Origin of the sequence: Kribbella sp. NPDC056861, assembly GCF_040687575.1 — a bacterium.
GTDB lineage: Bacteria > Actinomycetota > Actinomycetes > Propionibacteriales > Kribbellaceae > Kribbella.
The window spans coordinates 391394-616024 of the sequence record NZ_JBFBNQ010000003.1; the positions used below are offsets into that span (position 1 = coordinate 391394).

General features: G+C 68.6%; 223 protein-coding genes, 1 tRNA gene and 1 pseudogene (2 of these 225 only partly in view). 124 read left to right on the forward strand and 101 right to left on the reverse strand.

Going from position 1 to position 224631, the window contains the following annotated elements; all coding sequences use genetic code 11:
* On the reverse strand, positions 1–442 hold the beginning of the coding sequence (locus AB0P21_RS15620) for a beta-ketoacyl-ACP synthase III (RefSeq protein ID WP_363697144.1). Its footprint begins 497 nt before the window's first position; 442 of the gene's 939 nt are visible here — the first part of the coding sequence; the start codon lies at positions 440–442; its stop codon lies off the left edge, out of view.
* A gap of 196 nt (positions 443–638) precedes the next feature.
* On the opposite strand from AB0P21_RS15620, the gene AB0P21_RS15625 reads away from it, so the two are divergent.
* Positions 639–1193 carry a dihydrofolate reductase family protein gene (locus AB0P21_RS15625; RefSeq protein WP_363697146.1) on the forward strand — a complete coding sequence of 185 codons (555 nt, stop codon included), beginning with the start codon at positions 639–641 and terminating at the stop codon, positions 1191–1193.
* A 4-nt stretch (positions 1194–1197) separates the two neighbouring features.
* Here the strand turns inward: AB0P21_RS15625 and radA are convergent, their stop codons facing one another.
* The 6 genes from radA to AB0P21_RS15655 form a co-directional block, all read right to left on the reverse strand.
* Positions 1198–2607 (reverse strand): DNA repair protein RadA, encoded by a 1410-nt coding sequence (radA, locus tag AB0P21_RS15630; RefSeq protein ID WP_363697147.1) that lies wholly within the window; start codon positions 2605–2607, stop codon positions 1198–1200.
* Between the two features lie 57 nt (positions 2608–2664).
* Entirely contained in the window at positions 2665–3957 is a 1293-nt protein-coding gene (locus tag AB0P21_RS15635) for a hypothetical protein (RefSeq protein ID WP_363697149.1), read from the reverse strand.
* Positions 3954–5729, reverse strand: coding sequence for an ABC transporter permease subunit (locus tag AB0P21_RS15640; protein ID WP_363697151.1), 1776 nt, complete (start codon positions 5727–5729; stop codon positions 3954–3956). Before AB0P21_RS15640 ends, AB0P21_RS15635 begins: the two co-directional genes overlap by 4 nt.
* A complete protein-coding gene (locus tag AB0P21_RS15645; protein WP_363697152.1) occupies positions 5729–6982 on the reverse strand; it encodes an ABC transporter substrate-binding protein in 1254 nt (417 codons plus the stop codon). The genes AB0P21_RS15640 and AB0P21_RS15645 overlap by 1 nt, the downstream gene beginning before the upstream one ends.
* A complete protein-coding gene (locus AB0P21_RS15650; RefSeq protein WP_363697153.1) occupies positions 6972–7520 on the reverse strand; it encodes a hypothetical protein in 549 nt (182 codons plus the stop codon). The genes AB0P21_RS15645 and AB0P21_RS15650 overlap by 11 nt, the downstream gene beginning before the upstream one ends.
* Positions 7521–7603: 83 nt before the next feature.
* The gene (locus AB0P21_RS15655) at positions 7604–8302 is read right to left on the reverse strand and encodes a methyltransferase domain-containing protein (protein WP_363697155.1); all 699 of its coding nucleotides are present in this window, start codon (positions 8300–8302) and stop codon (positions 7604–7606) included.
* A gap of 26 nt (positions 8303–8328) precedes the next feature.
* Between AB0P21_RS15655 and AB0P21_RS15660 the strand changes: the two genes are divergently transcribed.
* Both AB0P21_RS15660 and AB0P21_RS15665 read left to right on the forward strand, forming a co-directional pair.
* Entirely contained in the window at positions 8329–9204 is an 876-nt protein-coding gene (locus AB0P21_RS15660) for a GNAT family N-acetyltransferase (RefSeq protein WP_363697157.1), read from the forward strand.
* Between the two features lie 60 nt (positions 9205–9264).
* On the forward strand, positions 9265–10062 hold the full coding sequence (locus tag AB0P21_RS15665; RefSeq protein WP_363697158.1) for an SDR family NAD(P)-dependent oxidoreductase: 798 nt from the start codon (positions 9265–9267) through the stop codon (positions 10060–10062).
* On the opposite strand, the gene AB0P21_RS15670 is transcribed toward AB0P21_RS15665, so the two are convergent.
* Genes AB0P21_RS15670 through AB0P21_RS15680 form a run of 3 tightly spaced genes read right to left on the reverse strand, consistent with a single transcriptional unit; the run spans position 10059 to position 12413 of the window.
* On the reverse strand, positions 10059–10661 hold the full coding sequence (locus AB0P21_RS15670) for a TetR/AcrR family transcriptional regulator (RefSeq protein ID WP_363697160.1): 603 nt from the start codon (positions 10659–10661) through the stop codon (positions 10059–10061). The two genes, AB0P21_RS15665 and AB0P21_RS15670, sit on opposite strands and share 4 nt — an antisense overlap.
* Entirely contained in the window at positions 10661–11119 is a 459-nt protein-coding gene (locus tag AB0P21_RS15675; protein ID WP_363697162.1) for a GNAT family N-acetyltransferase, read from the reverse strand. Before AB0P21_RS15675 ends, AB0P21_RS15670 begins: the two co-directional genes overlap by 1 nt.
* Before the next feature lie 10 nt (positions 11120–11129).
* The gene (locus AB0P21_RS15680) at positions 11130–12413 is read right to left on the reverse strand and encodes an MFS transporter (protein WP_363697163.1); all 1284 of its coding nucleotides are present in this window, start codon (positions 12411–12413) and stop codon (positions 11130–11132) included.
* A 124-nt stretch (positions 12414–12537) separates the two neighbouring features.
* Here AB0P21_RS15680 and AB0P21_RS15685 point away from each other — a divergent pair, with 124 nt between their 5' ends.
* Positions 12538–13962 carry a beta-N-acetylhexosaminidase gene (locus AB0P21_RS15685; protein WP_363697164.1) on the forward strand — a complete coding sequence of 475 codons (1425 nt, stop codon included), beginning with the start codon at positions 12538–12540 and terminating at the stop codon, positions 13960–13962.
* Between the two features lie 103 nt (positions 13963–14065).
* Positions 14066–15463, forward strand: coding sequence for a wax ester/triacylglycerol synthase family O-acyltransferase (locus AB0P21_RS15690; RefSeq protein ID WP_363697166.1), 1398 nt, complete (start codon positions 14066–14068; stop codon positions 15461–15463).
* Here the strand turns inward: AB0P21_RS15690 and AB0P21_RS15695 are convergent.
* The 3 genes from AB0P21_RS15695 to AB0P21_RS15705 form a co-directional block, all read right to left on the reverse strand.
* Positions 15449–16162, reverse strand: a complete 714-nt coding sequence (locus AB0P21_RS15695; RefSeq protein WP_363697167.1) for a peptidase E — start codon at positions 16160–16162, stop codon at positions 15449–15451. The genes AB0P21_RS15690 and AB0P21_RS15695 overlap by 15 nt on opposite strands.
* Positions 16159–16791 carry a VOC family protein gene (locus tag AB0P21_RS15700; protein WP_363697168.1) on the reverse strand — a complete coding sequence of 211 codons (633 nt, stop codon included), beginning with the start codon at positions 16789–16791 and terminating at the stop codon, positions 16159–16161. The genes AB0P21_RS15695 and AB0P21_RS15700 overlap by 4 nt, the downstream gene beginning before the upstream one ends.
* A gap of 87 nt (positions 16792–16878) precedes the next feature.
* Positions 16879–17631, reverse strand: coding sequence for a hypothetical protein (locus AB0P21_RS15705; RefSeq protein ID WP_363697170.1), 753 nt, complete (start codon positions 17629–17631; stop codon positions 16879–16881).
* Positions 17632–17766: 135 nt separating this feature from the next.
* On the opposite strand from AB0P21_RS15705, the gene AB0P21_RS15710 reads away from it, so the two are divergent.
* The 6 genes from AB0P21_RS15710 to AB0P21_RS15735 are packed head-to-tail and all read left to right on the forward strand — an operon-like array spanning position 17767 to position 22214.
* Positions 17767–18699, forward strand: coding sequence for a Ppx/GppA phosphatase family protein (locus AB0P21_RS15710; RefSeq protein ID WP_363697172.1), 933 nt, complete (start codon positions 17767–17769; stop codon positions 18697–18699).
* 22 nt (positions 18700–18721) lie between these two features.
* Positions 18722–19585, forward strand: a complete 864-nt coding sequence (locus tag AB0P21_RS15715; RefSeq protein WP_363697173.1) for a sugar phosphate isomerase/epimerase — start codon at positions 18722–18724, stop codon at positions 19583–19585.
* The gene (locus AB0P21_RS15720; RefSeq protein WP_363697174.1) at positions 19582–20166 is read left to right on the forward strand and encodes a TetR family transcriptional regulator; all 585 of its coding nucleotides are present in this window, start codon (positions 19582–19584) and stop codon (positions 20164–20166) included. Before AB0P21_RS15715 ends, AB0P21_RS15720 begins: the two co-directional genes overlap by 4 nt.
* The gene (locus AB0P21_RS15725) at positions 20163–20708 is read left to right on the forward strand and encodes an HDIG domain-containing metalloprotein (RefSeq protein ID WP_363697175.1); all 546 of its coding nucleotides are present in this window, start codon (positions 20163–20165) and stop codon (positions 20706–20708) included. Before AB0P21_RS15720 ends, AB0P21_RS15725 begins: the two co-directional genes overlap by 4 nt.
* A 49-nt stretch (positions 20709–20757) precedes the next feature.
* Positions 20758–21480: an ABC transporter ATP-binding protein gene (locus tag AB0P21_RS15730; protein WP_363697176.1), complete on the forward strand. Its 723-nt coding sequence runs from the start codon at positions 20758–20760 to the stop codon at positions 21478–21480.
* Positions 21477–22214, forward strand: a complete 738-nt coding sequence (locus AB0P21_RS15735; protein WP_363697177.1) for an ABC transporter permease — start codon at positions 21477–21479, stop codon at positions 22212–22214. The genes AB0P21_RS15730 and AB0P21_RS15735 overlap by 4 nt, the downstream gene beginning before the upstream one ends.
* A 32-nt stretch (positions 22215–22246) precedes the next feature.
* On the opposite strand, the gene AB0P21_RS15740 is transcribed toward AB0P21_RS15735, so the two are convergent.
* On the reverse strand, positions 22247–23281 hold the full coding sequence (locus AB0P21_RS15740; protein ID WP_363697178.1) for a DUF695 domain-containing protein: 1035 nt from the start codon (positions 23279–23281) through the stop codon (positions 22247–22249).
* Positions 23282–23532: 251 nt separating this feature from the next.
* On the opposite strand from AB0P21_RS15740, the gene AB0P21_RS15745 reads away from it, so the two are divergent.
* Positions 23533–24462: a proline dehydrogenase family protein gene (locus tag AB0P21_RS15745; RefSeq protein ID WP_363697180.1), complete on the forward strand. Its 930-nt coding sequence runs from the start codon at positions 23533–23535 to the stop codon at positions 24460–24462.
* A 561-nt stretch (positions 24463–25023) separates the two neighbouring features.
* The gene (locus AB0P21_RS15750) at positions 25024–25983 is read left to right on the forward strand and encodes a hypothetical protein (RefSeq protein WP_363697181.1); all 960 of its coding nucleotides are present in this window, start codon (positions 25024–25026) and stop codon (positions 25981–25983) included.
* A gap of 76 nt (positions 25984–26059) precedes the next feature.
* On the opposite strand, the gene AB0P21_RS15755 is transcribed toward AB0P21_RS15750, so the two are convergent.
* From AB0P21_RS15755 to AB0P21_RS15765, 3 genes are all read right to left on the reverse strand, one after another.
* Entirely contained in the window at positions 26060–28138 is a 2079-nt protein-coding gene (locus tag AB0P21_RS15755; RefSeq protein WP_363697183.1) for a Xaa-Pro dipeptidyl-peptidase, read from the reverse strand.
* Positions 28139–28288: 150 nt separating this feature from the next.
* Positions 28289–28693 (reverse strand): hypothetical protein, encoded by a 405-nt coding sequence (locus AB0P21_RS15760; RefSeq protein ID WP_363697185.1) that lies wholly within the window; start codon positions 28691–28693, stop codon positions 28289–28291.
* Between the two features lie 20 nt (positions 28694–28713).
* Positions 28714–29481, reverse strand: coding sequence for an alpha/beta hydrolase (locus AB0P21_RS15765; RefSeq protein WP_363697187.1), 768 nt, complete (start codon positions 29479–29481; stop codon positions 28714–28716).
* Positions 29482–29719: 238 nt separating this feature from the next.
* On the opposite strand from AB0P21_RS15765, the gene AB0P21_RS15770 reads away from it, so the two are divergent.
* On the forward strand, positions 29720–30439 hold the full coding sequence (locus AB0P21_RS15770) for a helix-turn-helix domain-containing protein (protein WP_363697189.1): 720 nt from the start codon (positions 29720–29722) through the stop codon (positions 30437–30439).
* 18 nt (positions 30440–30457) lie between these two features.
* Here the strand turns inward: AB0P21_RS15770 and AB0P21_RS15775 are convergent, their stop codons facing one another.
* Positions 30458–31387: a phosphotransferase gene (locus tag AB0P21_RS15775; RefSeq protein WP_363697190.1), complete on the reverse strand. Its 930-nt coding sequence runs from the start codon at positions 31385–31387 to the stop codon at positions 30458–30460.
* 36 nt (positions 31388–31423) lie between these two features.
* On the opposite strand from AB0P21_RS15775, the gene AB0P21_RS15780 reads away from it, so the two are divergent.
* From AB0P21_RS15780 to AB0P21_RS15800, 5 genes are all read left to right on the forward strand, one after another.
* Positions 31424–31888, forward strand: coding sequence for a hypothetical protein (locus AB0P21_RS15780; protein ID WP_363697192.1), 465 nt, complete (start codon positions 31424–31426; stop codon positions 31886–31888).
* Positions 31889–31910: 22 nt separating this feature from the next.
* A complete protein-coding gene (locus tag AB0P21_RS15785; RefSeq protein ID WP_363697193.1) occupies positions 31911–33185 on the forward strand; it encodes a tetratricopeptide repeat protein in 1275 nt (424 codons plus the stop codon).
* 4 nt (positions 33186–33189) lie between these two features.
* Complete coding sequence (gene proC / locus AB0P21_RS15790) at positions 33190–33999, forward strand: pyrroline-5-carboxylate reductase (RefSeq protein ID WP_363697195.1); 810 nt, start codon at positions 33190–33192, stop codon at positions 33997–33999.
* Positions 34000–34096: 97 nt separating this feature from the next.
* Positions 34097–34579 (forward strand): hypothetical protein, encoded by a 483-nt coding sequence (locus AB0P21_RS15795; protein ID WP_363697197.1) that lies wholly within the window; start codon positions 34097–34099, stop codon positions 34577–34579.
* A 49-nt stretch (positions 34580–34628) separates the two neighbouring features.
* A complete protein-coding gene (locus AB0P21_RS15800; protein WP_363697199.1) occupies positions 34629–35219 on the forward strand; it encodes a hypothetical protein in 591 nt (196 codons plus the stop codon).
* Here the strand turns inward: AB0P21_RS15800 and AB0P21_RS15805 are convergent.
* Positions 35216–35650, reverse strand: a complete 435-nt coding sequence (locus AB0P21_RS15805; RefSeq protein WP_363697200.1) for a TIGR03618 family F420-dependent PPOX class oxidoreductase — start codon at positions 35648–35650, stop codon at positions 35216–35218. The two genes, AB0P21_RS15800 and AB0P21_RS15805, sit on opposite strands and share 4 nt — an antisense overlap.
* Positions 35651–35700: 50 nt before the next feature.
* Between AB0P21_RS15805 and AB0P21_RS15810 the strand changes: the two genes are divergently transcribed.
* Positions 35701–36051 (forward strand): helix-turn-helix domain-containing protein, encoded by a 351-nt coding sequence (locus AB0P21_RS15810; RefSeq protein ID WP_363697202.1) that lies wholly within the window; start codon positions 35701–35703, stop codon positions 36049–36051.
* A 10-nt stretch (positions 36052–36061) separates the two neighbouring features.
* Positions 36062–36964 (forward strand): TIGR03560 family F420-dependent LLM class oxidoreductase, encoded by a 903-nt coding sequence (locus AB0P21_RS15815; RefSeq protein WP_363697204.1) that lies wholly within the window; start codon positions 36062–36064, stop codon positions 36962–36964.
* Here the strand turns inward: AB0P21_RS15815 and AB0P21_RS15820 are convergent.
* Together AB0P21_RS15820 and trpS are read right to left on the reverse strand one after the other, a co-directional pair.
* Positions 36961–37710 carry an endonuclease/exonuclease/phosphatase family protein gene (locus AB0P21_RS15820; RefSeq protein ID WP_363697206.1) on the reverse strand — a complete coding sequence of 250 codons (750 nt, stop codon included), beginning with the start codon at positions 37708–37710 and terminating at the stop codon, positions 36961–36963. The two genes, AB0P21_RS15815 and AB0P21_RS15820, sit on opposite strands and share 4 nt — an antisense overlap.
* Complete coding sequence (gene trpS, locus AB0P21_RS15825) at positions 37707–38675, reverse strand: tryptophan--tRNA ligase (RefSeq protein ID WP_363697208.1); 969 nt, start codon at positions 38673–38675, stop codon at positions 37707–37709. Before trpS ends, AB0P21_RS15820 begins: the two co-directional genes overlap by 4 nt.
* A gap of 239 nt (positions 38676–38914) precedes the next feature.
* On the opposite strand from trpS, the gene AB0P21_RS15830 reads away from it, so the two are divergent.
* From AB0P21_RS15830 to AB0P21_RS15845, 4 genes are all read left to right on the forward strand, one after another.
* Complete coding sequence (locus tag AB0P21_RS15830; RefSeq protein ID WP_363697209.1) at positions 38915–40090, forward strand: acetoin utilization protein AcuC; 1176 nt, start codon at positions 38915–38917, stop codon at positions 40088–40090.
* Between the two features lie 158 nt (positions 40091–40248).
* Positions 40249–40464, forward strand: a complete 216-nt coding sequence (locus AB0P21_RS15835) for a helix-turn-helix domain-containing protein (RefSeq protein WP_020388010.1) — start codon at positions 40249–40251, stop codon at positions 40462–40464.
* Positions 40465–40605: 141 nt separating this feature from the next.
* The gene (gene dnaN, locus AB0P21_RS15840) at positions 40606–41757 is read left to right on the forward strand and encodes a DNA polymerase III subunit beta (RefSeq protein ID WP_363697210.1); all 1152 of its coding nucleotides are present in this window, start codon (positions 40606–40608) and stop codon (positions 41755–41757) included.
* Between the two features lie 76 nt (positions 41758–41833).
* The gene (locus AB0P21_RS15845; RefSeq protein WP_363697212.1) at positions 41834–42985 is read left to right on the forward strand and encodes a DUF6042 family protein; all 1152 of its coding nucleotides are present in this window, start codon (positions 41834–41836) and stop codon (positions 42983–42985) included.
* Positions 42986–42998: 13 nt separating this feature from the next.
* Here AB0P21_RS15845 and crcB (AB0P21_RS15850) read toward each other — a convergent pair whose 3' ends face one another.
* Together crcB (AB0P21_RS15850) and crcB (AB0P21_RS15855) are read right to left on the reverse strand one after the other, a co-directional pair.
* Entirely contained in the window at positions 42999–43373 is a 375-nt protein-coding gene (gene crcB / locus AB0P21_RS15850) for a fluoride efflux transporter CrcB (protein WP_363697214.1), read from the reverse strand.
* Positions 43370–43789, reverse strand: a complete 420-nt coding sequence (gene crcB, locus AB0P21_RS15855) for a fluoride efflux transporter CrcB (protein ID WP_363697215.1) — start codon at positions 43787–43789, stop codon at positions 43370–43372. The genes crcB (AB0P21_RS15850) and crcB (AB0P21_RS15855) overlap by 4 nt, the downstream gene beginning before the upstream one ends.
* Positions 43790–44175: 386 nt before the next feature.
* On the opposite strand from crcB (AB0P21_RS15855), the gene AB0P21_RS15860 reads away from it, so the two are divergent.
* The 3 genes from AB0P21_RS15860 (at position 44176) to AB0P21_RS15870 (ending at position 46612) form a co-directional block, all read left to right on the forward strand.
* Complete coding sequence (locus tag AB0P21_RS15860) at positions 44176–44277, forward strand: AURKAIP1/COX24 domain-containing protein (protein ID WP_008356322.1); 102 nt, start codon at positions 44176–44178, stop codon at positions 44275–44277.
* Positions 44278–44340: 63 nt separating this feature from the next.
* Entirely contained in the window at positions 44341–45348 is a 1008-nt protein-coding gene (locus AB0P21_RS15865; RefSeq protein WP_363697217.1) for an NAD-dependent epimerase/dehydratase family protein, read from the forward strand.
* Positions 45341–46612: a lysophospholipid acyltransferase family protein gene (locus tag AB0P21_RS15870; protein ID WP_363697219.1), complete on the forward strand. Its 1272-nt coding sequence runs from the start codon at positions 45341–45343 to the stop codon at positions 46610–46612. Before AB0P21_RS15865 ends, AB0P21_RS15870 begins: the two co-directional genes overlap by 8 nt.
* 101 nt (positions 46613–46713) lie before the next feature.
* Here AB0P21_RS15870 and AB0P21_RS15875 read toward each other — a convergent pair whose 3' ends face one another.
* From AB0P21_RS15875 to AB0P21_RS15885, 3 genes are all read right to left on the reverse strand, one after another.
* Positions 46714–47820, reverse strand: a complete 1107-nt coding sequence (locus AB0P21_RS15875) for a DUF5667 domain-containing protein (RefSeq protein WP_363697221.1) — start codon at positions 47818–47820, stop codon at positions 46714–46716.
* A 209-nt stretch (positions 47821–48029) separates the two neighbouring features.
* Complete coding sequence (locus AB0P21_RS15880) at positions 48030–48572, reverse strand: sigma-70 family RNA polymerase sigma factor (protein WP_020388025.1); 543 nt, start codon at positions 48570–48572, stop codon at positions 48030–48032.
* A 43-nt stretch (positions 48573–48615) separates the two neighbouring features.
* On the reverse strand, positions 48616–49530 hold the full coding sequence (locus AB0P21_RS15885; protein WP_363697223.1) for an HAD-IB family hydrolase: 915 nt from the start codon (positions 49528–49530) through the stop codon (positions 48616–48618).
* 36 nt (positions 49531–49566) lie between these two features.
* Here AB0P21_RS15885 and AB0P21_RS15890 point away from each other — a divergent pair, with 36 nt between their 5' ends.
* From AB0P21_RS15890 to AB0P21_RS15930, 9 genes are all read left to right on the forward strand, one after another.
* Entirely contained in the window at positions 49567–51015 is a 1449-nt protein-coding gene (locus AB0P21_RS15890) for an AMP-binding protein (protein ID WP_363697224.1), read from the forward strand.
* Positions 51012–51251, forward strand: coding sequence for a glutaredoxin family protein (locus tag AB0P21_RS15895; RefSeq protein WP_363697225.1), 240 nt, complete (start codon positions 51012–51014; stop codon positions 51249–51251). The genes AB0P21_RS15890 and AB0P21_RS15895 overlap by 4 nt, the downstream gene beginning before the upstream one ends.
* Before the next feature lie 116 nt (positions 51252–51367).
* The gene (locus AB0P21_RS15900; protein WP_363697227.1) at positions 51368–52126 is read left to right on the forward strand and encodes a redox-sensing transcriptional repressor Rex; all 759 of its coding nucleotides are present in this window, start codon (positions 51368–51370) and stop codon (positions 52124–52126) included.
* The gene (locus tag AB0P21_RS15905; RefSeq protein ID WP_363697229.1) at positions 52123–53445 is read left to right on the forward strand and encodes a glutamyl-tRNA reductase; all 1323 of its coding nucleotides are present in this window, start codon (positions 52123–52125) and stop codon (positions 53443–53445) included. Before AB0P21_RS15900 ends, AB0P21_RS15905 begins: the two co-directional genes overlap by 4 nt.
* Entirely contained in the window at positions 53442–54323 is an 882-nt protein-coding gene (hemC, locus tag AB0P21_RS15910; RefSeq protein ID WP_363697230.1) for a hydroxymethylbilane synthase, read from the forward strand. The genes AB0P21_RS15905 and hemC overlap by 4 nt, the downstream gene beginning before the upstream one ends.
* Positions 54324–54409: 86 nt before the next feature.
* The gene (locus AB0P21_RS15915; protein WP_363697231.1) at positions 54410–56074 is read left to right on the forward strand and encodes a uroporphyrinogen-III synthase; all 1665 of its coding nucleotides are present in this window, start codon (positions 54410–54412) and stop codon (positions 56072–56074) included.
* A gap of 4 nt (positions 56075–56078) precedes the next feature.
* A complete protein-coding gene (gene hemB / locus AB0P21_RS15920) occupies positions 56079–57056 on the forward strand; it encodes a porphobilinogen synthase (RefSeq protein WP_363697233.1) in 978 nt (325 codons plus the stop codon).
* 101 nt (positions 57057–57157) lie between these two features.
* Positions 57158–58717, forward strand: a complete 1560-nt coding sequence (locus AB0P21_RS15925) for a DUF222 domain-containing protein (RefSeq protein WP_363697234.1) — start codon at positions 57158–57160, stop codon at positions 58715–58717.
* Positions 58718–60547: 1830 nt separating this feature from the next.
* Complete coding sequence (locus tag AB0P21_RS15930) at positions 60548–62752, forward strand: M4 family metallopeptidase (protein ID WP_363697236.1); 2205 nt, start codon at positions 60548–60550, stop codon at positions 62750–62752.
* Between the two features lie 153 nt (positions 62753–62905).
* On the opposite strand, the gene AB0P21_RS15935 is transcribed toward AB0P21_RS15930, so the two are convergent.
* Positions 62906–63889, reverse strand: coding sequence for a helix-turn-helix transcriptional regulator (locus AB0P21_RS15935; protein WP_363697238.1), 984 nt, complete (start codon positions 63887–63889; stop codon positions 62906–62908).
* A 96-nt stretch (positions 63890–63985) separates the two neighbouring features.
* The gene (locus tag AB0P21_RS15940; protein WP_363697240.1) at positions 63986–65008 is read right to left on the reverse strand and encodes a CPBP family intramembrane glutamic endopeptidase; all 1023 of its coding nucleotides are present in this window, start codon (positions 65006–65008) and stop codon (positions 63986–63988) included.
* 93 nt (positions 65009–65101) lie between these two features.
* Here AB0P21_RS15940 and AB0P21_RS15945 point away from each other — a divergent pair, with 93 nt between their 5' ends.
* Together AB0P21_RS15945 and AB0P21_RS15950 are read left to right on the forward strand one after the other, a co-directional pair.
* Complete coding sequence (locus AB0P21_RS15945; protein ID WP_363697242.1) at positions 65102–67078, forward strand: histidine kinase; 1977 nt, start codon at positions 65102–65104, stop codon at positions 67076–67078.
* Positions 67078–67734: a response regulator transcription factor gene (locus AB0P21_RS15950; RefSeq protein ID WP_363697244.1), complete on the forward strand. Its 657-nt coding sequence runs from the start codon at positions 67078–67080 to the stop codon at positions 67732–67734. Before AB0P21_RS15945 ends, AB0P21_RS15950 begins: the two co-directional genes overlap by 1 nt.
* On the opposite strand, the gene AB0P21_RS15955 is transcribed toward AB0P21_RS15950, so the two are convergent.
* The gene (locus tag AB0P21_RS15955; protein WP_363697246.1) at positions 67731–68960 is read right to left on the reverse strand and encodes an MFS transporter; all 1230 of its coding nucleotides are present in this window, start codon (positions 68958–68960) and stop codon (positions 67731–67733) included. The two genes, AB0P21_RS15950 and AB0P21_RS15955, sit on opposite strands and share 4 nt — an antisense overlap.
* Before the next feature lie 193 nt (positions 68961–69153).
* On the opposite strand from AB0P21_RS15955, the gene AB0P21_RS15960 reads away from it, so the two are divergent.
* From AB0P21_RS15960 to lepB, 4 genes are all read left to right on the forward strand, one after another.
* A complete protein-coding gene (locus AB0P21_RS15960; protein ID WP_363697248.1) occupies positions 69154–69351 on the forward strand; it encodes a hypothetical protein in 198 nt (65 codons plus the stop codon).
* Positions 69352–69432: 81 nt separating this feature from the next.
* The gene (locus tag AB0P21_RS15965; protein ID WP_363697249.1) at positions 69433–70002 is read left to right on the forward strand and encodes a hypothetical protein; all 570 of its coding nucleotides are present in this window, start codon (positions 69433–69435) and stop codon (positions 70000–70002) included.
* The gene (locus AB0P21_RS15970) at positions 69999–71873 is read left to right on the forward strand and encodes an ABC transporter ATP-binding protein (RefSeq protein ID WP_363697250.1); all 1875 of its coding nucleotides are present in this window, start codon (positions 69999–70001) and stop codon (positions 71871–71873) included. Before AB0P21_RS15965 ends, AB0P21_RS15970 begins: the two co-directional genes overlap by 4 nt.
* 32 nt (positions 71874–71905) lie before the next feature.
* The gene (gene lepB / locus AB0P21_RS15975) at positions 71906–72313 is read left to right on the forward strand and encodes a signal peptidase I (protein WP_363697251.1); all 408 of its coding nucleotides are present in this window, start codon (positions 71906–71908) and stop codon (positions 72311–72313) included.
* On the opposite strand, the gene AB0P21_RS15980 is transcribed toward lepB, so the two are convergent.
* Genes AB0P21_RS15980 through AB0P21_RS16005 form a run of 6 tightly spaced genes read right to left on the reverse strand, consistent with a single transcriptional unit; the run spans position 72295 to position 78478 of the window.
* Entirely contained in the window at positions 72295–72819 is a 525-nt protein-coding gene (locus AB0P21_RS15980; protein WP_363697252.1) for a dihydrofolate reductase family protein, read from the reverse strand. The genes lepB and AB0P21_RS15980 overlap by 19 nt on opposite strands.
* A gap of 24 nt (positions 72820–72843) precedes the next feature.
* Positions 72844–73674, reverse strand: a complete 831-nt coding sequence (locus AB0P21_RS15985) for a carbohydrate ABC transporter permease (protein ID WP_363697254.1) — start codon at positions 73672–73674, stop codon at positions 72844–72846.
* Positions 73664–74605: a sugar ABC transporter permease gene (locus AB0P21_RS15990; RefSeq protein WP_363697256.1), complete on the reverse strand. Its 942-nt coding sequence runs from the start codon at positions 74603–74605 to the stop codon at positions 73664–73666. Before AB0P21_RS15990 ends, AB0P21_RS15985 begins: the two co-directional genes overlap by 11 nt.
* Positions 74602–75858, reverse strand: a complete 1257-nt coding sequence (locus tag AB0P21_RS15995; protein ID WP_363697257.1) for a sugar ABC transporter substrate-binding protein — start codon at positions 75856–75858, stop codon at positions 74602–74604. Before AB0P21_RS15995 ends, AB0P21_RS15990 begins: the two co-directional genes overlap by 4 nt.
* Before the next feature lie 16 nt (positions 75859–75874).
* Entirely contained in the window at positions 75875–77470 is a 1596-nt protein-coding gene (locus tag AB0P21_RS16000; protein ID WP_363697259.1) for an FAD-dependent oxidoreductase, read from the reverse strand.
* The gene (locus tag AB0P21_RS16005; protein WP_363697260.1) at positions 77471–78478 is read right to left on the reverse strand and encodes a LacI family DNA-binding transcriptional regulator; all 1008 of its coding nucleotides are present in this window, start codon (positions 78476–78478) and stop codon (positions 77471–77473) included.
* 272 nt (positions 78479–78750) lie between these two features.
* Here AB0P21_RS16005 and AB0P21_RS16010 point away from each other — a divergent pair, with 272 nt between their 5' ends.
* From AB0P21_RS16010 to AB0P21_RS16030, 5 genes are read left to right on the forward strand one after another with little or no spacing between them, the layout of a single operon-like run.
* A complete protein-coding gene (locus tag AB0P21_RS16010; protein ID WP_363697262.1) occupies positions 78751–79623 on the forward strand; it encodes a sugar ABC transporter permease in 873 nt (290 codons plus the stop codon).
* Positions 79613–80449, forward strand: a complete 837-nt coding sequence (locus AB0P21_RS16015; protein ID WP_363697263.1) for a carbohydrate ABC transporter permease — start codon at positions 79613–79615, stop codon at positions 80447–80449. Before AB0P21_RS16010 ends, AB0P21_RS16015 begins: the two co-directional genes overlap by 11 nt.
* Positions 80450–80470: 21 nt before the next feature.
* Positions 80471–81784, forward strand: a complete 1314-nt coding sequence (locus tag AB0P21_RS16020) for an extracellular solute-binding protein (RefSeq protein ID WP_363697265.1) — start codon at positions 80471–80473, stop codon at positions 81782–81784.
* Positions 81785–81809: 25 nt separating this feature from the next.
* Positions 81810–82952 (forward strand): Gfo/Idh/MocA family oxidoreductase, encoded by a 1143-nt coding sequence (locus AB0P21_RS16025; protein WP_363697267.1) that lies wholly within the window; start codon positions 81810–81812, stop codon positions 82950–82952.
* Positions 82949–83860, forward strand: coding sequence for a PmoA family protein (locus AB0P21_RS16030; RefSeq protein ID WP_363697269.1), 912 nt, complete (start codon positions 82949–82951; stop codon positions 83858–83860). The genes AB0P21_RS16025 and AB0P21_RS16030 overlap by 4 nt, the downstream gene beginning before the upstream one ends.
* Positions 83861–83864: 4 nt before the next feature.
* Here the strand turns inward: AB0P21_RS16030 and AB0P21_RS16035 are convergent, their stop codons facing one another.
* Entirely contained in the window at positions 83865–84764 is a 900-nt protein-coding gene (locus tag AB0P21_RS16035; protein WP_363697271.1) for a phosphotransferase, read from the reverse strand.
* A 229-nt stretch (positions 84765–84993) separates the two neighbouring features.
* On the opposite strand from AB0P21_RS16035, the gene AB0P21_RS16040 reads away from it, so the two are divergent.
* Positions 84994–86640 (forward strand): hypothetical protein, encoded by a 1647-nt coding sequence (locus tag AB0P21_RS16040; protein WP_363697273.1) that lies wholly within the window; start codon positions 84994–84996, stop codon positions 86638–86640.
* A gap of 64 nt (positions 86641–86704) precedes the next feature.
* Here the strand turns inward: AB0P21_RS16040 and AB0P21_RS16045 are convergent, their stop codons facing one another.
* Positions 86705–87916: an aldose epimerase family protein gene (locus tag AB0P21_RS16045; protein ID WP_363697275.1), complete on the reverse strand. Its 1212-nt coding sequence runs from the start codon at positions 87914–87916 to the stop codon at positions 86705–86707.
* 228 nt (positions 87917–88144) lie between these two features.
* Between AB0P21_RS16045 and AB0P21_RS16050 the strand changes: the two genes are divergently transcribed.
* The 3 genes from AB0P21_RS16050 to AB0P21_RS16060 all read left to right on the forward strand — a co-directional run bounded on the left by AB0P21_RS16050 (position 88145) and on the right by AB0P21_RS16060 (position 91926).
* Positions 88145–88744, forward strand: a complete 600-nt coding sequence (locus AB0P21_RS16050; RefSeq protein ID WP_363697277.1) for a cysteine hydrolase family protein — start codon at positions 88145–88147, stop codon at positions 88742–88744.
* A 7-nt stretch (positions 88745–88751) separates the two neighbouring features.
* Positions 88752–89699: a DJ-1/PfpI family protein gene (locus AB0P21_RS16055; RefSeq protein ID WP_363697279.1), complete on the forward strand. Its 948-nt coding sequence runs from the start codon at positions 88752–88754 to the stop codon at positions 89697–89699.
* 85 nt (positions 89700–89784) lie between these two features.
* On the forward strand, positions 89785–91926 hold the full coding sequence (locus tag AB0P21_RS16060) for an MMPL family transporter (protein WP_363697281.1): 2142 nt from the start codon (positions 89785–89787) through the stop codon (positions 91924–91926).
* Between the two features lie 53 nt (positions 91927–91979).
* On the opposite strand, the gene AB0P21_RS16065 is transcribed toward AB0P21_RS16060, so the two are convergent.
* Both AB0P21_RS16065 and AB0P21_RS16070 read right to left on the reverse strand, forming a co-directional pair.
* Entirely contained in the window at positions 91980–95177 is a 3198-nt protein-coding gene (locus AB0P21_RS16065; RefSeq protein ID WP_363697283.1) for a glycoside hydrolase family 3 N-terminal domain-containing protein, read from the reverse strand.
* Between the two features lie 133 nt (positions 95178–95310).
* Complete coding sequence (locus tag AB0P21_RS16070; protein WP_363697285.1) at positions 95311–96117, reverse strand: hypothetical protein; 807 nt, start codon at positions 96115–96117, stop codon at positions 95311–95313.
* On the opposite strand from AB0P21_RS16070, the gene AB0P21_RS16075 reads away from it, so the two are divergent.
* Positions 96108–97070: an LLM class F420-dependent oxidoreductase gene (locus tag AB0P21_RS16075; RefSeq protein ID WP_363697287.1), complete on the forward strand. Its 963-nt coding sequence runs from the start codon at positions 96108–96110 to the stop codon at positions 97068–97070. The genes AB0P21_RS16070 and AB0P21_RS16075 overlap by 10 nt on opposite strands.
* A 150-nt stretch (positions 97071–97220) precedes the next feature.
* Here AB0P21_RS16075 and AB0P21_RS16080 read toward each other — a convergent pair whose 3' ends face one another.
* On the reverse strand, positions 97221–98603 hold the full coding sequence (locus tag AB0P21_RS16080; protein ID WP_363697289.1) for a lytic murein transglycosylase: 1383 nt from the start codon (positions 98601–98603) through the stop codon (positions 97221–97223).
* 271 nt (positions 98604–98874) lie between these two features.
* On the opposite strand from AB0P21_RS16080, the gene hemL reads away from it, so the two are divergent.
* Genes hemL through AB0P21_RS16115 form a run of 7 tightly spaced genes read left to right on the forward strand, consistent with a single transcriptional unit; the run spans position 98875 to position 104978 of the window.
* Positions 98875–100197 carry a glutamate-1-semialdehyde 2,1-aminomutase gene (gene hemL, locus AB0P21_RS16085; RefSeq protein WP_363698429.1) on the forward strand — a complete coding sequence of 441 codons (1323 nt, stop codon included), beginning with the start codon at positions 98875–98877 and terminating at the stop codon, positions 100195–100197.
* A gap of 38 nt (positions 100198–100235) precedes the next feature.
* A complete protein-coding gene (locus AB0P21_RS16090) occupies positions 100236–100859 on the forward strand; it encodes a histidine phosphatase family protein (RefSeq protein ID WP_363698430.1) in 624 nt (207 codons plus the stop codon).
* Positions 100859–101431 (forward strand): TlpA disulfide reductase family protein, encoded by a 573-nt coding sequence (locus AB0P21_RS16095; protein ID WP_363698432.1) that lies wholly within the window; start codon positions 100859–100861, stop codon positions 101429–101431. The genes AB0P21_RS16090 and AB0P21_RS16095 overlap by 1 nt, the downstream gene beginning before the upstream one ends.
* Before the next feature lie 27 nt (positions 101432–101458).
* Entirely contained in the window at positions 101459–102178 is a 720-nt protein-coding gene (locus AB0P21_RS16100; protein WP_363697291.1) for a cytochrome c biogenesis protein CcdA, read from the forward strand.
* A gap of 1 nt (position 102179) precedes the next feature.
* Positions 102180–103748, forward strand: coding sequence for a cytochrome c biogenesis protein ResB (locus AB0P21_RS16105; protein ID WP_363697293.1), 1569 nt, complete (start codon positions 102180–102182; stop codon positions 103746–103748).
* The gene (gene ccsB, locus AB0P21_RS16110) at positions 103745–104725 is read left to right on the forward strand and encodes a c-type cytochrome biogenesis protein CcsB (protein WP_363697295.1); all 981 of its coding nucleotides are present in this window, start codon (positions 103745–103747) and stop codon (positions 104723–104725) included. Before AB0P21_RS16105 ends, ccsB begins: the two co-directional genes overlap by 4 nt.
* A 1-nt stretch (position 104726) precedes the next feature.
* Positions 104727–104978, forward strand: a complete 252-nt coding sequence (locus AB0P21_RS16115; RefSeq protein ID WP_363697297.1) for a DUF4229 domain-containing protein — start codon at positions 104727–104729, stop codon at positions 104976–104978.
* A gap of 11 nt (positions 104979–104989) precedes the next feature.
* Here AB0P21_RS16115 and AB0P21_RS16120 read toward each other — a convergent pair whose 3' ends face one another.
* Positions 104990–105967, reverse strand: a complete 978-nt coding sequence (locus AB0P21_RS16120) for a winged helix-turn-helix domain-containing protein (RefSeq protein ID WP_363697298.1) — start codon at positions 105965–105967, stop codon at positions 104990–104992.
* Between the two features lie 57 nt (positions 105968–106024).
* Between AB0P21_RS16120 and AB0P21_RS16125 the strand changes: the two genes are divergently transcribed.
* The 3 genes from AB0P21_RS16125 (at position 106025) to AB0P21_RS16135 (ending at position 109589) form a co-directional block, all read left to right on the forward strand.
* Positions 106025–107233, forward strand: a complete 1209-nt coding sequence (locus AB0P21_RS16125) for an MFS transporter (protein ID WP_363697300.1) — start codon at positions 106025–106027, stop codon at positions 107231–107233.
* 125 nt (positions 107234–107358) lie between these two features.
* The gene (locus tag AB0P21_RS16130) at positions 107359–107970 is read left to right on the forward strand and encodes a TetR/AcrR family transcriptional regulator C-terminal ligand-binding domain-containing protein (protein WP_363697302.1); all 612 of its coding nucleotides are present in this window, start codon (positions 107359–107361) and stop codon (positions 107968–107970) included.
* Between the two features lie 62 nt (positions 107971–108032).
* A complete protein-coding gene (locus tag AB0P21_RS16135) occupies positions 108033–109589 on the forward strand; it encodes an MFS transporter (RefSeq protein WP_363697303.1) in 1557 nt (518 codons plus the stop codon).
* Between the two features lie 58 nt (positions 109590–109647).
* Here the strand turns inward: AB0P21_RS16135 and AB0P21_RS16140 are convergent, their stop codons facing one another.
* Both AB0P21_RS16140 and AB0P21_RS16145 read right to left on the reverse strand, forming a co-directional pair.
* Positions 109648–110130 (reverse strand): GNAT family N-acetyltransferase, encoded by a 483-nt coding sequence (locus AB0P21_RS16140; RefSeq protein WP_363697305.1) that lies wholly within the window; start codon positions 110128–110130, stop codon positions 109648–109650.
* 53 nt (positions 110131–110183) lie between these two features.
* Entirely contained in the window at positions 110184–111200 is a 1017-nt protein-coding gene (locus tag AB0P21_RS16145) for a M48 family metallopeptidase (RefSeq protein ID WP_363697307.1), read from the reverse strand.
* A 105-nt stretch (positions 111201–111305) separates the two neighbouring features.
* On the opposite strand from AB0P21_RS16145, the gene AB0P21_RS16150 reads away from it, so the two are divergent.
* Positions 111306–112427, forward strand: a complete 1122-nt coding sequence (locus AB0P21_RS16150; RefSeq protein ID WP_363697309.1) for a PLP-dependent cysteine synthase family protein — start codon at positions 111306–111308, stop codon at positions 112425–112427.
* A gap of 4 nt (positions 112428–112431) precedes the next feature.
* On the opposite strand, the gene AB0P21_RS16155 is transcribed toward AB0P21_RS16150, so the two are convergent.
* Positions 112432–113304 (reverse strand): 1,4-dihydroxy-2-naphthoate polyprenyltransferase, encoded by an 873-nt coding sequence (locus AB0P21_RS16155; protein WP_363697311.1) that lies wholly within the window; start codon positions 113302–113304, stop codon positions 112432–112434.
* A gap of 89 nt (positions 113305–113393) precedes the next feature.
* Here AB0P21_RS16155 and menE point away from each other — a divergent pair, with 89 nt between their 5' ends.
* Genes menE through menD form a run of 3 tightly spaced genes read left to right on the forward strand, consistent with a single transcriptional unit; the run spans position 113394 to position 117054 of the window.
* Positions 113394–114494, forward strand: coding sequence for an o-succinylbenzoate--CoA ligase (gene menE, locus AB0P21_RS16160; protein ID WP_363697313.1), 1101 nt, complete (start codon positions 113394–113396; stop codon positions 114492–114494).
* Positions 114491–115417 (forward strand): o-succinylbenzoate synthase, encoded by a 927-nt coding sequence (locus tag AB0P21_RS16165; protein WP_363697314.1) that lies wholly within the window; start codon positions 114491–114493, stop codon positions 115415–115417. Before menE ends, AB0P21_RS16165 begins: the two co-directional genes overlap by 4 nt.
* Entirely contained in the window at positions 115414–117054 is a 1641-nt protein-coding gene (gene menD / locus AB0P21_RS16170; protein WP_363697316.1) for a 2-succinyl-5-enolpyruvyl-6-hydroxy-3-cyclohexene-1-carboxylic-acid synthase, read from the forward strand. The genes AB0P21_RS16165 and menD overlap by 4 nt, the downstream gene beginning before the upstream one ends.
* Here the strand turns inward: menD and mptB are convergent.
* From mptB to AB0P21_RS16190, 4 genes are read right to left on the reverse strand one after another with little or no spacing between them, the layout of a single operon-like run.
* On the reverse strand, positions 117041–118471 hold the full coding sequence (mptB, locus tag AB0P21_RS16175) for a polyprenol phosphomannose-dependent alpha 1,6 mannosyltransferase MptB (RefSeq protein WP_363697318.1): 1431 nt from the start codon (positions 118469–118471) through the stop codon (positions 117041–117043). The two genes, menD and mptB, sit on opposite strands and share 14 nt — an antisense overlap.
* A gap of 41 nt (positions 118472–118512) precedes the next feature.
* The gene (locus AB0P21_RS16180) at positions 118513–119277 is read right to left on the reverse strand and encodes an ABC transporter permease (RefSeq protein WP_363697320.1); all 765 of its coding nucleotides are present in this window, start codon (positions 119275–119277) and stop codon (positions 118513–118515) included.
* On the reverse strand, positions 119274–120257 hold the full coding sequence (locus tag AB0P21_RS16185; RefSeq protein ID WP_363697322.1) for an ATP-binding cassette domain-containing protein: 984 nt from the start codon (positions 120255–120257) through the stop codon (positions 119274–119276). Before AB0P21_RS16185 ends, AB0P21_RS16180 begins: the two co-directional genes overlap by 4 nt.
* 42 nt (positions 120258–120299) lie before the next feature.
* Entirely contained in the window at positions 120300–120926 is a 627-nt protein-coding gene (locus AB0P21_RS16190) for a PadR family transcriptional regulator (protein ID WP_363697324.1), read from the reverse strand.
* Between the two features lie 57 nt (positions 120927–120983).
* On the opposite strand from AB0P21_RS16190, the gene AB0P21_RS16195 reads away from it, so the two are divergent.
* From AB0P21_RS16195 to AB0P21_RS16205, 3 genes are read left to right on the forward strand one after another with little or no spacing between them, the layout of a single operon-like run.
* A complete protein-coding gene (locus tag AB0P21_RS16195) occupies positions 120984–121805 on the forward strand; it encodes a GNAT family N-acetyltransferase (protein ID WP_363697326.1) in 822 nt (273 codons plus the stop codon).
* Positions 121802–122632: a GNAT family N-acetyltransferase gene (locus AB0P21_RS16200; RefSeq protein WP_363697328.1), complete on the forward strand. Its 831-nt coding sequence runs from the start codon at positions 121802–121804 to the stop codon at positions 122630–122632. Before AB0P21_RS16195 ends, AB0P21_RS16200 begins: the two co-directional genes overlap by 4 nt.
* The gene (locus tag AB0P21_RS16205) at positions 122629–123489 is read left to right on the forward strand and encodes a GNAT family N-acetyltransferase (protein ID WP_363697330.1); all 861 of its coding nucleotides are present in this window, start codon (positions 122629–122631) and stop codon (positions 123487–123489) included. Before AB0P21_RS16200 ends, AB0P21_RS16205 begins: the two co-directional genes overlap by 4 nt.
* On the opposite strand, the gene AB0P21_RS16210 is transcribed toward AB0P21_RS16205, so the two are convergent.
* From AB0P21_RS16210 to AB0P21_RS16235, 6 genes are all read right to left on the reverse strand, one after another.
* A complete protein-coding gene (locus tag AB0P21_RS16210) occupies positions 123454–124077 on the reverse strand; it encodes a response regulator transcription factor (protein WP_363697332.1) in 624 nt (207 codons plus the stop codon). The two genes, AB0P21_RS16205 and AB0P21_RS16210, sit on opposite strands and share 36 nt — an antisense overlap.
* Positions 124074–125261, reverse strand: a complete 1188-nt coding sequence (locus AB0P21_RS16215; RefSeq protein WP_363697334.1) for a histidine kinase — start codon at positions 125259–125261, stop codon at positions 124074–124076. Before AB0P21_RS16215 ends, AB0P21_RS16210 begins: the two co-directional genes overlap by 4 nt.
* Before the next feature lie 22 nt (positions 125262–125283).
* Positions 125284–126051, reverse strand: coding sequence for an ABC transporter permease (locus tag AB0P21_RS16220; protein WP_363697336.1), 768 nt, complete (start codon positions 126049–126051; stop codon positions 125284–125286).
* Positions 126048–126989 carry an ABC transporter ATP-binding protein gene (locus AB0P21_RS16225; RefSeq protein WP_363697338.1) on the reverse strand — a complete coding sequence of 314 codons (942 nt, stop codon included), beginning with the start codon at positions 126987–126989 and terminating at the stop codon, positions 126048–126050. The genes AB0P21_RS16220 and AB0P21_RS16225 overlap by 4 nt, the downstream gene beginning before the upstream one ends.
* 67 nt (positions 126990–127056) lie before the next feature.
* Positions 127057–127677: an MBL fold metallo-hydrolase gene (locus AB0P21_RS16230; protein WP_363697340.1), complete on the reverse strand. Its 621-nt coding sequence runs from the start codon at positions 127675–127677 to the stop codon at positions 127057–127059.
* A gap of 2 nt (positions 127678–127679) precedes the next feature.
* Positions 127680–128942: an isochorismate synthase gene (locus tag AB0P21_RS16235; protein WP_363697342.1), complete on the reverse strand. Its 1263-nt coding sequence runs from the start codon at positions 128940–128942 to the stop codon at positions 127680–127682.
* Between the two features lie 142 nt (positions 128943–129084).
* Here AB0P21_RS16235 and AB0P21_RS16240 point away from each other — a divergent pair, with 142 nt between their 5' ends.
* The 17 genes from AB0P21_RS16240 (at position 129085) to AB0P21_RS16320 (ending at position 147935) form a co-directional block, all read left to right on the forward strand.
* Positions 129085–129783 carry a demethylmenaquinone methyltransferase gene (locus AB0P21_RS16240; protein WP_363697344.1) on the forward strand — a complete coding sequence of 233 codons (699 nt, stop codon included), beginning with the start codon at positions 129085–129087 and terminating at the stop codon, positions 129781–129783.
* 201 nt (positions 129784–129984) lie between these two features.
* Positions 129985–131298 carry a geranylgeranyl reductase family protein gene (locus tag AB0P21_RS16245; protein ID WP_363697346.1) on the forward strand — a complete coding sequence of 438 codons (1314 nt, stop codon included), beginning with the start codon at positions 129985–129987 and terminating at the stop codon, positions 131296–131298.
* A 99-nt stretch (positions 131299–131397) separates the two neighbouring features.
* Complete coding sequence (locus AB0P21_RS16250; protein WP_363697348.1) at positions 131398–131757, forward strand: NADH-quinone oxidoreductase subunit A; 360 nt, start codon at positions 131398–131400, stop codon at positions 131755–131757.
* A 3-nt stretch (positions 131758–131760) separates the two neighbouring features.
* Entirely contained in the window at positions 131761–132315 is a 555-nt protein-coding gene (locus AB0P21_RS16255; protein WP_164601694.1) for an NADH-quinone oxidoreductase subunit B, read from the forward strand.
* A complete protein-coding gene (locus tag AB0P21_RS16260; protein ID WP_363697351.1) occupies positions 132312–133022 on the forward strand; it encodes an NADH-quinone oxidoreductase subunit C in 711 nt (236 codons plus the stop codon). The genes AB0P21_RS16255 and AB0P21_RS16260 overlap by 4 nt, the downstream gene beginning before the upstream one ends.
* Positions 133022–134359: an NADH-quinone oxidoreductase subunit D gene (locus AB0P21_RS16265; protein ID WP_363697353.1), complete on the forward strand. Its 1338-nt coding sequence runs from the start codon at positions 133022–133024 to the stop codon at positions 134357–134359. The genes AB0P21_RS16260 and AB0P21_RS16265 overlap by 1 nt, the downstream gene beginning before the upstream one ends.
* Positions 134360–135169 (forward strand): NADH-quinone oxidoreductase subunit NuoE, encoded by an 810-nt coding sequence (nuoE, locus tag AB0P21_RS16270; RefSeq protein WP_363697355.1) that lies wholly within the window; start codon positions 134360–134362, stop codon positions 135167–135169.
* Positions 135166–136473, forward strand: a complete 1308-nt coding sequence (gene nuoF, locus AB0P21_RS16275; protein WP_363698434.1) for an NADH-quinone oxidoreductase subunit NuoF — start codon at positions 135166–135168, stop codon at positions 136471–136473. The genes nuoE and nuoF overlap by 4 nt, the downstream gene beginning before the upstream one ends.
* Positions 136470–138896: an NADH-quinone oxidoreductase subunit G gene (locus tag AB0P21_RS16280; RefSeq protein WP_363697357.1), complete on the forward strand. Its 2427-nt coding sequence runs from the start codon at positions 136470–136472 to the stop codon at positions 138894–138896. Before nuoF ends, AB0P21_RS16280 begins: the two co-directional genes overlap by 4 nt.
* Positions 138893–140227 (forward strand): NADH-quinone oxidoreductase subunit NuoH, encoded by a 1335-nt coding sequence (nuoH, locus tag AB0P21_RS16285; protein WP_363697359.1) that lies wholly within the window; start codon positions 138893–138895, stop codon positions 140225–140227. The genes AB0P21_RS16280 and nuoH overlap by 4 nt, the downstream gene beginning before the upstream one ends.
* Complete coding sequence (nuoI, locus tag AB0P21_RS16290; RefSeq protein WP_363697360.1) at positions 140220–140768, forward strand: NADH-quinone oxidoreductase subunit NuoI; 549 nt, start codon at positions 140220–140222, stop codon at positions 140766–140768. Before nuoH ends, nuoI begins: the two co-directional genes overlap by 8 nt.
* On the forward strand, positions 140765–141613 hold the full coding sequence (locus AB0P21_RS16295) for an NADH-quinone oxidoreductase subunit J (RefSeq protein WP_363697361.1): 849 nt from the start codon (positions 140765–140767) through the stop codon (positions 141611–141613). The genes nuoI and AB0P21_RS16295 overlap by 4 nt, the downstream gene beginning before the upstream one ends.
* Complete coding sequence (gene nuoK, locus AB0P21_RS16300) at positions 141610–141909, forward strand: NADH-quinone oxidoreductase subunit NuoK (RefSeq protein ID WP_020391937.1); 300 nt, start codon at positions 141610–141612, stop codon at positions 141907–141909. The genes AB0P21_RS16295 and nuoK (AB0P21_RS16300) overlap by 4 nt, the downstream gene beginning before the upstream one ends.
* Before the next feature lie 11 nt (positions 141910–141920).
* Positions 141921–143792 (forward strand): NADH-quinone oxidoreductase subunit L, encoded by a 1872-nt coding sequence (nuoL, locus tag AB0P21_RS16305; RefSeq protein WP_363697362.1) that lies wholly within the window; start codon positions 141921–141923, stop codon positions 143790–143792.
* Complete coding sequence (locus AB0P21_RS16310) at positions 143789–145312, forward strand: NADH-quinone oxidoreductase subunit M (RefSeq protein ID WP_363697363.1); 1524 nt, start codon at positions 143789–143791, stop codon at positions 145310–145312. Before nuoL ends, AB0P21_RS16310 begins: the two co-directional genes overlap by 4 nt.
* A gap of 26 nt (positions 145313–145338) precedes the next feature.
* Positions 145339–146922: an NADH-quinone oxidoreductase subunit NuoN gene (gene nuoN, locus AB0P21_RS16315; RefSeq protein WP_363698435.1), complete on the forward strand. Its 1584-nt coding sequence runs from the start codon at positions 145339–145341 to the stop codon at positions 146920–146922.
* Positions 146919–147935 (forward strand): polyprenyl synthetase family protein, encoded by a 1017-nt coding sequence (locus AB0P21_RS16320; protein WP_363697364.1) that lies wholly within the window; start codon positions 146919–146921, stop codon positions 147933–147935. The genes nuoN and AB0P21_RS16320 overlap by 4 nt, the downstream gene beginning before the upstream one ends.
* A 54-nt stretch (positions 147936–147989) precedes the next feature.
* On the opposite strand, the gene AB0P21_RS16325 is transcribed toward AB0P21_RS16320, so the two are convergent.
* The 3 genes from AB0P21_RS16325 to AB0P21_RS16335 all read right to left on the reverse strand — a co-directional run bounded on the left by AB0P21_RS16325 (position 147990) and on the right by AB0P21_RS16335 (position 150774).
* Entirely contained in the window at positions 147990–148577 is a 588-nt protein-coding gene (locus AB0P21_RS16325) for an AAA family ATPase (RefSeq protein WP_363697366.1), read from the reverse strand.
* Between the two features lie 72 nt (positions 148578–148649).
* Positions 148650–149126 carry an Rrf2 family transcriptional regulator gene (locus tag AB0P21_RS16330; RefSeq protein ID WP_363697368.1) on the reverse strand — a complete coding sequence of 159 codons (477 nt, stop codon included), beginning with the start codon at positions 149124–149126 and terminating at the stop codon, positions 148650–148652.
* Between the two features lie 217 nt (positions 149127–149343).
* Positions 149344–150774: a hypothetical protein gene (locus AB0P21_RS16335; protein ID WP_363697370.1), complete on the reverse strand. Its 1431-nt coding sequence runs from the start codon at positions 150772–150774 to the stop codon at positions 149344–149346.
* 141 nt (positions 150775–150915) lie between these two features.
* Between AB0P21_RS16335 and AB0P21_RS16340 the strand changes: the two genes are divergently transcribed.
* Complete coding sequence (locus AB0P21_RS16340) at positions 150916–151215, forward strand: hypothetical protein (RefSeq protein WP_363697372.1); 300 nt, start codon at positions 150916–150918, stop codon at positions 151213–151215.
* 608 nt (positions 151216–151823) lie between these two features.
* On the opposite strand, the gene rarD is transcribed toward AB0P21_RS16340, so the two are convergent.
* Positions 151824–152732, reverse strand: a complete 909-nt coding sequence (gene rarD, locus AB0P21_RS16345; RefSeq protein WP_363697374.1) for an EamA family transporter RarD — start codon at positions 152730–152732, stop codon at positions 151824–151826.
* Positions 152733–152839: 107 nt separating this feature from the next.
* Between rarD and AB0P21_RS16350 the strand changes: the two genes are divergently transcribed.
* The gene (locus AB0P21_RS16350) at positions 152840–153592 is read left to right on the forward strand and encodes a TIM barrel protein (RefSeq protein ID WP_363697376.1); all 753 of its coding nucleotides are present in this window, start codon (positions 152840–152842) and stop codon (positions 153590–153592) included.
* Between the two features lies 1 nt (position 153593).
* On the opposite strand, the gene AB0P21_RS16355 is transcribed toward AB0P21_RS16350, so the two are convergent.
* The 4 genes from AB0P21_RS16355 to AB0P21_RS16370 all read right to left on the reverse strand — a co-directional run bounded on the left by AB0P21_RS16355 (position 153594) and on the right by AB0P21_RS16370 (position 157524).
* The gene (locus tag AB0P21_RS16355) at positions 153594–155048 is read right to left on the reverse strand and encodes a hypothetical protein (protein WP_363697378.1); all 1455 of its coding nucleotides are present in this window, start codon (positions 155046–155048) and stop codon (positions 153594–153596) included.
* The gene (locus tag AB0P21_RS16360; RefSeq protein WP_363697380.1) at positions 155045–155554 is read right to left on the reverse strand and encodes a SigE family RNA polymerase sigma factor; all 510 of its coding nucleotides are present in this window, start codon (positions 155552–155554) and stop codon (positions 155045–155047) included. The genes AB0P21_RS16355 and AB0P21_RS16360 overlap by 4 nt, the downstream gene beginning before the upstream one ends.
* 66 nt (positions 155555–155620) lie before the next feature.
* The gene (locus tag AB0P21_RS16365) at positions 155621–157021 is read right to left on the reverse strand and encodes a hypothetical protein (RefSeq protein ID WP_363697381.1); all 1401 of its coding nucleotides are present in this window, start codon (positions 157019–157021) and stop codon (positions 155621–155623) included.
* Positions 157018–157524 carry a SigE family RNA polymerase sigma factor gene (locus AB0P21_RS16370; RefSeq protein ID WP_363697382.1) on the reverse strand — a complete coding sequence of 169 codons (507 nt, stop codon included), beginning with the start codon at positions 157522–157524 and terminating at the stop codon, positions 157018–157020. Before AB0P21_RS16370 ends, AB0P21_RS16365 begins: the two co-directional genes overlap by 4 nt.
* A gap of 232 nt (positions 157525–157756) precedes the next feature.
* On the opposite strand from AB0P21_RS16370, the gene AB0P21_RS16375 reads away from it, so the two are divergent.
* Entirely contained in the window at positions 157757–158494 is a 738-nt protein-coding gene (locus tag AB0P21_RS16375) for a D-Ala-D-Ala carboxypeptidase family metallohydrolase (RefSeq protein ID WP_363697384.1), read from the forward strand.
* Here the strand turns inward: AB0P21_RS16375 and AB0P21_RS16380 are convergent.
* Together AB0P21_RS16380 and AB0P21_RS16385 are read right to left on the reverse strand one after the other, a co-directional pair.
* Positions 158491–159147: an HAD family hydrolase gene (locus tag AB0P21_RS16380; RefSeq protein ID WP_363697386.1), complete on the reverse strand. Its 657-nt coding sequence runs from the start codon at positions 159145–159147 to the stop codon at positions 158491–158493. The genes AB0P21_RS16375 and AB0P21_RS16380 overlap by 4 nt on opposite strands.
* Positions 159144–160295, reverse strand: coding sequence for an alpha-hydroxy-acid oxidizing protein (locus AB0P21_RS16385; RefSeq protein ID WP_363697387.1), 1152 nt, complete (start codon positions 160293–160295; stop codon positions 159144–159146). The genes AB0P21_RS16380 and AB0P21_RS16385 overlap by 4 nt, the downstream gene beginning before the upstream one ends.
* An 88-nt stretch (positions 160296–160383) precedes the next feature.
* Between AB0P21_RS16385 and AB0P21_RS16390 the strand changes: the two genes are divergently transcribed.
* Entirely contained in the window at positions 160384–161565 is a 1182-nt protein-coding gene (locus AB0P21_RS16390; RefSeq protein ID WP_363697388.1) for an MFS transporter, read from the forward strand.
* Here AB0P21_RS16390 and AB0P21_RS16395 read toward each other — a convergent pair.
* On the reverse strand, positions 161562–162164 hold the full coding sequence (locus tag AB0P21_RS16395; RefSeq protein WP_363697389.1) for a dihydrofolate reductase family protein: 603 nt from the start codon (positions 162162–162164) through the stop codon (positions 161562–161564). The genes AB0P21_RS16390 and AB0P21_RS16395 overlap by 4 nt on opposite strands.
* 169 nt (positions 162165–162333) lie before the next feature.
* On the opposite strand from AB0P21_RS16395, the gene AB0P21_RS16400 reads away from it, so the two are divergent.
* Positions 162334–163581: a DUF445 domain-containing protein gene (locus tag AB0P21_RS16400; RefSeq protein WP_363697391.1), complete on the forward strand. Its 1248-nt coding sequence runs from the start codon at positions 162334–162336 to the stop codon at positions 163579–163581.
* Here AB0P21_RS16400 and AB0P21_RS16405 read toward each other — a convergent pair.
* Positions 163565–167212 (reverse strand): amino acid adenylation domain-containing protein, encoded by a 3648-nt coding sequence (locus AB0P21_RS16405; protein ID WP_363697392.1) that lies wholly within the window; start codon positions 167210–167212, stop codon positions 163565–163567. The two genes, AB0P21_RS16400 and AB0P21_RS16405, sit on opposite strands and share 17 nt — an antisense overlap.
* A 206-nt stretch (positions 167213–167418) precedes the next feature.
* Here AB0P21_RS16405 and AB0P21_RS16410 point away from each other — a divergent pair, with 206 nt between their 5' ends.
* The gene (locus tag AB0P21_RS16410; protein ID WP_363697393.1) at positions 167419–168714 is read left to right on the forward strand and encodes a hypothetical protein; all 1296 of its coding nucleotides are present in this window, start codon (positions 167419–167421) and stop codon (positions 168712–168714) included.
* Here AB0P21_RS16410 and AB0P21_RS16415 read toward each other — a convergent pair.
* Together AB0P21_RS16415 and AB0P21_RS16420 are read right to left on the reverse strand one after the other, a co-directional pair.
* Entirely contained in the window at positions 168711–169760 is a 1050-nt protein-coding gene (locus AB0P21_RS16415) for a 2-oxoacid:ferredoxin oxidoreductase subunit beta (RefSeq protein WP_363698437.1), read from the reverse strand. The genes AB0P21_RS16410 and AB0P21_RS16415 overlap by 4 nt on opposite strands.
* Before the next feature lie 23 nt (positions 169761–169783).
* Positions 169784–171751 (reverse strand): 2-oxoacid:acceptor oxidoreductase subunit alpha, encoded by a 1968-nt coding sequence (locus AB0P21_RS16420; protein WP_363697395.1) that lies wholly within the window; start codon positions 171749–171751, stop codon positions 169784–169786.
* A 278-nt stretch (positions 171752–172029) separates the two neighbouring features.
* Between AB0P21_RS16420 and AB0P21_RS16425 the strand changes: the two genes are divergently transcribed.
* Together AB0P21_RS16425 and AB0P21_RS16430 are read left to right on the forward strand one after the other, a co-directional pair.
* Complete coding sequence (locus tag AB0P21_RS16425; protein ID WP_363697396.1) at positions 172030–172845, forward strand: hypothetical protein; 816 nt, start codon at positions 172030–172032, stop codon at positions 172843–172845.
* 10 nt (positions 172846–172855) lie between these two features.
* Positions 172856–173209 carry an NADH-quinone oxidoreductase subunit A gene (locus AB0P21_RS16430; RefSeq protein WP_363697397.1) on the forward strand — a complete coding sequence of 118 codons (354 nt, stop codon included), beginning with the start codon at positions 172856–172858 and terminating at the stop codon, positions 173207–173209.
* Here AB0P21_RS16430 and AB0P21_RS16435 read toward each other — a convergent pair whose 3' ends face one another.
* Positions 173210–174109 (reverse strand): ornithine cyclodeaminase family protein, encoded by a 900-nt coding sequence (locus AB0P21_RS16435; protein ID WP_363697399.1) that lies wholly within the window; start codon positions 174107–174109, stop codon positions 173210–173212.
* Between the two features lie 51 nt (positions 174110–174160).
* Here AB0P21_RS16435 and AB0P21_RS16440 point away from each other — a divergent pair, with 51 nt between their 5' ends.
* Positions 174161–175177, forward strand: a complete 1017-nt coding sequence (locus tag AB0P21_RS16440; protein ID WP_363697401.1) for a dipeptidase — start codon at positions 174161–174163, stop codon at positions 175175–175177.
* Positions 175178–175370: 193 nt separating this feature from the next.
* Entirely contained in the window at positions 175371–175607 is a 237-nt protein-coding gene (locus AB0P21_RS16445) for a hypothetical protein (RefSeq protein WP_363697403.1), read from the forward strand.
* 116 nt (positions 175608–175723) lie between these two features.
* On the opposite strand, the gene AB0P21_RS16450 is transcribed toward AB0P21_RS16445, so the two are convergent.
* From AB0P21_RS16450 to AB0P21_RS16495, 10 genes are all read right to left on the reverse strand, one after another.
* Positions 175724–176530: an NPP1 family protein gene (locus tag AB0P21_RS16450; protein ID WP_363697404.1), complete on the reverse strand. Its 807-nt coding sequence runs from the start codon at positions 176528–176530 to the stop codon at positions 175724–175726.
* Between the two features lie 117 nt (positions 176531–176647).
* Positions 176648–179569 carry an AAA family ATPase gene (locus AB0P21_RS16455; RefSeq protein ID WP_363697406.1) on the reverse strand — a complete coding sequence of 974 codons (2922 nt, stop codon included), beginning with the start codon at positions 179567–179569 and terminating at the stop codon, positions 176648–176650.
* A 134-nt stretch (positions 179570–179703) separates the two neighbouring features.
* A complete protein-coding gene (locus tag AB0P21_RS16460) occupies positions 179704–179862 on the reverse strand; it encodes a hypothetical protein (RefSeq protein ID WP_363697408.1) in 159 nt (52 codons plus the stop codon).
* A 13-nt stretch (positions 179863–179875) separates the two neighbouring features.
* Positions 179876–180004 carry a hypothetical protein gene (locus tag AB0P21_RS16465; protein WP_363697410.1) on the reverse strand — a complete coding sequence of 43 codons (129 nt, stop codon included), beginning with the start codon at positions 180002–180004 and terminating at the stop codon, positions 179876–179878.
* 221 nt (positions 180005–180225) lie between these two features.
* Entirely contained in the window at positions 180226–180387 is a 162-nt protein-coding gene (locus AB0P21_RS16470; RefSeq protein ID WP_363697411.1) for a hypothetical protein, read from the reverse strand.
* Between the two features lie 85 nt (positions 180388–180472).
* Entirely contained in the window at positions 180473–181384 is a 912-nt protein-coding gene (locus tag AB0P21_RS16475) for a PfkB family carbohydrate kinase (protein ID WP_363697412.1), read from the reverse strand.
* Positions 181381–182574, reverse strand: coding sequence for an ADP-ribosylglycohydrolase family protein (locus AB0P21_RS16480; RefSeq protein WP_363697414.1), 1194 nt, complete (start codon positions 182572–182574; stop codon positions 181381–181383). The genes AB0P21_RS16475 and AB0P21_RS16480 overlap by 4 nt, the downstream gene beginning before the upstream one ends.
* Complete coding sequence (locus AB0P21_RS16485) at positions 182571–183278, reverse strand: GntR family transcriptional regulator (protein ID WP_363697416.1); 708 nt, start codon at positions 183276–183278, stop codon at positions 182571–182573. Before AB0P21_RS16485 ends, AB0P21_RS16480 begins: the two co-directional genes overlap by 4 nt.
* An 8-nt stretch (positions 183279–183286) precedes the next feature.
* On the reverse strand, positions 183287–183835 hold the full coding sequence (locus AB0P21_RS16490) for a cysteine hydrolase (protein WP_363697418.1): 549 nt from the start codon (positions 183833–183835) through the stop codon (positions 183287–183289).
* On the reverse strand, positions 183835–185304 hold the full coding sequence (locus AB0P21_RS16495) for a cytosine permease (protein WP_363697420.1): 1470 nt from the start codon (positions 185302–185304) through the stop codon (positions 183835–183837). Before AB0P21_RS16495 ends, AB0P21_RS16490 begins: the two co-directional genes overlap by 1 nt.
* A gap of 138 nt (positions 185305–185442) precedes the next feature.
* Here AB0P21_RS16495 and AB0P21_RS16500 point away from each other — a divergent pair, with 138 nt between their 5' ends.
* From AB0P21_RS16500 to AB0P21_RS16520, 5 genes are read left to right on the forward strand one after another with little or no spacing between them, the layout of a single operon-like run.
* On the forward strand, positions 185443–186186 hold the full coding sequence (locus tag AB0P21_RS16500; RefSeq protein WP_363697421.1) for an SDR family oxidoreductase: 744 nt from the start codon (positions 185443–185445) through the stop codon (positions 186184–186186).
* Between the two features lie 7 nt (positions 186187–186193).
* A complete protein-coding gene (locus tag AB0P21_RS16505) occupies positions 186194–187045 on the forward strand; it encodes an alpha/beta hydrolase (RefSeq protein WP_363697423.1) in 852 nt (283 codons plus the stop codon).
* Between the two features lie 5 nt (positions 187046–187050).
* Positions 187051–187635, forward strand: a complete 585-nt coding sequence (locus tag AB0P21_RS16510; RefSeq protein WP_363697425.1) for an NADH-quinone oxidoreductase subunit B family protein — start codon at positions 187051–187053, stop codon at positions 187633–187635.
* Positions 187632–188315, forward strand: coding sequence for an NADH-quinone oxidoreductase subunit C (locus AB0P21_RS16515; protein WP_363697427.1), 684 nt, complete (start codon positions 187632–187634; stop codon positions 188313–188315). The genes AB0P21_RS16510 and AB0P21_RS16515 overlap by 4 nt, the downstream gene beginning before the upstream one ends.
* Positions 188312–189241, forward strand: coding sequence for a GNAT family N-acetyltransferase (locus tag AB0P21_RS16520; protein ID WP_363697429.1), 930 nt, complete (start codon positions 188312–188314; stop codon positions 189239–189241). The genes AB0P21_RS16515 and AB0P21_RS16520 overlap by 4 nt, the downstream gene beginning before the upstream one ends.
* A gap of 2 nt (positions 189242–189243) precedes the next feature.
* Here AB0P21_RS16520 and AB0P21_RS16525 read toward each other — a convergent pair whose 3' ends face one another.
* The 3 genes from AB0P21_RS16525 to AB0P21_RS16535 are packed head-to-tail and all read right to left on the reverse strand — an operon-like array spanning position 189244 to position 190759.
* Positions 189244–189669 carry a PIN domain nuclease gene (locus AB0P21_RS16525; protein WP_363697431.1) on the reverse strand — a complete coding sequence of 142 codons (426 nt, stop codon included), beginning with the start codon at positions 189667–189669 and terminating at the stop codon, positions 189244–189246.
* A complete protein-coding gene (locus AB0P21_RS16530; protein ID WP_363697433.1) occupies positions 189666–189887 on the reverse strand; it encodes an antitoxin in 222 nt (73 codons plus the stop codon). The genes AB0P21_RS16525 and AB0P21_RS16530 overlap by 4 nt, the downstream gene beginning before the upstream one ends.
* A gap of 32 nt (positions 189888–189919) precedes the next feature.
* Positions 189920–190759 carry an NAD(P)H-binding protein gene (locus tag AB0P21_RS16535; protein WP_363697435.1) on the reverse strand — a complete coding sequence of 280 codons (840 nt, stop codon included), beginning with the start codon at positions 190757–190759 and terminating at the stop codon, positions 189920–189922.
* 87 nt (positions 190760–190846) lie between these two features.
* Here AB0P21_RS16535 and AB0P21_RS16540 point away from each other — a divergent pair, with 87 nt between their 5' ends.
* From AB0P21_RS16540 to AB0P21_RS16590, 11 genes and pseudogenes are all read left to right on the forward strand, one after another.
* Positions 190847–191797, forward strand: a complete 951-nt coding sequence (locus AB0P21_RS16540; RefSeq protein WP_363697436.1) for a complex I subunit 1 family protein — start codon at positions 190847–190849, stop codon at positions 191795–191797.
* 52 nt (positions 191798–191849) lie between these two features.
* Entirely contained in the window at positions 191850–192194 is a 345-nt protein-coding gene (locus tag AB0P21_RS16545; protein ID WP_363697437.1) for a YciI family protein, read from the forward strand.
* Positions 192191–193453, forward strand: a complete 1263-nt coding sequence (locus AB0P21_RS16550) for an RNA polymerase sigma factor (RefSeq protein WP_363697439.1) — start codon at positions 192191–192193, stop codon at positions 193451–193453. Before AB0P21_RS16545 ends, AB0P21_RS16550 begins: the two co-directional genes overlap by 4 nt.
* Before the next feature lie 92 nt (positions 193454–193545).
* The gene (locus tag AB0P21_RS16555; RefSeq protein WP_363697441.1) at positions 193546–195057 is read left to right on the forward strand and encodes an alkaline phosphatase family protein; all 1512 of its coding nucleotides are present in this window, start codon (positions 193546–193548) and stop codon (positions 195055–195057) included.
* Between the two features lie 227 nt (positions 195058–195284).
* Positions 195285–195506: pseudogene (locus AB0P21_RS16560) on the forward strand (4Fe-4S binding protein); the annotation flags it as partial.
* A 140-nt stretch (positions 195507–195646) separates the two neighbouring features.
* A complete protein-coding gene (locus AB0P21_RS16565; RefSeq protein WP_363697443.1) occupies positions 195647–196147 on the forward strand; it encodes an NADH-quinone oxidoreductase subunit J in 501 nt (166 codons plus the stop codon).
* 1 nt (position 196148) lies between these two features.
* Entirely contained in the window at positions 196149–196472 is a 324-nt protein-coding gene (gene nuoK, locus AB0P21_RS16570) for an NADH-quinone oxidoreductase subunit NuoK (protein WP_363697445.1), read from the forward strand.
* Positions 196469–198235, forward strand: a complete 1767-nt coding sequence (locus AB0P21_RS16575; RefSeq protein WP_363697447.1) for a proton-conducting transporter membrane subunit — start codon at positions 196469–196471, stop codon at positions 198233–198235. The genes nuoK (AB0P21_RS16570) and AB0P21_RS16575 overlap by 4 nt, the downstream gene beginning before the upstream one ends.
* Positions 198232–199782 (forward strand): NADH-quinone oxidoreductase subunit M, encoded by a 1551-nt coding sequence (locus AB0P21_RS16580; RefSeq protein ID WP_363697449.1) that lies wholly within the window; start codon positions 198232–198234, stop codon positions 199780–199782. Before AB0P21_RS16575 ends, AB0P21_RS16580 begins: the two co-directional genes overlap by 4 nt.
* Positions 199779–201233 carry an NADH-quinone oxidoreductase subunit N gene (locus AB0P21_RS16585; protein ID WP_363697451.1) on the forward strand — a complete coding sequence of 485 codons (1455 nt, stop codon included), beginning with the start codon at positions 199779–199781 and terminating at the stop codon, positions 201231–201233. Before AB0P21_RS16580 ends, AB0P21_RS16585 begins: the two co-directional genes overlap by 4 nt.
* A 57-nt stretch (positions 201234–201290) precedes the next feature.
* Complete coding sequence (locus AB0P21_RS16590; RefSeq protein WP_363697453.1) at positions 201291–202196, forward strand: hypothetical protein; 906 nt, start codon at positions 201291–201293, stop codon at positions 202194–202196.
* Here AB0P21_RS16590 and AB0P21_RS16595 read toward each other — a convergent pair whose 3' ends face one another.
* On the reverse strand, positions 202197–203309 hold the full coding sequence (locus AB0P21_RS16595) for a hypothetical protein (protein ID WP_363697456.1): 1113 nt from the start codon (positions 203307–203309) through the stop codon (positions 202197–202199).
* A gap of 135 nt (positions 203310–203444) precedes the next feature.
* Positions 203445–203527 (reverse strand) — tRNA-Tyr (locus AB0P21_RS16600).
* A 100-nt stretch (positions 203528–203627) separates the two neighbouring features.
* On the opposite strand from AB0P21_RS16600, the gene AB0P21_RS16605 reads away from it, so the two are divergent.
* The 3 genes from AB0P21_RS16605 to AB0P21_RS16615 are packed head-to-tail and all read left to right on the forward strand — an operon-like array spanning position 203628 to position 205980.
* Positions 203628–204119: a YajQ family cyclic di-GMP-binding protein gene (locus tag AB0P21_RS16605; RefSeq protein ID WP_363697457.1), complete on the forward strand. Its 492-nt coding sequence runs from the start codon at positions 203628–203630 to the stop codon at positions 204117–204119.
* A gap of 10 nt (positions 204120–204129) precedes the next feature.
* Positions 204130–205050, forward strand: a complete 921-nt coding sequence (locus AB0P21_RS16610) for an aminoglycoside phosphotransferase family protein (RefSeq protein WP_363697458.1) — start codon at positions 204130–204132, stop codon at positions 205048–205050.
* Positions 205051–205098: 48 nt separating this feature from the next.
* Positions 205099–205980 carry a YDG/SRA domain-containing protein gene (locus AB0P21_RS16615; protein WP_363697459.1) on the forward strand — a complete coding sequence of 294 codons (882 nt, stop codon included), beginning with the start codon at positions 205099–205101 and terminating at the stop codon, positions 205978–205980.
* A 6-nt stretch (positions 205981–205986) separates the two neighbouring features.
* Here AB0P21_RS16615 and AB0P21_RS16620 read toward each other — a convergent pair whose 3' ends face one another.
* Positions 205987–206775 carry an AraC family transcriptional regulator gene (locus AB0P21_RS16620; protein ID WP_363697461.1) on the reverse strand — a complete coding sequence of 263 codons (789 nt, stop codon included), beginning with the start codon at positions 206773–206775 and terminating at the stop codon, positions 205987–205989.
* A 104-nt stretch (positions 206776–206879) separates the two neighbouring features.
* Between AB0P21_RS16620 and AB0P21_RS16625 the strand changes: the two genes are divergently transcribed.
* A complete protein-coding gene (locus AB0P21_RS16625) occupies positions 206880–207743 on the forward strand; it encodes a phytanoyl-CoA dioxygenase family protein (RefSeq protein WP_363697462.1) in 864 nt (287 codons plus the stop codon).
* Positions 207740–208057, forward strand: coding sequence for a hypothetical protein (locus AB0P21_RS16630; RefSeq protein WP_363697464.1), 318 nt, complete (start codon positions 207740–207742; stop codon positions 208055–208057). Before AB0P21_RS16625 ends, AB0P21_RS16630 begins: the two co-directional genes overlap by 4 nt.
* On the opposite strand, the gene AB0P21_RS16635 is transcribed toward AB0P21_RS16630, so the two are convergent.
* Complete coding sequence (locus tag AB0P21_RS16635; protein ID WP_363697466.1) at positions 208051–209070, reverse strand: lactonase family protein; 1020 nt, start codon at positions 209068–209070, stop codon at positions 208051–208053. The genes AB0P21_RS16630 and AB0P21_RS16635 overlap by 7 nt on opposite strands.
* Positions 209071–209129: 59 nt before the next feature.
* On the opposite strand from AB0P21_RS16635, the gene AB0P21_RS16640 reads away from it, so the two are divergent.
* Positions 209130–209960 (forward strand): arylamine N-acetyltransferase, encoded by an 831-nt coding sequence (locus AB0P21_RS16640; RefSeq protein ID WP_363697467.1) that lies wholly within the window; start codon positions 209130–209132, stop codon positions 209958–209960.
* On the opposite strand, the gene AB0P21_RS16645 is transcribed toward AB0P21_RS16640, so the two are convergent.
* Together AB0P21_RS16645 and AB0P21_RS16650 are read right to left on the reverse strand one after the other, a co-directional pair.
* Positions 209954–210469 (reverse strand): RICIN domain-containing protein, encoded by a 516-nt coding sequence (locus tag AB0P21_RS16645; protein ID WP_363697468.1) that lies wholly within the window; start codon positions 210467–210469, stop codon positions 209954–209956. The genes AB0P21_RS16640 and AB0P21_RS16645 overlap by 7 nt on opposite strands.
* Before the next feature lie 109 nt (positions 210470–210578).
* Positions 210579–210998, reverse strand: coding sequence for a MarR family transcriptional regulator (locus AB0P21_RS16650; protein ID WP_363697470.1), 420 nt, complete (start codon positions 210996–210998; stop codon positions 210579–210581).
* Between the two features lie 82 nt (positions 210999–211080).
* On the opposite strand from AB0P21_RS16650, the gene AB0P21_RS16655 reads away from it, so the two are divergent.
* Positions 211081–211965, forward strand: a complete 885-nt coding sequence (locus AB0P21_RS16655; RefSeq protein ID WP_363697472.1) for an LLM class flavin-dependent oxidoreductase — start codon at positions 211081–211083, stop codon at positions 211963–211965.
* On the opposite strand, the gene AB0P21_RS16660 is transcribed toward AB0P21_RS16655, so the two are convergent.
* From AB0P21_RS16660 to AB0P21_RS16670, 3 genes are read right to left on the reverse strand one after another with little or no spacing between them, the layout of a single operon-like run.
* On the reverse strand, positions 211958–212785 hold the full coding sequence (locus AB0P21_RS16660) for an aldo/keto reductase (protein WP_363697473.1): 828 nt from the start codon (positions 212783–212785) through the stop codon (positions 211958–211960). The genes AB0P21_RS16655 and AB0P21_RS16660 overlap by 8 nt on opposite strands.
* Positions 212786–212794: 9 nt before the next feature.
* Positions 212795–213487 (reverse strand): RraA family protein, encoded by a 693-nt coding sequence (locus AB0P21_RS16665; protein ID WP_363697474.1) that lies wholly within the window; start codon positions 213485–213487, stop codon positions 212795–212797.
* A 9-nt stretch (positions 213488–213496) separates the two neighbouring features.
* Positions 213497–214039 (reverse strand): AAA family ATPase, encoded by a 543-nt coding sequence (locus tag AB0P21_RS16670; RefSeq protein ID WP_363697476.1) that lies wholly within the window; start codon positions 214037–214039, stop codon positions 213497–213499.
* 83 nt (positions 214040–214122) lie between these two features.
* On the opposite strand from AB0P21_RS16670, the gene AB0P21_RS16675 reads away from it, so the two are divergent.
* Positions 214123–215406: an AlkA N-terminal domain-containing protein gene (locus AB0P21_RS16675; protein WP_363697477.1), complete on the forward strand. Its 1284-nt coding sequence runs from the start codon at positions 214123–214125 to the stop codon at positions 215404–215406.
* Here the strand turns inward: AB0P21_RS16675 and AB0P21_RS16680 are convergent.
* Together AB0P21_RS16680 and AB0P21_RS16685 are read right to left on the reverse strand one after the other, a co-directional pair.
* On the reverse strand, positions 215395–216201 hold the full coding sequence (locus AB0P21_RS16680; RefSeq protein WP_363697479.1) for an isocitrate lyase/phosphoenolpyruvate mutase family protein: 807 nt from the start codon (positions 216199–216201) through the stop codon (positions 215395–215397). The genes AB0P21_RS16675 and AB0P21_RS16680 overlap by 12 nt on opposite strands.
* Positions 216198–216494, reverse strand: a complete 297-nt coding sequence (locus tag AB0P21_RS16685) for an antibiotic biosynthesis monooxygenase (RefSeq protein WP_363697481.1) — start codon at positions 216492–216494, stop codon at positions 216198–216200. The genes AB0P21_RS16680 and AB0P21_RS16685 overlap by 4 nt, the downstream gene beginning before the upstream one ends.
* A gap of 141 nt (positions 216495–216635) precedes the next feature.
* On the opposite strand from AB0P21_RS16685, the gene AB0P21_RS16690 reads away from it, so the two are divergent.
* Positions 216636–217430: a methyltransferase domain-containing protein gene (locus AB0P21_RS16690; RefSeq protein ID WP_363697482.1), complete on the forward strand. Its 795-nt coding sequence runs from the start codon at positions 216636–216638 to the stop codon at positions 217428–217430.
* A gap of 1 nt (position 217431) precedes the next feature.
* Here AB0P21_RS16690 and AB0P21_RS16695 read toward each other — a convergent pair whose 3' ends face one another.
* The 5 genes from AB0P21_RS16695 to AB0P21_RS16715 form a co-directional block, all read right to left on the reverse strand.
* The gene (locus tag AB0P21_RS16695; protein WP_363697484.1) at positions 217432–217812 is read right to left on the reverse strand and encodes a VOC family protein; all 381 of its coding nucleotides are present in this window, start codon (positions 217810–217812) and stop codon (positions 217432–217434) included.
* Positions 217813–217822: 10 nt separating this feature from the next.
* The gene (locus tag AB0P21_RS16700; protein WP_363697485.1) at positions 217823–218674 is read right to left on the reverse strand and encodes a TrmH family RNA methyltransferase; all 852 of its coding nucleotides are present in this window, start codon (positions 218672–218674) and stop codon (positions 217823–217825) included.
* A complete protein-coding gene (locus AB0P21_RS16705) occupies positions 218649–219851 on the reverse strand; it encodes a hypothetical protein (RefSeq protein ID WP_363697487.1) in 1203 nt (400 codons plus the stop codon). The genes AB0P21_RS16700 and AB0P21_RS16705 overlap by 26 nt, the downstream gene beginning before the upstream one ends.
* Positions 219852–219900: 49 nt before the next feature.
* Positions 219901–220248, reverse strand: a complete 348-nt coding sequence (locus tag AB0P21_RS16710) for a VOC family protein (RefSeq protein WP_363697488.1) — start codon at positions 220246–220248, stop codon at positions 219901–219903.
* A 97-nt stretch (positions 220249–220345) separates the two neighbouring features.
* The gene (locus AB0P21_RS16715) at positions 220346–221209 is read right to left on the reverse strand and encodes an alpha/beta hydrolase (RefSeq protein WP_363697490.1); all 864 of its coding nucleotides are present in this window, start codon (positions 221207–221209) and stop codon (positions 220346–220348) included.
* Between the two features lie 72 nt (positions 221210–221281).
* On the opposite strand from AB0P21_RS16715, the gene AB0P21_RS16720 reads away from it, so the two are divergent.
* Positions 221282–221770 (forward strand): CGNR zinc finger domain-containing protein, encoded by a 489-nt coding sequence (locus AB0P21_RS16720; protein WP_363697492.1) that lies wholly within the window; start codon positions 221282–221284, stop codon positions 221768–221770.
* A 48-nt stretch (positions 221771–221818) separates the two neighbouring features.
* Here the strand turns inward: AB0P21_RS16720 and AB0P21_RS16725 are convergent, their stop codons facing one another.
* A complete protein-coding gene (locus AB0P21_RS16725; RefSeq protein ID WP_363697493.1) occupies positions 221819–223006 on the reverse strand; it encodes a TerC family protein in 1188 nt (395 codons plus the stop codon).
* Positions 223007–223058: 52 nt separating this feature from the next.
* Entirely contained in the window at positions 223059–223622 is a 564-nt protein-coding gene (locus AB0P21_RS16730) for a helix-turn-helix domain-containing protein (protein ID WP_363697495.1), read from the reverse strand.
* Positions 223623–223661: 39 nt separating this feature from the next.
* Here AB0P21_RS16730 and AB0P21_RS16735 point away from each other — a divergent pair, with 39 nt between their 5' ends.
* Positions 223662–224186 carry an N-acetyltransferase family protein gene (locus AB0P21_RS16735; protein ID WP_363697497.1) on the forward strand — a complete coding sequence of 175 codons (525 nt, stop codon included), beginning with the start codon at positions 223662–223664 and terminating at the stop codon, positions 224184–224186.
* Between the two features lie 53 nt (positions 224187–224239).
* Here the strand turns inward: AB0P21_RS16735 and AB0P21_RS16740 are convergent, their stop codons facing one another.
* A protein-coding gene (locus tag AB0P21_RS16740; protein ID WP_363697498.1) for an EF-hand domain-containing protein crosses the window boundary here: on the reverse strand, positions 224240–224631 show its 3' portion. The gene runs 142 nt beyond the window's last position; 392 of the gene's 534 nt are visible here — the last part of the coding sequence; its start codon lies off the right edge, out of view; its stop codon occupies positions 224240–224242.

A 224631-nucleotide genomic window follows, 5' to 3' on the forward strand; every position in this document is an offset into this window, starting at 1 on the left:
CGGTGAAGTCGCTGAGCTTCTCGACCCCGATCACCAGCGCCTTGGAGGCGGCGCCGGCGCGGATCGCGTGGTCGGCGGTCGCGAGCGCGTGGCTGAAGCCGGAGCAGGCGGTGTTCACGTCGAGCGCGGCCGGGCTGCCCAGGCCGAGCCGGGCGGCGACCCGGGCGGCGATGTTCGGCGACCGGTCCAGCGCCGTACAGGTGGCGACGACGACCATGTCGATCTCGGCAATGTCGAGGCCGGAGTTCGCGATCGCCTTCTCGGCGGCCCGCCAGGCCATCTCGTCGACCTGCTCGTCCGGCGCCGCGATCCGGCGCTCCTTGATCCCGACCCGGCTCTGGATCCACTCGTCGTTGGTCTCGACCATGGTGGACAGCTCGGCGTTGGTGAGCACCCGCTCGGGCTGGTAGTGCCCGAGGGCGACAACTTTGGAACCGGTCATCTTCAGGTGCTCCTGCGGTCGGGGGTGCGACCTGGGTCGGGAGGTCGCGCTTCGGGGGCGGATCAAGAGTACGTTCCGGCGTACCGGTCAGTAGACCCCCGTCTCATCCCGTGTCCCGGAGCCGATGTCAAAGCGCCGATGGCGGCTCCGACCAGGGGGTGACAGTCAGCCGGAACGCAGCCACCCAGGAGCTCTCATGCGCAAGATCGTGCACTACGTCCACATCTCGATCGACGGCTTCGTCGAGGGCCCGAACGGCGAGTTCGACTGGCCGGTGATGAGCACCGAACTGTCCGACTTCAGCCTCGCGCTGACCGAGCGGGCCGACACCTTCCTCTACGGCCGGGTGGTCTGGGAGATGATGTCGAGCTACTGGCCGCAGGCGGAGTCGCACTCGGACCACCCCCACGACCTGGCCTTCGCGCCGGTCTGGCGGGAGACCGCGAAGGTCGTCGTCTCGTCCACCTTGGAGGCGGCCGACTGGAACACCACGGTCCTCAACTCGGCCGAGTCCCTGGCCGCCCTCAAGCAGCAAGACGGCGGCGACATTCTGCTGACCGGTGGCGCCGGCTTAGCCGCGTCCCTGGAGGACCTCGGCCTCCTGGACGAATGGCACATCGTCGTCCACCCGCTCACCCTCGGCGGCGGCAAACGCCTCTTCACCGAAGGCACCCCACGCCGAACCGCCACCCTGCTCGAGTCCCGCTCCCTCGACAACCGAGTAGCCCACCTCCACCACAGCCTGCTTTAAAGAATCAGGCGAGGCCGGCGGCGCTGAGGGCGGCTCGGATGTCGCCTGCTGCGAACGTCCGCAGACCGTACTTCGCTTGCATGTCCATCGGCTTGGAGTCCTTCGACCGGTTCGGCACGTCCGCGGGAATGATCGCCTTGGTGAACCCCAGCCGGGCCGCCTCGGCCAGCCGCTTCTCCAGGCCACCGACCCGGCGCACCTCACCCGCCAGGCCGACCTCGCCGATCGCGATCAGGCCGGGGTGGATCGGCTTGTCCATCACCGAGGAGGCGACCGAGATGGCGACCGCGAGGTCAGCCACCGGCTCGGTGATCTTCACGCCGCCCACGGTCGCGACGTACACCTCCTGGTCGGTCAGCTTCAGCCCGGCGCGGTTGCCCAGCACGGCGAGCACCATCGCGACCCGTTGCGACTCCAGTCCCGACGTCGTACGCCGTGGCTGTGGTGCCGCCGACGGCCCGACCAACGCCTGTACTTCGGCCAGCAGCGGCCGGCGTCCCTCCATCATCACCGTCACGCAGGTGCCCGCGACCGGCTCGGAGTGCTCGGAGACGAACAGCCCGCTCGGGTCGCTCACCTCGACGATCCCGGTGTCGACCATGTCGAAGCAGCCGACCTCGTCGGACGGACCGAACCGGTTCTTCGTCGCGCGCACCATCCGGAAGCCGGAGTGCCGGTCACCGTCGAAGGCGAGCACCACGTCGACCAGGTGCTCGAGCATCCGCGGACCGGCGATCGCGCCGTCCTTGGTGACGTGGCCGACCAGCACGACCGCGATGTTGCGCTCCTTGGCCAGCCGGACCAGGGCGCCGGTCACCTCGCGAACCTGGGTCACACCACCGGGAGCGCCGTCCACCTCGGGATGCGCCATCGTCTGCACCGAGTCGATCACCAGGAACGCCGGATCGACCGCGTCCACCTGACCGACGACCGCACCGAGATCCGTCTCCGCGGCCAGATAGAGCTCATCGACCAACGCATCAGTCCGTCCCGCACGCAGCCGGACCTGAGCCGCGGACTCCTCGCCGGAGACATAGAGCGTCCGATGCCCGCGTCGCGCCGATTGAGCGGCGACCTCGAGCAGCAACGTCGACTTACCAACGCCAGGCTCACCCGCCAGCAGGATCACCGCACCCGGTACGACGCCGCCACCCAGCACCCGATCGAGCTCGCCGATTCCGGTCGGCCGCGACTCCGCCTCGACCGCGGACACCTTGGCGATCGGCATCGCCGGCGACGAGACGGCACCGGCCGTGATCCGGGCAGCCTTCGGCGAACCGACCTCAGCGACCGTGCCCCACGCCTGGCACTCCCCGCAGCGCCCGATCCAGCGCGGCGTCGTCCAGCCGCACTCGCTGCACGCGAACGGCGACTTGCCCGTTTTAGCCCTGGTCGACCCCGTTGCCTTCACCATGCCGCCAACCTAATTCACCCCACCGACAATCCCGAGTCGCCCGTCCACAGGCACTGTTCAGGCCAGCCAGCGGGAGAGTTTGCGGCGCAGCCAATGGGTGGCGCTCCGGTGCGGCGCTTCGTCGGCGACCGCGGGTGGTTCGCCGGATTCGCGGGCCGCTTTCAGATAGCGGGTGAGAATCGGATGAGCGGCGGTGTCGCCGCGCAGTTCCGCGCTTTGTTCGAGGTAGGCACGGGCATTGTCGAGGCGTTTGGCAACCACTTCGGCGGAGCCGAGGTGCTGAAGGCAACGGGCCCGGCCTTCGGGTTCGTCCACCTCGGCATAAAGATGTTCGGCTTGTTGCCACCAGCGTTTGGCTTCTTGAGGACTTCGCTGCATCCAGGCAGCGACGCCGGTCAACTCCAAAGCATGCGCGTGCGCACTGGTGTCACCGGCAACCGATGCCCGGGCCGCGGCCGGCCGGAGCTGGTCCAGGGCACTCTCGGGATCCTGCTGGTAGAGGTGCACGATCGCCAGGTTGATCTGGATCGCCACCTCGCCCGCCAGATCAGGCCCCGGCCGGTTGAGCCGTGCCTCGTCCAGCCGCTCCCGCGCGCTCTGCACGACCTCGTTCCGATCACCACCGGCAGGCATCTGCTCCGCCCGCGCGAGATGCAGCAGCGCTCGCTCCACCTGCCGCCGAGTCGTCAGTGCCGCCGCAGTGCGCCCGTGGGTCGCCACATTGTTCGAATAGCCCAGCCGAGTGCTCGCCGTCTCCAGGTCACCCATCAACCTGTACGCCGTAGCCGCCCGCGCCGCAGCAAGCTCTGCCAGCTCGCGCCGCCCGCATGCCTCGGCAACAGCCGCCAGTACCTCGCTGAGCTTCAGCAGCGCCGCCGCGTCCTGCCGCTGCAGGTACCAAGCCTCCAGTGCATCGCAGATCCGGGCGATGTCGTCAGCGTTCTCGTCCCGAGCCTTCTCCGCGCCAAGCAACTCCCGCAGCCGTGGCTCGTTCTGCTGGAACCACTCCACCGCCGCGAGCCCACCCGCGTCCGACCCCAGCGACACCAGCCACTGCTCGGCCTCCTCTGCGGCGCCGTGCAGCGGGTCGAGCTCCCGGGCCGTCCCGGCCGCCCGCCACTGCCTATACCGGCGCAGCCCAACAGGCGCGTTGTAGATCGCCCAGATCGCGAGCAAGATGATCGTGAGGCTGATCCCCGCCGCCTTGATCCAGCCCGTGCTGTCGATGCTCTGCGACAACTTCTCGCCCGCCAGCCCCGACAGCAGTGCCGCCGCAAGCGCGCTGATCCCCAGCAGGTCCTTGCGCCTGCGCGCCGGCTTACCGGGCTTCTCCGGCTCCTCGGACGTCACGGCTTGCTCCCCACGGTCAGCCCACGCACCACAGTCGGCCAGAACGACACCAGCAACACCGCCGGAACCACAGACGCCACGACAGCCGCAGCAGCCACCGTCCCACTGGCTGCCGAGAACTGCCGAGCCTCACCCCACAACACCAGCGACAGCGGCGTAGTGCCGGGTCCGCTGATCAGGAAGCCGACGATGAAGTCGTTCCACACCAGCGAAAACTCCAACACAGCAACGGCAACCAGCGCAGGCCGATAAGCCCGTTGCACAGTAGCCAGTACTGCGCTCTGCCGCGCCGGCCCCTGCAACGCCTCTGCCACCAACACAGGTGGCGCCGAAGCAAACGCCGACCGCAGCAGCAGTACTGCGAACGGCAACCCCGCAGCCGCGTGCACCAACGCCAACGCCACTCGTGACCCCGCCAACCCAGCCGTGCCGATCGCATCCCGCAGCGGCGCGGCGTACATCTGCACAGGCGTCACCGCGAGCACCACGAACGACGAAGTCACCACACGCCCCAGCCACTGCGGCAACCCACCCCAAGCCACCAGGTAGGCAGTAGGCACAGCAATCACCAGCAGTACTGCGGTAGCGATCGTGGAGATCAGCACAGTCGACAGCAACGCCCGCAACAACCCCGCATTGGCAGCAGCCGCAAACGACTCGAACCCAAGCCCCTCGACCGACCACCACCCACGAAGCCCGGCCTCCCGCGGCGAGTGCAGCGCAGTAGCCACCAGTACGACGGCCGGCAAGATCCAGAACAAGCCCACTGCGAACCCCACCGTCCACCCGATCCGCCGCACTCGCCGCGACGGCCGTGAGCGACCCACGGACGGATCAGCACGGACCACGCGAACAGGCATCGCCCACCGGCGTCGCCGCAACCCGCGGACGCCGATCACCGCGACAGCCGCCACGATGGCGAACAGCACCACCCCGAGCGCCGCAGTACGACCGGCCGGTTCGCCGGTGCCAGTGGCTCGCCACCAGTTGAGGCCGAGGACGTCTGCATCGCCCTGCATCGGTCCCGGCACGACGATGAGCACCAGGTCGAACACCCGCACCGCAGCGATCACCAGGGTCAGGGTCACCACGCCAGTGATCGGTCGGAGCAACGGCAGTTCCAGTGCACGCAGCCGCCGCCACCCAGTCACGCCTTCGGCAGCCACCGTCCGGCTCACGTCATCAGGGATGGCATCCAGGCCGGCCCGGAACAGCGATACGACGTACCCGAGCCAGGTCCAACCGAAGGCGGACACCAACACCAACCAGAACAACCCAGGTCCGAGCCAGACCGGGCTGGAGCCGAACAGCTCGGTCCAGACCGCCGTCACCGTGCCGCGCTCAGGGGTCGCGTCGAAGATCAGCCGGAACGTCACTCCCGACACCAGCACCGAGACCGCGAACGGAATCACCAACGCTGGTTGGAGAAACGTCGACAAGCCTGGCAGCCGGTAGCTGACCAGTGCCAGCAGGAAGCCGACCACGACCAGCGCGAGCGCCACCGCGATCCAGGCCAGACTGTTGGTGACGGCATGCAAGGCAGCCGGGTCGCCCATCACCGCGAAGTTGCCGAGCCCGAAGGATCCGTCCGGCCGCCTGAACGCCGCCACCACGGTCACACCGATCGGGACGAGCAGGAGACAGCTCAGCAGTAGCGCCGGAAGCCCAAGCAGATAAGGGCCTAGCGGTCGCCGAGGCTTGCCGGGCACCGGGCGGCCGCTGATCTCTCGCCCGACGATCTCGAGCGACAGGCCGTTGCTCTGCAGCCCCATCAGCCCTCCACCTTCTTCAGCTGGGCCAGTGCCGCCTCGACGGCCTCCGGTACGACGTCGCTACCGCGCCCGCCGATCCGGACCAGGAAGTCGGTCAGGACTCGCCACAGCCCGTTGATGTCGCCCAGCCGCCCGAGCCGGTCGGACAGGTCGAACTGCAGCGATGCCGTGGGTGCCACCAGTTGCTTAGCCAGCCGGGTCAGCTCGGGGGAGTAGCCGGTAGTGCGCCCGTCGGCCAGGAAGCCACCTGCTGTGATCCACGGGTCGACAGCGGCGGGCGCGGCCAACCGGCGTACGAGGTCGCGGGCGTCGTCGCTGGTCGGCTTGGGCAGCACCATGACGTCGCCACCGACCACTACCGGCGCCGGGCCACCGGGCGACATCGGCGGGAAGGTGAACATGCCGATGTCATCCGGGTCCGTGGCGAAGGAGCGCACCACCGGCTCGGCGAAGTCGGACGCGACGACCATGGCGGCCCGGTGATGCCCGAAGACCTCCACGATCGCGTCGGGGAACTGCTGCACGAGTGAGCGCTCCACACCACCTGCCAGCACTCCAGGTGCCGACCACATGGTCCCCAGGAGCCGCAGAGCCGCAGCAAAGGCAGGCTGCTCGGATGGCCGAGGGTGAGCCGCAGTGGCGAGTGCCTGGTACGCCGACGGCGAGGAGCCCAGCAGCACGTTCTCCAGGAAGTCGGTCAGCACCCAGCCGTCGCCGGCCGCCAGTGCCAGCGGACGGATGCCTGATTCCGACAGTGCACGGTTCACGGCCAGCCACTCACTCCACTGCGTGGGCGGTTGCAGCCCGGCCTTCGCCAGCACCGACGGCCGATACCAGACGGCTGACTTGTTCGCCGTCTTGAACGGCAGCCCGTACGTCGTACCGTCGGCGACCAGCAGTTCGTGCCAGAGCCGGGCCCGGCTGCGATCGGCCAGGTCTTCCGGCATCGATTCCAGATCCTCCCGGTGCTGGGCGACCAGCCCAGGCTGGGGGAGCATCACCAGGTCCGGCCGGCGCGCGGAACGAGGTCCGAAGGCAGTCGAGATGTCATCGCCGAGCGGTACCACCTCCACCGGGTAGTCCAGCCGGCCGAGGTTGTCGAGCACCGAGTGGAAGGCGCGTAGCTCCTGGCCGCTCCAGCTCACGGCGATCCGGACGCTGCGACGGAGGCCGAGGACGTCCGGAGTACTGGAGCAGCCTGCGGCCAGGAGAGCTGCAGAGGCTCCGAGGAAGGCTCGGCGGCTAGTCGGCATGCTGGAATCCCGTAGTACGCGCTGGGTCGGTAGTGATCAGTAGTAGAGCCGGGAACCACAGCTCTGGATTGTCGAAGCGCAGTAGCGATCCCCATGTGGGCAGGCCTGCCGCGTCCTCCAGGACGATCGCAGCAGGGTGGGCACGGAGAGCGCGGGCTACCCCGGCCAGGCGGCGACGGCCGGGTGTGACCTCATAGGGGTAGCGGTCCAGAACGTCTTCCAGGCCGCAGCGGGTCGCAGTAACGCGGCTCTCGTCCTCGGCTGCCCGCCGGGTGACGCGGTGAGTGACCGTGTGGCCGTGGACGACGTTGCCGAGCACCGTGAGATGCGGGAGCAGTCCGCCTTCGGCAGGGACCAGCCGGACCTCGCCACTGCGCTCGACGATCGCGTCGGGCGGCGGCTCCTCGAGCCCACTGATCAGATCGGCCAGCAGGCGAGCGGTAGTTGCATCCTGGACCACCAGCGCTCGTTGCTCGCCACGGAGGAGCCGGAGCCGCCGGGGAATCCCGGGCAGCCCTTCGAGCAGCAGTCCGTCCATCCCGGCCTGGCGCCTCCCACGTAGCTACGAATGCTCACCTTAGAGTCACCAGAGGGTCTCCGCAGCCCCGCGCGTGCCGCGGTTCAGTACGTCTTGCTCCACAGGTTGATCGCGTAGTCGACCTCGACGCCGGTGTGCGCGGCGATGAAGCGCTCGGCGTCGGCCGGCTTGAACTCGATCCGGACCACCGCCTCCAGATCCTCGCGGCGCTCGAACCGCCAGCCCATCTCGAGCGGCGTGCGCTGCCAGCCGCGCGAGATCCAGAACTTCTCCACCTCGTCGGCCTTGATCTTCGGGTAGCCCTCGCGGAACCAGCGCCCGAACGTCGACCGCGAACCGTCGTTGTCGATCACGAACGCGGTCCCGCCCCGGCGCATCACCCGGTCCAGCTCGGCCAGTCCCGGCTCGCAGCCCGGCCCGAAGAAGTACGCCCAGCGTGCGTGCATCACGTCGATGGTCGAGTCGGCGACCGGTACCCGCTGCGCCGTGCCCTTGCGGACCTCGACGTTGCGGAGTTTCTTCGTCCGCAGGTGGGCTGCCTTGGCCAGATCCCCGTGCGGCTCGACCCCGATCACCCGGCCGGCCGTGGTCGCGAACCTCGGCAGGTGGAAGCCGGTCCCGCAGCCCAGATCGAGCACCGTCGCCCCGGCCCAGTCACGGATCGCCCGCATCGCCGGCTCGATCACGCCGTTCGGATCGACGGCCCGGTTCTCCACCTCGTAGACCTCGGGGTGGTGCCAGATGTTGGGACTGGGAATGCCGCCTTCGGCTATGTTCGCCACTCCGTAACCCTAACTGGGAGGCTCTTGTGCCGCGCCGCGACTTCTCCGGACCGGATGACCTGCGAGCGATGCAGGAGCTGGTCCAGCGGATCTATCAGGTGGGGGCACGCTTTCACCTCGGCGACCTCGGCTGGGAGTACAACTCGGTCGCGCCCGAGCGTCAGGCCGGCTGGCGGATCGCGCTGTGGCGGGACGGCGACGAGGTGGTCGGCTGGGGCTGGGTGGAAGGCCAAGATCTGTTGCTGGTCGTCGATCCGGCTCGTCCGGAGGTGGCGGGCGAAGTACTGGATTGGTTCCGCGAGTCGACCTCAGGTGACTCGCTCGGCTGCAGCGTGCTGGAGAGCGAGACACACCTGATCGCCGCGCTGGCCAAGGCCGGTTTCCAGGTCCACGAAGGCGGCCACTTCTACACCCACCACACGATCGCTCTAGCCGACCTCGGTACGCCGGTCGTCCCGGCGGGCTTCACCTTGCGGCACACACGCCCTGACGAGGTGGAGAAGCGAGCCGCAGTGCACCGCGCAGCCTGGTCGGACCTGCGGCCGTCCAAGATGACGGCCGAGGTGATGGGCGCGGTGATGAACACCTGGCCGTACCGGTCCGAGCTCGACTGGGTGGTCGAGGCGCCGAACGGCGAGTTCGCCGCGAGCGCGCTGATCTGGCTGGACGAGAAGAACCGGGTGGGGCTGGTCGAGCCGGTCGGCTGCGCGACGGAGTACCGGCGGCGGGGGTTGGGGCAGGCGGTCAACCTCGGGGCGCTGCATGCGCTGCGGGAGCTGGGCGCGGTCGAGGCGAGGGTGTGTCCGCGTGGCGATGACGAGTACCCGCAGGCGCGCAAGCTCTACCAGAGCATCGGCTTCCGGCCGGGGCTGCGGACGGTCAACTACAGATTGGACTTGTGAGTCCATTTTTGGCTTTCCACACTGAAGCAGCAAGCACTTCGGACGTGGAGGGAACTGATCATGGATCTGCAGTTGGCCGGGAAGAAGGCGCTCGTCACCGGGTCGAGCGCCGGGCTCGGCGCATCGATCGCCCGGCTGCTCGCGGCAGAGGGTGCGAGTGTCGTCGTGCACGGGCGCGACGCGGGCAAGGCCGAGCAGGTGGTGAAGGCGATCGAGGCGGCCGGCGGCCAGGCGACATTCGTACTGGGTGATCTCGGCACCGACGAGGGCGCCGCGCAGGTCGCCGCCGGCGCGGGTGCCGTCGACATCCTCGTCAACAACGCCGGGTACTTCGAACACTCGCGCCGCTGGGACGACCTGGAGGCCGCGGACTGGGCCGCCATCTACAACGTGAACGTGCTGTCCAGCGTCAGGCTGATCAAGCAACTGGTGCCCGGAATGCGCGAGCGGGGTTGGGGCCGGGTGATCCAGATCGGCAGTGTCACCGGCAACCTGCCGCAGGTGACGCAGCCGCACTACGCCGCCAGCAACGCCGCCCGGCACACCCTCGCGGTGGCACTCGCCCGTGAGCTGCGGGAGACCGGCGTGACCTCGAACGCGGTCGCGCCCGGCGGCATCCTGACCGGCACCGCCAAGGAGAACCTGACCGCCCTCGGTCAGGCACAGGGCTGGGGAACGACCTGGGACGAGATCGAGCCGAACCTGGTCCGCGCCCTCGGCCCGAACGACGTCGGCCGGATCGGACGCCCGCACGAGATCGCGGGATCAGTCCTCTACCTGGCCAGCCCGCTGGCCGACTACATCACCGGCAGCATCCTGAAGATCGACGGCGGCTGGTACGACGCTGCCGCCGCCTAAGCGGCCAGCCGGGACAGCTGCAGTTGCCCGATCGCCTGGTCGATGGCCGCCTCCAGATGACGGGTCTGACCGGTCGACAACATGATCGTCACCCCGCCCTGGATGCCGGCCAGCAACGCGGCCGCGGCTTGGTCGACATCGACCGGGCCGAGGTGGCCGTTGGCTTGCAGCGCCTCGATTCCCTCGGCGAGGTGCCGCTGCCAGTCGGCCAGGAGCTGCCGCACGATGGCCTGCGCGCCGGGTGTCTTCCGCCCGACGTGGAAGAACAGTGAGCCCAGCGGGCAGTCGTCGCCGAGTGATCGGTAGCGCTCGATGACGACGTCCCGCCACTCCTGCCAGGCTTCCCAGCTGTCCAGGTTGCTCAGCTGCGGCTGCTGGTCGCTGAGCACCTGATCGGCCTCGTACTGCGCTACTGCCAGCAGCAGTTGGTCCTTGCCGTCAGGGAAGTAGTGGAAGAGCTGACTCTTGCTGGTGTGCGTGTGGGCGCAGATGTCGTCCAGCGTGGTCTCGGGGATGGACCGGACGCGCAGCAGCTCCGCAGTACCGGCCACGATGCGCTGTCTGGTCGCGGCGCCCTTGGGAGTCAGCGCCTTGACCATCAGGCGTCCAGGCGGAAGTAGTGCGACTCCGGCTCGGCATCGGCAGGCCGCTCGTCCGGGCCGAGCAGGCGGAAGCCGTTCTTCTCCAGCACGCGCCGGGAGCCGACGTTGGTCTGCAGCAGGTCCGCCTGGATCGGGCGGTCGGTGATCTCGGTGAGCATCAGCCGCAGCGCGGCCGTGGCGATACCGCGGCCCCAGAACCTTTGGGCGATCCGGTAGCCGATGTGGCGCCCGCTGTCGTCGGTCCAGCTGACCACGTCGCCGGCCATCTCGCCGTCGACCATGATCGCCCGGGTGTCGTTCGCCGGGTTCGCCTCGACCTTGGTCCGGCGGTCGTAGAAGTCCGCTTCCTCCCGGCTGGGCGTTCCGGCCATCGCCGCGCTGGCCGGGTCGTACTGGTTCTCGAACAACGTCGGCAGGTCGTCCGGTGTGATCGCCCGCAGGCTCACCTCGCTCATGAGGCTCACGTTAGCTCGCGGTACCGACACTCTCGCCAGTCGTTTTCCTGGTCGCGACGGTCAGCAGAGCGACCGGGACGAGCAGCAACCCGCACAGTACTGCGAGCCAATGGAAACCCAGCGCGGCTAGAATCGGGCCGGCGCCGGTACCGGCGATCGAGGCGAAGATCCCCATCGTCAGGTCCGAGAGGCCCTGGGCGGACGTACGGATGTCGGTGGGGACAGAGCTGGACAGTAGAGCCGATCCCGCGACCAGGCAGGCCGACCAGCCGAGGCCGAGCAGGACCAGGGCGACGCCGGTCAGCACGTGCGCCTCGCTGGGGGCTAGCGCCGCCACTGCCATCGCGGCAGCCAGTACGGCGATGCCGATGGCAATGGTCGGGATCCGGCCGAGACGGTCGGCGAGGAAGCCCATCACGGGGGAGAGGGCGTACATCCCGGCGACGTGAGCGCTGATCACGAACCCGACGATGGTCAGCGAGGCGCCGTGGTGCCGCAGATGGAGCGAGGTCATCGACATCAAGCCGACCATCACCGCGTGCGCCGACGCGATCGCGAGCAGGCCGAGACGGGCGTGCGGGATGGCGATCAGCGTCTTGAAGGTGACGGCCAGCGGCTGGCGGGCGAGCGTGGTCGGCCGGACGGTGACCTGCTGGAGGCGGCGCAGACCGAACCAGACGGTCGCCAGCGCGAGACTGAAGGCGACGACGGAGAAGACGTAGGGACCGGCGAGCGAGTACACGCCGAGCGACGTACCGACTGAGCCGCCGACGCCGGTCAGGTTAGGGCCGACGATGACGCCGATGGTGGTCGCCCAGACGACCATCGAGAGGGTGCCGGCCACTCGCTTGGGGTCGGCGGCGTCAGTGGCGGCGTACCGGGACTGCAGGTTGGCCGCCGAGCCGCTGCCGAACAGGCAGCCCGCGAAGAGCAGTAGTGCGAGTGAATCGATCTGCGCGGCGACGATGCTGAGCAGCGCGCCGGCCACGGCGATCAGATAGCCGGCAGTGAGCGACGTACGCCGCCCTTGCGCCCGCGCCAGCCGAGCCAGCGGTACTGCGAGAATCGCCGCGCCCAGCGTCGTGGAGGTCGCCACCAGCCCCGACATCGCCGTCGATCCGGAGATGCTCTCGGCCAGCAACCCGGCCACCGCGAACCCGCTGGCCACCGCCACCCCGCCGAGCACATTGCTCACCACGAGCACCCACAGCGTCCCCCGCTGCAACGAAGCGGCAGTAGCCGGTATGACGTCCTGCGGGCCGGTGGATTCGAGTGGAGCGGGGTCGGCGGGCACCTGCCCACCCTCTCACCCGGAAGGTGCTGCGAGCCCGGCCGGCGACGCAGGTAGGGTCGCGGTGAGCGGCTTTATGCTGCCACCCTTCTTTTCTCACTCCCGTTTGCCCTCACCTGGAGTCCGGATGTCCGAACAGATCGCGATCGTCCCCGCCCCCCGAGAGCTCGTCACCGGTGACGGCCACTGGGTCAGCGCCGACCCGGCCGTCGACGCGGTCCGTACCGTCGTGGAGAACCTCGGCGAGACGGAGTACCGGATCGACGTGACCACCGACGGGGCCCGGCTGTCGGCCGGCTCCGAGGAGTCGCTGCGCTATGCCGAGACGACCTACCGGCAGCTGCTCGACGCGGCGGCCGAGGTCGACGGCGGGCTCGCCGTACCGGTGGTGCGGATCGCCGACGCGCCCCGGTTCGGCTGGCGCGGGATGATGCTGGACGTCGCCCGGCACTTCATGCCGAAGGAGTTCGTGCTGCGGGTGATCGACACCATCGCCCTGCACCGGATGAACGTGCTGCACCTGCACCTGACCGACGACCAGGGCTGGCGGGTCCAGATCGACGCCTTCCCCAAGCTGACCGAGATCGGCGGCTGGCGGCCCGAGACCATGGTCGGCAAGATGGAGCACGGCCAGACCGAGTTCAGCTACGACGGCACCCGGCACGGTGGCTTCTACACGAAGGACGATCTGCGCGAGATCGTCGCCTACGCGGCCGAGCGTGGCATCACCGTCGTACCGGAGATCGATCTGCCCGGTCACATGCAGGCGGCCATCGCGGCGTACCCGGAGCTGGGCAACAACCCGGACACGCAGCTCGGCATCCGGCAGGTCTGGGGCATCAGCGACGACGTGCTCAACGTCAACGACACCACCGTCGACTTCGTCCGCACCGTACTGCGTGAGGTGCTCGAACTCTTCCCGGGTCCGTACATCCACCTCGGTGGCGACGAGTGCCCGGACGTCCAGTGGCGTACTTCGGAGGCGGCGCAGGCGCGGCAGGCCGAGCTGGGGCTCACCGACGCCGGGCAGCTGCAGGGCTGGTTCACCGAGCAGGTCTCGGCGGTGCTCACCGAGGACAACCGGCGGCTGGTCGGCTGGGACGAGATGGTCGAGACGGACTGCCCGAAGAGCGCCGTGATCATGGCCTGGCGCGGCCCGGACCGCGGCGAGGTGGCGGCGAAGGCCGGCCACGACGTGGTGATGGCGCCGAACCAGACGGTGTACTTCGACTACTACCAGGGCGACCCGGCGACCGAGCCGCTCGCGATCGGCCACTTCACCCCGCTGGAGAAGGTCTACGACTTCGAGGTGATCCCGCCCGGCCTGACCGCCGAGGAGGAGGCCCGCATCGTCGGCACCCAGTGCCAGGTGTGGACGGAGTACATGGAGGGCCCGGAGCAGGTCGGCTACATGCTGCTGCCCCGGCTGTCCGCCTTCGCCGAGCGGGCCTGGGGCTCCCCGAAGGTCTCCTACGACGAGTTCCTCGGCCGCCTGCGCCCGCACCTGACCCGGATCGAGGCCCTCGGCCTGAACTACCGCCCGCTCGACTAAAGCGGTCCCTGACCTTGCAGATACTGCGGGGATAACTAAAGTCGCCTCAGGCTGTTAGGACGGATAACAGCCTGAGGCGATCTCGTTCGGGGGCGGAGGACAGATGACCGCGGTGGGTCCGCTGGATGCGATGTTCCTGCTCGGCGAGACGCGCGAGCAGGCGATGCACGTCGGCGGCCTGATGCTCTTCGAGCTCCCCGAAGGCGCCCGCGACCAGGTCTTCCCCGACGGCACCCGGGACTACGTCTCGCGGCTGTACGAGGACATCACCCAGAATCAAACGGTCAATCCACTCTTCACCCGCCGGGTCCGCAACCGCGCGCTGGACCTCGGCTACTGGTCCTGGGACCAGGACCGCGACATCGACCTCGAGTACCACGTACGCCTCTCCGGCCTGGCCCGCCCCGGCCGCTTCCGGGAACTCTTCGAGCTCACCAGCCGCCTTCACGGCACCCTGCTCGACCGCCATCGCCCGCTCTGGGAGATGCACCTGATCGAAGGCGTCCAGGGCCGCCGCTTCGCCGTCTACTCCAAGATCCACCACTCCCTGATCGACGGCGTCACCGCGCTCCAGTGGATGCAGAACACCCTCACCGCGGATCCGTTGCAGGACGGCATGCCTGCCACCTACTCACTCCAAGGCATGAATGGGAGTAATCGGACGGAGGTGGAGTCGGCTCCGCGGGGGTTGGTGGGTGGAGTCGGTCGAGCGCTGGCAGATCTGGCCGGCCTTTCGCCGGTCGGACTGAAGAGCGCCCTCCGAGTACTCCGGAACGAACACTCCTCGGTCGCCTTCCAAGCACCACAGACCATCTTCAACCAGCCGATCAGCGCCGCCAGGAGATTCGCCGCGCAGTCCTGGCCGATGGAGCGTCTCGAAAAAGTCCGCGCACTGACCGGCGCGACTCTCAACGACGTCATGCTCGCCATGTGTTCAGGTGCCCTGCGCAACTATCTGCAAGACCTCAACGCCCTTCCCGACAAGGGATTGACGGCGATGGTCCCCGTCTCACTCAGAGCAGCGGACGGCTCCGGCCGAGGCGGCGGCAACTCCCTCGCCACCCTGATCGCCGACCTGGCCACCGACGAGCGCGACCCAGCGATCCGCATCAGCCGGATCATGGCCTCCACCACCTATGGCAAGAGCGTGCTCTCCCAGCTCAGCCCACTCCAGAACCTCATGATCGGTGCCCTGGGTCTCGGCTCGGCCGGCCCCGCCGCCGTCATTCCAGGTCTGGCCGGCCGCACCCCACCGCCGTACAACCTGGTCATCTCCAACATCCCCGGCCCGAGCACCAGCCCCCTGTACTGGAACCGCTCCAGACTCCTCGGCATGTATCCGGCCTCGATCGTCCTCAACGGCCAGGCGCTCAACATCAGCGTCACCAGCTACGACCACCAGCTCCATTTCGGCCTGATCGGCTGCCGTCGCACCGTCCCGCACCTGCAACGCCTCCTCGTCCACCTGGAGACGTCCCTCACCGAACTAGAGCTGCTCTAAGTACCGAGGCTCAATAGCCGTCTCACGATCACCCTCGACATACCAAGCCCGGGCCCCACGCACCACCGACACGGCCTCCCGCAACACCCCGTCGACATAGTGCAGCCCGACGCCGTCCTCGGTCGCGTACCCCGCCGGCAAGACGCCCGAGGCAACCATCTCCCGGTACGCCGTACGCCGCGGCTGGTCCCCGAGATCGTCGTGCACCCCGTTGCTCCACGGCAACCACCCAAGCCCGTTGCTGAAGGCATCCAATTGCCCGCTGAACGAATCAGTCGGCCCGCCGACATGCCAGCACAGACTCCCGGCACTCTGCCCAGCCATCACCACCCCGGCCTGCCAGGCTTCGTGCAGAATCTCCGGCAACCCGTGCGCCCGCCACACCGCCAGCAGGTTCACCACACTGCCGCCACCGACCCACACGACGTCCTGGGCCAGCAGATGCGCGCGCACATCCGGAACGTTCGGCGACGTGAACAACGTCAGCACACTCGCCTCGACCGACGGATCGTTGCCGAAAGCATCCTCGAACCACTGCACCGCCAACGGGTGATCCCCCTCGGCGGTCGGCAGGAAGCAGAACCGAGCCGGCCTGCCGGTCACGCCCGCCAGCGCGACGGCGTACGAGATCAGGTCCCGGGTACGCGATCGATCGCCCTCCAGGATCCCGGAGACGGCGAAGACCTGCGTCGGGCTCACAGCCGGACGATGCCCTCCGCGGTCTGGAAGACAGCGGCGTTCAGGCCGGGCTGACCGTTCGGACCGACCCAGGCGACATCGAGGTCGTCGAGCAGGTGGTCGGCCGGGTGGCCGATCCAGTCGGTCACCCGGGTCGGGTCACCGGCGATCTCCAGCCCGGTCAGCTTGACGCCCTTGCCGCCGACCGACGGGTGCTGGCTCAGGTCGTCCCAGTGGATGAAGAACGGCAGCTGCGGGTCCGCGATCAGACCCTTGACGCCGATCTGCCGCCAGGTCAGGTTGACCCCGTCGGGCCGGTGCCGGTTGCCCGGTACGGCGTCGCGGCCGAGGCGCTGCTCCATCCGCGGCATGTCGCGGACAGCGACCACCCAGCCGAGCCAGCCGCCGCCCAGCTCCTTGCGGGCCCGCACCGCCTGACCGAACGGCGCCTTGTCCGACGACGGGTGGTCGAGCACGTCGACGACCTCGATGAAGCGGTCGTTCTCCAGCGGCAGGATGTGGTTCACCGTGCCGAAGCGCGGGTGCACCCCGCCGTCGACGAACTCCGCGCCGAGCACGGCGGACAGCCGCTCGACCGTTGCCTTGTACCCATCGGGGCCGGCCGCGTAAGACAGATGATCCAGGCGCATGCCGACATTCTGTCCGTCAATCCCTGACGCCGCAGATCCGGGGTGTCGAAGGAAGGTAACCCTAACTACAAAAAGGGAGGGGAGGAGTCAGGAGATCAACGGCAGCGAAGCAGGGTGCGGAAGCAACGGCTTGGCCGCCGCGAGGTGCTGCCGGCAGTACTCCGCGAGCACGTCGTACGCCTTCGGCCCCATCAGCGTCTGCAGCTCGACCTTGCTCGACTCGAAGACCGCCTCGACCGCGATGTGCGCCTCGGTGTTGCCGGTGCAGTACCAGTCCAGGTCGTGCCCGCCCGGCCCCCACCCGCGCCGGTCGTACTCGCCGATCCCGACCTCCGTGTACGACGTCCCGTCCGGCCGCTCGACCTCGCGGAAGGTGCGCCGGATCGGCAGCTGCCAGCAGACGTCGGGCTTCGTCTCGACGAAGTGCACGTCCTTCTGCAGCGCGAGTCCGTGCAGCGCGCAACCGCCGCCGGCCGGGAAGTCGGTCCGGTTCAGGAAGATGCAGGCACCCTCCCAGACCCGGGTCTTGCGATCGCCCTCGTCGTCGGTCTCGACCCAGCCGTTCTTCTTGCCCTCCTTGCGGAACTGCCACTGCTCGTTGGTCAGTTGCTTGACGTAGCCCTTCACCCGGGACTCGTCGTCCTCGTCGGAGAAGTGCGCGCCGAGCGTGCAGCAGCCGTCGTTCGGGCGGCCCTTGTAGATGCCCTGACAACCACCGCCGAAGATGCAGGACCAGTTGGAGGTCAGCCAGGTCAGGTCGCACCGGAACACCTGGGCGGCGTCCTCGGGGTCGACGAACTCGACGTAGGCACGGGCGAAGTCAGGAGATACCTCAGGCACCCCGAAAGCGTACGTCGTCGGGCGCGATACTCGGTCATCGCAACCAGTACTGCTCCGGTGGCGGTGGAATCAAATCTGCGGGAAGACGCTCACGGCCGAATCGGATGAACTCCAGGAGTCCAGTAGCGTGAGGGTATGCGGCTCGGCGTACTAGACGTGGGATCCAACACCGTCCACCTGCTCGTGGTGGACGCACATCGTGGTGCGGCGCCGCTGCCGGCGTACTCGCACAAGACCGAGCTGAAGCTCGCCGAGCACCTGGAGAAGGACGGCCGGATCGCCCAGTCCGGGGCCGACGAGCTGGTCTCGTTCATCTCCGAGGCGGCCGAGCTGGCCGAGGACAAGGGCTGCGAGTCGGTGCTCGCGTTCGCCACCTCGGCGTTGCGGGAGGCCCCGAACGGCGAGAAGGTGCTGGACCGGGTCCGGGCGCAGACCAACGTCGACCTGCAGGTGCTGACCGGTGAGGACGAGGCGCGGCTGACGTTCCTCGCCGTCCGCCGGTGGTTCGGCTGGTCGTCGGGTCGCCTGGCGGTCTTCGACATCGGCGGTGGGTCGCTGGAGATCGCGGCCGGTTCCGACGAGGAGCCGACCGTCGCCGTGTCCGTGCCGCTGGGCGCCGGCCGGCTGACCCGCGAATCGCTGACCCAGGACCCGCCGGACAAGGACGAGGTCAAGGCGCTGCGCAAGCGGATCCGGGTCGAGATGGCAGCGGTCGCGGGCGACGTACTGCGGGCCGGCAAGCCGCAGCGCGCGGTGGCGACCAGCAAGACCTTCCGCTCGCTGGCCCGGATCACCGGCGCGGCTCCGTCCGACGACGGCCCGTACGTACCGCGTTCGCTCAGCCGCGACGGCCTGTCCGAGTGGCTGCCCAAGCTGATCGCGATGACGGCCGCCGAGCGCGCCGAGCTGCCGGCCGTCTCGGCGAGCCGCTCCTCCCAGCTGGTCGCCGGCGCGCTGGTCGCCGACGCGGTGATGGACCTGTTCGACCTGACCTCGCTCGAGGTCTGTCCGTGGGCTCTGCGCGAAGGCGTGATTCTGTCCCGTCTGGACCAGCTGCAGCCCCGATGAACTACCACGAAGGCAAGTCACAATGACCAGCACGACCGCGAAGATCGGCCTGTCCAACGCTTCGGTGTACCCGGAGTCGACCGCCAGCTGTTTCGAACTGGCGGCCCGGCTCGGGTACGACGGCGTCGAGGTGATGGTCGGGATCGACCCGCTGAGCACCCAGATCGACGCGGTCAAGCGGCTGGTCGACTACCACCAGCTGCCGGTGCTGGCGATCCACGCGCCCTGCCTGCTGATCACCCAGCGGGTCTGGGGCACCGAGCCGTGGGGCAAGCTCGAGCGCAGCGCCGAAGCGGCCACCGAGCTGGGTGCCGACGTGGTCGTCGTCCACCCGCCCTTTCGCTGGCAGCGGGACTACGCGCGTGGCTTCGTCGAGGGCATCGCGCGGCTGGAAGCGGAGACCGGCATCATCTTCGCGGTCGAGAACATGTACCCCTGGCGCGCGCCCGGCAAGGGCCTGCAAGCGTACGCGCCGAGCTGGGACCCGACCGAGCAGACCTACGCCCACACCACGCTCGACCTGTCGCACTCCTCGACCGCCGAGCAGGACTGCGTGGAGCTCGCCGCGACGATGGGCAGCACGCTCAAGCACGTTCACCTGACCGACGGCACCGGCTCCGCGAAGGACGAGCACCTGGTCCCCGGCCGCGGCACCCAACGCGCCGCCGATCTCCTGCAGACGCTGGCGAACCAGGACTTCACCGGCCACATCGTGATCGAGATCAACACCCGCCGCTCGACCAGCCGCTCCGAACGCGAGGTCGACCTGATCGAGTCCCTCGACTTCACCCGCAAACACTTCACCCGCACCGCCGACGCTGTCACGTCCCGCCGCTCCGCCTTCGCCGTGACCAGCGACGGCGAGGTGTCGGAGCTCGACCAGTGACAGCCCGTACTCCGGGACGCCGGCCCGGCGGCCCGGACACTCGCGGCGAAATCCTGAAAGCAGCCCGGGAATCCTTTGCCAGCAAGGGTTTTGCGACCACCTCCCTGCGAGCGGTGGCCCGTGAAGCCGGCGTTGATGCCGCTCTCGTGCACCACTACTTCGCCAGCAAGGACGAACTCTTCATCGAGTCGATGGCGCTGCCGATCGACCCACGACAGGTAGCCGCCCGCATCCTGGACGGCCCGACCGACCAACTCGGCCGGCGCGTCATCACCGTCTTCCTGGCCGTCTGGGAATCACCCGACGGCCAGCAACGCATGAAGGCCCTCCTCCGCAGCGTGGTCAGCAGCGACGACGTCGCCCGCACCATGCGCGAAGGGATCGCCCGCCTCATCCTCCAGCCGGTCGGCCAGGCGCTCGGCGTACCGGATGCCGAACTCCGCGTCGCGCTCGTCGCCTCCCAGCTGATGGGCCTGGCCATGATCCGCTACATCGTCGAACTGGAGCCGATCGCCGCCACCGACGTCGCCGACCTGATCGACCGGATGGCGCCGGCGATCCAGCACTACCTCACCGCGTGAACATCCCCACCGACCGCGAGATCCGCGCCCTGCACGCGCAGTACGCGCCGACGAAGGAAGCCTTCGAGGTGGTGTACGAGCACTGCCGGATCGTCTGCGGCCTGGCCGAGCAGGTGATCAAGACCAACAACCTGACGGTGGACGTCGACCTGGTCCGAGCCGGCTGCCTGCTGCACGACCTCGGCGTGCATCGCCTCGACGGTACGGCGTACATCCGCCACGGCATCCTCGGCCACGACCTGCTGCGCGAACTCGGCTTCCCCGAGACGATCGCGCGCTTCTGCTCCCACCACACCGGCGTCGGCCTGACCCGCGAGGACATCGCGTTGCAGGGCCTCCCGATCCCGCCCGGCGACTATCTCGCCGAAACGGTCGAGGAAGAACTGGTGATGTACGCCGACAAGTTCCACAGCAAGAGCAATCCACCCAGGTTCGTCACGGCCGCCGCCTACCAGGCCGCCGTACTGCGTTTCGGCGCCGGCAAGGCAGCGCGCTTCGCCGAGCTCGTCGCCCGCTACGGCGAACCCGACCTGCCTGCCTGACCTCCCTCGATCTGTTGCCAGCAGACTTTCTCCGCGCTAAATTCATCATATGATGAAAAACGCGGTGACTTGCCGGGAGGTCGTGGTGGTGCGCGGGGACCGCGAGGTCCTGCACGGGGTCGGCTTCGACCTCGAGGCCGGTTCGGTGACCGGGCTGCTCGGTCCGTCCGGCTGTGGCAAGACGACTCTGATCCGCTCGATCGCGGGTCTGCAGGCCAAGGTGACCGGCACGGTCGACGTACTCGGCCTGCCCGCCGGCTCGCCCAAGTTGCGCGGCCGGATCGGCTACGTGACCCAGGAGCCCAGCGTGTACGGCGATCTGACCGTCACGGAGAACCTGCGCTTCTTCGCCGCAGTACTGGGTGTCGCCGCCGCCGACGTCGATCGGGTCATCGACGCCGTCGACCTGCGCAGCCACGCCGATGCCCGCGTCGACCGTCTCTCCGGCGGCCAGCGATCGCGCGCCTCACTCGCCGCCGCCCTGCTCGGCAATCCCGAGTTGCTGGTCCTCGACGAGCCCACTGTCGGCCTCGATCCCGTACTGCGCCGCGACCTGTGGGAGCTCTTCCATCGCCTCGCGGCCGACGGCGCGACGCTGCTGGTCTCCAGCCACGTGATGGACGAGGCGATCCGCTGCGACCGGCTGCTGCTGATGCGCGACGGCGACCTGCTCGCCGACGAAACCCCGCAAGCCTTGCTCGAATCGGTCGGCACGGAGGACATCGAGCAGGCGTTCCTCACCTTGATCGACCAGAAGGCAAGTGCCCGATGACCCCGCGCGTGACGTTGGCCGTAGCGGCTCGCGTCGTGGCCCAGTTGCGCCGCGACCACCGCACGGTGGCGATGCTGATCGTGCTGCCGGCGCTGCTGGTCAGCCTGATGTGGTGGATGTTCCACGACTCGCCGAACACCTTCGACCGGATCGGCGGGCCGCTGCTCGCGGTCTTCCCGGCGATCATCATGTTCATCGTGACCTCGGTCGCGACGCTGCGCGAACGCAGTACGGGCACGTTGGCGCGGTTGTTCACGATGCCGATGGGCAAGCTCGACTTCCTGCTCGGCTATGCGCTCGCGTTCGCGCTGATCGCCGTCGTGCAGGCCGCCGTGGTGGTCTCGATCTCCTTGTATGCCTTGGATCTCGACATCCGTGGCGCGGCCTGGCAGCTCGGGGTGGTCGCGGTGCTGGACGGCGTGCTCGGTACTGCGCTCGGTTTGTTCGCGAGTGCTTTCGCGGCGACCGAGTTCCAGGCGGTGCAGATGATGCCGGCGGTGATGATTCCGCAGATTCTGCTGTGTGGACTCTTCGTACCGCGGGAGCAGTTGCCTGAGGTGTTGCATGCCGTCAGCAACGTACTGCCGTTGTCGTACGCCGTGGACGCGGTATCTGGTGTTGCTGGAGGCAACGGATTTGGTGATGGTGCCGGGGTGGATGCGTTGATCGTGGTCGCGTTCATCCTGGCCGCACTCGGGCTGGGCGCGGCGACGCTCAAACGGCGTACGGCCTGACGCAGGCGCCGCGCGGCGGCGTACCGCGTGAGTCAGCTGAGGTGGCGGACGCCTTCCCAGCCGGCGTCGGGGGAGACATCGATCGCGACCCGGCCGTCGGGCCAGCCGATCACCGCGGCCTCGACCTGAGCGGCGGCCGGCGTCGTACCGTCGACGTAGTAGTGCAGGATCCGGTGACCGGCTGCCGTCTCGTGGGCGAGCAGCCGCCCCGAGTCGCCGAGCCGGTCGCTGAGATGGTCCTCGAAGTCGCGCAGGTGACTGAGCGTCTCGTCCAGCGGCAACCCGTCCTCACGAGCAGCCTTGTACGGCACCGAGACAGCAACATGCGTGTCCAGATGCGGCAACTGGACCGATCGCAACGGCACCATCGCCGTCGCCACCAACCGGTGCCCGGCAGCCGTCGTACCCTCCATCAATCGCCAGCTCGGCCCGCCGTCCTCGGCGACATGATCAGCCGCGAAGGCAGCAACAGCCGGCAACAGCTCAGCAATCGGTACTGCGTCCGACGGCCGCTCGACCTGGGTGTCGATCGCGCCGACCCACGTCTCGACCAGCTCCTCACCCAGCACCAGGTCGAGCAGCAGGAACGTGACCCGCTTCTGCAGGTGCTCGGGCAGCTCGCTGAACGTCGGGTGATGCACCCCGACGTGCAGCGCGGCCTCGCGGGTGTCCGCCTCGATCGTGACCAGCGCCGCGTCGATCTGCACCGGCGGCATCCCCTCGAACCGGATGGTGACGTCCGGGGCCGGGCGACGCATGTCGGCGTACTCCCAGGTCTCGTCCGAGGCCGGTGCCGCACGCAGCCAGCGGCGGGCGATCGCTCGGGTGCTGGGATCGCCGGCAGCGGTCACCACCAGGACGTGGGAGGAGTGCAGGCCGGGGCCGAGCTCCCAGTCGAGGCTGCCGTGGATCCGCGCGATGTAGCCCGCCAGTACCTCGGCGGTCGCGTTCGGATCCTGCTTCGCGATCGCGGTCGCCACCGACTCGGCGCCGGTCGCGGTCCACCAGGCCCAGAACTCGCCGATCGGATCACCGCTCGCGACCTTGCGGCGCTTGAACAAAGGCATGCCCGCATCTTCCCCCGGAGCCAGGCCAAGCGGAACGCGACGCCCTCCCCGGGTGAGTTGCGGCCGTCTCGGCGACCGGGGCTTTACGCTGCGTAGATCAGGACCACTCGCCGTACTGGTGTGGTCCTGGCCACACTCCCGGCGAAGATTAGGGAGCGCCAGGTTCAGGCGCGTAGCCTGCTGACACCCCTGAATCTTCGCGCGGCACACCATGGGGCCGGGTGGGACGGGACAACGAGGAGGAACGCAAAGTGCTTCGCCGAGTTCTGCTGGGCGTGTCCCGCAGCCCCCAGATCAAGAAGGCCGTCTCGGCGATGCCGGTGTCCAGCGGCATCGTGGCCCGGTTCGTCGCCGGCGAGACCGCTCCGGAGGCCGTGCTGGCCACCGAGAAGCTGGTCAGCAACGGCCTCAACGTCACCCTCGACCACCTCGGCGAGGACGTCACCGACGTCGCCGCCGCGACCGCCACCGCCGACGCGTACCTCGAGCTGCTCAAGAAGCTCTCCGCGGCCGGCCTGACCGCCAACGCGGAGGTCTCGGTCAAGCTGTCCGCCGTCGGCCAGGCGCTGCCCGGCGACGGCGAGAAGATCGCGCTGGAGAACGCCCGTTCGATCTGCCACGCGGCCCGCAACGCCGGCACCACGGTCACCCTCGACATGGAGGACCACACCACCACCGACTCCACCCTCGGCATCCTGCGCGAACTGCGCCAGGACTTCCCCGAGACCGGCGCCGTCCTGCAGGCCTACCTGCGCCGCACCGAGTCCGACTGCGTCGACCTGGCCCACGCCGGCTCCCGCGTCCGCCTCTGCAAGGGCGCCTACAAGGAGCCTGAGTCGGTCGCCTTCCAGGACAAGCGCGCCGTCGACAAGGCCTACGTCCGCGCCATGAAGGTCCTGATGAACGGCGCCGGCTACCCGATGATCGCCTCCCACGACCCGCGGCTCATCGCCATCGCCGGCTCCCTGGCCGACCGCGCCGGCCGCGAGCGCGGCTCGTACGAGTACCAGATGCTCTTCGGCATCCGCCCCGAGGAGCAGCTCCGTCTCGCCCGCGACGGGCAGACGGTCCGCGTCTACATCCCGTACGGCGAAGACTGGTACGGGTACCTGGTACGCCGGCTCGCCGAGCGACCTGCCAACCTGCAGTTCTTCGCGCGCTCGCTGATCAGCAAGAAGTAATCCCCCGCGCGCCCGCCGCCGGTCGCTCCTCCGTCGCTCCCCGCTCTGGGCGCTCCCACCCACCCGTGGGGGCGCTCCTGCGTCGCGCGGTTCGACCACGGCGGTGGCGCGCCGGGTCAGGTGTTCTACAGGTGGTTGGTTTTCCCCGCGCGGCCTCCGACGCCCGCTCCTTCGTCGCGTGCTCGTTCAGCCGCTCCCGCCCACCCTTGGTAAGCGCTCCTGCGTCGCGCGGTTCGACCACGCTGGTGGTGCGCTGGCCAGGCCACTGCAGGTGTTGCGGCGCACCTCGCACACCCGCACCTCGCACACCCGCGCCTCGCGCGTCCGCGCCTCGCGCGTCCGCGCCTCGCACACCGGGCACCCGCATCGCGACGCTCCCCGTCAGACCGGCAGGAGCAAGCGCCCACTGCGCGATCTTGCCTGCTAGGAAACCCACCTGCCGGTTGCAGCTTGTTGCAACCACTTTCCGGTTCAGACCCCTGAATCGGTCGGTAGGGTGACTCGACATTTGTTGGTGCAATGCCCTCGGGGGGCATCGGGTACTGAGGGAGAAACGTGCAGATGAGAGTTCGTCGTTTTGCGTTGGCAGTGGCTGGGCTGAGCCTGGTCACGGGGGTTTTGGCGGCCAACCAGGCCACCGCGGAAGTGCAGGGCAAGCCCCAGCCGAGCCGTCAGGCGCTGGGGGAGAAGCTAGGGCAGGCGCAGGCACTGGCGGCCGGTGCCTGCTCGGTCGCTGTTGGTGCCGTGACCGCCGCCGGTCAGAACGGTGGCTACCGGATCACCGCGACCAAGCCGGTGACCGCGTCGCCGTACGACCCGTACAAGCTGTTCGGCGTCCGCGCCAGTACGACCTGGTCGGCCTGGCAGGGGGCGGGCACCACCAAGTACTACTCGGGCTTCCTCCTGGTGGGCGGCAGCCTGTACACCGCCGTCGAGTTGTACAAGACCCCGGACGCAGTTCCGGTGGTCAGCTCGAAGCGGCTCGGTACCGGCTGGAGCAGCTTCACTTCCGTGGCGAGCTCGCGCTACCTCAATCCGCAGAACTATGCCGAAGGCATGTTCCTCTACGGCCTGAACACCAACGGCACGCTCTACCGGTACAGCATCAACGGCACGACCGGTCCGGTCTCGGCCGCCGGCAGCGCGCCCGGCTACAAGTCGTTCAAGTTGATCACCATGATCGCGGAGACCCCGACCTACGACACGCTGCTGGGGGTCACCAAGACCGGCGGGATCTACACCATCCACCTGCCCAAGACGGCGCAGCTGAAGGGCACCCTCAAGCTGGTCCGCACCACCGGCTTCGGGTCTTACCACCAGCTGGTCGCCGAGCGCTGCGGCAACAACGGCGGCACGCTGCTCACCGGCTTCAACAACACGGCCAAGACGGCCACCGTGTACGCCGTCAGCAAGGCGAAGGGCACGCAGACCGTCGTCAACACCGTTGGCAGCGTCGCTCTGACGCAGAACGGCACGGTCCACATGCGGTACATCAGCAACACCAACCTCATCGGCGAGTGACGTTGCCCTGAGCACCTGAACTCGTAGTACAGAGCAGAAGCCCAGGTCACCCGACCTGGGCTTCTGCTCTGCGCGGCTAAGAAGCCGTAACAGCAAATGCACCCCGGCCGCCGACCACCGGCAGGTTGAACGAGCTGCCGTGCAGGTTGAGCGTCAGCTTCGTGCCCGCCGCCGGGCGGACGGTGAAGTCACGATCGCTGGAGAGCACCATCAGGCCGAGCCGGTTGCCGGCCGGTACGACGACGTCCTTCGGCTGCAGGTCGAAGTCGACCCGGTCGGTCGCGCCGATGCGGATCGGGGACTCGGTCCAGTCCGAGTCGGCGTTGGCGGGATCGGCCCAGCCTCGGGTCAGGATCGTGGCCGCGCCGTTGGGGGCATAGCTGACCAGCGCCACGGACAGGTTCGCCCGGGCCGTGCTGAAGGCGACCTTGAGTGAGACCGTCGGGGTTCCGCTGATCCGGACCGGCTTGGTCAGCGGCTCGGTCTGGTAGATCAGCCGCTCGGGCGACGCGGCGGCATTGGCCGAGGTCAGCGGAGCGATCGCGGCGTTGTCGACGAGCGTCTCGCGGATGCTGCCGTCCTTGCCGGTGGTGAGACCGCCGCGGGTGTTGCCGCCTGGGGTGAAGCGGAGGTTGACGTCGGAGGTGCCGGGATCGGGCCATTCGGCGTACGGCGTCGGGTTGGCGGTGCCGCAGACCAGGTTCACAACGGTGCCGTTAGCAACCTTCTGGCCGTTGCCGGTCGCAACGGCTGTGGACAGCACCAGGTGGGTGGCGTCGGGGATGTTGGAGATCAGCCGGGTGGTGCTGGTGATCGTCCCGTTGGCGTTGGTCTGCGGGACGGTCAGCGTGAAGCCGATCCGGAACGCGCTGGTGTCCGCGACCGTCAAGGTGGTGGTGTTCGCCTGGTCACCGGTCACCACGCTCTGCCGCGCCGGGCAGGCGGCCGGTTCGCGGACCACCCAGGACCGGGGGAGTTGCTCGACACCGTTCTGTACGCCGTACAGGTAGCGGGTGAACCAATAGTTGATCAGCACGTCCGGCGGCGCGCCGCCGTGGCCGCCCTGGTGGAAGTAGAACATGTGCGGCACGCCCTGCTGCTTGAGCGCTTCGTAGAACTGGACCGCGTTCTTGGTCATCACGTTGAAGTCGTTGTTGCCATGCGCAACCAGTGAGGCGGCGTGCACGTTGCGCACGTCCTTCAGGTAGTTGCGTTCCTGCCAGAAGTCGCTGCGATCGCCGGTGGCCCGGTCCTGGTTCGCCTTCAGCTCGTCCAGGATCGGCTGGCAGATCGTCCGGGTCGTCGTCTCGTCCAGCCGCGAGTACACCGCGTCGGCCAGGACGTCGAGGTCCTCGCCCTGGAATCCACCCGGCGCGCGGACCATGCCGTTGGCGCGGTAGTAGTCGTACCAGTCCGAGATCGCCGAGATCGGGACGATCGCCTCCAGGCCCTCCACACCGGTGGTCGCGACCGCTTCGGGGATCGTGCCGTTGTACGACGTACCCATCATCCCGACCTTGCCGGTCGTCCAGGTCGCGACCGCGGGGGTGTTGCCGTCCCTGGTCGTGTACGCCGGTGCGCGGCCGTTGAGCCAGTCGATCACGGCCTTGCCGGCCAGCGTCTCGTTGCTGCCACCCGAGGTCGGGCAGCCGTCGGAGTGACCGGTACCAGGCGACTCCGCGTGGACCACGGCGAATCCGCGGGGCACCCAACGGGACTCGTAGACGGTGCTGATCACCGGGCTGGTGTTGGATCCGGCCTGGAACGGGGTCGCGACCCGGTCGGCCGGCGGCTGGCCGAGCGGGTGGTCGACCTCCCAGTTCGCCGCGTCGTTGAGGCCGGCGTAGTACGGGCTGTCCTCGAAGATGACCGGCACCTGCAGTCCGTCGGTCAGCACCTCGCCGGGAGCAGTGAAGTCGGCGTGGATCCGATCGGGCTTCCCGTCCCGGTCCGAGTCGAACGGCGCCTGCACCCAGACCTCGCCGCTGTACCAGTCGGCCGGTTTGGTCGAGAAGACATCCTGGGCCAGGCCGTTCACGAACGTCGGTCTCACACCCTGGGCCTGAGCAGTCACCGGTGGCGCGGCAAGCAGTGCCCCGGCCACCAGAGTGGCCGCCGCCGCGGCGCCGGTCACCCCACGAACACGTCGTCTCATTCGATCCACCTCACGCGTAGTCGTCGCCCCCGACCTGTGCTGCATCATCCGGTGGTGGCTCCGGCCGCGGCAATTAATTAACGGCCGCAAGCCGAGCACAAGGGAATTCCTTCGAGCCGGATGATGCAGCGCCCGTCGAGCCGACCCACGTCACGCCGCGTCGAGCGCCTCGGTGATCTTCCGGGTCATCTCCGTCATCGTCGGGCTGGGCGAGCTCTGGTGGGTCTGGGCGGCCTCGAGAGCGAGCCGGACCGTACTGCGGAAGTTCTCCGCCTCCGTCGGCGCCTCCTTCTCCAGCAGGCCTACCGCCTCGGTGAGAGCAGGCAGGACCTGGTCGGCCATCTCGGCGACGGTCTTGCCCGTCAGCTTGATCGCGCCGGACTTCTCCGACAGCACGTGCCCGACCAGACCGGTCGCGGACGACAGCGCGATGCTGCCGTGGGTGGCGATCTTGTGCGGCTTGCCCGCTCCGCCGGCGGCGGCGAGCAGCGAGACAGCGCCGTACGCGGCGGTCCGGATGGTGGCCTTGTCCTGGGTGGTGAGGGTGATGGTCATGCGTTTTCTCCTTGGGGATTTCAGTTGGATGCTGCGACGGTTTCGCGGACTGCCTCGGCGACTGCCCGGAAGTCCTTGCGGAGGATGTGCGAGTGGTTGCTCGGTACCTTGGCGGCGACCTTGAGGTGCGGGTTGCGGGACAGCACCGGGTCGAGTGAGGCGCGGGCCGCCTCCATCTCCTCCTCGCCGCCGCCGAGGTTCTTGCCGGTGGCAAGCACGTAGCGCAGTGGGCGGGTGACCCGGTCGAGGACCGGCTCCATCGCGGCGCCGATCGCGTTGACCTCGATGTTCGCCTCGGCGTGCTGGGCCGCGCTCATCCGGGCCGCCATCCCGAACGGCCGGGCCAGCGGGAGGATGAACCGCATCTTGTGGAAGAGCTTGCGGATCCGCTCCGCGCCTTCCTCGCCGGTGAGCCCGTACGGCATCCCGCCGTCGACACACACCACGCCCAGCGTGCGCTCCGGGTTCTGCTCGGCCCAGTGCGCGGCGAGCGTCGCGCCGTACGACCAGCCGACCAGCAGCGGCCGCTCGACGCCGGTCGCCTCGAGGACCGCGTCGATGTCCCGCAGGCCCGCCTCGAAGCTGTAGTCGGCCGACTGCTTCGACTTGCCACGGGCCCGTGCGTCGAAGGTGATGTGCCGGTACTCCGCACCGAGCGCGGCGATCACCGGCCGCCAGGGGCGCTGGTCGGCGTACGCGCCGTTGAGATAGACGACGGCCTGTCCGGTGCCGCCGGTGTCGGTCACTGCCAGTTCGGTGTCGTCCGTCGGCACCATCGTCTGTGTCATCGCAGTCTCCTAGGTCCTGTTGTTCAGGAATCTCTGAACAACAAGAACGCTACATTGCGTTCAGAGATCACGCAACATAGAAATCCGGAGCTTTCGCCTTGTTTTACGTCTGATCTGGCAATCCATTGCAATGATTATGGAGGTAAATGCAAAGGCGAAGGAAGCGATGCTTTGCAATGGCCTGAGAGTGAATGCATACTGGGCGCCGGACAGGCGACAGATGGGAGAACCGGTACCGATGCCCGGAGGCAGACTCACCACGCAGGACCGTCAGCAGATCGCTGCCGGGCTGGCCGAGGGACTCGGCTACGCGGAGATCGGCCGCCGGCTGGACCGGCCGGCCTCGACCATCATGCGAGAGGTCACCCGTAACGGCGGCCCCGACGACTACGTCGCCGACCAGGCAGACCAGGCCACTCGTACCCGCGCACGCCGCCCCAACCAGGTGCAACCCACGGCGCCGCCGATCCCCGACGACGCCTACGGACGCGACGCTCACGCAGTACAGGACTTCACGGACTCGTTCACCGATCTCCTGGTGCAGCAAGGCCTGCCGCGGATGGAGGCCCGGGTGCTGTCCTGCCTGCACCTCACCGACTCCGGCGCCCTCAGCGCCGCCGACCTGGTCCAACGCCTCCGCGTCAGCCCAGCCTCCGTCTCACACGCCGTCGCCTTCCTCGAACAACAAGGAATGCTGGTCCGCGAACGCCTGCCCGGAGAACGCCGCGAGCGCTACCTCATCGACGACGAGATCTGGCTCCGCAACCTGCTCGCCTCGGTCCAGATGAACAACGCCCTGATGGCAGCCTCCCGCCGCGCCGTCGACATCCTCGGCCCCGACACTCCCGCCGGCGCCCGGTTCGAGTCCTCCGCCCAACTGCTGCACTTCGTCAGCGAGGGCCTCAACCAAGCGATGGAGAACTGGCGAGCGCACCTAGCTGCCCGCGAATCAAACTGACTGGCTTCCCGCGCGGAGTCAGGCGCCTGCTCGGTGGAGGCGGTCTTCGGCTTGGTCGAGTACTTCGGTGAGGGCGACTGGCGGGCTGTCCCAGAGGAACTCGCCGCGGGCGTTGTGGAGGGCGGGCCAGAGGCTGGCGGCCCAGGCGAGTTCTGTTTCCTCGGGGGTGAAGGTGCGGGCGCGTGCATCTTGGTACGCCGCGAGGAAGGTCTCGGAGCTCTGGATCGGTGCCAGGGTTGGGGTTTCGGCGCTGGCGAACGCGCCGCTGGCGGCGCCGACCAGTGCGGCTTCGGGGAGCCAGGCGATGCTGTCCCAGTCGTGTACCGCGCGCGGGCCGGCGGTGGTCCAGCGGAGGTTCTGGGTTTCCCAGTCCGCGTGGCCGAGGACGCGTGGGAGGTGGCTCGGCTTGGTGAGCCGGGTGCGGGTGCGGCTCGCGATTTCCACCAGCAGAGGCGGGAGGTGGGTTGCGCGGGGGCGGTTGTCGTGGCGGGGGTTGGGTGGCCAGCTGCCGGGGCCGGTGTGGTCCCAGTTGACCCATTCGGGGTTCGGGAGCGGTGGCTTGAGCGGTAGGGCTTCGATGATCGTGCCGAGTTGCGCGTAGAGCCTGGCGAACTGCTCGGCGATCGCGGGGGTGTCTCCGCGCAGCACGTTGCCGTCCGGGCGCCATTGCTCGGCGTGTACTGCGAGGTCGTCGAGGTAGGTCACGTTGGTCAGAGGCCGGGCGCAGGGGAAGCCGGCGTCGGCCGCGTGCCGCTGTACTGCGACGCAGGTCTGCGCCCGACGGGTCGGGTCGGCTCTCGATTTGATCACCACGTGCCGCCCGTCATCCAGGCGGATGCCCAGTACTTCGGACATCTGCGAGGTGGCCATCAGGCGCTCGATCGGTGTGGCGCCAAGCTCCTGCTGACACCAGAGGACCAGCCAGCGCTCGAACTCGGAAGCCACCACGCTGCGACCATAGCTGAGCCATTTAAAGTAGCCCAGGTGGAAAGCACAGCACCATCGCCTGGTGGGGTGCGGACAACCGCCGAACTAGGCGCCCGCCTGCGTGCACTCCAGGTCTGGTCGGGCCTCTCCTACCGAGAGATCCACCGCCGCGTACTCCGGTCGAGACAAGAGCGTGGCATCGCCGAGCTTCCCGCGTTCAACACCACCTACCGGTGTCTCTCGCCGGGCAGGACGAGACTCGACGTGGAGTTGGTCGTCGACATCGCGAGAGCGGTGCTCGGGAGTGAGTCGCGGGCAGCGGAGTGGCGGCAGGCGCATCAGGTGGTGTCGGGGCTGGCGGCTGACGCGTCGGTGGTGCATGTCGGGGATCGGGTGGAGTCGGAGGGGGACTCGTTCGTCGGGCGGGCTTCGGCGGTGACGGCCGCGACGGCCGCGTTGCCGCGATTTCGACGCGTACGCCGGTGCCGCGCTGGCCGGCTCGCCGGTCGAGCAGGCGCGTGACCAATTGGCCCAGCTCGTGCAGATGAACCTCCTCGAGGAGCACGGGACGGGGCGGTTCGAGCTGCACGACCTGATCCGCCTGCTGGCCTCCGACCAGGCACGAGACGAAGACCCCGCCTCAGTACGCCGTACTGCGCTCGACGGCCTCTTCGACTTCTACCGCGCAACCGCCGCGACCGCCGCAACGGCGTACGCGCCGCATGACCAGGAGCGGATCGAGCTGACCCAGCAAGCCGGACTGTCGGAACTGCGGTTCGCCGACCGCGACGAAGGGCGCGCCTGGCTCGACCGGGAACGACCCAACCTGCTCGCCACCGCGCTCCATGCGGCCGATCACGGGCGGCCGGAGTACGCGATCGCGTTGTCGGCGGTGCTGATGTACTACCTCGGTACGGCGAGCCTGTTCGCCGGCGCGGAGGTGTTGCACCAGACCGCGATCCGGTGCGCGCGCTCCGATCACGAACGTGGTCGCTCGTACAACAACCTGGGCGGGCTGTACTGGCGACTCGGCCAGTACGCCGACGGGCGCGCGGCGTACCAGCAGGCGTTGAGGTTCGCCCGGCTGGCGGGCAACCGGGTCGGCGAGGCGAGCGGTCTGTCGAATGTTGCTCTGGGCCACTATCGACTGGGTGACTACGAAGCTGCGGTTGTCTGTCAGCGCGAGGCTTGCGGCCTGTTCGAGGCCGAGGGCAACCTCAGTGGGATGACCACGGCGCTGGCCGGGCAGGGCTGGGCGGAGTTGCGGCTCAACCGGCCCGATGCGGCGCTGGTGTTGTTCGAGCAGGGTCTGGCGATCAGCCGGAAGTTGGGCGTCGACACCTTCGAGGAGGCGTTCGCGCTCAACAACCTGGCGGTCGCGCACGAGGTGCTCGGCCGCGCGGACGAGGCGTGGCGCGAGTACGAGCAAGCGCTGGAGCTGTCGCGCCGGCTCTCCTGGGTCAACGGCGAGAGCGACAACCTGAACGGGCTCGGCCGGATGCATCTCGCGGCCGGCCAGGTCGACGAGGCGCTCACGCATCACCTGCAGGCGCTCGACCTGGCCGTCCGGCTCGGCAGCAAACCGTTCACCATCGAGGTCCGCAACGACTACGCCCACGCCCTCCAGGCAGCGGGCCGAACCACCGAAGCGGTGGAGCAGCACCGCACCGCCCTGGAGGACGCGGAACGCATCGAAGACCGCTACGAACAAGCCCGCGCGTCAGCCGGCCTGACCAGGATCGGGGTCGGCAACCCACTGGTCGTCCGTGCCCGGGTCCCGGAACTCGAACGAACTCGAACTGCTCCCCGGCTAACCTGAGCGCATGAGTAGCAACGGGCAGGTGGCCATTCTCGGCGCCGGTGTGATGGGTGAGACGTTGTTGTCCGGGCTGTTGCGAGCCGGCCGGCGACCGGACGAGCTGCTGATCACCGAGCGGCGCGAGGAGCGCGCGACCGAGCTGCGCGAGCGGTACGGCGTGGATGTGGTGACGAACGTGGAGGCGGCCGCCAAGGCGGACACGCTGGTGCTGGTGGTCAAGCCGCAGGACATGCCCGAGCTGCTGGCCGAGATCGCGCCGGAGGTCCGCGCGTCCCAGACGATCGTCTCGCTGGCGGCCGGCATCACCACCAGCTTCGTCGAGTCGCGGCTGCCCGACGGCGTCGCGGTGGTCCGGGTGATGCCGAACACGCCGGCTCTGGTGGACGAGGGGATGGCGGCGATCTCCCGCGGCGCGCACTGCGACGAGAGCCACCTGGTGCTGGCCGAAGGGCTGCTGTCCGCGACCGGCAAGGTGATCCGGGTCCCGGAGAAGCAGCAGGACGCGGTGACCGCGATCTCCGGCTCGGGTCCGGCGTACATTTTCTTCGTGGTCGAGTCGATGATCGAGGCGGGCGTGCACATGGGGCTGCCTCGCTCGACGGCCACCGACCTGGTCGTCCAGACCGTGGTCGGGTCGGCCAAGCTGCTGCGCGAGACCGGCGAGCACCCGACCGTACTGCGGGAGCGCGTCACCTCCCCGGGCGGTACGACGGCCGCCGCGGTCCGCGAGCTCGAGGACCACAAGGTCCGGGCCGCTTTCCTGTCGGCCATCGAGGCCGCCCGCAACAGGTCCCGGGCCCTTGCCGCCGAGTAAGCCGGGCGAGCAGGTTCCGCAGACGCCCGCCCGCGTCCCCCCGGTACCGATCGAAGCTGTTCCACCCCTGCCCTGGTCACCAAAACTGGCCTACGACGTGTCCCGTGAACCGTTCTGGGTCGTCTTCGCGTTGCTCGTCGTCCTCAAAGTGGTCGATCTGCTCGAGGGCGACGACGGCGGCTGGCTGCACTGGGTCGACGGCCCGGTCGCTGTCGCTCTGCTCTGGTACGAGCTGGGCCGGGCGATCGAGCGGTTGACGATCCACGACGACGAGTTGGTGCTCAGAGGAACGCTGCTGCGCCGCCGCTACAGCTGGAAGGCGGTCGACGGCGTCGAGCGGCACGGCCGGAAGAAGGTGACCGTCGACCTCGGTCACCGCGGCAAGCGGACCTTCAAGTACGACGGCGAGAACGGCCGCCCGCCGGCCGATCAGGTGGCCGGCGTGATCGAACGCAAGCGCGGTTACAACACCTCGGCGTTGACCAGTTACCGGGTGTCGTTATCCTGGGGCGCCGCGGTCTTCCTGCCCGCGGTTGCGGCGGTCGTCGCCGCGACCGCCTGGGCTTGGATCAAGGGGTAAGTCGATGTCGGGTCAGCTACTTGACGCTGAGGGGTCTAGGGTCCCGCCCATGGAAAATCGTTCGAGCGGCACCGATGACGCTGCCGCGCGCCCCGGTACCGACTCCGCGAGCCCTCGGTCGGCCGGTCCGGAAGCACTGCCCTGGCGGGTCCCGCTGGACCCCGCGCCCTGGTGGGCCTGGCTCCTGTTCGTGCTCCCGTTCGTCGCCGTACCGGCGCTGAACTCCTGGCTCTGGATGGGCGCCCGCGACTTCCTCGCGGTCGGCCTGTTCACCGCCATCGGCGCCTCGGTGGTCCGGATCGCCGGCGGCGTCGTGCTGTACCGGGTCGAGGTCACCGCGACCGCGCTGAAGGCCCGCACCAGCATGCTGGTCCGCAGCCTCGCCTGGCAGGACGTCGACGACATCGAGATCGTCGACGGCTCGATCGTCCTGGCCAGCGGCAAGGACGAGAACGAGATCAACGGCATCGCCGCCGGCCGGACCGAGCATGCCGCCGCCGTCATCCAGGCGGCCCGCGACGCCGCCAGCGACAAGCCGGTACGCCGTACCCGCCCGCGCCCCGGCATCGGCGCCATCTTCGTCCTCGCGTACCTCGTTCTGGCGGTCGGAGCCTTCCTGCTCCGCTGGCACCTCGTCTAACCCCGAGCAGCCCAAGGCCCTTCGCCAGTGAGCTTCTCAGGCGTCACCCGCGCGATCACCGCGGTCTCGGAGTACCGGTTCTCGAACGGGTAGTCCTTGCCGAGATACCGCTGCGCCTGCAGGTCCATCAGCTCGGTCCACTCGGCGCCGATCCCCGGACCGGTCAGCTCCGCGCGCCCACGGATCACCAGGTACTGCGTCAGCCCGCGCGCGCTCGGCTGGTCGTCCTCGATCACCAGCGTCACCCGCGGATCGCGGCGCAGGTTGCCCGCCTTGCGCTGGTAGCCCTCCATCCCGATCAGCACCTGGTCGCCGTCGCGCTGCGCCCAGACCAGTGACGCCTGCGGCGAGCCGTCCGCGTCGACGGTGACGAGCACGATGTGGTTACCGGTCTCGAAGAGCCGGTGAGTGCTTTGCGGTAAGGAGATCATGCTGCTGACGGTAAACAGCGCAACGGGAACCCCTGAGTACCCTTGGATCCGTGGATGGAATCGGTGACGTCTTCCTCGCGGACTGTCCGGCCCGGCTGGCGGTCGAGGTGATCGCCGACAAGTGGGCAGTGGTGGTGATCTACGGCCTCAGCGAAGGACCGCGGCGGCACGGCGAGCTGGTGACGCTGATCGGCGGGATCTCGAAGAAGGTTCTCACCCAGACCCTGCGCCGGCTGCAGGCCAACGGGCTGGTGACCAGGCAGGACTACGGCGGCGTACCGCCCCGGGTCGACTACGACCTGACCGAGCTCGGCCGCACGCTGATGGAGCCGATCCGGATGCTGACCACCTGGGCCGCCGTCAACGGGGACGCCGTGCTCGCCGCGCAGGAGAGTGCATAAAGTCAGGTCCATGGACATCTCTCTGTGGCCGAGTGCCGCGCGGACCTGGCAGGAAGTGCTCGACGGCGCGGAGTACGCCGAGCGAACGGGCTGGCACGGCGTCTGGGTGGCCGACCACTTCATGGTGAACGGCGACGACCTGTCGCTGCCGATGAACGAGTGTCTCGCGCTGCTCGCCGGACTGGCGGTCAAGACCGAGCGGGTGCGGCTCGGCTCGATGGTGCTCGGCAACACCTACCGGCATCCGGCCGTGGTCGCCAACCAGGCGGCGACGATCGACCAGCTGAGCGGCGGCCGGTTCGTGCTCGGGATCGGCGCGGGCTGGCAGCGCAACGAGCACGAGGCCTACGGGATCGACCTGCCGCCGGTGAAGGAGCTGCTGGCCCGCTTCGAGGAGGCCTGCCAGGTCTTCACCGGGCTGCTCACCCAGGACCGGACCGACTTCGACGGCAAGTACTATCAGCTCACCGACGCCCCGCTGGAGCCGAAACCGGCCAAGCTGCCGATCCTGATCGGCGCCGCCGGCGAGAAGGTTGCCCTGGGCATCGTTGCGCAGTACGCGGACGAGTGGAACCACTGGGGCCTGCCGGAACTCGCGCAGCACAAGGGCGAGGTGTTCCGCGCGCACTGCGAGAAGATCGGCCGCGACCCGTCGACGGTCCGGCGCTCGACCCAGGCGATGATCGAGGTGATCGTGCCGGGCGACACCGAGGCCGAGGCGCGGCGCGATCGCCTGACCGCGGCCGGCCGCCCGACGATCATGGGCTCGGCGGAGTACGTGCTCGATGTGGTCGCGCGCTATCCCGATGCCGGGATCGACGAGTTCCTGGTCAACGACGGCCAGCTGGGCACGGGCTCGCGCCGCTTCGACGCGCTGGAGCGACTGCGGGAAGAGGTCTTCAACAAGCTCTAGAGCTCGAGGGTCGCCACTACCGGCCAGTGATCGCTGGGCAGCCGGCCGTCCGGCCGGTAGTGCGAAACTTCAGCGTCGACGACCCGCCAGCTCTTGCCGATCAGGATGTGGTCGATGCGCTCGTGATCCGTCGCGCCACCGAAATCGTGGAACGTCCCACCAGCCGACGCCGGTACTGCGTCCAGCCAGCCCGCGTCGAGCAGCACCTGCAGCGGCGCCGACCCCGGCTCGACATTCAGGTCGCCGACCAGCACCCAGTGCCGATCGGGCTCAGCCGCCGTCCACCGGTCGAGCAGCTTGGACGACTCGACCCGCGCGACCTCGCCCATGTGGTCGTAATGAGTGTTCGCGATCCCGGCCAGCGTCCCATCGGCGTGCTTCAGCCGGGCCAACGTGGCGATCCGGGTCAGGTCGGCATCCCAGCCGACCGACCCCGGAACCGTCGGCTCGGCGGACAACCAACGGGTCTCCGCGGACTCCACCTGCCAGTCGCCTGGCCGGACCATCACCACCGAATGCTCGCCCGCGTGAGCGCCGTCGTCCCGCCCGGCCCCGACGATCTCGTACTCCGCGAACCTCTCGCGCAGATACTCGAGCTGGTCGGGCAGCACCTCCTGCAACCCGACCACATCGGCCGCCAGCGCCTCGATCGCAGCCGCGGCCGCCTCGCGACGCAGTACCCAGGAGTTGTTGCCGTCGGCCGCGGAGGAGTTGCGGATGTTGAACGTCGCCACTCGAAGCTTCACGCCATCGATCCTGCCAAACCCATCGCGACGGTGGCGGCCCGGAGTCGCGGGGCGCTCGCCTCGATCGCCCGGTCCCGGCCCTTCGCCAGCATCTGATCGAGCGCGGCCGGGTCGGTCACCAGCCGCGCGTACTCCTTCTGCAACGGTTCGATGATCGCCAGGACGGCATCGGCGACATCGGTCTTCAACGCGCCGTACGTAGAGTAGCCGGTCGCCAGCTCCACCGGATCGCCGTCGGTGCAGGCGGCCAGGATCTCCAACAGGTTGGTGATTCCGGGCTTGCCCGCCTCGTCGTGACGCACCTCGCCGTCGGAGTCCGTGACCGCCCGCATCACCTGCCGCCGGATCACGTCCGGCGGGTCGAGCAGCCGGATCGTGCCGACCGCGTTGTCCTCGTCGGACTTGCTCATCTTGGCGGTCGGGTTCTGCAGGTCCTTGATCCGCATCGCCAGCGCGGCCTTCTGCAGTTGCGGTACGACGAACGTCTCGCCGTACTCCCGGTTGAACCGGATCGCGATGTCCCTGGCCAGCTCGACGTGCTGGTCCTGGTCGCCGCCGACCGGGACGCGATCCGTGCCGTAGAGCAGGATGTCGGCGGCCATCAGACAGGGGTAGGTGAACAGCGAGGCGCGGGTCATCGGTTTGCCGCGGCCCTTCTCCTTGTACTGGATCATCCGGGACAGCTCCCCGACGTACGAGGTGCACTCGAGCAGGTACGCGAGCTGGGTGTGCGCCGGGACGTCGGACTGCACGAACACCGTCCCCGGTGGCAGGCCGGCGGCGAGCATCAGCGTCGCCATCTCGCGGGTCAGCGCGAGCAGCCGGCGGGGATCGTGCCTGGTCGTCATCGCGTGCTGGTTCGCGACGAAGTAGAAGCCGTCGGGATCGGTGAACCGCCGCAGCGCGCCGAGGTGGTTGCCGAGGGTGAGCCGGCCGGACGGGGTGATACCGGAGAGCGAGGTCATGTCAGGTCCTTCGTCGATCGGGCCTCACCGGTCGACGGGCAAACAAAAAGGCCGCCTCGGTGAGACGGCCTGTTGGCAGCGTGTGAACGCTGGGGGTCCGCCTAGGCGGCCCACCAGTCCTGCAAAGTCAACTGACGCGCGGTGTTCACGGAATCAGAATAACCGCATCCTGGTCACTGAGCGCAAGCCCGCCGATCGAACGCAGGCCCGTACCGCGGCTGCGGGCTAAGGTCGGGGGCATGAGCGGTGAGGCGATGCTGGTCTTCGACGAGGGTCTGACGGCGTACGACTTCGGCCACGGGCACCCGATGAGTCCGATCCGGGTGGATCTGACCATCCGGCTGGCGCGTGCCCTCGGCGTACTGGATCAGCTGAAGGTGGTCCCGGCGCCGGTGGCCGACGATGCGCTGCTGCGGACCGTGCACAGCGCGGAGTACATCGCGGCGGTGAAACGGGCCGGGCTGAATCCCGACGAGCCGGATCCGGACCACGGTCTGGGCACCGACGACACGTACTGCTTCCCGCGGATGCACGAGGCGTCGGCGCACGTGGTCGGCGCTTCCGTCGAGGCGGCCCGGGCGGTCTGGGAGGGCGACGTGCTGCACGCCGCCAACATCTCCGGCGGACTGCACCACGCGATGCCCTCGACCGCTAGTGGCTTCTGCGTCTACAACGACCCGGCCGTCGCGATCCAGTGGCTGCTCGACCACGGCGCCGAGCGAGTCGCGTACGTCGATGTCGACGTGCATCACGGCGACGGTGTGCAGACGGTGTTCTACAACGACCCGCGAGTGCTGACCGTGAGCCTGCACGAGTCGCCGACCACGCTGTTCCCGGGCACCGGTTCGGCGGGGGAGACCGGTGGGCCGGATGCGCTGGGCTCCGCGGTGAACATCCCGCTGCCGCCCGGCACCGGGGACGCGGGCTGGCTGCGGGCGTTCCACGCGATCGTGCCGGACGTGCTGAAGGCGTTCCGCCCGTCGGTGCTCGTCACCCAGCACGGATGCGACTCCCACGTGGAGGACCCGCTGGCGCACCTGACCAAGACGATCGACGGCCAGCGAGCGGCGTACCTGGCCCTGCACGACCTGGCCCACGAGATCTGCGGCGGCAAGTGGGTCGCGACCGGTGGCGGCGGCTACGCGATCATCGACGTCGTTCCGCGCGCCTGGACGCATCTGCTGGCGATCGTGGCCGGTCAGCCGATCGATCCGGCGACCGCGGTACCGGAGTCGTGGCGTGAGGACGTGAACCGGCTCTATGGGCGGATCGCGCCGTCGCGGATGACGGACGGCCGGACCCCGGAGTACGTCGACTGGTCGACCGGCTACAACCCCGACACCTGGCTGGACCGGTCGATCAAGGCGACCCGGGACGTCAGTTTCCCGCTGCTGGGACTGGATCCGACGTACTGAATGTCAGTCGTTTGAAACTAATTCGAGACTGAACCATCCAGTCACACCAGACACCCCCTTTCCCATTCGCACCAACAGCCACTACGCTCGGTTCATGCACGGGCGGAGGTGCCGGAGGGGAAGCCGGCGCACGACCCGTGCTGGAAGTGCGGTGCGTTATGGCATCAAAGAAGTCCGGTGGTGAGTCGCCGCTCGCCGAGGTGAAGTTTCTGACCGTGGCAGAGGTTGCCACGGCCATGCGCGTGTCCAAGATGACGGTGTACCGCCTGGTGCACTCCGGCGAGCTGCCCGCGGTGCGGGTGGGTCGGTCGTTCCGGGTGTCTGAGGATGCCGTGCACGACTACCTCAAGGGCGCGTTCTACCAAGCCGGGTAACCACGAGAAGCGAAAGCGGCCGGACCTCCCTCACGGGAACCGGCCGCTTCGCCTTGCCTGCTGTCACATTCCAGCCCTCCCGAAACTGTCGGTGGCCGGTGCTTGAGTAGAGCCCAGTGAGGAAGCTGGGAGGCGGTTGGCATGAAGGTACGGGTGGAGCGGGACCTGCTGGTGGAGTCGGTGGCGTGGGTGGGGCGGAGTCTGCCCAGCCGGCCCAGTGTGCCGATTCTGGCGGGGTTGCTGATGGAGGCGTCCGAGGGGGAGCTGACGCTGTCGGGGTTCGACTACGAGACCTCGCACCGGGTCACGTTGCCGGCCCAGGTGGCCGATCCCGGGCGATGCCTGGTCTCGGGGCGGCTGGTGGCAGACATCGTCAAGAGCCTGCCGCACCAGGCGATCGACTTCAGCGTCGACGGCGCCAAGGCCGTGCTGGTGTGCGGGACGTCGCGCTTCGTCCTGCAGACGCTGCCGGTGGGTGAGTACCCGGCGCTGCCGGAGCAACCGCCGAGCAGTGGGGCGATCCGCAGCGACGTGTTCGCGCGAGCGGTCGCGCAGGTCGCGGGATCGGCCAGTCGTGACGACACGATGCCGGTCTTCACCGGCGTGCGGATGGAGATCGAGGGGCCGACCATCACGCTGCTCGCCACCGACCGGTACCGGCTGGCCGTGCGCGAGCTGGAGTGGGAGCCCGACGAGCCGGAGGCGTCGGCCACGACGCTGATCCCGGCTCGCGTCCTCTCCGAGACCGCCAGGGCGATGACGGGGTCGACCCTCACCCTGTCCCTCGATCGGGACGCGGCGGGCGGAGACGGGCTGGCCGGCTTCGCCGGGGAGGTGTCCGGGGGCTCTCGGTGGACGACGACCAGGCTGCTGGACGGCAGCTTCCCGAAGGTGCGCAACCTGATGCCGGCCGAGGACGCGATCGAGACCCGGGTCCGGATCGGTACGGCGACGCTGGTCGAGGCGGTCAAACGCGTTGCCCTGGTGGCGGAGCGCAATGCGCCGGTGCGGATCACCTTCACCGCGGAGGGCGCCACCCTCGACGCGGGCAACGGCGACGAAGCCCAAGCCTCCGAGACGATCGAGACCCAGCTGACCGGCGAACCGGTCACGGTCGGCTTCAACCCGACGTACCTGCTGGACGGCCTGCACGCGATCGGTACGCCGGTGGCGCATCTCGCCTTCACCCAACCGACCAAGCCGGCCGAGCTGACCGGCGCCACCGACCTGGAGGAAGCGCCGTTGACCAACTTCCGCTACATCCTGATGCCGGTCCGGCTGCACAACAGCTGAGCCGCTGCTGACGAGCGGTCCAGGTTGCTGGAACTGACACCTGTGGACAGTCCGAGGCGCTGGCTAGGGTTGATGGATGACGCTGTTGGCGGAGTACGAGGACGACGGCTACCTGCCGGAGTTCGGCACGCTGACGGTGCGCGATGTCCACGGCCACTTCGTCGATGCCGGGCTCCTGGAGGAGCACGGCACGGATGCACAGCCTTGCGGGACCGTCGCCCGGACCGGCAGCGGTTGGCTCCAAGCAGCCTCTGGTGATCTGCCGTGCCTGGTGGGGTTGCGAGCCTATGACGGACCGCCGGTCGCGGACGGAGCACTGGACCAGGACGGAGTACCGCAGTGGGCCGACCTGGTCGAGCTGCCGTACCGCAGCGACAGTGGCTCGATCTCATTGACCACGGTGACGGGCTTTGCGGTCGAGGAACACGTTCACCTGGGCGAGCCAGGGCTGTATCGGGTCCGTGTCACGCATCGGGAACTGAGGCAATCCGGTGCCGGGACGGAACTGGAGGCCGAGGAGGCAGCGGCCGCGCGGCTGTCGAGCCTTTGGCAGTTGGACTTCTGGCCGGTCGGTGAACTGGAGCCACCGCGCTGGTTCCGCCGGCATCAGCCGGCGGTGCCTACCGGGGATCCGGGCTGGGGCTACCTGCTCGGGTACGCGACAGCCGGGATCGTGGTCGACCTCGGGTACGTCGGGCAAGGCGACGAAGGCACGTCGCTCGAGGAGCTGAGCCGGTGGGCAACAGAGCACTCCTGGGGCGAGAACTGGCTGGATCAGCCGCTGACCGCGGACGACCATGGGTTCGCGCTGATGACCGTCGCCGAGGCCGCCGAGCAACTCGGCCGGCCGGAGCCGACCACCCGGCGGATGCTCCCGCCGTTGTTCACGGCGCTCGGCTGTCTGACCTTCGACGGCAACCGCTACCGCCAGGCGCCTGCTCCGCCGTTGCCCCAGCAGGTCTTGCAGCTTTCCGCCGAAGTACTGGCCAAGCTCGAGGTGTACCAGAGCATGAGCAAGTACACCTCGTTCACGTCCGACCTGATGACGCTGGCCTTGTGGGGCGGCGCGAAGCAGACCACGATCGCGACGCTGGCGGAGCGCACCCTCGCCGAGGAGGACGACGTCCGCGGGGCGCTGGGCGACGGAGTACTGCGTGAGCTTTTGCGGATCACCGGCGACTTGGCGGGGGAGTTCACCGTGACCGTGCTCCCGGCCAGATCCTATTGACTGCTGCTCGGCGTCAGGCCCAGATGGCGTGGCTGACCGCGATGCCGAGGTAGGCGGCTCCCAAGCCCGCCAGGACGCTGGCCGTCACGTTGGCGAGGGCAGCGAGCTTCGCGTTCTTCTCGTACAGACGCAGCGTCTCGTAGGAGAAAGTGGAATAGGTAGTGAGGGCGCCGCAGAAGCCGGTACCGACCAGAAGCTGCACCCACTGCGGCGCATTGCCCGCGATGGTGGCACCGGTGACGAACCCCAGAATCACCGATCCGACGACGTTGACGGTGAACGTGCCCCACGGAAAACCACTGTCGTGGCGGGCTTGCACAGCTCGGTCGATCAAGTAGCGCAGCGGAGCCCCGACCACAGCGCCCGCGATCACCAGCAGCAGCCTCATCGCCGGGTCCTCCTGACCGCCGCGCGCGTCACCGCGGTGCCGGTCCAAACCGCGACCATCGCGCCGACGACGGTTGCCAGCAGATAGCTCAGTGCCGTGACCGGATGACCATTCGCGATGAGCTGCTGGATGTCGACGGCGTACGTCGAGAAGGTGGTGAACCCACCCAGAATCCCGGTCCCCACGAACGGCCGCAGCAGCCGCTGCCCACTCCACACCTCAGCGACCAGCACCATCAGCACGCCGATCGTCGCGCAGCCGAGCACGTTGATCGACATAGTGGCCCAGGGCAACGATCCGGATGGTGTCGGCCAGGCGAGCCCGAACAGGTAGCGTGCGCCGGCGCCGATCGCTCCACCCAGAGCGATGACCCCGAGGACGGCCGCGTCGCCACGCCCCAGCAGCTTGCTTCGCACTCCAGCACGGTAATCGACCGGGGAGCTGACCAGCGCCCTGACCCGGCCGACCGCGCAACGGAGTACTCGGCATCCAGCTCGCGATCACCACGGACGGTGAGCGGCCTGCCGTGAAACTGATCACGGCCTACGCGCACGAGGTCGCCGAGATGCCGCAGGTGCTGCTCGAGATCGAAGCTGGGTCACCGAGAAGGGTCGCGAGCTCGCCCTCTACACCTGGGAACACCTCGGCTGAGCGCTAAGGTGGAGCTTCCCAGTCGGCGAAACCCACCCTCACGACGGGCGCCGGCGGACCACAGGGCACACTCAGCACGCCTCACTTAGGTCTACAAGGTGACCTGCAGGTAGGCTTTGCTGACGCTCTCTTTAAGTTTGGATGGTCCACTGTGGGTTCCGTTATCAAGAAGCGCCGTAAGCGTATGGCGAAGAAGAAGCACCGCAAGCTGCTGAAGAAGACGCGGGTGCAGCGCCGCAAGCTCGGCAAGTAGCAGTTCCCGCCGCCCTGTTCTCAGGGTGGCGTCGATGGAGTTGCTGTCTGGCTGGGGGTACTCGTGGCACAGGTAGTAATGGTTACCGGCGTCTCCCGGGACGCCGGTGCTCGTTGTGCCCGCCGCCTGGCAGCTGATCCCGGTATCGACACCGTGATCGGCATCGATGTCGTCCCACCACGGGCCGAACTCGGTCGGGTCCGGTTCGTCCGGGCAGACATCCGCAACCCCGTCATCGCGAAGGTCATCGCCGGTGAGGACGTCGACACGGTCGTCCACACGGGCGTCGTGGCGACCCCTGGCAGCGCCGGGGGACGGTCGTCGATGAAGGAAATCAACGTCATCGGCACCATGCAACTGCTCGCCGCGTGTCAGAAGGCGCCCGGTGTGCGCAAGCTCGTGGTCAAGTCGTCGACCACGGTGTACGGCGCCGGTCCCCGCGACCCCGCGATGTTCACCGAGGAGATGGCCCCCCGGGCGATCCACCAGACCGGGTTGAGCAAGGACGCGGTCGAGGTCGAGGGGTACGTGCGCGGCTTCGCCCGGCGCCGCCCCGACGTCTGCGTCAGCACCCTGCGGATGGCCAACTGGATCGGCCCGCAGACCGACTCCCCGATCACCCGGTACTTCGCGATGCCGGTGGTGCCGACCGTTTTCGGCTTCGACGCCCGGCTGCAGTTCCTGCACGAGGACGACGGCGTCGAGGCGATCCACCACGCGACGGTCAACGACCTGCCCGGCACCTTCAACCTGGCCGGCGACGGAGTGCTCTCACTGTCCCAGGCGATCCGCCGGCTCGGCCGGCCCGCTTTCCGGCTGCCGTCGTTCACAGCAGCCAGTACTGCGGCCGTCGTGCGCCGCGCGCGACTGGCTGACTTCTCGCCGGACCAGATCACCTTCCTGACCTACGGGCGCGCGGTGGACACCACCCGGATGCGCAGCGAGTTCGCCTTCGAACCGGAGTACACGACGGCCGGCGCCTTCGACGACTTCCGCGCCCACCTGGGCGCCGGGGCGGTCACTCAAGCCTCGCGCCTGCTGACCGCCGGACTGGGGGCACTGCGTGGCTGACGCCGACGTCATCCCGATCGGATCGGGAGGCCGCCCGGGCCGTGGCAGCGGACGCCGTACCACTCCGTCCTCGGCCGCGCGCGCACTCGCGGGGCCCGATGCGGCCAAGAACAGAGCCGAACGGACCGAGCGAGCCCGGGCCGCGCAGGCCCGCGCGGCTGCCAAGCCTGCCGCAGCCGAAGCCGGTCCGGAGAAGGCAAAAAGCAAGAGCCGAATCGGTAAGAGCAAAACAAGCAAGGCAGGGCTGCCCGCTGACAGTGCGCCTTCGGTCGAGTCGTTGCCGCTGGACACCTCGGACCTCGACGGACCAACGATTGTTCCCGACCTCGAGCCCAGCGATTCCAGTGAACCCAGTGGCGTCGAGGTCGGGGAGAGCTCGGCGCTGCGCGACTTCGCGGCGTTCGAGAAGATGGTGCGGGAGACGCTCGGGGTCGACGGGGAGCGGAAGGTCGCCGAGTTCCTGGCGTTCCTGCGCCGGCGGCTGACCGGGGACTACGAGGTCGACGAGTTCGGCTACGACTCCGACCTGACCGACCAGGTGCTGCTGAGCAGCCTGCGGCCGCTCGCGGAGAAGTGGTTCCGGGTCGAGGTGCGCGGGATCGAGAACATCCCCGACACCGGCAGCGCGCTGATCGTCGCGAACCACTCCGGCACGATGCCGATCGACGGCCTGATCACCCAGCTGATCGTCGCCGACCACACCAACCGGCCGCTGCGCACGCTCGCGGCCGACCTGGTCTTCAAGACCCCGTTCGTCGGCGAACTGGCCCGCAAGGGCGGCGCGACGATGGCGAGCAACGACGATGCCGAGCGGCTGCTGCGCCAGGGCAACCTGGTCGGCGTCTGGCCGGAGGGCTTCAAGGGTCTCGGCAAACCGTTCAGCGAGCGCTACAAACTCCAGCGCTTCGGCCGCGGCGGCTTCGTCAGCGCGGCCATGCGGACCGGCGTACCGATCATCCCGTGCTCGATCGTCGGCGCCGAGGAGATCTACCCCCTGGTCGGCAACATGGCGTCGCTGGCCCGGCTGGTCGGCGTCCCGTACATCCCGGTCACCCCGTTCTTCCCGCTGCTCGGGCCGCTCGGCATGATCCCGCTGCCGTCGAAGTGGCTGATCGAGTTCGGCGAGCCGATCCGTACCGACGAGTTCGCCGACGGCGCCGCCGACGACCCGATGCTGGTCTTCAACGTCACCGACCAGGTCCGCGAAACCATCCAGCAGACCCTCTACACCCTCCTGATGCAACGCCGCAGCGTCTTCTTCTGACCACTTTGTAGTACAGCCCTCGGTCAGCCGGGTGTCCTACGGCAGACGAAGAGCCCGGCTCCTCCTCAGGAAACCGGGCTCTTCGGTAGTACGCGGAAGGGTTACTTCCAGGGTGGCAACAGAGTCTGGAGCACGCCCGGCAGGTTGATCGTCGGGAGTGGCAGGCTCAGGGTCGGGAAGGGCCAGGGCCAGCTGGGCGTGCCGGGGGTCGGCAGCGTGGGGACGGTCGGTCCCGACGGTGTCGTGCTCGGCTTGCTCGACGGGCGGGGCGGCGTCTTCAGGTCGGTGGGGACGGTGGTCGGCTGCTCGACGATGGTGGTGTCCACCGTCTCGCTCGGCGGGGCCACGCTGGCCGTGCTGCTCGGCTTGGCCGACGGGGCGACCGCCGACGGCTTGCGGGTCGGCGTGGTGTTGCCCTTGATCGGCGTACTCGGCTCGGTGCCGGGGTTGACCGCCGGCGGCGGACCCGCGTTCCTGGCCGGTTTGGGCTTCTCGCACTTCGGGCAGGCCGCAGCGCTCTGCTGGGCCAGGTCCTCGATCGTCGCCAACGCCTCGACGGCCGGCTTGAGCGACTCCGGGGGCAGCTTGGGCGCTAGCTCACCGATGGCCTGGCGGGCGCTGGTGATGAACGCGGTGACTGCCGTGATGGAGGCCGGATCGCCGTCCTGCACGTACGACGCGATCAGCCGGGTGATGCCCTTGCGGGACTGGGCGGCGAACTCGGCGAGCGTGCTGTTGATGGTGGCCACGTCGCCACCGTTGTTCACCAGCGCCCTGATCTCGGACAACCGGGTCTCGGCGTGGTCGAGCTCGCGCCGGCCCCGGGAACCGTCCCCGACGCTGACGTTGGTCGAGACGTTCTCGATCCCACGCTTCATCCCGTAGAGCGCGTCGCCTGGCATCGCCTGCTGAGCGGCGGCGGCAGAACCGATGCCACCTCCGAGCAGAACCAGTGCGGCGGTACTGGCCAGCAGCCGGATACGCCGGCCTTGACGATGGCGGATATCTGTCACGGACGCGTCGTCGTCCTCGCGCGGAGGCGGTTCGTCCGAGCTGTCCGGGACGCTGGGTACCACGGTCGGAGTCGTTGTCGCGGCTCGCGCCGCGGCCTGCTCGAGGAGGCGGTGCCTCAGCTCGGCAGCGAACTCCGGTCGCGGTGTCACTGCGCCGGCGGTCCTCAGCCGTCCGACCAGCTCCACAGCTTCCATCAGCTCAGGGTCATCGCTCAGTCGCGAAGAGTGACGGGGCCCGTGATCGACGGCGTGCGCGAAGGTCTCCGCGCGCGCTCGAGCCCTGTGTAGGTCACTCATGAGTTCTCGTTCTCCTCAATGGCCGATCGGGGTCACCGAAAGGTCCTCACACAGGCAAACGAGGAAACTCCCTGACGGGTTACGAAAGACATTCGTTGTCATCCTCCTCACCTCAAGTCCTTGGGGATAACCTTCGCCAAGTGCCGGACGGCCCTCAGTTGCAGTTGCTTGACGGCGCCCTCGGATTTCTCCAGCGCCTTGGCCGTCTCCGCGATCGACAGACCGGCGAAGAATCGCATCGTCAGGCAGTCGCGCTGCTCCTCGGGCAGCGCGGCGACGGCGTCCCGCAGTACCTCGGCGGTGGCCGCGGCCAGCACGTCCACCTCCGGGCCCTCGGTCTGCCGGTCGTGCGTCTCGATCTCGTCGGTGACCACCTCGAGCCGGACCCGTCCCGACTTGTAGTGGTCGGTGATCAGGTTCCGGGCGATCGTCACCAGCCAGGCACCGAAGTCCCGGCCCTGCCAGCGGAACGAGTCCAGCGCGCGCAGCGCCCGGACGAACGTCTCACTGGTCAGGTCCTCCGCGAGTGCCGATGACGACACCCGGGCGTAGATGTAGCGATACACGGTCAGCGAGTACTCGTCGTACAGCTCGCCGAACGCACCGACGTCCCCTGCCTGGGCGCGATCGACGAGCTCTGCGCGTCTCATCCCGTCCGGGCTTGGCTCCGGCGTCGTCAAGTTCTCTCCCCGTTCAACTGACACGTCTGCGTCTGACACGCCCACGAATGACACGTTCTTGCAAGACACTGCCGCGGATGGCCACAGCGGCTGAGACAGCACCGAGCGTTACGCCTAGAGCACCCGCTGTCAACAGCACGCGGCGTGCCGCCTTCTGTCCGGACCGGTAATCGCGGACCCGCCAGCCGGCCACCGCGGCGTGCCGGCGGAGCCTGGAATCGGGGTTGACCGCGCAGGGGTGGCCCACCAACTCGAGCATCGGCAGATCGTTGACCGAATCCGAGTAGGCCGCACAATCGGCCAGGTGAAGCCCCTCGTGCGCCGCCAGCGCGCGGACCGCCTCCGCCTTCGCCGGACCGTGCAGGATATCGCCGACCAGACGGCCTGTATAGACCCCGTCCCGCGCTTCTGCAATCGTTCCCAGTGCACCGGTCAGACCGAGCCGGCGGGCCAGCAGGCGGGCCACCTCGACCGGCGCCGCGGTCACCAGCCAGACCCGCTCGCCGGCGTCCAGGTGCTGCTGGGCCAGGGCTTTGGTGCCCGGCCAGATCTTGTCCGCCATCAGCTCGTCGAAGATCTCCTCGACCAGGATCTGTACTTCGGACACCCGGTGGCCGGCGATGAAGTCCAGCGCCGACGAGCGCGCCTCGGCGACCGACTCGGGCGTCTCGCCCTGCAGCCGGAAGCGCAGCTGGGCGACCGCCTTGGCGGCGATCTCCCGGCCGGTGAAGAACCTGCGCCGGTACAGACCCCGGGCCAGGTGGAACACCGAGGCGCCCTGCAGCATCGTGTTGTCCACGTCGAAGAACGCGGCGGCATGAGTCACCGGCGGTGTCCGCAGCGCCGCCTCGAGCTCGGCGGCGGCCGCACTGGCCTCACCGGCCAGCACCGACCGGGCGCGCAGATCACGCGTCGTTGGTCGAGTCACAGACAGACCCTAGCGGTCTCGTGACAGACTCGCCTGGTGAACTTCAACTTCGCGGATGTTCTTCGTGACACAGCGCAACGTCACGGCGAACGTCCGGCGCTGGTCGACGGGGACCGGCGGCTGACCTGGAGCCAGCTCGACGCGGCCGTGGACGCGGCTGCCCGGGGCTACTCGGCGGCGGGTCTGGTGCCGGGGTACCGGGTGGTGCTCGTGCTGGCCAACAGCATCGAGTTCGTCACCTCCTACCTGGGATGTCTTCGCGCCGGGCTGGTCGCCGTACCGCTCAACACCGGCCTGACCAAGGGCGAGATCGGGAACGTGATCGCGCACTCCGGCGCCCGGCTCGCGGTCGTCGACGGCGACCTCGCGGACAAGGTCGACGGGGTCCGGGTGGTCCGGGCCGGCGAGCTCGGCGGTGACGCTCCGCTTACGCCGCAGACCGACCCGGAGGCCCTCGCGGTCCTGCTCTACACGTCCGGGACCAGCGGGGATCCGCGGGCAGCGATGCTGACCCACCGCGCGCTCGGCGCCAATGTGCGCAATCTCGCCGACCTCGGCGAGGACCGGATGGGGCCCGAGGACGTGGTGCTCGGCGTCCTGCCGATGTTCCACGCGTTCGGCCTCAACGCGGTGCTCGGCTGGGCCGTCGCGACCGGGGCGCAGCTGGTCATCGAGGCGCGGTTCGACTCCACCGCCACCATCGACCTGATCCGCCGGTACGCCGTGACGCGGTTGCCGCTCGCGCCGCCGGCCCTGAACGCGTTCATCGCCCGGCCCGACCTGCGGGAGGCGCTGGCCACCGTCAAGGTGGTGCTGACCGGCGCCTCGACCCTGGATCGCGGGCTCGCGGACCGGTTCGAGCAGGCCAGCGGGTTGTTCGTGCACCAGGGCTACGGGCTGACCGAGGCCTCGCCCGGTGTCACCACCACGCTCGGCGAGCACGACCCGAAGCCTGGCTCCGTCGGCCGGCCGCTGCCGCACGTGGACCTGCGGATCGCCGACGAGCAGGGGGAGGACGTCGAGGGCGACGACCCGGGCGAGATCCTGATCCGCGGCAAGAACCTGTTCTCCGGCTACTGGCCGGACGGTGTCGACGGCCCGGACGACGAGGGCTGGTACCGCACCGGCGACGTCGGTTTCCTGGATGCCGACGGCGACCTGTTCCTGGTCGACCGGCTCCGTGAGCTGATCATCGTGTCCGGCTTCAACGTGTTCCCGAGCGAGGTCGAGGAGGTTCTCGTCCAGGCTCCCGGGGTCCGCGAGGCGGCCGTCATCGGTGTGCCGTCCGACGACACCGGCGAGGCGGTCAAGGCGTTCGTCGTACCGAAGACCGGCGCCGCCGTGGATCCGGCCGAGGTGCTCGAGTACGCCGCCACCCGGCTGGCCCGGTTCAAGTGCCCGGTCGAGCTCGACGTGGTGGACAACCTGCCGCACTCGGTCACCGGCAAGGTGGCGAAGGGCCGGCTGCGCGAGGCGGACCGGTGAGCGATCGGGTCACCCTCTACGGCAAGCCCGGTTGTCACCTGTGTGACGACGCCCGGGTGATCGTCAGCCAGGTCTGCGCCGAGCTCGGCGTCACCTGGAGCGAGATCGACATCACTCAGGACAGCCAACTGCTCGCGGAGTACGGCGAACAGATCCCGGTCACCTTCGTCGACGGCGCCCAGCACGACTTCTGGCGAGTGGACCCGGTCAGGCTGAAGAGGGCCTTGACAAGTTAGTGGTCTTGGCCACGTGCCACGTTCTCGATTTTGTTCTCACGTTCACAAGCTCCTAGAGTGGGGTAGTCGCCAGCCGTGAGGCGGTGACTCGCGAACCACCTTTTTCCAGGAGAATTGTGACGCCTGCCCGCAGCCGTCGCCCCGGCGCGCCGACGAGAACCGAACGCGGCATTCCCGAGGCCACTGTCGCGCGCTTGCCGGTGTACCTGCGGGCCCTGACCGCCTTGTCGGACAGTGGCATCGCCACCGCGTCGAGCGAGGATCTCGCGACCGCCGCCGGCGTCAACTCGGCGAAGCTCCGCAAGGACCTGTCGTACCTCGGCTCCTACGGCACCCGCGGCGTCGGCTACGACGTCGAGTACCTGCGCTACCAGATCGCCCGCGAGATCGGCGTCACCCAGGACTGGGCGGTCGTCATCGTCGGGATCGGAAACCTGGGCCACGCGCTGGCCAACTACTCCGGCTTCGGCACCCGCGGCTTCCGGATCGTCGCGCTGCTGGACGCCGACGAGAACCTGGTCGGCGAGCGGATCGGCGACATGATCGTGCGCGACTTCGCCGAGCTGGAGGAGATCGTCGCCTCCGACCGGGTCTCGATCGGCGTCATCACCACCCCGGCCGGCCCGGCCCAGGAGGTCTGCGACCGGCTGGTCGCCGCGGGCGTGACGAGCATCCTGAACTTCGCGCCGGTGGTGCTGTCCGTGCCCGCCGGCGTCGACATCCGCAAGGTGGACCTCTCGATCGAGTTGCAGATCCTGGCGTACCACGAACAACGAAAGTCCGGAGAGGCGGCGCTCCCCGAGGTGCCCGAACTGCCAGCGATGAACGGTGTCGTCACAGACCTGCCCAGCGTGGGTGGAGGTGTCGGCCTGTGAGTTACCTCGTGGTCGGTATCTCGCACCGCTCGGCCGACATCTCCGTGCTGGAGCGGGTCGCGCTCGACCAGGACGCGGCCACCAAGCTGGCGCTCGCGGTGCAGCACACTCCCGCGGTCTCCGAGTCGGCCGTGCTGGCCACCTGCAACCGCACCGAGGTCTACGCCAACGTCGACCGCTTCCACGCCGGGATGGACGAGGTCACCTCGATCCTGTCCGAGATCACCGGCGTCCCGCTGCTGGACCTGGCCGAGCACCTCTACGTGCATTTCGAGGAAGGCGCCGTCGCGCACCTGTTCCAGGTGTCGGTCGGGCTCGACTCGATGATCGTCGGCGAGAGCCAGATCCTCGGTCAGGTGAAGGAGTCGCTGCGCGTCGGCCAGGACCTGGAGACGATCGGCACCGGCCTGAACGCCCTGTACCAGCACGCGTTGCGGGTCGGTAAGCGCGCTCGCGCCGAGACCGGGATCGACTCGGCCGGCCGCTCGGTGGTCTCCGCCGGACTCGACGCGGTGGGCGGCTACGAAGGCCGCCGCGCGCTCGTCGTCGGCGCCGGCTCGATGGCCTCGCTGGCCGCGCAGACTTTGCTCGCCGGTGGCGCCGCGAGCGTCACCATCGCGAACCGCAACTACGACCGTGCGGTCGCCCTGGCCGACCGGATCGGCGGTACTGCGATCCGCCTGGCCGAGGTGCCGGCCGCGCTGGCCGAGGCAGACCTGGTCGTCTCGTGCACCGGCGCGCGCGGCGTAGTACTGACTGAAGACATGATCCGGAACGCGACCGACGGGCGACCGTTCGGCGTACTGGATGTCGCGCTGCCCAGGGACGTCGCTCCCGCCGCCGCCCGGATCCCGGGCGTGACGCTGGTGACGCTGGCCGACCTCGCCGGTACCGCGGGTGGCACCGAGCACGACATCGACGAAGTACGGCGGATCGTCGGCGAGGAGACGGGTGCCTTCGAGGCCACCCGTCGCGCCGCCTCCGTGACGCCGACCGTGGTCGCGCTGCGGGCGATGGCCAGCGAGATGGTCGACGCCGAGCTGGCCCGGCTGGACCGCCGGCTGCCCGGGCTCGACGACGTGCAGCGCGGCGAGGTGGCCCGGACCATCCGCCGGGTGGTCGACAAGGTGCTGCACACCCCGACTGTGCGAGTGAAGGAACTGGCCGCCGATCCCGGCGGCCCGACGTACGCCGATGCGCTGCGCGAGCTGTTCGCGCTCGACCCGGCCACCGTCGACGCGGTCACCGCCCCCACGGCGAAGACCTCCCACGAGACCACCGCCATCGCGGCGCAGACCACTGGAGGTGACCCCGCGTGATCCGGCTCGGTACCCGCAGGTCAGCGCTCGCAACGGCCCAGGCGAACCATGTCGCCGACCGGCTGCGCGCCCAAGGACACGAGGTCGAACTCGTCCTCATCACCACGACGGGCGACGTGAACCGCGCGCCGCTCGAGCAGATCGGCGGCACCGGCGTCTTCGTCAGCGCGCTGCGGGACGCGCTGCTCACGAACGAGATCGACATCGCGGTGCACTCGCTCAAGGACCTGCCGACCGCGCCGCAGCCGGGGCTGACCCTCGGCGCGATCCCGCAGCGCGAGGATCCCCGCGACGTACTGGTCGCCCGTGACGGGCTGAGCCTCGGCGAGCTGCAGACCGGCGCGCTGGTCGGCACCGGGTCGCCGCGCCGGGTGGCGCAGCTCGAGGCACTCGGACTGGGCCTGGAGCTGACCGGGATCCGCGGCAACGTGGACACCCGGATCGCGATGGTCACCGAGGGCAAATTGGACGCGGTGGTGCTCGCAAGGGCAGGGTTGGCCAGGTTGGGCCGGCTGTCGGAGGTGACCGAGACGCTGGATCCGATCCAGATCCTGCCGGCACCGGGACAAGGTGCTCTGGGCATCGAATGCCGCGACGACGACGACGCGGTACTCAAGGCCCTAGCCCCGCTGGACGATTCCGCGGTGCGGGTGGCGGTGACGGCCGAACGGCAGATGCTGGCCACGCTCGAGGCAGGGTGCACGGCTCCGGTCGGCGCGCTCGCCGAGGTGGTCGAAGGTGAGGACGGGCCGGAGCTGTGGCTCCGGGGAGCGCTGGGCCAGGAGGGCGGCGTACGGCGGCTGTCGGCGAACGGGCCGGTGGACGACCCACACGCTCTGGGTAGCGCACTCGCGAACGAGTTGCTGGAGCAGACATGACACCGGCACGGGGCACGACGCAGGCGAGCACGAGCACTGGTACGAGCACGAAGACGAGCAGCACAAGGGCAAAGGCGACAGCAGACGTGAGCAGCGCGAAGACAGCGGCCACCCCGGCACCCCAGAAGGTGCCGGCCAAGATCGCCGCCAGCACCACGACCGCCAAGCAGACCAGGCCACTGGGCCACGTCACGTTCGTCGGTGTCGGCCCTGGTGACCCGTCACTGCTGACCCTGGCCGGCCGGGACGTGTTGGCGACCGCCGACGCCGTTGTGGTCGAGGGTCCGCAGCACGACGCGTTCCTGGCCTACTGCCCCGAGGGTGTCGAGATCATCGACGGCTCCGGGGCCGAGGGCAGCCGGGCGCTCCGGGTGGCCGCGCGCGCCCGCCTGGTGGTCAAGACCGCCAAGGCCTCGGCGAACGTGGTCCGCCTGCTCTCCGGCGACCCGTTCACCTTCTCCAGTGGCGCCGAGGAGGCTGCCGCCTGCCGCAAGGCCGGGATCAGCTTCAACGTGGTGCCGGGGGTCAGCGAGGTCAGCGCCGTACCGGCGTACGCGGGGATCCCGCTGACGATGAAGAGCGACCGGGAGGTCACGGTCCTCGACCTGGCCGAGTCCAAGCTCGACTTCGGCAAGCTGCACCCGAAGCAGACGCTGGTACTGCTGAACGCCACCGAGGTGCTCAAGGAGACAGTCGCCGCGCTGACCGACGCCGGCTTCGACGCCGGTACGCCGGTCGCCGCGACCATCGGCGGTACGACGACCGCGCAGGCCAGCGTGGTCGGCACCCTCGGCACCATCGTGGCCGACCTGCGGGCCGCCAAGCTGGTCGGCGAGGCCGTGATCGTGGTCGGCTCCGTGGTCGAGCAGCGCGAGTCGCTGTCCTGGTTCGAGACCAAGCCGCTGTTCGGCTGGCGGATCCTGGTGCCGCGCACCAAGGACCAGGCCGGCCCGCTGATGGACCGGCTGCGCCGCTACGGCGCGATGCCGGAAGAGGTGCCGACCATCTCGGTCGAGCCGCCGCGCAACCCGCAGCAGATGGACAAGGCCATCCGTGGCCTGGTCGAGGGCCGCTACGAGTGGGTCGCCTTCACTTCGGTGAACGCGGTCAAGGCGGTCCGGGAGAAGTTCGACGAGTACGGCCTGGACGCGCGGGCGTTCTCCGGCCTGAAGATCGCCGCCGTCGGCGAGAAGACCGCCGAGTCGATCGCCGCCTGGGGCATCCGCCCGGACCTGCTGCCCTCGGGTGAGCAGTCCGCCGCCGGCCTGGTCGAGGACTGGCCGCCGTTCGACGAGGTGCTCGACCCGATCAACCGGGTCTTCCTGCCGCGCGCCGACATCGCCACCGAGACGCTGGTCGCCGGTCTGACGGATCTCGGCTGGGAGGTCGACGACGTCACGGCGTACCGGACCGTCCGGGCCGCCCCGCCGCCCGCGCCGACCCGCGAGGCGATCAAGTCGGGCAAGTTCGACGCGGTCGTCTTCACCTCGTCCTCGACCGTGCGCAACCTGGTCGGCATCGCCGGCAAGCCGCACGCGTCGACGGTGATCGCGGTGATCGGCCCGGCCACCCTGAAGACGGCCGAGGAGCACGGTCTGCGGGTGGACGCGATGGCCGAGGCCCCCTCGGCCGAGGAGCTCGCGGACGCGCTGGCCCGGTTCGGCGCGGACCGTCGTGACACCATGGTCGAGGCGGGGGAGCCCGTCACCCGTCCGTCCGAGCGGCGCTCGGGATCGCGTAGGAAGAGCTAGCACCGTGTCTGATTTCCCGGGTGTGAGGCCGCGGCGGCTCCGGTCGTCCGCGGCGATGCGTCGACTGGTCGCCGAGACGACCATCGAGCCACGGCAGCTGATCCTGCCGATGTTCATCCGGGAAGGCGCCCACGAACCGATCGCGATCGGCTCGATGCCAGGCGTCTACCAGCACACCCGCGACACAGCTCGCAAGGCCGTGGCCGAGGCTGCTCAGCTGGGTCTCGGCGGCGTGATGCTCTTCGGGGTGCCTACCTCGAAGGATGCTGTGGGCTCGGGTGCGCTCGATCCCGACGGCATTCTGAACGTGGCGATCCGGGACGCGGTGTCCGAGGCCGGCGACGAACTGCTGGTGATGTCTGATCTGTGCCTGGACGAGTTCACGGATCACGGGCATTGCGGCGTACTGGATGGTGCCGGCCGGGTCGACAACGACGCGACGCTGGCTGTTTATGCGGAGATGGGCGTCGCGCAGGCTTCGGCCGGCGCGCATGTCGTCGGACCGTCCGGGATGATGGACGGCCAGGTCGGCGCTGTGCGTACCGCGCTGGACGGGGCCGGCTTCCAGGAGACGGTCATCATGGCGTACTCCGCGAAGTACGCGTCGGCGTTCTTCGGTCCTTTCCGCGAGGCTGTCGACTCGTCGCTGCAGGGTGATCGGAAGACCTACCAGCAGGACCCGTCGAATGCGCGGGAGGCGATCCGCGAGGTCGACCTCGATCTCGCTGAGGGCGCCGACATGGTGATGGTGAAGCCGGCGCTTGCCTACCTCGACATCATCCGCCAGGTCCGCGACCACGTGAACGTGCCGGTTGCGGCGTACAACGTGTCGGGTGAATACGCGATGGTCGAGGCCGCGGCCGCGAACGGGTGGATCGACCGTGAGCGGGCGATCCTGGAAACGCTGACGGCGATCCGTCGGGCCGGTGCGGACACGATCCTGACCTACTGGGCAGCCGAAGCGGTCCATCTGCTCAGGTAGCGCATACCCGTTTTTCTGGGTTGTCGGATGTGACGTTTCCTCTTGTGGATAAGGGAAAACTCGGCCGGTTGCTGTCGGTGCGATCGTCTAGCCTTTGAGGTATGGACGACCGTGCGGCGGTGTTGATGAGCGGCAGCGAACTGCTGTCCGCCTACGACGCCCTGCACGAAGAACTCGAAGAACTCAAGGCCCGCCAGGCCCATATCCTCAACCGGCTCGACCAGATCGGGTATGCCGCCGAGGTCGGCGCCCACGACACCGCCCGGCTGTTGACCCACCGATACCGTCTCGATCCCACCGAGGCCCACCGCCGCGTCCACTTCGCCACCCGCCTCCATAAGCACCCTTTGGTTGCCGCCGCCCTCGCCACCGGTGACAGCGACGATGTGGTGCTGCACATGGGCCAGGCCGAAGCAATCGTCTCCGCCCTCGACAAAATCCCCGCCCGAGCCAACGTCGCCATCGAAGACCTCGCCGAAGCCGAACTCCGCATGGTCGAAGCCAGCGAACACCTGTCACCGTCCGGGCTGCGCACACTCGGCGTCCAGGTCCGCAACCTCCTCGACACCGACGGCCCAGAACCCCGCGAAGACGCCGCCCGGCGCCGCGAAGAACTCTGGACCAAGAAAACCGACGACGGCGGCATCCGCTTCGGCGGCTTCTACGCCGCCGAGAACGCCGAAGCCCTGGAAACAGTCCTCCAGACCGGCGCGAAACCCCACAACACCGACGACGGAGACCCAGACCCGAGGTCCCGCGGGAAACGCCAGGCCGACGCGTTGATGGACGTCCTGTCCATCGCCCTCAACACCGGCGACCTCCCAGCCCGCGGCAGCATCAAACCCCACATCACCGTCACGATCGACCTCAACGACCTCCTCGAGGCCGGCAAACACGCCACCGGCGACCTCGCCTTCGGCGACGGCCTCTCCGCCGCCGCAGTCCGCCGCCTCGCCTGCGACGCCGGCATCATCCCCATCGTCCTCGGCTCAACCGGCCAGCCCCTCGACGTCGGCCGCGAACACCGCCTCGTCACCCCCGCCATCCGCAACGCACTCAACGTCCGCGACCGAGGCTGCGTCGTCTGCCACGCCCCACCCATCTACTGCGACGCCCACCACATCACCAGCTGGGCCGAAGGCGGCGACACCAGCCTCACCAACATGGTCCTGCTCTGCCGCGTCGACCACACCTCCCTGCACCAGGGCCACTGGACGGTCGCGATCGAGGACGATCAGGTGAAGGTCACCCCGCCTGCCTGGGCGAACCGTCCTTCTGGCAGGCATCGAAAACCAGCTACGTCCAGCCCTGCTGCCCCCGCACTCTTCGCGGCGACAGACGCTGACACCTGTCCACCACCCGCAAAGCCGACCGCCACTGCAACCGCCCGCCACTTATCTGCGGATGCGGCGACCAATGCCACCGGTGCTTCACCCACCTCAACCAGCACCGACCCAGCCCCACCCACCACCGCCACCGCCGGTACCGACCCAACTCCATCGGCCACCGCCGGGCGACGGCGAGCTCAAGGAGGGCTCGGAGATCCCGGTTTTGACCCAGCACCACCCACACCCACCCGCCACTGGCCGCACACCAACGACGTCACCTGGATCACCCCCGAAGAAGCCGCCACCTACGACCCCTGGCCCGACACCGCCTGACCTACCCGGCAGTGCGCCTCACCGATGCCAATTAGGCGAGGTCGGGGACAACCACTGCCTGTTGTCCCGCACGGCCATCTGTCGGCGGTTCGCCCCCGGCAGGTCCCGGACAGCCGCTGCCTGTTGTCTGCTGCTTCGCTCGCTGCACGACGCTTCCCGCGCACGGCCACCTGTCGGCGGTCGTCCCTGGGCAGGTCTCGGACAACCATCGCCTGTCGTCGCACACGGCCACCTGTCGGCGGTTCGCCCCCTGCAACTCCCGGACAGCCGCTGCCTGTTGTCTGCTGCTTCGCTCGCTGCACGACGCTTCCCGCGCACGGCCACCTGTCGGCGGTCGCCCCTGGGCAGGTCTCGGACAACCACTGCCTGTCGTCGCACATGGCCACCGCCAGCGGTCACCCCTGGGCAGGACCCAGACGGCCGCTGCCTGTCGCCGCGAACGGCCGGGCTTTGGCGGTCGTCCCCGGGCAGGTCCCGGACGTCTGGATACCGGAAACGGCTTGCTCGGAACCCGCAGCGCTGCGTGAACGACCGAGGGGCGGGCCGGCTAAGGGACGGCGGGCCGGGACTACGACTTGGGGACGGCGGGCCGGGACTGCGACCGGGCAGCCTGGAGTTCCACTGGCTGGCGGCTGGCGGCTGGCGGCTGGCGGTTGGCGGCTGCGGCTGGCGGCTGGTGGAGATCGGAGGGTGGAGATCGGCGATCGGAGGGCGGCGTACCGGCTGCTTTGGTGATCGGGTTGAAAGGTCGAATAGCGGGTTCAGGGGCCGTCGATCGCCGGGTGCTGGCGGCCGGCGTACCCGGGCTTGCAGTTGGCACCGGCCATCGGGCTGGCCCGGCAGGGGTGCGAGTGCGGGCCTGCCGCAGTACGTGGGTGCGGAGCGCGGCCGGACCGGTCGACCGGTTGCCGCCAGTCCGGCGCTGCGTCGGGATGGACGGCTTCAACCGGGTACGGCGGTGCTGGCCTGGCCTGGCGTGGAGGGGAGCCCCGGGGCGCTAGGCAGGCTGTGCGACTCCGGCCGAGGTGCGCGTGCATCTGATGGTTGCTGCTAGCAACTTTCTGTCGCGTGATGCTCGTCAGCCCCAGCCCCAGCCCCAGCCCCAGCCCCAGCCCCAGCCCCAGCCCCAGCCCCAGCCCCAGCCCCAGCCCCAGCCCCAGCCCCAGCCCCAGCCCAAGCCCAAGCCCCAGCCCAAGCCCCAGCCCCGAGCCTCAGCCCCCAGCCCCAGCCCCAGCCTCAGCCCCCAGCCCCAGCCCCCAGCCCCAGCCCCGGCCTCAGCCCCCAGCCCCAGCCCCGGCCCCGGCCCCGGCCTCGAGCCTCAGCCCCCAGCCCCAGCCCCGCCCCGGCCCGGCCCTCAGCCCCGCCCCGGTGCCGCCGCGCCGCGCACCAACAATCCGCTGGAGTGCTCGCCCAGCGACAGTTGCCGAGGCGCGGCGAGTGTGGTGACTCGCCCAAGCCGTCGGCCGTTCCTGAGATGCCCCGCGGATGCCGAGCGCTGAAGCTTGCAGAGCACCAGCCCAGCCAACCACCCATCGACGCGGGAGCGGGAAGAAGTGGGACCACCCGGAGGGCAGCGGCGGAGGAGCTGACCCGCTGGGCGCGCGGCGGGAGTAGCTCGCCCGGCGACCGCCGACTTGGTGCTTTCGGCAACGGTTCGCGACGGTGTCGTAAATCGGCGGTGCCGATCTCCGCCAGTGGGAACGCCTTCCGCTGGGGGATGGGTTTGATCAAACTCGGACCACCCGAACGCCGCTGCGGCCGAGCTCATCCGGACGCGGCCGGCGCACCGCAGGTCGGCCGATCGTCGACCCCGCCCCCCAAGGAGCAGTTGTGAATCGAAGCAAAACCAGGTTGGCCGCCACCGGCGGTCTCCTTGCTGCTGGGCTGGTGATGACGCCTGTCTTCGCCGCCAACGCGGATCAGACTCCTCTTGGCGTCGCCCCCGAGTCGAGTTCCTTGGCTGCCGACGAGCAGGCGGATGCCTCGAAGAGTGCCTCCGCGCTGGGGCTGGCCGCGGGTGAGAAGTTGACCGTGAAGTCGGTCATCGAGGATGCGGATGGCAGCACGCACGTGCGGTACCAGCGCACGCTCGACGGGCTGCGCGTGATCGGTGGTGACCTGGTCGCTCACAAGGACACGAAGGGTGCGGTCACCGAGGTCACCTACAACCTCGGCCGCAAGGGCATCGCCCCGGCATCGCGGACTCCGAAGGTCACCAAGGCCGCGGCGCAGGCCAAGGGGCTCGCTACGGCACAGGCGACCAAGGACGAGAAGTCTGCCGGGAGCGAGTTGGTTGTGCTCGTCACCGACCAGGGTCCCAAGCTCGCGTACGACGTACTGACCACCGGTATTCGGGCCAACCAGGTTCCGACCCGGCTGCACACGTTCGTCGACGCCGGCACGGGTGCCGTGCTGCTGACCGATGACGAGATCAAGACCGGTACCGGCAACGGCATCTTCGTCGGCAACGTCAACATCGAGACCAGCGCCAAGGCGGGCGGCGGTTTCGAGATGAAGGATGCGCTGGGCAACACCGCCACCGACGTGCACAACCAGGGCGACCCGAACACGGGTGAGGGCCCGGTCGGCGACCTCTTCACCGACGCCGACGACAAGTGGGGCACCGGGGCACAGTCCGACCGTGCGTCCGCTGCCGTCGATGCGCTCTACGGTGCGCAGAAGACGTTCGAGTACTACAAGACGCAACTCGGCCGCAACGGCATCTGGAACGACGGCCGCGGCGCCCGCTCGCGGGTCCACTTCGCCAACGCGATGGTGAACGCGTTCTGGGACGGCACGCAGATGTCGTACGGCGACGGCGCGAACAACGCCGCTCCGCTCACCGAGATCGACGTCGCCGCGCACGAGATGAGCCACGGCGTCACCGAGAACACCGCGGGACTCGTCTACAGCGGTGAAGCCGGCGGTCTCAACGAGGCGAACTCCGACATCTTCGGTACCGCGGTTGAGTTCTACGTGAACAACCCCAACGACGTGCCGGACTACTTCATCGGCGAAGAGATCAACATCAACGGCAACGGCTCGCCACTGCGGTACATGGACAAGCCGAGCAAGGACGGCGCCTCGAAGGACTGCTGGTCCTCGACGCTCGGTTCCCTCGACCCGCACTACTCCTCGGGTCCGCTCAACCACTGGTACTTCATGCTCTCCGAGGGCTCGGGCGCCCGGACGGTCAACGGGGTCAGCTACAACTCGCCGACCTGCTCCGGCGCCGCGGCGGTGACCGGCATCGGTCACGCGAAGGCCGAGAAGATCTGGTACCGCACGCTGGCGACTTACCTCACTTCGTCGAGCAAGTACTCCAACGCCCGGACCGGCGCGATCAAGTCCGCCAAGGACCTGTACGGCCAGGGCTCGGCCGAGTGCCTCGCGGTCGAGAAGGCGTTCACGGCCATCGCGGTCGCGGCGACGACCGAAACCTGTGGCACGGTCAACCCGGAGCCCGGCACCCCGACGGTCACCAACCCCGGCGCCCAGACGAGCACGGTCGGTACCGCTGACACGCTGCAACTCGCTGCGAGCGGCGGCACCACGCCGTACTCGTGGACGGTGACGGGTCTCCCGGCCGGCCTCACGGTCAACGCCTCCACGGGTCTGATCTCCGGTACTCCGACCGCCGCGGCGACCTCCAACGTGACGGCGAAGGTCACTGACTCCGCGGGCAAGACGGCCAGCGTCTCGTTCTCGTGGGTCGTCTCCACCGGCGGCGGTGGCGGGACGTGCACCGGCGCGCTCAGCTACACCGGCAGCCTCAGCGCGGGCGGCAGCAAGACGTTCCCTGCCTTCAGCGACTCCGACGCGGGTCAGCTCAAGGTCTGCCTCGACGGGCCGACCGGCAGCGACTTCGACGTCTACCTGCAGAAGCTGTCCGGCTTCACCTGGGTGACGGTTGCCCAAGGCATCACCCCGAACCCGGACGAGTCGTTCACCTACAACAACACGGCGGGCAACTACCGCCTGGTGGTGAAGGCCGACTCCGGATCGGGCGCGTTCAAGGCGTCCGTGGCGGAGTGATCGCAGGATCGGCAGAACCGGTTCGGGCGCGACGCGTCTGAGCTGACAGCACCTCCTCGAGCCCGAAGCGCTCGAGGAGGTGCTGCCGTACCCGAGCCAGCTCCAGCGCCTGCGCAGTGTCAAAGGCGGCGCGGTGCCAGAGCCCGCGCAGCGTCAGATCCAGCCTCGACGGCTTGCCTGGATAGCCAGCTGGAATCGGCTGTGAGCGCCGAGCACCTCTTCGAGCCGGGCGATCCGCCGGCCGACCGTGCGAGCGCTCACCCCCAGGTCGCGGGCGATCGCCTCATCGGTGAGACCGGCTGCCAGATACGACAGCAACTGCTGCTCACCCGAGCCCGGACCATCCAACGCGTCCACCACCTGGGACTCCGCCGACAGCGGCACACCCATCTGCCAGAAGACGTCGAAGAGGCCGACCAAGGAGTCGAGCAGGCCGGACTGGTGGACGATGATGAGCGACCGCCGAGTGCCTTGCTGGCCCGGAACCGACAACAGCGCACGCTTGTCGTCGAACAGCATCAGGTTGAGCGGCACCTGGGCGAAGACACGCGCCTGCTCACCGACCGCGATGCACTGGTGAACCGCGGCGAGTCCTTTGAAGTCCTCGAGCACCGATACGCCGTACAGGGCACGGGCTCGTACGCCGCGTTCCATCGCCGCGAAGAATCCGACCGCCACGCCCGGCCGCGGGATCTCCATCCCGGTCTGGGCCTTCCGCGGCGAGACGGGGCCGATGCACAGACCGTCGACGGTCGAGGTGGTGTCGTCCATCAGCTTGGCCTCGGCCACCGCGCACCGCGCCTCGTCGGTGATCACCTCCACGAAGCTCGAACGGTCGCCGGCTTCGCTCCAGATGTCAGCGAAGACCGAGGCGATCTGGCGAGTGGCGTCAGCGGCCCTCGCATGCTCAGCCGCCACCTGCTCCAACGGAAGCCGCGGCGCAACTGCCTCGATCCCTGCGTCGGTCACTTCGAGCAGCCCGATGGCCGCCAGCGCCTTGACCTCCTCCGCGGCGACGGCTTGATCGACGCCAGCACGCTCGGCCAGGACCTCCAGGCTCGTCCTTCCGCCCACGACCGCGGCCCGGTAGAGCGGCTCCGCGACAGCTGAGAGGAAAGGTGCTGAAGGCAATTCCATCTTGCCGTCTTACCACTTCCTCAGCCGTCGACGCGAGCATGAGAACCCTTAACCTGCCAAGGGATCGCCTCGCTGTCACCAGGCCCGCACTTGCCGTCACCGCAGGATCGTCAGGTGTGTGGTCAGGTTGCGGCGGGTGGCCAGGTGGAGGATGGCGACGGTGGTCAGCACCGTCAGGGTGGCGTCGGTGAGCGCGACGCCCCACGGGAGATCAGCGGCTGTTTCGTCGGAGGAGAGGCCGCCGGTGTAGGCGGCTGAGGCGGCGAAGGCGATGACGTTGTTCATGATGTGGAGCGCGAGGGCCGCTTCGATGCCGCCGGTGCGGATGGTCAGCCAGCCGGCGGAGAGGCCGAAGACGGTGAGGGTGGCGAAACCGTACGGCGTACCCCAGCCGTGGGCTGCTGCGAAGAGGAGCGCCTGCGGGATGACCACCAGGACTGGCGAGCGGAGGAAGCTGCCGGTTGCCTGGAGCAACCAGCCGCGGAAGACGTACTCCTCGGCGGCGGCCTGGAAGGGGACCAGGCAGATGACCATCGCGACGCCGGCGAGGAAGGTGCCCCAGCCGACCCAGGGGGTGTTCTCCGGGTCGATGATGAAGGAGGCGGCGAGGAGCAGAGTCGTCGGTACTGCGGCGATGGCGAGGCAGGTGCGCAGCCAGGGGAGGCGGAGGTGGCCGACTACCGAGGAGAGCGAGCCCCGGCGGCGCTTCTGGATCCAGCGGGCGGCCAGGGCGGTGGCGGGCAGCGCTGCGGCGGTGACGATGAGGAGCAGTGCGGTGTCGGGGATCTCGCCGAACTGCGGCCAGCCGTCGGCGTCGAGCGGTACGTCGAGGAGGGCTGCGACGGCTGATGCGGCACCGATGATCAGCAGGCCGCCGATCAGAGCCAGGCCGAGCAAGACGAAGGTGCCGACGATCGGACGCCACCAGTTGTGCCGGCCGATGACGCGCGCGAGGCGGTGGTAGGGGATGGGCTCGGCAGGTGGCCGGTCCGCAGACCCGGCGGGCTGCGCGGCCGGCCAGCCGGAGGACGCGGTTGGCGCCGGGATCGGGCGGTCCGGGGAGGCGACGGTGTCCGCGGTCGGCTGGTGCGGGGGCTGTGTCGTCTGCTCGATTGTCATGTCTCAAGCTTGTCGACGACCGGCCGCCAGGGCGTCAGCCTGGAGCACGACAGGTCCCTCTATCGCTGGGTAGAGACCCTATGCTCGGCACCAATGGAACACGTCCGGAACTGGCTGCTGCCCACCCTCCTCGGTGTCGGCTGGGTGGCATTGACCCCGAGTATGGCGGGCTGGGTCGGTGCCCCGGCAACGAGAGAAGAGCTCGTGGTCGGTGGTGTCGCGTCGGCGGTGGCCGCGATCGCATTGGGATTCCGCCGCCGTACGCCGCTCGCGACGCTCACCGTGGTGACGATCGTGACCGTACTCGGTCTGTTCGCCACCTCGCGGGACGGGCTCGGCGTGCTGCCCGCCGAGGCCATTGCCCTGTACTCCGTCGCGGTGCGCTGCCGGCCGTCGATCGCCTGGCGGGCGGCCGCCGCGCTGGTCGCCGTGAAGTCGCTGGCCTCCCTGGTTGCCTTCGGCCCCGGCTCGGACTTCACGTTGGATGCTGTTGGCAACTTTGTCCTGTACGTCCTGATCTTCGCCGGTGGGCTGAATCGCCAACGCAGGAAGGCCGCTCGGGCGCAAGCGGTGCACGAACTACGCGAGGCCGAGGAGCGTCGCCGGAACGCGGCGACAGTCGAGCGTGGAAGGCTCGCACGCGAGCTGCACGATGTCAGCGCTCACCACCTCACCTCGATCGTCGTCAGTGCGGGGGCTGCGGAACGGCTGGTCGACAGCCGGCCCGAGCTTGCCGAAGAAGCGCTCGCGTACGCCGCTCGCACGGGCCGGGAGACGCTGGTGTCCTTGCGTCGGCTGGTGGCGATGCTCGGCACAGGTGAGCGCGATGAAGACGAGCCGCTGGGGGCGCGGATCGCGGAGCTAGCCGAGGCCTTCACCCGGTTGGGCCAGCAGGTCCTGGTTGAGGTCGCTCCGGACCTGTCGGGGCCGGTGGCTGAGGCGGTGTTCGGCATCGTGCGGGAGTCGCTCACCAACACGCTGCGGCACGCGCCGGGTGCCGCAGTACGGGTGCTTGTCTCGCGGGAAGGCGACAGCGTTCGTCTGCTGGTGGAGAACGGCGAGGCCACGGCGGCGCCGTCGGCTGGTCAGGGGAGTGGGCGAGGGATCGCCGGCATGAGGGAGCGCGCTGAGGCTGTCGGTGGATCCCTGACCGCGGGGCCCGGGCCGGACAGCACCTGGCAGGTCCACGCGACCTTCGGAGGACAGGATGCCCCCGGAACGCCGACGACCCGGCAGGTGGTCGAGAGGTGGCGGGATCGGTGGTTGTCCGATGTCGGCGTAATGCTGGCTGTCACGGTGCTGGCGGTCGGTGGAACTGCCGCGCTGCTTTCCGACGAGCTGCCGACGGGCGAACCCGCGGCCGGGTACCTTGCGCTGCTGCTGGCGTTGATTCCTGGGCTGATCTTGCTCGGGCGGCGGGAGCGGCCGTGGACGGTGCTGATCGGTGTCGCGGCCGCGGGATTTCTCTGGCCGGTCGCGGTTGGCCTCGGCTGGCTGCCGGATGCGATCGCGCCGGCGTTGGTGATGTGTGTCGGAGCGCCGTTGGCTGCGGTTTACGCCGTTGCGGCGTACGCGGAGGACGCCGGCCAGACTTTGGCCGCAGTACCGGTGGCAGCGGGTGGATATGGCGCAGCGGCGGCTGTTCTGATGGTCGTCACCGCCGCGGAGGGCGAGGACTCCGGCGCGGCATTCGCCGGATTCACGACGGGGATGATTGCCGTCCTGCTGGCGATTCCGATGGTGGGTTGCTGGGCGGCCGCAGGGTTCGCCCGGCGGCGGAGGAGCCGGCAACTCGATCACAAGGGCCGGGCGCTGGCCGAACTGGTGCGCGCCAACGAGATCGAGGTGCACGCCGAGCGGCAACGCATCGCGACCGGATTGCACAGCAGCGTTCTGACCCGGACGGGCCAGCTGATCGCCCTCGCGGAGGCAGGCGATCTCGAGGGCGTCACCACCGAGGCGAGATCGGCCTTGACCGCCATGCGCGAACTGCTCGAAACCCTGGACGAACCCGGTACGCCGGCCCCTCGTACTCCGCAACTTACCGTTACTGACAAGGGAAAACTCTGATGGCCGTGCGGGTGCTGGTAGTCGACGACCAGGCGGTGGTGCGGGCCGGGTTCGCCGCTATCGTCGACGCCGAAAACGATCTGAGCGTCGTCGGGCAGGCGGGCGACGGGGCCGAGGCGGTTGAGTTGGCCGCCGAACTGGACCCCGACGTGGTGCTGATGGACATCCGGATGCCTGGTCTGGACGGGCTTTCGGCGACGCGGCTGCTCACCGGGCTGGGGGAGCGGCCGCGGGTTCTGGTGCTTACCACCTTCGACCTTGATGAGTACGTGTACGAGGCGCTGAGGTCGGGTGCCTCCGGCTTCCTGCTCAAGGACGCGAGGGCGGACGATCTGCTGACTGCGATCCGGGTGATCGCGGCGGGTGAGGGGATGCTGGCGCCGGCGGTGACCGGGCGGTTGATCCAGGCGTTCGCCAAGGGAGCGCCGGCGGTCGGGACGAGCGCAGTACTGGACAAGCTGACGCCGCGCGAGTTGGAGGTGCTGACGTTGATCGCCGCTGGGCTGAGCAACGCGGAGATCGGCGAGAAGCTCGGCGTTGCGGTCGGCACGGTGAAGACGCATGTCAACGCGTTGCTGGCCAAAATCGGCGCACGGGACCGGGTACAGGCGACGATCATGGCGTACGACCTCGGTCTGGTGCGGCCGCGAGGTTAGGACTTGGCGTTGTAACTGCGGAAGGGCTTGTTGGTCGCCAGCAGCAGGATGCCCAGCACGCACGCGGCACCACCCGAGATGATGCCGACGACCGGCCCGAAGACGCCTGCGACCGCGCCGGCCCTGGCATTGCCGAGGTTAGGGCCGCCCAGCCCGATGATGAAGTCGAGCGAGTTGAGGCGGCCGCGGAGCTCGTCCGGGGTTTTGGTCTGCAGGATCGTGGCGCGGAAGACGGTGGTGACGATGTCGGCGGCTCCGGCGATGGCCAGGAACGCGACGGCCAGCCAGAGCGAGTGGGTGAGGCCGACAGCGCCGATGCCCGCGCCCCAGATCGCCACCGAGATGAGCATCGCGCGGCCCTGATGGCGGAGCCGGGCGAGCGGGCCGGAGAGGATCGCGGCGATCAGGCCGCCGACGCCGATCGCGGCGAACAGGTAGCCGACCGTTCGCGGGCCGCCGCCGAAGTGGGTGTCGGCGAGGGCGGGGAAGAGCGCGGCCGGCATCGCCAGCACGGTGGCGTTGAGGTCGATCAGGAAGATCATCCCGATCAGCTTGTGGTTGGCGGCGTACTTCAGGCCTTCGATCACCGACCGCAGCCCGATGGTCGAGCCGCCACCCTCGGGCGGCATCGGCGGCAGTCGCCGAACGCTCACCAGAACTGCCAGAAAAGTCAACGCATCCAGCCCGTACGCCGCTTCGAGGCCGGCCGTCGCGATCAGTACTCCGGCCAGCACCGGCGCGGCGATGATCGCGACCTGGAACGACAACTGCGACAACGCGGCCGCCGCCGGGAGGCGTTCGAGCGGCAGCACCCGGGGGATGAACGTACGGCGTGCCGGGGTGTCCACCGCGGACAAGGCGGCAGCTGTTGCCGTGAGCAAGTACAAGAGCCAGAGCTGCCGCCAGTCGAGCAGCGCCTGCAGCGCGAAGACCAGCGAGACGATCATCAGCCCGCTGCCGGTCAGCAGCACCAGACGACGGCGATCCACGGCATCGGCGATCGAGCCGCCGAACAGCCCTAAAACAAGCGTTGGGAGCAACGAAGCCAGGCTGATCGCGCCGACGGCCACCGAGGAACCGGTCAGGTCGTAGGTCTGGATCGCGACCGCGACCATCGTCATGAAGCTCCCGATCGACGACAGCGACTGCCCGCCCCACAACCACCGGAACGCCACCGACTCCCGCAACGGCGTCACATCGGCGAACAATCCCCGCGGCACAGGCACAAGAGCTGATTCTCGCCCCGCCGCTCGCGTCGGGCAAACGGATATCACTACCACCGGCTGACCGGATTGGGCAGCCGCTGGCAGGAAAATGTCAATCGGAGCAGTGTGGGAACACGATCTGGCGAGCGCCGAATCCCTGTGAGACTCTCGCCGGGACCCCGCCAGATCGGCGGGTTCAGGGAGGAGAGATCGGATGCGCACTACAGTGCAGCGGCTGGCCGACCGACTGGTGACCGCGGTGGTTCCGAACACGACGGCGGGCGCGTGCCCGTGCAACGACACGTACGTCGGGTACTGCAACACCGGAGGTTGCAGCGGCAACAAAGCACCTCTCTACCGAACCAACTGTGACTGCTCGAAGACCACCAGGATCGGCTGCGTCAGCTGCTGACGGATGACTCCGTGAGGTCACTTCGGCCGTACTGCGCACGGAGGAGTTCGCAGTACGGCCACCCCGGCATGAGGAGACAAGGTGGCTGTTCTCTCTACCGCTGTTGTTCTGATCGGCCTGATCGCCCTGCTGAACCTGGTCCTGACGATCGGCGTCATCCGCCGGCTGCGTGCTCAGCCGCCGGCTGACCAGCACCAGCATGCCGGCGGGCTGAGGCCTGCCGTCGACGTCCGGCCGACCACGTTGGAGCCCGGCGAACGGGTGCCCGGAATCGATGCCGTGACGATCGACGGTATTGCGGTCCAGCTGCCGTTCGAGGGACGGAGCCTGATCGGTTTCTTCTCGCCGAGCTGCTCGACCTGCCGCGAGCAGCTGATCCCGTTCGTGGTGACCGCCGAGCGCCAGCCGGCCGGCGTCCGGGTGCTGGCGGTGGTCGCCGGATCTGACGACGACACGGCGAAGGCGTACGTCGACGAGTTGCTGGCCGGCCGGTCCGAGGTGCTCATCGTCCGGGAGGACGAGGACGGGCCGGTGCAGAAGGCGTTCGGCATCAAGGGCTTCCCGGCCTTCGCGATCGTCGACGACGGTCAGTTGGGCGTGTCCGACTTCCAGGTCTCGGAGCTGCAGATCTCCGCCCTGAAGGTCTCTTGAACGTCAGTGTCCGCAACAAGTCGCTGGCCGCGATCGGTACGGCGTACCAGCTGGCCTGGTCGGCGTCCGGCCTGCGGCTGATCGGCTATCTCGGTATCACCGTGCTGACCGGGCTCCTGCCGGTCGCCTCGGTCTGGTTCCTCAAGCGTTTGCTCGACCATCTCGTGCTCGGTGGTGGCGGCGTGCCGTGGAGCGGCATCGGACTGGTGGCGATCGGGCTGGTGGCCGCGCTGCTTCCGCCTGCCCAGCGCTACCTGCACAACGAGGTGGGTCGGCGTACCGGTCGCCGCGCGTTGTCCGACCTCTATCTGGCGACCGGCCGGCTGGCCGGTCTAGCCCGGATGGAGGACCCTGAGTTCCGGGATCGGCTCAGGATGGCGCAGCAGGCGGGGCGCTCCGGGCCGGCGCAGACCGTGGACGGGACACTCGCGGTCGGCCAGAGCCTGATCACGCTGATCGGGCTGGTCGTGGTGCTGGTGGCGGTCAGTCCGGCGCTCGCGCTGCTCGCCGTGGTCGGCGGCCTGCCGTCGCTGATCGCGCAGCTCCGGCTGAGTCGCAGCCGGGCCGCGATGATGTGGCGGATCAGTCCGGTCGAGCGCCGGGAGATGTTCTACGCCGAGCTGCAGACCGAGTTGCCGGCCGCGAAGGAGCTGCGGCTGCTCAATCTCGGGGAGTTCTTCCGGCTACGGATGCTGAGTGAGCTGGGCCGGGCCGATACCGAGCGGCGCGCGCTGGATCGCACCGAGCTGTCGGGTCAGGTGCTGCTCGGCATCCTGTCCGCGCTGGTCAGCGGGGCCGGCGTCGTCTGGGCGATCATTGCTGCAGGCAACGGTCAGCTGTCGGTCGGGGACGTGTCGGCGTTCGTCGCCGCGCTGGCCGGAGTACTGGCCGGGACCGGCGCGTTGGTCGGCCAGCTCGGCTTCCTGAACCAGTCGCTGATCACCCACGAGCACTACCGGGCGGTGATCACGGTCGAGCCCGACCTCGTGCTGCCGTCCGTGGCCCGCCCGGTGCCCGTACTGCGCACCGCCATCGAGTTGCGCGATGTCTGGTTCCGCTACGGACCCGACCAGCCGTGGGTACTGCGTGGGGTCGACCTGACCGTCCGGGCCGGCGAGTCGCTGGCGCTGGTCGGCCTCAACGGCGCCGGCAAGAGCACGCTGGTCAAGCTGCTCTGCCGCTTCTACGACCCTGATCGCGGCACGATCTGCTGGGACGGGCAGGACCTGCGGGAGCTGTCGGTCGAAAGTTTGCGGGACCGGATCGGCGCGGTCTTCCAGGACTTCATGACGTACGAGTTGAGTGTCGCCGACAACATCGGGATCGGTGATCTGCCGGCCCGCACCGACGAGCCGAGGATCGTCGCCGCGGCGGATCGGGCCGGTCTCGACGAGATGATCCGGGCGCTGCCGAGGCAGTACCGGACGTTGCTGTCCCGGAACTTCTTCGACACGGGCGACGAGCCAGGTCACGACGGCGACGGCGAGGGCGAGACTGACGACGATGCGGATGGCAGCAGTGGACGCGGCACGATGTTGTCGGGTGGGCAGAGTCAGCGGCTGGCGTTGGCGAGGGCGTTCATGCGGGATCGGCGGGACCTGTTGATCCTGGACGAGCCCAGCTCGGGGCTGGACGCCGAGGCGGAGCACCGGATCCATCACGGGCTGCGCGAGCATCGGGCAGGCGGGACGAGTGTGCTGATCTCGCATCGGCTCGGCGCGGTGCGGGATGCCGATCGGATCGTCGTACTGACTGATGGGCGGGTGGTGGAGGAGGGCAGCCATCTGGAGTTGATCCAGGCCGAGGGGGAGTATGCGCGGTTGTTCGGCCTGCAGTCCGAGGGGTACCAGGCGAAGACCGGTGGGAACTGATGGCGTTCCGGTCGAGGTCAGTATTCCTTTGCGTGGGTACCGCGCTCGCAGCGAGCGTCCTGCTGCTCCGGCGGCGCTTCATCAGCGTCCAGGTGGTCGGCACGAGCATGGAGCCGACCCTCAGCGCAGGGGACCGGATCCTCGTTCGCCGCTCAGGGCTGGAGCGAGTCCGGCGCGGGCAGATCGTCGTGATCGCGAACCCCTCACCGGTCGCCGGCGACCCGAGTTGGCTGGTCAAGCGGGTTGTCGCCCTGCCGGGCGACGAGATCCCACGGGACGGAGTACCGGCGTTGCGTGAGGTGCAGGAGGACGTCGTACCGGCTGGGCGGTTGGTACTGCTCGGGGACAACCAGGCCGCCAGCTACGACTCGCGGGTCGCCGGGTACTTCGAGGCGGCGACGCTGCTCGGGGTGGCGGTGCGTCAGCGCTTGACGGTGTAGTCCGACTGGATCAGGCCGGCGCCGAGGGTGCGGGTGGCGTTGTGGGTGAGGGCGATGTCGTGGTCGACCGGGCCGAAGAGCGGGATGCCGGCGCCGAGCAGGACCGGGACGGTGGTGATGGTCAGCTCGTTCAGCAGGCCGGCCCGCAGGAACGTCTGGACGACCCGGCCGCCGTCGGCGTAGACGCGCTTCGCGCCGCGGTCCTCCAGGGTCTGGACCAGGTCGTCGAGGGTGCGGTGCACGATGACGCGCTCGTCGGCGTCGGCCGGCAGGGTGCTGCTGAGCACCTCGACCTGCTTGCCCTCGTAGGGCCAGAAGTCGAAGGTGAGCACCTTCTCGTAGGTGTTGCGGCCGAGCACGACGGTGTCGATCGCCGCCATGAACTCGTCGTAGCCGGTGTCGCCGGCCTGCTCACCTCGCTCGGTCAGCCAGTCGATCGCCCCGTCCGGGCGCGCGATGAATCCGTCGAGGCTGGTCGCAATGAAGACCGCGGCATGAAACGTCACCCTTCTTTTGTACAGCCTCCCGGGTCAGCCCTTGAGACCGGTCTGGGCCAGGCCCTCGACGAACTGGCGCTGGGCCAGCACGAAGATGATCAGCACCGGCAGGGCGCTCATCGTGGCGGCCGCGAGCTGGACGTTCCACATCGCGCCGCCGTAGGCGTCGACGTACTGGGTGAGCGCCTGCGGGATGGTGAACTTGTCCTTGCTGGACAGGAAAACGATCGGTTCCAGGTAGAGGTTCCAGCTGTGCAGGAAGGTGAAGATGGCGACCGCGCCGATCGCCGGGCGGGCCAGCGGCAGCGACACCTGCCAGAACAGGCCGAACCGGCCGAGGCCGTCGACGCGGCCGGCCTCCTCGAGCTCGCGCGGCAGGGTGATGAAGAACTGGCGCATGATGAAGGTCGCCAGCACGCTGGGCGCGCCGAGCATCGGAATCAGGATCAGCGGCCAGTGCGTGTTCACCAGACCGAGCGACTCGAACATCCGGTACAGCGGGATGATCGTCACCTCGTTCGGCACCAGCAGCCCGGCCAGTACGACGACGAACACGACCCCCGCGCCGCGGAACTTGATCCGGGCGAACGCGTAGCCGGCCAGCGACGACACCACCAGCGTGCCGAGCGTGACCACGATGGCGATGTAGCAACTGTTCAGGTACTGCCGGCCGAACGGCTGCAGCTCGAAGACCTGCCGGTAGGCGTCCAGCGTCACCGACTTCGGCAGCAGCGACGGCGGGAACGCGAAGATGTCGTTGACCGGCTTGAGCGAGGCCGTCGCCATCCACCAGGTCGGGAAGACGAAGGGGATGCAGCAGACCAGCAGTACGCCGTACAGGAGAAGCTTGTGGCTACGCTTCATGGAACACCCACCTCTTGCGCATGCGCCATTGCAGGACTGTCAGAGCGAGCACGATGGCGAAGAGCAGCAACGAGATCGTCGCGCCGTAGCCGAAGTGATGGAACTGGAACGCCTGCTGGTACAGGTAGTAGACGAGCACCGTGGTCGACGTGCCCGGCCCACCCTGAGTCAGTACTGCGATCTGCGCGAACACCTGCAGCGATCCGACGATCGTCAGGATCGAGGTCAGCAGGATCGTCGGGCTGATCAACGGCACCGTCACCCGCCGGAACCTGGCCCACGCGGAGGCGCCGTCGATACGGGCAGCCTCGTAGAGCTCGGTCGGAACCCCTTGCAGGGCAGCGAGAAACAGCACCATGTTCAGCCCGACACCCTTGAACAACTGTACGACGATCACCGAGATCATCGCGGTCGCGTCGCCGCGCAGCCAGTTGGGTCCGTCGATACCGAGCTGACTCAGGAAGCCGTTGATGCCGCCGTTGTCCTGCAGCAGGAACCCCCACACGATCGTCCAGGCGACCAGCGTCACCACGACCGGCGAGAAGAACAGCGTGCGGAAGAAGACGGTGCCCCGCAGCTTCTGGTTCAGCAGTACTGCGAGGAACAACGCGAGGCTGAGGTTGAGCACCACCAGACCCACCGAGAACAGGCCGGTCGCGCGCAAAGCCGGCCCGAGCTGCGGATCGTCGGTCAGCGCCTGGTAGTTGTCGCCGCCAACGAAATCGAAGGTGCCGGCCAGCACGTTCCACTCGTGCAGGCTGTACCAGACCACCAGCCCGAGCGGAATGATGACGAAGGCAACGATCCCGGCCAGCTGCGGCGCGATGAACAGCCAGCCGGCCAGTTCGTCGCGCCGTCGCATGGTCCAATACGGCGCCCGCCGGGTCTGCGCGGGCGTCGGCGTCACCTGCTTGTCCAGGAGCAGTGTCATTTGCTCAGCAGGGGATTGATCTTCGAGCACACGCCCGACAGTACGGTCTTGACGTCGGCCTCCGGCTTCCACAGCGGGTCCAGCGCGGCGCGCACGGTCTGCTGCAGTTCGGCGTACCCGGTGTGGCCGGTCTTGAGGTCGCCGGTCTCGATCCCGTTGATCACCACGCTCTGCAGCTGCGCGGGCTTGAGCAGCGGGTTCGCCTTGGCCAGGATCTCGCTGGTCAGCTGCGACTTGCGCGGCGGCGGGAAGAACTGGGCCAGCTTGGCGGTGTTCTCCTGATTGGTGAAGTAGGCAAGGAACTTCTTCGCCTCGTCGGCGTGTTTGCCGCGCTTCAGCACGCCGATCCCGGCCTGCCCGACGACGGAGTACTCACCGGACGGGCCCTTCGGCAGCGGGACCAGATCCCACTTGAACTTCGCCTTCTCCAGCAGCGCCGCCCGGCTGATCTGGGTCAGCACCATCGACGCGTCACCGGCGAAGAAGTCGGTGGTCCGGCCGGGGCCGGGCATCGCCTTGTCGGTGAAGACCATCTTGTGGATGAAGGTCATCGCGTCGACCATCGGCTGCTGGTCGAACCCGCAGCTCTTGCCGTCCTCGCTCCACGGCCGGGCGCCCCAGCCGCCCCAGATCGTGTTCAGCGTGTCCCAGCCCTTGTAGTCGAAATCGCCGACCACGATGCCGCCCTTACCGGTCTTCGCCTGTACCGCGGCCCCGGTGGCGACCGCCTGCTCCCAGGTCCAGGTGCCGGCCGCGATCTGCTGCGCCGGGGTCTGTCGTCCGGCCGCCGTCACCAGGTCGGTGTTGACGAAGACACCCAGCGGCGAGGTCGAGAACGGGTACGCGAACAGCTTGCCGTCCTGCTCCCAGTTGGCCGTTGCGCTAGGCAACAGATCCGCGTCCTTGTCGATCGGGTCCAGGGCGCCCGAGGTGACGAAGTCCTGCGCCGAGCTCTCCAGGATCCAGGCCAGGTCGGGCGCGTTGCCGCCGCCGATCTGGGTGGTCAGCGCGGTGGTGTAGCTCTCGAACGGGATCGACTCGAAGGTGATCTTGCCGACCTCCGGGTGGTCCTTCTTGTAGGTGGCGGCGATCTGGTCGAACAGCGCGGTGTGCTTGGCGTTCGCGCTCCAGATCGTCATCCGTAGATCGACCGGGCCGGAGGCCGCTGCATCGTCGTCGGAACCACCGCCGCAGCCCGCTACGGCGAGTAGTGCGGCGGCCGTTGCGGCCGCAGTCAGGAGTCGGATTTTCATGTGCGTCTTTCCTCCATCAGTAGCCGGTGACATCCGGCCAGCTCAGTTCGACGCCCTGGGCGACCAGCAGAGCCTGGAAGTCGCTGAGCAGAGCAGGGGAGTTGCGGACCGCGCGCGGGCTGACGCGGCGGTCCAGGCAGAAGGCAGCGAGCAGTCCCGCGGCCTCGCCGATGTTCCATTCGACCGGGTGCAACCGGTAGCAGCCGTTGGTGATGTGCGTGGTGCCGAGGTTCTTGCTCGCCGGCAGCAGGTTCTCGACCCGCTGCGGGATCAGTGCCCCGAGCGGGATCCGGAACGGGCTACTGGCCACGTCGATGTAGTTGTCGCCACCAGTGGAGGGATGCAGGTCGATCCGGTACATGCCGACCCCCACACTGTCGCCGTACTCCGCTGCGCCCTTCGCCCCGCGTACGGCGACCGACAGGTCCTGCTCGACGACCGTGTACTCCGCTGCGATGCGCCGCGACTCCCGGATGTACGGCGCTTGCGCGAGACCGTCCTGCGAACCGAGCAGGTCACCGCGCAGCCGGAGTCCGGAGAAACCGGTGCCGCCGTCAGGTCTCGGTGCCTCTGTCTGCAGCCAGTAGAAGACAGACTGCGACAGCTCACGCGCCCCGGCCAGGTGCTTCGCCGCATCCGGTACGTCGAAGACCGGTCCGTCGAGATAGTCGATCATCGGCCAGTTCACCAGGCAGATGTCGGACTCGTAGGCGCCGGGCAGGAAGTGCCGACGGGCAGCGATCCGCCGGAACGTCCACAGGTTGGTGTCGCCCCCGGTACGGCGCTGGTCGGCGACCACCGCGAGCGGGTCGTCATCCGGGTTGGGGGTGAAGGTCCGTTGCGAGGGGGCAAGAGTGCGTGGGTCCGGCGCGTTCCAGGAGAGCATGCGGTCGCCCCAGAACGCGGGCTGGTAGTTGCGCCAGTACGCGTAGTTGGGCGGCTTGTCGCCGACCTGGTTGCCGTCGACGTGGTCCACCGCGAAGCAGTACGACACTGCCTGCATGTTGAGCGGCTGTGCCTCCTGCGGCGCACTGGGCTCGCCAGTGGTCGCCTGCGACTCGAAGCCAGTCACGTACTCCGTGCCTGTGAGCGGCAGGAGCTCCCCGGTCTCGGTGGCGTCGAGGATGTACGGCGCAGTCAGGGTGAGGCGGTCGCCGGTGTCTCGGTGCTCCACTACGACAGAGATGACCTGGTCGCCGTCCGTGGTGGCGTCGACGGGCTTGTAGGGCTGCAGCACCTGCAGCCGCCGGCTGGCGCGGTACGGAGCCAGCATCGACTCCAGGACGGCTACTGCCACTCGTGGTTCGTGGCAGAGCTTGGAGACGTAGCCGGCGCCAGGGTTGAGCTCTGCGGCTGCGCGGGACTCTGCGGTGAGCGGGTAGTAGCGGCGGTAGTAGTCGCGGATCCCGTCGCGTAGGGAGCGGTAGGAGGCGGTGACGCCGAACTGTTCGACCCAGGTGTGCTCGTCAGGCGGTACTGCCTGGCTGGTCAACTGACCGCCGAGCCAGTCGTACTCCTCGGTCATCACCACCGAGCGACCGGTCCGCAGGGCCGCGAGCGCCGCGGCGACTCCGCCGAGCCCGCCGCCGATGACCAGGACATCCGTGTGCATCTAAAGACCTTTCGGCTTGCTGAGCGTGCTTCCGTCGACGAGCTCACAGGCGAGCAGGTGCTGCAGGTCTGTCTCTTCTCCGGACAGCACTGCCTCGAGCAACCCCACCGCCCGCCGGCCCATCTCCTTGCGGGGAATGTGGAACCCGGAGTACTCGTCGTCCCCGTCGACCGGCCGGCTCGCGTCGCCCAACGCGACCACTGAGAGATCGCCTGGCACGGTCAATCCGCGTGCCCGAGCCGCCTCTGCCAGAGCAGCCGCATCGGCGAGATCCTCGACAAACACCGCGGTAATTTGTTGCCCCAACAACTTTTCCAGTACTTCACCCTTTGCCGGTGACAAATGCAGACCGTGGGGTGCTACCTGGTGGAAGCCTTTGAGGCGGTCGGCGGATGACTCCGCGCCTTCCCCGGGGCCGACAAAGGCGACTCGGGTGTGGCCGAGCTGCAGAGCGCGGGCGGTGACGGTCGCGGTTGCGGCGGCGTAGTCGGCGCCGACGTACGGGACGACAGCGCCGTCCGGGTTGTCACGGCGGCCGACCGAGACGAAGGGGTACTTCTCGGCGACCAGGCGGCTGAGCTCCTCGGCAGGGATGCGGCGGCCCAGCAGCAGCGAGCCGTCGGCGATCCGGAGCCGGTTGTTGTCGTGGAAGACCAGCCGGCGGCCGTCGGTGACCGGTGCGCTGGTGAACAGCAGCAGATCACAGCCCAGTTGCTCGGCGCTCTCCTCGATCCCGCTCAGGAACGGGTGGTAGAAATCGGCGCTCGCACTCGGGAACACCGACTCGTAGGTGAACACCCCGAGGATCTGGTTGCGCTGCTGCAACAGCCGGCGCGCGAGCGGGTCCGCGACGTACCCGGTCTCGCGGATCACCTTCAGCACCCGGTCGCGGGTGTCCGCCGGGATTCGCGCCGAGGCGGTGGTGCGGTTGTTCAGCACCAGCGAGACGGTCGTCTGGCTCACCCGCGCCAACCGGGCGATGTCGCGCTGCGTCAACCGGTCGCTCACTCGCCCACCTCCGTTGAGTAATACGTATTGCCAGCCACTTGCTCCGGAACGGTAAGCCCAGGGTTTCCGGGCCGTCAAGAGCAGACCGGCCTAGTAATGCGTATTAGCAGATCGGCCGCCCGGTCGGGCGCGACTGAGAGCGACGATCGGCGAGGGGGTGACGGGTGTCCGGATCCGGACGCGGTAAAAGCCGGAAAGGTCTTGTCTGAACCGGTTCGGCGCACTAACTTCTTCGCACCAGGCAAACGCTTTCCGCTGGCGGAGGGAAAGAAATGAAGAAAGACAATGTCGCTGCTTATCTATTCCTCACGCCCTGGCTGATCGGGCTGTTCGTGATCACCGTGGGACCGATGCTGGCGTCGCTCTACCTGGCCTTCACCGACTACAACCTGATCCAGGCGCCGGAGTGGATCGGCTTCGAGAACTTCACCCGGATGCTGTCCGACGAGCGGCTGCACAACTCGCTGCGGGTGACCTTCACCTATGTGCTCGTCTCGGTGCCGCTGCAACTCGCGCTGGCGCTGCTGCTGGCGGTGGTACTCGACCGCGGGGTCCGCGGAATGGCCTTCTACCGCTCGATCTTCTACCTGCCGTCGCTGCTCGGCTCGAGTGTCGCGATCGCGATCCTGTGGAAGCAGGTGTTCGGCACCGAAGGCCTGCTCAACCAGTTGCTGGCCACGGTCGGGATCGAGGGCAAGGGCTGGATCTCCGACCCGAGCACGGCGCTCGGCACCCTGATCGCGCTGAACGTCTGGACCTTCGGCGCCCCGATGGTGATCTTCCTGGCCGGCCTGCGCCAGATCCCTTCCATGTACTACGAAGCGGCCGCCGTCGACGGTGCGGGCGCTTGGCGCCGGTTCCGCACCATCACGCTGCCGCTGCTGACCCCGATCATCTTCTTCAACCTGGTGTTGCAGGTGATCCACGCGTTCCAGTCGTTCACCCAGGCGTTCGTCGTCTCCGGCGGCACCGGCGGACCGTCCGACTCGACGATGTTCTACACGCTCTACCTGTACGACCGCGGCTTCGGCAACTTCGACATGGGCTACGCCTCGGCGATGGCGTGGTTCCTGCTGATCATCATCGCCGTCCTGACCGCGGCGAACTTCGTCGCCTCGAAGTACTGGGTGTTCTATGAGAACTGAGCTGAACCTCAAGTCGGTGCTGATCCACCTGCTGCTGGTCGCGGCCGCGCTGGTGATGCTCTACCCGGTGATCTGGATGGTCGTCAGCTCGCTGCGGCCGGGCAACGAGATCTTCCGCGAGCCGGGGATCCTGGTCCGCGACCTGCGGATCAGCAACTACCGGACCGGCTGGAACGCGTTGACCGAGCCGTTCACCCGGTACCTGCTGAACTCCGCGGTGGTGGTGCTCGGCGCGATCCTGGGCAACCTGGTGAGTTGCTCGATGGCGGCGTACGCGTTCGCCCGGCTGGAGTTCACCGGGAAACGGTTCTGGTTCGCGATCATGCTGGTGACGATCATGTTGCCGATCCACGTGGTGATCGTGCCGCAGTACATCCTGTTCTCGCAGGCCGGCTGGATCAACACGTTCCTGCCGCTGGTGGTGCCGAAGCTGCTGGCCACCGACGCGTTCTTCGTCTTCTTGATGGTGCAGTTCATCCGCGGCATCCCGCGCGAGCTGGACGAGGCGGCCCGGATCGACGGCTGCGGCCGGGCCGGGATCTTCCTGCGGGTGATCCTGCCGCTGATGGTGCCCGCCCTGGCGACCACGACGATCTTCACGTTCATCTGGACCTGGAACGACTTCTTCAGCCAGCTGATCTACCTGACCGATCCCAAGATGTACACGGTTCCGGTCGCGCTCCGGTCGTTCGTCGACGCGACCGCGAGCACCAACTGGGGATCCATGTTCGCGATGTCGGTCGTGTCACTGGTACCGGTCTTCCTCGCCTTCCTGCTCGGCCAGCGCTATCTGGTCAAGGGCATCGCCACCACGGGGATCAAGTAACTCTTCCGAAAGGTGCAAGTCATGCGTACTACGAAAGCACCGCGCGTACTCCGTGCCGTGGCAGCCGTCGCGCTCGCCTCCGCCCTGCTCGCCGCGAGTGCCTGCGGTGGTGACTCCGGCGGCGGCGCGAACGCCAACGGCGAGGTCACGCTCCGGTTCAACTGGTGGGGATCGGACACCCGGCACAAGATCACCCAGCAGGTGATCGACTCGTTCCAGGCGGAGCACCCGAAGATCAAGATCAAGGGCGAGTACGGCGAATGGGCCGGCTACTGGGACAAGCTCGCCACCACGGTCGCCGCCAACGACGCGCCGGACGTCATCCAGATGGACGAGAAGTACCTGCGCGAGTACGCCGATCGCGGCGCGCTGCTGGATCTCAAGAAGGCTGACGGTCTGGACACCGCGAAGTTCGAGCCGGACACGCTGGGCGCCGGTGAGTTCGACGGCGGGCTGTACGGGCTGAACGCGGGGATCAACGCGTTCACGATCGTGGCGAACCCGGCGGTCTTCAAGGCGGCCGGGGTGCCGTTGCCGGACGACAAGACCTGGACCTGGGAGCAGTACACGCAGATCGCCGCGCAGATCACCGGGAAGCTGAACGGCAAGGGCTGGGGCACAGCGGCGTACGGGACGAACGATGCCAGCCTGAACATGTGGGCCCGGCAGCACGGGCAGTCGCTGTTCACCAAGGACGGCAAGCTCGGCGTGACCCAGGAGGGGCTGACGGAGTACTGGACCAACCTGCGGGCGATGCAGGAGGCGAAGGCGACACCGTCGGCGGAGTTCACCGCGCAGGACATGAGCGCGCCGCTCGACCAGTCCGGGATGGCAACCGGCAAGCTCGCGATGGGCTATGCGTGGAGCAACCAGTTGAATGCTTTGAGCAAGGCTTCCGGCCAGCAGCTCAAGCTGCTCCGGCTGCCGAGTGTGAGCGGCAAGGCGAGTGAGAACGGCGCCTACTACAAGGGTTCGATGTTCTGGTCGATCTCGTCGCGGTCGAAGCACCCGAAGGAGGCGGCGGAGTTCGTGAGCTACCTGGCGAACAACTCGACCGCCGGCGGCCTGTTGCTGGCCGAGCGCGGGGTGCCGCCGAACACCGAGATCCGGGCCGCGGTCGCCTCGAAGCTGCAGCCGGCCGACGCCTCGTCCCAGGCCTTCATCCAGGAGATCGCCGCGGAGCTCGGCGAGCCGTCTCCGCCGCCGCCGGTCGGAGGTGGTCAGGTGGAGAAGATCATCCAGCGCTACACCACCGAGGTGATGTTCGGCCGCCAGCAACCCGGCCAGGCGGCCAAGGGATTCATCGACGAGGTCAACGGAGAGCTGAACAAGTGATGTTGCTGACGGCAACTGATTGCCCATGACCGGGTTTCCCCCGGGCGCTGGGGCGGCGCCTGGGGGCAACCCCGCAATTGCCGTGGTGGGGATTCACGGCCACGGTGCCTCCCATGTCAAGCAGGCGATGAGCCTGGAGGCTGCGGGTCGGTGCCAGTTGGTGGCAGTGGCCGACCTCCGCCCGCCTGCAGCAGATCAAAACCCTTTCAATGTCTACTCCGACCTGCCTTCCCTGCTCGCCAGCGAGCAGCCGGACATCGTCGTCCTCAGCACCCCGATCCACACCCACGCGCCATTGGCCGAGCTTGCTCTTCGCGCCGGCGCCGACGTCCTGCTGGAGAAGCCGACGGTCGCCTCGCTGGCAGAGTTCGACCACCTGCAACAAGTGCTCGACGAAACCGGCCGCAGCTGCCAGGTCGGCTTCCAGGCGCACGGCTCCGGCGCGGTCCTCGCCCTCGCCAAGATGGTTGCCGACGGCACCCTCGGTGAGCTGCGGGGCATCGGCGCCACCGGGAGCTGGGTCAGAACCCAGGCCTATTGGCAGCGTGCGAAATGGGTCGGTCGCCGCACGCTCGACGGAGTACCGGTGGTGGATGGCGCGGTGACCAACCCGTTCGCTCACTCGATCGCCGCCGCGTTGCTGATCGACGGTTCCGGGCGGGCGGACCAGATCGAGAGCGTCGAGACCGACTTGTATCGCGCCAACCCGATCGAGGCCGACGACACCTCGACAGTCCGTATCCGCACGACCCGCGGTACCACGATCGTTGCCGCCCTCACCCTTTGCGCGGCCGAGAACTCACCGCCGCAGGTCACGGTCTACGGCAGCAAGGGCCACGCAGTACTGCGGTACATCTCCGACGAGCTCGTCGTCGGGCCGAAGACCACGCAGTACGGGCGGCAGGAGTTGCTCGCGAATCTTCTGGATCATCGCACCGACGGCGTACCGCTGATGGCGCCGTTGAGCGAGACGGGTGGGTTCATGCAGGTCCTGGATGCGGTCCGGGCCGCGCCCGCCCCGGTGGAGATCGCGGCCGAGTGGGTAGGTGACGGTGACGAGCGGCATCCCGTCGTACCGGGGATCGAGCAGTGGATCGAGCAGGCCGCCGAGCGGCAGTTGTTGTTCAGCGAGTTGTGGAACCAACAGAATCGGAGCTTCGCCAGATGACTCAGCACCTCGGTTGCACCCACACCGTCGGCCGGTCCATCCAGGTCACGGCGGCCGGCCGCGAACTGTTCAGCTACGTGTACCGGCCGACCGATCCGCAGCTGGAGTCGCCGCGGCCGTACCTGCACCCGATCCGCACCCTCGGCGGCGACCTCGTCTCCGTCTTCCGGCCGCACGACCATGTCTGGCACAAGGGGATGACCTGGTCGCTGCCCCACTTCGGGCCCGACAACTTCTGGGGTGGGCCGACGTTCTCGCGCGAGCACGGCTATCAGCAACTCGACAACAACGGCTCGATGGACCACGACCGGATCGATGCGCTCGACGTGACGGAGGAGTCGGTGCGGTTCTCGCATCACCTGTCCTGGCGCACGCAGTCCGGGGCGCACGTCGTCGACGAGCAGCGCACGCTGACCACTCGCCTCACCGACGACGGCTGGGTGCTCGTCTACGAGACGGCGATGACGAACGTCTCCGGCGGCACCGTCCAGATCGGCAGTCCGACGACGGCGGGCCGCCCGAACGCGGGGTACGGCGGCCTGTTCTGGCGCGGCCCGCGATCCTTCACCGGCGGCACGGTGCTCGCACCCCAAGGTCTCGGCGGCGACGAACTGCGCGGCCAGCGAGCCGCCTGGATGGGCTTCTCCGGCAAACACAACAGCGTCGACCGGGCCTCCACCCTGATCATCGTCGACGCCGCCGACAACCCGAATCATCCGCCCGAGTGGTTCGTCCGCTCCGAGGACTTCGCAGCCGTCTGCCCGGCGCCGTTCTTCTCGGCAGAGCTTCCCTTCGCTCCCGGCGAGACGCTGCGCTTCCGCTATGCGACGTTGGTTGCCGACGGCGCCTCCGACGACGCCCGCTCCGTGCTCCTGTCTGCGCAGGCGACCAAAGCGCTGACTGCCTGACGGGTCAGAGAAGTTCTGTGGCGGCCTGGCGCAGGCCGTCCAGTTCGGCCTGCGCCCAGCCTTCGTGGATCGACTCGGTGCCGCGGATCAGCGGCTTGTCGACGAGGTGGAAGTGCAGATTGGTGAGGCTGCCCGCGACCGCGAGGTACGGGATCGCGGCGAGGTCGGCGGCCGGGATCGGTCGGAGGGCCTCGTAGCCGGCCCGGAAGCTCGGCCAGTACGGCGTACTGGCGACGCCGGTGAAGTCGGCGGCGCGATAGCCGGTGCCCGCCAGATCGAAGTCGTGGATCGAGAGGCCGTCGGGGCCGGCCAAGAGGTTGTCGAGGCTGACATCGCCATGGCAGACACCCTTGCTCAGAGCATCGGAGTACTGCGTGAGGTGATTCCGTACTGCGTCGCCAAGAGCGCGGAGCAGGTTTTCCTCCGCGGGAACCTGAAGATTCTCCCAATCCGGTCCAGGTTGCTTGCGCGACGTCTGGAGGTCGTCCGTGGCGGTGTGGAAGCACGCCATCAGCTCACCGAAAGCACGGTAGAGCTCGTCGTCGAACGGCGGCTGCGGCTTGGTCCCGGTGAGGTGCTCGAGCAGGACGAACGGGCGGTCTCCCTCGGGCGCGTCGAGCAGGCCGACATCGGTGCCGTCGGCAAGAGCGACGGGCACCGGCGCCGGAACTCCAGCTTGGGTTAGATGGCGCGAAAGCCCTGTCTCCCAACGGATCTCGGCCGCCGAGCGACCCCCGGCGCGGTACAGCTTGAGGACGTAGCGGTCCGCCGGTGTGGTCAGCTCGTAGACGTCGTTGACCAGCGATCGCAGCAGTGTGCAGCCGGTGAAGTCGAGGGCGTAGGTCTCGCTGAGCCGGGCCCGGAGAGCCTGCGGATCGGGCAGTGAGCGGAGGGTCGGGATCACCCTCGCGACGCTACTGCCGACCGGCCCCGGCCGCCTCCGGATTTTGAGATCACAGGTGTGAAGCGGACGCTTGAAGGGCAGGTAGCGGTAGCGGTAGGAAATCGTTTCCGGTATCGCCTCCCCTGAAGGGCCCGGGAACCGGTAGCCTCATCCAGCCACCTGGGGAGGCATCGCACCGCCAATCACCGACGAACTGCCGGAGAGCCCAAACCGGTCAGGAGACCACGTCTTGCAGGAGAACACCACCAGCACCAGTACTGGCGAGCTCGCCAACGTACCCCTCACGGGTGCTGACAAAGTCGCCTACGCCTTCTACGCCACCGCGGCCACCGCCGCCCTCGTCGGTCAGGTCTGGGCCGGCGTCACGCACATCCCGTGGCCGGACGAGGGCTTCTCGCCGTTCCTCAAGATCGCCCTGGTCACGCCGGCCGTGGCGGTCATCGAGCTCGGTGGTGTGGCCACCGCCGCGCTCGCCGACCTGCGCCGCCGCAAGGGTGAGCAGGCCTACGCCTACCGCGCGATGTCGCTGTTCGCGGCCGTCGTCGCGCTCGTTTTCAACGTTGTCGGGCACTGGCGGCCGGAGGAGCGCTTCCTGGCCTTCGGCTTCGGCGGCCTGTCCGCGTTCGCCTACGTGCTCTGGCTGATCCACAGCTCGGCGCGTCGCCGCGACGCGTTGCGCAAGGCCGGGCAGATGGCCACCACCGGACCCGTGTACGGCGTGGTCCAGTGGGCCCGCGAACCCAAGGTGACCTGGCTGGCCCGCTCGATCGCGCTCGAGCACGGCCTCGGCCTGTACGAGAGCCTGCGGGCCGCCCGGGTCCAGTTGCGCAACAACGCGCGCCGCGACGCGATCGCCGGGACCGTTGCCGAGTACATCCGTTCCGAGCACCAGGACGAGCGGCTCGCGAAGATCGCCGAGACGACGTACGACGCGGACCGGCTGGCCGGGATGCTCGAGGAGCGGATCAACTACGAGGTCGTCACCAACAAGCTGACGCTGGCGATCTCCCCGCCGCCGCCCGAGCCCGAGCCGGAGCCGGTCAAGGAGGAGCACGCCGATCTGCGCGCCGCGGTCTGGGTGGTCGAGGGCACCACGCCGCCGCCGGTGCAGCACATCCCGGTCCAGCAGCTGCCCCCGCAGCCCCGTCCCGCGGGCGGCGTACCGCTGCGCGACGACGAGCAGTGGGGCGAGGCGATGACCGGCGAGCTGATGGCCGTCGACTACCTGCCGTACGACCGCAGTACCGACGAGGCTCACGACGCCGAGGTGATCGAGGAAGCTGCCGCCGCGGCGGCAGCTGCCCAGCAGCCGGTGGTCGCCAAGCCGCGTCCGGACTCGCCGTTCGTGCAGCACCCGATCGACGAGGAGCCGCCGGCGGTCGAGCGTCGCGTCCAGCCGAAGGCTGCCGCTGCCAAGCCCGCCGCTGCTGCGCCGAAGCCGGCCGCGGCCAAGCCGGCTCCGGCCAAGAAGGCCACGGCCGCCAAGAAGACCGTCCGCAAGACGGTCCCGCAGTCGGTCGCCCCGGAGGTCGACGAGCCCTTCGTCGCCACCACCCCGGCCCAGCCGGAGCCCGTGGTCACCGAGGAGCCGGCCGTGATCGCCCGCGAGGTCACCGCGCGGACCTCGCAGTCACGTCCCGCCACCCCGCGCCCGAAGTCGTCCTCGAACGGCACCGGCACCGGCGGCGACCTGGAGAAGAAGCGGATGCGCGCCTGGGCGCTGCTGTCCGACTGGCCCGAGGACCGTCCGCGCACCGCGGCGACCCTCGCCTCCGCGATCGCCTCCTCCGAGTCGGACGCGGATCGTCTCCTCACGGAGTACGACAAGGAGCACGGCACCAGCAACCTCACCCTGGTCGCCAACTCCCAGAACTGAGCTGTAGCTGACAACAAAGGGGGCGGCCGTCGGCCGCCCCCTTCGTCATGCCTGAGCGAAGGTGCTACTTGGTGCCGAAGGAGTACGTCGTGCTGGACTTGTAGGTCTGGCCGGGGCGCAGGACCGTGGAGGGGAAGTTCGGCTGGTTGGGGGAGTCGGGGAAGTGCTGGGTCTCGAAGGCGAAGGCGTCGCCTTGGCGGTAGGCCTTGCCGCTGATGCCGGAGAAGGTGCCGTCGAGGAAGTTGCCGCTGTAGAACTGGGCGCCGGGCTGGTCGGTGTGCACGGTGATCGTGCGGCCGCTGTCGGGCTCCCAGAAGCGGGCGGCGACGCGCTGGCCGTCGGCGCCGGCCTGGCCGCTGAGGACGAAGTTGTGGTCGTAGCCACGCCCGATCACCAGTTGGGGGTGGTCGCCGCGCAGCCGCTTGCCGATCGCGGTCGGCTTGTTGAAGTCGAACGGGGTGCCGGCCACCGGGGCGAGCTCGCCGGTCGGGATCAGGCCGGCGTCGACCGGGGTGTACTTCGCGGCGTTCAGCTGCAGGACGTGCCCGTCGATCGAGCCCGAGCCCTCGCCGGCCAGGTTGAAGTAGACGTGGTTGGTCAGGTTCACGATGGTCGGCTTGCCGGCCACGGTCGCCAGGTAGTCGATCTTCAGGTTGTCCTGCTTGTCGAGCGTGTAGGTGACCGTGCTGGTCAGCGTGCCCGGGAAGCCCATCTCGCCGTCCGGGCTGACATAGCTGAAGGCGACGCCGACGGCCTTGGCGGTCTGCACGACCTTGGCCTTCCAGACCCGCTTGTCGAAGCCGGTGGTGCCGCCGTGCAGGGCGTTCTCGCCGTTGTTGACCGGGATCTGGTAGCTGGTCCCGTCCAGGGTGAACTTGCCCTTGGCGATCCGGTTGCCGTAGCGGCCGATGGTGGCGCCGAAGTACGGGCTGAGCGCCGCGTAGTCGGGCAGGTTGTCGAAGCCGAGGCTGATGTTGGCGGTGTGGCCGCGCCGGTCCGGGGTCTCGATCCGCTGCAGGGTGGCGCCCCAGGTGAGCATCGAGATGGTGACCCGGCCGTTGGTGAACGTGTAGACGTCCACCGTGGTGCCGTCGGGGGTGGTGCCGAACGGATCCTTCCGGATCTCGAGCCGGCCGTGACCGTGCTGCGAAGTCATGGCCGTGACCTTATCCGGCGCGGCCTCGGCCCCACTGGCCAGCGCCCCGGCGGCGGCAGCGCCGAGTCCGAGCGCGCCGGCGGTCCGCAGTACTTGGCGGCGAGGCAGGTTGTCTGACATGGAATCCCCTCATTCGTACTGGGCGGTCGTCGGCGGGAGAGCGTGCACATGGCCGACCCGGGCACTGTAAGCAGGGTTGTCCAGTGTTTGGAATAGTTTGTAACGGTTCGAATTCGTCCGATGACTGGCCGATACCGGCCAGCCGGTCGCGCAGGCTGACCGGATCGGTCCGGTCCGGGCCCGGATACAGCCTTATCACCGGCCGCTCCGGGCGCGCACGATGGAGCCATGACCAAGAAAGCGCTGCTCGTGATCGACGTCCAGGAATCGTTCCGCGCCCGGGAGAACTGGAGTGCGGTCAACCATCCCGACATCGCGGACCGGGTGAACCGGCTGGTGCGCGCCGCCCGCGCCAACGGCGACCTGGTCGTCTGGGTGCTGCACATCGAGCCCGGTACCGGCGGTGTCTTCGACCCGGCCAGTGGCGCTGTCCGCTACCTCGAGGGTCTCGAACCTGCCGAAGGTGAGCCGCAGGTGCGCAAGACCGCTCACAACGCGTTTACCACGACCAATCTGCAGCAGGTCTTCACTGAGAACGGCATCCAGGAAGTGGTGATCTGCGGGATCCGGACCGAGCAGTGCTGCGAGACCACCGCCCGGCTCGCGTTCGATCTCGGCTACGTGGTGACCTTCGTGACCGAGGCGACCGCCACCACGCCGCTGCCGCACTGGACGCTGCCGGCCGACGCCACCCTGGCCGAGGTGCTGGCCGATCCGCGGACGCTGTCGCCGGAGACGGTGGTCGAGCGGACGGAGTACGCGCTGGCGGGACGGTTCGCCATCATCCGGACACTCGACGAGGTGGCGCCGCCGGTCATGGCATCCTGACCGGATCATGCCTACCCGGGTCGTCTTCTTCCTGCTGCCGAAACTGCACCTGCTGGACCTCGCCGGTCCGGCCCAGGTGTTCTCGACCGCGAACGACCTCGGGTACGGCTACGACCTGACCTATGTCGCGGAGTCGCCGGAGATCCTGACCGCCCAGGGAGTGCCGATCCGGGCGCAACTGGACTGGCCGGAGCTCCGGCCGACCGACCTCATCGTCGTACCGGGCTGGCGGTCGCCGCGGCTGACGCCGACCCCCGCGATCGGCGCCGCGACCAAGCAGCGGCTCCGGGCCCACCATGCGGCCGGCGGGTCGGTCGCGAGCGTCTGCTCGGGGGCGGACGCGCTCGGCGCGAGCGGGCTGCTGGACGGCCGGCGCTACACGACGCACCACGAGCTGACCGACGAGCTCACCGCGCGGTACCCGAAGGCGACGATGGTCCGCGACGTCCTGTACGTCGAGGACGACCGGGTGATCACCTCGGCCGGGATCGCGAGCGGTATCGACCTGGCGCTGTACCTGGTCGCCTCGGCCCGCGGAGCCGAGGCGGCGGCGCGAGTCGCGCGCGAAATGGTCGTCTACGCCCGACGCAACGGCGACGAGCTGCAGGAGAGCGCGATGCTCCGCCATCGCGGTCACCTGAGCGACCTCGCGCATCGCGTCCAGGACATCATCGACAGCCGGTACGCCGAACAACTGCGGCTGGCCGACTTGGCCAGGGGAGTCGGCGTGAGTGAGCGGACGCTGACTCGCATCTTCACCCACGCGACCGGCCTCACGCCGCTGCGATACCAGCAGTTGTTGCGCTTGGAGCGCGCCGAGCACCTGATCGGCCATGGCTCGACCGTCGAGGCCGCGGCCCGCGCTGTCGGGTTCGAGGACGCCAGGATGCTCCGCCGACTGCGCTCCCGACCGCTCGCGGGGGTAGACGTAACTCCCCTGGCCCACGGGGCCTGACACTCCTGAGATCTCTCCTGCCGGCTACCACGCTCTAGGTAGAGCGGACAGGGCGTCCGCACGGGGGCAGCGAGAGGTAACCAGGATGAGCAGGGGATCAGGGACGGTGCGCGTCGCGCGCTGGAGTGCAACCCACCCATGGCGGGCGATCGGCCTCTGGCTGTTGCTCGTCGTCGTCGCGGTCGGACTGATGACCGCGGTACCCAAACAGACCACCAAGGCCGACGACACGTGGACCGGCCAGTCCGGTACGGCGTCCGAGCTGATCCGCGACGCCGGGCTGGAGGACAAGCCGGGCGAGACGGTTCTGGTCACGGATCCCGACGGCCCGCTGGACAAGGCGGCTGCCACGACGGCCTTCGCCCAGCTGCAGCAGAAGCTGAGCAAGGTCGATGCGGTCGACACTGTCGGCAAGCCGATCTGGGCGGAGAACGGCAAGGCCGCGTTGTTGCCGATCACGTTGAAGGGCAACGCGGACGATGCCGCCGACAACGTCGACAAGGTGCTTGCGGCAACCAATGAGGTGCAGCGGGCGAATCCGGCGCTGACGATCGCGCAGGCCGGTGGAGCCTCGCTGGACAAGGGGATCTGGAAGCAGGTCGGCGCCGATCTGGCGCGGGCCGAGAAGATCAGTCTCCCGTTGACCTTCGGCTTGATGCTGCTTGCCTTCGGTGCGCTGATCGCGGCCGGAATCCCTGTCCTGCTGGCGTTTTCGGCAGTCGGCGCGGCTCTCGGCTTCTACGCACCGCTGTCCTACCTGTTCCCAGACGGCGGCTCGGTGGCGAACGTCGTCCTGCTGATCGGAATGGCGGTCGGCGTCGACTACTCGTTGTTCTATCTCAAGCGCGAACGCGAGGAGCGGCAACGCGGCCACAGCACGGTCGACGCGGTCGAGATCGCCGCGGCCACGTCGGGACACTCGGTGGTTGTCTCCGGCCTCGCGGTGATCGTCTCGATGGCCGGTCTGTACGTCGCGCAGGATCCGGTCTTCTCCTCGATGGCCACGGCAACGATCGTCGTCGTCGCGGTGGCGGTGCTCGGATCGCTGACGGTGCTGCCCGCGCTGCTGGTCAAGCTCGGTCATCGGGTGGATCGCCCGCGCGTCCCGCTGCTCTGGCGACTCAATCGCCGGATCGGTCCGGGGGGCATCAGCCGCCGGATCCTGGCGCCCGTACTGCGCTTCCCGAAGGTCGCGCTGGGCGTCTCGGTGATCGCCGTGATGGCGCTCGCAGTACCGGCGTTGGGGATGAAGACCGAGCCGGGTGGGTTGAGCACGCTGCCGCAGAGCATTCCCGAGGTGCGTACGATGACCGCGCTGCAGCAGAACTTCCCGTCTCAGGGGATGGCGTACGACGTGGTTGCCAAGGGCAATAATGCGGCCGCTGGGCTGGCCGAGGTGCAGCGGGCCGCGGTGGCGAGCAAGGAGTTCGTGGTGACGCCGGGGAGCGAGATCCGGCAGGCGGGCGACACCGCGGTACTGACTGTGGTTTCGGTGCGGCCGGACACCAGCGAGGATGCTCGGGTGGCGCTGGACCGGCTGCGGAACGACCTGGTTCCGCAGGCATTGACCGAGGCGCAGTGGGCGGTCGGTGGGGAGACGGCGCAGTCGGTCGACTACGGGCAGCACCAGCGGGATCAGTTGCCTTATGTGATCGCGTTCGTGCTGATCCTGACGCTGGTGATGATGGCGTTCACCTTCCGCAGCCTGGCGATCGCGGTGGTGACGACGCTGCTCAACCTGGCGTCGGTGGCGGCCTGCTTCGGTGTGCTGTCGCTGGTCTTCCAGCACACCTGGGCCGAAGGGGTGCTGGACTTCACCTCACCCGGGTTCGTGGTGTCGTGGATCCCGGTCTTCCTGTTCGTCATCCTGGTCGGGCTGTCGATGGACTACCACGTGTTCGTCCTCGGCCGGATCCGCGAAGGGGTGCGGGCCGGGCTGACGCCGCAGGAGGCGGTGCGCAAGGGGATCACCGAGTCGGCCGGCGTGGTGACGAGCGCGGCGGCGGTGATGGTGTCGGTCTTCGCCGTCTTCGCATCACTCGGGATGATCGAGATGAAGCAGATGGGGGTGGGGCTAGCGGTCGCCGTACTGATCGACGCGACGCTGGTCCGGATCGTGATGCTGCCGTCGATCATGGTGCTGCTCGGCCGCAAGGCGTGGTGGCCGAACAAGCTGTCGGCGGCCCAGCCGGCGCCGGCGGACGACCGCGAGTTGGTCACGGTCTGAATGCCAGAAGGGCCCGGCGAGGTGCAACTCGCCGGACCCTTCTGGCGTTGGTGCTAGTGCAGGTTGTACGCGGCGGTCAGCTTGGTGATCGCGGTGACGAGATCACCACTGAAGGCCAGGTGCTCAGCGTCGGCGGTGAGCTTCGACGTGGCTTCGTCGAGGTTCTGGCCGATCTGGTCCTGGGCGATCCAGCGAGCGCCGGCGACGACGGCATCGTCCTGGTTGGACGAGTCCGCCTTGGTGAGCTGCAGGTACTTCGCGGCCTGGCCGAGGGCGGCCAGCGCGGCTGGAGCCTGCGGGCCGGACCAGTCCTTCACCTTCAGGGCCTGGTCGAGCTGAGCAGCGGCGAGTACGACGTTGGCGTCGCCCGAAGCCGTGCGCAGCAGGTCCCTGCGGGTGTCGGAGACGTTCTCCCGAGCAGCGGCCTGAGTCGTCAGACCCCAGCCGTACGGGTACTGCGGGTCGTAGGACGCGTCGCCGACGTTGATCGGCTGCTGTGCCTCCGACTTCGCCCAGGTCACCGGCAGCCGGCCGCTGAACGGCTTCTTGCCGAACAGCACGTCGGCGACACCGGCGCCTTCGGTACCGGGCAGCCAGGACGCGACCAGCGCGTTGATCTTGCCCAGCTGGTCGGCGATCACCTGCGGCCGGCCGGAGACGACCAGCACGACGCACTTGACCGCGGCGCAGACCTTGTCCACCGCGGCCTTGTCGGCAGCGGTCAGGCCGAGCGTGTGGCCGTTGTTGCCGACGTCGCCGATGCCCTCGGCGTACGGCTTCTCGCCGACGACGACCACACCGACATCGTGCCCGGCCAGCGGCGCCGAGGCGTCCTGGCTGAACGTTGCCGTCGGCGCCACCTGCTTGATCCCGTCCAGGATCGTCGTGCCGGTGGTGGTGTTGCCGGAGCCGCCCTGCCAGCTGATCGACCAGCCACCGAGCTGGTTGCCCAGGTCGTTGGCGTTGCTGCCGGCCACGTAGACCTTGGCGGTCGGTGCCAGCGGCAACACGTTGCCGTCGTTCTTCAGCAGCACCTGCGACTTGGCCGCGGCGTCCCGGCCGACCGCGCGGTTGGCCGGCGAGCCGACCGTGCCGAGCCGGGTCGGATCGGAGTACGGGCGCTCGAACAGGCCGAGCTTGAACTTCTCGGTCAGGATCCGGCTGACGGCGTCGTCGACCCGGGCCTGGGTGACCCGGCCGGCGGTGACCTCGGCGGTCAGGCCGGTGGTGAAGTCCTGGTAGTTGGTCGGCACCATGATCATGTCCAGGCCGGCGTTGATCGAGGTCCGGATGTCGCTCGGGTAGTCACCGGGCAGCTGGTCGATCGCGGCCCAGTCGCTGATCACGAACCCCTTGAAGCCCATCTTCTGCTTCAGCGTGCCGTTGATCAGCGCGGCGTTGCCGTGCATCTTCACCGGCGGGCTGACGGTCGCGCCGTTGTTATCCAGGATCTCGACACTCGAGTACGACGGCATCACGGTGCCGACGCCGAGATCGACCGAGGTCTGGAACGGCGACAGGTGGATGTCCTCGAGCTGCTGCTGGGTCACCTTGGTGATGCCCTGGTCGATCTTGTAGTTGCCGGTGCCGGACGACCCGTACGTCGTACCGCCGTCGCCGACGTAGTGCTTCGCGGAGGCGAGCACCTTGTTGTACTTGCCCAGCTCGCTGCCGTCGGCCTTGCCCTGCATACCGGTGATGACGCTGGCCATCACCTTCACCAGTGCGGGGTCCTCGCTGTAGCCCTCGTACGAGCGGCCCCAGCGGTCGTCGCGGACGACGCAGACGCAGGGGGCGAAGTCCCACGGGATACCGGTGGCCCGGACCTCGGCCGCGGTCACCTCGCCGGTCTTGCGGGCCAGCTCCTCGTCATGGGTCGCGCCGATCCCGATGTTGTGCGGGAGGATCGTCGCGCCGATCACGTTGTTGTGGCCGTGCACGGCGTCGACGCCGTAGATCAGCGGCACCTGCAGCCGGGTCGCCTGCGCGTTCAGCTGGAAGGTGTCGATCATGGCGGCCCAGGCGGCCGGCGTGTTCGGGGTCGGCACCGAGCCGCCGCCGGACAGCAGCGAGCCGAGCGCGTACGTCGCGATGTCGGTCTTCGACTTGAGCGCGTTCCGCTCGGCCTGGGTCATCTGGCCGACCTTCTCGGCCAGCGTCATCCGGCTGAGCAGATCCGCGACCCGGGTCTGCACCGGCAGAGCGGCGTTCAGGTACGGCAGGTCGTGGGCGTTGATCACCACCTGCGGGTTGGCCGGGGCCTTCGCGCCGGTGACGGTGAGCTCCAGCGGGATGGTCTCGGCGACCTCGGCGGTGGTGTCCCGCTTGGTGATCACCTTGACCTCCTTGGAGGCGCCGGACGGCGTACCGGCCGGGAAGGTGAAGGCGCCGGAGACCGGGCTGTAGTCGGCGGCTCCCGCAGTACCGGTTCCGGTGCGGTACTCGACGGTGACCGGCTCTTCGAGCGGGACGCCGCCGGTGGTGGTCAGGCTGAGCTTGACCTTCGCCGTGCCGCCCTCCTTGACCGGGTAGACGCCGGCGTCGGTGACGATCGCGGCCTTCAGCGCCGGGTCGGCCTTGCCGTAGACCTCGACCTGGTCGACCGCGAACTCACCAGGAGTCCCGACCGGCATGGTGATCGCGTAGCCCCACATCTGGGTCAGGTTCAGGATCTGGTCGATCCCGCCGACCGGCTGGTAGTCACCGCGGTAGCTGAGCTCGCTGAACGGGATCTCGACCAGGTGCCAGCCCTCCCAGTCGTCGGTGAAGCTGGTGTTCCACAGCTCGGAGGCCTCGGCGTTGGCGCCGCCGTCCTTGATCTCGAAGAAGATCCGCTTCCCGGAGCCGGGCGGCAGCGGCGCGGTGTTCTGCCCGTACCACCAGAACCGGATGCCCTTGTGCGCCGACCAGTTGCCGGGGTTCTGGTCGAACTGGACGTCGTGACTGAACCCGCCGTACCCGGAGATGTTGTACGACCCGTGCAGCACCTTGTCCCCGGCCGGCGCGTCGGCGCGGGTCTGGAACTCCATCGTCGGCGGGTCGTCCCCGTCGCTGCCCCACCCGAAGATGCCCGGGTTGGGCGGCGAGGCGAACGCCTCGGCCCCCTCGAACGCGGCCAGCACCAGCGGCGCCGGGTCGTCGGCCGCTGCCTGCGCGGCCACGCCGAGCGGCAGCAGCCCCGTCACCACCGCGGCCACCGTGATGAGAGTCGTACGTCGTCTGGGCGGGCGGAAACCAGGCCACCTGGGCATGGGCGACTCCTCAAAGTTCAGGCGCGCGCCTCACGCACGCGTCGCGCCCGACTCTCAGGCCTCCCCGGGCTTTGGTCAATACCTGGATGGTTCCGGAACTAGAGCGCTCTCATTCCGCAAGATTCCACCCGGATCAGCAGTTTCTGAGGTAAGCAGCACCCAGTACCTCGGGGCGCATGAACGGCCGCGGGCCGTCGGGGGAGTGGTGGAAGCGGACCAGTTCGACGGTGTCGATGGTGACCTGGCCGAAGTCGGTGGTGCGGTGTGCCCGGATCCAGTCGATGAGCTGGGTGGGATCGGGGAGGTCGGTGGTGAAGTGGAGGAGGTTGAAGTACCAGATGTCGCGGCCGTAGTCGCGTTCGTGCCAGCCGTCGTCGCCCAGCTCGTCGGCGAGTTGGGACATGAGGCGTGGTGCTTGGTCGTCCAGTGCTTCAGCTGAGGCCATCACTGTGCCGGGAGTAAGGGTGAGGCCGGTGACCGCGATCCGGGCCGGCCCGGCTGTTGCGGCGGCGCGCTCGATGGCGGCTTGGTAGCGCTTGATGACCGGCTCGTCGGGGTCGACCACTGGGCGGTAGTACTCGAGGGCTCGGACGGTGAGATGGGCGGAGCTGGTCTGTCCGGTTTGCCAGTGTCCGGGGCCGGCGAGGGCTGCTGCCTCCGCGGTCAGGTGGTCGAGCGTCTGGCTCAGGGCGCTGTCGGCGGGCGGGCGTAGTACGACGCTCACCGGCCAGCGGCCGCCCTCCACGGGTGGGGTGTCGCGCTGATGGGTGCCGTTGGCAATCAGCGGCGCGGCGGACTCGAAGAGCTGGTCGAACGTGCTGGGCGTGATGATCGGGTCCTCGGATTCAGAAGTCCTGGTGCGGTAATTGAGAAGGAATTCAGTGGGTGAGGTGCTGGACCGGCCGGGGCGCGCACCGGTTGGATGATGAGATGACAACAAGGTTTGGATTGTTCGTTCCGCAGGGGTGGAAGATGGATCTCGCGGGGTTCAGTGACCCCGTCGAGCAGTGGGAGGCGATGACGGCCGTCGCCAAGAAGGCCGACCAGGGGTCGTGGGACTCGATCTGGTTGTTCGATCACTTCCACACGGTGCCGGAGCCCAGCACCGAGAGCACCTTCGAGTGCTGGACCGCGACCGCCGCGCTGGCCCGCGACACCCAGCGGGTGAACATCGGGCAGATGGTCGGCTGCAACGGGTACCGCAACCCGGCGCTCTACGCCAAGATCGCGTCGACCGTCGATGTCGCCAGCCACGGACGCCTGTACGCCGGGCTGGGCGCCGGCTGGTACGAGCACGAGTGGAAGGCCTACGGCTACGAGTGGCCGGAGCTGAAGGACCGGATGGGCGCGTTCCGCGAGGCCACCGAGATCATCCACAAGATGTGGACCGAGGACGAGCCGGTCTTCAACGGCAAGTACTACTCGATCGACAAGCCGATCAACGAGCCGAAGGGCGTGCGCAAGCCGCACCCGAGCCTCTGGATCGGCGGTGGCGGCCCGAACGTCACGCTCAAGCTGGTCGCGAAGTACGCCAACGCGGCCAACATCGGCGGCGGCAATCCCGAGGTGATCCGGGAGAAGGCGGCAATCCTCAAGGGGCACTGCGAGGCGATCGGCCGGGACTACGACGAGATCATCAAGTCGACCGGGATCAACGCGTTCCCGATCGACCAGGGCGCCGACCCCACCAAGGCGACCGCGAAGGCGCTCGGGCCGATGGACCGCGAGCGGTTCGACCGGGACAACCTGATCGGCACCGAGGACGAGATCGCGCACAAGGTCGAGGCGGCCCTCGAGGCCGGCGCCGACTACGTGATCTTCTACGTCCCCGGCGTCGCCTACGACCTCGAGCTGGTCGACCGGATGGAACAGGTCACCAAGCGCTTCGCCTGAGCCGAGACAAGAGCGCGAACCTGAAAGTTCCTCAAGTAAGCGTTTGGCCAGAATGAAGCGACGCCACGGAGTCGGGGGGAGGAGCTCCGTGGCGTCGCCAGGGGCGCGCCTGGGGAGGGGTGGGAACTGGCGCGCCGGTCTAGGGGGAGATCAGCCGCCGAGGATGCCTCCGCCGAGGACACCGAGCAGGCCCAGCAGTGAGAGCAGGTTGCGGATCACCTGATCGACGGCCTTGACGCCGCCGGTCTGGAACGCGGTCACGCACTTCTGCAGCTGGTCCTGGGTCGGGTGGGTGATGGTCACCTTCTTCAGCTCCGACTGGCAGTACGTAGTGGCCTTGGTCAGCTCGCTCAGGGTGCTGCCGACCGTGCCGACGATCAGGCCGACCGACGTCTGCAGCTTCGCCACCACCGGCGGGACGGCCGGCGGCTTGGTGGTCGGGGGCTTGCTGGTCGGCGGCGTGCTCGGCTTCGAGGTCGGCGGCTTGGTGGTGCCGGGCGTGCTCGGCTTCGTCGTCGGCGGGCGCTTGGTCGGGCTGGTGGTCGGCTTGCCGTCGCCGCCCTGCACCACGCTCTTCGTCGGGGTCGGGCTCGGCTTCGTCGCGCCCGGGTAGGTCGGCAGGTCGACCGCCTGCGGCAGGTTCTCGTCGGCCGGGGCATCGACGTTCGGGTCACCGACCTGGCCGTTGGCCCGGTCGACCCCCTGGTCGTCGCCCTCGGTGCCGTTGCCGACGGCGATCCAGCTGCCCCCGGCGTACGCCTTGGCGATGCTGACCACGAGATCGACGTACTGCTGGGAGTGGTTGTAGCGCAGTACTGCGGCGTTGAGGTCCGAGGCCTTGGACAGGTTGCCGTTGCCCGAGCACAGGTAGACCGCGGTCGACATCGCCGCGTCGTCGATGTCCTGCGGGTTCTTCACGCCGTCGCCGTCGCCGTCGACCCCCATCGACTGCCAGGTCTGCGGGATGAACTGCATCGGCCCGACCGCGCGGTCGTACGCCGCGTCGCCGTCCAGCTTGCCGCCGTCGGAGTCGGTGATCTTCGCCGTGCTGATGCCGTCCAGCCGCGGGCCGAGAATGCCCGGGGTGGCGACCCCGTTGGTCAGCAGCGAGTTGCCGCCGAACCGGCCGTGGTTCGACTCGACCCGGCCGATCGCGGCCACCAGGGTCCAGGGCAGCTGGCAGGTCGGATCGGCCTGCGCCATCACCTGCTGGGCCCGCGAGTACGCCTTCAGCGCCGCGGTGGGAATGCCGTTGCGGGACAGGCCGGAGACCACCTGGGTCGGCTGCTCACCGGGATCGACGCCGTGGCCGATCGCACCGGGCACCGGCACGTTCGCCGGGTCGCCGATCGCGGTCTTCGGCACCACCACCGGGTTGTTCCTGGACAGCCCTTGCTCCAGCGCCGCGGTCGCGACCGCCGGGTCGTCCGTGGCGCTGACGGTGAACGCGCTCGCGAACAGCGCCAGCGGAATCAGCGGCGCCACCTGACGCCACCCGCCTCCGCCTATGGCGCGACGCTTGCCCTTCGCCATCGATGATCCCCTCCGTGACTCATCGACCTGCCCCGCCCCCACGCTGCGGACAAATCTTGCGATCTCCTGCCGGTGACCGTCCGTTGAAGGTCTAACGCCCGGGCCGTGCGTGGGGTTACGTGATGGGCGCTGAGAGTGCACGGTCGGTTACCGGGTTCCTATACTGGCGCGTAACAACGCACAAGTGAAGCCCCCGGACGCTGCTGACTCGAAGAAGTGCCCGATCGGGTCACGGTCCCCGCCCACTCGGCGTACTGGTCTGTCGGGGAGAATGGCCGCCGTGCCCGACAACACCTCGCAGTCCGCCACCCTGTTCGATCGCGCCTCCGCCGTCACGCCGGGCGGGGTGAACTCCCCGGTCCGCGCCTTCCGCGCGGTGGGCGGGACACCGCGCTTCATGGCCTCGGGTGACGGATGTCACATCACCGACGTCGACGGCAACACCTACCTCGACCTGGTCTGCTCCTGGGGACCGATGCTGCTCGGCCACGCGCACCCGGAGGTGACGGCCGCTGTCCAGGCGGCGGTCAGCCGCGGTACGTCGTACGGGACGCCTACCCAGCCGGAGGTCGAGCTGGGCGAGGAGATCGTCGCCCGTACGCCGGTCGACAAGGTGCGGCTGGTCTCGTCCGGCACCGAGGCCACCATGTCGGCGCTGCGGCTGGCCCGCGGCGCGACCGGCCGGGCGAAGATCGTGAAGTTCGCCGGCTGCTACCACGGTCACGTCGACGCGCTGCTGGCCCAGGCGGGCTCGGGCGTCATCACCCTCGGCATCCCCGGTACGCCGGGTGTCACCGAGGCAACGACCGCCGACACGATCGTGCTGCCCTACAACGACCAGGCGGCGGTCACCGCGGCCTTCGCGCAGTACGGCGACCAGATCGCCGCCGTCATCACCGAGGCGTCGCCGGGCAACATGGGTGTCGTCCCGCCGCTGGACAACTTCAACGCCTTCCTGGCCAAGACCTGCAAGGACAACGGCGCGCTGTTCATCTCCGACGAGGTGATGACCGGCTTCCGGATCACCAAGTCCGGTTGGTACGGCGTCGACGGTGTCGTGCCCGACCTGATGACTTTTGGCAAGGTGATGGGCGGCGGCTTCCCGGCGGCGGCGTTCGGCGGCCGGGCCGACCTGATGGCCCACTTGGCGCCGGAGGGCTCGGTCTACCAGGCCGGCACCCTCTCCGGGAACCCGATCGCCACCACGGCCGGCCTGACCACGTTGCGGCTGGCAACCGACGAGGTCTACGCCAGGCTCGACCAGACGTCGAACACCATCCAGCGGCTGGTCGCGACGGCGCTGGACAAAGAAGGTGTGCCCTATGTCATCCAGAACGCCGGGAACCTCTTCAGCGTCTTCTTCGTGGAGTCCTCGGAAGGTACTGGACAGATCCGGGACTTCGCCGGGGCTGGCGCCCAGGTACTCCCCAGGTTCGCCGCGTTCTTCCATGCCATGCTGGACGCCGGCGTCTACCTGCCGCCGAGCGCCTTCGAGGCCTGGTTCGTGAGCGCGGCGATCGACGACGACGCGTTGGCCCAGCTCGAGACCGCACTGGCGTCCGCTGCTCGCGCAGCGGCGGCCGTAGAGAACTGAAGGGACCGGCAGTGACCGAAACGACGGTCGTGCACGTGATGCGTCACGGCGAGGTGCACAACCCGACCGGAGTGCTGTACGGCCGGATCCCCGACTTCCATCTGTCCGAGCTCGGCCGCAAGATGGCCGACCGGGTCGCCGAGCACGTGGCCGGCCGGGACATCGTGCACCTGGTCAGCTCGCCGCTGGAGCGGGCCCAGGAGACGATGGAGCCGATCGCGACGACGCTCGGGCTGACCCCGGACATCGACGAGCGGGTGATCGAGTCCGCGAACCTGTTCGAGGGCAAGAAGTTCGGTGTCGGCGACGGCGCGCTGCGCCGGCCCAGCGCCTGGTGGCTGCTGCGGAACCCGTGGAAGCCGTCCTGGGGCGAGCCCTACGCCCAGGTGGTCCGCCGGATGCGGGACGCGATCGAGACCGCCCGGCAGAAGGCCGCCGGGCACGAAGCGCTGATCGTCTCGCACCAGCTGCCGATCTGGATCGTCCGGTCCGCGGTCGAGAACCGCCGGATGCTGCACGACCCGCGCAAGCGGCAGTGCAGCCTGGCCAGCCTGACCTCGTTCACCTTCCACGGTGACGCGATCGTCTCGGTCGGCTACGCCGAACCGGCCAAGGACCTGCTGCCGGTGAAGAACCCGAAGAAGTTCACCGGCGGCGCGTGATGGGTTTCATCCGTACTGCGTCCGTCGCCGCCGTCGTCGTGATGGCGGCCACGGCCTGCTCGTCCGGCCAGGACGCCCAGGACAGCCGGCAGGGCCAGACCGGGTTCGTCAGCGGCAGCGGCCGGGTCTCCAGCTTCGCGCCGGCCGACCGGGAGAAGGCGCCCGACTTCAAGGGCACCACGCTCGACGGCAAGCAGTGGAACTTCTCCGACCAGGCCGGCAAGGTCGTCGTGCTGAACGTGTGGGGATCGTGGTGCCCGCCGTGCCGCAAGGAGGCGCCGGACTTCACCGCGGCCGCCAAGGAGCTCGGGTCGAGTGTGCAGTTCATCGGCCTGAACACCCGCGATCTGGACCCGGCGCCGGCGAAGAAGTTCGTCGAGGCCTTCGAGGTGCCGTACCCGAGCATCTTCGACCCGGCCGGCAAGCAGTTGCTGCTGTTCCGCGGCCAGAAGATCTCGACGGTGTCGATCCCGGCGACGCTGGTGATCGACAAGCAGGGCAAGGTGGCCTCCCGGGTGGTCGGCGAGGTCTCCAAGACCACCCTGCTCGAAATGGTGAAGGACGCGAGTTGACCTGTGGGTGAGTGGTTCGCCCAGTCGATGACTGGTTCGATGCTGGTGGCACTGCCGATCGCAGTGCTGGCCGGTGCTATCTCGTTCTTCTCACCCTGCGTGGTCCCCTTGTTACCGGGCTACCTGTCCTACGTGACCGGGTTGTCCGCGGCCGAGCTCGGCTCCGAGCGGCGCGGCCGGATGCTGGCCGGGACCAGCTTGTTCGTGGCCGGCTTCTCCGCGGTCTTCATCCTGACCGGGGTGCTGTTCGGTGCCGCCGGCAACGCTCTGATCGAGCACCAGGCCGTGATCACCAAGGTGCTCGGCGGTGTGACCGTCGTGCTGGGGCTGGTTTTCCTTGGTGGCTTCGGGTTTCTGCAGCGCGACGTCCGGGTGCACCGGGTGCCGGCGGTCGGGATCGCGGCGGCGCCGTTGCTCGGCGTACTGTTCGGCTTCGGCTGGACGCCGTGTATCGGGCCGACGCTCGGCACGGTGATGAACCTGGCGGCGAACGAGGGCAGCTCCGGGCGGGGTGCGATCCTGGCGCTGGTGTTCAGCCTCGGGCTGGGCATCCCGTTCATCGTCGCCGCGCTGGCCTTCCGCCGGATGCTCGGCGCGGTCGCCTGGGTGCGCAGGCACCAGCTGCTGGTCATCCGGATCGGCGGCGTACTGATGATCGCCGTGGGACTACTGCTGCTGACAGGAGTGTGGGACTCGATGACCGCCGATCTCAGGCAATGGGTCGCCAACTTCGGATCGGCGGTCTGAGATGGCGGACGTCAAGGACCGGGTCGACACCCCGACCCCGCCGCCGGACCTGCCCAAGCTCGGCCTGATCGGCTGGTTGCGCTGGACCTGGCGGCAGCTGACCTCGATGAAGACCGCGCTGGTGCTGCTCTTCCTGCTCGCCCTGGGCGCTGTCCCGGGGTCGCTGGTGCCGCAGTTGCCGGTCGACCCGATCAAGGTGGCGGACTTCTACACCGCGCATCCCGACCTGGCGCCGGTCTACGACAAGCTCGGCCTCTTCGACGTCTACAAGTCGGTCTGGTTCTCGTCGGTCTACCTGTTGCTGTTCATCTCCCTGATCGGCTGCGTGGTCCCGCGCCTGCAGGTCTATCTGAAGGCGATGCGGGCCCGCCCGCCGAAGGCACCGCGCAACCTGAACCGGCTGCCCGGGTTCCAGTCCTTCGAGACGGACCGGAGCGAGGCCGAAGTACTGGCTGCCGCCGGGGTCGAGCTGCGCAAGCGCCGCTTCCGGGTCGAGTCGTACGACGGATCGCTGGGCGCCGAGCGCGGTTATCTGCGCGAGGCCGGCAACCTGCTCTTCCACTTCTCGCTGATCCTGGCCCTGCTCGGCATCGCCTGGGGCTCGCTGTTCGGTTACCGCGGCACCGTGCTTGTTGTCGTGGGCAACAGTTTCTCCAACTCGGTGGCGCAGTACGACGACTTCACGCCGGGCCGCGCGTTCAAGCCGGACGACCTGCCGCCGTTCTCGCTCACCGTCGACGCCTTCAAGGCGACCTTCCAGACCGACGGCCCGCAGAAGGGCGCGGCCCGGTCCTTCGACGCCAAGCTCACCTACCAGGTCACGCCGGAGTCGCCGGAGCTGAAGAGCGACCTGCAGGTGAACCACCCGCTGTCGGTCGACGGCACCAAGGTGCACCTGCTCGGCCACGGCTACGCGCCGAAGGTGACGGTGCGGGACGGCAAGGGCGAGATCGCGTTCTCCGGGCCGGCGCCGTTCCTGCCGCAGGATGCCAACTTCTCCTCCTTCGGGGTGGTGAAGGCACCGGACGCCCGGCCCGAGCAGCTCGGCTTCGAGGGCTACTTCCTGCCGTCCGCGGTGATCGACGATCTCGGACCGCGATCGATCTTCCCCGAGGCGCTCAACCCGGCGCTGGTGATGACCGCGTACTACGGCCGGCCGAGTGTCGAGACCGGCAAGCCGGAGTCGGTCTACCAGCTGGACAAGTCGAAGCTGACCCAGTTCGACAACGGCAAGGACGACAAACTGCGGTTCCAGCTCGGCCCCGGGCAGAGCATCACGCTGCCCGACGGCCGCGGCTCGCTGACCTTCGACTCGTACGAGCAGTGGGTGAAGCTGCAGATCAGCCACACCCCGGGACTGAACCTCGCGCTGGCCGGCATCCTGCTGATGATCCTCGGCCTGATGGGCTCGCTGTTCATCCATCCCCGGCGTACCTGGGTTCGGGTCCGGACCGAGGATGGGCGTACCGTTGTCGAGGTCGCCGGACTCGATCGGGGACCGGAGCGTGGCCTCGGCGACGAGATCGACGCGATCGCAAAGATCCTGAACCAGAAGCAGGAGCAGGCATGACATCGGCGACCCTCGCATCCGTCTCCAACCTGTTGATCCCGACAGCGACGGTGGTCTACTCGCTGGCGTTGATGTCCCACGCCGCCGAGTGGTCCAGTGGTCTGCGGGTGACGCCGAAGGCCGAGAAGAAGGTACTGGTCGGGGCCGATGGCGCCGAGGTTCCTGCTGACGTTGACGTGGTGGATGCCGATGTGGCCGCAGGCCGGTCGGGGTTCGCCGAGAAGGCCAGCCGGATCGGCGTACTTCTGACGATCCTGGCCTTCGTCTTCCACGCCGGTGGCGTGCTGACCCGTGGACTCGCCGCCGGGCGGGTGCCGTGGGGCAACATGTACGAGTTCTCGATGACGGCCTCGCTGGCGGTCGCCACGGTCTACCTGGTGATGCTCAAGCGGCAGAAGCTGCAGTGGCTCGGGCTTGGTGTGACGTTCGTGCTGGCCGGGACGCTCGGCCTCGCAGTACTGGCGTTTTATGTGCCTGCCGGTGACCTGCTGCCCTCGCTGCACTCGTACTGGCTCGTCATCCACGTGTCGGCGGCTGCGATCGCTGGTGGTGGCTTCACCGTCGGTGGCCTGGCCTCCGTGCTCTACCTGATCAAGAACCGCGCCGAGCGCCGCTCCGCCGAGACCGGCAAGTCGATGTCGGCCGCGCTGCTGCGCGTCCCGTCGTCGGCCGCGATCGACGCGGTCGCCTATAAGGTGCACGCGTTCGCCTTCCCGCTGTGGACGTTCGGCGTGCTCGTGGCCGGCCCGATCTGGGCGTACTACGCCTGGGGCCGCGCCTGGGGCTGGGACCCCAAAGAGGTCTGGTCGCTGGTGACCTGGGTCGTCTACGCGGCGTACCTGCACGCCCGCGCCACGGCCGGCTGGCGTGGCCGCCGCGCCGCCATCGTGGCGATCGTCGGCTGGTTCGTCTTCCTCTTCAACTTCATCGGCGTCAACCTGCTGCTGTCCGGCTTCCACGCCTACTCGGGGCTCTGAGATGAAGGAATTCGCCATCTACACGGGCCTGCGGCTGGCCCTGTTCGTCGTCTCGTTCGGCGTCCTCTACCTGGCCTTCCACACCTGGCTGAGCGCCTGGCCGATCGCCCTGGTCGCGCTGCTGATCACCTCGATCCTCTCCCTGTTCGTACTGCGCTCCGCCCGCGAACGCCTGGCCCGCAAGATCGAGTCCCGCGCCGACCGGATGACGTCGCGGATCGAAGCGGCTCGCACCGCCGAGGACGAGGACTGAGCCCGAAGCACTCACTGGGTCTGGCTCAGCAGCAGATCGCCCAGGGTGGTTCGCCAGTAGAGGACCTCGCGCGCTGAACGGCGTCGCTGGATCGCGCCGGCCTCCCGCAGGGTCTTGAGATGGTCGCCGACGGCGCCGAGGGACATTCCGGTGAGGGCGACGAGTTGCGTCGTGCTCATCGGTGAGTCCAGCCGGGTGAGCAGCGTGGCCCGGCCGCGGCCGAGCAGGTTGGCCAGCGCGTCCGGGGTCGGCGCGAGGTCCTGGGTGAAGACGCCGGTGACCGGGTAGACGATGCCGAAGCGGGTCTTCTCGTCCCACATCGACCAGCCGCGGCCGGGGCAGTGGGCGGGGATGAAGTAGAGGTCGGTGGCCAGGTGCAGGTCCTGCGGCGGGTAGCCGTAGGTGTTGATCTGCAGCTCGCCGCCACCGAGCCAGCGCATGCCGGGGCGCATGTCGTCGATCACCGAGGACCAGCCGCCGGTGGCCAGTCGTGAGGTGCGGGCGACCACGTCGGAGCGCAGTACTCGGCGGCGTCGGTCCCAGTCCGGCTGGACTGTTTGGGTCCACACCCAGCTGACGAGTTCGGCCGCGGCGTCCACCAGGACCCGGTCGGTCGGGGAGGACGCCGTGAGGATCGGGGGCAGCTTGGCCTGGCGTACGTCGTACAGGTGGGTGCGGAGTTGGTCATCGGTATAGCTGCCGAACGTCTCGAGTTCCGCCTCGAAGGGCAGTCCCAGTCGCCGTGGTGCCCGGGTGAGGAAGTCGGCGGTCCAGCCGGGGCCGAAGGAGTGCTCGGCGATCGCGGCGGTGACGGGCAAGGCGTCGAGCATCGCCTGGAACGCGGGGAGGTGCCGATCCCGCCACTCCCGTTGCCAGGGCTGGGTCTGGCCGACGGCGAGCAACCTCAGGGCGCCGACCGTCTCGACCATCTCGGACAGGCCGAACGAGCTCCTGGCCAGCAGGTCCGCGTTGATCCGCCATATGCCCATGTTTCGCCTCCTGACGAAACTCTACGGATCTCGGCAGGTCGCCAACACGCTGAGGTCATGCACACCTACCAAGACCTGCTGCGCGTGCGGGAGTTCCGCGCGCTGTTCCTCGGCAACTGCGCCACCGTCGCCGGGATGACGATGTCCGGGCTCGCGCTGGCCACGCTGGTCCAGGAGCGAACCGGGTCTCCGCTGCTAACGGCGCTGAGCCTGTTCGGCGCCGCGTTCGCCAGTGTGGTGGGGTCGATGACCCTGATGTCGGCGGCCGACGGGCTCGCTCCGCGGCGCGGATTGTCCTTGCTGGCGGCGGTTTCGGCGCTCGCGGCCTGCGTTCAGGCGATCCCCGGGCTGCCGGTCGGCTGGCGGATCGGGGTGGTCGTCGGGGTCGGCTATCTGTTCTCGATCGGCGGCGGTCTGCGCTGGGGACTGCTCGGCGACCTGCTGCCGGCCGAGAGCTACGTGCTCGGCCGGTCCCTGATGAACGCCTCGGTCGGCGCGATGCAGATCGCCGGCTTCGGCCTCGGTGGTCTGCTGCTGCAATGGCTCTCGCCGACCCAGATCTTCGCCACCTCGGCTGCTCTGGCCGTCACTGCCGCTGTCGTACTCCGGTTCGGCCTCCGCGAGCGCCCGGCGCGATCGGATCACCGACCCGGCCTCCGGCGTACGTGGGTCGTCAACCGCCAGTTGCTCGCCGACCCAAGCCGCCGTGCTCTCTACTTGGCCATGTGGATCCCCAACGGCCTCGTGGTCGGCGCCGAGGCCCTGTTCGTCCCGTACGCCGGGCACTCCGCCGGGCTGCTGTTCGTCGCCGGGGCGATCGGCATGCTCGCCGCTGACGTCGGGGTCGGCCGCTTCCTCAAAGCCCACTGGCGGGTGCGGCTGGCGCAACCGCTCCAGGTGCTGCTGGCCGTGCCCTATCTGGTGCTCTTCTTCAAGCCAGGACTCCCATTGGTGGCGGTGCTGGTCTTGATCGCTTCGGTTGGGTTCGGTGCCAGCCTGCTGCTCCAGGAGAGATTGGTGGAGCTCACCGCCCCTGAGGTCCGCGGCCAAGCACTCGGTCTGCACAGCGCCGGACAGTCGACCATGCAGGGCGTGGCGGCCGTGATCGCCGGCCTGATCGGCGAGGTGCTGGCGATCAACCTCGCGATGGCCGTGATGGCCGTCCTTTCGCTGCTGATCACTGCTGGGCTGACCCGCGGAGTTCAGCGCGCGATCCAGGCGGGACGTGCTGATACCAGCGCCGAACTGGTACACACAGTGACGTAGGCCACGCACAAGTTTCTCCGAAAATCATTTGTGCATTCCTTCACATGAGTCGTAACGTGGTGGATGAAACGAAACCGTTTCGTTCTATCAGCTACCAACCAACTACTCAGGGTGATGCGCAGATCATGACCGATGTCGCCGATGCAGGGCCACGCCAGCGGCCGCGGGTCGAGGGTGGCCGCGAGGAAGAGCTGCTCGACGCGACCGTCGAGGTGCTCGCCGAGCTCGGCTACGACCGGCTGACGATGGACGCGGTGGCGACGGCCGCCAAGGCCAGCAAGGCGACGCTGTACCGGCGCTGGTCGACCAAGGCGGAGCTGGTCGTCGACGCGATCAGCCGGGCCAAGGGGTGTCCGGTGCCGACCGGCGTCGACACCGGCAGTCTGCGCGGCGACCTGATCGCGATGTCGTGCGGTGAGGACGGGTTCACCGCCGAGATGCCGATGTCGGTGATGGCCGGTCTGCTGACCGCGCTGCACCGTGACGAGGACCTCAAGAAGGCGTTCCAGGAGCAGTTCCTGGCACCCCGGATCGCGGTCACCAGCGAGATCTACCAGCGCGCTGTCGAGCGCGGTGAGATCGCCGCCGACGTCGACATCGCGATGCTCTCGATGACGCTGCCCGCCGTCGTCATCCACAACGCCTTCGTGCTCGGCGTCGAGCCGACCGACGACTTCGTCCTCCGGGTCATCGATCACGTCATCCTGCCTGCGGCGCGGGGGTCGCAGGTGAGCTGAGCCGGCCAGTGCCGGACCAGCCAACCACCAAGCCAGTAACACCCAAGAGGGGATTTTCCAGCATGTCTGAAGACGTCATCAGGGCCGACTCGCCAGGGGGGCGACCGGTCGACACGGTGGCCGAACCGGGAGCCCACGGCCACCGCAACCTCGGCATCGCGCTCGCGCTGATCTCCATGGCGCAGCTGATGGTGGTGCTCGACGGCACCATCGTCAACATCGCCCTGCCGCACATCCAGAAGGACCTCGGCTTCAGTGACGCCACCCTGCCGTGGGTGGTCAACGCCTACGCGCTGGCCTTCGGCGGTCTGCTGCTGCTCGGCGGCCGGATCGGGGACATCCTCGGCCGTCGCAAGGTCTTCATTTTCGGCGTCGTGCTGTTCGGCGTCGCCTCGTTCGTCGGCGGCATCGCGCAGAGCGAGGGCGTGCTGCTCGCCAGCCGGATCCTGCAGGGTCTCGCGGCCGCGGCGGCCTCGCCGAACGCGCTCGCGCTGATCACCACCACCTTCCCGGCCGGCAAGGAACGCAACCGGGCGATGGGCGTGTACGCCGCGATGTCCGGCGCCGGCGCCGCTGTCGGCCTGATCCTCGGTGGCGCGCTGACCGAGGCGTCCTGGCGCTGGACCTTCTTCATCAACACCCCGATCGGCCTGATCGTCGCGGTGCTGGCGCTGCGGTACCTCGGTGAGTCGGCTCGCCAGCACGGCAAGTTCGACCTGCCGGGCGCGATCACCGGCACGGTCGGTCTGACCTCGCTGGTCTACGGTCTGACCAACGCCGGCACCAAGGGCTGGGGCAACGCCGGCACGCTGGCGTTCATCATCGGCGGCGTACTCGTGCTGGCCCTGTTCCTGGTCATCGAGTCCCGCTCGAAGCACGCCCTGATGCCGTTCCGGATCCTCGCGAACCGGACCCGCGGAGTCAGCTTCTTCGTGATGCTGGTGGTCGGCGCGGCGATGTTCTCGATGTTCTACTTCCTCGGCATCTTCATCCAGAACGTGCTCGGCTACAGCGCGCTGAAGACCGGTTTCGCCTTCCTCCCGTTCAGCGTCGGCATCGTGATCGCGGCCCAGGTCGCCTCGACGCTGATCGCCCGGATGGACCCGCGCTGGATCTCCGGAGCGGGCAGCCTGCTGATGGCGGCCGGCATGTTCGGCTTCAGCCGGCTCGAGGTGGACTCCAGCTACCTGACCCACCTGCTGCCGTTCATCGTGGTGCTGGCCTTCGGGATGGGCCTCATCTTCGTCCCGCTCACCCTGACCGCGGTCAGCGGAGTCGCGAACGAGGACTCCGGGGTCGGTTCGGCGGTGCTGAACACGGTCCAGCAGATCGGTGGTGCGATCGGCCTGGCGCTGCTCGGCACCCTGTCGGCCAACGCGATCAAGGACAAGTTCGCCGAGCTCACCCCGGGCCTGGCGAAGGCCTCGCAGGCCGCGCCCGACCAGGCCGGCGTGCTCGCGAAGCAGGCCACCGCCGTGGCCACCACGCACGGCTTCACCACCGCGTTCTTCGTCTCGGCGCTGATCGGCGTCGGCGCGGCGATCGTCACCCTGGTCGGCCTGTCGGTCAAGCACCAGGACCTGGCGGGTGACACGAGCAAGCCCGTGCACATGGGCTGACGCTCCTGAAGACGCGAAGGGCCGCTTCCCGGGAGGGGGAAGCGGCCCTTCGTTGTGTCTACAGGGGTTTGCGCATGATGATCTCGCGGTGGACGCCGTCGGGCATCAGGTCGCCTTCCAGATCGGTGTCGGCGAAACCGCTGCGCAGGTAGAGGGTGTGCGCCCTGTCGTTGCCATCAGCAACGGATAGCTGGAAGGTGCTGGCGCCGGCCTCGCGGGCGGTCTGCTCGACCTTGGCCAGCAACTGGTCGCCGATGCCGCGACCCCGGCCGGCCGGGGCGATCCACATCGAGACCAGCTCGACCACGCCGTCCTCGCCGCTCTGCAGGCCGCTGGCCATGCCGACCGGCGTACCGTCCAGCACGGCGACGAAGTTGTGTGACGCAGGCAGGCTGAGCCGCGCCCGCCAGCGCTCCTCCTCGGCATCGACCCAATCGGCCAGCCGCGAACCGAACGCGTACGGCGCTTCCTCGAGGGCGGCCAGCCGCAGCTCTCGCCAGAGCCGCCAGTCGTCAGGGGTGAGTTCCCTCAGTTCGATCACCCCGCCACCCTCTCGTGCCGGCGAGGTTGCCTTCAAGCCACTATCAGCCGCTGTCAGCGGGGCGGGAACTTCGAGGAGACCCAGTCGCGGACGCCGCCGAGGCCCTCGCCCATGTCGCGGACCAGCTTGGCCAGCGGGTCCTGGGAGCGGGCGAACGAGTCGGAGTACGACTTGGCCGCGTTCCTGGCCTCCTGCGACATCGAGGCGTCGCCGTCGTCCTGCCGCTTCGGGTAGGTGCCGGAGACGATCTGGGTGTACTCGCCCTCGTCCACCCAGCGGCGCAGTTCGTGCGCGCGGATGACGGCCAGCGGGTGCGTCTGCGCCTCGAGCAGCAGCAGCTTCAGCACGCTGTCGCGCAGGTCGCCGGAGCTCTCGTACTCCGTGCCCTGGGCCAGGAAGGCAGTGGTGTCGAGCTGGTCGAGCTGCCCGCCGCTGGCGAGCTTCATCTGCACGCGCAGCGCTGCAGCCGGATCCTGTACCGCGAGCAGCCCGGCCCGGTCGCCGGACAACTCGGCCTTGCGGGACCACTCGTGCAGCGCGGCGATGATCGCGCGCAGCCCGAAGGCGCCGATCGGCATCCAGTTGACCGCGCCGGTCAGCCGCATCAGCCAGAGCAGCAGGGACTGGTAGAGGGCGTGACCGCTCTGCGCGTGCCCGAGCTCGTGGCCGAGGACGAACCGGGTCTCCTCGTCGTCGAGCCCCTGCACCAGGGCGCTGTTCAGCACGATGAACGGCTTGTCCATGCCGATCGTGATCGCGTTCCAGATCGGGCTGTTGGTGACGTACAGCTCGGGCAGCTTGCGGACGTCCAGGGTGGTCGCGGCCTCGGTGTAGAGCCGGTGGATCTTCGGGAACTGCCGCTCGTCGACCCGGATCGCCGAGCCGAGGAACTGCAGCCGGAAGGCGCGCTCGTTGATCAGCCCGGACATCTTCCGCAGGACGAAGTCGAAGCCCTTGAGCTGCCGCAGGGCGACCAGCGCGCCCCGGTCGGCAGGGTGCTCCCAGGCCCGCGAGCTGATGTCGGTCAAGGTCGCCCGCTGCCGCGTCGGCCGCTCGTCGTTCTCGCTCATCGTTCCCCCACCGGGTCGTTGTGTGGCGTCCAACCTAGCTCGCCAGGGGTCCGGTTGCAGAGAGTAGGAATACCGAAACAGAGCGTCCTGTCCTAGCCTGGCCAGATGAGTAACCGCCCAGTGCCGTCACGAGAAGTGGATCGGCGCGACGACAAGGCTCGGATCTGGGGCTCCGAAGCGATTCGGCTCGTCGAGGCCGATGCCAACCGCAGCGCCGACACGCACCTGCACGTGTTCCCGATGCCGCCCGCGGTCGGCGTGGACCTGTACCTGAAGGACGAGTCGGTGCACCCGACCGGCTCGCTCAAGCACCGGCTGGCCCGGTCCCTGTTCCTGTACGCGCTCTGCAACGGCTGGATCCACGAGGGCACCACCGTGATCGAGGCGTCCAGCGGCTCCACCGCGGTCAGCGAGGCGTACTTCGCCCGGCTGCTCGGGCTGCCGTTCATCGCCGTGATGCCGGCCTCGACCAGCCCGGAGAAGATCGAGCTGATCGAGTTCTACGGCGGCAGCTGCCACTTCGTCGAGCGGTCCGGCCAGATCTACGGCGAGGCCAAGCGGCTGGCCGAGGAGACCGGCGGCCACTACATGGACCAGTTCACGTACGCCGAGCGGGCCACCGACTGGCGCGGCAACAACAACATCGCCGAGTCGATCTTCAGCCAGCTGAGCCTGGAGCACCACCCGGTCCCGACCTGGATCGTGGTCGGTGCCGGCACCGGCGGGACGTCGGCCACCATCGGCCGGTACGTCCGCTACCAGCGCCACGACACCTCGGTGGCCGTGGTCGACCCGGAGAACTCGGCCTTCTTCCCCGCCTTCGAGTCCGGTGACGGCGACTTCGCCACCGGTCGCCCGTCGCGGATCGAGGGCATCGGCCGGCCCCGGGTCGAGCCGTCGTTCGTGCTCGGCGTGGTCGACCGGATGATCGCGGTCCCGGACGCCGCCTCGATCGCGGCGATGCGGTTCTGCTCCAAGGTGACCGGCAAGCTGGTCGGCGGCTCGACCGGGACCAACCTGTGGGGATCGCTGCGACTGGCGTCGGAGATGCGGCGTACGGGCGTGGAGGGCAGCATCGTCACGCTGCTGTGCGACAGCGGCGACCGGTACAGCGACACGTACTACGACGACGACTGGCTGAAGCGCAACGGGATCGATCTGGCGCCGTACACGGAGACGCTGGAGGGTTTCGTGCAGTCCGGGCGCTGGCGCGAGCCGGTCCGCTAGCTGCTCAGTTGCCGAGGAAGAGGCCGGCCGTCAGGCCGATCGCGTAGACCAGTTCGGTGAGCCCGGTGCCCTGCAGCACCGGGATGAGGGCCGGGCCGACGGCGTCGCTCACGACGATCTTGACCGACTTGGCGGCCAGCGGCAGCGCGAGGAGCGCGAGCAGCGCCCAGGGAGTCGCGAGGGCCGACAGGGCCGCCAGGATGAAGGCGAGCGCGATCAGCCCGGCGTACAGGCGGCGGGAGCGGGGAGCACCCAGTACTACGGCCAGCGTGCGCTTGCCGGTCACCGAGTCGGTGGGGATGTCGCGGAGGTTGTTGGCGACCAGCAGCGCGCAGGCAATGCTCCCGATCGACACAGCGCCGGCTACTGCCGTCCAGTGCAGCTTCTCGGCCTGGACATACGTAGCACCGAGTACTGCGACCAGGCCGAAGAACAGGAAGACGCTGATCTCGCCGAGCGCCCGGTAGCCGTAGGGCTTCTTGCCGCCGGTGTAGAACCAGGCGCCGAGGATGGAGGCGGCACCGGGGACCAGCAGCCACCAGGTGGTGGTCGCGGCCAGCACCAGACCGAGTGCTGCGCCCACCCCGAAGCAGGTGAACGCCACTGTCTTGACCTGCTGCGGGCTGGCCACCTTGGCGCCGACCAGGCGCAGCGGGCCGACCCGGTTCTCGTCGGTACCGCGGATGCCATCGCTGTAGTCGTTGGCGTAGTTGACGCCGATCTGGAGCAGCAGGGCCACACCCAGCGCGAGCAGGGCCTTCCACCAGACGAAGGCGTCGAGGAAGCCGGCTGCCCCCGTACCGACGAGCACTGGGGCGATCGCGGCGGGCAGGGTGCGAGGGCGAGCGCCTTCGATCCACTGGGCAGGGGTAGCCATGGCAAACGATTCTGTCAGCCGCTCGGCCGGGACTCGCAGGCGGCACAGGCTGCGGGGCCGGGCGGGTCGCGCCGTACGCTCGGAGGGATATGTCTACGTTGCGCCTGGTCCCTGGCACCCCGGATGCCGTGCTGTCGGCATTGACCGGCCTACTGGACGGCACCGGTACTGCGTTCGCCCCGCTGCCGAGTGATCCTGCCGCTGCCGCGCGAGTCCGGCAGGCGGTGGCGCCGGACGAGCCGCTGGAGTCGGACGACGTCGGGGTGGTGCTGGCGACCTCCGGGTCGTCGGGCGAGCCCAAGGGTGTGCTGCTCTCCACTGCCGCGCTGGTCGCCTCCGCTACGGCCACTCACGATCGGTTGGGCGGGCCGGGGCAGTGGCTGCTCCCGATGCAGCCGTACTTCGTGGGCGGGTTGCAGGTGCTCACGCGGTCGGTGCTGGCTGGGTATGCGCCGGTTGTCGCTGCTGATCACCCGTCGTTCGCCGCTGGGGCGAAGGCGCTGACCGGGGAGCGGCGGTACACGGCGATGGTGCCGACGCAGCTGGCCAGGTATCTGGAGACGGACCCCGAGGTGCTGCGCAGTTTCGACGCGATCGTCATCGGTGGGGCGGCGATGTCGGCCGAGCTGAAGGCGAAGGTCGCAGCGGTGGGGGTGACCGCGATCCCGTCGTACGGGATGACGGAGACCGGCAGCGGGTGTGTGTACGACGGGTGGCCGTTGGACGGCACGGCGTTGCGGATCGAGGAAGGCAGGATCTTCATCAAGGGGCCCACGCTGTTCTCTGGGTATCGGTTGCAGCCCGAGGTGACCGCGGAGGTGCTGCAGGACGGGTGGTTCCGGACCCAGGACCGGGGGGAGCTCGTCGACGGACGGCTGCGGGTGGTCGGGCGGGTCGACGATGTGGTGATCTCGGGTGGCGTCAACGTCACGCTGACTGCTGTGCAGGCGCGGTTGCTGGAGCACCCGGACGTGAAGGATGCCGTGGTGTTGGGGGTCCCTGATGCCGAGTGGGGTTCGCGGGTGGTCGCGTTTGTCGTGGGGGACCTAGCTCGGGACGAGGCAAGGGACTTCGTTGCCGAGACGCTGCCCCGGACCTGGGCGCCGCGGGAGGTCGTCGTGCTGAGCGAACTGCCGATGCTTGCTTCGGGCAAGGTTGATCGGCAGCGACTGGTGGAGGGGGCGCGGTGATCACCTATGCGATCGGGCTGAAGAACAAGTTTCGCGGGATCACGGTCCGCGAGGGGATGTTGTTCGAGGGACCGGCCGGCTGGGCTGAATGGAGTCCGTTCCTGGACTACGACGACGCGACCAGCGTGTCCTGGCTGCGAGCTGCCCGGGAGGCTGCTGAGGTCGGCTGGCCGGCGCCGGTGCGGTCACAGATCCCGGTGAACTGCACGGTGCCCGCGATCGGCCCGGAGAAGGCGGCGGCGATCGTGCGAGCCTCTGGCTGCGGCACGGCGAAGGTGAAAGTGGCTGAGCCGGGGCAGACGCTGCAGGACGACTTGGAGCGAGTAGAGGCTGTCCGGGATGCCATCGGCAACGGGCGAGTGCGCGTCGACGCCAACGGCGGCTGGTCCGTCGAGGAAGCCCTGCGGGCGTTGAAAGAACTCAACCGCTTCGACCTCGAGTACGTCGAGCAGCCCTGCGCCTCGGTGGAAGACCTGGCAGCCGTACGGCGACGTACCGACGTGCTGGTTGCGGCGGACGAGTCGATCCGCCGGGCCGAGGACCCGCTGCTGGTCAAGAAGCTCGAGGCCGCCGACATCGCAGTACTGAAGGTGCAGCCGATCGGTGGCGTCCGGGCCTGCCTGGAGATCGCCGAGCAGATCGGCCTGCCCGTAGTCGTCTCCTCGGCCCTGGAGACCTCCATCGGCATCGCTGCCGGGGTGGCGCTCGCCGCAGCGCTACCGGAGCTCCCGTACGCGTGCGGCCTGGCGACTGTCTCCATGTTCACGGCAGAGGTGGTCAATGAGCCTCTGCTGCCGGTCAACGGGTTCCTGCCGGTGAAGCGGCTCGTACCGGCTCCAGAGTTGCCAACTGCCGACCAAGCGACCACGGCGAAGTGGGAAGCTCGGTTCGCGAGGGTAGAAGCACTGAGAGGAAGCAAATGAACCCGTCCACGGCATTCGCGACAGTGGTGGTCGACGAGCTGATCAGGTCCGGCGTCCGTGAGGCCGTGCTGGCTCCCGGCTCCCGTAGTACTCCGCTGGCGCTGGCACTCGCTGCTGCCGACCGTGACGGGCGCCTGCGCCTCCACGTGCGCATCGACGAACGTACTGCGGGCTTCCTGGCCCTCGGCCTGATCCGCGGCACCGGCCTCCCGGTCCCGGTGGTGACAACCTCCGGTACTGCGGTCGCCAACCTCTACCCGGCAGTCCTCGAGGCCTCCCACAGTGGCTTGCCGCTGATCGTGCTGAGTGCGGATCGCCCGCCGGAGTTGCGGGGGACCGGTGCGAACCAGACCACCGACCAGCTCAAGGTGTTCGGCGATGCCGTCCGCCTGTTCCACGAGCTCGGTACGCCGAGCAAGCAGCTGGGGCAGGTCGCCTACTGGCGTTCGCAGATCTCCCGGGCAGTGTCGACGGCAGTGGGTGCTCGCACGGCTGACCCTGGTCCGGTGCAGCTCAACTGCCCGCTGGTGGAGCCGCTGGTGCCGACTGACGACGGTGACTGGCCGGAGCCGCTCGACGGCCGCCGTACTGGGCCGTGGACGAGTGTGCACGCCACTGCTGCGCAGCCGTCGGCCGTAGCGCCGGGGCCCAAGACCGTAGTGGTTGCCGGCGACGGCGCCTCGCAGTCCGCTCGCCTTGCCGCTGAAGCGGGTGGCTGGCCGCTGTTCGCCGAACCGTCCAGCCGGGCGCGGACCGGGCCGGCCGTCATCTCGGCGTACCGGTTGTTGCTGGCGGCAACTTCAATGGGCGACGAGATCGAGCGGGTGCTGGTGTTCGGGCATCCGACGCTGTCGCGGCCGATCGCCAAGCTGCTGGCCCGCCCGGAGGTCGAGGTGATCGTCGTCGCGCCGACCGGGCTGTGGGCGGATGCGGGCCGCCGGGCGACCTCGGTGGTGACCGGGCTCGAGGTGATCGGCACGGATGACACCGACTGGTTGAGTCGCTGGCAGCACGCGGACCAGCTGGCGCGTCCGGCGATCGACAAAGTGCTAGCTGGTGGGCTGTCCGGTCCGGTGGTTGCCGCAGTACTGGGGGAGGCGGTGGGTGCCGACGGCATGCTCGTCGTTGCCTCGTCCAACCCGGTGCGCGACCTCGACCTGGCTCCTGTCGTGCCGATCCGCACAGTGGCCAACCGCGGCCTAGCCGGGATCGACGGGACGGTCTCGACTGCAGTGGGAGCTGCACTGGCCAACGCAGGCGCGACGTACGCGCTGGTTGGTGATCTGGCCTTCCTGCACGACGCCACTGGTCTGGTCATCGGTCCGGCCGAGGCGCGGCCGGACCTGCGCATCGTGGTGCTCAACGACAACGGCGGTGGCATCTTCGCCACGCTCGAGCAGGGTGGTGGCGAGCACGCCGACTACTTCGAGCGAGTCTTCGGTACGCCGCACAACGTCGACCTCGCGGCACTCTGCGCGGCCACCAGTACGCCGTACCGGCTGGTGACTAGTGTGGACGAGTTGCGAGAGGTGCTGGCACGCACGGTGGCCGGCATCGACGTGGTGGAGGTCAAGGTCGACCGCTCGACCCATCGCGACCTGCAGGCCGAGCTGCACAAGGCAGTCAGCCAACTGTAGCCGCGACCTTCACCGGCGCTGGTGGTTGGAGAGTGCGGAGGCGGCCGAGCAGGCAGCCGACCACCACAAGCACCAGCGCCGTCGTGACGAGGATCGGGATCACTGCGCCGCGCAGCGACGAGTTGAGCGGCGAGGCGATGGTCAGCACGATGCTGACGCCGATCAGGGCAGTGGTGAGCTTGCGGCCGGGGCGTGCCACTGCCAGGAACGGCAGGCACCAGATGAAGTACCAGTCGTGAGCTGTAGGCCCCAGCTGGACCAGTGCCAGCAAGGCGATTCCCACTGCCCGAGCAGCGTTGTGGATGGTCGACCGCAACCCCAGTACTGCGATCAGGCCGATCGCCAGCAGCATGGCCAGCAGCCGCACGACCTGCAGCGCCTGCTGAGCAGCAGTGTCCTCACCAAGCCACCCCAGTACGCCGGAAGCCGCCACCGCGACCATGTTGGAGATCGACAGCGGCGACTTGATCAGCCCGGGTACGTCGAGTGCGTTCAGCCAACCGGATCCGACGCCGGCCAGCTCGCCGATGGTCACCAGGGTCAGCACTGAGATGACCCCCGCGATGGTCAGCGACGCCATCCGCAGCCGGGCTCGGCCGGGCAAGGGGCTCATCACTGCAGCGATGGCGATGACTACTAGACCACCAGGCAGCTTCACGGCAGCCGCAGCGCCGGCCAGTACAGCAGCAGTGCCCCAGTGGCCTGTCAGAGCCAGCGCGAAGGCGGCGCAGGCCAGGCCCAGCATGAGGATGTCGTTGTGCGCGGCACCGAGGCCGTGGGTGATCAGCATCGGGTTGGCGACGACCAGCCAGGTCGCGACCGTCGGATCGACCCGGCAGGCGGTGGCGAGCCGCGGGATGGCCCAGGCGATCAGCAGGATGCCGGCTACTGCCAGCAGGCGGTGCGCCAGCATCAGTACGTACGGGTCCATGGTCAGGCGGGCTGCGAGCCCGCCGTACGCGAGGGGGATCGGGCCGTACGGCGCTGGGGTCTGCATCCACATCGGGTCGACGGCCTCGGCGATGGGGCCGGTCAGTACGCCGGGCCCGACGCTGTAGGGGTCGTAGCCCTCGGCGACCAGCGCGCCCTGGGCGGCGTAGCTCCAGACGTCCCGGCTGAACAGCGGTGGGGTGAGGAGCAGCGGAAAGCTGGTCCAGACGATGTACGGCGTCAGGCGGTATTGGCGGCCGGCTAGCACCTGGCGGCCGACCGACAGCCACGCCCAGACCAGCAGACCGAGGCCGGCGACCATGAAGGTCAGCCCGGTCATCCGCCCGGGCAAGGTCGCCCGCAGGTCACTGGCGATCGGCAGCGCCGCGACCCACGAGGACTCCGGCACTACTGAAGTCACCAGCGATGCGACGGCGACGATGCAGGACCCGGTCACCCCACGAACCAACGCCGACGGCACTCGCATGCCGCCGACGCTAGTTCGCTAACGCATCGCCGGAGTGAACGTCAGGCAGATTCCTTCCGGAACGTGCGAGCGCCGACCGTGAGGCCGACGACGGTCAGCAGGACGACCCAGAACAGCCCCCACAGGGACGAGCTGCTGGTGATGTCACCCCGGAACAGCGCCCGGACGCCGTTGACGACGTGCTTCAGCGGGCTGATGTCGGACAGCCGTTGCAGCCAGGTCGGGCCGATCTGCATCGGCAGCAGGATGCCGGACAGCAGCAGGAGCGGCATCGCGATGCCGTTCAGCAGCGGGGCCAGGGCGTCCTCGCTCTTGGTGATCAGCGCCACGGAGTACGACAGGGAGGCGAAGGTCGCGCCGAGCAGGGCCACGATCACCAGCGACAGCAGGACGCCGCCCCACGGCGCGCGCAGGCCGAGCGGCAACGCGGCGAGCAGCAGCAGGACCGACTGCACGACGAGGACCACGACGTCACGCAGTACGCGGCCTGCCATCAGGGCGATCCGCGAGGCCGGGGTGACCCGGTCGGCCTCGATCACGCCGGCCCGGTACTCCGCGATCAGGCCGAAGCCGACGAACATCGCGCCGAACATGCCGAGCTGGACGATCAGGCCCGGGATGAACACCTGGTAGGCGTTCGTGGTCGCGCCCTGGCTGATCTGCGCGGTGATCGGCTTCAGCAGCGGGCCGAACAGGAACAGGTACATCAGCGGCTGGCTGAGCATCAGGATGGACCACATCGGGTTGCGCAGCGACAGCCGCATCGAGCGGTTGAAGATGATCCAGGTGTCTCTCAGGACGGTCATGCGACGGCCTCCTGCTGCTCCGCCGGGGCGGCCTCGTCGCGCAGCGAGCGCCCGGTCATGGTCAGGAAGACGTCGTCCAGGGTCGGCCGGTGCACCTCGACCCCGTCCAACTCGATGCCCTGGGCATCGATCGAGCGGAGCAGCGAGGGCAGCACCGAACCGCCCTTCGGGACCCGGAACGCGACCACGTCACCCTCGGTCTCGACGGCGACCGCACCCGGCAACTCCCGCACGATCTTGGTGACGGACGGCGCCTGGGTGGCGTCGGCCAGGCTCAGCCGGACGCCGTCGCCGGAGACCTGCTGCTTCAGCTCGTCGGGCTTACCTGCCCCGACGATCTTGCCGTGGTCGATGACCAGGATCCGGTCGCAGAGCGCATCCGCCTCGTCCAGGTAGTGGGTGGTGAGGAAGATCGTCGCGCCCCGGTCGCGCAGACCGCGGATGTGCTCCCACAGGTTCGCCCGCGCCTGCGGGTCGAGGCCGGTGGTCGGCTCGTCCAGAAAGATCAGCTTGGGATCGTGGATCAGCCCCATCACGATGTCGAGCCGGCGCCGCTGGCCGCCCGACAGGGTCTTGCACTGCCGCCGCCACAGGCCGGGCAGGTCCAGTTGGTCGAACAGCGCCTGGCCGTCGGCCGTCGCCTTCTTCTTGCTCACGCCGTACAGCCGGGCGTGGTCGACGACCTCGTCACCGGCGATCGCCTCGGGCAGTGTCGAACCGCTCTGCGGCACGTACCCGATCCGCCGGCGGACGCCGACCGGATCCTTGGCCAGGTCGCAGCCGGCCACGGTCGCGGTGCCGCTGGTCGGGGTGATCAGGGTGGCGAGCATCCGCATGGTGGTGGTCTTACCGGCCCCGTTCGGGCCGAGGAAGCCGACGATCTCTCCGTCGGCGACATCCAGGTCTACCCCCTGCACGGCCTGCACCGGCCCGCGCTTGGTCTTGAAGGTGCGGACGAGTCCGCGAGCTTCGATCATCATCGGGACAGTGTCGGCTAATCAACATTGAATAGTCAATGTTGATTAGTCGGGCGGATCGGGAATGACTCCCCAGTGCGTCTCGGTCCCGGGCGCAGGCTGCCAGTCCGGCTTCTCACCCGCGAACGAGTAGGCGCCGTCCTTGACCCGCTGCTGGAAGGTTCTGGTCCACTCCAGCTCGCCGCGGTCGCGGGCGCTGGTGATCCGGAGCATCTCCACCACGTGGTCCGGGGTGGCCGGGTCCTCCTGGACCTGCCGCTCCTTGAACGGCTGCACCTTGTCGAGCTGCTCCAGCTGGATGATCCGGGACTCCAGGGCAGCCAGCACCTCGTCACGGCGCAGCGACCAGAGGAAGCTGAGCGCTGCCTGCATCCGGTCGGGCTGGAAGCCGTCGACGCTCCAGAGCGCAGTACGGAGCAGGGTGAAGTACTCCGTCTCGCCGTCCGCGGTCAGCTTGTACGACGTCCGCCCGGGCTTGTCGCCGGCGCCTTCCGCCAGCTCTAGCAGGTAGCCGTGCTTGGCCAGCGTGCGCAGTCCGGTGTAGATCGAGCCCGGGTTGATGTTCGCCCAGTGCTCCACCTTCCAGGTCATCAGCTCACGCCGCAGCTGGTAGCCGTAGGCAGGCTGGAAGATCCGGACGACCCCGAGCAGGAGCAACCGCGTGGTGGACATGGTCGCAGTGTAAATTCACCTGCCACGATCACCCTGCCGGCCGTAGGGTGACTGGGCATGAGCGTGCGAGTGACCAGTGAGCCGGCCGAGTTCCAGGCGACCACCTTCGGGTTCCTGCAGGCGGACCCGGTGCTGCACACGGTCCTGCTGGGCAACGTCGCCGAGCGCGCCGCTGGTACGCGCCCGGTCGAGGCTGAGGCGTCGTACTTCGTCTCCGTGCACGACGCCGGCGGTGAGGTGATCGGCGCCGCGATGAGAACCCCGGGCCGGCCGGTGTTCCTGGGCGCGCTTCGTGCTGACCTCGCAGCGGAGGTGGCAGACGCGTTCACCGGTCTGACACCTGACGCGAGTGGGGTGTCGGGAGACAGAGCTGCAGTCCATGCGTTTGCGGAGCGGTGGGGTGGGGTCACCGCCGCCGAGTCCAAGGGGAGCCGCCTGCACAAACTCGAGAAGCTTGTTCCGTTGCCGGCCACCGGCAAGGCGCGGCCGATGGGTTCCGGCGATGTCCAGCTGGCCGCCGAGTGGGTCTCCGACGGGTTCCGGGAGGAGTTCAAGTCGCCCGATGTCGCCTGGGCGGAGCATCACCTCGAGCGCGGCACGTTGCTGATCTGGGAGGACGACGGCGAACCGGTGAGCATGGCCGGCTTCCACCTCCCGCTCTTCGGGGTCTGCCGGGTCGGGCCGGTCTACACGCCGCCGAAGTACCGCCGCCACGGCTACGCCGGCGCGCTCACCGGCGCCGTCTCCGCAAAGATCCTTGCCGACGGCAACCAAGCCTGTCTCTACACCGATCTCGCGAACCCGACCTCGAACAAGATCTACGCACAGCTCGGCTATCGCCCGGTAGCGGACTTCGTCGACCTGACCTTCCGCCGATGAAGCTCCGGTCGACGCACGACCCCCTCGAGTTCAAGGCCGCGGTTTCGCCTTTCCTGGAAGCCGATCCGGTCCTCCACTCGGTGCTCCTCACCAACGTCGAGGACCGCATCAACGCGATCACCACCGACCCGGAGCCGCCGGTCTTCCTGTCCCTCCACACCGACGGCGGCCAAGTGGCCGGAGCGATCCTCTGCACGGCGCAACGCGGGATCTACCTGGGCGGCCTGCCGGAAGAGTTCGTCCCCGCGATCGTCGACGCCTGTGTGGAGTTGGCTCCGAACCCACGGATCGTCGACGGTACGGCGTACGCGGCCCTGCTACTCGCCGACGAGATCGGCGTCCGCCTCGGCGGCGAGTTCCGATCGACCCGCCGACTCCGGCTGCACCGCCTGGAACGCTTCGTCGACCAGAAAGCCCCGGGCGCTCCGCGCCAAGCCGTCCCCGCCGACCTCGACGTGGCAGCCCAGATGCTGGCGGAGTTCGCCCAAGAAGCCGACCACAGCAGCCCACCGGACGACCAGGACTGGGCCCGAGCCAGAATCGACCGAGGCCGAATCTGGCTCTGGGAGAACGAGTCCCAGATCGTCAGCCTGGTCGCCCACCAGGCCACCGTCTTCGGCGCCACCCGAGTCGGCCCCGTCTACACCCCACCCGAACACCGCGGCCACGGCTACGCCAGCGCCCTCACCGCCGACGTCACCCGCCGCCTCCTCGCCACCGGCTCAACCCCCTGCCTCTTCACCGACCTCGCCAACCCCACCTCCAACAAGATCTACGCCGCCATCGGCTACCACCCGGTCGTAGACCTGCACCGCTTCGAGCGGTGAGGGTCCGGGCAACAGGCGATCCGGTCGAGTTCAAGAAGACCGCGTTCGCTTTCCTGCAAGGCGATCCGGTGCTGCACTCCGTCCTGCTCAGCAACACCGAGGACCGGATCAGCGGCATCCTGCACGACCCGGCGCCACCGCTGTTCCTGTCGATCCACGACGAGGCCGACCAGGTCGTCGGAGCAGTCCTCTGCAGCGCGCATCGTGGCATCCAGCTCGGCGGCTTGCCGGACGAGTTGGTGCCGGCCGTCGTCGACGCCTGCGTCAGCTCACCGAACCCCGGCGAGATCTTCGGTACTGCGTCCGCCGCGCGGCTACTGGCCGAGCTGCTTGCCGCGCGCAACGGCGGCGTCTACCGGCGTACCGAAGGGATGCGGATGCACAAGCTCGGGAAGTTCACCGAGCAGTACGCCGCCGGCTTCGCACGCCGCGCAGTAGCCGCCGACGCGAACCTGCTGGTCACCATGATGGACGGCTACGGCGCCGAGCTCGGCAGGATCCTTCCGCCCGATCAGCAGGACAAGTGGGTGCGCGCCAGGATCGAGCGGAACCGCATGTGGGTCTGGGAGCACGAGGGCCGGGTGGTCAGCCTGGTCGGGCATCAGCAGACGATCTTCGGTGCGACTCGGGTGGGACCGGTCTACACCCCGCCCAGCGACCGCGGGCACGGGTACGCCAGCGCGCTCACTGCTCACGTCAGCCGGCAGCTCCGCGAGGCAGGCTCGGAGGTCTGCCTGTCGACCGACCTGGCCAACCCGACCTCCAACAAGATCTACGCCGCCATCGGCTACCGCCCACTGATGGACTTCGTGCTCTACGCACTAGATCCAGCCGTGGGTTCGGGCGACCTGGACTGATTCGTAGCGGTTGTTGGTGTTGAGTTTGGTGGCTGCTGAGGAGAGGTAGTTGCGGACCGTGCCGGGGGAGAGGGAGGCGCGGCGGGCGATCTGGTCGATGGGGGCGCCGTCGGCGGCGTGTTCGAGGACTTCGGCTTCGCGGGGGGTGAGGGGGTTGTCGCCGGCGCTGATGGCTTCGGCGGCCAGTTCGGGGTCGACGTAGCGGCCGCCGGTGTGGATGGTGCGGATGACGTCGGCCAGTACCTGGGCCGAGACGGTTTTGGGGAGGAAGCCGCGGACGCCGGCGGCCAGGGCTTGTTTCAGGTGGCCGGGGCGGCCGTGGCCGGTGACGATCAGGCAGCTGCAGGTGGGGAGTTCGGCGCGCAGGGTCTCGACGACGCCGATGCCGCCGGTTGCCGAGGAGCCGGTGACGCCGGGCATCTGCAGGTCCAGTACTGCGACGTCGGGGCGGTGCCGCCGGGCCATTGCGAGCGCCTCGTCCGCGGAGGCGGCCTGGCCGACCACCTCCAGGTCGTCCTCCAGGGACAGCAGCGCGGCGAGGGCGGTCCGGATCAGGTTCTCGTCGTCGGCCAGCAGGAGTCGGATCATTGCGGCACCGGGAGTTGGACGACCAGGATGAAGCCGCCGGGCGGGGCAGCGACGGTGAGCGTTCCGCCGAGAGTGCCGAGGCGTTCGCGCAGGCCGGCGATTCCGGTGCCGCCCTCGGAGGTCTGGTCCGAGGGCGCCGAGACGCCGTCGTTCTCCATCCGCAGGAAGATGACGTCACCCATGCTGAGGTCGAGCTCGATCTTGCAGACGGTCGCGTTGCTGTGCTGGATGACGTTCGTGGTGCCCTCCCGGACCACCCAGCCGAGCGCGGCCTGGGTCGCGGGTGGCAGGGTCGCGCCGTCGCCGATGACGCGACAGTTGACGCCTGCGGACCGGAGTACGGATTGGGCGCCGGCCAGCTCGGTGGCGAGGTCGGTGGCGCGATAGCCGCTGACGACGGCCCGCATCTCGCGGAGCGAGTCGTGGGCGATCTGCCGTACGTCGAGCATCTGGTCGGCGGCCGACGCGTCCCCTCGGGTCGCGAGCGCGGCCGCCAGCTCACTCCGTACTGCGACCAGCGAGAGGTTGTGCCCGAGCGTGTCGTGCAGATCCCGCGCGAACCGCAGCCGCTCCTCGGCGATCGCGAGCTGAGCGCTGACCGCGCGGGACCGGTCGATCTCCCAGCCGAGGCTGAGCGTCCACACCGAGACGCGGCAGGTGAAGACGATGAAGGCCGACCAGGAGACGAAGGCGATCGCCGGACCCGGCTCGAGCGACCACAGGCCGGTGACCGCCGCTCCGACCAGGATCACGCCCAGCAGCGGCACCCACCCCAACATCGGCGTCAGGGCGAAGATCAAGGCGCCGATCAGCGTCACGCTCACAGGGATGTGGAGCTCTGCCTCGCCGCCATCCCAGCCGAACTTGGGGAAGGCCACATCCGCGGCGAGTAGGCCGGCAAGAGTCAGCGCTGTGGCAACTGCAATCAGCCGGGCGGGGACCGGGGCGCCGGTCAGATACCTGCTGATGGCCGCTCGGAGCAGGAGCAGGTTGGCCGCGGTGTGCGCGGCGACGACGACCAGGAACAGAACGGCGCCCAGGAGGTGCAGCCCCGGCTGCCCGACGGTGATCAGGGTAAGGAGCAGCAACTCCCCACCGGACAGGCAGTACAGCGGCCAGCGCAGGGTGATGTCGAAGCGCTCGGCTCTGCTGCGCTCGAGCCACCACCGCGGGACGGGAACCATGGTGCTCAGCCTGTCACGTCGCTCAACGCCGGGGCTCCCAGCGGAACCAGCGGCGCGTTGCCAGCCCGCCGACGACCACCCAGGCCAGCAGGACGAGCACCGGCTGTACTGCGGGCGCGAACGACCCCGCCAAGCTCACTGTGCTCCCGTCCGGCGCAATGCCCGCCAGGCCGAGCCGCAGCAACTCCACGATCGGCGTGAGCGGTAGTAGCCGCGCCAACTGGTCCAGCCCCTCCGGTAGCTCGGAGAGCGGGAAGTAGAGGCCACTGAAGTTCAGCGGAATGACGAGGAAGGGCAGCGTCGTCATCTGCGCCATCTCCACGCTGCGGGTCAGCGCGGTGGTAGCAGCCGCAAGCAGGACGAACACAGCCGCACCGAGCACCAGCGCGAGCAGCACCAGCACGGCGTTCACCGGGAGCGGCAACCCGAACAGCAACGCGCTGGTGATTGCGGCGAGCACCGCCTGCCCCCAGGCGATGGCCACTGCGGGGATCGCCGTACCACTCAGGATCTGCAGGTCAGTGGCCTCGCCGGTGCGCAGTCGTTTGAGGACGAGCTCCTCGCGGCGGGCGACCAGAGCGGTGACCAGGTTGTAGTAGACGAAGAGGTTCAGGGACACCGCGGCGATGGTGGTGACGATCGCCGTACCGGAATCCGGTGCCACGACGGCCATCAGCTCCGCCGACGACTGCAGCCCCAGGACGACGAAGATCGGCAGGCCGATCGCGATCAGTACGGCGAGTGGGTTCCGTCGGAGCAGCAGCGCCTCCGACCAGGCGAGTGAGGTCATGCGACGGCTCCTTCGGTCGGTTCGGAGATCGGGTCCGACCCGGCGATCGCGAGGAAGGCTTCCTCCAGCGACGCCGGGCGGGCAGTGAGGTCTGCCAGGTGGATCCCGGCAGTTGCCGCCCAGGCGAGCAGCGTGGTGAGGGTGAGCTGGAGATCCTCGGTGTCGAGCAGGACCTTGCCGCTGTCGGTGACAGTGGCAACAGCTTGGGGGAGGTCCGGGAGAGTGGCACCGGGCATCAGGTGGAAGGAGATCCGGGCCGGCTGGATACCGGCGATCTCGGCCGGCGTACCGAGGCCGACGATCCGGCCGTGGTGCATGATCGCCAACCGGTCGGCGAGCTCGGCAGCTTCGGCCAGGTAGTGCGTGGTCAGCAGGACCGTGGTGCCCGACTCCAGCAGCTGCGAGATCAGCCGCCAGGTGTTCTGCCGGTTCTCCGGGTCGAGGCCGGCGGTCGGCTCGTCCAGGAACAACAGGTCCGGCTGGCCCGCTATCGCGAGGCCGAGACTCAGCCGCTGCCGCTCCCCGCCGGACAACTGGCGGACCCGGGTGGCGGCCCGGCCGCGCAGGTCGACCAGCTCGAGGATCTCGCCGACCGGGCGCGGCGTGCTGAGCGTGCCGGTCCACATCTTGGTGGTCTCGGCCACGGTCAGATCGGCGGCGAAACCCCTGTCCTGCAACATGATTCCGATCCGCGGCCGGACCGTCCGCCGATCGCGGTACGGGTCCTGGCCGAACACCCGGACCGTCCCGGAGGTCGGCTGGGCGAGACCTTCGAGGACCTCCAGCGTGGAGGTCTTGCCTGCGCCGTTGGTGCCGAGCAGGGCGAAGAGCTCACCCCGCCGGACCGAGAAGTCGATGCCGCGAACGGCGTCGTACCCGGGCCTGCCGCCGTACCGGCGGGTGAGCCGCTCGACCTGGATTACCGCTGATTCGTCCATACCGATCAGCTTGCGGGCCGAGCGGCCCGGTACCGCGTGCAGCTGTCACCAGTAGTGGTGACAAATGTCAGTTGACCTCGACCGTGGTGCCCGCGTCGAGCTGCTGGTACGGCCGGCCGCCCTGCCCGTCCAGGAAGCGCTTCATCATGCCTTGGCCGATCGGGCTGAGCAGCGCGTCGTGGATCCCGATGGTCTGCTGCGCGTCGACGGCGCGGGCGAACTCGACGGCCGGCGGCAACGCGAACCATGGGCCCGAGATCGGCACCAGGTTGGTGTGCACCTTGCGGTCCGGCAGCGTGAACGAGTCGCCCGGGTGGTAGACCGCGTCCTCGATCAGGTAGGCGACGTTCTGGCACGGAACACCCAGCTCCGGCAGGATGATCGCGTGGTCCTTGCCATAGGCACGGACCGCGAAACCGGCCGCCTCGAAGGCGTCGCCGTCGGCCACCACCTGCACCCGCTCACCCAGCTCGGTGAGCTGCCCGGCGACACCGGCGTTGGTCCAGATCGGGGCGTCGAGCCCCTTCACCCGGTCGACGTCGAGGTGGTCAGGGTGCTCGTGGGTGACCAGGATCGCGTCCACCCCCTCGAACGCGGCGTCCTCGGTGAAGCTGCCCGGATCGACCAGCAGCACCTTGCCGTCCTTCTCCAACTTCACACAGGCATGCGTGTACTTCGTGAGCTTCACGGTCAGTCTCCCAGCGCATCTCGCATCGGAACCAATTTGGCGTTCGTCTCGGCCAGTTCGGCCTCCGGGTCGGAGCCGGCCACGATCCCGGCGCCGGCGAACAGCCGCATCCGGGTCGGGTCGTCGGGGTCGGCCTGGCCGCAGCGCAGGGCGATGCACCACTCGCCGTCGCCGGCCGCGTCCATCCAGCCGACCGGTCCGCTGAACCGGCCGCGGGACATCCCCTCGATCTCGCCGATCACCTCGCGGGCGACGGCGGTCGGCGTACCGCAGACGGCGGCCGACGGGTGCAGCGCGGCGGCCAGCCCGAGGGCGGAGGCGCCGTTGGCCGCGACGCCGGCCACGTCGGAGGCGAGATGCATCACGTTCGGCAGGTGCAGCACGAACGGGGTCTCGGGCACGTTCATCGACTTGCAGTGCGGTTCGAGCGCGTCCGCCACCGAGCGGACCGCGAACTCGTGCTCCTCCAGGTCCTTGCTCGACCGCGCCAGCGAGGCGGCCAGCGCCAGGTCGTGCCCGTCGTCACCGGTCCGCCGGATCGTGCCGGCCAGCACCCGCGAGGTGATCAGGCCCTTCTCCCGCCGGACCAGCAGCTCGGGGGTGGCCCCGATCAGGCCGTCGACCGAGAACGTCCAGCAGTTCGGGTACGCCGACGCCAGCCGGCGCAGCGGCCAGCGCAGGTCGATCGGGTTCGGCGAGATCGCGATCAGGTCGCGGGCCAGCACCACCTTGTCCAGCTCGCCGCTGACGATCCGCTTCACCGCGTCGGCGACGATGCCGGACCAGTCGGTGCCGGACCGGGCCCCGTCGGCGAAGGCGACCGCCCCGACCGGCTCCGGCTCGTACGTCGCCAGCTCCGGCGGCGCGGTCAGCGCGCCCGCGCCGGAGATCGTGGTCACCCAGGTGATCCCGCCGCGTCGCCCGACGATCACCTCGGGCACCACCAGCTGGCTGGGGTCGTCCTCGGTGAACCCGAACGATCCGAAGCAGACCAGTCCCGATCCCGGTACGCCGACCTCGTCCCGCACCACCGCGCCCGCGGTGAGCCGCTGCCACCACTCCTGCGCCTCGGTGAACCGGTTGCTCCCGGCAACATCCAGCCGCGCGGCGACGCCCCAGCCGACGTGCCCGTCGCCGCGGCGTACCCAGGCCAGCCCACCGGTGGCCGGCAGGTGGTCCATCAGCGCGGCGGCGACACCGTCGACGCGCTGGCTGCGAACCACCAGCCGTGGCGCCGGCTCCTGGGCCGGGTCAGACAAGCTCACGGCAACACTCCTCGCTCGCTTCCCGGCCCCGGGTCCCGATGGCCGGCCGGCTCAATGGAGATTCGCTCACGAGATGCAAGCGTAGGCCGCCACGGTAACCAGCAAATTTCGGTGCCTACCGCCGTCGTGATCAACTAGACAAGTGACCAGGGCGGATCTGAGCAAACAACCCGAGCAAGTCGCCGCGATGTTCGACAACGTGGCCGAGGGCTACGACCGGACCAACGCGGTCGCCACGATGGGGCTGGAGAAGGCCTACTGGCGACCCCAGACGCTGGCCGAGATCGGGCCGCGGAAGGGGATGAAGATCCTCGACCTGGCGGCCGGTACCGGCGCGTCCAGCGTGAAGCTGCGCGAGGCCGGCGCCGAGGTGGTGTCCTGCGACTTCTCGGTCGGGATGCTCCGGGTCGGCAAGCGCCGGTACCCCGAGCTGGACCTGATCGCCGGGGACGCGCTGCGGCTGCCGTTCGCCGACGAGAGCTTCGACGTGGTCACCATCTCCTGGGCGCTGCGGAACGTGAACGACGTCACGGTCGCGCTGGCCGAGATGCTCCGGGTGACCAAGCCGGGCGGCCGGCTGGTGGTGCTGGAGAACTCGCACCCGACCTGGAAGCCGTTCCGGGTGGCCTACCTGGAGTACATGATGCGGGCGGTCCCGGTGGTCGCGAAGGCCGTCTCGACGAACCCCGACGCCTACGTCTACCTGGCCGAGTCGGTCCGCGCCTGGCCCGGTCAGGCCCCGCTGGCCGACACGATCGCCGCCTCGGGCTGGATCCACGTGCAGTGGCGCAACCTGACCGGCGGCCTGGTCGCGATCCACCGCGGGGTCAAACCGCTCTGACCCGGCGACCAGACCTGTGACCCGAGTGGTACGCCGCGTGGGTGGCATCTAATTACGCAAGGCCGATGAGGCGTAAATCGGTTGTGGGTAAGGGGGTGTGGGCCGGTTTCGTGTCCAAGTCAGGCAGTCCTAGACTGTCGGATGACCAGCCCTCGTGAATCCCTTCACGAGTGACGCAGCCAACTTCCAGGCCGGGATGAGATGAGCCAGAGCGTGCCGACAGGGCAGCAGGCCGAGACCGCTGATGTGATCGTCGTCGGCGCCGGGCCCGCAGGCTCGGCCGCGGCGTACCACTTGGCGAACGCCGGCCTCGATGTACTACTCCTCGAGAAGACCGCGTTCCCGCGCGAGAAGGTGTGCGGCGACGGGCTGACGCCGCGCGGGACCAAGCAGCTGATCAACATGGGCATCGACATCTCGCCCGAGGCCGGCTGGATCAAGAACTACGGTCTGCGGATCCGCGGCGCCGGCCACGAGCTGCAGCTCGACTGGCCGGACCTGGCCAGCCACCCGAACTACGGGCTGACCCGCAACCGGATGGACTTCGACGACATGCTGGCCCGGCAGGCGGTCAAGGCCGGTGCCCAGCTGCGCGAGCGGACCAACGTCACCGCGCCGATCCTGGACGACAAGGGCTTCATCGTCGGCGTCACCGCGAAGCCGGTCGACGACAACGGCCGCCGGTCCGGCGAGGACCTCGAGTTCCGCGCGCCGCTGGTGATGGCCGCCGACGGCAACTCGTCGCGGCTGAGCGTCTCGATGGGGCTGCACAAGCGCGACGACCGGCCGATGGGCGTGGCGGTCCGCACCTACTTCACCAGCCCGCGGCACGACGACGACTACCTCGAGTCCTGGCTGGAGCTGTGGACCGACGACCCGAAGAACCCGGGTCAGCGCAGCCTGCTGCCGGGGTACGGCTGGATCTTCGGGATGGGCGACGGCACCGTCAACGTCGGGCTCGGCATCCTGAACACCTCCGAGGCCTTCGGCAAGGTCGACTACGCCGACCTGCTGAAGCAGTGGCTGAAGGAGACGCCGCAGGAGTGGCAGTTCCGCGACGAGTTCCAGACCATCCCGATCCGCGGGGCGGCGCTGCCGATGGGCTTCAACCGGCAGCCGCACTACACCCGTGGCCTGATGCTGCTCGGCGACGCGGGCGGGATGGTGAACCCGTTCAACGGCGAGGGCATCCCGTACGCGATGGAGTCCGGCGCCTTCGCCGCCGAGGTCGCCTCCCAGGCGCTGCGCCGGCAGCCGAACCAGCGTGAGCGCGCGCTGTCGGCGTACCCGAAGGCGTTGAAGCAGGAGTACGGCGGGTACTACACGCTCGGCCGGGTGTTCGTGAAGCTGATCGGAAACCCGGAGGTGATGCGGCTGTGCACGAAGTACGGTCTGCCGCGCACCACCTTGATGAAGTTCACCCTGAAACTGCTCGCCAACCTCACCGATCCGCGGGACGGGGACGCGATGGACAAGATCATCAACGGCCTCACCAAGGTCGTCCCGGCGGCCTGATCGGCGGGGCGGGTGACGTGAGACACAGCGGTACTGGTAACAAAGGCAAGCAACCGACCACGTAGTACCCGACGCAAAGTTTGGAGGGAGCAGCCAAAGATGCACCCTTACGTACCGATTCTGATTCTCGGTGTACTCGCGGCCATCTTCGTGGCGGGCACCTTGGTGACCAGTGCCGTCGTCGGCCCGAAGCGCTACAACCGGGCCAAGCTCGACTCGTACGAGTGCGGCATCGAACCGACGCCGCAACCGGTCGGTGGCGGGCGTTTCCCGGTGAAGTACTACATCACCGCGATGCTCTTCATCGTGTTCGACATCGAGATCATCTTCCTCTACCCCTGGGCCGTCGCCTTCGACCAGATGGCGCTGTTCGGGCTGATCGAGATGGTCATCTTCATCGTTACCGTCTTCGTCGCGTACGCCTATGTCTGGCGCCGCGGCGGACTGGAGTGGGACTGACCTATGGGTGTTGAGGAACAACTTCCGGCCGGCGTACTGCTGACCACCGTCGAAGGGCTGTCCGGCTACATGCGGAAGGCCTCGTTGTGGCCGGCAACCTTCGGGCTGGCGTGCTGCGCGATCGAGATGATGACCACCGGCGCGCCGCGCTACGACGCGGCCCGGTTCGGCATGGAGGTCTTCCGGGCGTCACCGCGCCAGGCGGACCTGATGATCGTGGCCGGCCGGGTGAGCCAGAAGATGGCCCCCGTGCTGCGCCAGATCTACGACCAGATGCCGAACCCGAAGTGGGTGCTGGCGATGGGTGTCTGCGCCTCCTCGGGCGGCATGTTCAACAACTACGCCATCGTGCAGGGCGTCGACCACGTAGTACCGGTCGACATGTACCTGCCCGGTTGCCCGCCGCGGCCCGAGATGCTGCTGGACGCCTTCCTCAAGCTGCACGAGGACATCCAGAACGGCAAGCTCGGCGCGAACAAGAAGGCGCTGCAGGCCGAGCAGGAGACTGCCGCCCTGTCCGCTTCCCCCACCCTTGAGCTGAAGGGTCTGCTCCGGTGAGCGACACCCAACCAGAGAACCTTCCGGCCACCGCGCCGGGAAGTGACGCGGCCACCCCGGGGCCGGCCGAAATCGTCGACCAGCGCGAGGGCATGTTCGGCGTCCGCGGCACCGGTGACACCTCCGGCTTCGGCGGCCTGCAGCGCCAGGTCGCGCTGCCGGGCGGTTCGGCCAAGCCGTACGGCGGCTGGTTCGACGGCGCCACCGAGAAGCTGGAGAGCCTGGTCGGCGACGCCGCGATCGAGAAGGTCGTGGTCGCGCACGGCGAGCTGACCCTGCACATCGCCCGCGAGCGGCTGCTCGAGGTCGCCCAGCACATCCGCGACGACGCCGACCTGCGGTTCGAGTTCTGCTCCGGCGTCTCCGGCGTGCACTACCCGAACGAGACCGGCCGGGAGCTGCACGCGGTCTACCACCTGCTCTCGATCACCCACAACCGCCGGATCCGGCTCGAGGTGTCCTGCCCTGAGGCCGATCCGCACATCCCGTCGGTGGTCGCGGTCTACCCGGCCAACGACTGGCACGAGCGCGAGACCTGGGACTTCTTCGGGATCGTCTTCGACGGTCACCCGGCGCTGACCCGGATCCAGATGCCCGACGACTGGCCGGGCCACCCGCAACGCAAGGACTACCCGCTCGGCGGCATCGACGTCGAGTACAAGGGCGCCGTCATCCCGCCGCCCGACACGCGGAGGTCGTACAACTGATGACCACAACAGATCCCTACGCCACCACCCGGGACACCACCGAGGGCAAGGTCTTCACCGTCACCGGTCAGGACTGGGACTCGGTCGTGGCCGGCCTGGGCGACGAGCCCGAAGAGCGCATCGTCGTCAACATGGGCCCGCAGCACCCGTCCACGCACGGCGTGCTCCGGCTGATCCTCGAGATCGAGGGCGAGACGGTGACCGAGGCCCGCTGCGGCATCGGCTACCTGCACACGGGTATCGAGAAGAACATGGAGTTCCGCTCCTGGACGCAGGGCGTCACGTTCTGCACCCGGATGGACTACCTGTCGCCGTTCTACAACGAGACGGCGTACTGCCTGGCGGTCGAGCGGCTGCTCGGCATCGAGGACCAGGTGCCGGAGAAGGCCAACGTGATGCGGGTGCTCCTGATGGAGCTCAACCGGATCAGCAGCCACCTGGTCTGCATCGCCACCGGCGGGATGGAGATCGGCGCCCTGACCGTGATGACGATCGGGTTCCGCGAGCGTGAGATGACGCTGGACCTGTTCGAGCTGATCACCGGCCTGCGGATGAACCACGCGTTCATCCGGCCCGGCGGTGTCGCCCAGGACCTGCCGGCCGGCGCGCTGGACAAGATCCGGGAGTACATCACCTGGATGAACAAGCACCTGCCGGAGTACGCCGAGCTCTGCAACGCGAACCCGATCTTCAAGGCCCGCCTGCAGGACGTCGGCTACCTGGACCTGACCGGGTGCATGGCGCTCGGCATCTCCGGCCCGCCGCTGCGCGCGACCGGCTACGCGCTGGACCTGCGCAAGAGCCAGCCGTACTGCGGCTACGAGACCTACGACTTCGACGTGCCGACCTGGGACACCGCCGACTCGTACGGCCGGTTCCGGATCCGGCTGCAGGAGATGTGGGAGTCGCTGAAGATCATCGAGCAGTGCACCGATCGCCTGGCCAAGATGGAGGGCGAGCCGGTGATGGTGGCCGACAAGAAGGTCGGCTGGCCGAGCCAGCTGGCCGTCGGCAGCGACGGGATGGGCAACTCGCTCGACCACATCAAGCACATCATGGGCGAGTCGATGGAAGCGCTGATCCATCACTTCAAGCTGGTCACCGAGGGCTTCCGGGTACCGGCCGGCCAGGCGTACGTGGCGATCGAGTCGCCGCGTGGCGAGCTGGGCTGCCACCTGGTCTCCGACGGCGGCACCAAGCCGTACCGGGCGCACTTCCGCGACCCGTCGTTCGCAAACCTGCAGGCGATGCCGATCCTGTGCGAGGGCTCACAGGTCGCCGACGTGATCGTCGCCGTCGCCAGCCTTGACCCGGTGATGGGTGGAGTGGACCGATAGATGGCTGACACAACCGTTCCCTACAGCACAGGCGACTCGAAGATCGGTGACACCACGATCGCCGAGATGCGCGAGCTGGCCGCCCGCTACCCGGTCGGCCGTTCGGCCCTGCTGCCGATGCTGCACCTGGTGCAGTCGGTCGAGGGCCGGATCACCCCCGAGGGCATCGAGGCCTGCGCCCACGTGCTCGGGCTGACCGGCGCCGAGGTGTCGGCGGTGGCGACCTTCTACACGATGTACAAGCGCCGCCCGGTCGGCGAGTACCACGTCGGGGTCTGCACCAACACGCTCTGCGCGATCATGGGTGGCGACCTGATCTTCGAGCGGCTCAAGGGCCACCTCGACGTCGGCAACGACGAGACCACCGAGGACGGCAAGATCACCCTCGAGCACCTCGAGTGCAACGCCGCCTGCGACTACGCGCCGGTGATGATGGTGAACTGGGAGTTCTTCGACGACATGACTCCCGAGTCGGCCACCCAGCTGGTGGACGACCTGCGCGACGGGACCGAGGTCAAGTCCCCGCGTGGCGCCACCATCTGCAGCTGGCGGGAGGCCGAGCGCGTCCTGGCCGGCTTCCCCGACGGCCGGGCGGACGAGGGCCCGACGGGTGGCAAGGCCACCCTGGCCGGTCTGCGCCTGGCCCGCGAGCGCAACTGGACGGCTCCGGCCGGATCGCATGCCAGCAGCAACGGTTCCGCGGCCGAGTCGACCGTCTCGGCCGACGCCGCCGCCGGTCCGCGGCCCGAGGACCAGCCTGGTAAGGAATCCCAGACGGTCCACACCGACGACAGCCGCAAGGAGGACTGACCGTGCTCACTCCCGTGCTGTCCGACAACTGGGACCAGATCCGCGCCTGGCAGCTGGCCTCGTACCAGCGCTCCGGCGGGTACGACGCACTGCGCACCGCGCTGCGGATGCTGCCGGCCGACGTGGTCACCGCCGTCAAGGACTCCGGTCTGCGCGGCCGTGGCGGCGCGGGCTTCCCGACCGGGATGAAGTGGTCCTTCATTCCGCAGGACAACCCGAAGCCGAAGTACCTGGTGGTGAACGCGGACGAGTCCGAGCCGGGGACCTGCAAGGACATCCCGCTGATGCTCGCCTCGCCGCACACGCTGGTCGAGGGCGTCATCATCTCGGCGTACGCGATCAACGCGAACACCGCGTTCATCTACGTCCGCGGTGAGGTGCTGCACGTCGTCCGCCGGCTGCAGCAGGCCGTTGCCGAGGCCAAGGAAGCCGGTCTGATCGGCACCAACATCCTCGGGTCCGGCTACGACATCGACGTCATCGTGCACGCCGGCGCCGGCGCCTACATCTGTGGCGAAGAGACCGCTTTGCTCGACTCGCTGGAAGGTCGTCGTGGTCAACCCCGGCTGCGTCCTCCGTTCCCCGCGGTGGCCGGCCTGTACGGCTGCCCCACTGTCATCAACAACGTCGAGTCGATCGCGTCTGTTCCCTCGATCATCAACAACGGCGCCGACTGGTTCGGCTCGATGGGCACCGAGAAGTCCAAGGGCCCGACGCTGTACTCGCTGTCCGGCCACGTCACCCGGCCCGGTCAGTACGAGGCGCCGATGGGGATCACCCTGAGGCAGCTGCTCGACCTGGCCGGCGGCATCCGCGAGGGCCACGAGCTGAAGTTCTGGACCCCGGGTGGGTCCTCGACGCCGCTGCTGACCGCCGAGCACCTCGACGTGCCGCTGGACTACGAAGGTGTCTCGGGGGCCGGCTCGCTGCTCGGCACCAAGGCGCTGCAGATCTTCGACGAGACGGTCTGCCCGGTCCGGGCGACGCTGCGCTGGACCGAGTTCTACAAGCACGAGTCGTGCGGCAAGTGCACCCCGTGCCGTGAGGGCACCTGGTGGCTGGTGCAGATCCTGGAGCGGCTGGAGGCCGGTCAGGGTGACGAGGCCGACCTGGAGAAGCTGCTGGACCTGAGTGAGAACATCACCGGCCGGTCGTTCTGCGCGCTGGCCGACGGCGCCACGGCGCCGATCACCAGCTCGATCCAGCACTTCAAGGACGACTACCTGGCGCACTTCTCGCACGGTGGCTGCCCGTTCGACCCGATGGCGTCCACCGTCTTCGCGACCGCTGGAGCAACCGCATGACCATCCAAGCCAACCCGCCGGCGGGTCAGGTCGAGAAAGTTGACCTGGTCACCGTCACCATCGACGACGTCGAGGTGAAGGTTCCCAAGAACAGCCTGGCGATCCGGGCCGCCGAGCAGATCGGCGTCCAGATCCCGCGGTTCTGCGACCACCCGCTGCTCGACCCGGTCGCCGCCTGCCGTCAGTGCCTCGTCGAGGTCGTTGACGCAGGCAACGGCCGGGGGATGCCGAAGCCGCAGACCTCCTGCTCGCTGACCGTTGCCGACGGCATGGTCATCAGGACCCAGATCTCCTCTCCGGTGGCCGACAAGGCGCAGCAGGGGCAGATGGAGTTCCTGCTGATCAACCACCCGCTGGACTGCCCGGTCTGCGACAAGGGCGGCGAGTGCCCGCTGCAGAACCAGGCGATGACGAACGGCCGCGGCGAGAGCCGCTTCGAGGGGGTCAAGCGCACCTACCCGAAGCCGATCAACATCTCCGCCCAGGTGCTGCTGGACCGCGAGCGCTGCGTGCTCTGCGCCCGCTGCACCCGGTTCTCGCAGCAGATCGCCGGTGACCCGTTCATCGAGCTGCTCGAGCGCGGCGCCCTGCAGCAGGTCGGCATCTACGAGAAGGAGCCGTACGAGAGCTACTTCTCCGGCAACGCGATCCAGATCTGCCCGGTCGGCGCGCTGACCAGTGCGGCGTACCGGTTCCGGTCCCGGCCGTTCGACCTCGTCTCGGTGCCGTCGGTGGCCGAGCACGACGCGTCCGGCTCGGCAATCCGGATCGACTACCGGCGCGGCAAGGTGATGCGCCGGCTGGCCGGCGACGACGCCGAGGTCAACGAGGAGTGGATCTCGGACCGCGACCGGTTCGCGTTCAACTACGCGACCACCGGTGACCGGCTGACTCACCCGCTGATCCGCGAGGACGGCGAGCTGCGGGCAGCCTCGTGGCCCGAGGCGCTGGACTTCGCGGCGAAGAAGCTTGCCGCCGCGCGCGGCAACGCCGCGGTACTGACTGGTGGCCGGCTGACGCTCGAGGACGCCTACGCGTACTCGAAGTTCGCGCGGGTCGCTCTCGGCAGCAACGACATCGACTTCCGGGCCCGGCCGTCCTCCTCTGAGGAGGCCGACTTCCTGGCCGCCGCGGTCGCAGGCACCGGGCTGGGGACGACGTTCGCCGATCTGGAGAACGCCGCTTCGGTCCTGCTGGTCGGCTTCGAGCCCGAAGAGGAGTCGCCGGCGGTCTTCCTGCGGCTGCGCAAGGGCGTCCGCAAGATCGGCACCAAGGTCTTCACCGTCGCGCCCTACGGGTCGCGCGGGGTCGAGAAACTGTCGGGCGTCGTCGTGCAGAGCAGCCCGGGCACCGAGGCCGCCGTACTGGGCGACCTGCGCGGCACCGGCGAGGCCGGGGCGGCTGCCCTGGACGCGCTCGGCGCCAACTCGATCATCATCGTGGGCGAGCGCCTCGCGACCGTCCAGGGCGCGTACTCCGCGGCTCTGCGGCTCGCGCTCGACACCAGGGCCCAGCTGGTCTGGATCCCGCGTCGTGCGGGTGACCGGGGCGCGCTCGAGGCCGGCTGCCTGCCGGGTCTGCTGCCGGGCGGTCGCCTGGTGTCGGACGCGGCCGCGCGCGTCGACCTGCAAGCCGCCTGGGGCGTCGACAGCCTGCCCAGCACGGCCGGCAAGGACGTGGGCGAGATCCTCGCCGCGGCCGGCTCGCTGCAGGCGCTGATCGTCGCGGGTGTCGAGATCGACGACCTGCCGGACCCGGCGGCTGCGCTGGCCGCACTGGCCGCGGCGCCGTTCGTGGTCAGCTTCGAGGTCCGCAACTCGCAGGTCACCGAGCACGCCGACGTCGTCTTCCCGGTGGTTCCGCCGGCCGAGAAGGACGGCACCTTCGTGAACTGGGAGGGCCGCGAGCGGCCGTTCCCGGTGGTGCTCAAGGTGCCGGCGGCGATGCCGGATGTCCGGGCCCTGGCCGCACTGGCCCAGGAGATGGGCTCACCGCTCGGCTTCAGCACTCCGGCCGGCGCGAAGCGCGAGTTCGACGAGCTCGGCCGCTGGGACGGCGACCGCGCCGGCGAGCCGACGTACCAGCCCGGTCCGGCGCTCGGCGCGTTCGACTCGACCCGCCTCGCCACCTGGCGGATGCTGATCGACGACAGCCGCGGCAACGACGGTGAGCCGCACCTGGTCGCGACCGCCCGCCGTCCGGTGGCGCGGGTCTCGCAGACCACGGCGCACCGGGTCGGGGTGAACGACGGCGACGAACTGGTGGTCAGCACCGACGCCGGGTCGATCCGGCTGCCGGTCGTGGTGACCGCGATGGTCGACAACGTCGTCTGGCTGCCGACCAACTCGGCCGACTCGCACGTCAGACGCTCGCTGCACGCTGATCACGGGTCGATCGTGACGATCGCCGGAGGGAACGCATGAGCCCCATCGCTTTGCCGCTGGCCGCGCCGCCGGACGCCGGCGTCGGCAACGACCCCTGGTGGGTCGTCGGCCTGAAGGTGCTGCTGGTCTTCGTCTTCCTGGTCGTGCTCACCCTGTTCAACATCTGGTGGGAACGCCGGGTGGTGGCCCGGATGCAGCACCGGATCGGCCCGAACGTGCACGGCCCGTTCGGTCTGCTCCAGTCGCTGGCCGACGGTATGAAGCTGATGTTCAAGGAAGACCTGATGCCGAAGGGCGTGGACAAGTTCGTCTACGTCGCGGCCCCGGTGATCGTCTCGATCCCGGCCTTCCTGACCTTCGCGGTGATCCCGTTCGGGCCGACCGTGAAGATCCCCTTCACCGACACCTACACCCGGCTGCAGATCACCGACCTGCCGGTCTCGGTGCTGTACGTGATGGCGATCGCCTCGATCGGCATCTACGGCATCGTGCTCGGCGGCTGGTCGTCCAACTCGACCTACTCGCTGCTCGGTGGCCTGCGCTCCAGCGCCCAGATGATCTCGTACGAGGTCGCGATGGGCCTGGCGCTGGTGACGGTCTTCCTGTTCGCCGGCTCGATGTCCACCTCGGAGATCGTCGCCGCGCAGGGCTCGCACCAGACGCTGAACCTGTTCGGCGCGGAGATCCCCATCCCCGGCTGGTACGCCGTACTGCTCTTCCCGTCCTTCGTGATCTACGTGATCTCGATGATCGGTGAGACGAACCGGGCGCCGTTCGACCTGCCGGAGGCCGAGGGCGAACTGGTGGCCGGCTTCCTGACCGAGTACTCGTCGATGAAGTACGCGATGTTCTTCCTGGCCGAGTACATCAACATGGCGACCGTGTCCGCGCTGGCCACCACCTTGTTCCTGGGTGGCTGGCGGGCACCGTGGCCGATCTCGATCTGGGACGGCGCGAACTCCGGCTACTGGCCGGTGCTGTGGTTCGTCGGCAAGATGATGTGCTTCATCTTCTTCTACATCTGGCTGCGCGGAACCCTGCCGCGACTGCGCTACGACCAGTTCATGAAGCTGGGCTGGAAGATCCTGATCCCGGTCTCGCTGGGCTGGATCCTGCTGGTCGCCACCGTTCGCGCGGTCGGCCGCGAGGTCGAGGTGCAGCGCAACTACCTGCTGGTGGCCGCGGGCGTCGTCGCGCTGATCGCGGTGATCTCGATGTTCCTGCCGCAGAAGAAGACCGAGGAGCCCGGCCCGGTGGCCGCGGACGAGTTCGACGCGTTCGCCGGGGGCTTCCCGGTGCCACCACCACTCGTGGACTCCGCGAGCCGAGTCGAGTCCGACATTCGCAGCAAGGAAGGCAGCCGTGGCTAGCGTCAAAGTGTCCCTCTGGGATCCGGTCGCCGGGTTCGGCGTCACCTTCCGGACCATGTTCCGCAAGGTGTTCACCGAGCAGTACCCGTTCGACAAGAAGCCGACCGCACCGCGGTTCCACGGCCGGCACCAGCTGAACCGCTGGCCGGACGGCCTGGAGAAGTGCATCGGCTGTGAGCTGTGCGCGTGGGCCTGCCCCGCGGACGCGATCTACGTCGAGGGCGCCGACAACGCCGAGGGTGGCCGGATGTCGCCGGGCGAGCGGTACGGCCGCGTCTACCAGATCAACTACCTGCGCTGCATCCTGTGCGGCCTGTGCATCGAGGCGTGCCCGACCCGGGCGCTCACGATGACCAACGAGTACGAGCTGGCTGACCGCAGCCGCGAGTCCCTCATCTACGAGAAGAAGGACCTGCTCGCCCCGCTGCTGCCGGGGATGGAGGAGCCGCCGCACGACATGCAGCTCGGCTCCACCGACAAGGACTACTACCGCGGCCTGATCGGCGCGGTAGCGCCGGCCGAGGGTGGTGGCGACAAGTGATCGGTCTCGTCACCGGCGGCCAGGTCGCGTTCTGGATGCTGGCGCCGATCATGGTGCTGGCCGCGATCGCGATGATCCTGGTCCGCAAGGCGGTGCACTCCGCACTGCTGCTCGCCACCGTGATGATCTGCCTCGCGGTCCAGTACGCCGCCCAGGACGCGCCGTTCCTGTTCGCGGTCCAGATCATCGTCTACACCGGCGCGATCCTGATGCTGTTCCTGTTCGTGCTGATGCTGGTCGGCGTCGACGCCTCCGACTCGCTGGTCGAGACGATCCGCGGGCAGCGCCTGCTGGCCGGCCTCGCCTTCCTGGGGATCGGCATCCTGCTGGTCTTCGCCACCGGCAGCGCCGTGTACGGCGACCCGGTGGGTCTGGGCGCGGCACAGCCGGACGGTAATCCGAAGGGCATCGCGCAACTGCTGTTCGGCAAGTACGTGTTCGTCTTCGAGGTCACCTCGGCGCTGCTGATCACCGCGGCGATGGGTGCGATGATGCTGGCGCACCGCGAGCGGCTGACCAAGAAGCTGACCCAGCGCGACCACGCCGAGGAGCGGATCCGCAAGTACGCCGAAGCCGGCGTGCACCCCGGCCCGCTGCCGACGCCTGGTGTGCTGGCCCGGCACAACGCCGTCGACACCCCGGCGCTGCTGCCGGACGGCTCGATCGCGCCGACCTCGGTTTCGCGGGTGCTGCAGGCACGTGGCACCGTGTTCTCCGAAGCCGAGGAGCGCGCGGACGTCGACCTGGTCCGTGAGATCAACGAGGGCGACGCCGGCGACGACGTTCCGCCGGAGCCCACCGGCACGGATCTGACCGGATTCGCTGAAGGAGACGAGAAGAAGTGACGACGGAGCCTTACATCGTCCTTTCGGCGATGTTGTTCAGCATCGGCGCCCTGGGCGTCCTGGTGCGGCGCAACGCGATCGTCGTCTTCATGTGTGTGGAGCTGATGCTGAACGCGACCAACCTCGCGTTCGTCAGCTTCGCCCGCCAGCACGGCAACCTCGACGGCCAGATCGCCGCCTTCTTCGTGATGGTGGTGGCCGCGGCCGAGGTCGTGATCGGCCTGGCGATCATCATGGCCATCTTCCGCACTCGTCGTTCGGCTTCGGTCGACGACGCCAACTTGCTCAAGTACTGAGGTCATAACCGATGAGTCATGAGCTGACGTGGCTGCTGGTCGCGATTCCGGCGGTCTCCGCGGCGATCCTGCTGCTTGGTGGCAAAGCCACCAACAAGTGGGGTCACCTGCTGGGGACCGCGGCGTCGCTGGCCTCGTTCGTCTGCGGGGTCCTGCTGTTCTTCCAGATGCAGGGCAGGCACGGCGAAGAGCGGTCCGAGACGGTCAAGCTGTTCGAGTGGTTCTCGGTCGGCAACGTGCACGTGGATGTGACCCTGCTGGTCGACCAGCTGTCCATCCTGTTCGTGCTGCTGATCACCGGTGTGGGTTCGCTGATCCACATCTACTCGATCGGCTACATGGAGCACGACCCGCGGCGGCGCCGCTTCTTCGGGTACCTGAACCTGTTCATCGCCTCGATGCTGCTGCTGGTGCTGGCGGCCGACTACCTGCTGGTCTTCGTCGGCTGGGAAGGCGTCGGTCTGGCGTCGTACCTGCTGATCGGGTTCTGGCAGCACAAGCCGTCGGCCGCGACCGCCGCGAAGAAGGCGTTCGTGGTGAACCGGGTCGGTGACATCGGCCTGTCGCTCGCGGTGATGAGCATGTGGGCGCTGTTCGGCTCGTCCGCCTTCGCCACCGTGAACGCGGGCGCCGAGGGCATGTCGAAGACCTGGGCGACGCTGGTCGGCCTGATGCTGCTGCTGGCGGCCTGCGGCAAGTCCGCGCAGGTGCCGCTGCAGTCCTGGCTGCTGGACGCGATGGAGGGCCCGACCCCGGTGTCGGCGCTGATCCACGCGGCGACGATGGTCACCGCCGGCGTCTACCTGGTGGTCCGCTCGCACGCGATCTACGAGGTCACCGAGTCCGCGTCCACCGCGGTGGTGATCGTCGGTACGGTCACCGCGCTGGCCGGAGCGATCATCGGTTGCGCCAAGGACGACATCAAGAAGGCGCTGGCCGGCTCCACCATGAGCCAGATCGGCTACATGATGCTCGCCGCGGGTCTCGGCCCGGCCGGGTACGTGTTCGCGATCTTCCACCTGATCACGCACGGCTTCTTCAAGGCCAACATGTTCCTCGGCGCCGGTTCCGTCATGCACGGGATGAACGACGACGTGAACATGCGGCACTACGGCGGCCTGGCGAAGTACATGAAGGTCACCTTCGCGACCTTCGCGTTCGGCTACCTGGCGATCCTCGGCATCCCGCCGTTCGCCGGCTTCTTCAGCAAGGACAAGATCATCGAGGCCGCGTTCGCGGACAACATCGTGATCGGTCTGTGCGCGCTGCTCGGCGCCGGGATCACCGCGTTCTACATGACCCGGTTGATGCTGATGACGTTCTTCGGGGAGAAGCGCTGGGAGAAGGACGTGCACCCGCACGAGTCGCCCGCGACGATGACCGGTCCGCTGGTCATCCTGGCGGCGCTCTCGCTCGGCGGCGGCGCGCTCTACTTCGCCGGTCACTGGATCGTCGAGTGGCTGGAGCCGGTGGTCGGGCACGAGGAGCACCACCCGCCGGTGAGCGCCCTGGTGATGACCCTGATCACCCTCGCGGTCGTTGCCGTCGGCATCGTCATCGCGGTGCTGCTGTACCGCCGCGACATCCCGCGCGAGGCGCCTGCCCGGGTCTCGCCGGCCACCACCTTCGCCCGCCGTGACCTGTACGGCGACGCGCTCAACGAGGCGGTCCTGATGCGTCCGGGCCAGTACCTCACCCGGACCCTGGTCTGGCTGGACAACCGCGGAGTGGACGGCTCGGTCAACGGGCTGGCCGCGCTCTTCGGCGGTCTGTCCGGCCGGTTGCGCCGGATCCAGACAGGCTTCGTTCGTTCCTACGCACTCAGCATGGTCTTCGGCGCCGCATTCGTGGTCGTCGCTCTCCTCGCGGTGAGGTTGTCGTGAAAATCGGTTGGCTGACCCTGACGCTGCTCCTGCCCTTCGTGGGAGCCCTGGCGACGATGGCGGTGCCGAAGGCCAAGGCGCTGCTGTCCAAGCAGGTTGCGCTGGCTTTCTCCGTCGTCACGCTGGCACTGACCATCGTGATCGCGATCGGCTATCACCAAAACGGTGCAGCTGACTATGAGGAGAAGTACACCTGGATCAAGGCCTTCGGCGCGCACTACGCGCTCGGGCTGGACGGCGTCGGGATCGTGCTGGTGGTGCTCACCGCGCTGCTCACCCCGATCGTGCTGCTCGCCTCCTGGAACGACGCGAAGACCGGTCGCTGGAGCGAGAAGTCGTTCTTCGCCTGGATCCTCGGCCTGGAAGCACTGTCGATCGGCGTCTTCAGCGCTACCGACGTGTTCCTGTTCTACGTGTTCTTCGAGGCCACGCTGATCCCGATGTACTTCCTGATCGGCGGGTTCGGCGGCGCGCAGCGCTCGTACGCCGCGGTGAAGTTCCTGCTCTACTCGCTGCTCGGCGGACTGCTGATGCTGGCCTCCGTGGTCGGCCTCTACGTCATCTCGGCCAAGAACGGCGACCCGTCGTACCTGCTGACCGACCTGGTCAAGCTGGACATGAGCCAGAACACCGAGCGGTGGCTGTTCCTCGGCTTCTTCTTCGCCTTCGCGGTGAAGGCGCCGATGGTGCCGTTCCACACCTGGCTGCCGGACGCCGCCGCCGAGGCGACGCCGGGTACGTCGGTGCTGCTGGTCGGCATCCTGGACAAGATCGGCACCTTCGGGATGATCCGGTTCTGCCTGGGCCTGTTCCCGGAGGCCTCCAAGTGGGCCACCCCGGTGGTCCTGGTGCTGGCCCTGATCAGCGTCCTGTACGGCGCGCTGGTGGCGATCGGCCAGACCGACATCAAGCGGCTGATCGCGTACACCTCGATCTCGCACTTCGGCTTCATCGTGATGGGCATCTTCGCGCTCACCTCGCAGGGCCTGACCGGATCGACGCTGTACATGTTCAACCACGGCCTCTCCACCGCGGCGCTGTTCCTGGTGGCCGGCTACCTGATCTCGCGCCGCGGCTCGGCCCGGATCGCTGACTACGGCGGCGTCGAGAAGGTGGCTCCGGTCCTGGCCGGCACCTTCCTGTTCGCCGGCCTGTCCAGCCTGGCGCTGCCCGGCCTGTCGCCGTTCATCTCCGAGTTCATGGTGCTGGCCGGGACGTTCAGCAAGCACAAGGTGATCGCGGTGATCGCGGTGCTCGGCATCGTGCTGGCCGCGCTCTACATCCTGATCATGTACCAACGCCTGATGACCGGCCCGGTGCGGGACGGGATCGAGAAGCTGAAGGACCTGAACTTCCGCGAGGTGTTCGCGATCGCGCCGCTGGTCGTGCTGATCATCGGCTTCGGCATCTACCCGAAGCCGGTGGTCGACATCATCAAGCCGGCGGTCGAGTCGACGATGCAGCGGGTGGGCGTTACCGACCCGGCCCCGCAGGTTCCCGTGACGGAGGGACAGAAGTGAGTTTTCAGCTGCTGCCGCAGGCCGTGATGTCGACGCCGCTGGCAGACTTCGTCGCCCCGAAGATCGAGTACACGGAGCTTGCTCCGCTGCTCGTCATCTTCGGCGCGGCCTGTGTCGGGGTGCTCGCCGAGGCGTTCCTGCCGCGCGCGATGCGGCACGTGGTCCAGCTGGCGATCGCGCTGGTCGGCCTGGTGGTCGCCGCCGTGCTGACCATGCTGCTGATGGTCGACGACAAGAAGCTGGTCGCGGCGCAGGGCGCCATCTCGGTGGACGGCCCGGCGCTGTTCACCTGGATCACCCTGCTCGCGTTGACCGTGATCAGCGTGCTGCTGTTCGCGGAGCGCTCGGTCGACGGCGGGCTGTCGGCCTTCGCCGGCCAGGCTGCCGCGGTACCGGGCAGTGAGGCCGAGCGGCAGGGCACCGCGCTCAAGGTCGAGCACACCGAGGTCTTCCCGCTGACGCTGTTCGCGGTCGGCGGGATGATGCTGTTCGCCTCGGCGAACGACCTGCTGGTGCTGTTCGTCGCGCTCGAGGTCTTCTCACTGCCGCTGTACCTGCTCTGCGGGCTGGCGCGTCGTCGCCGGCTGATCTCGCAGGAAGCCGCGATGAAGTACTTCCTGCTCGGCGCCTTCGCCTCGGCCTTCCTGCTCTACGGCATCGCGCTGCTCTACGGCTTCGCCGGCACCATGTCGCTGCCCGGTATCTCCGACGCGCTGTCCACCAAGACCGGTGGCGACGCGATGGTGCTGGCCGGTACCGGCCTGATCGGGGTCGGCCTGCTGTTCAAGGTCGGCGCCGTGCCGTTCCACTCGTGGACGCCGGACGTCTACCAGGGCGCCCCGACGCCGGTCACCGGTTTCATGGCCGCCTGCACCAAGATCGCCGCGTTCATCGGCCTGATGCGGGTCTTCTACGTCGCCCTCGGCGGCACCCGCTGGGACTGGGCCCCGATGATGTGGATCGTCGCGATCCTCACCATGGTGGTCGGTTCGATCGTGGCGCTGACCCAGACCGACGTGAAGCGGATGCTCGCCTACTCGTCGATCGCGCACGCCGGCTTCCTGCTGACCGCGTTCGTCGGGCTCGCGCAGTCCGGCAGCGGGGTGCGCAGCGGTGCGATCACCTCGACCCAGGCAGTGCTGTTCTACCTGGTCGCCTACGGCTTCTCGACCATCGGAGCCTTCGCGCTCGTCACGCTGGTCCGCGACGCGGGCGGCGAGGCGACGCACCTGTCGCGCTGGGCCGGACTGGGCAAGAAGTCGCCGCTGCTGGCGGGTATCTTCGCCTTCTTCCTGCTGTCCTTCGCCGGTATCCCGCTGACCGCGGGCTTCACCGGCAAGTGGGCCGTCTTCAGCGCCGCGTGGACGGGTGGCGCCTGGCCGCTGGTTGTCGTCGCAGTACTGTCCAGCCTGGTCGCCGCGTTCTTCTACGTCCGCGTGATCGTGCTGATGTTCTTCTCCGACCTGCCGGCTGACGCGCCGGACGTGGCCCTGCCGGGTTGGCAGACCACGACCGCCGTCGCCCTGGGTCTGGCGGCCACGGTGGTGCTCGGTCTGGTTCCCGGACCGGTGCTCGACCTGGCTGCCCGCGCGGGTGAGTTCATCCGGTGAGCCCCACCCCGCTGCCGGCCGAGAGCCTGGGATTCGCGTTCGCCGACGAGGCGCTCGAATCCCGGGTTCGCGCTGGGCTGGAGAGGGTCGAGCAGGCGCTCCGCGACTCCGCGCAGTCCGAGGCCCCGTTCGTCACCGAGGCCGCCCAGCACGTGATGGTTGCCGGTGGCAAGCGGTTCCGGCCGCTGCTCACCCTGCTGGCCGCTGAGCTCGGCCCGGACACGGACGCGTCCGAGGTGGTCGACTCGGCCGTGGTGGTCGAGCTGACCCACCTGGCCACGCTGTACCACGACGACGTGATGGACGAGGCCGCGCTGCGTCGCGGCGAGGAGAGCGCCAACGCGCGCTGGGACAACTCGGTCGCCATCCTGACCGGCGACTGGCTGTTCGCCCGTGCCTCCGACCTGGTCGCATCGCTCGGACCCGAGGCGGTCCGGATCCAGTCGCGCACCTTCGGCCGGCTGGTCGAGGGCCAGATCCGGGAGACCCTCGGTGTCTCCGAAGGTCAGGACCCGCTCGCGCACTACCTGTCGGTGGTCGCGGACAAGACCGGCTCGCTGATCGCCACCTCGGCGCTGTTCGGGGCGAAGTTCGCGGGTGCGCCGGCCGACGTACAGGAGACGGTGCGGGCCTTCGGCGAGGAGATCGGCCAGGCGTTCCAGCTGGCCGACGACATCCTCGACGTGATGTCCGAGGAGTCCGGCAAGACGCCGGGCACGGATCTGCGCGAAGGGGTTCCGACCCTGCCGGTGCTGATCTTCCGCGCCCAGGCCGATCCTTCCTTGCCGGCCGACGCGCGGTTGCTCGAGCTGCTCGACTCCGACCTGAGCGACGACGGCCGGTTGGCTGAGGCGCTCGAGTTGCTGCGTGCGCACCCGGCGCTGCAGCAGGCCGAGGACGACGTACGGCGTCGTGCGGATGATGCTCGCAAGCTGCTCGAGGATCTGCCGGCCGGCTCCGGGCGTGCTGCGCTGGAGTCGTTGTGCGATCTGGTGGTCACTCGCTCGATCTGATGTTTTTGGAGCCCGCGGAACCTGACTGGTTCCGCGGGCTTCTTTTGTTGGGTTTTACGGCCTGAAGGTGATCCTGGCCAGCCGATCTGCTTGGTCGCGGGTCAGGATCACCGCCGAGGCGGCGCCGGGGATCACGCGACCCGGGTTGGTGATCGCGAGATCACGGAGTACCGGCCAGCGGCGGTTGTGGGTCTCCATGCTGCCTTCCCGGACGACGCGGTCACGCGCGTGCTGGCCTCGCTTGGCCAGGTCGGCTGGTACGTCGAGCATGATCAGGTGTACCGGGCGGCCGGCCTGTCTGGCCGCGCGCCCGATGAGCTGCCGCGCGAGTGGCTTGGTTGCACAGTCGTGGATCACCAGCGGGCCGTCGGTTTTGATGGCACGCAGGACGAGGGCGTAGTAGTGCAGGTGGAGTAGCGGACGCCATACGGAGTACGGGATCGCTTGCAGGGTTGGCTTCCAGCGATCGCGGATAGGCTCGGAGTCGAGAACCTTTATGTCGCTGGTCGCGTCTGGGAACAGCCTGCGCAGGAGGGTGCTCTTACCGGCGCCGGGCACCCCGGCCAGCACGACGAGCGAGTTGCGCGGGTAGCGGAACTCGGTGATGTCGCGGTCGGTCGGCGAGATCAATAACGCGGTCACAGGGAGCCTCCTTCGGCGTTCCCCCGATCATCGCGTGCTCCTCTGAGAGCGAAATGAGAATCCGCTGAGACCTCAGGACTTGAGGTTGGCGAACCAGTTGCGGGTGTTCTCGGGTGCGTTGGGATCGAGCTGGATGACCTGCTCGACGAGGTCGGCGATGGTCTTACCGGCCAACTCCTGGCGGTAACTCAGCTCCGCCTTCCGCATGGACTGCGAGACCACGCAGTACTTGCGATAGTCGACCGAGGCCTTCGCCCCTGGTCCCGCCTTGAGGATCTGCGTGCACCGGAAGGCATCCTCAGCCCCGTCGATCGCCACCACCACGTCGAGCATGCTGATCTTCTCCGGAGCTTTGGCCAACTGGAAGCCACCCTTGGGACCGGACGTCGAACTGAGAATCCCTGCGCGGCTCAGTGCCTGCAGTTGTTTGTTCAGATAGGCGGTTGGCAGTTCGTAGAACGCGGCAAGTCGCTTGGCGGTGACCGCCTGCCCGGGGATGAAGCACAGGTTGACGCAACTGTGCATCGCCCACTCCACACCTTCGTTCATCTTCACTATCTAGATGTTAGATGTCCAGGATTTGGGAGTCAACTGGTGTGACGCCCGCGCCGGCTCCTTCGTCGCCTGCTCCCCACCCCCCAGCTCCCTCGCTCCTGCGTCGCTCGTCCCGCTGCCGTGAGAACAGGGTGGTCTCAGATGGCTGTCTCGCGGCTCGGTGCAACATGGCCGCTCGTCGGTGCGGTCCAACCGGATGAACCGTCGGTCTTTAATCGAGATCCAGGAGTACTGCCCTCTGTGTCCAAGCAAGGGTGAGGCAGGCGGCGCTGGTTTGGCCAAGGGGCTCGTGGGTGACGAGCCGGGTGACGGTTTCCTCGTCGAAGGGCAGGCCGTGGATCGACTTGTCCTTGCCGAGGGAGGTGATGACTTCGCCTTCGGGATTCGTGGTGACTCGGTCGCGGAACAGGGTGTCGAAGACGTGGTCGTCGATGACAGTGGCGGTCGCGATCGCGGCGTTGAGGCTGAGGGCATCGAGGATCACGCCAAGGATGAAAGGGCGGATGCTGCCAGCCTGGCGGGCCGCGGCCATGTCTCGGTAGAACGGCCAGACCTCATAGTCGACGGGAGTGCCGCCGCTACCGTCGTGTTCTGGTTGGCCGAGCAGTTCTTCGGCGTACTCGCGGACCATGTTGCGCCAGATATCGAGGTCGACAGCCAGGCTGCGCGGCGAAATGCTGGCGGGTTGGAACTCGCCTGCGGGGAGCAGGCTGTAGTGCCTCCCGTTGGTGACCTGGGTGGGGTCGCGGCGCAGCAGGAAGAAGGTGCCCTCGCCGGTCGTGGTGTCCCGCCGGATCGTGAGGGTGCTGATGCCTGGGTTGACTGCGCGATTGGAGAGGTCGAAGGCGTCGCCTAGCAAGGATCGGTACGGCAGTTGCTTCCAGGTCAGGTCGCCGGAGAGGTCGGCGACGCCGGCTTCGTGGGCCAGTACTTCGCCGACATCGAGCTTGTCGAAGAAGGTGGACAAACCGAAGGTCATCACGCCGCGGCCGCCTGACCAGTCGACGTCCAGGAGGCGGTAGCTGCTCCGGTTCTCGAACAGGGCAGGTGGTCGGAGGTATCGGATTGCGCTGGTGTAGTTGGCAAACGCGTTGCCCGGGGATCGCAGAGGTAGCGCAGTACGGGCCTCTGCTTCCCTGCCGGTGAGGCGAGGCTTTGGTGGAGATTCGTTCCAGCGAAGTGTGACCTCGTCCAGAAGTACAGGTTGCGGCGGAAGCCAGGCCGGGATGCTGAGCGCAGGCATGTGATCGATTCGGAGGTCGGCGTCGTACAGGTCGGCTGTGCGCGCGGCTAGGTCGATGCCCTGCTCGGTCAAGTGCCGGCGGACCTTCCGCCAGGCCTGCTGGCTGGCCTCGACCGCTGCCTCCGGTGCGGGACGCGTCGTACTGCGCACGACGGGCTCGGCTGCTGTGTCGCCGAGGATCATCGCGAAGCGGCGGTGAACGTCCTCGCCCGCACTCTTGAGAGCACTGTCCAGAACTTCCTGCATTGTTGCCGACAGCACCATATCCGGCTTGGCCTCCCAGGTAGCGACGGTGCGGACCGCTGCGCCGAGATGAGCTGCGAAGGCCTCGTTCGTCATCCGCAGCGAGGCGCGTAGGGCTGACGCTCGCCGACCAGTCCATAGGTCAACTACATCCATCGGGTGACGTCCTCCCTGAGGTCACGGCACTGCACTGGCAGTGCATCAGAACTGCACTGTCGCTGCATTCTGGGAACGGCCACACCAGTATTCACTGGTCTCATGGACACGAGGGCATCGCAGGACTGCAGCAGGCCGCTGATGCTCGGCTACCTGTGCCGCGGGCTACTCGTGACCGATGGCCAGGTGGACGATTTGGAGCGCCAGATGGCTGCCTTCGCGCACGCGGAGGGCTTCACGATGGGCTTCGTTTATGTCGAGAGATCCGAAACCTCACCAGCGGCGTTCGGCGCGCTGATGGAGTCGGTGGATCGCTATCAGGTGAACGCGATCGTGCTGCCGAGCCGTCTGCACCTCGCCGTGCTCGGCTCCCCGTTGGAGATGAACGACAGATTCGAACGCGCTGCTGGGGTGCGCGTGATGGTTCTCGAATCTCCCTGATCTGGCGGCATCGGAGGAACCTGTCCTGTCGATGCCGTCGCTTTCGTCCCTGTCCGGGTGCCCCGACCCCTGTATCTGCTGGCTGTCTGGGCAGGGACCTCAAGACCGGCTGGCGCGGCGTGGAGGGCGAGTCCGCTCTGCGCCAGCCGTTCCAAAGAGAGTTTGTGGAGCGTCGGTGTCGCGGATCTGTTAATGATAAAACGCTGCGCTAGGAACGGAGACACTGTTTTACGAGATGTGGATTGGTGGAGTCTGAGGTTAATGAGCGGCCAGGATCTGACGCCGAGCGAGTCGGCCTTGCGCATCGGCATGAGCTGCAATCACTTGTGCAGGCTCCTCGACACTGGCGAGATCCCGTTTCACAATGCCGGCCCAGATCGTCGAATCGAGCTGCGCGACCTGCTCGCCTTCGAGGAGAAGCGTGACGCCGCTCGTCGCGAGCAGAGGCGGCGAGTTGGGGAGACTCCGCCAGCCAGGAGTCAGTCGGCTAAGGGCTAACCGCCGCGTCAGTGCTGTCATGGCAGCGGGACGAGCGACGAAGGAGCGAGGTAGCTGGGGGTGGGGAGCAGGCGACGAAGGAGCCGGCGTGGCGTACGCAGTACCAGCAACTACCCAGTCAAAACAGCAGGCGCCAACCGCGAAGCTCTGCGCCGCCGGGCGAGGTTGTCGGCGGTGAAGATGACCAAGGCCAGCCAGACCAGCGCGAAACCGCCCCAGCGCATCGGGGTCATTTTCTCGTGGAAGACGAGTACGCCGACGATGAATTGCATGATCGGTGCGATGTAGTTGAGTAGGCCGAGGGTGGTCATCGAGACCCGGGTTGCGGCGGCGCCGAAGAGGAGTAGCGGTACTGCGGTGATCGGGCCGGTCAGCAGGACCAGGATCAGGTAGCCGGGGCCTTGGTGGGTGACGGTTGAGTTGCCGTGGGCACCGAGTAGCAGGATCGCTATCAGGGCCAGGGGTGCGACGGTTGCGGACTCGATCGCCATGCCCTCGATCGCGCCGGCGCCGGCCTGCTTCTTCAGGAGGCCGTAGAAGCCGAACGAGAAGGTCAGGATGATCGCGATCCATGGCGGGCGGCCGTTCTCGATGGTCAGGCCGACGACCGCCAGGAAGGCGATGCCGACCGCGATCCACTGGGCGACGCGGAGGCGTTCTTTGAGGATGATCACGCCGAGCAGGACGGTGAACAGCGGGGTGATGAAGTAGCCGAGTGAGGTCTCGACGACGCGGTCGTGGTTGACGCCCCAGATGTACGTGCCCCAGTTGATCGAGATCAGGACTGCGCCGGCCATCAGCGGCCAGCGGCGGCGGGGTTCGGCGAGCAGGGCGCGCACCTGGCCGAAGCGGCGGCGTACCAGGACCAGGGCCACGATCGTGACCAGCGACCAGAGGATCCGGTGGGCGAGCAGCTCGACCGCGCCGGAGGAGTCGATCAGCTTCCAGTAGAGCGGGAACAGCCCCCACAGCAGGTACGCCGTCAGCCCGAACACGAACCCTCTCCGTTGTTCTGGCACGGTTGCGAGTCTAGAACTTTTGTCATTGGTGTCAATGCAGTTTGCTCATGACGTGAGACGGACTTGGGGCATGAGGTTGGATAGAGGCAGGACAGAGGAGGTACGGCGTGGGCGCAAGGACCGGTCTGGTCTCGGTGACGTTCCGGCAGTTGGCCGTCGACGAGGTCGTCGAGGTGGCCAAGAAGGCGGGGCTGGCGGCGATCGAGTGGGGTGGCGACGTCCACGTCCCGCTCGGTGACCTGGCGGCTGCCCGCAAGGCCCGCGAGCTGTGCGAGGCGAACGGCCTGGCCATCGCGGCGTACGGCTCCTACCTCCGGGCCGGCAGCGTCGACCGCGAGGAGATCCGTACCGCGGTCAACACCGCCGCCGAGCTGGGCGCACCCCGGATCCGGGTGTGGGCAGGAACAGTCGGTACTGCGGACGCCGGCGTCGGCGACCGGATGGCGGTTACCCGAGGTCTCGCCGAGCTTGCCGACGTGGCGTCGGGCGCGGGCATCGAGATCGCGATGGAGTTCCACCGCGGCACCCTGACCGACGAGGTCGACTCGACCATCACGCTGTTGCTCGACGTCGGCGCGCCCAACCTCACGACGTACTGGCAACCGCCGGTCGACCTGAGCGACGACGAATGCCTGGCTCAACTGGAGTCGTTGATGCCTTGGCTGTCGACCGTGCATGTGTTCTCGTGGTGGCCGTCCAATACCCGGCTACCACTGGCCGGGCGCGAGTCGCTGTGGCGGCCGGTGCTCGCGAGGCTGGCCAAGGAACCGCGCGAGATCAACGCGCTGCTGGAGTTCGTGGCCGACGACTCGGTCGACCAGTTCTCCACCGACGCCGCGAAGCTGCACAGCTGGGTGTAGGTCACTCGGGGACGTAGATGGCGAGGTATAGAAGGCCCTTGCTGGATTGCCCGTCGACAATGCTCAAGGTGGCCTCTCCGGCGGGGCCTGCAGGCTGGCCGTAGGTCGAGCTAGGGCCATCGCCCAGCCCGGTGCCTGGCTCGGGTGACCCGAGATCGACGTCGAGTTCCGGCTTCAGCCCGGTCAGTTTCGCCTTGAGGGCAACCTTGTCCAGGCTGTGGCCGCCGTAGGCGATGAGATACGGCTTGTCCGCCGGGGTCTCGATGGTCACCTTGCGACTCGTCGCCGCACCGGCCGTCCGCACGTGCCCCACCTTGTAGGTGTAGCCGCCGTACTCGATCACGTTGCTGAGTTCGACAGTTCCGTCGAGGCTCTCGACGAACCGGCGCGGGGCAAGGCTGTAGGCACCGACCCCGATGCGCAGGTCGGGGATGCCGATCACCGTCTTGCCCGCTGAGTCCACCACCTGCACGGTCACCTCGACCGTCTGGCCCGGCGCGGTCGTGATCCGGCTCGGTCCGCGGGGATCCTGGGCGAGCTCTCCGCGTCTGCCGCTGCAAGGCACCGGATCGCCTCCTCGGCCGTTGATGCTGACCTTGAGCGAGAACTCGTCGGGAACGTAGACATCGTTGGCGGTGCAGAACGGCCGCAGACCGGTGGCCGCGTTGACGGCCTGGAAGCGCAGTGTCAGCTTCTGCGTCCCCAGGTCGCCGATCACTGCCTTGATCAGGGGGTCGCCGGCCACTTTTGCAGGGAACCTGAAGCCGTCCCTCACATAGTCGCCAGGATCAGCCGCCGGCGTGCGGACCGGGAGTCCGGCGACAGCGGGGTCCTTCTGCTGGTCCACTGATCGGTAGATGCCGAGCGCCAGGCCGGCCGTCGAACCGTCCTCCTCGCCCGACAACAGGTCCTGCGCGAAGACGCGGACCTTCGCTACCTGGCCGGGCGGCGCCTGAAGCCAGAGCGTGTGGTCCGACGGCACCGACTTGAGGTGCCTGGGTGAACCGCCGGTGTCGTCGCAGGCTTCGTCCAGGACCAGACGCCCGTTGATCGTCACCCTGACGGTTTGATCCCTGGTCGCTGTCGTCCGACAGTACGGGCGGAAGGTGACACTGGTGCTCGTCGGTGTCCAGTCGAACTCGAGCGTGTTGCGGCCGGGCACGGCGATCTCGGCCTTGTCCAGCCAGTCGGAGCCGATCGCGCCCGGGATGACGATGCCGTCCCGGGTGTAGTTCGCCGGCGGCTTGGCCGGGTCCGGCGCCGAGTTGTTGACGGCGTTGGGGAGAACGCCGACGACCAGCGCCACGGCTGCCGCGGCGCCGGCGACGGCGGTCGCTGCCCGGCGGCGTCTGAGCGTCGTGGTCCGGCGGCGAATGGTGGGGATCGGCACCGGAGTGGTGGAGTCGATCTCGGTGGCCTGGGTCTGCAACTGGGCGCGGAGGTCGTCGAGATTCATGCGCGTCCCTCCTTTGCCGGACTGTGGTCGAAGAGCCTGGGATCGATGCGCAGCTTGGCCAGGGCCCGGCTGGTCTGGCTCTTCACCGTGCCGACCGAGCAGTTGAGCAGCCGGGCTGTTTCGGCTTCGGTGAGGTCCTCGTAGAAGCGCAGCACGATGACGGCTCGCATCCGTTTGGGGAGGCGGCGGAGGGCCTCGGACAGGTCGGTGCTGGTCTCGACGCCGGACTGGGCGCCGGGGTCGGTCACCTCGGGGAGTTGCTCGGTGGGGTACTCGCCGTTCCAGCGGCGACGCCACCAGGAGGTGTAGGTGTTGACCATGGTGCGGCGGACATAGGGCATCGGGTCGTCGGCCTCGATCCGCTTCCAGACCAGCCAGCACTTGGCGAGGGTGGCTTGCACCAGGTCCTCGGCCGAGGCGCGGTTCTGGGTGAGCAGGTACGCAGTACGCAGCAAGGCCGTGTACTGCGTACTCGCGAACCTCTCGAAGTCCGCCGGCCCGCTCATCCCGGCCCTGGTCGTGTGCACATTCGACAAGAGCGGGTGAGCGGGGCGGATGGTTGCATGCGGGTTTCAGTCGGCGGGCAGGTAGAGCGCGAGGACGAGTACGCCGGCGGTGAACTTGCCGGCGGACAGTTCGAGCTTGACGGTGCCGGCCGGGCGAGGCCCCTCGCCGGCTGTGCCGATGCCGCCGGCGGTGTTGTTGGTCCCTGTGCTCAGGCCGGTGACGCTGACCTGGGCGGCGTCGCCGGCCAGCGTGCTCGATCCGTAGGAGACCAGATACGGCTTGTCCGCGGGGGTGGCGAGCTCGAGCTGCCGTGCGGTCCGGGCCTCGGCGGTCTTCAGGTCGGCGAGTCGGTAGTTGCGGCCGTTGTACTCCCTGACCTCGTCCAGGAACGTGTCGCCGACGACCCGCTGCTTGCCCTTGGCGTAGATGCCCAGACCGATCCAGTCGTTCGGCTTGGTGATCGGCTTGCCGGCCTTGTCCTCCAGTCGCACCGACACCGTCACCCGTTGCCCAGCCGGCGGCGACTGGCCGGGGATGAAGCTGGTCCCGACGCCGGCGTCGGTCGACGCACCGGTGCAGGAGCCGCTGCTGACCTGCTGACCGTTGAAGCTGATGCTGGTCTGGTACTGCGCCTCGGGTCCGGGACTCGACGCTGTGCAGAAGTCGGTGACACTGATCGGCCCGCCGGTCGCCGTGAAGCTGAACTCGACCGAGTTCTTGCCGCGGTCGGCGATGCCGGCGGCGAGCAGGGTGTCGCCGCCGATCTTGGCGCGGTACCGGATGCCGTCCTTGACGTAGTCGTCGGGGGAGGTCGGCGGCGCCTGGGTCGGTGGCGCCGGGACCGGCTCGAAGGCGGTCCGGTAGATGCCCAGGGCAACTTGAGTCCCCGGGTCCTGCACGGAGCGGCCGTTGCCGTCGGTGAGCTGGACGACGACGCGGGCCGGCTTTCCGGCCGGAGCGACCAGCCACAGCGCGTTGTCGGCCAGCACGCTGGTTCCGCCACCGAGTGAGTCCTGGTCGGTGCCGCAGTCGTTGGTGCCGACGAGATAGTCGTTGATCGTGACGGTTGCGTACCGCGGGATGCCCCGGTCGTTGACGCAGTAGTTGACGAACCTCGTGGCCTGGGCCTTCGGTGTCCAGCTGAAGGCGAGCGTGCCCTGGCCCTTGTCCCCGATCCAGCCCTTCTCCAGTTGGTCCTTGCCTTCGAGGCCGTGCAGGACCATGCCGTCCTTGACGTAGTCGCGCGGTACATCGCTCGCCGGGGCCGGGGTTGAGGTGGTCAGACTCGGGAGGACGAAAGCAAACGCGGCGATCGCAGCCACTCCGCCCGCGATCCCGGCCGCCCCTACCATCCGCCGGCGCTTGGTCTGGGTGATCTTGCGATGTACCCCGGCCAGCAGATCCGGGGTCTCGTCGGTCGTGTTGGCGCGGGTGGTCAGTTCGTCGCGCAGGTCGGTGAGCTTCATCGTGTGGCCTCCCGGTCAGCGACGGGGTCGGTGGTCAGCAGGGCCGGGTCGAGGCGCAGTTTGGCGAACGCCTTGCTGGTCTGGCTTTTCACGGTGCCGGGGCTGCAGTTGAGGACCCGGGCCGTCTCGGCCTCGGAGAGGTCCTCGTAGTAACGCAGTACGACGACCGCGCGTTGCCGGCGGGGGAGTCGCTGGAGTGCTTGCCAGATGTCGGTGCGCTCGACCCCACTGGCCGGTACTGCGTACTCCGGCAGTTCGTCGGTCGGCTGTTCGCCGTTCCAGCGGCGGCGCCACCAGGAGGCGTAGGTGTTGACCATGATCTTGCGGACGTACGGCTCGGGGTCGCCGCCCTCGATCCGGGACCAGGCGAACCAGGCCTTGGCCAAGGCGGTCTGCACCAGGTCTTCGGCCAGCGCGTGGTCCTGGGTCAGCAGGTAGGCGGTCCGCAGCAGCTTGCGGGATCGCGCGAGCACGAACGCGTCGAACCCCTCAGCAGCCGTCACCGGTCGCCCCGTTCCCCGTGCACGCAGTGTGAGCGTGCTGTCGTCGATGGTCACATCATGGAGGACCACCGGGGTCTGCCGATCGGTTGCCCGAAACACACTGTTCGTCGAAAAGTTTCACCCGAGGTCTGTTCAGAGGGTGGATAGTGACGCGAGAGTTACCGGTGACAGGCGCGTTTCGCCCCAAATGCGACCCGGAGGTACTTCGATGACGAAACACTTTTCTAGGCCTTTGCCCAGAATTCTGGCCATCCTGGCATTGTTCGCCGCGATGCTCGGCGCCACCATCACCACCCAGACGGTGACCGCGACCAAGGCGTACGCCGACGGTTGCTACACCTGGGGTCGCGCCCTCAGCCAGGGCACCAGCGGCGAAGACGTCCGCCAGTTGCAGATCCGGGTCGCCGGCTATCCGGCGTACGGCGCTCACATCGCCACCGACGGCGTCTTCGGTCCGGCCACCAAGGCGGCGGTGGTTCGCTTCCAGCAGGCGTACGGGCTGGCGGCCGACGGTGTCGCGGGTGCGGCCACGTTCAGCAAGTTCTACGCGCTGCAGGACGACGACTGCACGCCGATCCACTTCACCTATGCCGAGCTCGACGACGGTTGTGGCGGTTCCGGGTACGACGGCGGTCCGTTGTCGGAGGCGGCGACCAAGGCCAACGCGCTGCAGACGATGTGGCAGCTCGAGGCGCTGCGGCACGCGCTCGGCGACAAGTCGCTCAACATCAGCAGCGGCTTCCGCAGCATTCCGTGCAACCGGTCGGTCGGCGGGGCGAGCAACAGTGAGCACCTGTACGGCCGGTCCGCCGACGTCGTCGGGGTGCACTCGTTCTGCACGATCGCCAAGCAGGCCCGGTACCACGGCTTCGGTGGCATCCTCGGCCCCGGCTACCCGGCGCACGACGACCACGCCCACATCGACATCCGTACCAGCAACTTCTGGTCCGCCCCCAACTGCGGGATCTAGACCGCTGGGACCAACTGAAGCAGCGTGATGCCCGCCGGCCGGTCGAGGTGCTCGGCACTGAGACCGGCCGCGCGGGCGGCGACCACATCCAGCTCCAGGTTGTCGCCGATCATCAAGGTCTCGGCCGGATCGACGCCGAGCGCCTCGCAGGTCAACAGGTATGCCTCGGGAGCCGGCTTGCTGAAGCCCAGGCTCTGCGAGGTCGCGACGGCATCGATATACGAAGCCAGCCCGATCGCCGCCAGCTTGGCGTTCTGCTGCAGGGTTGCCCCGTTGGTCAGTACGCCGATCCGCCAGCCGTTGCTCTTGGCAACCTTCAGGGCGGGCTCGGCGTCGGGGAAGGCGGCCCAGCTCTGCTCGTACAGGTTCAGGAAGCCCGCGAAGACCTCGTCCAGCTCCTCGTCGGTGGCCGGCACCGGCTGGCCGATCACCGGGAGGAAGTCGCGCAAGCGGCCGCGGCGCTGACCTTGGTGGGCCAGCTGCCCCGCCAGCCAGGCGTCGAAGTTGCGCTGCTCGACCTCGAACCAGGCGGCCAGCAGCTCGTCGGTCAGCTCCACGCCGGCCAGCGTCGGGAGCCAGCCGCGCAGGGTGGTGGTGACCGAGGCGGTGTGGTCGAAGAGGGTGTTGTCCAGGTCGAAGATGACCGCCTTCACGCGGAGGTCACCGAGTCCCGGTTGAGTTCGCGGTGGTTGGCGTAGCCGGACAGGGCCAGGGTGAGATCGAGCTCGGCCAGCAGGCAGCGCAGTACGTGCTCGACTCCGGCCTGGCCCGCGAGAGCGAGACCGTACAGGAACGGGCGGCCGAGCAGGACTGCCTTCGCGCCCAGCGCCAGCGCCTTGGCTGCGTCGGCGCCGGTCCGGATGCCCGAGTCGAACAGGATCGTCACCTGCTCGCCGACCGCGTCCGCGATCGCCGGGAGGGCGTCCAGGGCGGCGATCGCGCCGTCGACCTGGCGGCCGCCGTGGTTGGACACGACCAGCCCGTCGATGCCGTGCTCGGCCGCGAGCTTGGCGTCGTCAACCGAGGTGATGCCCTTCAGCACGATCGGGCCGTCCCAGTTGTCGCGCAGGAAGGACAGCTCGTCCCAGCCGAGTCCGACGTTCGGGAACATCTGCGCCCAGTGCATCACCGCCGCCGTCGGGTCCTCGGTGACCGGCTTGGCGAGCTTGGCCTGGAAGGCGGGGTCGGTGAAGTAGTTCGCCAGCCCCTCGCCCTTGAGGAACGGCAGGAAACCGCGGTCGAGGTCGGCCGGGCGCCAGCCGATCGTGCCGGTGTCCAGGGTGACCACCAGGACGGAGTACCCGTTGTTTTTGGCGCGCTGGAGGAAGCTCAGGCAGACGTCCTTGTCGGTCGGCCAGTACAGCTGGTACCACTTGCTGTCCGCCTCGATCTGCTCGAACGCGTGACTGGCCTGGGTGGAGTGCGTGTAGGTCAGCCCGAGCGCGCTGGCGGCTCGCGCGGTGGCCAGCTCGCCGTCGGGGTGGGCCAGCGTCTGGACGCCGACCGGCGCGATCAGCACCGGCGCGGGCATCTTGGTGCCGAGGATCGTGCAGGACAGGTCACGCTCGGTGCTGCCGCGCAGCATCCGCGGGACGATCCGCCACCGGTCGAACGCGGCCAGGTTGGCGCGGGCGGTCGAGCCGCTGCCGGCGCTCGGCACGATGTACCCCATCGCCTCGGCCGACAGACTTCCGGCCGCCTGCGACTCCAGCCGGGACAGATCCGTCGTGATCTCCGGCCGGGTGTTCTGGAACATCCCCTGGACGTAGATGCTCAGCTGGTGGTCGCCGTAGTTCGCCATGCTGGATGCTTTCACGTCCGCCCGCACGGGCTCAACGGGTCGGATGCGACAATCAGGTGTGACAAGTTCGGTGACTCCTGACAATCCGGTGAGCTCTCGACGGGTCGGCCTGGCGCTGCTGGCGTTGGCGACCGGTGGGTTCGCGATCGGGACCACCGAGTTCGTGACGATGGGGCTGCTGCCGCAGATCGCCGACGGGGTGGAGATCTCGATCCCGACCGCGGGGCACGTCATCTCGGCGTACGCGATCGGGGTGGTGGTCGGCGCTCCGGTGATCGCGGCCCTCGGGGCGCGGACCGGACGCAAGCGGCTGCTGCTCGGGCTGATGGCGGTGTTTGTCGTTGGCAACGTTCTGTCGGCTGTTGCCAACAGCTACGAACTGCTGATGGCGGCGCGGTTCCTGACCGGGCTGCCGCACGGCGCCTTCTTCGGGATCGGTGCGGTGGTCGGCGCGTCCATGGTGCCGGTCAACCGGCGGGCCTGGGCGGTCTCGATGATGATGGTCGGGTTGCCGGTGGCAAACATTGTCGGGGTGCCGGTGACCACCTTACTGGGCCAGCGATTCGGCTGGCAGTTGCCGTTCCTTGCCGTCGGCATCCTTGGCCTGCTGACCCTGGTCGCGGTCTGGTTCTGGGTCGGGCCGCAGCGGGTCGGCAACGACGTGAACGTGCGCAGTGAGCTGAGCGCGCTGGCCAAGCCGCAGGTCTGGATGGCGTTGCTGGTCGGCATGGTGGGCTTCGGCGGAATGTTCGCGACGTACTCGTACATCACGCCGACGATGACCGAGCTGGCCGGCTTCAGCGAGGCCGCGGTGACGATCGTGCTGGCCGTCTACGGCATTGGGATGACCGGTGGCACCCTGGTCGGCGGCCGGCTCGCCGACCGCGCGCTGATGCCGAGCCTGTACGGCGGACTGGTTGCGGTCACCATGGTGCTGGCGACCTTCGGCTGGCTGGCGCACAGCAAGGCGGGTGCGCTGGTCGGCGTCTTCGCGCTCGGCTTCAGCGCGAGCATCCTGATCCCGGCGTTGCAGACCCGTTTGATGGACGTCGCGCACGAAGGTCAGTCGCTGGCCGCGTCGCTCAACCACTCGACTCTCAACGTCGCCAACGCGCTCGGTGCCTGGCTCGGCAGCGTCGTACTGTCGGCCGGTTACGGCTACGAATGGCCCAGCCGGGTCGGCGCCGCCCTCGCCGTCGCCGGGCTGATCCTGGCACTCGTGTCAGGCCAGATGGACCGGCGTACGGCGAAGGTGGCGGCTGCGGCTTAGCGGTTGCGGTTGTAAAGCAGGCAGAGCGCGCCGGACTCGGTCGGCGTCGAGTCGGCCAGCGACCACGAAGTACCGGGCAGGCCTTCGGGGAAGAAGCGGGCGCCGCCGCCGACCAGTTCCGGGGCGAGGGTGATCGAGAGCCGGTCCAGCTCGTCGGCCTCGAGCAGGTTCTGGATGATGCTCGTGCTGGCCAGTACGACGATGTCGCCACCTTCCTGCTGGCGCAGTTCCTTCACGGTGGTGGCGGGGTCGGCGGTCGCGAGCCGGGAGTTGGCCCAGGGCGTCTGCTGGAGTGTGGTCGAGAAGACCACCTTCTCCACCTCGTTGAGCCAGCGGGAGAACTCACGGTCCTTCGGGTCGGCTTCGGCCATCTCGGCGACGCCCGGCCAGAAGCCGCCGAAGCCCTCGTAGTTGTTCCGGCCGAGCAGCACGGTCGTCGCCGCCTGGCTGGTGACCCGGAGCATGTGGCTGCGGGAGCCGTCGGTGGTGGCGTGCGGCACGATCCAGCCCATGTCGTACGGGCCACCGGTGCCGCTGATCCGGCCGTCCAGCGAGAGCGCGATGTTGCCGACGACAGTGCGGGATGCAGGGGTGCTCATGGTGGTGTCCTCCAGTCTCGGCCGGTCGTTGTCCGGCGCTTCATCAGCTTCGCCCGCCGGCGCCGGTCAGGGCGTCACCAGATCTGGTGAACCTCCGGTCCACGGAATCAGGGGCGTGTCCGGGGCGTCGCCTGAGCCGGGCCCTTCGGTGGCTTGGTTGGATGGGGGTATGGCGACCTTGACGTTGAGCGGCCCGGACCTGGTACGCCGGCGCGGGCTGCGGCAGATGCGGGCGGTGGCACTGTCACTGCTGGTGCTGGCCGCGGTGATCTACGTGCTGACCCTGCACGACACCGGCGCGTGGGGTTATGTGAACGCGGCCTCCGAGGCAGCGATGGTCGGCGCGCTGGCGGACTGGTTCGCGGTCACCGCGCTGTTCCGGCACCCGCTCGGGCTGCCGATCCCGCACACGGCGATCGTGCCGACCCGCAAGGACAGCCTGGCCGAGAGCCTGGAGCAGTTTGTCACCGAGAACTTCCTGTCCGAGGAGGTGATCGGTGAGAAGATGCGCACCGCCGAGGTGAGCCGCCGGGCCGGCGAATGGCTGGCGGCCGGCAACCACGCCGAGCGGATCGTCGAGGAGGGCGCCCGGACGGTCGGCGCCGCCCTGCCGAAGCTCGGCGACGACGACGTGACGGCGTTCGTCCGCGGCTCGCTGCTGCCGCGGTTCGCCGAGGAGCCGCTCAGCCCGATCGCCGGGCACTTCCTCGGCTCGGTGGTCGACGACGGCGCGCACCATGCCTTGTTCGACCTGCTGATGGTCGAGGCGTACGACTGGCTGGCCGACAACCGGGACCTGCTCGCCGAGGTGGTCGGCCCGCGCGCGCCGCGCTGGTCACCGCGCTGGGTCGACTCGATCGTCGTCGACCGGATCCACCGGGAGGCGCTGGCGTGGCTGGCCGCAGTACGGGACGACCCGGCGCATCCGGCCCGCAAGGCACTCGACCGGCTGCTGATCAAGCTCGCCGACGACCTGCAGAACGACCCCGAGATGATGGACCGGTTCGAGGCGTTCAAACGCCGGATGCTCACCCACCCCGACATGGGCACCAGCCTGACCGCGGTCTGGGACGCCGCCCGAACCGCTCTGATCGGCGCCATCGGCGACCCGGAAGGCCCGCTCCGGCTGCGCGCCACCCAGAAGATCAAGGACCTCGGCAAACGCCTGCAGACCGACGAACCGCTGATGGCCAAGGTCGACACCCGCGCCGCCGAAGCAGTCAGCTACGTCGTCCGCACCTACGGCACCGAGATCGTCTCGATCATCTCCGACACGATCGAACGCTGGGACGGCCGCGAAGCCGCCGCCCGGATCGAACTCCACGTCGGCCGCGACCTCCAGTTCATCCGCATCAACGGCACGGTGGTCGGAGCCCTGGTGGGCTTGATCATTCACACCTTCAGCCAACTGCTGTAGCCGCCACTCCAGACGGCGAGTGCGCTTCCGCGGAACTCTGCCAGTCGCTGAGTCGTCCGATGAGCCAGACGAACGGCTGGATCTGACCAGTGAGCACGCAAGTGCCCGCGATCACGCTCGCAAGCAGGCGCTCAACGTTTCGTGAGCACAGCGCAGCTGTCGCCTCATCCGTGACGAGTCGAAGCGAACAGGCGGGCGTCGCGCCTGTGCTGTCGGGCTTTCGGCTGACCCCGTGTTCGTCAATCCGAACGACCAGATCCTCTTCCCTTCCTGGCCGTGCGATCGTCACCACGAGCTGTGGTGACGATGCGGGACGCTCGGCCAGGACGGATTCCAGATAGGTTGCCAACGCGTCAGCCCAGTTCGCCACGTCCAGATCATCGTGCGGCGTGGGAACCGTCGCGGCTGTCGATGGACCACGAGGTGTTCCTGATTCCGCATCGGCGGCGATCAGGGCCTGTACCGTCTCGTCGACGTCTGCCCGGGTATGGGATGACGAGCAGATGAACCTCAGGCGGCCTCGCCCGCGCTCGACAATGGGATACGTCACGGCGGCGACATGGACACCCCGCCGGAAGAGCCCTCGGGCGATCGCCTGCAGCTTCTCGCCGTCGGCGAAGAAGGGGGTGACGACGAGCCCGTCTCCGGTGCCGAGTTCGTAGCCGGCGTCCGAGAGACGCTTCCGCAGGTAGTGGGCGGTGTCCCACAGCCTGGCCCGCAGCGCGTCGCCTACAGCGACCTTCCGCAGAGCGGCGAGGGCCGCCCCCACGTCGGCCGGTGAGATGTTCGCCTGGAAGACGTATGACCTCGCTGACGCCCTCAGCAAGGCGATGTGTTGCTCCTGGGCGGCGACCACACCGCCGATACTCCCGAGGGCCTTGCTCAGGGTCGTCAGGATGAAGTCGACTTGCTCGGTGACGCCTTCCGAGGCGCACAGTCCGGCACCCCGCCTGCCGTAGAGCCCGAACGAATGGGCCTCGTCCACCAGCACAAGCGCGCCGAACTCCTTCGCGGCGGACACGATCTCGCGCAGCGGCGCTGCCCCCTCGCCCATGCTGTACACGCTCTCGAGCACCACCAGGGTCGTACGGTAGGGCGAGGACTCCGTTGTGAGGATCGCCCGTAGGTCGGCCACGTCGTTGTGCCGCCAGGTCCGCACCTTCGCGCCGCTCAGCCGAGCTCCGTCCACCAGGGAGGCGTGGCAGAGCTGGTCCATCACCACGACGTCCTGACTGCCGACGATTCCGGCGACGGCGCCGAGGCTCGCGGTGAAGCCGGTGGGGAACAGGCAGGCGGCCGGTTTGCCCACCATCGCGGCGAATTCTTGTTCGAACGCCAGGTGGAGATCGGTCTGCCCCGAGCCCGCCGCTGAAATGCCCATCCCGGTACCGAACCGGTCCAGCGCATCGCGTGCCTCCTCGATCACCCCCTCGTCGCGGTTGAGTCCGAGGTAGAGATTGGTGGTCCAGATGAGCGCCTCGTATTCCTCACCCGTACTCAGGTCAGCGACCAGGCCCCGCTCGGCACTTCCGGTGCGGATGACCTTTCCGTACGGGTCCAGTCCCGAGCGCGCCAGGAGCCCCCGGAAACGCTGGACGAGTGCGCCCCGGTCGGTCGCGGACCAGGCCGGCGCCTTGGCGGCGAAGGCCGGCGGGTACCCGGACCGGACCTGGGCCTGGAACGCATCGAGTCGATCTGCGGCGCCGACACCCCGCGGTCCGGGCCCTTCGCCGTCGCCGGAAGCACGGCCCTGCAACAGCAAGGCCTGCAGGCCGTTGACGGCCTCGTTGGGAGTCATCTGCTCGACCAGGACGGCTGACGGCAGGTCAACGGCCAGACCGCGCGACAGACGGGCAGTGAGCTCCGCGATGTCCAGCGAATCGAACCCCTGCGCAGCCAGCGGTTCGTCCGGCCGGACCGCATCGGCGCCAGGGGCGCCGAGCAGCAGCGCCGCCTCCTCCCTCACCATGACGAGCAGCGACGATCGTCGCTGCTCGTGCGACGAGGGCAGCGCACCGGATTCGGTCCGCGAGGCGACCGGGTCGTCGCCTCCCGTCTTCAACTCGGAAGCGGCCTCGTCGCCGCGGTGCGCGGGTGCGGGCAGCCGAAGCCGGTCGACCTTGCCGTTGGCCAGTTTCGGCATCTCCGCCAGCACCATGACGTGGTGCGGGATCATGTACTTCGGCAGGCGGTCGGCCAGCAGGGAGCGCAACGTCGATGCAGTCACCGACTCCTGCCAGCTCACCGCGTACGCCATCAGGAGACTTTTGCCCTCGCCGGTGGGGACAACAACGACCGCGGCCTCGTCCACTCCGGGCATCGAGGCCAGCACGGCCTCGATCTCGTCGAGCTCGATCCGGTGGCCGCGGATCTTGACTTGCCGGTCGGTGCGGCCGAGGAACTCGAGCTCCCCTGTTTCCGTCCACCGGCACAGGTCGCCGGTCCGGTAGATCCGCTGCTCCGGAACCAGTCCGTCCGGCGCGAGGGCCGGGAAGCTCTGCCTGGTGCGTTCGTCGTCATGGAGGTACCCCCTCGCCAGCTGGTCGCCGGCGAGAGCCAGCTCTCCCGCCGTACCGGCCGGCACCTGCTGCAGAAACTCGTCCACCACGTACGCTCGCGCGCCCGGGACCGGACTGCCGATGGTGATCGGCCCGCTTCCCACTTCGGCGGCGGTGATGAACACGGTGGCCTCGGTCGGACCGTAGACGTTCACGACCCGCGGCGCACCAGGATCAGCGTGCAACCGCGCCGCCAGCGAGCGGGACAGGACCTCACCCCCCAGCACCACGCACCGCAACCCACCGGGCAGTGGCCCGGTCGCGAGCAACGCCCTCATCGCGGACGGCACCATGACGGCCGTGCGCACGCGGTGCGCTGCGGGCAGCTCGCGCAAGGCAAGCACGTTCTCGGACAGGACGACCGTGCCACCGAGGACCAGCGTGCCCAGAATCTCCATCACCGAGGGGTCGAAGCAGACCGAGGTCGCGGCCAGGACGCCCGCCAGGTCCTCGTCGCCGAGCAGTCGCCGCATCGAGGCGGCCATCGCTACCACGCTGCGGTGCTCGACCGCCACGCCTTTGGGCTTCCCGGTCGACCCCGACGTGTAGATGACGTAGGCGAGATCATCGGCCGAACAGGCCGCCGGCGAGGTCGCCGGGCGGTCCGGCACCAGGTCGAGGCGCACGCGATCGGGGGCCGCCGCGCACAGCGGCGCCGTACCGGCATCGACGACCACCGACGCCACCCGGGAATGCTCGATCAGGTAGCGCACCCGTTCAGCCGGGTAGGAGGGGTCCATCGGCACATAGGCGCAGCCTGCCCGCAGTACTCCCAGCAGGGTCGCGATCAGCTCCCACGTCCGGCCAAGGCACACGCCGACCAGCGCCCCCGGTGCCACGCCCCGGGCTGCCAGCTCCTCGGCGATCACCTCCGCCTGGGCCCGCAGTCGCTCGTAGCTGATCTCGACCGACCCGTCCACGACAGCGATCTGACTCCGCTGGCACGCGGCCTGAGCCTCGAACAGCCCCCAGACGGTCTCGTCCGAGTTGTCGCCCGCAGCGGATGCGCGCGCGTCTCCGCGGTCCGGGACATCCGCTGTCCCGCGGGCGGCCCCAGTTTCGGCGTGATGCATCTTCTGCTCCCAACAACTAGCGACCTCACCGACTGGCTGCCGCATCCTCACCGGCGAAATCGCCGCCCCAGCTCCGCCCCGATCTCTGTACCCACGCACGATCTCAGACCCCAGGGGCATCTCAGCGCGCTCGGCAGCCGGAAGAGCGCATTGGGACCCGCGATTCCAGGCTCCGCAGGCCCTGCTGAGCTGTGTACCCTGCCGCCATGACTGGGGTGTGGGGGAGAGTGTGGATCGCCGGGGCTACGGCCCTGGCGATCGTGGCGGGTGGGGTGTCGTGCGCCGCGGCTGGGCGGGACGAGAAGTCCAAGGCGGCGGGAGCTTCGGTGACGCCGTCGGCGACCGGGCCGGTGCTGTCGGCCGAGGAGATCGCCGAGCAGAAGATGCTGGCGGCGATCGACGTCACGCTCAAGGCCCGGGCTACCGCCTTGCAGGCCGGGCAGTTGCCGCAGTACCTGGCTACGAGTGATCCGAAGAACGCCAAGCTGGTGCAGCGGGACAAGCAGGTGTTCGCGAATCTGCGGCAGATCGGGATGAAGCAGGTCAGCTATCTGCGGCAGGTCAGTTTCAGTCCGGAGTTGCGGCCGAAGCTGGGGAAGAACGCGCGGGCGGTCCGGATCAAGATGCTGACGCAGATCGCGGGGATCGACCCGGCGCCGCGGTTGACCCAGCTGGGCTACACGTTTGTCGAGCGCGACGGCCGGTGGCTGGTGGTCGACGACGATGACGCGGAGTCGGGGGATCGCGGAGAGGGGCGGGAGCCCTGGGAGCTTGGGGAGATCGAGGTGTCGCGGGGGCGCGGCGTGCTGGTGATCTCGTCACCGGGCGAGGGGGAGAACGGGCGGCGGTTGGTGCGGGAGGCCGAGGCTGCCGTGCCGCTGGTTCGGGCCACCGCCAAGCGGGCTCAGGCCGGCATTCTGGTGGTGGCGATGGCGGCGCCTCGGTCGTGGAGCGGGTTCGAGACCGGTGGGCATCCGGCCGGGGCCGTGGCCCAGCGCAACCTGACGCCGACGAACGCGGAGGCCACGGAGTTCAAGGTCACCGCCAGCCGGATCGTGATCAATCCGACCGAGCGGAAGGAAGCGGATCGTGCTCTGCTGGCGCACGAGTTCGCTCATGCGGCGATGTCGCCGCTCGGTGAGGGTGCGCCGACCTGGCTGGTGGAGGGCTACGCGGAGTACGTCCAGTACAAGATGCTGGAACAGAGCAACTTCAGTGACTTCGTCGACCGCGAGCGCCGCGAGTTCCGCCGTGAACTCAAGGCGCTGGTGGTGCTGCCGATCGACGGCGTCTTCCATGGTGACTACGACGAGAACAGCTACGGCGTCGCCTGGCTGATCGTCGAACACCTGGTCAAGACCTACGGCCAGACCACCGTCAACGCGTTCTACACCGAGCTCGCGAAGGGCGCGGACGATCCGGTCCTTCGCGACAAGGCGTTGGTCAAGTACTTCAAGCTCACCGAGCCGGCGCTGGTGGCAGCGCTGAAGAAGGCGAGCTAGTCGACGGTCCAGGTGTCGGAGCCGTTGATCAGCGACTGGAGGTCGCCGCCGGACTGGGACTCCTTCGAGGTGGCGACCTGCTGGCGGACCTGATCGTCGTACGCCGGGTGGTCGACCGCCCGGAAGACGCCGATCGGGGCCTGGTGCAGGATGCCGCCGTCGGTCAACCGGGACAGGGCGAACGCGTACGCCGGGTCCTCGGTGTGGGCGTCGTGGACGACCAGGTCGGACTCGCCGCCCGGCAGGTCGGCAACCTCCTTCACCGCAAGGGATGCGAAGCCGTCGCGGACGACACCCAGGTGCCCGTCGGCGCCGAACCGAATCGGTTCCCCGTGCACCAGCGGGATGATCGCGTCGTCGCGGGTCTCCGGGTTCTTGATCGCGTCGAAGGCGTTGTCGTTGAAGATCGGGCAGTTCTGGTAGATCTCCACGAACGCCGTGCCGCGGTGCTCGGCGGCGGCACGCAGTACGGAGGTGAGGTGTTTGCGGTCGGAGTCGACCGTCCGCGCGACGAAGGTCGCCTCCGCGCCGAGTGCCAGCGAGACCGGGTTGAACGGGTTGTCGACCGAGCCCATCGGCGTCGACTTGGTGACCTTGCCCGGCTCGGAGGTGGGCGAGTACTGGCCCTTGGTCAGGCCGTAGATCCGGTTGTTGAACAGCAGGATCTTCAGGTTCACGTTGCGCCGCAGGGTGTGGATCAGGTGGTTGCCGCCGATCGACAGCGCGTCGCCGTCACCGGTCACCACCCAGACGCTCAGGTCGGGCCGGGCCACCGCCAGCCCGGTCGCGATCGCCGGCGCGCGGCCGTGGATCGAGTGCATCCCGTACGTCGACAGGTAGTACGGGAAGCGCGACGAACAACCGATCCCGGAGACCATCGCGACGTTCTCGCGCTTGATCCCGAGCTCGGGCAGAAACCCCTGAAAAGCAGCCAGTACGGCGTAGTCGCCACACCCCGGGCACCAGCGGACCTCCTGGTCCGACACGTACTCCTTGCGGTTCTGCGGCTCGGTGGCAGCCGGTACTCCGGCCAGCCCGCCCGGCATGCTCGGCAGTCCGAGATCGATGCTCACAGTGCTCCCTCCGGGTGGTGGATGCCGTTCGGCGGCGTCCGCAGCGCCTCGCCATGGGTGACCGCGGCGGCGGCCTCGCCGAGATGCCGCGCGTCGTCGTCGATGCCCTCGGTCTCCTCGACCAGGTTGCCGATCACCTCGGCCAGCTCTGCGGCGCCCAGCGGCATCCCGCGGACCTGCGCGTAGGAGACGACATCGACCAGGTACTTCGCGCGCAGCAGCATCGCGAGCTGGCCGAGGTTCATCTCCGGCACCAGCACCTTGTCGTACTGCGCGAGCACCTCGCCCAGGTTGGCCGGGAACGGGTTCAGGTGCCGCAGATGCGTCTGGGCGATCTTGCCGCCGACCCTGCGGACCCGGCGAACGGCGGCCCCGATCGGGCCGTAGGTGCTGCCCCAGCCGAGCACCAGCACCTTCGCAGTACCGTCCGGGTCGTCGACTTCGAGCGGCGGCACGGTGATGCCGTCCACCTTCGCCTGGCGGGTGCGGATCATCAGGTCGTGGTTGGCCGGGTCGTAGGAGATGTTGCCGGTCCTGTCCTCCTTCTCCAGCCCGCCGACGCGGTGGTCGAGGCCCGGCGTACCGGGGATGGCCCAGGCGCGCGCCAGGGTCTCCGGGTCGCGGACGTAGGGGAGGTAGACCGGCTCGCCCTTGTCGTTGGTCGCGTTCGGCTCGGTGGTGAAGTTCGGGTCGATGGTCGGCAGGTCGTCGATCCGCGGGATCTGCCAGGGCTCGGAGCCGTTGGCCAGATAGCCGTCGGACAACACCATCACCGGGGTGCGGTAGGTGACCGCGATCCGGGCCGCCTCGACCGCGATCGCGAAACAGTCCGCGGGGGACTGGGCGGCGATCACCGGCAGCGGCGACTCGCCGTTGCGGCCGAACATCACCTGCAGCAGGTCGGCCTGCTCGGTCTTGGTCGGCATCCCGGTCGACGGGCCGGCCCGCTGGATGTCGCAGACGATCAGCGGCAGCTCGAGCATCAACGCGAGACCGATCGTCTCGGACTTCAGGCTGATGCCCGGCCCGGACGACACCGTCACGCCCAGCGAGCCGCCGAACGAGGCGCCCAGCGCGGCGCCGACCGCGGCGATCTCGTCCTCGGCCTGGATCGTGGTCACGTCGAACCGCTTCAGCTTGGACAGCTCGTGCAGTACGTCGGAAGCCGGCGTGATCGGGTACGCGCCGAGCACCAGCGGCAGCCCGGTCCGCGAGGCGCCCGCCACCAGGCCGTACGCCATCGCCAGGTTGCCGGAGATGTTGCGGTAGGTGCCGGTCGCCATCCGGGCCGGCTTCACCTCGTACCGGACCGAGAACTCCTCGGCCGTCTCGCCGAAGTTGTAGCCGGCCCGGAAGGCCGCGATGTTGGCGTCGCGGATGTCGGGCTTGCCGGCGAACTTGGTCTGCAGGAACTCGATCGTCGACTCGGTCGGCCGCTGGAACAGCCAGGAGACCAGGCCGAGGGCGTACATGTTCTTGGCCCGGGAGGCGTCCTTGCGGGACAGCCCGAACTCCTTGACCGACTCCACCGTCATCCCGGTCAGGTTGAGGCCGATCACGTGGTACGCCTCGAGCTCGCCGGTCTCCAGCGGGTTCGCGTCGTACCCGATCCGTTTCAGGTTCCGGGCGGTGAAGTCGGCGGTGTCGACGATCAGCGTCGCGCCGCGCGGTACCTCGGGCAGGTTCGCCTTCAGCGCCGCCGGGTTCATCGCGATCAGCACGTCGGGCGCGTCGCCGGGGGTCAGGATGTCGTGATCGGCGAAGTGCAGCTGGAACGACGAGACCCCTGGCAGGGTCCCGGCAGGCGCCCGGATCTCGGCCGGGAAGTTGGGCAGCGTCGACAGGTCGTTGCCGAACGATGCCGTCTCCGCGGTGAATCGGTCCCCCGTGAGCTGCATTCCGTCGCCGGAGTCACCGGCGAAACGGATCACCACGCGGTCGAGCTGCTTGACCTCGATCGTCACTGGTCAGTCATCTCCAAGTCAGAGCTTGGGCCGGCCGGTCCGTGGCTGACGGTCCGGTCGATCCCCCCGGTCGGGCGGTACCTCAATCTTAGGTCGCCCTTCGAACGGAACCATGGACACGACGGCATGGTCCACAGCCTGGGACCGGCTTGACGCCGGAAGCCGCCGGTGTGACCGAGAGCAGTCGTTCGCTTGCCAACAGCAGTCAGGTCCGGCAGGGTGTCTTCATCAAGCTGTGATCTATCCCGGGTGCCACTCGGGCTCGAAGGAGTTCGACCATGGGCCTTCGCCCGTACGCCGGTCTGCTGGCCGCCGCCGCGCTGATTCTGACCGGCTGCGCCGCCACACCCGCGCCCGCCGAGAGTGCCCTGTCGGTGCAGGAGGCCAAGGCGGTTCCGGCCGCCGTCGCGACGACTCCGGTCCGCACGGTGAAGATCACCAGCATCAAGACCACCGACGCCACCAAGGGTGTGCTGACCGTGGTCGGGCAGATCACCCCGGCGCCGGTCGCCAAGTCGCGGGTCTCGCTGCAGCGCTGGTCGTCGAGCGGGCGCAAGTGGGAGGAGATCGGCCACGGGGTCACCTCGGGCACCAGCATCACGATCCCGCCGACCGTGCCGGGCTCGGTGAAGACGTACCGGCTCTCGATCGGCCCGCAGGCGCCGTACGCCGCGGCCGTGTCGCCGATGATCAGCTTCTCGCACTACGTCTATCGCGGGATCTTCAAGAAGCCGCTGCTCGCCGCGGGCGGCAAGGGGCACCCGGAGTTCAACGTCGTACCGGTGAGCGAAGGACCGCGCCGGGCCGAGGCGGAGTTGCTGGCCGACAAGGCGGGTCTGGTCTGGGGCGACGTCGACACCACCGGCTGCCGCTGGGTGCGCACGTTCCTCGGCAACATCACCGACGGCACCATCCGGGCATCCCTGCTGAACGGCGCCAAGGCGGTCGGCACGCTGGACATGCTGCAGGAGACCGAGGGCTGGCTCAACCGGGACATCCTCGGCGTCACCAGAATGCGCCTCCAGATCGCCGACGTGAAGTCCGGCTACGGCCCGATCGTCGCCATCGACGCATTGCTGCTCTGCACCAACTAGTCTTTAGCCCGTGCAGACCTATGGCGTAGTCGGCGCGATCGTCGTCCTGGGCCTGCTCGGGTTGCTGGGCGCCTTCGCGCTGAACAAGGCGCTGACGATCACCTACTCGACCCCGGACAAGCTGAAGACGTACGAGTCGGGCGTCGACCCGGTCGGCGAAGGCTGGGCCCAGGTCCACATCCGCTACTACCTCTTCGCCTACCTCTACGTGATCTTCGCCGTGGACGCGGTCTACCTGTTCCCGTGGGCAACTGTCTTCGCCGAGGTCGGCGTGGCCAGCCTGATCGAGATGTTCATCTTCCTGGCCTTCGTCGCGGTCGGCCTCCTCTACGCCTACCGCAAGGGCGTTCTCAGCTGGACCTGATCACCGCTCCGCGAGAGCCTTGGCGATGGCCCAGTCCTGGGGGCCGACGCCGACCGACTTGAAGACCGTGCGGCCGGTGGGTTCGGGGTGGCCGGTGAGGGCGGTGCCGAGTTCGAGCAGCGCTGACTGGGCGAGGGTGCCTGAGGTGACGGCGTCGATGATCTCGCCGGACTCTTCCATGGCGGCTTCCACCTGATCGACCATGACGGTCGAGGCGGTGGCGAGCAGGTCGCGGGGGAGTTCTCGCATCGTCGGGCGGAAGGCGCCGATCGCGTTGACGTGGACCCGGTCGGGGAGGGCGTCGGCGGTGAAGAGTGGGGTCGAGGACGAGGTCGCGCAGCAGACGATGTGGGCGGCGGCGATCGAGTCGTTGATCGACGTACCGGGGGTGAAGTTCACCTCGGGGTACTCCGCGGCCAGGGTCTTCGCCAGCGCGGTGGCCCGGTGCAGGTCCCGGCCCGTGACGGTGACCTCGGCGATACGGCGTACGGCGAGAACCGCGCGGACCTGGTCGGCGGCTTGGGCGCCGGTGCCGAGCAGGGACAGCCGGGTCGCGTCAGGGACGGCCAGCAGATCGGTGGCGACTCCGACGACAGCGCCGGTCCGGAGAGTGGTGATGGAGGTGCCGTCGGCAACCAGTTGTTCGCCGTCGCCGGTCCAGATCACGGTCGCGCGGATCGCCGGCACCTGGTCGAGCGCGATGCCGATCTTCTTCACCACCGCGGTCCCGCTCGGCGCGTGGTACGCCGACATCACCAGCACCGCGCCGTCGCCGAAGCTCTGCCGGGCCGGCAGGACGAAGTTGCCTGCCGCGAGTTCGAGGAAGGCAGCCCGGACGGCGTCGATCGCGGCCGGCATCGGGACGGTACTGCGGACGTCTTCCGCGCTCAGGACCTTCATACTCGGCGACGTTATAGCGTGGCGAGCAGAGTCGAGAGCTGAGGGGCACCGATGACGGACCTGCACGGCGACGCGGTGGTGGCGGACGCGCACAACGACCTGCTGATGCTGGTCGCGCGCCGGCCGAAGGAGATCTGGGTCGAGTACTTCCGCGACCGCTGGATCCCGCAGTTGCGGGCCGGCGGGATCGACGTACAGGTGCTGCCGGTGTTTCTCGACCACGAGTTCCTGCCCGAGGGCGCGCTGCGCGAGACGCTGCGGATGATCGAGGCCGCGCACCGGATCGCCGAGGGCAACGCCGACCAGGTGACGCTGTGCCGGACCGGCGCGGAGATCGACGAGACGGTCGCGGCCGGACGGATCGCGCTGGTCCTCGCGCTCGAGGGCTGTCCGCAGATCGACAAGGACATCGAGCTGTTCCAGACCCTCGAGCGGCTCGGCGTCCGGATGGCGTCGTTCACGCACTTCGGCCGCAGCGCGCTCGGCGACGGTTCGGGGGAGGACGCGACCGGCAGCCGGCTGACCAAGGCCGGGGTCGAGGCGGTCGGCGCGCTGGAGGAGCTCGACGTGCTGATCGACGTGTCGCACGTCGGCCGGCGCGGGGTCGAGCACATCCTCGAGCTGGCCACCAAGCCGGTGGTCGCGTCGCACTCGAGCGCCTTCGCCGTCCGCGAGCACCACCGCAACCTGACCGACGAGCAGCTGCGCGGGATCGCCGCCACCGGCGGGGTGGTCTGCGTGAACTTCTTCGCCGGCTTCCTGACCGACGACCCCAAGCCGACCGTCGAGCACCTGGCCGACCACCTCGAGTACGTCGTGAGCGTGGCCGGCGAGGACCACGTCGGGCTCGGCAGCGACTTCGTCGACGAGGTGTTCGCGGAGAAGATCCCGGCCTGCGACCGGCCGGTGGTGATCGAGGGGCTGGACATCGCCGTACTGGTCGCCGGGCTGGAGGGGCCGGCCGGGATGCCGCTGGTCACCGAGGCGCTGCAGCGGCGCGGGATGCCCGAGCCGGTACTCCGCAAGGTGCTCGGCGCGAACCTGGTCCGGGTCCTGCACCGTCCCTGAGTCGATCACCGAGAGTCATCGACCGGAAACTCCCCGGAGATCGTTGCCTACTCACCGTTAGTCATTGCATGAGGCATCGATCACCTTCGGAAGCCTCGCTCTGTAACGCATTGCGATGGAACCATCGCCATTTGTGCAGATCGGGGTTACAGTCGTTACCAGGGGAAACGGGGCAATTACGGGGCGGTGGGGTATGTCTTGGCAACTGTGGGTATTGATTGCAGCGTCAGCTAGTTGCCTGGCGGCGATCCTGGTGGCGAAGCTCAGCCAGGCGCAGGAGGTCTTCGAGCGCATCGTCGAGACCGGCCCGCAAGCCCGCCCCGAACGCACCGTCGACGAGCTGATCAAGTACCGCCGCCGGCAGGAGCCGCGGCCCGCTTGGTTCTTCCAGACCGCCCATCCACAGCACCGCTCGCGCGGCCACCACTGACCCTGGTACGCGCCTCGCGGTGATCGTGAGCGCCCAACTGCACACACCCTGGCTCCGCTGGGCCACCTACCCCCCGGCCCCGGACCCAAGTGTGCAGCTGGGCGCTCACCTCTGTGTCAGGCCCAGGGGTTGAAGGGGATGGCGGCGGGTTTGGAGGCGTTCAGGAGGTTGCGGAAGCGGTCGTCCTTGTCGGTGACCTTGATGGTGGCCGAGCCGAAGTTGGCGTTCATCAAGGTGTCGCGCAGGCCGGTGCTCGGCCAGCCGTTCCAGTCGACCAGCGGGGGATAGCGCCAGTTGTGGTAGTGGTTCTCCGGCGGGTCGTCGTTGCCGTTGGCGAGCCGGAAGAAGTGCGTGCTGGCGCCGTCCTTGTGGTAGACGACCTTCGGATGGGACCCGTCGAAGCGGACCTGGGCGCGGGTGTAGGTGACCTGGCTGCTGTGCTGGGTCGTGGTCACGTACTGGACCTCGTTGGCGGCCTGGTTGATCCACGAGATGACGTGTTCGAAGTCGTGGCGGTGGCCACCGAGACCACTGCCGGCTACTGCCTGGTCCTTCTCGAAGTAGCTGGCGTAGACGACCGCGCACCAGCCGTTGTTGCACTTCGAGCGGGCGTAGGTCTGGGAGTTGTCCAGGTCGGACTGGTCCCGGCAACTGCCGTTGACGGCGCCGGTCGTGTTCAGTCCGGGGTTGAGCGTGCCGTCCGGGCCGATCGCGGGGGTGGCGTAACACCCGTCCCCGTCGTAGTCGTACGCCGGGGAGAAGGTGGACTCCCAGCCACCCGCGTTCTGTGGGAGGTGGGGAGGTGGAGCGGCCCACGCGGCGGCGGCCGAGGTGACCATCAAGGCGGCGGTTCCGAGGGCGACGCCGATCAGGCGGCGCCGGCGCTTCGGGGGAGTGGGGGCAGGGGGCGACAGCTTGTCCATGCTTCGCTCTTTTCGACAGATCGCTAGGGGCGGGTTGCGAACGCTGTCGAGGATCGCATCTCAGGGGCACGTCAGTACATACTTCACGTGACTAAGAATTGACTGTGGGTGAACTTTCTAGTCGAGCAGGCCGTCCCGGCGGGCCACCGCGGCGGCTTCGGTCCGGCTCCGGACGCCCAGTTTGGCCAGGATGTTGGAGACGTGCACGCTGACCGTCTTCTCCGAGATGTAGAGCTCCCGGGCCAGCTGACGGTTGGTCCGGCCCTCGGCCAGCAGCGCCAGTACTTCGGTCTCGCGCGCGGTGAGCGTCGCCGGACCGGTGCCGGCTCCACCTTCGGCTCCACCCAACTCCTCGAGCAGCGGCTTCGCGCCGAGTGCCCGAGCGGTGTCGGTGGCCAGCATGACCTGCTCGTTGGCATCGGCCACTCGTCCGGCGGCTCGCAAGGCGGCCGAGAAGTGCAGCCGTGACCAGGCTTGCTCGTGGACATCGCCGTACCCGAAGGCGTCGACCGTGCGGTGCCAGGTGGCGACGTGTTCGGCCGGGGTCGGCGGATCGATCGCGGCGAGCCAGCGAAGACGCTCCCATTCCGCCTCCAACCGGGCCAGCCAGGCGATCCCCTCGACGCCCAGCACCCGGCCTGGCGGCATGCCCTTCTCGGCCGTCGACTGCCCGGCCGAGACCAGCTCCGCGCCGCGGGCCACTAGTTCGGCGGCCGCGGTCGGCTCATGGACGACGCGGTGGCACAACACCTGCAACCCGATCGCCGAGAAGCGGATCCGGGCCATGAACCAGTCGGTCTGGAAGACGTCCGCGCACAGCGTCGTCACGTCGGCGAGCAGCTTCTCCGCCTCAGCCGGCTTGTTCAGCCGGCGATAGGCGTCCACTGCAGGCTGCAGACCGATGATCGGCAGCATGATGTCGAGCGTCCACCACTTGCGCAGCCGCTCCAGGTCCTCGGCCACCGACGTGTCGCCGCGGCCGCTCCGCACAGCCATCCCGACCACGCGCAGCGTCGCCTCGGCCGCCGCGGGCGTCATCGAGTCGGCCCGCACCGTGGCCGCGGCGTCGTCCCAGTCGCCCATCACGAACTGGGTCAGCGCCAGCATCCGCCGCGCATCGAGCCCGTACGCCGCCCACTGACGCCCCAGCTCACCCGCTCGCTGATAGGCGTGCAGGAGCGCGGTCTTGGCGCTGACCAGGTCGCCCATCTCGTAGTGGTTCGACCCGAGCAGGAAGCGGCTGCGGACCTCGGCCGCCGGGTCACCAGCGAGCTGAGCCCGTACTGCGGCCTCCTCCAACTGCTTGGCCGCGGCCACCGGATCGCCCGCCCGCCGACGCAGCTGGGCCAGCGTGATGCCGGCGTCGCCCGCGGCAGACTCCTGGCCCACCTCGCGCGCGATCTGCAACGCCTCATGGGCCCACCGCTCGGCCTCCATCGGCCGCCCGAGCGCATCCGAGACCCGCGCGTACATCGACGCGACCTGGGCCTTGAACACGCTGGCCGGCTCGTCCGAGGTCAGCCGCAGCGCCTGCGAGATCGCCTCGTGCGCTTCCTGGTCCTGGTCGATGATCAACGCGATGTCAGCCAACGGCATCAACAGCTGCGCCCGCTGCAGTCGCGGCGCGTCGGCCGGCAGCTCGGCCAGTGCCTTGCGCAACAACTTGATCGCCCGCAACTGCTGCGCGGACAAGGCTGCGGCGGTCGCCGTCTCGACGATCAGCCAGGTCTTGTCGATGCTCGCGTCGGCCGCTGCGTTGGGGTAGAGCTCAAGCGCCATCTCGTAGTGCTTCAGCGCCTCCTGCGGCGCGGCGACCGAGATCGCCTCCTGCCCGGCCCGCACCCGCGCCTCGAAGGCAGTAGCCAGGTCATGGGATCTGGTTGCGTGGCCGGCTAGCTCCGCCGCAGTACCGGCGACTGTTTGGTCCTTCAACGCCTTCGCGTACGCCGCGTGCTGCCGCACTCGCTCGCCCGGCAGCAGGTCGTCGTACACAGCCTCGGCCAGCAGCGCGTGGCGGAAGTAGTAGCTCGCGTTGCCCGGGTGCTCGATGATGTGCGCGTCGATCAGCTCCCGCAGCGCAGCATCCAGCTCCTGGTCGGGCAGCCCGGCCACCGCCGTCAGCAGCGTGTGGGGGACCCGTCGGCCGGCCACTGCGATCACGCGAGCCACCTGCCGCGCGTCATCGGACAGTGGGTCGAGCCGGACGAGCAGCAGGTCGGCCAGGTCGGGCGGTACTGCGTCGGCGTCGCCCATCGAGGCGGCAGCGACCAGCTCCTCGGTGAAGAACGCGTTGCCGCCGGCCCGGTCGAGGATCCGGAGCTCCTCCGCCTCTGGCAGCGGTGAGGTCAGCAGCGCGGTCAGCAGCGTCCGGGAGTCGGTCGCGTCCAGCGGCAGCAGGCCGACCCGGCGTACGCGGGGATTGCGGGACCACTCGGCGATCGGCCGGCGCAGCGGGTGCCGCCGGTGCAGGTCGTCGCTGCGGTAGGACACGACGAGCGCGAGCCGCTGGGAGGTGAGCCGGGTGATCAGGAAACCGATCAGGTCCCGGCTGGAGTCGTCCGCCCAGTGGGTGTCCTCGATGATCACCACCAGCGGCTCACTGGTCGCCAACGCGGTGAACGCACCCAGTACTGCGTCGAACAGCGCGGCGCGATCCAGCTGCCCGTCCCCTGGGGTGGTCTGCGCGCCGATCAGGCGGTGCGTCGGCAGCAACCGGCCGATCGCCGGGAAGTTGGTCAGGACGCTGTCGACCACCTCCGGGCGCTCCTCCGCCAGCCGGCCGAAGATCTCGGTGAACGGCAGGTACGGCAGGCCGGCGTCGCCGAAGTCGGTGCAGTGCCCGACCAGGACGCCGAAACCGCGTTCGTGCGCGCCGGTGGCCACCTCGTCGAGCATCCGGGTCTTGCCGACGCCGGCGTCACCGGACAGCAGGATCGCCCCGGCGCGGCGGGTCTTCGCCTCGTCCACGGCGCTGAGCAGTGCGGCCAGCTCGGTCGAGCGGCCGACGAGAGGTGTCGAGGTCCAGGGCACGTCGTCCATCTTCGCCCCTGGCGCCGACACAAATCGACGGCATCCCGTCCGGTGGCCTGCGGTTTCGGAAGAAAACCCGGCCGGACCTGGAGAAACTCCGTCCCCGATCGCGGCTAACCGATCGGGGACGGCGGTCACGGCGGTCATCCGGCCGTGGTGGTGCGCAGTGCGTGGCGAGCGTGCCGCGGCTCAGGCTTGGCGGCCTGGGCCGGGCGCTCCCGGCGGGTGCGGCGGAAGTCGCGCTTGATCCGCTCTTGCCGGTAGGTGGTCTCTGCCTGGACCGACTGAGGTGTGTAGAACATGGTGTTCCTCCCTTCAGATGTTCTTCGAGAACAGGTGGACGATGCGGCGGGTGACCGGCTTGCGGCTGGTCCGCTGGTAGTCACGGGTGAGGCGCTCCCTGCGGTAGCTGACCTCTGCCTTGACCGTGTCGTTCGTGAACATCTGGTGCCTCCTGGCTTGTGCTGTCTCGACTCCTTGTCGATGTCCCTAATCTGCTCGTCTGAGGAGGGCCGGCACATCGGAACTAGTCCCTACTCAGTGGCCCCAGGGCCCTACTAGGTAATTCCGTTGCGGCCTTACGCCTCTCCGAACAGCAGTACGGCCGAGACCCGGGAGGGGGTCTCGGCCGTACTGGTCGGAGGGGACAGGCGGTGAACGTGCTCTCACATCGCGTGCCGGGCCCGCACCGGCTGGGCGCAGGGTGTGGGCGTCACCGGCTTCCTGGGCGTGCGCTTGAACCACAGCGGCCGCCTGAAGTCACGCTTCATCCGCTCTTGGCGGTAGTTGATCTCCGCTTGGAGCGACTGCGGGGAGTAGAAGTACATGGTGTCCTCCGGGAGCTTCGGTCGATGGCTCGACTGTGCTCGCCTGAGGAGGTGGGCCACATCAGCAGTACTCCCTAGGTGATGCCTAGAGACCCCTTAGATAGACCTCTAGCTCGTCCTTGGTCGGTCCGGTCGCCGGTCCGCGCCGGGTGACCGCGAGAGCCGCCGCGGCATTGGCCCGCCGGGCGGCGTCGACAGGGTCCTTGCCCTGGGCAATCCCGGCCAAGAACGCTCCGGCATGGGCGTCCCCGGCCCCGTTGAGATCCACAGCCTGTACTGCGAACCCGTCGATCCGCGTGACCTCCTGACCCCGTACTGCGAGCACGCAGCCGTCCGGCCCGGTACGGACCAGCACATCGGCCCGCAGCGTTCTCCGCCGTACGGCGCGAGCCGCGTCGACCGGGTCGGTCAAGCCGGTCAGCAGAGTGGCTTCGGCAGCGTTGGAGCTCCACCAGTCGACCCTGGCCAGCACGGCCTCCAGGGCGCCTTCGGGGATCTCGGCAACGAGTGGTCCGGGGTCGAAGAAGACCTCGACGTCGTCCGGGAGCTTGGTGAGCCAGGGGAGCAGGGCGGCCCGGTTGGAGTCGTGCAACAGGCTGTACCCGGACAGGTACACGAGGTCGTCGTCGAAGGGCTGCGGGAGTTCGTCGCCGGTCAGAGTGGCCTCGGCGCCCCGGCTGGTGACGAAGGTGCGTTCGCCGGTGGCGTCCACCAGGGTGACGACGAAACCGGTGTCCAGGTCCTCCCTTGCCGGGTGCAACCACTTGATCCCGGCCGCGGCGAGCGCATCGCGGGCTTGAGTGCCGAACGGGCCGGTGCCATGCGTACCGGCGTACAGGGTGGGGAGGCCTTGGCGGACGGCGGCGGCCATCACGTTGAAGCCGCCACCGGGTGTTGCCGTCGTACTGGAGGCGATGACGTCGCCGCCGCGGGGTGGCAGGTCGCCGACGGTGAGGACGAGGTCGATTACGACGTTGCCGAGGTGGAGGAGTCTCATCCGGCGCGGACCTTGAGGAGTTGGTCGGCGAGGTCGTCGAGGGCGAGGTTGTTGACTGTCGCAACGGTATTGCGGGCGTCGGCAGGGAAGCCGTCGACGCCGTGGCAGGCACCCGCGATCGCGCCGGCGATCGCAGCGATGGTGTCGGTGTCGCCGCCGACCGATGCGGCCAGGCGGACGGCGAGCCACGGGTCGTCGGGGTAGGCAGCGAGTACGGCGAACGCGGCCGGTACGGACTCCTGGCTGGCGAGGCTGGTGCCGACCAGGTCGTAGAGAAGTGTGGACACGGCGCCCGGCCGAGGAGGGGTGTTGCCAGGCGCCGTGTCGATCAGGGAGGTGGCCCATTCGATGCGGGTCGCGACGTCCGCACCGGCCACCCAATGGCCGTTCGTCTTCGCTCTGCTTGCGGTGTGGATCGCGAGTTCGGTCGCTTCGGCGACGGTGGCGCCGTCGATCCCCGCGCTGACCGCGGCGGCTACCGCGGCGGCTGCTGAGAGCGCGAGGCCGGTGTTGTGAGTGGCCGCGCTGGCAGCGATCACGCGCTCCAGCAGCAGGTCGAGGTCTGCTGAGGGTGTCGCGATGCCGACTGGGGTGATGCGCATTGCAGCGCCGTTGGTGGTGCCGTAGCGGCCGGTCTCGGTGATGTCCTTGCCCTGCAGGAGTTCTTCGATGGCGCGTTTGGTGGACGGCCCGAGCAGATCGAGCGACCCGCGCGCCCGCATGCCGTCCTCCCACTCCATCAGCTTGGTGGCGAGCTCGCGGCCGTCCACCATTCCGTTGGAGGAAACCACCAGGTGTCCGAGCAGGACAGCCTGCTCGGTGTCGTCGGTGATCGCTCCAGCCGGCATCCCCGCCGCCAGCGGCTGGTCGTCCGGAGCTGGATGAAAGCCGCTGATGACGTCGCCGTACCGCTCGACGATGAGTGCCCTAGGCAACGACTGGGTGGGCATCCCCAACGCATCACCGATCGCCAACCCGAAGAGCGCGCCTGCGGCGCGCGAAGTCCTGGGGGTGGGGAGGGCCCCGCGAGGGTTGGCCTGGGAGTTGGCGGCGGAGCTCGCTCCGGCGGGGAGGTTGCCGCCATCCATTCTGCTGGCGGCGGCGGAGCCGCTCGCCTCGGGGGCGGCGGTGCTCTCCCCGCCCCTCCCACCGGCGCCGAAGGCGCCGGTGCTGTCCGGTCGCGGCGTCATGGGGTTGGTCCGGTGTAGTTGAGGCTCAGCTCGAAGTGGGTGGGGTCGAGCAGGCTGTCGACCTGTTCGGCGAAGCGGTTGTCGGGAGTGAAGCTGACTCGGCGGGTGTGCAGGAACCAGGTGCCTTCGGGGCGGTCCAGCAGGATTGCTTCCTCCGGGTCGAGGGGGCGGCCGCGGAGGCGTTGCTCGCCGTGGTCGAGGTGCAGGCCGGCGCGGCTGAGGGTGGCGGTGATCGAGTTGTCGTCGAGGCCGCGGTCGGGCAGGTCGCGGAGTTCGTCCAAAGCGGGGATGCAGCTGCGTTCGATCGAGATGGCGGCGCCGCCGACGATCACCCGCAGGCGCTGGATCACGATCACGTCGGGGGAGTCCAGGCCGAGCCGCTCGGCCAGTTCGTGGTCCTGTTCGTGCGCGAGCCGCAGCACCTGCACCCGCGTCTCCACGCCCTGCTGGGCCAGCGCATGCGTCCACCCGAGCCGATCGTCCAGCGGCCGGCCGTCGAACAGCACGAACGACCCCTTGCCGATCCGCGTCGTGATCAACCCGTCCTCAGCCAGTACTGCGAGCGCCGACCGCACCGTGTTCCGGCTCACCGCGAACCGCTTCGCCAGCTCCACCTCGCCGGGCAGCTGATCACCGTGCCCGACCCGGCCCGAACGGATCTCCCGCGCCAGGACCGACGCGATCCGCTCGTGCTTGAGGTTCATCCCACGAATCACTGGTGCTGCTCTCGGACCTCGTCGACCGTGACGACCTCCAGCATCGGCGCGTAGAGCCGCATGATGTCCAGCGCCTTCTGATGACTCGCCTCGTCGACCCCCGCACACGCGTCAGCGACAACCTGCACCTGTACTCCGGCGTCGACGGCCGCCAGCGCGGTCGTCAGCACGCAGCAGTCGGTGGTGACGCCGGACAGGATCAACTGCCCACCTGGCCCGACCACCTCCGCCAACTCAGGACCCCATTTGCCGAAGGTGGTCTTGTCGAGCGTCGGCGCACCCTGGAACTCCTCCACCAGTTGATAGGCGTAAGAGTCCGGTGGCTGCAGCGCGAACGGCCACTGCGCGTAGTACGGGATCCAGGAGCCGGTCGGCTCGGCAGGCGCGACGAAGCGGGTGAAGACGACCGTCGGGATGATCTCGATCAGCGCCTGCGTCGGCTTGATGACGCGGTCGAAGTCGGGGGTCGCCCAGCCGCTTTCGCGCTCGGCGAAGATCCGCTGCAGGTCGATCAGGGCCAAGACAGGGGCCAGCGCCGGCGCCATCAGTCCATCGCCTCCTGCGCCTGCACCCGCGCGCGGCCGGCGAAGTACTGGACCAGGAAGCCCGCCACCAACGCGAACAGCACACCGAGGTTGGCGAACGCCCAGGCGCCTTCCTTGCCGCCGAGACCGAGCGGCCCGAGCAGGTAGCCCTGCCAGGTCAGCCAGCTGGCCAGACCGTTCGTGACCAGGCCCCAGCCGATCGCCGTCGCGATCACCATGGTTGCTATTGGCAACCACTGGATGTCGCCGTACCGGCCGCGGTGGTCGAAGAGCTCGGCGTCGGCGTAGTCGCGCCGGCGGCCGGCGAGGTCGGCGAGCATGATGCCGCACCAGGCCGCCACCGGAACGCCGAGAGTGATCAGGAAGCCCTGGAACTGGGACAGGAAGTTGTCGCTGGAGAAGAACACCACGTAGATGGTTCCGGCGATCATCACCAGGCCGTCGATGAAGGCAGCGACGTACCGCGGGGCAGGCAGTCCGACCGAGAGCAGCGCGAGCCCGGACGAGTAGATGTCCAGTACTGCGCCGCCCACCAGGCCGAGCACCGCCACGATCACGAACGGCACCAGGAACCAGGTCGGCAATGCCTCGGCCAGCGCGCCGATCGGGTCGGCGGCGATCGCAGTACTGAGGTCGGGCGACGATCCGGCGAGCAGGAGGCCGAAGATCAGCAGGACCACCGGCGCGATCGAGGAGCCGAAGGTGGTCCAGCCGACCACGCCGCGGCTGGACGCAGTACGGGGGAGGTAGCGGGAGTAGTCGGCGGCCGCGTTGACCCAGCCGAGGCCGAAGCCGGTCATCAGGAACACCAGGGCCCCGAGGACCGCCTGGCTCGAACCGCTCGGCAGTGCGGTGACGGCACTCCAGTGCACCTGGTCGGCGACCAGCGCGATGTAGACCACGGTCAGTACGCCGGTGACGATGGTGATGATCGTCTGGGCCCGCATGATCAGGTCGAAGCCGAGCACGCCGCAGGCGACGATCAGGGTGCCGACCACGACCAGCGCGATCACCTTGGTGATCCCGCCACCACCCCAGCCGAGCCGCTCGAACACGGTCGCGGTGGCCAGCGTCGCGAGGATCGTCAGCACGGTTTCCCAGCCGACGGTTAGCAGCCAGGACACCAGCGACGGAAGCTTGTTGCCGCGGACCCCGAACGCCGCGCGGCTGAGCACCAGGGTCGGCGCCGAGCCGCGCTTGCCGGCCAGCGAGATCAGCCCGCAGAGCAGGAAGGAGAAGACGATGCCGAGGACGCCGGCGATCACCGCCTGCCAGAAGGAAATGCCGAAGCCGAGCGCGAAGGCGCCGTAGCTGAGCCCGAGGACCGAGACGTTCGCGCCGAACCACGGCCAGAACAGTTGCCGCGGGGTGCCCTTGCGATCCGCGTCGGCGATCACGTCCAGTCCGGCGCTCTCGATCGAGAAGGCGGTTCGTCCCTCGACTGCATCGACCCGCAGTTGGTCGGCCATCAGCGCTCCCACCCGAAATGAACCTGTCCAGTCCTGTCCACTTCACGGTAGGTCGGCGGCTCACCGGGGTCAAGGAACGGAGGTTGACCTAGAGCGCCGTCTAGCACCTAGCGTCGGGGCGGTCGAGAGGAGACGGTTGTGCAGAGGTTCGAGAACAAGGTCGCCTTCGTGACCGGCGCCGCCCACGGGATCGGCCGGGCGACCGTACTGCGCCTGGCGGCTGAAGGCGCTGCCGTGGCCGCCGCGGACATCGACACCGACGGGACTGCCGCTGTCATCGCCGAGGTCGCCGCTGCTGGTGGGACGGCCGTGGGGATCAGTTGCGACATCACCGACACCGCCTCGGTCGATGCGGCGGTCGCGGCGACAGTGAAGCAGTACGGGCGGCTCGACGTGCTGGCGAACGTGGCTGGTCACAACCTGGCGCTGGATGGGGAGTGGGCCAGGCAGTACGACTTCACCTTCGTGGGAGCGACTCGCTGCATCGACGCGGCGCTGCCGCACCTCATCGAGTCCCGCGGGTCCGCAGTACTGGTTGGGTCGATCAGTGGCGAGGTAGCACTTGGCACTGCCCCGTACGCTGCCGCGAAGGCCGCACTGGCCAACCTGGTCCGCAACCTGGCTGCCGACCACGGGCCTAAGGGTGTGCGCTTCAACGTGGTGGCGCCGGCGACGGTTGCCACTGACCGCTTCATCGGCAAGGAGGCGTTGCTGGACGAGTTGAAGGCGATCTATCCGCTCGGCCGGGTTGGTCAGGCCGAAGACGTGGCCGCTGCGATCGCCTTTCTCGCCTCTGCCGACGCCTCCTGGATCACCGGCATCACGCTTCCGGTGGAAGGCGGACTGACAACCGGCCCCGGACACTTGCTGAATCTGCTGTGATGGGCCTATGTCGAACAGTGCAGCTGTAGACGGATTCTCGCTGGCCTACGACCGTGAGGGGGAAGGGCCGGCTGTGGTGCTGCTGCACGGCTGGCCTGGCGACCGGACCGACTACCGGCGGCTGGTGCCGCTGCTGGTGGCGCAGGGGCATGAGGTCGTCGTACCGGATCTGCGGGGGTTCGGGGAGTCGGACAAGCACGTGGCGGATCCAGTGGCGCAGTACGGGGTCGCTGGGCAGGCGCGGAGCGTGCTGGGGCTGATCGAGGAGTTGGGGCTCGAGCGGCCGGTGCTGGCTGGGTATGACGTTGGTAGTCGGGTCGCCCAGGGCATCGCGCGGAGTCACCCGGAGCTGGTGGACGGGCTGGTCGTTGCGCCGCCGCTGCCGGGGATCGGGAAGCGGGTGTTCTCGGAGAACGCGCAGGCGGAGTTCTGGTACCAGGCGTTTCACAAGCTGCCGGTGATCGAGCAACTGATCGACGGGCAGCCGCTGGCGGTCAGGGCTTACCTGGAGCACTTCTGGACGCACTGGTCGGGGCCGGGCTTCGTGCCGGAGCTGGAACACCTGGTGGAGGTGTACTCGAAGCCTGGTGCTTTCAATGCCTCGATCAACTGGTACCGGGCCGGCGCGGGGTCGGTGGCGACGTCGGCCGCGGAGACCGCGCCTGCGTCGTACGACCGGATCAGTGTGCCGACGGTGGTGCTGTGGCCAGAGTTCGATCCGCTGTTCCCGCGGGCCTGGTCGGACCGGATCGACGACTTCTTCAGCGACGCCCGGCTCCGGCACGTCAAGGGCGTCGGCCACTACGCGCCACTCGAATACCCGGAGATCTTCGCCGAGGAGATTGTCGGACTAGGCTGACCCGCATGCCTGACAGTCCCGTTCACCTGCCGACGCCGACCGTGCGACCGGTCGTGGGCACGCTGGCGAAGCTCGCGCCCGAGCCGGTGCGGTACCTGCTGAACTGGGGCCGCAAGTACTCGCTCTGGGTCTTCAACTTCGGCCTCGCCTGTTGCGCGATCGAGTTCATCGCGGCGTCGATGGGGCGGCATGACTTCATCCGGCTCGGCGTGATCCCGTTCGCGCCCGGGCCGCGGCAGGCCGACCTGATGGTCGTCTCCGGCACGGTGACCGACAAGATGGCGCCCGCGATCAAGCGGCTCTACGACCAGATGCCGGAGCCGAAGTACGTGATCTCGTTCGGTTCCTGCTCGAACTCCGGCGGCCCGTACTGGGACTCGTACTGCGTCACCAAGGGGGTCGACCAGATCATCCCGGTCGACGTCTACGTGCCCGGCTGCCCGCCGCGGCCGGAGGCGTTGCTGCAGGGCATCCTCAAGCTGCAGGAGAAGATCGCCGGCGAGAACGTCACCAGCCGGTACGAGCCGTCCCCGCAGGCGCTGACCCGCGGCCTGGTCGCGCCGCCGACGGCTGCCGAGGGGCAGGAATGACCGACGACGCGCTCGGCGCGCTGACCGAGGCTGGGATCACCGCGACCAAGGTGGAGACCTTCGGCCCGCAGACGCTCGACGTGCCGGCCGAGTCCTGGATCGCGACCCACGAAGTACTGCGGGACGTGGTCGGGCTGACCTTCTTCGACTTCCTGACCGCGAGCGACGAGCTCGCCGACGGGTTCCGGGTGGTGACCCACGTGGCCGACTTCTGGGGCGGCGCGCACGTCGACCACCTGATCGTCCGGACCTTGATCCCGCGCGCGACACCGACGCTGGCCACCCTCTCCGACCTGTACGCCGGGGCGAACTGGCACGAGCGCGAGACCTTCGAGATGTTCGGCATCACCTTCGACGGCCACCCGAACCTGGTGCCGCTGCTGCTCCCGGACGGCTTCGAGGGAAACCCGCTGCGCAAGGAGTTCGTGCTCGCGTCGCGGATCGCCAAGCCGTGGCCGGGCGCCAAGGAGCCAGGCGAGTCCGCCGACCACGCACCGAAGGCCGGTGCGCCGAGCCGGCGTCGTACGTTGCCGCCGGGAGTGCCCGACCCCGAGTCGTGGGGCCCGCGGCCGCCTGGGTCGCCTGACCCGGATCCGCTGGCCCCCGCGCTTGCTGCTGCCACCCCCGCGCGACCGCGGCGGGCGGCGAAAAAAGCTGAGCCGAAGCCGGAGACCGAGTGATCCCCACCGCCCAGGAACTCGCCGCCTACACCCTCGAACGCCAGCACCCGCTGACCAGACAGTGGGTGGACGACGAGACGCGGCTGGCGCTGCTGACCAACCAGCACGCCGAGTTGGACGTCCTGCTGGCAGAGGACAAATCGATCGCCGAGGCGCGGATCGCGCGGCTCGCCCCCGGTACGCCGGTGGACGCGATGCTCAACCACTGGGTGGCGATCGGCGACGACCTGCACGCCATGCTGAGCATGCGGTTCGAGGGGATGGACGTCACCAAGCCCTTCGTCGACGCCTCCCCACTGAGTCGCCCGCTGGAGTCCCGCGACCTCCCCGGCCTCGCTGGTGCCGCGCGGGAGGTCTACCAGGTGCATAGCCCGCGCCACGTCCGCCTGTGGAGCTCCGAGCCCGTCGACGCCTTCCCTGGCGCCCAGCGAGACCGCCGCTTCCTAGGTGCACCGCTTACCGACCTGCGGCCTCACGACGTACCCGCTGGTCTCGCACTGGTCCCTGCAACCGGTGTCGATCATTACGACGAGGCTGTCGCGGCCTATGCGGCTGTAGACGAAGACCACCCGGAGCACCCCGGCCAGGCCTCACTGGCCAGCCAGGAAGACCTCCAGGACTCCGCAGACGCCGGTCTGCTCTTCGACATCACCATGAACGGCACCTGGGCCGGCTACTCAGCCGCCTACACCGACAGCGAAGACACCCTCGGCGTGCCGAGCTACGTAGTACGCGACGTCCTCCTGGCCAAGCCCTTCCGAGGCCAAGGCCTCGGCCGCCACCTGGCACCCCTGCTCGCCCAGTCCTTGCCAGAGCAGTCGCACATCCTGCTCGGCGCCATCCACGCCAACAACACCGGCGCCCGCACCGCAGCCCTCACCGCCGGCCGCCAAGACGTTGGCGGCTGGCTACTCCAACCGCTCTGACCTCAGGCGAGTTCGAGTCGCTCCAGCCGCTGGCCGGTGATGGCTGCGATCAGGTCGAAGTCCTTGTCGAGATGCAGGACGATCAGCCCGGCGAGCTCAGCAGTCGCGGCGATCAGCAGATCCGGCACAGAAGGGGCCCGGTGCTGCCCACTCGCGGCGAGCATCGCTTGAATCGCGACCGCACGTCGTTCGATCGCCGGAGTCGAATTCTCGACGGGCATCGAGGATACCGGAGGATGGAGCAGGGCCAGACGATGTTCTTCGGCGGTCCGCGCAGAGAAGCCAACCTCGAGCAGGGTGACGGTCGCGATGTGCACGAGCCCGCGGTCGATCCGCCTCGCCCACTCGTCGACTGCCGGACTGGTGCCCAGCCGCACCAGCGCCGACTTGTCGATGAGCCAGCGCCGGTTTTCGCCTTTCGGTGTCACGACCAGGCCTGGTCCATGACATCGGGCTCCGCGAGGTCCTGGGCAGCCTGCGAGAAGCGCTTGAGATCGTCAGCAGTCACGGGGTCGTCGCTTCGGCCTGCCTCCTGACTGAGTTGGCGGCGGAGGTATTCGCTCCTGGACAGGCCCAGATGACTCGCCCGGTGGTCGATCACCGCGAGAACCTCATCGGGCACGTCACGAATCAGGACATCACTCATGCACAGTCTCCATCCTCTGATATCTGATGATATCAAGCCCCTGAGCGGGGTGCCCGAAGTACACGGAATTCGTCCGCGTGTTCCTCGGCCCACTGGCGGTAGGTGAGGGCTGGGCGGTCGAGGAGGGTTTCGACTGTATGGGTGACGGGCTCGGGGTTGGTGATGAGGGAGTTCCAGTAGGCCAGGCCGGGGTCGACGAAGGACGGGTCGAAGCCGTCGGCCAGCATCGCCTCGCGGGCTTCGGCGGTGGGGATCTCCTCGACCTGAAGGGTTCTGCCCAGAACCTCGGCGAGGGTGGCTACCTGCTCGGCCTGGGTGAGGACCTCCGGGCCGGTCAGGACGTAGGACTTGCCGACGTGCTTGTCGTCCAAGAGAGCCAGTACTGCGACACCGGCGATGTCGCGCTCATGGATGAGTGACCGCCCGGCACCAGGCGACGGCATCCGTACGACGTCGCCTGCGCGGATCTGCTCTGCCCACTCCTGGGTGTTGCCCGCGAAGCCGCCGGGGCGTACGAAGGTCCAGTCTGTGTCGGCCAGCAGCGCTTCGATCTCACCCCACACGCCGCCACTGTTCATCGACGACAGGTAGACCACGCGCGACACCTGCTTGGTCAGCGCGGTCACCACCGACTCGGCACCCTCGGCTGTGTACGCCGGCCACAGCAGGAACGCCGCATCCACCCCATTGGCAGCCCGCTCCACAGCAGCCGGGTCATAGATGTCGCCCTCGATCACCTCTACCGCTCCCGGCAGCCCAGCAATCCCCGGCGTACGGACCAGTGCCCGCACCTCCACCCCCGCCTCCAGCAAGCCCTGTACGACGTGACGCCCGACGCGCCCGGTCGCTCCGGTGACGAGGATCGTGGTCATCTGGGAACAACTCCTTCGGTGGGTGTTGTCCACACTCTCCGACCTCAACAACGGTTCAGGTCAAGCCGGAGTCGATAGGGTGCTCCCATGCTCGAGTTCGTGGTGCGCGTCGTGGGGGTGCTGGTCGCGTTCCTCGTCGCGCCCTTGGTGGTCGGCCAGGCCGAGCACAAGGTGATGGCGCACATGCAGTCACGGCTCGGGCCGATGTACGCCGGGGCCTTCCACGGCTGGGCGCAGCTGGTCGCCGACGGGGTGAAGTTCCTGCAGAAGGAGAGCGTTACCCCGGCCGCCGCGGACAAGCGGGTGTTCGAGTGGGCGCCGATCGTCGCGATCCTGCCGTACATGGCGGCGATGGCGGCGATCCCGATCGCTCCCGGCATCGTCGGCGCCGACCTGGACTCGGGGCTGTTCTTCGTCCTCGCGGTGATGAGCGTCGGCGTGCTCGGCTCGCTGATGGCCGGCTGGGCCAGCGGCAACAAGTACAGCCTGCTCGGCGGCCTCCGGGTCGCGGCGCAGCTGATGAGCTACGAGCTGCCCTTCGTGCTGTCCGCGGCGAGTGTCGCGGTCGCCGCCGGCACGCTGAGCCTGACGGGGATCGCCGGCGCCTGGAACCCGTGGTGGTTGCTCTGGCAGCTCCCCGGCATGGTGGTCTTCTTCATCGCCGGCCTGGCCGAGCTGCAGCGGCCGCCGTTCGACATGCCGGTGGCCGACTCCGAGGTGATCTTCGGGCCCTACACGGAGTACACCGGGCTCCGGTTCGCGCTCTTCCTGCTGGCGGAGTACGCCGGGATCGTGATCCTGGCAGCGCTCACCACGGTCCTGTACCTCGGCGGCTGGAGCGGGCCGGGGCCGGACAGCATCGGCTGGATCTGGACCGTGCTCAAGGTGGCGGTCGTGTCGGTGCTGGTGATCTGGATCCGGGTCGCCTTCCCGCGGCTGCGGGCCGACCAGCTGCAGAAGCTCGCCTGGCAGGGGCTGGTACCGGTCGCGCTGCTGCAGCTCGCGCTCACCGGGATCGGCGTCGTCGTCTTCTACTAGACCGGCTGTCGATTCGGCCGGCGCCCGTTCGTGTAGGGGTAAAGGAGGCAGCATGAAGCAGTACTTGCTCAGCATCTACCAGCCCGACGGACCGATCCCCGGGCCCGAGGTCCTCGGGCCGATCCAGGAGAACCTCGCGGTCTGGAACGACGAACTCCGCGCGGCCGGGGCGTGGGTCTTCAGCGCCGGACTGCACCCGCCGGAGTCCGCGACCGTACTGCGTCGCGACGGCAGCGAACTGCTGATGACCGACGGGCCGTTCACCGAGGGCAAGGAACACCTGGGTGGGTTCACGATCGTGCGGGCCGAGGATCTGGACGAGGCGCTCGGCTGGGCGCGCAAGCTCGCGGACATCCTGGCGCCGCTGTCGATCGAAGTAAGACCCTTCGCCGGATGACCGACCAGCCCGACCGCCCAGGGGCCGACCTACCAGCGGTCGACGGACCGGCGGTCTCCGAGGCGGAGATCGCCGCGGTTTTCCGGGCCGAGCACGGTCGCGCGGTCGCAGTACTGACGCGGACGTTCGGCGATCTCGACATCGCCGAGGACGCGGTCCAGGAAGCCTTCCTGGCTGCCACCGAGAAATGGCCGGCCGCCGGGCTCCCACCGAGTCCGGCCGGCTGGATCATCACCACCGCGCGCAACCGCGCGATCGACCGCCTGCGTCGCGAGTCGTCGCGCGAGGACAAGCACGCCCAAGCAGCGCTGCTGCATGCCCAGGACGAGCCAGTGGAGGAGGGTGTTGTGCGCGACGACCGACTGCGGCTGATCTTCACCTGCTGCCACCCCGCGCTCGCGCTCAACGTCCGGGTCGCGCTCACGCTGCGGATGCTCGGCGGCCTGACCACCCCCGAGATCGCGCACGCGTTCCTGGTCCCCGAGCCGACGATGGCGCAGCGGATCGTCCGCGCCAAGGCGAAGATCCGCACCGCCGGCATCCCGTACCGCGTGCCGTACGAAGCAGACCTGCCCGAGCGCGTCCGCGGCGTACTGGCTGTCGTCTACCTGATCTTCAACGAGGGCTACACCGCCTCCTCCGGCGACGACCTGATCCGCACCGAGCTCTGCCTGGAAGCGATCCGCCTGGCCCGACTCCTGGTCGAACTGATGCCCGACGAGCCCGAAGCCGTCGGCCTGCTCGCCCTGATGCTGCTGCAGGAATCCCGCCGCCCGGCCCGCGTCGCCGCTGACGGCTCGCTGGTCCTGCTCGCCGATCAGGACCGCACGCTCTGGGACCGTGCCCTGATCGCCGAAGGCCAAGACCTGGTACGCCGCTGTCTCCGCCGCGACCAGCCCGGCCCGTACCAACTGCAAGCCGCGATGAACGCCGTCCACAGCGACGCCCCGACCGCCGCGGCCACCGACTGGCGCCAGATCGTCCAGCTCTACAACCACCTGACGACGCTCGATCCCAGCCCGGTGGTCGCACTCAACCGAGCGGTCGCGGTCGGCGAGCTCGAAGGCCCGGCCGCCGCCCTGGCCTTGGTCGACGAGCTCGACCTCGGCGGCTACTACCTCTTCCACGCGATCCGCGCCGAGCTCCTCAAGCGCCTCGGCCGCCGCGACGAAGCAGCTGCCGCCTACCGCACTGCCGCGGAGCTGACCGAGAACACCGCCGAGCGCGAGTTCCTCCGCCGCAGCCTCGACGCCCTCTGAGATTCACCTGCCCGCCACGCCCGAGCGGTTGACCCGGCACGCCTCCTTCGAGAGATTGGTCCGGACCAATTACCCGACGCAGGAGGAGCCCCGTGAACCGCCCCTTCACTCTCGCCGCGCTGACCACCCTCGCGCTGACATCCGTCGTCACCACCGCGGCCGCGGGCAGCCCTGAACCGGCCGCCCGCGTCCCCAAGGTGCTCGTGATCGGCATCGACGGCGCGCTGCTCAGCAAGATCCAGGCCTTCGACACCCCCGCGCTGAAAGGCCTGATCAGCTCGGGATCGGCCAGCCGGACCACCTTGTACGCCTCGCCTTTCGCGCCCACCCTGTCCGGACCGGGCTGGGCCACCAACGCGACCGGTGTCTGGCCGGACAAGCACAAGGTGAAGAGCAACAACTGGGGGAGCAGCAGCAACCTCACGCAGTACCCGGACTTCCTGACCCGGATCGAGCGCGCCCGCCCCGCGCTCTCGACGTACGCGATCGCCGACTGGACGCCGCTGACCACCGACAGCGCCGGCCAGGCGATCTTCACCGACGAGGTGCAGCAGAAGGTCACCCTGGACGGCGACGCGCTCGGCTGGGCCGCCGCCGACGCGAAGATCGCGACCGACGCGGCGGCGTACCTGAAGAACACCGGCCCGGACGCGTCCTTCGTGTACTTCGGCAACGTCGACATCGCCGGCCACAGTTGCGGCGCGGCCGGGGCCTGCTATCGCACCGCGCTCGAGCAGACCGACCGGCACATCGCCGCCTTGCTGACCGCGATCCGCGCCCGTACGACGTACTCGAACGAGGACTGGACCTACCTCGTCACGGCCGACCACGGCCACACCGACGCGGGTGGTCACGGCGGCAGCTCGGTGGCCGAGCGGTCCTCGTTCATCATCCGCAGCGGCGCCGGCACTACCCCCGGTACGCCGGCGATCGCGCCGAAGAACGTGGATCTCGCCGCGATCGTGCTGAGCCGCTTCGGCATCAGCGCGCCGGACCTCGACGGTCAGGCCACGGCGTCCACCGATCCGTTCGACTCGCTGGTGAACTCGCTGCAGACCCGCGCTGACGAGACCGGCGTACCGGCTGACGTGAAGGGCTGGACCCACACCACCCCGGCCGGCTGGACGATCGACAACACGGCGATGGGCACCGGCGGCGTACGGGAATGGCAGGGCTGGTCGTTCGCCACTGACGACTTCTGGACCCGCGCGGCGCCTGACCAGGGCCGCGAGGGCAACGTCCGTGCGCGTGGCGTCTTCGCCGTCGCCGACTCCGACGAGTGGTCCGACAAGACCCGCACCGGCCTGTTCAACAGCAAGCTCAAGTCACCCGCGTACGCCGTCTCCGGCGCCACCAGCGCGACTCTCACCTTCTCCTCCCACTACCTGAAGAGCGGCAACGAGACCGCCACCGTGCTCGCCTCCTTCGACGGCGCGACCCCCAAGCCGATCCTCACCTACACCGCCGACGCCGTCGCCAAGCTCGAACGCCTCACCATCCCCGTCCCCGCCGGCGCCCGCACCCTGACCCTGACCTGGTCCCTCGCCAACGGCGACAACGACTGGTACTGGGCCGTCGACAACCCCCAACTCAGCAGGAACTGACCCTTTCGGCACGTTCACGCCCCCTCCTGGCGTCGCGACCCGGCGAAACCGACTAATGTCAGCGTCCAGTACCGACGGACGGAGGAGGGGGCGTGGCTGTACCAGGGAAGGGTCTGATCGATGGCCTAAAGGTCACCGCGAAGACGCTGGGCCGCCGAGCCGTCACCGAGCAGTACCCGGATGTGCAGCCCGAGCTGGCCCCGCGCACCCGCGGGGTGATCGCGTTGATGGAGGAGAACTGCACCTCCTGCATGCTCTGCGCGCGCGAGTGCCCGAGCTGGTGCATCTACATCGACTCGCACACCGAGACCGCGCCGGCGGTCGGCGAGCAGGCCCGTGAGCGCAGCCGGAACGTGCTGGACCGGTTCGCGATCGACTTCAGCCTCTGCATGTACTGCGGGATCTGCATCGAGGCCTGCCCGTTCGACGCCTTGTTCTGGTCGCCGGAGTTCGAGTACGCCGAGACCGAGCTGCGCAACCTCACGCACGAGAAGGACAAGCTGCGGGACTGGATGTGGACCGTGCCCGCGCCCCAGCCGATCGACCCGGGACCCTCGGTGATCGAGCCGGTGACGGTGGAGGGCGAGGCGTGACCACTGCGCTCTTCTCCATCGCGGGGGCGGTGGCGCTGCTGGCAGCGGTCATGGTCGTCACGTCCCGCCGGATCGTGCACGCCGCGCTCTGGCTGGTCGTCGCGCTCGGCGCGGTGGCCGGCTGCTTCGGCGCCCTGCACGCCGAGTTCGTCGCGCTGGTCCAGATCCTGGTCTACGTCGGCGCCATCGTCGTGCTGGTCCTCTTCGCGCTGATGCTGACCAAGGCGCCGACCAACCCGCTGCCCGCGCTGACCACCGGCCGCAGTCCGTTCGCGGCCGTGGTCGCGCTGGTCTTCGCGCTGATCCTGGGCGCCGGCGTGGTGCTTGCCTTTGGCAACGAAAAGATCAAGCCCGTGGTGGCCGGTGACGCCGAAGCGGTCGGCAACGCGGTGTTCCGCACCTGGGTGCTGCCCTTCGAAGTGCTCTCGGTGCTGCTGCTGGCCGCCCTGATCGGCGCGATCGTGCTCTCCCAGCGCACCGGCAAGAAGGGCGACTGAGATGCCGATCGTCGTCCCGCTGCTGCTCGCCGTCGCGTTGTTCTGCATCGGCGTGTACGGCGCACTGGCTCGCCGCAACGCCATCACGATGCTGATGTCCTTCGAGCTGATGCTGAACGCGGTCACGCTCAACCTGGTCGCCTTCGACGCCTGGCACGTCGACGGACTCGCCACCGGGCAGACCCTGGCGGTTTTCGTGATCACCATCGCCGCCGCCGAGATCGGTCTCGGCCTGGCGATCATCCTGCTGCTGTTCCGCGGTCACGGCCACGTCGACGCCGACGCCGCCCGCGACCTGGTGGAGCAGCCTGGAGTCGAGCAGTGATCGCCACCGCCTGGCGCGTGATCGGCGTCGGCTTCTCCCTGCTCGTCGTCCTCGCGGCCGGCCTGTTGTACGGCGTCGATCCCCAGCAGAAGTCGTTCGGCGGGACCTTCGTCGGCAACGACGTGTTCATCAACTACGACCTGCGCACCGACGACCTGACCGTGCTGATGCTGGCCATCGTCGGCGTCGTCTCGGCCTGCGTCCAGCTCTACTCGATCGGCTACCTGCACGAACGCGTCGCGTCGTACACGGCTCTGGTCACCCTCTTCACGGCGTCGATGGTGACCGTGGTGGTCTCCGACAGCCTGTTCCTGCTGCTGATCGGCTGGGAACTGATGGGTGCCTGCTCGTACCTGCTGATCGGCCACTACTGGGAACGCCGCGACGCCCGCTCCGGCGCGATGAAGGCGTTCCTGATGACCCGGCTCGGCGACGTCGGCTTCCTGTTCGGCATCTTCGTCCTCGGGCTCGGCTACGACACCTTCACCATCTCCGAGCTGGGCGACAGCCCGATCTCGCCCGGCGCCCTGACCACCGGCACGATCCTGATCCTGGTCGGCATCGTCGGCAAGTCCGCCCAGGTCCCGTTGCAGACCTGGCTGCCGGACGCGATGCCCGGCCCGAGCCCGGTCAGCGCGCTGATCCACGCGGCCACCATGGTCGCCGCCGGCGTCTTCCTGATCGCCCGCCTGTACGACGTGTTCGCGGCCGCCGCGACGACCTTCACCGTGCTGGCCGTGATCGCCTGCGTGACGATGCTGTTCGCCGCCCTCTGCGCGATGGCCGCCGTCGAGGTGAAGCGCGTCCTGGCCTGGTCGACCGTGAGCCAGCTGGCGATCATGTTCGCCGGCCTCTCGCTCGGCACTAAGGACGGCCGGCACGCGGCGCTCTTCCACCTGCTCACCCATGCCGCCTTCAAGGGGCTGCTCTTCCTCTGCGCCGGTGTGCTCCTGCACCAGGTCGGCAGCGCCGCCTTCGTCGTACTGCGCCGCTACGCCCGCCGGGGCATGCTCCGGAAGCGGATGCCGGTCACCTTCGCGACGATGACGGTCGGCCTCGCCGCGCTCGCCGGAGTACCGGGGTTCGCCGGCTTCTTCTCCAAGGACTCCGTGATCGAGGCCGCCTGGGATCACGCCCGGGACGGCTCGACCCTCGGTTGGTTCGTGCTCGTCTCGGTCTGCCTGACCGCCGCGCTGACTGCCTTCTACTGCGTCCGCCTGTGGCTGTGGGTCTTCTTCCGTACTCCGGCCTTGGCCGGCGCGCTCGGCGCGTTCGAGGACGACGACCCGATGGCGGATCTCGAGGAGCCCGACTCCAGCAAGCTGCGGGACGGGAACTGGCTGATGCTCGCGCCGCTGATCCTGCTGGCGCTGGGCGCGATCGGGCTCGGGTACGCCGATGGCGTGCACATCAGCTGGCCGATCGCGCTGGTGACGACGGTGCTCGCGCTGTTCGGCGCTCTTCCGGCGTACTCGCTGTGGCAGCGCGGGGCCGACCCGCGACCGGTCTTGCTGGAGCGCGAGTTCGGGCTGGATTCGGCGTACCAGCGGGCGTTCGTCGGACCGGTGCAGTGGCTGGCCAAGCTCGCGGTCGGCGGCGATCGGGATGTGATCGGGGCTTACGTGCGGGGGATCGGGCGGACCGGAGTACTGGCTTCGGCTGGGTTCCGGAAGTTGCAGACCGGCAATGTGCAGACGTATCTGACGGCCGCGGTGGTGGGCGTGGTGGCGCTGGCGATCCTGGCTGGGGTGATCGGCTCATGAGTTATCTGCTGATCGCGCTGCTCGCTGTGCCGGCGTTGGCCGCCGCGATCTTGTGGGCGCTACCCGCAGGCCTTGGCGACCGAGTGGCGGCGATCGTCGGCTCGGTTGTGTCGGGTCTGGTGCTGGTCGGCTCTGCGGTGCTCTGGTGGGATCTGATCCGGCCTCGAAGCGGCCCTGTGACCCTGGGCCTTGCTGCGATCGGGGATCTCCCTCGGACGCTACCCGGCAAGGTCAACGCCTACGCCGAAACCGACGTCTCCTGGATCCCCGCCCTCGACGTCCGCTTCCACCTCGGCGTCGACACCATCTCGCTCCCACTCATCGCCCTGACCGCGCTCCTGGTCTTCCTCTGCTGCCTCTACTCGCTCAAGATCACCCCGCGCGCCGGCCGCACCCGCTCCCTGATCGCGCTGCTGCTGGTGATCGAGACCGGAGTGATCGGCACCTTCGCCTCCCTCGACCTGGTGCTGTTCTTCCTGTTCTTCGAGGTCGTGCTGATCCCGATGTGGCTGGTGATCGACATCTGGGGCGACGACCACGACGCCCCCGGCCGGCGCCGCGCGGCGACCACCTTCGTGCTGATGACGGTGTTCGGCTCGGCGCTGATGCTGCTCGGCTTCCTGCTGATCCATCGCCAGGCCGGCACCTTCGACCTCGAAGTACTCGGGCGGAGTCCGGTCGCCGGCGGGCACGGGATCGCGCTGGCCGCGGCTTTGCTGATCGCGGTCGGGTTCGCGGTGAAGATGCCGCTCTGGCCGCTGCACATCTGGTTGCCCGACGCCCACGCCAAGGCGCCGACGGTCGGCTCGGTGCTGCTCGCCGGAGTCCTGCTGAAGCTCGGCAGCTACGGCATGATCCGGATCCTGCTGCCGGTGCTGCCCGACGCGACCGCCACCATCGCGCCGTACCTGGCCGGGTTCTCGACCGTCGCGATCATCGCCGGCTCGCTGGCCTGCCTGGCGCAGACCGACCTCAAGCGGCTGATCGCGTACTCCAGCGTCGGCCACATGGGTTTCATCGGCCTCGGCATCGCCACCATGTCGCCGGAGGGCCTGTCCGGCGCGCTCTACGCGAACATTGCCCACGGCATCATCACCGCGCTGCTGTTCTTCCTGGCCGGGGCGATCAAGGACCGGCACGACACCAGCGACCTGCGGGTGATCGGCCGGGCCCTGTACGCCCGGCTGCCGCGGATCGGCGGGCTGCTGACCTTCGCCTGCCTGGCGTCGCTCGGGCTGCCGGGGCTGGCCGGGTTCTGGGGCGAGATGCTGATCCTGCTCGGCGCCTACCACCCGGGCGATTCGTTGCCTCGGACAACGTTCTTGGTGCTGATGGTGGTCGCCGGGCTGGGCGCGGTGCTGACCGCGGCGTACTTCCTCAAGCTGGTCCGGCAGCTCAACCAGGGTGATCCGGCCGAGCATCCGGCCGCCGCCTTCGCGGTGGACGTGAGCCGGATCGAGCTGATCACCTGGGTCCCGCTGGTCGTCCTCACCGTCTTCCTGGGCTTCTGGCCACCCTTCCTGCTCGACCAATGGACCTTCCTATGACGATCACCTGGACCGACTGGCAGGCGACCGCGGTACCGCTGGTACTCGCGCTCGGCGCTGTCGCAGTACTGCTGATCGACGGGTTCTGGGCCAGCGGCAGCAAGCAGCTCAAGCACTGGGTGATCACGCTGATCAGTGGGGGCGTGATCCTGTTCGGGCTCGCCTTCGTGGTGGCCCAGCGAGACGGCTACAAGGCCGCCTTCTGCCGGTTCGCGGTCGAGGGTCCGGCCGAGTGCAGCCTGGTGATCGAGCCGCTGACGATCGGGTTGTGGGCGGTGCTGCTGATCGGCGGGCTGGGGGTCGTCGGGCTTTCGTCGTACCGGCTGCTGGCTGCTGACATCCCGGTGGGGGAGTACCACTTCCTGCTGCTCAGCGCGCTGGTCGGCGGCACTGTGCTGGCGGGTGCTCGTGATCTCGCGACCGTGGTGATCGCGCTCGAAGTGGTCTCGCTGCCGAGCTTCGCGATGGTCGCGCTGCGCCGCGACCGGCGCGGTTCCGAGGCGGCGCTGAAGGCCTTCCTGGTCTCGGTGCTGTCGACGGCCGTGATGCTGTTCGGCATCTCCTACCTGTACGGCGTGACCGGGTCGATCTATCTGCAGACGATCGCGAACCGGCTGCCGGGGATCGACCCTGATCTGCACCGGGTCGCCTTCGCTGCCGGGCTGTTCGTGATCGTCGGTTTCGGCTTCAAGATCGCGGCTGTGCCGTTCCACGGCTGGCTGCCCGACACGTATTCCGGTGCGCCGGTCGAGGTCACCGCGTTCCTCGCTGTCGTGTCGAAGTCAGCCGGCGTGGCCGGACTGCTCGTGCTGGTGACCTACGGGCTCGCGCCGTCTGGTTCCGAGCTGCGGCTCGTCGTCGCTGTGCTGGCGGCCGTGACAATGACCGTCGGCAACCTCGCTGCCCTGCGTCAGGTCGAGGCGATCCGGCTGCTCGCGTGGTCGTCGATCGGCCAGGTCGGCTTCCTGCTGGCGCCGCTCGCGGTGGGCGATGCGCAAGCTGTCGTTGGGTACTTGGCGGCGTACGTCGTGGTCACGCTCGGCGCCTTCGGTGCAGTCGCGGTGGTGCAGCGTCATCGCCCCGGCGGTCTGCTGCTGTCGGACTACCGAGGCATGGTTCGCTCGGAGCCCGGTCTCGGGGTGGCCCTCGTCTTCTTCCTGGTGGTGCTCGCGGGTCTCCCGCCGGGGCTGGCCGGGCTGTTCACCAAGTTCGCCGCGTTCCAGGCGGTCATCGACGCGCACTACGGCTGGCTGGCCCTGGTGATGGCGCTGAACGTGATGATCGGCCTCGCGGTCTACCTGCGCTGGATCGCCGAACTCTTCAAGCTGCCCGCCGACGACCCGTTCTCGGTCGACATCGAGACGCCGGCGGTGACCGTCATCTCGCTGTGCGCGGGCGCGGCCGTCGTGCTGTCGGTGCTGCCTGGCGCGTTGTTTGCCTTGGTCAACTAACTGGCCTGTTGCGGTCAGCGGTCTCCGTCGTGATGCCGTGCGTCCTACGGTCGATGGGTGAGAGCTCATCGGGTGGTCGGGGTGGCGTTGGTACTGGTCCTGAGCGGGTGCTCGGGCGGTGAGTCCGCTGCGCCGCCGCCGGCTGTCGCGACCTCGACTCCTGCGCCGACGGTGACGCCGACTCCGACGGCCGCGCCGACGCCCAGCCCGCAGTTGGTGGCTTGGACGGGGGCGATCTGCGGCGGAATCAGCAAGCTGGCCAGCGAACAGTCGCAGGCCCGGCAGACGGCTCAGCTGGTGAAGGAGCCGCGGGTCGCCTCGCTGGTGGCGCAGACCTACCTGATGGCCCAACCGGCGGGAATCCGGCTGATCGCCTACGACTTCGCTGGAGTCGGGTCGGCCGGCAACGCTGCGGCGGATCGCTTGGCGGCGCAGTACAAGGCTGCGGTGAGCAAGGTGACGCCGAAGGTAGTGGCTCTGGTCGGCGACTCGGGGCTTCAGCGTGGTGAGTCGGATCTGGTGCGCCTGACCCGTCAGGTCGCGGCGCTGATCCTCTCGGTCAAACCCGCCGGGCCCGATCTGCCGGCCCTGGTCAAGAGCGACCCGATGATCGCCCTGGCCTATCGTCAGTCGGCTGCCTGCAAGGGCCTCACGCCCATCGCGCCGCCGACCACGCCGTTGCCGGCTGCCGCTGACGGTCAGAACTACCAGGCCTGCGCGGACGGCAACTGCGAAGTACTGGTGAAGAAGTCCGCCAAGTTCGCCGTCAAGGGCAAGCTGCTGACCATCACCGTCGTCGACGGCGCGGTCAGTGTCAGCAACCGCGAGGCCGACGGCGGTGGCTTCACCACCGGGTTGTCGCTTGACGGCAGCAGTAGCTGGGGCACGGCCGGTGCGCTCACCTCAGGCAAGCTCACCGGCCTCAACGCCAGTGCCGCTGTCGTTCAGCTCACGAGCAAGTAGTCAGGACTTGGTCGCGAGGTACAGCCGCAGGATCGTGTCGTAGTCGATCAGCTCGAGCTCCGGCGTGGTCTCGGCCGGGTTCTCGCTGGTGGCGAGAACGAGCAGTTTCCGCGGTTCGGTGATCTCGACGCCGTACTTCGTCTTGGCGAAGTCCTGGTTCGCGGAGCTCTTGAAGTACTCCGCGTACTCCGCGACGCGCTGCTGCCCGTCAGCGGCAGTGGTGGAGCGGCGACGCTTCTTGCCGTCCTTGCCCGTCTCCAGCAGCGGCAGCGCGAGGTCGCCGACGATGTGGCTGCCGTCGGCACGCTCGAGGATGAAGTCGGGCGTGACCGCAGTACCGTCCTCGCGCTCCAGCACCGGCTCACGGACCAGCTGGGTCGCCTCGAAGGCGCCGAGCAGGATCTCCTCGTGCTGCTGCAGGAACTCGCCCACAGTCGTCTTGTGCAGCCCGTGCTGGTACGTCGCGGCGAACGGCTCGGCCTTGAGCAGCGGCTCCACCTGCCCACGCGGTACTGCGAGGGTGCCGACCGGGTCGAGGTGCGGCGCCTGGTTGACCAGCTGCTGCAGCCACTCGCGGTACTTGTCGGCCGGTTCGGAACGGTGGATCGCGATCGCCAGGAAGGTCCAGCGGATCCGCACGGACGACTCCGTGCTGGCCACCAGCAAGACGCGCTCCAGCGCCGAGTAGTTGCCCGGGGCAAACCCCAGCAGCTTGTTCTCACCGGTGCCGACCAGCTCGCGCCCGACCATCCGCTGGATCCCCGGGAACCGGCTCTCCAGCGCAGTACGGCCGAGCTCGGTGGCGATGGTGGCGTCCTGGTACCGGTCGTCGGTCTTCAGCACCACTACCGGACCCACGGCCGGATCGGCGCCGAAGTACTCGTCGATCCCGACGGCCTTCTGCTTGCGCACCTCCAGCGACCGGAACTCACGACTGATGCCGACCAGCTCCAGGATGTTCCAGTCCGGCGTCTCGGTCAGCACCAGCTGCCGCGGATACAGCAACGGCCCGACCAGCTCGCGCCCGTGACTCCCCGGCAGGTGCTCACTCACGCTCTTGAGGTGATCCCCCCAGAACTGACTGTTCACCTTCACGAACTCGGTGGGTTTCATCGCCCGCTGTCTCCTCGCATCTCGGCCAACCCGACTCAACCAGCAACCCCCGGCTGCCCCACCAGTATTCCCTGCCCCCACCACGAAACAGCCCCCGACCGCATCGCTGCGAATCGGGGGCTGAATCAGCTCCGGTGGCGGGTGCAGGGTTCGAACCTGCGTAGGCAGAAGCCGGCAGATTTACAGTCTGCTCCCTTTGGCCGCTCGGGCAACCCGCCAGGGTGCTGCCGGTTCGTGAACCGGCGTGAGAGACGATACAACAGACAGTGCCCCTGACAGCAAATCGATAAGACCGGCTACCTCAGAAAGGACGTGCCCATGGCATCGGAGTCCTCGTTCGACATCGTCAACAAGGTCGATCAGCAGGAGGTGGACAACGCCGTGAACCAGGCGGCGAAGGAGATCAGCCAGCGCTTCGACTTCAAGAACGTGGGCGCGGAGATCAAGCTGTCCGGCGAGGCGATCGACATGCAGGCCAACACCGAGGAGCGCTGCAACGCGGTCCTCGAGGTACTGCGGGACAAGCTGGTCAAGCGGCAGATCTCGCTCAAGGGCCTGGAGGTCGAGGAGCCCAAGCTGTCCGGCAAGATCTACAAGCTGCAGGCCACCATCAGCGCCGGGATCAGCCAGGAGAACGCGAAGAAGATCTCCAAGCTGATCCGCGACGAAGGCCCCAAGGGCGTCAAGGCGCAGATCCAGGGCGACGAGCTCCGCGTCTCCAGCAAGAGCCGCGACGACCTGCAGGAGGTCCAGTCCCTGATCAAGGGCCAGGACCTCGACTTCGCCGTCCAGTTCGTCAACTACCGCTGACCTGACCCTCGTGCCGGACTTGCGTGGGTGGATCAGGGCGGACTTCGGTCTCGACGTGACCGAACTCACCCAGGTCCACCACGGCGCCGATGCCGCCGCGGAGGTCTGGCGAGCCGACCAGTACGCGGTCAAGTGGAGCTCCGGCGGTACTACGGCGTCGTACGAGGTCACGGCATATCTGGCCGAGGTCGGTGTCCGTGGAGTGCCCGCACCGCTACGGACCCAGGCCGGTGACCTCTGGAGCGAGCGAGCCGGCAAGCGCCTCTCGCTGACCCCCTGGATCGACGGGGCACGCGCAGCCGCCACTGGGCTCACACAAGCCCAGTGGACCGCGTACGGCGTACTGCTGGCTGAGGTGCATGCGCAGGAGGTGCCGGCCCGGCTCCAGCAGCTGTTGCCGCCCCTCAACTCCGCCAACGCCCGCATGCCTGCCTTGACTCGCCAGCTGGACCACAGGCTCACCACCCAGCCCCCAGCAGACGCTGTAGAGGCCGAGCTAGCCAAGACCTGGCTAGCTCACCGGGAGCTGATCACCGCCCTCGCAGAGCCCCGCACGCCACCACCAGGTCGCCCAGTGATCTGCCACGCAGACCCTCACCTCGGCAACGTCCTGGTCACCCCCGACCAGCTCCACCTGATCGACTGGGACGACGCAGTACTCGCCCCCATCGAACAAGACCTGCTCTTCCTACTAGGCGGCATGGGCACCCTCGGCCCCACCACCCCAGCCGACGAAGCAGCCTTCTTCACCGGCTACGGCCCAGCCGACCTCGACGCGACCCGCCTCACCTACTACCGCGCCGCCCGAGCCCTGGAAGACGCCGCCCTCTGGGCCGAACAAGCCCTCACCGGCCCCGACCGCGAAGCCTCCCTCGGCCACTTCCAAGCCGTCCTCAGCCCCAACGGCCTCGCAGTACTGGCTGTTGGCTAGGAGAGATATAGCAGCCGGCTGTCGGTCCTTTGCTGCATGATTCAGGGCATGGCTACTCAGAAGGTGTTCGGGCACGTGCCTGGCGTGGCTGTGGGAACCGAGTTCCGCTCACGGGTTGAGGCCGCAGAGGCAGGTGTGCACCGGGCGAGGCAGGCAGGTATCACCGGCAACGGCGCCGACGGCGCTGAGTCGGTGGTGGTATCTGGAGGTTACGAAGATGACCGGGACTACGGCGACGAGATCATCTATACCGGGCACGGCGGCAAGGACGCCAACACCGGACGCCAGAACAAAGATCAGTCACTCGACTCACCTGGCAATGCCGCACTGGTGACTAGTGCCCTCACCGGCACACCAGTACGAGTAGTGCGCGGAAGCCATCACTCCCCTTACGCTCCGCCATCCGGCTATCGCTATGACGGCTTGTTCCGGGTCGAGAGCTGGTGGATGGAAGAGGGGCTGAGCGGCTTTCGGGTCTGTCGCTATCGGCTGATCGAGTTGACTGACAACCCGCCGGCCAGGACCGGATTCGAGATCCTGCCACCTGCGCCGGCCGGCACCGACACGCCAGGTCGTCGCAGTTCGACAGTGCAGCGCGTGGTGCGCTCAGGCACAGTGTCGGAGTACGTCAAGAAGCTTCACAACCACACCTGTCAGATTTGCGGACTGCGGCTAGCAGTCCCTGGCGGTGCGTACGCCGAGGCGGCCCATATTCGGCCAGTAGGTCGACCACATGACGGGCCGGATGTCCCGGATAACGTGCTCTGCCTCTGCCCGAACTGCCATGTCCTGTTCGATTTCGGCGCGGTATCAGTCTCCGACGATCTGGTTGTCACTCACCCGGACGGCGATAAGCCGCTGATCTCGCATCCGAAACACCCGACAAACCTCGAACACTTCCGCTACCACCGCGAGCATGACCGCAGCTGACTTCTGCTAGCGCGCAGCAGGTGTGGCGCTTCCCGCCCGTACTGCGCGGGGTGCGCCGCCCAGTTCTCGGTGGCAGGTTTTGTTGAAGGCTTGGAGGTCCGGGATGCCGACAGTTGCCGCTACTGCGGGGATGGACAGGGTCGACGAGACCAGCAAGTGCCGCGCGCGGGCCATGCGTCGCTGGCGGATGTAGGCGACCACTGTCAGGCCTGTCTCCGCGCGGAAGAGGCGGGTCAGGTGGTTGTGGGAGATGCCTGCGGCTGCGGCCAGGGTGGGCACGGTGAGGGTGCGGGCCAGGTTGGCTTCGATGTAGGTGATGGCGGTCGCTACTGCCGAGTGGCCGGCAGATGCGCCGCCTTCGGTGAGGGGAGCCGATAGCTGGGCTACTCGCCACAAGGCGGCCCAGACCTCGGCTACTACGCGCGCGGAGCCGCTGGGGGAGGCGCTGATGGCTGAGCGGAGCATGTCGGAGAGCACCGGGGCCGTCGTACCGGCGTCCTGGACGATCGGCACGTACGACGGCTCGCCGGTGACCCGGGGGCGGAAGTGCACGAACAGGTGTTCCGAGCGGCCCCGGTAGTCGAACTGCACCTGGGTGTCGGCGGGGGTCAGGCTGACCGAGCCCGGCGCGACCGGGTACGTCGTACCGCCCATCGTCAGGTTGGCCGAGTAGCCGTAGAGGTGGAGCTGCCACAGGTCGGGCAGCCGGAAGACGTCTCGCAGGCCACGCACCCCGTGCACCCCGACGCCGACGTTGACCAGCTCGGGCGGCTCGGCCAGGTGCAGCGGGATCATAGTGAGAAATTACCACTAGTGGTGAACACAGCCCATGCAAACGAACGCCGCGAATACCTAACCTGAAGGAGTAGAGACCACTAGTCGCCCCGAGAGGGAGAGACATGCCCCACCCGCATCGCAAGAACCTCCTCAGCTCCGTCCAGATGGCGAGTTTCGTCGCCACCGGCGCGTTCCGCATGGACGCGGTCGTTCCCGACGAGATGAACCAGCAGGCCCTCGAGGTGCTGGAGAACGGCATTCCGGGCGTCCCCTACGGCACCCCGCTGTCGGAGGCGTTCGTGGACAGCGAGTTCGTCCAGCGGCTGGTCCAGTTGCCCGAGATCGCCGGCGCCATCCACAGCTTCGTCGGCCCCGAGCCGGCCGTCGACCACCACGCGGTGCACATCCGCAAGGCGCACGAGGGTGAGGCGCAGAACCTGCACGGCGACGCGATCATCGACGTCCGCGAGGACGCGTTCGACGTCCAGTTGATGTACTACCCGCAGGAGGTGACGCTCGAGATGGGCGGCACCCTGAGCGTCCCCGGCAGCCACCTGCGCCGGACCAACGAGTCCGACACCGGCCGGTACCAGAACCTGCTCGGCCAGACCCGGCTCACCTGCCCGCCCGGCACGGTCGTCTTCCTGCACCACGGCATCTGGCACGGCGGCCGCAAGAACGACAGCGCGATCGACCGCTACATGTTCAAGATCCGGTTCAACCCGACCGTCCGCCAGGTCCGGCTGTGGAACACCGAGGACCTGTACGACGACGCCGTCGCGGCCGAGCTCGGCCAGACCTTCCCCTGGTACGAGAACGCCACCGGCCGGCTGGAGATCTACAACCGGGTCAAGTTGTGGCAGGCCCTGACCGGCGATGACACCTACGACCCGGACTATTGGGTCACCCGGGTCTCGAACCGCCCGCGTCGCGTGGTCGCCCAGCGCAGCCTCAACCCGCACGCAGCGAAGAAGGAGATGGCATGACGGTCACCCCCGACCAGACCAGCAGTACGCAGGCCGCCGGTCAGCAGGTCCGCCAGCAGGTGCTGGTGCTCTACCTGGCCTCGTCCGCGCTCGACTCGCGCACGGTCGGCTGGTCGACGTACGACGGGACCGGTGCGACGTCACCCACCACGGGTGACTCCGACGTCCCGCCGTACGCCAGCGGACTCGACGCGCTCAAGGACGGCTGGCGGCTGTTCCAGGCCGCGCAGCTGCTGCCGCCGCAGCCGGGTCACGAGTACGACGTGTCGTTCCTCAAGCACGAGTTCTTCTTCGAGAAACTGGTCACTCAGTAGGGCAGGACACAGACCGGTTTCGGCCAGTCCAGCGGCGTCCCCGTTGCGGTGAGGGCGCCGCTGCTCTGGTCGACGGTGAAGACCGCGATCGTGTTCGAGCGCTCGTTCGCGGCGTACAGCTCGGTGCCATCCTTGCTGAAGGCGAGGTGCCGCGGCCAGGTCCCACCGGATCCGATCGTCTGGATCAGCTCCGCCTCGAGCCCTTCGGCGCCGGTCTCGAAGACCGCGATCGTGTCGTCGCCGCGGTTGGAGCTGTAGACGAACCGGCCGTCCGGCGCCACCAGCACCTCGGCCGGGAAGCTCTCGCCCTCGGCGTCGTCGGGACGGGTCGAGACACTCTCCACGACCGCCAGCTTGCCCTCGGAGTGGCTGAGCACGGTCAGCGTCGAGTCGAGCTCGTTGACCAGGTACGCCGCGTGGCCGCCCGGGTGGAAGACGAGATGCCGCGGCCCGGCTCCCGGGTGCACCTGCAACCGGCTCACCTCGGCCAGCCGGCCGTCCGCCGAGAGCGTCGAGACGTAGACGGAGTCGGTGCCGAGATCGATGTCGAAGGCAAACGATCCGGACGGGTCGAAGGTGACCTGGTGAGCGTGCGGGCCCTCCTGGCGGTCCGGGTTCGGGCCGGTGCCCTCGCGCTGCAGGATCTGGCTCGGGTCGCCGAGCGAACCGTTGTCCTTGATCGGGTGGATCGCGACCGACCCGGAGCTGTAGTTGGCCGACAGCAGGAACTTGCCGGTCGGGTCGATCTCCAGGTGGCAGGGATGCGCGCCACCGGTCGGCTGGTGGTTGAGGAACTCCAGTGCGCCGCTGTCGGCGATCGCGAAGGCGCTGACCCGGCCCGCCTCCAGTTCGTTGGTCGCGTACAGGAACCGGCCGTCGGCAGAGATGGTCAGGAACGACGGGTCCGCGCTCGCCGCCACGACCTGCAGTTCGTCCGCCGTACCGAACCCGATGCCTTCACCTCCACCCTCCTGGGTGGTGTAACTGCCGACATAGATCTGCTCCGAGGTCATGTCCCTACCCTGCCAGCTAACTCAACTTCGTGACACCGGCCTGCTCGTAGGCTCACCTCATGGACACCGCCGCCTTCCTGCAGCGCATCGGCGTCGCAGCACACCCGGAGCCGAGCGTCGAGGCGCTCTTCGAGCTGCATGCCGCCTTCGTCGACCAGGTGCCGTACGAGACCGTGCAGTACCAGTTCGGCCGCGGCGGCCCGATGGATCCCGAGCAGGTCGCGCAGCGGATCATCGCCCGCGAGTCCGGCGGCTACTGCTTCCAGCTGAACGGTGTCTTCGCCCACCTGCTGACGTCCCTCGGGTACGCCGTGACGATGCACCGCGGCGGCGTCCAGACCGCCAACCGTCCGGCCGTGGTGGACGGCAGTCACCTGGTGCTGACGGTCGTCCTCGACGACGAGACCTGGCTGGTCGACGTGGGACTCGGCGACGGTCTGCTGACCCCGATGCCCTTGCAGGTAGGTGCGAAGGTCCGTCAGGAGCCCTTCGGCCTGGCGCTGCGCAGATCGGACCTCGTCGACGGCTGGCGCCTCGATCACGACGCGCGCAGCAGCCTGACTGGCGTCGACTTCGAGGCCGCACCTGCTGCCTTCGCTGATTTCGAGGCCCAGCACAAACAGCTCTCTTTGTCGCCGGAATCACCGTTCGTCCGCACCTGCTCGGCATTTCTGCGCCGGGCGGACAATATCGCGGTGGTCCGCTCGGTCGGCTTCACCCAAACGTACGCCGACCGAGTGGACAACCACATCATCGAGAACCAGTCAGAGTACTACGAGATTCTCGCCGACGTCTTCCGGCTACCGCTGCCACATTTCTCTCCCGCCGACCGGGACGCATTGTGGCGACGGGTCTGGACGCAGTACGAGAATTTCCTGGCGACTCAGTAGATCGTCCATTTCTGTTCGGCGCCGTTGCCGCAGGTCCAGTGGATCAACCTGGCTGACTGGGCCTGGGATCCACCCGGTACGGCGAAGCAGGTGCCGCTGCCGTTGTTGTGCAGCCTGCTCTTGCCGTCCTGGGACCAGCGCTGCCGGGCGCTGCCGTCGCAGGCGCGCTGAGTGACCGCGCCGCCGCTGCCGCCGTCCGCGGTCAGGCACTTCGCCGACGCGATGTTGTGGAACACGTAGATCGGGTTGTCGTAGACGTCGAAACCGAGGAACTCCTGGTCCCACTGCTGTTCCGTGCCGCCGCTGCAGGTGTACTGAATAGCCTGGACAACGGCAGTGCTGCCACCTCCGATCGCCACACACTTCTGGCTGATCTGACTCCTGATATGGACATTCACCACATCAGCCTGCGAGGTGCCGGCATGAGCCGGTGCAGCCAGTCCGGCACCCGCCAAACCGGCTGCCGCGGTGACCGCAAGTAATCCGGCGATTCGCTTCCGAAAGTGCATTTTTCCTCCGTTGTCGTCTATCCGGAGCCACAGGAAATAAGACCCGGAACTGCGCGTCAACGGCACAAAAAACATCTGCAGCTTGTTGCGATCGACGCAACACAACGGCTCATCGCGACAGTGGCAGCTGCCCCAACGCGGAGACGAGGGCCTTGCGGGCGGTGGGGGAGAGGTCGGCGGTGAGCGCGTCGACCCGGTCGGTGAAGGCGGTGTGCGCCTCGTCGGCGAGCGCGTGACCGGCAGGGGTGAGAGCGATCTGGCAGGCGCGGCGGTCGCCGGGGTACGGGTTGCGGGCGACCAGGGCGCGGCGCTCCAGCCGGTCGACCATGCTCGTCAGGCTGGAGCGCTCGATGCTCAGGATGTGGCTCAGGTCCGTCATGCCCTGCGGGCCGGCCAGCAGCACGCAGAGCAGGTGGGCCTGCTGGGGAGTGAGGCCCAGCGGGCGGCTTGTCTCGGCGTACAGGTCCTGGAGGACGTGCATCAGCCGGACCAGGGAACCGACCAGTTCCGTGTCTGTCGTCGTCGCCACCACTCCACTGTACGGACTGTTGGTGCTTCTGATAGTTAGGAGACCTAGTATTTAGGTGTACGAACTATCTAGGAGGCAGACGATGACAGTGCAGTTCGGCTACGGCTCACCCGCGAACGTTCGCGCCGCGGCCGAGATCGTCCGGCTGGCCGAGCAGGCAGACCGCGACGGGCTCGACCTCTTCTCGCTCTCGGACCACTCCTATCTCCCCGACCTGCTCGACGCCTACGCGACCCTCGCCTTCCTGCTCGGCCGCACCACCCGGATCTCCGCGCTGGCGAACGTCACCAACCTCCCGCTGCGCCCGGCGCCCGTTCTCGCCCGGACGGCGTCCTCGCTGACCGCGATCTCCGACGGCAGGTTCGTGCTCGGCCTGGGCGCGGGCGGCGCGTGGGACAAGATCGAGACGATGGGCGTCGAACGGGTCCGGCCGGGGGAGGCCGTCGAGGCGTTCGAGCAGGCGATGGTCCTGGTCCGCCAGCTCTCCGGCGGCGGCCCCGGCATCACCGACCCGTACTACGGCGTAACCGCGCTCGCGCCTTCCCAGGTCGCCGCCCCGCCGATCTGGACGGGCTCCAACGGCCCCAAGTCACTCGCCGCAACAGGTCGCCAGGCCGACGGCTGGATCCCGGGGCACTCGGCCGACTGGCTCAGCGAGCCGTATCGCCAGGCCCGCCCGATCATCGACGAAGCGGCTCTGTCCGTCGGCCGCAAACCGTCCGACGTCGCCACCATCTACAACTTCCCCGGCCGCGTCACCGCACAACCGCTCGCCCAGGTCCGCAACGCCGACGGCCGTTGGATCGGCGGCTCCCCGGCCCAGTGGATCGAAGAACTGACCAGCGCTGTTCTCGATCACGAGGCCGGCGGTTTCATCCTGTTCCCCACCGGACCGGACTCGTTCGAAACCAGCCTCAGCCGCTGGTCCCAGGAGATCGTCCCCGCGGTTCGCGCGGCGATCAGCTGATCTGCTCGAGCTCCTCGTCGGACAACTCGAGCGCGCCGGCGGCGATGTTCTGCTCCAGATGCGCAAGGTTGCCGGTGCCGGGGATCGCCAGGACGTTGGGGCTCTGGTGCAGAGTCCAGGCGAGACGGAGTTGCTGTTCCGACACCCCACGAGCCTCGGCAACAGCCCGTACTGCGGTCGCATCGCCGCCGCTCGGCGTACCGGCGATGGCGGCGAACGGCACGAACGCGACCCCGCGATCCGCGCACAGGCGCAGGAAGGTGTCGTCCTCGCGGGAGTCGATCGCGTAGCTGTTCTGGACGCAGACCACCGGCGCGATCCGCTCGGCCTCGTCGAGGTGTCCGGGGCTCACGTTGGAGATGCCGAGGTGCCGGATCAGGCCGGCGTCGCGCAGCTCGGCCAGCCAGCCGAAGCGTTCCGCCAGGGATTCGCCGGGTTTGTTCATGATCCGCAGGTTGACCACGTCGAGGTGGTCGCGGCCGAGCCGGCGAAGGTTCTCCTCGACCTGGCCGCGCAGCTCGGCAGCCGTGGTGGCGTTGTAGAAACCGCGGTCGGGGTGGTCGCCCGGCCCGACCTTGGTGGTGATCACGAGGTCCTCCGGGTACGGCGACAGCGCCTCGCGAATCAGGTCGAGAGCCGGGCCGTAGAAGGCGGCCGTGTCGAGCTGGTTCACGCCTAGCTCGATCGCGCGACGCAGTACCTGGATGGCTACCGCAGGATTCGCCGCCAATCGCATGGTGCCGAAGCCCATTCGGTGGACGGTGAGGTCGCCGAGCGTCCAGGTCCCCGCGGCGGCCGCGGTCAAGTCGTTGGAGGGCACCGAGCGACCCTATTCCTCGATCGCGCCGCCGACACCTCGAAGGTGCTCGCGGAAGGTCAGCGACGGACGCTCCCTGCGAGCCGCGAGGTAGGCGGCGAAACCGACCTGTTGGCGCAGCGAAGTACCGGAGCGGATCAGGTCGGCCTGCTTGCGTTCGGTCGCCTGGATCGACTCGGCGAGGTCGAGCAGTTGGTCGACCCGGTCGGCCGGGATGAAGATGACGCCGTCCTCGTCACCCAGTACGACGTCCGCGCTGGTGACCGTCCACTCGCCGATGGTGGCGGACTCCAACGCGTTGTCCGGCAGGGGATCGAGGCGAAGTGGGCCGGTCGGCATCGCGCCGAGACTGTAGACCGGCAGGCCGATCGCCTGGATGTCGACGGTGTCGCGGTGCAGACCCCACACGACCAGACCGGCGACGCCGGCCGCCTGTGCCTCCAGCGCTACCAGGTCGCCGACGCACGCCTCGTCGCGCCGGGCGCCGTTGTCGACGACGAGCACGTCGCCTGGTTCGGCGGTCTCGAACGCCTCCAGGAAGATGTCGACGCTCCCCACATGCCGCGCCGGCAGTACCCGGCCGGCGACGCGCCCCGAGGTGACGGGGACCAGCGACACCGTCCGCACCGGCATCCCGGCCCGCAGGCAGGCGTCGGCGACGTGAGCGGTGGTCAGCTTCTCGAACCGCTTCAGCAGATCAACCATTTCCTGACCTTAGTACTGGAGGAAGTCGGCGATCTGCGGGAGTGGCGGGTCGTAGCCGTCGCTGGTGTCGACGGCCAGTATCGGGACCGGGAGGTTGATCGGGTCGAAGGCGTCGTGGGCGTTGCGCCAGGTGTCGGCGGGCCGGTGGCCGTCCTCGTGGGCCTTGCGGTGTGGGTTGTCGGTGGCACGGGTGGTGATGCGCTCGTACGCGACCTCCGCGGCAACCGTGCAGTGGATGATCCGCAGGTCGGCCATCCCCAGGAACGGCGTCAGGCCGGGCCGCCAGACGCGATCCTGGAAGGCGGCCTCGGCGACCATCGTCGTGCCGCGGCCGATCAGCAGCCCGATCACGTCGAAGAAGGTCGCGAGGGTGCGCATCGTGAGCGGATCGCCCGGCCCCGGCACGAACCCGGGGGTCGCGTGCGCCATCCCCTCCTTGATCTCGTCCCGGCAGATCGCGGGACAGCCGACCGCGGCGGCGACCTGGTGCGCCAGCGTGGTCTTGCCACTTCCAGGGGGACCGCTGACCACGATGAGCATGGGCTTCGACATCTCACGCACCTTAGTCCGAAGCTGACCGGAGGCTGTCCGAATCTGGCTGGACGCGGCGCGTCCGCAGTACGCACGATGGCTCGGTGACCACGTACTCCGCAGTTCGCACCACCGGCATCTACTGCCGTCCAGGCTGCGGGGCCAAACCGCTCGCGGAGAACGTGCAGACCTTCGAACTCGCCGCTGCCGCCGAAGCTGCCGGCTACCGGGCCTGCCTGCGCTGCCGCCCGTACCGCGTCGCCGGCACGGTCGCCGACGAAGCCCCCGAACTCGTCTGCCGTGCCGTTCAGTTGATCATCACCGGCGTCCTCGACGATGCCGACGAGACTGCCCTGGCGGCTCGGCTCGGGCTGTCGGCGCGCCACCTCCGACGGATGTTCAACGACCACCTCGGCGTCACGCCTGACCAGTTCGCCCGCTCCCGTCGCGCGCACTTCGCTCGCCGTCTGCTGGACGACTCCGACCTCACGATCGCCGACGTCGCGTTCGCGTCGGGCTTCGGCAGCCTGCGTCAGTTCAACCGCGCGATGCGGGAGATCTTCCGGTCGACACCTCGCGAGCTGCGCGACCGGCGGCGCCGTACCGATCGTCTCGCGGCCGACGGCGGTCTCGTACTGCGGATGCCCTACACCCCGCCCTACGACTGGCCGGCGATGCTCGCTTACCTCGCCGCCCACGCGATCCCCGGCGTCGAGTCGGTGACCGACGGCGTATATCGGCGCACGATCGCCCTCGACGGCGATCCCGGTCTGCTCGAGATCACGGCCGGCGGCGCTGATCACCTGCTGCTCCACGCCCATCTCCCTTACTGGGAAGGCGTGATCCACGTCGTCGAGCGATCCGCGCAACTCGTCGGCCTCGAATCCGAGCCTGTCCTCGCGACCGCTCAACTCAGCGGCGACCCGGTGATCGGTCCGCTGCTCAAGGCCCGCCCGGGGCTGCGGGTGCCCGGTGCCTGGGGTCCGTTCGAGGTCGCCGTTCAGGCCGTGGTCCGCGACCAGTCGCCCGCCGACGCCGACGAGATCCTCGCCCAGTTGGTGGAAGCAGCCGGTACTCCGGTGGCCGGCCTCGGCCACGGGCTCACCCACGCGTTTCCCTCGGCGGAAGCCCTGCTGACGCACTCCGTCAGCAAGACGATCACCCTGCTTGCCCAAGAAGTTGCTGCAGGCAACCTAAGACTGGAGGTCGCCGAGCCGCTCGAAACGCTCGTCCCGGCACTCACCAGCATTGACGGCATCAGCGAGGCTGCCGCTCATCACATCGCCCTTCGGCTGGGCGCCCGCGACGCCTTCCCGGGCGAGCCCGCCACCGGCTCCGAAGCCTGGCGCCCGTGGCGGGCCCTCGCCTATCTGCATCTAACGCAATAGCTCGTTGTGCTTGCCGAAGTTGCCTGCTGCCACCAATGCGTCGTAGGTGCCGGTGGCAAGCAGCTCTGCCGCAGCGGCAGCCGCCAGACCGTAGGCACCTGCGCTGATCGCCGGGCCCACACTGATCCGGGCCACACCCAACGATGCCAACTCGTTGATGGTCGGGGCGCCCGCGCCGGTCATCACGTTCAACGGAAGTGGCGATCCGGCAACCAGCTCACGGATGGTCTCGGCGTTGACCACGCCTGGTACGAACAGCACGTCCGCCCCGGCTTCGGCGTACAGGCGGGCTCGCTCCAGCGTCCCGCTGCCGTCGCCGAACAGGTGGGTGTCGGTGCGCGCGTTGATCACCAGGTCGATGCCTGAGGCAACCGCGGCCTCCCGGGCGGCGGCGATCCGCTCGGCCAGGATCGCCGGATCGATCAGCTGATGCCCGACGCTGTCTTCGAGGTTGATGCCGACGACACCGATCTCGATGACCTCGGCAATCGTCTGCCCGACCTCGGCCGCTGTCTCGCCGTACCCGGACTCGAGGTCCGCCGTGAGCGGCACGGAGATCACCCGCGCGATCCGACGCAGTACGGCGAGCGCCGCGGCGCGGGTGAGACCACCCGCGTCCGCGACTCCTTCTGCCCACGAGACCCCGGCGCTCGTCGTCGCGACGGCCTTGGCGCCGGCCGCCTCGATCGCCCGCGCCGACCCGGGATCCCAGGCGTTCGGCAACACCAGCGGCCCATTGGTATGCAGTGCCCGAAAAGCCTGGGCCCGTGCCTGCGCCGATCGGTCGGAACTCATACCGCGACCAGCAACTCGTGGTCGATCTCGACGAACTCGACGATCAGCTCCGCGAACTGGCCCGCGATCAGTTCCTTGTACGCCGCCGAGCCGGTGTGCGCGTCGTACGCCGCCTGGTCGGCGAAGTGCTCCACGAACAACAGGTAGTCGGGCTGCGCCGGGTCGCGGTAGACCCGGAACGACAACGTGCCCTCCTCCTGCCCGGGCCCCTGCGGCGCGAACGCGCGCACGAGCTCCTCGGCCCTCGCCTGGTTGCCGGTCTTGAGGTGGATAGGAAATACCTTGGCCAACACTGTGCTGTCCTCCTGATCGATGGGAGTCAAGATTCCCCCGCGCGGCAGGCCCGGGTCTGGCCGTATTCGGTCATGATCCTAAAATCCGAATCGTGAGACGATATGTCTCATTCAGCAAGATCTGTGATTATCCTGAGCCTTATGAGCAACGTGTACACGCACGGCCACCACGAATCCGTACTGCGCTCGCACAGCTGGCGGACCGCCGAGAACTCTGCCGGCTACCTGCTGCCGCACCTGCGTCCCGGCCAGTCGCTGCTCGACATCGGCGCCGGCCCCGGCACCATCACCGCCGACCTCGCGCGGCTGGTGCTGCCCGGCCGGACCACGGCCCTCGAAGCCAGTGCGAGTGCGCTCGACATCACCCGCGCGACCTTCGCCGACCTGGACGTCTCGGTCGACTTCGTGGTCGGCGACGTCCACCACCTCGACCTGCCCGACGACTCGTACGACGTCGTTCACGCGCACCAGGTGCTGCAACACGTCGCCGACCCGGTCCAGGCGCTCCGCGAGATGCGCCGGGTCTGCAAGCCCGGCGGAATCGTCGCAGCCAGAGACTCGGACTACCAGGCCTTCGCCTGGTTCCCCGAGTTGCCTGAGCTGGACGAGTGGATGACCCTCTACCAGCGGATGGCCCGCGCCAATCGCGGCGAACCGGACGCCGGTCGTCGCCTGCTGTCCTGGGCGCTGGACGCGGGTTTCACCGAAGTCGACGCCACCGCCAGCAACTGGACCTTCACCACCGACGAGGACCGCGCCTGGTGGGGCGGCATGTGGGCCGACCGAGTTCTTCAGTCAGCTATGGCCACCCAAGCGCTCGCTGCCGGCGTTCCCCAGGAGACCCTCGACCGGATCTCCGCCGCCTGGAAAGCCTGGGCCGCCGACCCGGCCGCCTTCATCTCCCTGCTGCACGGCGAGATCATCGCCACCGCCTGACTCAGCTGGCCAGGACCACCAGATAACCGTCAGGGTCGCGGAGCCAGAGCTCGTCGTGGCCGGCGTTGGGGTTGTGGTGGACGTCGGTCTGGATGGTGGCGCCGGTCGACCTGGCCCGATCGGCCGCCGCCTCCAGCGCGTCGACCTGGAACCACAGAGCCACCCCGTTGCCGACCGGCAGCGCGGGATCGCCGATCGTGCCGTGGTGATGGCCGACCTCCAGCTTGTGGAGCTGCAGGACCATCTCCCCGTCGACCACCAGTTGCTCGTACTCCGCTCCGCCGTGGCCGCTCGCCGCGCCCAGCACAGCGCAGTACCAGGCGCTGCTCTTCTCGACGTCGGTCACGGCGATCATCGGCTGCGGTCTCACGGAAACGGTCATGCCGACCACACTAGGAGCCGGTGGCGCCACCGGTCTTGAAGGAATGGGAACGCTGCCGCGACACCTCGTAGAGCACTGCCGTCGCCGCGTTGGCCGCGTTCAGCGAGCTTGCCGACCCGGTCATCGGGATCCGCAGCAGGTGGTCGGCCAGCTCCTTCCAGGCACTGCTCAACCCGGACGTCTCGTTGCCGATCAGCAACAGCGTCGGCCGGGTCAGGTCGAAGTCGAAGATGTCCGCCTCGCCGTGCTCGTCGGTGCCCACCACTACGATCGGCGTCCCGGCGGCCCGTTGCGCCGACACCCACTCCATCACCTCGCGCTGCGACGGCACCCGCACGGCCGGTACTGCGAACAGCGACCCGGTGCTCGCCCGCACCGCCTTCGTGTCGTACACGTCCGCCGCATGCCCGGTCACGATCAGCCCGTCGGCGCCGAACGCGTCGGCCGACCTGATGATCGACCCGATGTTGCCCGGCCCGGTCGGCCGGTCGAAGACCACGCCGAGAAAGTCCGGACCCACCGTGATCCGGTCGAGGTCGTCCGCGGGCATCTCCACCACGGCGATCAGCTCGGGCGGCGTCTCGTCCTTCTCGCCCAGCTCGGCGAGCAACTCCGGCGCCATACTCACCAGCTCGGCCCCGCGCTGGGTCTGCAGCAGCTCCGCGGCCCAGCGCGACAGCGGCCGCTCGGCGTCGTGAATCAGGGTGCGGATCGTCCAGCCGTGCTCGATCGCCAGGTTGATCGGCCGCACTCCCTGGACCAGGAACTCCCCGGCCCGCAGCCGCTTGTTCCGGTTCGTCAGGGTCGCCTGCCACACCTGGAACCGGGCATTCCGACTACTGATCCGCTGCGCCGCGGGCATCGATCCTCCGTCTGGTCAGCCGAACGAACCCCCACAGTACGAGGCTCGGCAGCCAGACCAGCAACAGCCACGGGGTCCACCACCACCAACCACTGACCGCCGACGGCGCAGGTTGCTGCTCCGCGACGAACGGCCGCGCTGTCGCGGACCAGGCCACGAAGGCGTCGCCGATCGGGACCTGCCCCAGTGCATACCGTTTGGTTTCCAGCCCACTGAGCGGTACGCCGAGCAGCTCGCCCTCGCGCTGCAACACCCCGGCCAGCGCATCGTTCTGCACGCGTGCCGCCCCGAGCGCGACGGTCGTCGCCGACAAACTGACGCCGAAGATCAGCGGCCCGGAGTCGACGTCGCCCACCCCGCTGATGCCCTTCGGGTACTCCCTGACCGCCGGCCCTAACCCGGTCACGAACTTAACCCGGTAAAGCTCGTACTGCGACCGCGCGAACGCTGGATCGATCTCCAGCAGGAACCGGTGGATCATCGTCTGCGAAGTACCGCGGGCGCCGGAGCTCACCGGAGTCACCTGATGCGGCATCAACCCGGTCGCGGGATCGAGCCGGGTCTTCACCCCGGCAACCCAGCGCGTGATCGTCGGCTGGAAGCGTGGGGTCGCCAGGTGGTCGTACAAGGCCAGTGATGCCATCGCCACGGTCGAGTCGACCGGCCAGGATTGTCCCGGATACGCCTCCAGATAAGGCGTCTCCGACGCGTCGAATGCTTTCGCTAATGCTGCCGAGACCTTTGTGTACTCCGTGAGGTCGCGCTCTGCAGCCGGCTGCAAACTCAAGATGCCGCCGCGCAGCCAGTTGGTCCACCCGGCGTGGAAGACGCCGTACTCGGGAGCCAGGTCGCGGGCGAAAGGTGCTGTCCCGGCGGCGCTGTTCAGCCGATCGAGCGACCACTTGGCCTCCCGCACTGCCTCCTGCCGGCGATCTGGGTCAGCCATCCCGACCTGGATCCAGGACAACCCGTAGAGCACGTTGAGGAAGAAGAAACCCTCCGGTTTCAGGCCCTGCGCAGCCTGATCTGCCCCGCCGCCGAGGGCGCCTTTGAGGAACCGCAGCTGCTTGACCGCGCCGTCCTCGGGCGCGCCTCGCGGGCCGATCAACCGCGCGGTCCCCACCAACGACAACAGACTCGCCAGCACAGCGATCCCGATCAGCAACTTCCGCAGCACTCGAACTCCCCCTACGGCTTGGTCCCTGAACCGTAGGGGTTCGCCGAGGTCAGCCGACGAACTGGATCAGCCCGAGGGTGTTCCCGTCGTCATCAGTGGTGGTGGCCAGGCGCTGGGTGTCGCTGGAGACGAGCTGGGGATCGGTGGTGTTGATCCCGGCGCCGGACAGCGTGGCCAGCGCGGCGTCCAGGTCGTCCACGGTGAAGTTGACCGAGGTGTGGCCGGCGCGGCTGGGGTCCTGGAAGACCTGGACCACGCCGAGGTCGCTCAGGTGCCACTCGGCCAGGGTGTCCATCGGGCGCTGGTCCGCCGGCCGGCCGAAGAACGACTCGTACCACCTGGTCGCCGAGTCGAGTTCCCGGACCGGAATCACCGCGAGCACTGCCTTGAACGTCACTTGACCCTCACCTCTCGGGGGCGACCGCCCAGGCTGGGCGGTTCTCTCCCTGAGACGTCGGTGCCCAGAAGTCGCCCTCGACATGCCTTCCGGGTGGTCAGGTCAGTTTGCGGCCGAGGAAGTCCCGGATCAGCGCGGCGATCTCGGTCACGTTGGACTCGAGCGCGAAGTGCCCGGCGTCGAGCAGGTGGATCTCCGCGTCCGGCAGGTCGCGCTGGAACGCCTTCGCCCCGGCCGCCGGGAAGATCTCGTCGTTCGCACCCCAGGCGCCGAGCAGCGGGACCTGGCTGGTGCGGAAGTACTCCTGGAACTTCGGGTAGAGCTCGAAATTCTCCAGATAGGTGCGGAGCAGATCGAGCTGGACCTGCTCGGCGCCCGGCCGAGCGAGCAGTGACAGGTCGTGCTGCCAGGCGTCCGGGCTGAGCAGGGTCTGGTCCTCGACACCGTGCTGGTACGCCCACTTGACCAGCTTCTCGGTCTGCATCTCGGCCGCCGCTTTCGCGTTCTCCGGCGTCGGGTCCGCGTCGTACGCGACGACCGCCGCCCACATCTCCTCGACGTACCCGTCCAGGTAGGCGTTGCCGTTCTGGGTGATGATCGCCGTGATCCGCTCGGGGTGCTGCAACGCCATCCGCCAGGCGATCGGTGCGCCGAAGTCCTGGACGTAGAGCGCGTACTGCGTGAGACCGAGCTTCTCGGTGAGGCCGGTGGTCAGCGCGGCCAGCGCGGCGAAGCTGTACTCGAAGGAGTCCGCCGACGGCATCGCCGAGTAGCCGAAGCCGAGGTGGTCGGGGGCGATCAGGTGGTACCGGTCCTCGAGCAGTGGAATCAGGTCGCGGAACATGTGCGAACTGGCCGGGAAGCCGTGCAGCAGCAGGAGAACCGGCGCGTCGGCGGGTCCTGCCTCGCGGTAGAAGAGCTGCTGTCCATCGACCTCGACGGTCCGGTGGTGAACGGTCATTGCCTAACCCCTTTGATTGCTTTATCTGGTTACAGCGCCTTAGTGAAGCCGACCCGGGTGTAACCTGTCAACATGGTTGATCCGGTTATGTCCGATGAGGCGCTGTTGCTCGAGCTGCTCAACTCGGCGCCGATCGTGGATGGCGTGCCGACGGATGAGTTGCGGGGCGCGGGTGCGACGAGGTGGCTGCGGGCACGCGACATTCCCGGTACGCCGTCGGTGGCTCGGGAGGTTCGCGACGCGATCTCCGGCGTCGTGCGAGGTGTGGAGTCGGAGGCCGGGCTGCAGCGGTTTCTGATCGACGTGCGGCGGGTGCCCGAGGTGGGGGAGTCGGGTGTGGAGTGGCGGCTGGTGGGCGCGCGGTTCGGGGCGCGGATGGTGCTCGCCTGGGATCAGGCGCAGGTCCAGGGGCGGTTGCGGGCGTGCGAGAACGATGCCGAGTGCACCTTGTTCCTGATCGACCGGAGCAAGGCGAACGCGCGGCGGTGGTGCTCAATGTCGTCCTGCGGCAACCGGCTGAAGGCCCGGCGGCACCAGGCGCGCGTACGGAGTACCGGCTAGGCCGGGGCGTGCGGCTTGCCGGCTAGGTCTGAGCGTACGGAGTACCGGCTAGGGCTTGGTGCTCGCCTGGCGGGTCTCGATCACCCGGGCGCAGAGCTCCATCAGCTCGGTCTCGTTCTTGACGATCTGCTTGGCCTTCGGGCCGAGCGCGACGATGTGCTCCTTGGACTCCTGCAGGCGGGCGAAGATGCGCTCCCGCTCGCCGGCGTCGTCGGTGTACTCCGCGTCGAGGTAGGCCAGGGCGTCGCGGCGGATGTTGGCCATCGCGGTCTGGGTCCGGCCGCGGGTGCTGAACAGCGAGGCGAGGATGGTGATCACCAGCACCACCACGATGACCACCAGTGAGAGCCCGGTGCTGATCTCCACCACCTCGATGGGCTCACCGCCGGCGATGAACGGCAGGTTGTTCTCGTGCAGGGCGTGCAGGATCAGCTTGGCGCCGATGAAGGCGAGGATCGCGGCCAGCCCGAAGGACAGGTAGATCAGCCGGTCCAGCAGGCCGTCGAGCAGGAAGTACAGCTGCCGCAGGCCGAGCAGGCTGAACGCGGTCGCGGTGAAGACCACGAAGACGTTCTGGGTCAGCCCGAAGATCGCCGGGATCGAGTCCAGCGCGAACATCAGGTCGGTGCCGCCGATCGCCACCATCACCAGCAGCATCGGGGTCATCATCCGGCGGCCGTTCTGGGTGGTGAGCAGCTTGTCGCCGTCGTAGTTCTCGGTGGTCGGGAAGAGCCGGCGAGCCAGCCGGACGATCACGTTCTGCGCCGAGTGCGACTCCTCGGTCTGCGGCTTGAGCATGTTGCCGGCGGTGATCAGCAGCGCCAGGCCGAACAGGTAGAAGACCCAGGCGAACGTGTTCAGCAGCGCCGAGCCGAGGAAGATGAACCCGGCCCGGGCGATCAGCGAGATCACGATCCCGACCAGCAGCACCTTCTGCTGGTTCTCCCGCGGCACCCGGAAGCTGGTCATGATGATCAGGAAGACGAACAGGTTGTCGACCGACAGCGCCTTCTCGGTGATGTACCCCGCGAAGTACTCCGATCCCATCGTGGCGCCGCCGAGGACGAGCGTGCCGAGCCCGAACAGGATCGCGATCCCGACGTACACACTCGACCACAGCGCCGCCTCGCGCAGCGTCGGCACGTGCGCGCTGCGGACGTGGAAGAAGTAGTCGAAGGCGAGTAGAGCGAGGATCCCGAGCAGAGTCAGGATCCAGACCAGCGGGGAGACGGTCATCAGCGCTTCCGATCGCGAGGGGGTGCGGACAGCATATTTCCCCGCCGCCGTCTCAGCGGCCCTTGACCAACGCAACCAAATACCGGCACCCGGCCTCGGTCGGATTGACGAACGTGCAATCCACCGGCGCGCCCAGCTGCAGACAGTCCCCGGCCCTCAACTCATGAACCACCTCACCCTCCCGGAACCGCAACTCGCCCTCGAGCACCCAGATCTGCTGGTACTTGAAGATGTACGCGTCAGCCGGATAGGAAACGGCCGCGCCGGCCGGGAGCTCGACCTCCACCAGTTCGAGTGGGCCGTCAGTGGCGGGCGAGATCGCGCGGCGCTGGTAGCCGGTGGCCGGATCGGTCCATGTCGGCTGGTCGGCGGCGCGGCGAAGAAGGTCGCCGGTGCCGCCCTCGGCGCGGGCCACCAGCTCGGACAGCGTGAGGCCGAGCGCTCCGGACAGGCGCCCGAGCAGTACTGCGGTCGGCTGCGCCTCGCCGCGTTCGATCTTGCCGATCATGGCCCGGGAGACGCCGGAGCGGTCGGCGAGGGCATTGACCGAGAGGTCGCGGCCGAGGCGGGCCGACTGCAGGGTGGCGGCCAGCGAGGCGGAGAGCGGGTCGTTCATGCTTGCCACTATAGCGACAGATGTGGCTACTATCGTGGCATGGGAAAGATTCGGGATGCTTCGGAGTTGGATGCCGCGGCCTGTGCTGCCGTCTACGCGCCCTATGTGCGGGACACCGCGATCTCGTTCGAGACCGAGCCGCCGACGGTCGAAGAGATGGCGGCGCGCATCGGTGCTGCCGTGCGCAGCCATGCCTGGCTGGTGCTCGAGGACGATGACGGTCGGGTCGTCGGATATGCGTACGGCGGGCCGATGAAGGTTCGGGCGGCCTATCGCTGGTCTTGTGAAGTGAGCGTCTACCTGGAATCGGGGCGGCGGCGTACGGGCGGCGGGCGGGCGCTCTATGAGGCACTCTTCGATCGCTTGACGGCTCGGGGATATCGCACGGCGATTGCCGGCATGACTCTCCCCAATGCGGCCAGTCAGGGGCTTCATGAAGCGCTGGGATTCGAGCCCGTCGGGACCTATCGAAAGATCGGCTGGAAGCACGGCGCCTGGCATGACGTCGCCTGGGCGCAGCGGGAGCTGGCGACTGCCGAGGATCCGCCCGTCGAGCCTCGCTAGGCGGCCATGCACCCGGCGCCTGAGGCAGAGTCAGGCGCCGGGCGGTCAGAGGGTCAGTACGGGCCGAAGACCCACTGGGAGGGGGACTTCGGGTCGTCGCCGCGCCAGAAGCCGGACCACAGGTCGCGGAACTCGTCGCGGGAGAGCTGGCCGTCGCCGTCCTGGTCGAGCTTCGGGAAGACCTCGGCGATGCCGTCGTGGGAGCCCTTCCAGGCGTACACGACCTGCTGGTGCTCGGCCAGCGCGATCCGGTCGTCGCCGTTCTGGTCGATGGCGTCGAACATCGCGTTGGCCGTGCCGTTCACCGCGTCGTCCATCGCGGGGAGCTGGTCGACCACCGTCATCAGCTCGTCGAGCGAGACCCGGTCGTCGCGGTCGGCGTCGGACAGCGTCGAGATCGCCGACCACCAGCCCATCATGATCGTCCGCATCCGCTCGTAGTCGT

What these genes read in the sequence shown, in the direction of transcription:
- AB0P21_RS15625 (WP_363697146.1), top strand. Translation starts at nt 639, where the DNA reads ATGCGCAAGATCGTGCACTACGTCCACATCTCGATCGACGGCTTCGTC.
- radA (WP_363697147.1), bottom strand. Translation starts at nt 2,607, where the DNA reads ATGGTGAAGGCAACGGGGTCGACCAGGGCTAAAACGGGCAAGTCGCCG.
- AB0P21_RS15640 (WP_363697151.1), bottom strand. Translation starts at nt 5,729, where the DNA reads ATGGGGCTGCAGAGCAACGGCCTGTCGCTCGAGATCGTCGGGCGAGAG.
- AB0P21_RS15645 (WP_363697152.1), bottom strand. Translation starts at nt 6,982, where the DNA reads ATGCCGACTAGCCGCCGAGCCTTCCTCGGAGCCTCTGCAGCTCTCCTG.
- AB0P21_RS15650 (WP_363697153.1), bottom strand. Translation starts at nt 7,520, where the DNA reads ATGGACGGACTGCTGCTCGAAGGGCTGCCCGGGATTCCCCGGCGGCTC.
- AB0P21_RS15665 (WP_363697158.1), top strand. Translation starts at nt 9,265, where the DNA reads ATGGATCTGCAGTTGGCCGGGAAGAAGGCGCTCGTCACCGGGTCGAGC.
- AB0P21_RS15670 (WP_363697160.1), bottom strand. Translation starts at nt 10,661, where the DNA reads ATGGTCAAGGCGCTGACTCCCAAGGGCGCCGCGACCAGACAGCGCATC.
- AB0P21_RS15675 (WP_363697162.1), bottom strand. Translation starts at nt 11,119, where the DNA reads ATGAGCGAGGTGAGCCTGCGGGCGATCACACCGGACGACCTGCCGACG.
- AB0P21_RS15685 (WP_363697164.1), top strand. Translation starts at nt 12,538, where the DNA reads ATGTCCGAACAGATCGCGATCGTCCCCGCCCCCCGAGAGCTCGTCACC.
- AB0P21_RS15690 (WP_363697166.1), top strand. Translation starts at nt 14,066, where the DNA reads ATGACCGCGGTGGGTCCGCTGGATGCGATGTTCCTGCTCGGCGAGACG.
- AB0P21_RS15700 (WP_363697168.1), bottom strand. Translation starts at nt 16,791, where the DNA reads ATGCGCCTGGATCATCTGTCTTACGCGGCCGGCCCCGATGGGTACAAG.
- AB0P21_RS15710 (WP_363697172.1), top strand. Translation starts at nt 17,767, where the DNA reads ATGCGGCTCGGCGTACTAGACGTGGGATCCAACACCGTCCACCTGCTC.
- AB0P21_RS15715 (WP_363697173.1), top strand. Translation starts at nt 18,722, where the DNA reads ATGACCAGCACGACCGCGAAGATCGGCCTGTCCAACGCTTCGGTGTAC.
- AB0P21_RS15730 (WP_363697176.1), top strand. Translation starts at nt 20,758, where the DNA reads ATGATGAAAAACGCGGTGACTTGCCGGGAGGTCGTGGTGGTGCGCGGG.
- AB0P21_RS15735 (WP_363697177.1), top strand. Translation starts at nt 21,477, where the DNA reads ATGACCCCGCGCGTGACGTTGGCCGTAGCGGCTCGCGTCGTGGCCCAG.
- AB0P21_RS15740 (WP_363697178.1), bottom strand. Translation starts at nt 23,281, where the DNA reads ATGCCTTTGTTCAAGCGCCGCAAGGTCGCGAGCGGTGATCCGATCGGC.
- AB0P21_RS15750 (WP_363697181.1), top strand. Translation starts at nt 25,024, where the DNA reads ATGAGAGTTCGTCGTTTTGCGTTGGCAGTGGCTGGGCTGAGCCTGGTC.
- AB0P21_RS15755 (WP_363697183.1), bottom strand. Translation starts at nt 28,138, where the DNA reads ATGAGACGACGTGTTCGTGGGGTGACCGGCGCCGCGGCGGCGGCCACT.
- AB0P21_RS15760 (WP_363697185.1), bottom strand. Translation starts at nt 28,693, where the DNA reads ATGACCATCACCCTCACCACCCAGGACAAGGCCACCATCCGGACCGCC.
- AB0P21_RS15765 (WP_363697187.1), bottom strand. Translation starts at nt 29,481, where the DNA reads ATGACACAGACGATGGTGCCGACGGACGACACCGAACTGGCAGTGACC.
- AB0P21_RS15770 (WP_363697189.1), top strand. Translation starts at nt 29,720, where the DNA reads ATGCCCGGAGGCAGACTCACCACGCAGGACCGTCAGCAGATCGCTGCC.
- AB0P21_RS15785 (WP_363697193.1), top strand. Translation starts at nt 31,911, where the DNA reads ATGAACCTCCTCGAGGAGCACGGGACGGGGCGGTTCGAGCTGCACGAC.
- proC (WP_363697195.1), top strand. Translation starts at nt 33,190, where the DNA reads ATGAGTAGCAACGGGCAGGTGGCCATTCTCGGCGCCGGTGTGATGGGT.
- AB0P21_RS15800 (WP_363697199.1), top strand. Translation starts at nt 34,629, where the DNA reads ATGGAAAATCGTTCGAGCGGCACCGATGACGCTGCCGCGCGCCCCGGT.
- AB0P21_RS15805 (WP_363697200.1), bottom strand. Translation starts at nt 35,650, where the DNA reads ATGATCTCCTTACCGCAAAGCACTCACCGGCTCTTCGAGACCGGTAAC.
- AB0P21_RS15815 (WP_363697204.1), top strand. Translation starts at nt 36,062, where the DNA reads ATGGACATCTCTCTGTGGCCGAGTGCCGCGCGGACCTGGCAGGAAGTG.
- trpS (WP_363697208.1), bottom strand. Translation starts at nt 38,675, where the DNA reads ATGACCTCGCTCTCCGGTATCACCCCGTCCGGCCGGCTCACCCTCGGC.
- AB0P21_RS15830 (WP_363697209.1), top strand. Translation starts at nt 38,915, where the DNA reads ATGAGCGGTGAGGCGATGCTGGTCTTCGACGAGGGTCTGACGGCGTAC.
- AB0P21_RS15835 (WP_020388010.1), top strand. Translation starts at nt 40,249, where the DNA reads ATGGCATCAAAGAAGTCCGGTGGTGAGTCGCCGCTCGCCGAGGTGAAG.
- dnaN (WP_363697210.1), top strand. Translation starts at nt 40,606, where the DNA reads ATGAAGGTACGGGTGGAGCGGGACCTGCTGGTGGAGTCGGTGGCGTGG.
- AB0P21_RS15845 (WP_363697212.1), top strand. Translation starts at nt 41,834, where the DNA reads ATGACGCTGTTGGCGGAGTACGAGGACGACGGCTACCTGCCGGAGTTC.
- crcB (WP_363697214.1), bottom strand. Translation starts at nt 43,373, where the DNA reads ATGAGGCTGCTGCTGGTGATCGCGGGCGCTGTGGTCGGGGCTCCGCTG.
- AB0P21_RS15875 (WP_363697221.1), bottom strand. Translation starts at nt 47,820, where the DNA reads ATGGAAGCTGTGGAGCTGGTCGGACGGCTGAGGACCGCCGGCGCAGTG.
- AB0P21_RS15880 (WP_020388025.1), bottom strand. Translation starts at nt 48,572, where the DNA reads ATGAGACGCGCAGAGCTCGTCGATCGCGCCCAGGCAGGGGACGTCGGT.
- AB0P21_RS15925 (WP_363697234.1), top strand. Translation starts at nt 57,158, where the DNA reads ATGGACGACCGTGCGGCGGTGTTGATGAGCGGCAGCGAACTGCTGTCC.
- AB0P21_RS15935 (WP_363697238.1), bottom strand. Translation starts at nt 63,889, where the DNA reads ATGGAATTGCCTTCAGCACCTTTCCTCTCAGCTGTCGCGGAGCCGCTC.
- AB0P21_RS15940 (WP_363697240.1), bottom strand. Translation starts at nt 65,008, where the DNA reads ATGACAATCGAGCAGACGACACAGCCCCCGCACCAGCCGACCGCGGAC.
- AB0P21_RS15945 (WP_363697242.1), top strand. Translation starts at nt 65,102, where the DNA reads ATGGAACACGTCCGGAACTGGCTGCTGCCCACCCTCCTCGGTGTCGGC.
- AB0P21_RS15950 (WP_363697244.1), top strand. Translation starts at nt 67,078, where the DNA reads ATGGCCGTGCGGGTGCTGGTAGTCGACGACCAGGCGGTGGTGCGGGCC.
- AB0P21_RS15960 (WP_363697248.1), top strand. Translation starts at nt 69,154, where the DNA reads ATGCGCACTACAGTGCAGCGGCTGGCCGACCGACTGGTGACCGCGGTG.
- AB0P21_RS15985 (WP_363697254.1), bottom strand. Translation starts at nt 73,674, where the DNA reads ATGAAGCGTAGCCACAAGCTTCTCCTGTACGGCGTACTGCTGGTCTGC.
- AB0P21_RS15990 (WP_363697256.1), bottom strand. Translation starts at nt 74,605, where the DNA reads ATGACACTGCTCCTGGACAAGCAGGTGACGCCGACGCCCGCGCAGACC.
- AB0P21_RS15995 (WP_363697257.1), bottom strand. Translation starts at nt 75,858, where the DNA reads ATGAAAATCCGACTCCTGACTGCGGCCGCAACGGCCGCCGCACTACTC.
- AB0P21_RS16000 (WP_363697259.1), bottom strand. Translation starts at nt 77,470, where the DNA reads ATGCACACGGATGTCCTGGTCATCGGCGGCGGGCTCGGCGGAGTCGCC.
- AB0P21_RS16010 (WP_363697262.1), top strand. Translation starts at nt 78,751, where the DNA reads ATGAAGAAAGACAATGTCGCTGCTTATCTATTCCTCACGCCCTGGCTG.
- AB0P21_RS16015 (WP_363697263.1), top strand. Translation starts at nt 79,613, where the DNA reads ATGAGAACTGAGCTGAACCTCAAGTCGGTGCTGATCCACCTGCTGCTG.
- AB0P21_RS16020 (WP_363697265.1), top strand. Translation starts at nt 80,471, where the DNA reads ATGCGTACTACGAAAGCACCGCGCGTACTCCGTGCCGTGGCAGCCGTC.
- AB0P21_RS16025 (WP_363697267.1), top strand. Translation starts at nt 81,810, where the DNA reads ATGACCGGGTTTCCCCCGGGCGCTGGGGCGGCGCCTGGGGGCAACCCC.
- AB0P21_RS16030 (WP_363697269.1), top strand. Translation starts at nt 82,949, where the DNA reads ATGACTCAGCACCTCGGTTGCACCCACACCGTCGGCCGGTCCATCCAG.
- AB0P21_RS16045 (WP_363697275.1), bottom strand. Translation starts at nt 87,916, where the DNA reads ATGTCAGACAACCTGCCTCGCCGCCAAGTACTGCGGACCGCCGGCGCG.
- AB0P21_RS16050 (WP_363697277.1), top strand. Translation starts at nt 88,145, where the DNA reads ATGACCAAGAAAGCGCTGCTCGTGATCGACGTCCAGGAATCGTTCCGC.
- AB0P21_RS16055 (WP_363697279.1), top strand. Translation starts at nt 88,752, where the DNA reads ATGCCTACCCGGGTCGTCTTCTTCCTGCTGCCGAAACTGCACCTGCTG.
- AB0P21_RS16060 (WP_363697281.1), top strand. Translation starts at nt 89,785, where the DNA reads ATGAGCAGGGGATCAGGGACGGTGCGCGTCGCGCGCTGGAGTGCAACC.
- AB0P21_RS16065 (WP_363697283.1), bottom strand. Translation starts at nt 95,177, where the DNA reads ATGCCCAGGTGGCCTGGTTTCCGCCCGCCCAGACGACGTACGACTCTC.
- AB0P21_RS16075 (WP_363697287.1), top strand. Translation starts at nt 96,108, where the DNA reads ATGACAACAAGGTTTGGATTGTTCGTTCCGCAGGGGTGGAAGATGGAT.
- AB0P21_RS16080 (WP_363697289.1), bottom strand. Translation starts at nt 98,603, where the DNA reads ATGGCGAAGGGCAAGCGTCGCGCCATAGGCGGAGGCGGGTGGCGTCAG.
- hemL (WP_363698429.1), top strand. Translation starts at nt 98,875, where the DNA reads ATGGCCGCCGTGCCCGACAACACCTCGCAGTCCGCCACCCTGTTCGAT.
- AB0P21_RS16090 (WP_363698430.1), top strand. Translation starts at nt 100,236, where the DNA reads ATGCGTCACGGCGAGGTGCACAACCCGACCGGAGTGCTGTACGGCCGG.
- AB0P21_RS16095 (WP_363698432.1), top strand. Translation starts at nt 100,859, where the DNA reads ATGGGTTTCATCCGTACTGCGTCCGTCGCCGCCGTCGTCGTGATGGCG.
- AB0P21_RS16100 (WP_363697291.1), top strand. Translation starts at nt 101,459, where the DNA reads ATGACTGGTTCGATGCTGGTGGCACTGCCGATCGCAGTGCTGGCCGGT.
- AB0P21_RS16105 (WP_363697293.1), top strand. Translation starts at nt 102,180, where the DNA reads ATGGCGGACGTCAAGGACCGGGTCGACACCCCGACCCCGCCGCCGGAC.
- ccsB (WP_363697295.1), top strand. Translation starts at nt 103,745, where the DNA reads ATGACATCGGCGACCCTCGCATCCGTCTCCAACCTGTTGATCCCGACA.
- AB0P21_RS16115 (WP_363697297.1), top strand. Translation starts at nt 104,727, where the DNA reads ATGAAGGAATTCGCCATCTACACGGGCCTGCGGCTGGCCCTGTTCGTC.
- AB0P21_RS16120 (WP_363697298.1), bottom strand. Translation starts at nt 105,967, where the DNA reads ATGGGCATATGGCGGATCAACGCGGACCTGCTGGCCAGGAGCTCGTTC.
- AB0P21_RS16125 (WP_363697300.1), top strand. Translation starts at nt 106,025, where the DNA reads ATGCACACCTACCAAGACCTGCTGCGCGTGCGGGAGTTCCGCGCGCTG.
- AB0P21_RS16130 (WP_363697302.1), top strand. Translation starts at nt 107,359, where the DNA reads ATGACCGATGTCGCCGATGCAGGGCCACGCCAGCGGCCGCGGGTCGAG.
- AB0P21_RS16135 (WP_363697303.1), top strand. Translation starts at nt 108,033, where the DNA reads ATGTCTGAAGACGTCATCAGGGCCGACTCGCCAGGGGGGCGACCGGTC.
- AB0P21_RS16145 (WP_363697307.1), bottom strand. Translation starts at nt 111,200, where the DNA reads ATGAGCGAGAACGACGAGCGGCCGACGCGGCAGCGGGCGACCTTGACC.
- AB0P21_RS16150 (WP_363697309.1), top strand. Translation starts at nt 111,306, where the DNA reads ATGAGTAACCGCCCAGTGCCGTCACGAGAAGTGGATCGGCGCGACGAC.
- AB0P21_RS16155 (WP_363697311.1), bottom strand. Translation starts at nt 113,304, where the DNA reads ATGGCTACCCCTGCCCAGTGGATCGAAGGCGCTCGCCCTCGCACCCTG.
- menE (WP_363697313.1), top strand. Translation starts at nt 113,394, where the DNA reads ATGTCTACGTTGCGCCTGGTCCCTGGCACCCCGGATGCCGTGCTGTCG.
- menD (WP_363697316.1), top strand. Translation starts at nt 115,414, where the DNA reads ATGAACCCGTCCACGGCATTCGCGACAGTGGTGGTCGACGAGCTGATC.
- mptB (WP_363697318.1), bottom strand. Translation starts at nt 118,471, where the DNA reads ATGCGAGTGCCGTCGGCGTTGGTTCGTGGGGTGACCGGGTCCTGCATC.
- AB0P21_RS16180 (WP_363697320.1), bottom strand. Translation starts at nt 119,277, where the DNA reads ATGACCGTCCTGAGAGACACCTGGATCATCTTCAACCGCTCGATGCGG.
- AB0P21_RS16185 (WP_363697322.1), bottom strand. Translation starts at nt 120,257, where the DNA reads ATGATGATCGAAGCTCGCGGACTCGTCCGCACCTTCAAGACCAAGCGC.
- AB0P21_RS16190 (WP_363697324.1), bottom strand. Translation starts at nt 120,926, where the DNA reads ATGTCCACCACGCGGTTGCTCCTGCTCGGGGTCGTCCGGATCTTCCAG.
- AB0P21_RS16195 (WP_363697326.1), top strand. Translation starts at nt 120,984, where the DNA reads ATGAGCGTGCGAGTGACCAGTGAGCCGGCCGAGTTCCAGGCGACCACC.
- AB0P21_RS16200 (WP_363697328.1), top strand. Translation starts at nt 121,802, where the DNA reads ATGAAGCTCCGGTCGACGCACGACCCCCTCGAGTTCAAGGCCGCGGTT.
- AB0P21_RS16210 (WP_363697332.1), bottom strand. Translation starts at nt 124,077, where the DNA reads ATGATCCGACTCCTGCTGGCCGACGACGAGAACCTGATCCGGACCGCC.
- AB0P21_RS16215 (WP_363697334.1), bottom strand. Translation starts at nt 125,261, where the DNA reads ATGGTTCCCGTCCCGCGGTGGTGGCTCGAGCGCAGCAGAGCCGAGCGC.
- AB0P21_RS16220 (WP_363697336.1), bottom strand. Translation starts at nt 126,051, where the DNA reads ATGACCTCACTCGCCTGGTCGGAGGCGCTGCTGCTCCGACGGAACCCA.
- AB0P21_RS16225 (WP_363697338.1), bottom strand. Translation starts at nt 126,989, where the DNA reads ATGGACGAATCAGCGGTAATCCAGGTCGAGCGGCTCACCCGCCGGTAC.
- AB0P21_RS16245 (WP_363697346.1), top strand. Translation starts at nt 129,985, where the DNA reads ATGAGCCAGAGCGTGCCGACAGGGCAGCAGGCCGAGACCGCTGATGTG.
- AB0P21_RS16250 (WP_363697348.1), top strand. Translation starts at nt 131,398, where the DNA reads ATGCACCCTTACGTACCGATTCTGATTCTCGGTGTACTCGCGGCCATC.
- AB0P21_RS16255 (WP_164601694.1), top strand. Translation starts at nt 131,761, where the DNA reads ATGGGTGTTGAGGAACAACTTCCGGCCGGCGTACTGCTGACCACCGTC.
- AB0P21_RS16265 (WP_363697353.1), top strand. Translation starts at nt 133,022, where the DNA reads ATGACCACAACAGATCCCTACGCCACCACCCGGGACACCACCGAGGGC.
- nuoE (WP_363697355.1), top strand. Translation starts at nt 134,360, where the DNA reads ATGGCTGACACAACCGTTCCCTACAGCACAGGCGACTCGAAGATCGGT.
- AB0P21_RS16280 (WP_363697357.1), top strand. Translation starts at nt 136,470, where the DNA reads ATGACCATCCAAGCCAACCCGCCGGCGGGTCAGGTCGAGAAAGTTGAC.
- nuoH (WP_363697359.1), top strand. Translation starts at nt 138,893, where the DNA reads ATGAGCCCCATCGCTTTGCCGCTGGCCGCGCCGCCGGACGCCGGCGTC.
- nuoL (WP_363697362.1), top strand. Translation starts at nt 141,921, where the DNA reads ATGAGTCATGAGCTGACGTGGCTGCTGGTCGCGATTCCGGCGGTCTCC.
- nuoN (WP_363698435.1), top strand. Translation starts at nt 145,339, where the DNA reads ATGTCGACGCCGCTGGCAGACTTCGTCGCCCCGAAGATCGAGTACACG.
- AB0P21_RS16330 (WP_363697368.1), bottom strand. Translation starts at nt 149,126, where the DNA reads ATGAACGAAGGTGTGGAGTGGGCGATGCACAGTTGCGTCAACCTGTGC.
- AB0P21_RS16335 (WP_363697370.1), bottom strand. Translation starts at nt 150,774, where the DNA reads ATGGATGTAGTTGACCTATGGACTGGTCGGCGAGCGTCAGCCCTACGC.
- AB0P21_RS16340 (WP_363697372.1), top strand. Translation starts at nt 150,916, where the DNA reads ATGCTCGGCTACCTGTGCCGCGGGCTACTCGTGACCGATGGCCAGGTG.
- AB0P21_RS16355 (WP_363697378.1), bottom strand. Translation starts at nt 155,048, where the DNA reads ATGAATCTCGACGACCTCCGCGCCCAGTTGCAGACCCAGGCCACCGAG.
- AB0P21_RS16360 (WP_363697380.1), bottom strand. Translation starts at nt 155,554, where the DNA reads ATGAGCGGGCCGGCGGACTTCGAGAGGTTCGCGAGTACGCAGTACACG.
- AB0P21_RS16365 (WP_363697381.1), bottom strand. Translation starts at nt 157,021, where the DNA reads ATGAAGCTCACCGACCTGCGCGACGAACTGACCACCCGCGCCAACACG.
- AB0P21_RS16385 (WP_363697387.1), bottom strand. Translation starts at nt 160,295, where the DNA reads ATGGCGAACTACGGCGACCACCAGCTGAGCATCTACGTCCAGGGGATG.
- AB0P21_RS16395 (WP_363697389.1), bottom strand. Translation starts at nt 162,164, where the DNA reads ATGAGCACCCCTGCATCCCGCACTGTCGTCGGCAACATCGCGCTCTCG.
- AB0P21_RS16400 (WP_363697391.1), top strand. Translation starts at nt 162,334, where the DNA reads ATGGCGACCTTGACGTTGAGCGGCCCGGACCTGGTACGCCGGCGCGGG.
- AB0P21_RS16405 (WP_363697392.1), bottom strand. Translation starts at nt 167,212, where the DNA reads ATGCATCACGCCGAAACTGGGGCCGCCCGCGGGACAGCGGATGTCCCG.
- AB0P21_RS16410 (WP_363697393.1), top strand. Translation starts at nt 167,419, where the DNA reads ATGACTGGGGTGTGGGGGAGAGTGTGGATCGCCGGGGCTACGGCCCTG.
- AB0P21_RS16415 (WP_363698437.1), bottom strand. Translation starts at nt 169,760, where the DNA reads ATGCCGGGCGGGCTGGCCGGAGTACCGGCTGCCACCGAGCCGCAGAAC.
- AB0P21_RS16425 (WP_363697396.1), top strand. Translation starts at nt 172,030, where the DNA reads ATGGGCCTTCGCCCGTACGCCGGTCTGCTGGCCGCCGCCGCGCTGATT.
- AB0P21_RS16435 (WP_363697399.1), bottom strand. Translation starts at nt 174,109, where the DNA reads ATGAAGGTCCTGAGCGCGGAAGACGTCCGCAGTACCGTCCCGATGCCG.
- AB0P21_RS16440 (WP_363697401.1), top strand. Translation starts at nt 174,161, where the DNA reads ATGACGGACCTGCACGGCGACGCGGTGGTGGCGGACGCGCACAACGAC.
- AB0P21_RS16445 (WP_363697403.1), top strand. Translation starts at nt 175,371, where the DNA reads ATGTCTTGGCAACTGTGGGTATTGATTGCAGCGTCAGCTAGTTGCCTG.
- AB0P21_RS16450 (WP_363697404.1), bottom strand. Translation starts at nt 176,530, where the DNA reads ATGGACAAGCTGTCGCCCCCTGCCCCCACTCCCCCGAAGCGCCGGCGC.
- AB0P21_RS16455 (WP_363697406.1), bottom strand. Translation starts at nt 179,569, where the DNA reads ATGGACGACGTGCCCTGGACCTCGACACCTCTCGTCGGCCGCTCGACC.
- AB0P21_RS16460 (WP_363697408.1), bottom strand. Translation starts at nt 179,862, where the DNA reads ATGTTCTACACACCTCAGTCGGTCCAGGCAGAGACCACCTACCGGCAA.
- AB0P21_RS16465 (WP_363697410.1), bottom strand. Translation starts at nt 180,004, where the DNA reads ATGTTCACGAACGACACGGTCAAGGCAGAGGTCAGCTACCGCAGGGAG.
- AB0P21_RS16470 (WP_363697411.1), bottom strand. Translation starts at nt 180,387, where the DNA reads ATGTACTTCTACTCCCCGCAGTCGCTCCAAGCGGAGATCAACTACCGC.
- AB0P21_RS16475 (WP_363697412.1), bottom strand. Translation starts at nt 181,384, where the DNA reads ATGAGACTCCTCCACCTCGGCAACGTCGTAATCGACCTCGTCCTCACC.
- AB0P21_RS16480 (WP_363697414.1), bottom strand. Translation starts at nt 182,574, where the DNA reads ATGACGCCGCGACCGGACAGCACCGGCGCCTTCGGCGCCGGTGGGAGG.
- AB0P21_RS16485 (WP_363697416.1), bottom strand. Translation starts at nt 183,278, where the DNA reads ATGAACCTCAAGCACGAGCGGATCGCGTCGGTCCTGGCGCGGGAGATC.
- AB0P21_RS16490 (WP_363697418.1), bottom strand. Translation starts at nt 183,835, where the DNA reads ATGGCGCCGGCGCTGGCCCCTGTCTTGGCCCTGATCGACCTGCAGCGG.
- AB0P21_RS16495 (WP_363697420.1), bottom strand. Translation starts at nt 185,304, where the DNA reads ATGGCCGACCAACTGCGGGTCGATGCAGTCGAGGGACGAACCGCCTTC.
- AB0P21_RS16505 (WP_363697423.1), top strand. Translation starts at nt 186,194, where the DNA reads ATGTCGAACAGTGCAGCTGTAGACGGATTCTCGCTGGCCTACGACCGT.
- AB0P21_RS16510 (WP_363697425.1), top strand. Translation starts at nt 187,051, where the DNA reads ATGCCTGACAGTCCCGTTCACCTGCCGACGCCGACCGTGCGACCGGTC.
- AB0P21_RS16515 (WP_363697427.1), top strand. Translation starts at nt 187,632, where the DNA reads ATGACCGACGACGCGCTCGGCGCGCTGACCGAGGCTGGGATCACCGCG.
- AB0P21_RS16530 (WP_363697433.1), bottom strand. Translation starts at nt 189,887, where the DNA reads ATGAGTGATGTCCTGATTCGTGACGTGCCCGATGAGGTTCTCGCGGTG.
- AB0P21_RS16535 (WP_363697435.1), bottom strand. Translation starts at nt 190,759, where the DNA reads ATGACCACGATCCTCGTCACCGGAGCGACCGGGCGCGTCGGGCGTCAC.
- AB0P21_RS16540 (WP_363697436.1), top strand. Translation starts at nt 190,847, where the DNA reads ATGCTCGAGTTCGTGGTGCGCGTCGTGGGGGTGCTGGTCGCGTTCCTC.
- AB0P21_RS16545 (WP_363697437.1), top strand. Translation starts at nt 191,850, where the DNA reads ATGAAGCAGTACTTGCTCAGCATCTACCAGCCCGACGGACCGATCCCC.
- AB0P21_RS16550 (WP_363697439.1), top strand. Translation starts at nt 192,191, where the DNA reads ATGACCGACCAGCCCGACCGCCCAGGGGCCGACCTACCAGCGGTCGAC.
- nuoK (WP_363697445.1), top strand. Translation starts at nt 196,149, where the DNA reads ATGCCGATCGTCGTCCCGCTGCTGCTCGCCGTCGCGTTGTTCTGCATC.
- AB0P21_RS16580 (WP_363697449.1), top strand. Translation starts at nt 198,232, where the DNA reads ATGAGTTATCTGCTGATCGCGCTGCTCGCTGTGCCGGCGTTGGCCGCC.
- AB0P21_RS16585 (WP_363697451.1), top strand. Translation starts at nt 199,779, where the DNA reads ATGACGATCACCTGGACCGACTGGCAGGCGACCGCGGTACCGCTGGTA.
- AB0P21_RS16595 (WP_363697456.1), bottom strand. Translation starts at nt 203,309, where the DNA reads ATGAAACCCACCGAGTTCGTGAAGGTGAACAGTCAGTTCTGGGGGGAT.
- AB0P21_RS16605 (WP_363697457.1), top strand. Translation starts at nt 203,628, where the DNA reads ATGGCATCGGAGTCCTCGTTCGACATCGTCAACAAGGTCGATCAGCAG.
- AB0P21_RS16615 (WP_363697459.1), top strand. Translation starts at nt 205,099, where the DNA reads ATGGCTACTCAGAAGGTGTTCGGGCACGTGCCTGGCGTGGCTGTGGGA.
- AB0P21_RS16620 (WP_363697461.1), bottom strand. Translation starts at nt 206,775, where the DNA reads ATGATCCCGCTGCACCTGGCCGAGCCGCCCGAGCTGGTCAACGTCGGC.
- AB0P21_RS16625 (WP_363697462.1), top strand. Translation starts at nt 206,880, where the DNA reads ATGCCCCACCCGCATCGCAAGAACCTCCTCAGCTCCGTCCAGATGGCG.
- AB0P21_RS16630 (WP_363697464.1), top strand. Translation starts at nt 207,740, where the DNA reads ATGACGGTCACCCCCGACCAGACCAGCAGTACGCAGGCCGCCGGTCAG.
- AB0P21_RS16635 (WP_363697466.1), bottom strand. Translation starts at nt 209,070, where the DNA reads ATGACCTCGGAGCAGATCTATGTCGGCAGTTACACCACCCAGGAGGGT.
- AB0P21_RS16640 (WP_363697467.1), top strand. Translation starts at nt 209,130, where the DNA reads ATGGACACCGCCGCCTTCCTGCAGCGCATCGGCGTCGCAGCACACCCG.
- AB0P21_RS16645 (WP_363697468.1), bottom strand. Translation starts at nt 210,469, where the DNA reads ATGCACTTTCGGAAGCGAATCGCCGGATTACTTGCGGTCACCGCGGCA.
- AB0P21_RS16655 (WP_363697472.1), top strand. Translation starts at nt 211,081, where the DNA reads ATGACAGTGCAGTTCGGCTACGGCTCACCCGCGAACGTTCGCGCCGCG.
- AB0P21_RS16665 (WP_363697474.1), bottom strand. Translation starts at nt 213,487, where the DNA reads ATGGTTGATCTGCTGAAGCGGTTCGAGAAGCTGACCACCGCTCACGTC.
- AB0P21_RS16670 (WP_363697476.1), bottom strand. Translation starts at nt 214,039, where the DNA reads ATGTCGAAGCCCATGCTCATCGTGGTCAGCGGTCCCCCTGGAAGTGGC.
- AB0P21_RS16680 (WP_363697479.1), bottom strand. Translation starts at nt 216,201, where the DNA reads ATGAGTTCCGACCGATCGGCGCAGGCACGGGCCCAGGCTTTTCGGGCA.
- AB0P21_RS16690 (WP_363697482.1), top strand. Translation starts at nt 216,636, where the DNA reads ATGAGCAACGTGTACACGCACGGCCACCACGAATCCGTACTGCGCTCG.
- AB0P21_RS16695 (WP_363697484.1), bottom strand. Translation starts at nt 217,812, where the DNA reads ATGACCGTTTCCGTGAGACCGCAGCCGATGATCGCCGTGACCGACGTC.
- AB0P21_RS16700 (WP_363697485.1), bottom strand. Translation starts at nt 218,674, where the DNA reads ATGCCCGCGGCGCAGCGGATCAGTAGTCGGAATGCCCGGTTCCAGGTG.
- AB0P21_RS16715 (WP_363697490.1), bottom strand. Translation starts at nt 221,209, where the DNA reads ATGACCGTTCACCACCGGACCGTCGAGGTCGATGGACAGCAGCTCTTC.
- AB0P21_RS16720 (WP_363697492.1), top strand. Translation starts at nt 221,282, where the DNA reads ATGGTTGATCCGGTTATGTCCGATGAGGCGCTGTTGCTCGAGCTGCTC.
- AB0P21_RS16725 (WP_363697493.1), bottom strand. Translation starts at nt 223,006, where the DNA reads ATGACCGTCTCCCCGCTGGTCTGGATCCTGACTCTGCTCGGGATCCTC.
- AB0P21_RS16730 (WP_363697495.1), bottom strand. Translation starts at nt 223,622, where the DNA reads ATGAACGACCCGCTCTCCGCCTCGCTGGCCGCCACCCTGCAGTCGGCC.
- AB0P21_RS16735 (WP_363697497.1), top strand. Translation starts at nt 223,662, where the DNA reads ATGGGAAAGATTCGGGATGCTTCGGAGTTGGATGCCGCGGCCTGTGCT.